Annotated in this window: 185 protein-coding genes and 1 pseudogene (1 of these 186 only partly in view); 103 read left to right on the top strand and 83 right to left on the bottom strand. The window is 45.3% G+C overall.

What is annotated here, in order from left to right:
- On the bottom strand, positions 1 to 1,801 hold the 5' portion of the coding sequence (locus NCI00_RS21665; RefSeq protein WP_253531110.1) for a SusC/RagA family TonB-linked outer membrane protein. The gene continues 1,307 nt to the left of window position 1, outside the view; 1,801 of the gene's 3,108 nt are visible here — the first part of the coding sequence; its start codon is at positions 1,799 to 1,801; the stop codon falls past the left edge of the window.
- Positions 1,802 to 2,126: 325 nt separating this feature from the next.
- On the opposite strand from NCI00_RS21665, the gene NCI00_RS21660 reads away from it, so the two are divergent.
- Positions 2,127 to 3,278, top strand: coding sequence for a LacI family DNA-binding transcriptional regulator (locus NCI00_RS21660; RefSeq protein ID WP_253531107.1), 1,152 nt, complete (start codon positions 2,127 to 2,129; stop codon positions 3,276 to 3,278).
- An 11-nt stretch (positions 3,279 to 3,289) separates the two neighbouring features.
- Here NCI00_RS21660 and NCI00_RS21655 read toward each other — a convergent pair whose 3' ends face one another.
- From NCI00_RS21655 to NCI00_RS21645, 3 genes are all read right to left on the bottom strand, one after another.
- Positions 3,290 to 4,864, bottom strand: a complete 1,575-nt coding sequence (locus tag NCI00_RS21655; RefSeq protein WP_253531105.1) for an NFACT RNA binding domain-containing protein — start codon at positions 4,862 to 4,864, stop codon at positions 3,290 to 3,292.
- A 121-nt stretch (positions 4,865 to 4,985) separates the two neighbouring features.
- Positions 4,986 to 5,660, bottom strand: a complete 675-nt coding sequence (locus tag NCI00_RS21650; RefSeq protein ID WP_114068901.1) for a ClpP family protease — start codon at positions 5,658 to 5,660, stop codon at positions 4,986 to 4,988.
- A 412-nt stretch (positions 5,661 to 6,072) separates the two neighbouring features.
- Complete coding sequence (locus tag NCI00_RS21645) at positions 6,073 to 6,546, bottom strand: hypothetical protein (RefSeq protein ID WP_253531103.1); 474 nt, start codon at positions 6,544 to 6,546, stop codon at positions 6,073 to 6,075.
- 447 nt (positions 6,547 to 6,993) lie between these two features.
- Here NCI00_RS21645 and NCI00_RS21640 point away from each other — a divergent pair, with 447 nt between their 5' ends.
- The 3 genes from NCI00_RS21640 to porV all read left to right on the top strand — a co-directional run bounded on the left by NCI00_RS21640 (position 6,994) and on the right by porV (position 12,381).
- Positions 6,994 to 7,587, top strand: coding sequence for a SprT family zinc-dependent metalloprotease (locus tag NCI00_RS21640; RefSeq protein ID WP_253531100.1), 594 nt, complete (start codon positions 6,994 to 6,996; stop codon positions 7,585 to 7,587).
- Positions 7,588 to 7,700: 113 nt separating this feature from the next.
- Positions 7,701 to 11,090 (top strand): type IX secretion system sortase PorU, encoded by a 3,390-nt coding sequence (porU, locus tag NCI00_RS21635; protein ID WP_253531097.1) that lies wholly within the window; start codon positions 7,701 to 7,703, stop codon positions 11,088 to 11,090.
- 118 nt (positions 11,091 to 11,208) lie between these two features.
- Entirely contained in the window at positions 11,209 to 12,381 is a 1,173-nt protein-coding gene (gene porV, locus NCI00_RS21630) for a type IX secretion system outer membrane channel protein PorV (RefSeq protein ID WP_253531095.1), read from the top strand.
- Positions 12,382 to 12,433: 52 nt separating this feature from the next.
- On the opposite strand, the gene NCI00_RS21625 is transcribed toward porV, so the two are convergent.
- The gene (locus NCI00_RS21625; protein ID WP_253531093.1) at positions 12,434 to 13,378 is read right to left on the bottom strand and encodes a hypothetical protein; all 945 of its coding nucleotides are present in this window, start codon (positions 13,376 to 13,378) and stop codon (positions 12,434 to 12,436) included.
- A 70-nt stretch (positions 13,379 to 13,448) separates the two neighbouring features.
- Positions 13,449 to 13,970: a hypothetical protein gene (locus tag NCI00_RS21620; RefSeq protein WP_253531091.1), complete on the bottom strand. Its 522-nt coding sequence runs from the start codon at positions 13,968 to 13,970 to the stop codon at positions 13,449 to 13,451.
- A 42-nt stretch (positions 13,971 to 14,012) separates the two neighbouring features.
- Between NCI00_RS21620 and NCI00_RS21615 the strand changes: the two genes are divergently transcribed.
- Positions 14,013 to 15,044, top strand: coding sequence for a LuxE/PaaK family acyltransferase (locus NCI00_RS21615; protein ID WP_253531089.1), 1,032 nt, complete (start codon positions 14,013 to 14,015; stop codon positions 15,042 to 15,044).
- Positions 15,045 to 15,174: 130 nt separating this feature from the next.
- On the opposite strand, the gene NCI00_RS21610 is transcribed toward NCI00_RS21615, so the two are convergent.
- Entirely contained in the window at positions 15,175 to 15,717 is a 543-nt protein-coding gene (locus tag NCI00_RS21610) for an REP-associated tyrosine transposase (RefSeq protein WP_253531086.1), read from the bottom strand.
- 124 nt (positions 15,718 to 15,841) lie between these two features.
- Here NCI00_RS21610 and NCI00_RS21605 point away from each other — a divergent pair, with 124 nt between their 5' ends.
- Complete coding sequence (locus tag NCI00_RS21605) at positions 15,842 to 15,979, top strand: hypothetical protein (protein WP_253531083.1); 138 nt, start codon at positions 15,842 to 15,844, stop codon at positions 15,977 to 15,979.
- On the opposite strand, the gene NCI00_RS21600 is transcribed toward NCI00_RS21605, so the two are convergent.
- The 8 genes from NCI00_RS21600 to NCI00_RS21565 form a co-directional block, all read right to left on the bottom strand.
- Positions 15,976 to 17,355, bottom strand: a complete 1,380-nt coding sequence (locus NCI00_RS21600) for a ferredoxin-like domain-containing protein (RefSeq protein WP_253531080.1) — start codon at positions 17,353 to 17,355, stop codon at positions 15,976 to 15,978. The two genes, NCI00_RS21605 and NCI00_RS21600, sit on opposite strands and share 4 nt — an antisense overlap.
- Before the next feature lie 32 nt (positions 17,356 to 17,387).
- Positions 17,388 to 18,176 (bottom strand): nucleotidyltransferase domain-containing protein, encoded by a 789-nt coding sequence (locus NCI00_RS21595; RefSeq protein ID WP_253531077.1) that lies wholly within the window; start codon positions 18,174 to 18,176, stop codon positions 17,388 to 17,390.
- A gap of 154 nt (positions 18,177 to 18,330) precedes the next feature.
- Positions 18,331 to 21,852, bottom strand: a complete 3,522-nt coding sequence (locus tag NCI00_RS21590; RefSeq protein WP_253531075.1) for a nitrate reductase — start codon at positions 21,850 to 21,852, stop codon at positions 18,331 to 18,333.
- Between the two features lie 31 nt (positions 21,853 to 21,883).
- Positions 21,884 to 23,188, bottom strand: coding sequence for an MFS transporter (locus NCI00_RS21585; protein ID WP_253531073.1), 1,305 nt, complete (start codon positions 23,186 to 23,188; stop codon positions 21,884 to 21,886).
- Positions 23,189 to 23,641: 453 nt separating this feature from the next.
- Positions 23,642 to 24,499 (bottom strand): ABC transporter ATP-binding protein, encoded by an 858-nt coding sequence (locus NCI00_RS21580; RefSeq protein ID WP_253531071.1) that lies wholly within the window; start codon positions 24,497 to 24,499, stop codon positions 23,642 to 23,644.
- A 97-nt stretch (positions 24,500 to 24,596) separates the two neighbouring features.
- Complete coding sequence (ntrB, locus tag NCI00_RS21575) at positions 24,597 to 25,379, bottom strand: nitrate ABC transporter permease (RefSeq protein WP_253531069.1); 783 nt, start codon at positions 25,377 to 25,379, stop codon at positions 24,597 to 24,599.
- A gap of 41 nt (positions 25,380 to 25,420) precedes the next feature.
- Positions 25,421 to 26,626, bottom strand: a complete 1,206-nt coding sequence (locus NCI00_RS21570; protein ID WP_253531067.1) for a CmpA/NrtA family ABC transporter substrate-binding protein — start codon at positions 26,624 to 26,626, stop codon at positions 25,421 to 25,423.
- 127 nt (positions 26,627 to 26,753) lie between these two features.
- The gene (locus tag NCI00_RS21565; protein ID WP_253531065.1) at positions 26,754 to 28,298 is read right to left on the bottom strand and encodes an alginate export family protein; all 1,545 of its coding nucleotides are present in this window, start codon (positions 28,296 to 28,298) and stop codon (positions 26,754 to 26,756) included.
- A 545-nt stretch (positions 28,299 to 28,843) separates the two neighbouring features.
- Here NCI00_RS21565 and NCI00_RS21560 point away from each other — a divergent pair.
- Positions 28,844 to 30,085: an anthranilate phosphoribosyltransferase gene (locus tag NCI00_RS21560; protein WP_206023367.1), complete on the top strand. Its 1,242-nt coding sequence runs from the start codon at positions 28,844 to 28,846 to the stop codon at positions 30,083 to 30,085.
- Between the two features lie 70 nt (positions 30,086 to 30,155).
- Here the strand turns inward: NCI00_RS21560 and mnmA are convergent, their stop codons facing one another.
- Entirely contained in the window at positions 30,156 to 31,259 is a 1,104-nt protein-coding gene (gene mnmA / locus NCI00_RS21555) for a tRNA 2-thiouridine(34) synthase MnmA (protein WP_114068919.1), read from the bottom strand.
- Between the two features lie 906 nt (positions 31,260 to 32,165).
- Here mnmA and NCI00_RS21550 point away from each other — a divergent pair.
- From NCI00_RS21550 to NCI00_RS21530, 5 genes are all read left to right on the top strand, one after another.
- Positions 32,166 to 32,555: a T9SS type A sorting domain-containing protein gene (locus tag NCI00_RS21550; RefSeq protein ID WP_253531062.1), complete on the top strand. Its 390-nt coding sequence runs from the start codon at positions 32,166 to 32,168 to the stop codon at positions 32,553 to 32,555.
- A gap of 31 nt (positions 32,556 to 32,586) precedes the next feature.
- Positions 32,587 to 32,994, top strand: a complete 408-nt coding sequence (locus tag NCI00_RS21545; protein WP_253531059.1) for a T9SS type A sorting domain-containing protein — start codon at positions 32,587 to 32,589, stop codon at positions 32,992 to 32,994.
- A gap of 49 nt (positions 32,995 to 33,043) precedes the next feature.
- On the top strand, positions 33,044 to 33,436 hold the full coding sequence (locus tag NCI00_RS21540) for a T9SS type A sorting domain-containing protein (RefSeq protein ID WP_253531057.1): 393 nt from the start codon (positions 33,044 to 33,046) through the stop codon (positions 33,434 to 33,436).
- A 272-nt stretch (positions 33,437 to 33,708) separates the two neighbouring features.
- The gene (locus NCI00_RS21535; protein WP_253531055.1) at positions 33,709 to 34,704 is read left to right on the top strand and encodes a sensor histidine kinase; all 996 of its coding nucleotides are present in this window, start codon (positions 33,709 to 33,711) and stop codon (positions 34,702 to 34,704) included.
- 46 nt (positions 34,705 to 34,750) lie between these two features.
- On the top strand, positions 34,751 to 35,506 hold the full coding sequence (locus NCI00_RS21530) for a LytR/AlgR family response regulator transcription factor (protein WP_253531052.1): 756 nt from the start codon (positions 34,751 to 34,753) through the stop codon (positions 35,504 to 35,506).
- Between the two features lie 3 nt (positions 35,507 to 35,509).
- Here NCI00_RS21530 and NCI00_RS21525 read toward each other — a convergent pair whose 3' ends face one another.
- The 4 genes from NCI00_RS21525 to NCI00_RS21510 all read right to left on the bottom strand — a co-directional run bounded on the left by NCI00_RS21525 (position 35,510) and on the right by NCI00_RS21510 (position 40,946).
- A complete protein-coding gene (locus tag NCI00_RS21525) occupies positions 35,510 to 36,592 on the bottom strand; it encodes a GNAT family N-acetyltransferase (protein WP_253531049.1) in 1,083 nt (360 codons plus the stop codon).
- Positions 36,593 to 36,682: 90 nt separating this feature from the next.
- Positions 36,683 to 37,762 carry a class II fructose-bisphosphate aldolase gene (fbaA, locus tag NCI00_RS21520; protein ID WP_166560832.1) on the bottom strand — a complete coding sequence of 360 codons (1,080 nt, stop codon included), beginning with the start codon at positions 37,760 to 37,762 and terminating at the stop codon, positions 36,683 to 36,685.
- Positions 37,763 to 37,873: 111 nt separating this feature from the next.
- Entirely contained in the window at positions 37,874 to 39,406 is a 1,533-nt protein-coding gene (locus tag NCI00_RS21515) for a glycosyltransferase family protein (RefSeq protein WP_253531048.1), read from the bottom strand.
- Positions 39,407 to 39,581: 175 nt separating this feature from the next.
- Positions 39,582 to 40,946, bottom strand: coding sequence for a dipeptidase (locus NCI00_RS21510; protein ID WP_253531047.1), 1,365 nt, complete (start codon positions 40,944 to 40,946; stop codon positions 39,582 to 39,584).
- A 110-nt stretch (positions 40,947 to 41,056) separates the two neighbouring features.
- On the opposite strand from NCI00_RS21510, the gene NCI00_RS21505 reads away from it, so the two are divergent.
- Positions 41,057 to 42,004, top strand: a complete 948-nt coding sequence (locus NCI00_RS21505; RefSeq protein ID WP_253531046.1) for a hypothetical protein — start codon at positions 41,057 to 41,059, stop codon at positions 42,002 to 42,004.
- Positions 42,005 to 42,036: 32 nt separating this feature from the next.
- Here the strand turns inward: NCI00_RS21505 and NCI00_RS21500 are convergent, their stop codons facing one another.
- From NCI00_RS21500 to NCI00_RS21490, 3 genes are all read right to left on the bottom strand, one after another.
- Positions 42,037 to 42,750 carry a hypothetical protein gene (locus NCI00_RS21500; RefSeq protein WP_253531045.1) on the bottom strand — a complete coding sequence of 238 codons (714 nt, stop codon included), beginning with the start codon at positions 42,748 to 42,750 and terminating at the stop codon, positions 42,037 to 42,039.
- Positions 42,751 to 42,850: 100 nt separating this feature from the next.
- Positions 42,851 to 43,549, bottom strand: a complete 699-nt coding sequence (locus NCI00_RS21495; protein WP_253531044.1) for a TIGR04283 family arsenosugar biosynthesis glycosyltransferase — start codon at positions 43,547 to 43,549, stop codon at positions 42,851 to 42,853.
- Positions 43,550 to 43,646: 97 nt separating this feature from the next.
- A complete protein-coding gene (locus NCI00_RS21490) occupies positions 43,647 to 44,672 on the bottom strand; it encodes a BamA/TamA family outer membrane protein (protein ID WP_253531043.1) in 1,026 nt (341 codons plus the stop codon).
- A gap of 129 nt (positions 44,673 to 44,801) precedes the next feature.
- Between NCI00_RS21490 and NCI00_RS21485 the strand changes: the two genes are divergently transcribed.
- Together NCI00_RS21485 and NCI00_RS21480 are read left to right on the top strand one after the other, a co-directional pair.
- A complete protein-coding gene (locus tag NCI00_RS21485; protein WP_253531040.1) occupies positions 44,802 to 45,809 on the top strand; it encodes an aminodeoxychorismate synthase component I in 1,008 nt (335 codons plus the stop codon).
- Positions 45,787 to 46,392, top strand: a complete 606-nt coding sequence (locus NCI00_RS21480) for an aminotransferase class IV family protein (protein ID WP_253531036.1) — start codon at positions 45,787 to 45,789, stop codon at positions 46,390 to 46,392. Before NCI00_RS21485 ends, NCI00_RS21480 begins: the two co-directional genes overlap by 23 nt.
- 77 nt (positions 46,393 to 46,469) lie before the next feature.
- Here NCI00_RS21480 and NCI00_RS21475 read toward each other — a convergent pair whose 3' ends face one another.
- Entirely contained in the window at positions 46,470 to 49,448 is a 2,979-nt protein-coding gene (locus tag NCI00_RS21475; protein WP_253531034.1) for an SdrD B-like domain-containing protein, read from the bottom strand.
- Between the two features lie 986 nt (positions 49,449 to 50,434).
- On the opposite strand from NCI00_RS21475, the gene priA reads away from it, so the two are divergent.
- Both priA and pyk read left to right on the top strand, forming a co-directional pair.
- Positions 50,435 to 52,951 (top strand): replication restart helicase PriA, encoded by a 2,517-nt coding sequence (priA, locus tag NCI00_RS21470; protein WP_253531033.1) that lies wholly within the window; start codon positions 50,435 to 50,437, stop codon positions 52,949 to 52,951.
- A gap of 30 nt (positions 52,952 to 52,981) precedes the next feature.
- The gene (gene pyk, locus NCI00_RS21465) at positions 52,982 to 54,439 is read left to right on the top strand and encodes a pyruvate kinase (RefSeq protein WP_253531032.1); all 1,458 of its coding nucleotides are present in this window, start codon (positions 52,982 to 52,984) and stop codon (positions 54,437 to 54,439) included.
- 60 nt (positions 54,440 to 54,499) lie between these two features.
- On the opposite strand, the gene NCI00_RS21460 is transcribed toward pyk, so the two are convergent.
- Positions 54,500 to 54,763 carry an SWEET family sugar transporter gene (locus NCI00_RS21460; protein WP_166560821.1) on the bottom strand — a complete coding sequence of 88 codons (264 nt, stop codon included), beginning with the start codon at positions 54,761 to 54,763 and terminating at the stop codon, positions 54,500 to 54,502.
- 458 nt (positions 54,764 to 55,221) lie between these two features.
- Between NCI00_RS21460 and ilvD the strand changes: the two genes are divergently transcribed.
- The 22 genes from ilvD (at position 55,222) to NCI00_RS21350 (ending at position 73,247) form a co-directional block, all read left to right on the top strand.
- Positions 55,222 to 56,907: a dihydroxy-acid dehydratase gene (gene ilvD, locus NCI00_RS21455; RefSeq protein WP_253531031.1), complete on the top strand. Its 1,686-nt coding sequence runs from the start codon at positions 55,222 to 55,224 to the stop codon at positions 56,905 to 56,907.
- Between the two features lie 119 nt (positions 56,908 to 57,026).
- Positions 57,027 to 57,272: a hypothetical protein gene (locus tag NCI00_RS21450; protein WP_253531030.1), complete on the top strand. Its 246-nt coding sequence runs from the start codon at positions 57,027 to 57,029 to the stop codon at positions 57,270 to 57,272.
- Positions 57,254 to 57,637, top strand: a complete 384-nt coding sequence (locus tag NCI00_RS21445) for a type II toxin-antitoxin system VapC family toxin (RefSeq protein ID WP_253531029.1) — start codon at positions 57,254 to 57,256, stop codon at positions 57,635 to 57,637. Before NCI00_RS21450 ends, NCI00_RS21445 begins: the two co-directional genes overlap by 19 nt.
- A gap of 14 nt (positions 57,638 to 57,651) precedes the next feature.
- Entirely contained in the window at positions 57,652 to 59,424 is a 1,773-nt protein-coding gene (ilvB, locus tag NCI00_RS21440) for a biosynthetic-type acetolactate synthase large subunit (protein ID WP_253531027.1), read from the top strand.
- 87 nt (positions 59,425 to 59,511) lie between these two features.
- Positions 59,512 to 60,048: an acetolactate synthase small subunit gene (gene ilvN, locus NCI00_RS21435; protein ID WP_114460907.1), complete on the top strand. Its 537-nt coding sequence runs from the start codon at positions 59,512 to 59,514 to the stop codon at positions 60,046 to 60,048.
- Between the two features lie 89 nt (positions 60,049 to 60,137).
- Positions 60,138 to 61,280: a hypothetical protein gene (locus NCI00_RS21430; RefSeq protein WP_253531025.1), complete on the top strand. Its 1,143-nt coding sequence runs from the start codon at positions 60,138 to 60,140 to the stop codon at positions 61,278 to 61,280.
- A gap of 6 nt (positions 61,281 to 61,286) precedes the next feature.
- On the top strand, positions 61,287 to 62,039 hold the full coding sequence (locus NCI00_RS21425) for a class I SAM-dependent methyltransferase (protein WP_253531022.1): 753 nt from the start codon (positions 61,287 to 61,289) through the stop codon (positions 62,037 to 62,039).
- Positions 62,040 to 62,076: 37 nt separating this feature from the next.
- The gene (ilvC, locus tag NCI00_RS21420) at positions 62,077 to 63,120 is read left to right on the top strand and encodes a ketol-acid reductoisomerase (RefSeq protein WP_166560817.1); all 1,044 of its coding nucleotides are present in this window, start codon (positions 62,077 to 62,079) and stop codon (positions 63,118 to 63,120) included.
- Positions 63,121 to 63,258: 138 nt separating this feature from the next.
- Entirely contained in the window at positions 63,259 to 64,542 is a 1,284-nt protein-coding gene (ilvA, locus tag NCI00_RS21415) for a threonine ammonia-lyase IlvA (protein ID WP_253531019.1), read from the top strand.
- Positions 64,543 to 64,556: 14 nt separating this feature from the next.
- Positions 64,557 to 64,874, top strand: a complete 318-nt coding sequence (locus NCI00_RS21410; RefSeq protein ID WP_253531016.1) for a nucleotidyltransferase family protein — start codon at positions 64,557 to 64,559, stop codon at positions 64,872 to 64,874.
- Positions 64,855 to 65,205, top strand: a complete 351-nt coding sequence (locus NCI00_RS21405; RefSeq protein WP_253531014.1) for a HepT-like ribonuclease domain-containing protein — start codon at positions 64,855 to 64,857, stop codon at positions 65,203 to 65,205. The genes NCI00_RS21410 and NCI00_RS21405 overlap by 20 nt, the downstream gene beginning before the upstream one ends.
- Before the next feature lie 4 nt (positions 65,206 to 65,209).
- Positions 65,210 to 65,428 (top strand): hypothetical protein, encoded by a 219-nt coding sequence (locus NCI00_RS21400; RefSeq protein ID WP_253531012.1) that lies wholly within the window; start codon positions 65,210 to 65,212, stop codon positions 65,426 to 65,428.
- 105 nt (positions 65,429 to 65,533) lie between these two features.
- The gene (locus NCI00_RS21395; RefSeq protein ID WP_253531010.1) at positions 65,534 to 66,376 is read left to right on the top strand and encodes a helix-turn-helix transcriptional regulator; all 843 of its coding nucleotides are present in this window, start codon (positions 65,534 to 65,536) and stop codon (positions 66,374 to 66,376) included.
- Between the two features lie 167 nt (positions 66,377 to 66,543).
- Positions 66,544 to 67,941, top strand: coding sequence for a 3-isopropylmalate dehydratase large subunit (gene leuC / locus NCI00_RS21390; RefSeq protein WP_166560813.1), 1,398 nt, complete (start codon positions 66,544 to 66,546; stop codon positions 67,939 to 67,941).
- A gap of 14 nt (positions 67,942 to 67,955) precedes the next feature.
- Positions 67,956 to 68,552, top strand: coding sequence for a 3-isopropylmalate dehydratase small subunit (gene leuD / locus NCI00_RS21385; RefSeq protein WP_253531009.1), 597 nt, complete (start codon positions 67,956 to 67,958; stop codon positions 68,550 to 68,552).
- A gap of 20 nt (positions 68,553 to 68,572) precedes the next feature.
- Positions 68,573 to 70,072, top strand: a complete 1,500-nt coding sequence (locus NCI00_RS21380) for a hydroxymethylglutaryl-CoA lyase-like TIM-barrel protein (protein WP_253531008.1) — start codon at positions 68,573 to 68,575, stop codon at positions 70,070 to 70,072.
- 32 nt (positions 70,073 to 70,104) lie between these two features.
- Positions 70,105 to 70,491: a GxxExxY protein gene (locus tag NCI00_RS21375; protein WP_253531007.1), complete on the top strand. Its 387-nt coding sequence runs from the start codon at positions 70,105 to 70,107 to the stop codon at positions 70,489 to 70,491.
- Between the two features lie 64 nt (positions 70,492 to 70,555).
- Positions 70,556 to 71,629: a 3-isopropylmalate dehydrogenase gene (gene leuB / locus NCI00_RS21370; RefSeq protein ID WP_253531006.1), complete on the top strand. Its 1,074-nt coding sequence runs from the start codon at positions 70,556 to 70,558 to the stop codon at positions 71,627 to 71,629.
- Positions 71,630 to 71,814: 185 nt separating this feature from the next.
- Entirely contained in the window at positions 71,815 to 72,027 is a 213-nt protein-coding gene (locus NCI00_RS21365) for a hypothetical protein (protein WP_253531004.1), read from the top strand.
- Positions 72,017 to 72,355, top strand: coding sequence for a type II toxin-antitoxin system RelE/ParE family toxin (locus NCI00_RS21360; RefSeq protein WP_253531002.1), 339 nt, complete (start codon positions 72,017 to 72,019; stop codon positions 72,353 to 72,355). The genes NCI00_RS21365 and NCI00_RS21360 overlap by 11 nt, the downstream gene beginning before the upstream one ends.
- A gap of 2 nt (positions 72,356 to 72,357) precedes the next feature.
- Positions 72,358 to 72,708: a VanZ family protein gene (locus NCI00_RS21355; RefSeq protein ID WP_253530999.1), complete on the top strand. Its 351-nt coding sequence runs from the start codon at positions 72,358 to 72,360 to the stop codon at positions 72,706 to 72,708.
- 41 nt (positions 72,709 to 72,749) lie between these two features.
- On the top strand, positions 72,750 to 73,247 hold the full coding sequence (locus NCI00_RS21350) for a GNAT family N-acetyltransferase (protein ID WP_253530996.1): 498 nt from the start codon (positions 72,750 to 72,752) through the stop codon (positions 73,245 to 73,247).
- 17 nt (positions 73,248 to 73,264) lie between these two features.
- Here NCI00_RS21350 and NCI00_RS21345 read toward each other — a convergent pair whose 3' ends face one another.
- From NCI00_RS21345 to NCI00_RS21330, 4 genes are all read right to left on the bottom strand, one after another.
- A complete protein-coding gene (locus NCI00_RS21345) occupies positions 73,265 to 74,350 on the bottom strand; it encodes a hypothetical protein (protein ID WP_253530993.1) in 1,086 nt (361 codons plus the stop codon).
- Positions 74,351 to 74,431: 81 nt separating this feature from the next.
- A complete protein-coding gene (locus NCI00_RS21340; protein ID WP_253530991.1) occupies positions 74,432 to 75,202 on the bottom strand; it encodes a TIGR02757 family protein in 771 nt (256 codons plus the stop codon).
- Positions 75,202 to 75,390, bottom strand: a complete 189-nt coding sequence (locus NCI00_RS21335) for a hypothetical protein (protein ID WP_114068959.1) — start codon at positions 75,388 to 75,390, stop codon at positions 75,202 to 75,204. The genes NCI00_RS21340 and NCI00_RS21335 overlap by 1 nt, the downstream gene beginning before the upstream one ends.
- Before the next feature lie 73 nt (positions 75,391 to 75,463).
- Positions 75,464 to 78,097, bottom strand: coding sequence for a patatin-like phospholipase family protein (locus NCI00_RS21330; RefSeq protein WP_253530989.1), 2,634 nt, complete (start codon positions 78,095 to 78,097; stop codon positions 75,464 to 75,466).
- A gap of 50 nt (positions 78,098 to 78,147) precedes the next feature.
- On the opposite strand from NCI00_RS21330, the gene NCI00_RS29410 reads away from it, so the two are divergent.
- From NCI00_RS29410 to NCI00_RS21310, 5 genes are all read left to right on the top strand, one after another.
- Positions 78,148 to 78,279: a hypothetical protein gene (locus tag NCI00_RS29410; RefSeq protein WP_256498294.1), complete on the top strand. Its 132-nt coding sequence runs from the start codon at positions 78,148 to 78,150 to the stop codon at positions 78,277 to 78,279.
- A gap of 127 nt (positions 78,280 to 78,406) precedes the next feature.
- Positions 78,407 to 78,760, top strand: a complete 354-nt coding sequence (locus NCI00_RS21325; protein WP_253530987.1) for a hypothetical protein — start codon at positions 78,407 to 78,409, stop codon at positions 78,758 to 78,760.
- A complete protein-coding gene (locus NCI00_RS21320; protein WP_253530985.1) occupies positions 78,747 to 82,730 on the top strand; it encodes an AAA domain-containing protein in 3,984 nt (1,327 codons plus the stop codon). Before NCI00_RS21325 ends, NCI00_RS21320 begins: the two co-directional genes overlap by 14 nt.
- A gap of 106 nt (positions 82,731 to 82,836) precedes the next feature.
- Positions 82,837 to 84,117 (top strand): LVIVD repeat-containing protein, encoded by a 1,281-nt coding sequence (locus NCI00_RS21315; protein WP_253530984.1) that lies wholly within the window; start codon positions 82,837 to 82,839, stop codon positions 84,115 to 84,117.
- Positions 84,118 to 84,140: 23 nt separating this feature from the next.
- Positions 84,141 to 84,755, top strand: coding sequence for a hypothetical protein (locus tag NCI00_RS21310; RefSeq protein ID WP_253530983.1), 615 nt, complete (start codon positions 84,141 to 84,143; stop codon positions 84,753 to 84,755).
- An 18-nt stretch (positions 84,756 to 84,773) separates the two neighbouring features.
- On the opposite strand, the gene NCI00_RS21305 is transcribed toward NCI00_RS21310, so the two are convergent.
- The 8 genes from NCI00_RS21305 to nadD all read right to left on the bottom strand — a co-directional run bounded on the left by NCI00_RS21305 (position 84,774) and on the right by nadD (position 90,370).
- Positions 84,774 to 85,226, bottom strand: a complete 453-nt coding sequence (locus tag NCI00_RS21305; RefSeq protein WP_253530982.1) for a hypothetical protein — start codon at positions 85,224 to 85,226, stop codon at positions 84,774 to 84,776.
- 542 nt (positions 85,227 to 85,768) lie between these two features.
- Entirely contained in the window at positions 85,769 to 86,206 is a 438-nt protein-coding gene (locus NCI00_RS21300) for a hypothetical protein (RefSeq protein ID WP_253530981.1), read from the bottom strand.
- A gap of 19 nt (positions 86,207 to 86,225) precedes the next feature.
- Positions 86,226 to 86,879: a hypothetical protein gene (locus tag NCI00_RS21295; protein WP_253530980.1), complete on the bottom strand. Its 654-nt coding sequence runs from the start codon at positions 86,877 to 86,879 to the stop codon at positions 86,226 to 86,228.
- A complete protein-coding gene (locus tag NCI00_RS21290) occupies positions 86,876 to 87,316 on the bottom strand; it encodes a hypothetical protein (protein ID WP_253530979.1) in 441 nt (146 codons plus the stop codon). The genes NCI00_RS21295 and NCI00_RS21290 overlap by 4 nt, the downstream gene beginning before the upstream one ends.
- Positions 87,317 to 87,462: 146 nt before the next feature.
- Positions 87,463 to 88,161 (bottom strand): ribonuclease III, encoded by a 699-nt coding sequence (gene rnc / locus NCI00_RS21285; protein ID WP_114070409.1) that lies wholly within the window; start codon positions 88,159 to 88,161, stop codon positions 87,463 to 87,465.
- A 63-nt stretch (positions 88,162 to 88,224) separates the two neighbouring features.
- Positions 88,225 to 89,472, bottom strand: a complete 1,248-nt coding sequence (gene fabF, locus NCI00_RS21280; protein ID WP_166560801.1) for a beta-ketoacyl-ACP synthase II — start codon at positions 89,470 to 89,472, stop codon at positions 88,225 to 88,227.
- 31 nt (positions 89,473 to 89,503) lie between these two features.
- A complete protein-coding gene (locus NCI00_RS21275) occupies positions 89,504 to 89,740 on the bottom strand; it encodes an acyl carrier protein (protein ID WP_013926487.1) in 237 nt (78 codons plus the stop codon).
- Between the two features lie 57 nt (positions 89,741 to 89,797).
- The gene (nadD, locus tag NCI00_RS21270; protein ID WP_166560800.1) at positions 89,798 to 90,370 is read right to left on the bottom strand and encodes a nicotinate (nicotinamide) nucleotide adenylyltransferase; all 573 of its coding nucleotides are present in this window, start codon (positions 90,368 to 90,370) and stop codon (positions 89,798 to 89,800) included.
- A 134-nt stretch (positions 90,371 to 90,504) separates the two neighbouring features.
- Between nadD and NCI00_RS21265 the strand changes: the two genes are divergently transcribed.
- The 3 genes from NCI00_RS21265 (at position 90,505) to NCI00_RS21255 (ending at position 93,033) form a co-directional block, all read left to right on the top strand.
- The gene (locus tag NCI00_RS21265; RefSeq protein WP_253530978.1) at positions 90,505 to 91,692 is read left to right on the top strand and encodes a M20 metallopeptidase family protein; all 1,188 of its coding nucleotides are present in this window, start codon (positions 90,505 to 90,507) and stop codon (positions 91,690 to 91,692) included.
- Between the two features lie 9 nt (positions 91,693 to 91,701).
- On the top strand, positions 91,702 to 92,163 hold the full coding sequence (locus NCI00_RS21260) for a hypothetical protein (RefSeq protein ID WP_253530977.1): 462 nt from the start codon (positions 91,702 to 91,704) through the stop codon (positions 92,161 to 92,163).
- A gap of 96 nt (positions 92,164 to 92,259) precedes the next feature.
- The gene (locus NCI00_RS21255; RefSeq protein WP_253530976.1) at positions 92,260 to 93,033 is read left to right on the top strand and encodes a glucose 1-dehydrogenase; all 774 of its coding nucleotides are present in this window, start codon (positions 92,260 to 92,262) and stop codon (positions 93,031 to 93,033) included.
- 152 nt (positions 93,034 to 93,185) lie between these two features.
- Here NCI00_RS21255 and NCI00_RS21250 read toward each other — a convergent pair whose 3' ends face one another.
- A complete protein-coding gene (locus NCI00_RS21250; protein ID WP_253530975.1) occupies positions 93,186 to 94,838 on the bottom strand; it encodes a S41 family peptidase in 1,653 nt (550 codons plus the stop codon).
- Between the two features lie 677 nt (positions 94,839 to 95,515).
- Between NCI00_RS21250 and NCI00_RS21245 the strand changes: the two genes are divergently transcribed.
- The 3 genes from NCI00_RS21245 (at position 95,516) to NCI00_RS21235 (ending at position 101,234) form a co-directional block, all read left to right on the top strand.
- The gene (locus NCI00_RS21245) at positions 95,516 to 95,905 is read left to right on the top strand and encodes a hypothetical protein (protein WP_253530974.1); all 390 of its coding nucleotides are present in this window, start codon (positions 95,516 to 95,518) and stop codon (positions 95,903 to 95,905) included.
- 335 nt (positions 95,906 to 96,240) lie between these two features.
- Complete coding sequence (locus NCI00_RS21240; protein WP_253530973.1) at positions 96,241 to 96,630, top strand: hypothetical protein; 390 nt, start codon at positions 96,241 to 96,243, stop codon at positions 96,628 to 96,630.
- Between the two features lie 293 nt (positions 96,631 to 96,923).
- On the top strand, positions 96,924 to 101,234 hold the full coding sequence (locus tag NCI00_RS21235; protein WP_253530972.1) for a M4 family metallopeptidase: 4,311 nt from the start codon (positions 96,924 to 96,926) through the stop codon (positions 101,232 to 101,234).
- 180 nt (positions 101,235 to 101,414) lie between these two features.
- Here NCI00_RS21235 and NCI00_RS21230 read toward each other — a convergent pair whose 3' ends face one another.
- Entirely contained in the window at positions 101,415 to 102,308 is an 894-nt protein-coding gene (locus tag NCI00_RS21230; RefSeq protein ID WP_114068975.1) for an OmpA/MotB family protein, read from the bottom strand.
- Positions 102,309 to 102,527: 219 nt separating this feature from the next.
- On the opposite strand from NCI00_RS21230, the gene NCI00_RS21225 reads away from it, so the two are divergent.
- From NCI00_RS21225 to tamL, 5 genes are all read left to right on the top strand, one after another.
- Complete coding sequence (locus NCI00_RS21225) at positions 102,528 to 103,946, top strand: cytochrome P450 (protein ID WP_253530971.1); 1,419 nt, start codon at positions 102,528 to 102,530, stop codon at positions 103,944 to 103,946.
- 146 nt (positions 103,947 to 104,092) lie between these two features.
- Positions 104,093 to 105,076 carry a pyruvate dehydrogenase complex E1 component subunit beta gene (locus NCI00_RS21220; RefSeq protein ID WP_166560794.1) on the top strand — a complete coding sequence of 328 codons (984 nt, stop codon included), beginning with the start codon at positions 104,093 to 104,095 and terminating at the stop codon, positions 105,074 to 105,076.
- 186 nt (positions 105,077 to 105,262) lie between these two features.
- A complete protein-coding gene (locus NCI00_RS21215) occupies positions 105,263 to 106,000 on the top strand; it encodes a hypothetical protein (RefSeq protein WP_253530969.1) in 738 nt (245 codons plus the stop codon).
- 67 nt (positions 106,001 to 106,067) lie between these two features.
- Entirely contained in the window at positions 106,068 to 110,840 is a 4,773-nt protein-coding gene (locus tag NCI00_RS21210) for a translocation/assembly module TamB domain-containing protein (protein WP_253530967.1), read from the top strand.
- Entirely contained in the window at positions 110,837 to 113,185 is a 2,349-nt protein-coding gene (gene tamL, locus NCI00_RS21205) for a translocation and assembly module lipoprotein TamL (RefSeq protein ID WP_253530964.1), read from the top strand. The genes NCI00_RS21210 and tamL overlap by 4 nt, the downstream gene beginning before the upstream one ends.
- A gap of 65 nt (positions 113,186 to 113,250) precedes the next feature.
- On the opposite strand, the gene purQ is transcribed toward tamL, so the two are convergent.
- Positions 113,251 to 113,937, bottom strand: coding sequence for a phosphoribosylformylglycinamidine synthase subunit PurQ (gene purQ / locus NCI00_RS21200; RefSeq protein WP_253530962.1), 687 nt, complete (start codon positions 113,935 to 113,937; stop codon positions 113,251 to 113,253).
- 277 nt (positions 113,938 to 114,214) lie between these two features.
- Here purQ and NCI00_RS21195 point away from each other — a divergent pair, with 277 nt between their 5' ends.
- Positions 114,215 to 114,928: an MBL fold metallo-hydrolase gene (locus NCI00_RS21195; RefSeq protein ID WP_253530959.1), complete on the top strand. Its 714-nt coding sequence runs from the start codon at positions 114,215 to 114,217 to the stop codon at positions 114,926 to 114,928.
- A 115-nt stretch (positions 114,929 to 115,043) separates the two neighbouring features.
- Here NCI00_RS21195 and NCI00_RS21190 read toward each other — a convergent pair whose 3' ends face one another.
- On the bottom strand, positions 115,044 to 116,960 hold the full coding sequence (locus tag NCI00_RS21190; RefSeq protein ID WP_253530958.1) for a M14 family metallopeptidase: 1,917 nt from the start codon (positions 116,958 to 116,960) through the stop codon (positions 115,044 to 115,046).
- A 275-nt stretch (positions 116,961 to 117,235) separates the two neighbouring features.
- On the opposite strand from NCI00_RS21190, the gene NCI00_RS21185 reads away from it, so the two are divergent.
- Complete coding sequence (locus NCI00_RS21185; RefSeq protein WP_253530957.1) at positions 117,236 to 118,441, top strand: DUF6600 domain-containing protein; 1,206 nt, start codon at positions 117,236 to 117,238, stop codon at positions 118,439 to 118,441.
- A gap of 72 nt (positions 118,442 to 118,513) precedes the next feature.
- Here NCI00_RS21185 and NCI00_RS21180 read toward each other — a convergent pair whose 3' ends face one another.
- Together NCI00_RS21180 and NCI00_RS21175 are read right to left on the bottom strand one after the other, a co-directional pair.
- Positions 118,514 to 119,263 (bottom strand): LytR/AlgR family response regulator transcription factor, encoded by a 750-nt coding sequence (locus tag NCI00_RS21180; RefSeq protein WP_253530956.1) that lies wholly within the window; start codon positions 119,261 to 119,263, stop codon positions 118,514 to 118,516.
- Entirely contained in the window at positions 119,253 to 120,365 is a 1,113-nt protein-coding gene (locus NCI00_RS21175; RefSeq protein ID WP_253530955.1) for a sensor histidine kinase, read from the bottom strand. Before NCI00_RS21175 ends, NCI00_RS21180 begins: the two co-directional genes overlap by 11 nt.
- Before the next feature lie 335 nt (positions 120,366 to 120,700).
- On the opposite strand from NCI00_RS21175, the gene NCI00_RS21170 reads away from it, so the two are divergent.
- The 15 genes from NCI00_RS21170 (at position 120,701) to NCI00_RS21100 (ending at position 139,630) form a co-directional block, all read left to right on the top strand.
- Positions 120,701 to 123,247, top strand: a complete 2,547-nt coding sequence (locus NCI00_RS21170) for a TonB-dependent receptor (protein ID WP_253530953.1) — start codon at positions 120,701 to 120,703, stop codon at positions 123,245 to 123,247.
- Positions 123,248 to 123,309: 62 nt separating this feature from the next.
- The gene (locus NCI00_RS21165; protein WP_253530950.1) at positions 123,310 to 124,797 is read left to right on the top strand and encodes a DUF2271 domain-containing protein; all 1,488 of its coding nucleotides are present in this window, start codon (positions 123,310 to 123,312) and stop codon (positions 124,795 to 124,797) included.
- Complete coding sequence (locus NCI00_RS21160) at positions 124,736 to 125,416, top strand: PepSY-associated TM helix domain-containing protein (protein WP_253530947.1); 681 nt, start codon at positions 124,736 to 124,738, stop codon at positions 125,414 to 125,416. Before NCI00_RS21165 ends, NCI00_RS21160 begins: the two co-directional genes overlap by 62 nt.
- Before the next feature lie 280 nt (positions 125,417 to 125,696).
- The gene (locus tag NCI00_RS21155; RefSeq protein WP_253530944.1) at positions 125,697 to 126,197 is read left to right on the top strand and encodes a Rieske (2Fe-2S) protein; all 501 of its coding nucleotides are present in this window, start codon (positions 125,697 to 125,699) and stop codon (positions 126,195 to 126,197) included.
- A gap of 32 nt (positions 126,198 to 126,229) precedes the next feature.
- On the top strand, positions 126,230 to 126,673 hold the full coding sequence (locus NCI00_RS21150; protein WP_253530941.1) for a thioredoxin family protein: 444 nt from the start codon (positions 126,230 to 126,232) through the stop codon (positions 126,671 to 126,673).
- Complete coding sequence (locus tag NCI00_RS21145; protein ID WP_253530938.1) at positions 126,639 to 127,610, top strand: FAD:protein FMN transferase; 972 nt, start codon at positions 126,639 to 126,641, stop codon at positions 127,608 to 127,610. The genes NCI00_RS21150 and NCI00_RS21145 overlap by 35 nt, the downstream gene beginning before the upstream one ends.
- Positions 127,611 to 127,660: 50 nt before the next feature.
- Positions 127,661 to 127,882 (top strand): DUF4266 domain-containing protein, encoded by a 222-nt coding sequence (locus NCI00_RS21140; RefSeq protein ID WP_253530934.1) that lies wholly within the window; start codon positions 127,661 to 127,663, stop codon positions 127,880 to 127,882.
- A 126-nt stretch (positions 127,883 to 128,008) separates the two neighbouring features.
- Complete coding sequence (locus NCI00_RS21135; protein ID WP_253530932.1) at positions 128,009 to 129,217, top strand: DUF3570 domain-containing protein; 1,209 nt, start codon at positions 128,009 to 128,011, stop codon at positions 129,215 to 129,217.
- A 228-nt stretch (positions 129,218 to 129,445) separates the two neighbouring features.
- A complete protein-coding gene (locus NCI00_RS21130; RefSeq protein ID WP_253530930.1) occupies positions 129,446 to 131,503 on the top strand; it encodes a type I restriction-modification system subunit M in 2,058 nt (685 codons plus the stop codon).
- Complete coding sequence (locus NCI00_RS21125) at positions 131,473 to 132,918, top strand: restriction endonuclease subunit S (RefSeq protein ID WP_253530928.1); 1,446 nt, start codon at positions 131,473 to 131,475, stop codon at positions 132,916 to 132,918. The genes NCI00_RS21130 and NCI00_RS21125 overlap by 31 nt, the downstream gene beginning before the upstream one ends.
- A 134-nt stretch (positions 132,919 to 133,052) precedes the next feature.
- Positions 133,053 to 133,265 carry a type II toxin-antitoxin system HicB family antitoxin gene (locus NCI00_RS21120; protein WP_253530926.1) on the top strand — a complete coding sequence of 71 codons (213 nt, stop codon included), beginning with the start codon at positions 133,053 to 133,055 and terminating at the stop codon, positions 133,263 to 133,265.
- Positions 133,258 to 133,473, top strand: coding sequence for a type II toxin-antitoxin system HicA family toxin (locus NCI00_RS21115; RefSeq protein WP_253530924.1), 216 nt, complete (start codon positions 133,258 to 133,260; stop codon positions 133,471 to 133,473). The genes NCI00_RS21120 and NCI00_RS21115 overlap by 8 nt, the downstream gene beginning before the upstream one ends.
- Positions 133,474 to 134,015: 542 nt before the next feature.
- Entirely contained in the window at positions 134,016 to 135,083 is a 1,068-nt protein-coding gene (locus NCI00_RS21110; RefSeq protein ID WP_253530921.1) for an efflux RND transporter periplasmic adaptor subunit, read from the top strand.
- Positions 135,080 to 138,184, top strand: a complete 3,105-nt coding sequence (locus NCI00_RS21105; protein WP_166560248.1) for an efflux RND transporter permease subunit — start codon at positions 135,080 to 135,082, stop codon at positions 138,182 to 138,184. Before NCI00_RS21110 ends, NCI00_RS21105 begins: the two co-directional genes overlap by 4 nt.
- A gap of 153 nt (positions 138,185 to 138,337) precedes the next feature.
- Positions 138,338 to 139,630 (top strand): TolC family protein, encoded by a 1,293-nt coding sequence (locus NCI00_RS21100; RefSeq protein ID WP_253530918.1) that lies wholly within the window; start codon positions 138,338 to 138,340, stop codon positions 139,628 to 139,630.
- Here the strand turns inward: NCI00_RS21100 and NCI00_RS21095 are convergent.
- The 10 genes from NCI00_RS21095 to NCI00_RS21050 all read right to left on the bottom strand — a co-directional run bounded on the left by NCI00_RS21095 (position 139,614) and on the right by NCI00_RS21050 (position 154,504).
- Positions 139,614 to 140,891 carry an Hsp70 family protein gene (locus NCI00_RS21095; protein ID WP_253530915.1) on the bottom strand — a complete coding sequence of 426 codons (1,278 nt, stop codon included), beginning with the start codon at positions 140,889 to 140,891 and terminating at the stop codon, positions 139,614 to 139,616. The two genes, NCI00_RS21100 and NCI00_RS21095, sit on opposite strands and share 17 nt — an antisense overlap.
- Before the next feature lie 10 nt (positions 140,892 to 140,901).
- On the bottom strand, positions 140,902 to 142,566 hold the full coding sequence (locus NCI00_RS21090) for a L,D-transpeptidase family protein (RefSeq protein WP_253530912.1): 1,665 nt from the start codon (positions 142,564 to 142,566) through the stop codon (positions 140,902 to 140,904).
- 89 nt (positions 142,567 to 142,655) lie between these two features.
- Complete coding sequence (locus tag NCI00_RS21085) at positions 142,656 to 144,128, bottom strand: sulfatase family protein (RefSeq protein WP_253530909.1); 1,473 nt, start codon at positions 144,126 to 144,128, stop codon at positions 142,656 to 142,658.
- Between the two features lie 25 nt (positions 144,129 to 144,153).
- Positions 144,154 to 145,629, bottom strand: coding sequence for an arylsulfatase (locus NCI00_RS21080; protein ID WP_253530905.1), 1,476 nt, complete (start codon positions 145,627 to 145,629; stop codon positions 144,154 to 144,156).
- A gap of 99 nt (positions 145,630 to 145,728) precedes the next feature.
- Positions 145,729 to 147,300 (bottom strand): RagB/SusD family nutrient uptake outer membrane protein, encoded by a 1,572-nt coding sequence (locus NCI00_RS21075; RefSeq protein WP_166560242.1) that lies wholly within the window; start codon positions 147,298 to 147,300, stop codon positions 145,729 to 145,731.
- A gap of 56 nt (positions 147,301 to 147,356) precedes the next feature.
- Positions 147,357 to 150,791, bottom strand: coding sequence for a SusC/RagA family TonB-linked outer membrane protein (locus NCI00_RS21070; protein WP_253530902.1), 3,435 nt, complete (start codon positions 150,789 to 150,791; stop codon positions 147,357 to 147,359).
- A gap of 19 nt (positions 150,792 to 150,810) precedes the next feature.
- On the bottom strand, positions 150,811 to 151,827 hold the full coding sequence (locus NCI00_RS21065; protein WP_253530900.1) for a FecR family protein: 1,017 nt from the start codon (positions 151,825 to 151,827) through the stop codon (positions 150,811 to 150,813).
- A 69-nt stretch (positions 151,828 to 151,896) separates the two neighbouring features.
- Positions 151,897 to 152,505: an RNA polymerase sigma factor gene (locus tag NCI00_RS21060; protein ID WP_253530897.1), complete on the bottom strand. Its 609-nt coding sequence runs from the start codon at positions 152,503 to 152,505 to the stop codon at positions 151,897 to 151,899.
- Between the two features lie 190 nt (positions 152,506 to 152,695).
- Entirely contained in the window at positions 152,696 to 153,721 is a 1,026-nt protein-coding gene (locus NCI00_RS21055) for a hypothetical protein (protein WP_166560238.1), read from the bottom strand.
- A 45-nt stretch (positions 153,722 to 153,766) separates the two neighbouring features.
- Complete coding sequence (locus tag NCI00_RS21050) at positions 153,767 to 154,504, bottom strand: hypothetical protein (RefSeq protein WP_253530895.1); 738 nt, start codon at positions 154,502 to 154,504, stop codon at positions 153,767 to 153,769.
- Between the two features lie 228 nt (positions 154,505 to 154,732).
- Between NCI00_RS21050 and NCI00_RS21045 the strand changes: the two genes are divergently transcribed.
- The gene (locus NCI00_RS21045; protein ID WP_253530893.1) at positions 154,733 to 156,244 is read left to right on the top strand and encodes a sulfatase family protein; all 1,512 of its coding nucleotides are present in this window, start codon (positions 154,733 to 154,735) and stop codon (positions 156,242 to 156,244) included.
- A 195-nt stretch (positions 156,245 to 156,439) separates the two neighbouring features.
- Here the strand turns inward: NCI00_RS21045 and idi are convergent, their stop codons facing one another.
- The 12 genes from idi to NCI00_RS20990 all read right to left on the bottom strand — a co-directional run bounded on the left by idi (position 156,440) and on the right by NCI00_RS20990 (position 166,999).
- Positions 156,440 to 156,943, bottom strand: a complete 504-nt coding sequence (idi, locus tag NCI00_RS21040) for an isopentenyl-diphosphate Delta-isomerase (protein ID WP_253530891.1) — start codon at positions 156,941 to 156,943, stop codon at positions 156,440 to 156,442.
- A 3-nt stretch (positions 156,944 to 156,946) separates the two neighbouring features.
- On the bottom strand, positions 156,947 to 157,801 hold the full coding sequence (locus NCI00_RS21035; RefSeq protein WP_253530890.1) for a DoxX family protein: 855 nt from the start codon (positions 157,799 to 157,801) through the stop codon (positions 156,947 to 156,949).
- A 13-nt stretch (positions 157,802 to 157,814) separates the two neighbouring features.
- Positions 157,815 to 159,008: a carboxypeptidase-like regulatory domain-containing protein gene (locus NCI00_RS21030; protein WP_253530889.1), complete on the bottom strand. Its 1,194-nt coding sequence runs from the start codon at positions 159,006 to 159,008 to the stop codon at positions 157,815 to 157,817.
- 158 nt (positions 159,009 to 159,166) lie between these two features.
- Positions 159,167 to 159,328 (bottom strand): hypothetical protein, encoded by a 162-nt coding sequence (locus NCI00_RS21025; protein ID WP_253530888.1) that lies wholly within the window; start codon positions 159,326 to 159,328, stop codon positions 159,167 to 159,169.
- A gap of 259 nt (positions 159,329 to 159,587) precedes the next feature.
- A complete protein-coding gene (locus tag NCI00_RS21020) occupies positions 159,588 to 159,734 on the bottom strand; it encodes a hypothetical protein (protein ID WP_253530886.1) in 147 nt (48 codons plus the stop codon).
- Positions 159,735 to 159,753: 19 nt separating this feature from the next.
- Entirely contained in the window at positions 159,754 to 159,888 is a 135-nt protein-coding gene (locus NCI00_RS29405) for a hypothetical protein (RefSeq protein WP_256498293.1), read from the bottom strand.
- 5 nt (positions 159,889 to 159,893) lie between these two features.
- The gene (locus NCI00_RS21015; protein WP_253530885.1) at positions 159,894 to 161,105 is read right to left on the bottom strand and encodes a hypothetical protein; all 1,212 of its coding nucleotides are present in this window, start codon (positions 161,103 to 161,105) and stop codon (positions 159,894 to 159,896) included.
- Positions 161,102 to 162,943: a hypothetical protein gene (locus tag NCI00_RS21010; protein WP_253530884.1), complete on the bottom strand. Its 1,842-nt coding sequence runs from the start codon at positions 162,941 to 162,943 to the stop codon at positions 161,102 to 161,104. The genes NCI00_RS21015 and NCI00_RS21010 overlap by 4 nt, the downstream gene beginning before the upstream one ends.
- Positions 162,944 to 163,032: 89 nt before the next feature.
- The gene (locus tag NCI00_RS21005; protein WP_253530883.1) at positions 163,033 to 163,302 is read right to left on the bottom strand and encodes a helix-turn-helix domain-containing protein; all 270 of its coding nucleotides are present in this window, start codon (positions 163,300 to 163,302) and stop codon (positions 163,033 to 163,035) included.
- Positions 163,303 to 163,664: 362 nt separating this feature from the next.
- Entirely contained in the window at positions 163,665 to 163,970 is a 306-nt protein-coding gene (gene rpsJ, locus NCI00_RS21000) for a 30S ribosomal protein S10 (protein WP_028522456.1), read from the bottom strand.
- Positions 163,971 to 164,113: 143 nt separating this feature from the next.
- Entirely contained in the window at positions 164,114 to 166,222 is a 2,109-nt protein-coding gene (fusA, locus tag NCI00_RS20995; RefSeq protein WP_166560230.1) for an elongation factor G, read from the bottom strand.
- A gap of 393 nt (positions 166,223 to 166,615) precedes the next feature.
- Positions 166,616 to 166,999: a nuclear transport factor 2 family protein gene (locus NCI00_RS20990; protein WP_253530882.1), complete on the bottom strand. Its 384-nt coding sequence runs from the start codon at positions 166,997 to 166,999 to the stop codon at positions 166,616 to 166,618.
- 441 nt (positions 167,000 to 167,440) lie between these two features.
- Between NCI00_RS20990 and NCI00_RS20985 the strand changes: the two genes are divergently transcribed.
- Positions 167,441 to 167,830, top strand: coding sequence for an HIT family protein (locus NCI00_RS20985; RefSeq protein WP_253530881.1), 390 nt, complete (start codon positions 167,441 to 167,443; stop codon positions 167,828 to 167,830).
- Between the two features lie 102 nt (positions 167,831 to 167,932).
- Here NCI00_RS20985 and NCI00_RS20980 read toward each other — a convergent pair whose 3' ends face one another.
- The 8 genes from NCI00_RS20980 to NCI00_RS20945 form a co-directional block, all read right to left on the bottom strand.
- The gene (locus tag NCI00_RS20980; RefSeq protein ID WP_253530880.1) at positions 167,933 to 168,280 is read right to left on the bottom strand and encodes a hypothetical protein; all 348 of its coding nucleotides are present in this window, start codon (positions 168,278 to 168,280) and stop codon (positions 167,933 to 167,935) included.
- Positions 168,281 to 168,450: 170 nt separating this feature from the next.
- Positions 168,451 to 169,260: a hypothetical protein gene (locus NCI00_RS20975; RefSeq protein ID WP_253530879.1), complete on the bottom strand. Its 810-nt coding sequence runs from the start codon at positions 169,258 to 169,260 to the stop codon at positions 168,451 to 168,453.
- 169 nt (positions 169,261 to 169,429) lie between these two features.
- Positions 169,430 to 171,439 carry an OmpA family protein gene (locus tag NCI00_RS20970; protein ID WP_253530877.1) on the bottom strand — a complete coding sequence of 670 codons (2,010 nt, stop codon included), beginning with the start codon at positions 171,437 to 171,439 and terminating at the stop codon, positions 169,430 to 169,432.
- Between the two features lie 123 nt (positions 171,440 to 171,562).
- Positions 171,563 to 171,892, bottom strand: coding sequence for an MGMT family protein (locus NCI00_RS20965; RefSeq protein ID WP_253530875.1), 330 nt, complete (start codon positions 171,890 to 171,892; stop codon positions 171,563 to 171,565).
- A 32-nt stretch (positions 171,893 to 171,924) separates the two neighbouring features.
- The gene (locus NCI00_RS20960; RefSeq protein WP_253530874.1) at positions 171,925 to 172,488 is read right to left on the bottom strand and encodes a DUF3109 family protein; all 564 of its coding nucleotides are present in this window, start codon (positions 172,486 to 172,488) and stop codon (positions 171,925 to 171,927) included.
- A complete protein-coding gene (locus NCI00_RS20955) occupies positions 172,485 to 174,680 on the bottom strand; it encodes a LysM peptidoglycan-binding domain-containing protein (protein ID WP_253530872.1) in 2,196 nt (731 codons plus the stop codon). The genes NCI00_RS20960 and NCI00_RS20955 overlap by 4 nt, the downstream gene beginning before the upstream one ends.
- Before the next feature lie 20 nt (positions 174,681 to 174,700).
- Positions 174,701 to 175,342 carry an O-methyltransferase gene (locus NCI00_RS20950; RefSeq protein WP_253530871.1) on the bottom strand — a complete coding sequence of 214 codons (642 nt, stop codon included), beginning with the start codon at positions 175,340 to 175,342 and terminating at the stop codon, positions 174,701 to 174,703.
- Between the two features lie 133 nt (positions 175,343 to 175,475).
- Positions 175,476 to 176,714: a M16 family metallopeptidase gene (locus tag NCI00_RS20945; protein WP_253530870.1), complete on the bottom strand. Its 1,239-nt coding sequence runs from the start codon at positions 176,712 to 176,714 to the stop codon at positions 175,476 to 175,478.
- A 115-nt stretch (positions 176,715 to 176,829) separates the two neighbouring features.
- Here NCI00_RS20945 and NCI00_RS20940 point away from each other — a divergent pair, with 115 nt between their 5' ends.
- Entirely contained in the window at positions 176,830 to 177,372 is a 543-nt protein-coding gene (locus NCI00_RS20940) for an RNA methyltransferase (RefSeq protein ID WP_253530869.1), read from the top strand.
- Between the two features lie 94 nt (positions 177,373 to 177,466).
- Entirely contained in the window at positions 177,467 to 178,060 is a 594-nt protein-coding gene (locus NCI00_RS20935; protein ID WP_253530868.1) for a hypothetical protein, read from the top strand.
- A gap of 1 nt (position 178,061) precedes the next feature.
- Here NCI00_RS20935 and NCI00_RS20930 read toward each other — a convergent pair whose 3' ends face one another.
- From NCI00_RS20930 to gloA2, 4 genes are read right to left on the bottom strand one after another with little or no spacing between them, the layout of a single operon-like run.
- A complete protein-coding gene (locus NCI00_RS20930; protein ID WP_253530867.1) occupies positions 178,062 to 179,417 on the bottom strand; it encodes a 4Fe-4S binding protein in 1,356 nt (451 codons plus the stop codon).
- A gap of 56 nt (positions 179,418 to 179,473) precedes the next feature.
- Positions 179,474 to 180,421: a 1-phosphofructokinase family hexose kinase gene (locus NCI00_RS20925; RefSeq protein WP_253530866.1), complete on the bottom strand. Its 948-nt coding sequence runs from the start codon at positions 180,419 to 180,421 to the stop codon at positions 179,474 to 179,476.
- Complete coding sequence (gene yihA, locus NCI00_RS20920; protein ID WP_253530865.1) at positions 180,400 to 180,999, bottom strand: ribosome biogenesis GTP-binding protein YihA/YsxC; 600 nt, start codon at positions 180,997 to 180,999, stop codon at positions 180,400 to 180,402. The genes NCI00_RS20925 and yihA overlap by 22 nt, the downstream gene beginning before the upstream one ends.
- Positions 181,000 to 181,033: 34 nt before the next feature.
- Positions 181,034 to 181,423, bottom strand: coding sequence for an SMU1112c/YaeR family gloxylase I-like metalloprotein (gene gloA2 / locus NCI00_RS20915; RefSeq protein ID WP_253530864.1), 390 nt, complete (start codon positions 181,421 to 181,423; stop codon positions 181,034 to 181,036).
- A gap of 192 nt (positions 181,424 to 181,615) precedes the next feature.
- Between gloA2 and NCI00_RS20910 the strand changes: the two genes are divergently transcribed.
- Positions 181,616 to 183,055: a DASH family cryptochrome gene (locus NCI00_RS20910; protein ID WP_253530863.1), complete on the top strand. Its 1,440-nt coding sequence runs from the start codon at positions 181,616 to 181,618 to the stop codon at positions 183,053 to 183,055.
- 47 nt (positions 183,056 to 183,102) lie between these two features.
- Here NCI00_RS20910 and rocD read toward each other — a convergent pair whose 3' ends face one another.
- Positions 183,103 to 184,338 (bottom strand): ornithine--oxo-acid transaminase, encoded by a 1,236-nt coding sequence (gene rocD, locus NCI00_RS20905; RefSeq protein ID WP_253530862.1) that lies wholly within the window; start codon positions 184,336 to 184,338, stop codon positions 183,103 to 183,105.
- Between the two features lie 226 nt (positions 184,339 to 184,564).
- Here rocD and NCI00_RS20900 point away from each other — a divergent pair, with 226 nt between their 5' ends.
- The 16 genes from NCI00_RS20900 (at position 184,565) to NCI00_RS20825 (ending at position 203,328) form a co-directional block, all read left to right on the top strand.
- Positions 184,565 to 187,138: a zinc-dependent metalloprotease gene (locus NCI00_RS20900; RefSeq protein ID WP_253530861.1), complete on the top strand. Its 2,574-nt coding sequence runs from the start codon at positions 184,565 to 184,567 to the stop codon at positions 187,136 to 187,138.
- 63 nt (positions 187,139 to 187,201) lie between these two features.
- Complete coding sequence (locus tag NCI00_RS20895; protein ID WP_114069031.1) at positions 187,202 to 187,663, top strand: Lrp/AsnC family transcriptional regulator; 462 nt, start codon at positions 187,202 to 187,204, stop codon at positions 187,661 to 187,663.
- 30 nt (positions 187,664 to 187,693) lie between these two features.
- Positions 187,694 to 189,160: a gluconokinase gene (locus NCI00_RS29510; protein ID WP_253530860.1), complete on the top strand. Its 1,467-nt coding sequence runs from the start codon at positions 187,694 to 187,696 to the stop codon at positions 189,158 to 189,160.
- Positions 189,161 to 189,278: 118 nt separating this feature from the next.
- Positions 189,279 to 189,803 (top strand): thioredoxin family protein, encoded by a 525-nt coding sequence (locus tag NCI00_RS20885; protein WP_253530859.1) that lies wholly within the window; start codon positions 189,279 to 189,281, stop codon positions 189,801 to 189,803.
- 133 nt (positions 189,804 to 189,936) lie between these two features.
- The gene (locus NCI00_RS20880) at positions 189,937 to 190,728 is read left to right on the top strand and encodes a PhzF family protein (RefSeq protein ID WP_253530858.1); all 792 of its coding nucleotides are present in this window, start codon (positions 189,937 to 189,939) and stop codon (positions 190,726 to 190,728) included.
- Between the two features lie 281 nt (positions 190,729 to 191,009).
- Positions 191,010 to 192,149 carry an FIST signal transduction protein gene (locus tag NCI00_RS20875; RefSeq protein WP_253530857.1) on the top strand — a complete coding sequence of 380 codons (1,140 nt, stop codon included), beginning with the start codon at positions 191,010 to 191,012 and terminating at the stop codon, positions 192,147 to 192,149.
- On the top strand, positions 192,146 to 193,681 hold the full coding sequence (locus tag NCI00_RS20870) for a response regulator (RefSeq protein ID WP_253530856.1): 1,536 nt from the start codon (positions 192,146 to 192,148) through the stop codon (positions 193,679 to 193,681). The genes NCI00_RS20875 and NCI00_RS20870 overlap by 4 nt, the downstream gene beginning before the upstream one ends.
- Positions 193,682 to 193,939: 258 nt before the next feature.
- Positions 193,940 to 194,734: a 3-keto-disaccharide hydrolase gene (locus NCI00_RS20865; RefSeq protein ID WP_253530855.1), complete on the top strand. Its 795-nt coding sequence runs from the start codon at positions 193,940 to 193,942 to the stop codon at positions 194,732 to 194,734.
- Positions 194,735 to 194,740: 6 nt separating this feature from the next.
- The gene (locus tag NCI00_RS20860) at positions 194,741 to 195,592 is read left to right on the top strand and encodes a sugar phosphate isomerase/epimerase family protein (RefSeq protein WP_253530853.1); all 852 of its coding nucleotides are present in this window, start codon (positions 194,741 to 194,743) and stop codon (positions 195,590 to 195,592) included.
- 36 nt (positions 195,593 to 195,628) lie between these two features.
- Entirely contained in the window at positions 195,629 to 196,693 is a 1,065-nt protein-coding gene (locus tag NCI00_RS20855) for a ThuA domain-containing protein (protein WP_253530850.1), read from the top strand.
- Between the two features lie 37 nt (positions 196,694 to 196,730).
- Positions 196,731 to 197,558, top strand: a complete 828-nt coding sequence (locus NCI00_RS20850; protein WP_253530848.1) for a sugar phosphate isomerase/epimerase family protein — start codon at positions 196,731 to 196,733, stop codon at positions 197,556 to 197,558.
- Between the two features lie 109 nt (positions 197,559 to 197,667).
- Positions 197,668 to 198,477, top strand: a complete 810-nt coding sequence (locus tag NCI00_RS20845) for an alpha/beta fold hydrolase (protein WP_253530846.1) — start codon at positions 197,668 to 197,670, stop codon at positions 198,475 to 198,477.
- Between the two features lie 104 nt (positions 198,478 to 198,581).
- Positions 198,582 to 199,622 carry an aldose 1-epimerase family protein gene (locus tag NCI00_RS20840; protein WP_253530843.1) on the top strand — a complete coding sequence of 347 codons (1,041 nt, stop codon included), beginning with the start codon at positions 198,582 to 198,584 and terminating at the stop codon, positions 199,620 to 199,622.
- Positions 199,623 to 199,695: 73 nt separating this feature from the next.
- The gene (locus NCI00_RS20835; protein ID WP_166560201.1) at positions 199,696 to 200,910 is read left to right on the top strand and encodes a cupin domain-containing protein; all 1,215 of its coding nucleotides are present in this window, start codon (positions 199,696 to 199,698) and stop codon (positions 200,908 to 200,910) included.
- Positions 200,911 to 201,038: 128 nt separating this feature from the next.
- Complete coding sequence (locus NCI00_RS20830; protein ID WP_253530839.1) at positions 201,039 to 202,073, top strand: sugar phosphate isomerase/epimerase family protein; 1,035 nt, start codon at positions 201,039 to 201,041, stop codon at positions 202,071 to 202,073.
- Between the two features lie 94 nt (positions 202,074 to 202,167).
- Entirely contained in the window at positions 202,168 to 203,328 is a 1,161-nt protein-coding gene (locus NCI00_RS20825) for a Gfo/Idh/MocA family protein (protein WP_114069044.1), read from the top strand.
- A 91-nt stretch (positions 203,329 to 203,419) separates the two neighbouring features.
- On the opposite strand, the pseudogene NCI00_RS20820 reads toward NCI00_RS20825, so the two are convergent.
- The 4 genes and pseudogenes from NCI00_RS20820 to NCI00_RS20805 form a co-directional block, all read right to left on the bottom strand.
- Positions 203,420 to 203,734, bottom strand: a pseudogene (locus NCI00_RS20820) (HepT-like ribonuclease domain-containing protein); the annotation flags it as partial.
- Between the two features lie 115 nt (positions 203,735 to 203,849).
- Positions 203,850 to 204,128 carry a nucleotidyltransferase family protein gene (locus NCI00_RS20815; RefSeq protein WP_253530835.1) on the bottom strand — a complete coding sequence of 93 codons (279 nt, stop codon included), beginning with the start codon at positions 204,126 to 204,128 and terminating at the stop codon, positions 203,850 to 203,852.
- Between the two features lie 870 nt (positions 204,129 to 204,998).
- Positions 204,999 to 205,742 carry a spheroidene monooxygenase gene (locus NCI00_RS20810; RefSeq protein ID WP_253530833.1) on the bottom strand — a complete coding sequence of 248 codons (744 nt, stop codon included), beginning with the start codon at positions 205,740 to 205,742 and terminating at the stop codon, positions 204,999 to 205,001.
- Between the two features lie 279 nt (positions 205,743 to 206,021).
- A complete protein-coding gene (locus NCI00_RS20805) occupies positions 206,022 to 206,558 on the bottom strand; it encodes a DUF6169 family protein (RefSeq protein WP_253530831.1) in 537 nt (178 codons plus the stop codon).
- A 463-nt stretch (positions 206,559 to 207,021) separates the two neighbouring features.
- On the opposite strand from NCI00_RS20805, the gene NCI00_RS20800 reads away from it, so the two are divergent.
- Both NCI00_RS20800 and NCI00_RS20795 read left to right on the top strand, forming a co-directional pair.
- Positions 207,022 to 207,249 carry a DUF433 domain-containing protein gene (locus tag NCI00_RS20800; RefSeq protein ID WP_166560194.1) on the top strand — a complete coding sequence of 76 codons (228 nt, stop codon included), beginning with the start codon at positions 207,022 to 207,024 and terminating at the stop codon, positions 207,247 to 207,249.
- Positions 207,246 to 207,593, top strand: a complete 348-nt coding sequence (locus NCI00_RS20795) for a DUF5615 family PIN-like protein (RefSeq protein WP_253530829.1) — start codon at positions 207,246 to 207,248, stop codon at positions 207,591 to 207,593. The genes NCI00_RS20800 and NCI00_RS20795 overlap by 4 nt, the downstream gene beginning before the upstream one ends.
- A 220-nt stretch (positions 207,594 to 207,813) precedes the next feature.
- Here NCI00_RS20795 and NCI00_RS20790 read toward each other — a convergent pair whose 3' ends face one another.
- A complete protein-coding gene (locus NCI00_RS20790) occupies positions 207,814 to 210,027 on the bottom strand; it encodes a carbohydrate binding family 9 domain-containing protein (protein WP_253530827.1) in 2,214 nt (737 codons plus the stop codon).
- Positions 210,028 to 210,291: 264 nt separating this feature from the next.
- Between NCI00_RS20790 and NCI00_RS20785 the strand changes: the two genes are divergently transcribed.
- The 8 genes from NCI00_RS20785 to NCI00_RS20750 all read left to right on the top strand — a co-directional run.
- A complete protein-coding gene (locus NCI00_RS20785) occupies positions 210,292 to 212,604 on the top strand; it encodes a DUF7133 domain-containing protein (protein ID WP_253530825.1) in 2,313 nt (770 codons plus the stop codon).
- Between the two features lie 138 nt (positions 212,605 to 212,742).
- The gene (locus tag NCI00_RS20780; RefSeq protein WP_253530823.1) at positions 212,743 to 214,242 is read left to right on the top strand and encodes a sugar ABC transporter ATP-binding protein; all 1,500 of its coding nucleotides are present in this window, start codon (positions 212,743 to 212,745) and stop codon (positions 214,240 to 214,242) included.
- 160 nt (positions 214,243 to 214,402) lie between these two features.
- Positions 214,403 to 215,380, top strand: a complete 978-nt coding sequence (locus NCI00_RS20775) for an ABC transporter permease (protein ID WP_253530821.1) — start codon at positions 214,403 to 214,405, stop codon at positions 215,378 to 215,380.
- A 120-nt stretch (positions 215,381 to 215,500) separates the two neighbouring features.
- Positions 215,501 to 216,427 carry a sugar ABC transporter substrate-binding protein gene (locus tag NCI00_RS20770; protein WP_253530820.1) on the top strand — a complete coding sequence of 309 codons (927 nt, stop codon included), beginning with the start codon at positions 215,501 to 215,503 and terminating at the stop codon, positions 216,425 to 216,427.
- A gap of 469 nt (positions 216,428 to 216,896) precedes the next feature.
- Positions 216,897 to 219,995: a SusC/RagA family TonB-linked outer membrane protein gene (locus NCI00_RS20765; RefSeq protein WP_253530818.1), complete on the top strand. Its 3,099-nt coding sequence runs from the start codon at positions 216,897 to 216,899 to the stop codon at positions 219,993 to 219,995.
- A 100-nt stretch (positions 219,996 to 220,095) separates the two neighbouring features.
- Complete coding sequence (locus NCI00_RS20760; RefSeq protein ID WP_253530816.1) at positions 220,096 to 221,604, top strand: RagB/SusD family nutrient uptake outer membrane protein; 1,509 nt, start codon at positions 220,096 to 220,098, stop codon at positions 221,602 to 221,604.
- 178 nt (positions 221,605 to 221,782) lie between these two features.
- Positions 221,783 to 224,470 (top strand): c-type cytochrome, encoded by a 2,688-nt coding sequence (locus tag NCI00_RS20755; protein ID WP_253530814.1) that lies wholly within the window; start codon positions 221,783 to 221,785, stop codon positions 224,468 to 224,470.
- Positions 224,471 to 225,184: 714 nt separating this feature from the next.
- The coding region (locus tag NCI00_RS20750) for an Ig-like domain-containing protein (protein ID WP_253530812.1) at positions 225,185 to 230,686 on the top strand (5,502 nt) is incomplete at its 3' end.

Raw genomic sequence — 230,686 nt, 5'->3', positions numbered from 1 at the left:
TACGGCCCATGAGCGCATCGCCCGTTTGGTACTGGTCGTTGCTTGAAATACTGGGGTATAGCGTAGCCGCTCCCAAATTGTGATACGTGAGGTTGTCGCTTGGGGAGTAATTTTCGGCATTGACGGTAGTGTTCCAAATTTGGTATTTTTCGGCGTTGGCCAAGAAGGTAACGTCAAAATTGTGTTGACCAAACGATTTGTTCCATTTCAAAATGTTATCAATCTGCCACTGATACGTTTTTTCGTTGACTCGGCTTGTGATACCGTTGCGGGTGGTTACACCTGGTTTTTGTGAGGAAACGTGGTCAAAACCTGTGTAGAACTCAAAACGAGGAGTGTAATTGATTTGGTAAGAAAAACCATACCCAATGTCTCCCTTCACATAAATTGACCCAAACATATTGGTGAATTTGCGAAGGCGGGTATTGTAGTATTGGTCTAAGTAAGGGTTGGTGTTGTTACCCACGTCGTCGTTGGTGCTTTGGCGTAAGGTTACACCGTCGTCTTGATAAAGCTGCCCGTATGGTGTTGTTTGAATCATGTTGTTCAAATTAATCGGGATGGAGCTTTCGTCGCGGTCGGCAAACTGTAAGTTGGTGCCCAACGTAAAGAACTTTGTAATTTTACTTTCCAAATTTACTCTTCCCCGAAAAGTAGAGAAATAGTCTCCTTTGGTCAATCCTTGGTTTGTCAGATACCCCAGCGATACGTAGTAGTTCATATTTTCGGTACTTCCAGATACACTGGCAGTATGGTCTTGCTGGAGGGAGTTGAAATTGTAGAGTTCTTTTTCCCAGTCAAGAGAACGCCCTTCTTTGTAATTTTTAGCTTCCACAACGGTCATTCTGAGCCGACTCAACCAAACATCTACTGGGTCGCCTTGAGAGTTTCCTAAAGCCATCCACTGCGCTGTAGTAATGGTAGAAGGTAGTTTGCGAGGGTCGGTAAACATATACTGACGGGCAGGGTCGTGGCCGTTCATGCTCCAAAGTACGTCGGTACGCCAATCCAAAAACTCCTGTGGCGATAATAAAGGCAAGGATTTGCCAATGTTGTTTTTACCAAAATTGACATTAAATGTGACCAAGGGCTTTCCTGATTTTCCTTTTTTTGTGGTTATTAGTATGACCCCGTTGGCTGAACGGGCGCCAAATACTGCCGCCGAGCTGGCATCTTTGAGAATATCTACCGTGCCAATGTCGTTGGGGTTGATGTCGCTCAATTGGCCAGGATAAATTACCCCATCCACCACAATCAATGGTGCGGTAGAAGCATTAAGAGAAGCACGACCTCGAACCAAGAAGTCGCCACCGCCCTTGGCTGAGGAATTTAGACTTACATCCAAGCCAGCCGCATTGCCACGAAGCATATCCTGAACAGTGCGGGGGTTTTCATTTTCGAGTTGGGTTGCTTTGATAGAAGCTACTGCCCCTGTCAAGTCACTTTTTTTAACGGTACCATATCCTACTACCACTACTTCGGAAAGGGCTTTAGTGTCTTCAGTAAGACTTACATTGATGGTCGAACGGTTGCCAATGGGAGCTTCTTTGGTTGTGAAACCAATCGAAGAAAAAACCAATGTCCCCTTTGCAGACACGTTGCTGATGCTGAAAGTCCCTTTTTCATCGGTGTTGGTCCCTATCGTAGTTCCTTTCAATAGTACTGATACGCCTGGCATACCCGCGCCATCGTCGCCCGTTACCTTGCCTCGTACCGTAATGTTTTGGGCAAATGTTTGCATGCTTTGCAGCACGATTAGCGTACCAAAAAGCAGTTTTGGAAATAGTAGTTTTGGGTTCATAAAAAGGTTGTGGTTAAGAAAGTAGATAAATAAAGAAAAAATGCAATTTTTGGTTTAGGATAAGTTTGCTTGAGAATTTAGGATAGAAGGCACTGTATAGTGAATTTACTTCAATGATATTCTTTGTTTTGAATTTTGCAAAGATATTTTTGGCTTTTTTTTGATGTTTTATGCTTGATTTCTATCGAATTCGTTTTCGAAAACGTTTTCGGTAGTTATAGATAACTTATTTTTATCATATATATTTGTATTAAAAATATACCAAGATAAGTTGTATATAATGCGTCAATCTATCAAATTAAATCTTGATAAAATCTAATAAAAGATGATAGCCTGTACCAAATGTGGGAGCGTAGAAAATATCGTAAAATCGGGTTTTATACGGGGCAAACAACGGCTCTTTTGTAAGGCGTGTGAAGTACATTTTACAATTAATTTACCCCAAAAAGAAATTAATAAAACCGCTCGGCAAATCACGATTGTTGATATTGCAAAATCGCTTGGTATCTCTCCTTCTACGGTATCGCGGGCGTTGAATGGCCGTTCTGACATCAATCCAATGACGCGCCAGGAGATAATCCGGGTAGCTACCGAGATGGATTATCGACCCAACCTGTTGGCGCAAAGCCTCAACCGGGGCGAAACGCACACCATCGGGGTCGTAATTCCTAATATCGAACGTCCTTTTTTTGCGGGAGTACTAGCAGGTATTCAAAAAGTAGCGACCGAAGCAGGATACCGCGTAATGATCTGTCAGTCTAATGAATCTCACTCTACCGAAACCCTCAACGTGCAAGCCTTGGTAGCAAGCCGAGTGGACGGACTGCTGATAAGTCATTCTAAAGAAACGACTTCCTTTGACCACATCAAGTTACAATTGAGACGTGGGCTTCCTATTGTTCACTTCGACCGGGTGTGCAACGAAGTTGAAACCGCAAAGGTAGTTCAGGAGGATTTTGAAGGGAGTTTTGTGCTGACCGAGCACCTTATTTTACAGGGATGTAAGCGTATTGCAGTGTGTGCGGGTCCTCGTGAGTTGCTGATCAGTATTTCTCGTTTAAATGGTTACAAGGCCGCGCTGGCTAAGTACGATATTCCATTGAGAGAAGAGCTAATCTACCACACTAACTTCATTAAAGGCGAATCGTTGCTTGCCTTGGATGGCTGGTTGAACCTACCCCAAAAACCCGATGGCATTTTGGCGGTTCATTATGCCAATGCCATTGATATGATAGTGGAACTAAAAAAACGTAAAATTAAAATTCCGTCTGAGATTGCAATCGTGGGTTTTGGGGATGAACTCATTGCCTCACTGATTGAGCCTTCCTTGACGGTTTTTCATCATTCTCCCTTTCAGATGGGTGCAATTGCGGCCAAAATGTTAGTTGATAATATTATTCATAAAGACACTTTTCAACCTATGTTGCAGAAAATGAACGGAGAACTCATTATCCGTCAATCATCTCTAAGAAAGTAAATGAATGCTAACTACATTCCTTTAGGTTCAATCATTACGACCTCCTCTTTGTCCAGAATCACTTCGCCTTCGGGCAGGCCTTTGGGTTTGCGTACATACTTTTTGGGGGTCACAATGACGGGGCAAAGTGTCTCGTTGCGGCGTTTGGAATACCACGCGGCGATTTGGGCCGCTCGTTCAATGACGCTGTTGGGGAATTTTTTTCCTGCTTTGTATTTCACCACCACGTGTGAGCCTGCCACGTCGCGAGCGTGGAGCCATAGGTCTTCTTTGTAGGCGTATTTTTTGGTTAGCAAGTCGTTGTTTTTGGCGTTTTTGCCAATCAAAATTACGTAGCCTTCAAACTCAGTATGCTTGAAGAGTTGCGTAGGTGACAGAATGGGAGCGTCGCTCAGGAGGTTATTGGTTTTTAAATATTTGCGCAATAGTTTGAGTGATTCAAATTCTTCGATGATGCTGACATGATTTTTGAGTTCTTCCAATTCGCCTTCCCGGAGGGCAATATTTTCCTGCAATTTTTCGATTTCTATGCGCTCGTTTTTGGATTTTCGGTAATATGTTTCTGCGTTTCGTTGGGGCGTTAGGTCGGGTTTTAATTTAATTTCTATGTCTTGATTTCGGTAAAAATCAAACAGAGTTACGCGCTCGGCTCGCTCCGGAATTTGGTGAAGATTGGCCATCAAAATGTGCCCGATTTCTTCGTTTTTCACCTCTCCGTCAATGCCCAATAATTTCTGAAAAGCTTCTTCGAGATAATGTTCGGTTCGCTGAATGCGTTTTTGCAAAATTTTGAGCGCGTCACCTTTTTCTTTGGCAATGACCCCAACGCGGTTGTAAGTAGTGTAAAAATCATTGAGTGCCGCAATGGCGCTGCTGTGTTCGCGCAGGACTTCGCCTAGCGCAACAAGCGTAAGCGTGGGCTGATGATGCCACAGGCTGATTTTAAACGCAGGGCGGGAGAGGTGATTTAACGTTTCCTCGATGATTTGCCAACGTTGTTCAGAAGATGGGGCAGGTGTAGCGTCGAACTGTTCTGCTAAATACGCATTGATTTCTTTGCCAAACGTAGGAAACACTTTGCGGTGGTCGTAATTGGCGGCTTGGTAGGCTTCCCAGGTCTGGTCGATTTCGCGGTCAAGTTCTGATAAATGCAGGTTGTTATCGGAAACGAGCCGGTTGTGAAATAAATCAATTACATCATCCCCCTGAAACACTACGGCATTGGAACGATTGCCGAATAATTTAAAAACGACAGTGTAATTGTTCTCCAAAACCAACCCAAAGGCCCGCTCATTCTTGAACTGGCGCACATCAATAACGGCTAAATCATACAGATTTTCGAATAAATCGGCGCTATTTTGACGAGCGCGGTTGAAGTCTTCGGGAAAGTTGAGACAGGCGAAATCGGGGCGGAGCGTGGCGCGAATGAAAAAAGGACGATAGTAATTGTTTTTGCCACGAGCGTGTGCCAGAATGATGACCAACTCATCTTTTTCCTGACTAAAACACTCCATAAACTTCAAACCTGTAGCCTCCTGACGAAGGGCTTCGGTCAAGTGCCGTAAAAAATGGTAATTCTGATGCATGACGCAAAGGTAGGTGTCAGGAGTGAGAAGTGGGGAGTAAGAAGCAAAAAAAGGCGTCCGACGGTTTTAAACCGTCAGACGCCTCGTTATTTAAATGGGTAATTAAACGAGTTTCCGTTCACTACTTTTCTCTGGTCAGCACCTCGTCGATTAAGCCGTATTCTTTGGCTTCGAAGGCCCGCATCCATTTGTCGCGGTCAGAATCTGCCTCGATTTGCTGAATGGTTTGACCCGTATGATTGGCCAGAATTTCGTAAAGCTCTTCGCGTAATTTTACGATTTCACGCGCCGTGATTTCGATGTCAACGGATTGGCCCTGAGCACCTCCAGAAGGTTGGTGAATCATGATACGGGCGTGGGGAAGCGCCGCACGCTTGCCAGCCGCACCGCCTGCCAACAATACCGCACCCATCGAAGCCGCCAAGCTAGTACAAACCGTGGCTACATCGGGACGAACGTACTGCATGGTGTCATAAATTCCCATCCCTGCGTACACCGAACCGCCCGGGCTGTTGATGTACATCAAAATGTCTTTTTTAGGGTCGGCAGATTCCAAAAATAATAACTGAGCTACCACAATGTTGGCGATTTGGTCGTCAACGGGCATTCCAAAAAAGATAATACGGTCGGCCATGAGGCGAGAAAAAACATCGACCTCACGGAAGTTCATCGGGCGCTCTTCGATGATGGCGCGCGTCATGTTTTCAACGGTATGATTTACGTAGCCATCTACTGTAAGGCCACTCATACCCAAATGTTTAACTGCGTACTTTCTAAACTCTTGTCCGTGATTCATGGTTACTGATTTATGTGCTTCGGCACAGTTAATGGTTAATGATTATTGTTAAGGTCGTCTTTGATACATGAGCGATACTCTAATGAACACTAAAAAATGGTCACTTGGTTCGACGGACAAAAATGCAGAATTTAGTCTTTGATTGTTGTCAGTTTAGCCAACAAATTATCAGAATTACCTATATCTGTGCAAAATGATTGAAATCCAGCCACTTCCAGAGGGAACAGTTGGGGATTCAATGGCATAGAGTTTCAAAAATAGAAGACAAAAGCAAAATTTTGTTTTACAAAGCAACGTTGATAAAGTAACTAATCTGCAAAAAGAGGAGGCGCAAAAAAACAACAGCCTCCTAATCAATAAAATATAGATTATTGATTAGGAGGCTATAAAAACAAAAACGGAGTCGTTTAATTTATTGTTGAGCGTCTTTGCGTTTGCGTCCGCGTGGTTTGCCGGTGTAAGCTGGTTTGTCGGCCGATTCTTTGACCAATTGTAATTCATAAGCCGTTACACCTTCGTATTCAAATGAATTGATAATGAAACTGTGTTTAGTAGTTGCATACTCAACACCACCTGATTTTAAAATAACGCCCAAAGGAATACTATAACTCTTTGCCGCTTTGGTCATCTGGAATACATCCGACTCATCAGAAGAGGCAGGTACTAAATAAAGGGATGATAATTTGCGTTTTCCCGCTTGCGATCCAATCTTGAAATGCGTATTTGATGGGTCAAATCCTAATTTATCGACGGTCTTATCAGGAAAAACAAGTTTCCCCGCTGGAGAAATGTACCCTTTAAGAATTGTTGGTTTACTTACTTTTTTTTCGACAACGGGTTTACTGTTTTCCTTTGGCGAAAAAAATTTGAGGGATGTGAGTTTCATGAAAAAATATATTTTAGTGTTAAAAGTATACAAACATACAAGCAATTAAGAATTTGTTGTATATTTTTTGAAAAAATATAGTAGATAAAACAAAATAGATATAGTTTGCTTTTGAGTGAAAATTAAAAATTTGCCCCTTAAAAGTATATTTTAGTAACCTATGAATGGAAAAAGTCATAGAACCTATTAACATATCTTTTTTGAATTTTAATCTAATTTTAATTTCATTTTATCGTCATTTTCTTTCCTTTTTTGAGATGAAAATAAAGATATATTGTTGTTGAATATTTGCCCCTAATACTGCCTGGGTTGTGCATTTGTTGAAACGAATCAGTAGATAAAGTGTTTATTTTAACTGATATGGATATGTTTTTTTTTCTTTCATAAAAGGGTGTTTACTTTTGTTGCAGTATTAATTATTGAATAGCGGTGGAAGCAAAAATAGTAATGCGGAAGATTTTGGAGAAACATGTACCCGCGGCCGCGGTTTCCTATTGTTATGGTTTATGGGAACGCTATCAGTTCGATTTTGTGGCTTCTAAGCCTAGAAGAACACGTCTGGGAGATTTTAGGGCGCAGCTGGGCTACCGTGAGCGAATTACGGTCAACGTAAATTTGAACCCGTATAATTTCCTGATTACGTATTTGCACGAAGTGGCGCATTTGGAGGTGTATCGTAAATATAAACGCCGTCAGCCACCGCACGGAAAAGCGTGGAAAAATCATTTTTCTGGATTACTTATTCCCGTAATGAACGAAAATAATTTCCCGCTTTCGGTCTTGGCCCCGCTCCTGAAGTATGCCCAAAACCCCACCGCTTCTACTGGAACACACTTGCCCCTAATGCAAGCGCTTAAAAACATTGATGCCCCACAAACAGATTTGGTCATGGTCAGTCAAGTGTCGGAAGGGCAGCTTTTTCGTTTGAATCAAAAAGTTTTTGTTCGAGGTACGTTACGTCGAACGCGCGTCGTTTGTGTAGAAGAAGTGTCTCAAAAAAAATATTTGGTGGCAGCCCATGCATGGGTCGAAAAAGTATAAAATTTTAAAGCGGAGCGAGCAAAGTGAAGAAAACCACTACACAAAATTGTGCTAAAAAAAGAAGAATAAAGAAGGTAGATACATGTCTTTCTACTCGTAATTATTTTCGTTTTTTGTCGTTTTATTTTGTCTTTTATTTTACGGTACAGGTTTCTTTCCTAGGATTTACCCAAACTTCTGTGCTGGGCGAGGGTCGTTGGTTTAAAATGGGAGTTACCCAAACGGGAATGTACAAGATTGATGCCGCGTTTTTACGAAAAATGGGCGTTAACCCAACGGATGTAAATCCCAAACATATTCGTCTGTTTGGCAACGGAGGAGCAATGCTTCCGCAGTTAAATAAGGCCTTGAGGGCGAATGATTTGATTGAAAATGCGGTGTTGGTAAAGGGAGAAAATGATGGTCGTTTTGATGACGAGGATGTGCTGGTTTTTTTTGGCAAAAGCCCGCACGAAATTAGCTATGATTCTACCCAAAAACGTTTTTCTCATCGACTGAATACATATTCTGATACTACTTTTTATTTCCTTCAAATCGGCACACAGCCGGGCTTACGTATTCAGACGCAAAAATCTGGAACGACTGGCCAATTGTTGACGACTTTTGATGATTATGTATTTCTGGAAAGTGAGCTCTATAACCGCGTGCAGTCGGGTAGAGAGTGGTGGGGCGAATATTTCGGCACGCAGACACGACAGGAGTTTAATGCTGATTTGAGCGGTGTTGTACCCGACAGCCCCTTGAAACTAACGGCCGCGACCGTGGCGTCGGCGCAAGTGGTGACGAAATTTTTGTTTGCTATCAATGGGCAGGCCGTAGGCGAACAAACGATGGGTACGGTGTCGGCCATGAGTCCCACAAACCGATACGATTTGAGAGGGCAAAGAACATCCCAAACCCATGCTGGTAAACTGACCCTAAACGCTGCCAACCCTGCCCGCGTGACAATCGCGGCCACGTTTGACAAAGCGGGCCAGTCCAATGCCGACGGATACTTGGATTTTATTGGGTTGCAGGTGCAGCGTACGTTGAGGCTCAATGAGCAAACGCTCGTCTTTCAAAATCTTAGCTCACTTACGCAAGATTCCGTTCGGTACGTTATCAGCCAAGCCAACGCGCAGATGCAGCTGTGGGAAATTACGGACCCGTTGCGCCCGCGGGCACAGGCATATTCTTTAAATGGTACGGAGGCTACTTTTGGGGCGGCTGGAAAAACCTTGAAACGGTTTGTGGTGTTTACCGAAAATCAATTGAAACCGCCCGTTTCTTTTCGGGCGGTTCAGAATCAAAGTATAAGAAGCCTGTCTACCCCCGATATGGTTGTAGTGACGGCGCCTGCGTGGCAAAAACAGGCCCAAAAACTCGCTGATTTTCGTCGACAAAATGATGGCTTAGACGTACAGGTGGTGACTACGGTTCAGGTCTATAATGAATTCGCTTCTGGCCAGCCCGACCCAACGGCCATCCGTGACTTGGTAAGGTATCTTAGAGATAAACAACCCGAAAAATTGAAGTATTTGCTGCTTTTCGGTGATGCTAGCTATGATTTCAAAAATAACCTAAAAGCTATTTCACCCTCCGAACTGGCCAATTTTGTGCCGTCGTATGAGAGCAGGGAGTCGGCACATCCCGTGCGTAGTTTTTCTTCCGACGATTATTACGGATTCTTGAAACCCGATGAGGGCGAATGGAAAGAAGATTTTACAGGAAATCATACTTTAGATATTGGCATCGGGAGGCTGCCCGTCAAAACCATTGCCGAAGCTGAAACGGTGGTCAACAAAATCATGCGCTACAACACCAAACGCTCCAAAGGAGATTGGCGTCAGCGAATCGCTTTTGTGGCCGATGACGGAGACGACAATCTTCACCAGAAAGATGCCGATGATTTGTCTAAAATAGTGGCAGAATTGGCCCCCGCGTATGCCTTACACAAAGTGTACGTGGATGCTTTTCCTCAGTTTGGCTCTACTATCCAACGTGCTCCGGGTGCGGGCCAAGCCGTTGACCGCTATGTAAACGAAGGCGCGTTGATTGTAAATTATACCGGACACGGAGGCATTTCTACGTGGTCTGACGAACAGATTGTGACCTTACAAAATCTGTTTAATTGGCGCAATTTGGACAATATGCCCCTGATTATTACGGCCACCTGTGAGTTTGGTCGTTACGATAATCCCGGCGAAGCATCTGGTGCGGAAATTTCGGTGTTGAGCCCGCGTGGTGGGGCCATTGCTATGCTTACTACCTCGCGCCCCGTGTATGCCAATACCAATTTTTTGGTAAACGCCGCGTTTTACCGTGCCGTTTTTGAACCCCAGAATGGAAAAATGCCTCGTTTGGGGGATGTCATCCGTATGACCAAAAATAAAAGTGTTTATGATGTACTCAACCGTAACTTTACCCTTCTGGGTGACCCATCCCTACAATTAAATTATGGAGATTATCAGGTGAGTATTACGGCCAATGATACCCTTAAAGCGGGTCAATTGGCCAAACTGTCGGGAGAGATACAACAAGATGGGGCAACGGTAACTGATTTTACGGGAACAGCCATCGTCACCGTTTATGATAAAGAAAGTCAGCTTTTGACGCTCGGCGATAAAGCGCGCGGAGAGGCGCCCAACATCATTGCTGCCAATCCAAAAATGCAATATGGCTTGTATGATAAAAAATTGTTTGAAGGAAAAGTAAGCGTAAAAGCAGGAAAGTTTAATGTACAGTTTATTGTTCCCAAAAATATTGGTGCGTCGTTTGGCAACGGAAAAATTGAAGTATACGCGGTAAAAGCCGACAGCCTCCGCGATGCCGTCGGTGGAACTAAGCGCGTAATGGTGGGAGGAAGCGGGCCGTTGCAGAACGATACCCAACCGCCGCAGATGCAACTATACCTAAACGATGAGTTGTTTGTAGACGGTAGTCAAGTGGAAGATAGCCCCCTTTTTGTAGCCAAATTAAGCGATGAAAATGGCCTGAATTTTGCTAGGAATATGACATTGACCCTGAACGATACTTTGAGTATCGTGGTGAATGATTATTTTTTGGCTGAGAAAGACGATTACCGTTCGGGCCGAATTTTGTTTCCTTTTCATCGGTTGCCTACGGGCGAATATACCGTTAAATTGAAAGTAGAAGATACGTACAATAATACGGCAGAGGGGGCGTTGAGGTTTAGAGTAGGCGAAGAAATAAAATTGATTAAGACAGTCATTGCGTATCCTAATCCATTTGTTGAACAGACTAAGTTTCAACTCGAACTCGTTGACGAAGGGGATGATGTAGAAGTAACCCTTCAGATTTTTGACCTAAATGGAAAAATGATTTGTACCGCAGCGCAAACAATTTATAACTCAGACAAGCTTTTGGAGGCGTTTACGTGGAACGGAAAAAATCAATCAATCCAAAATGTTCCAGCGGGCGTATATATTTACAGAATGGAAGTACACTCACTAACCCGACAACAAACTCAGCGTCAAAGCGGTAAGTTAATAATGGTAAAATAGATTTTGAAAATAGTAATTAATATCTTTGCACAATCTTAAACAGAACTCTATTTTTGAAACGCCCTTATCGTGGTTCAGCGCAGAAAGGTACGGGTAGTAGTGGCAAACAAATTTCCTTATGACAAGAAAAATTTCTCCCCTTTTTACAATTGTGGGTTTTTGCGTTTCCTTCAGTTCAGTAGCACAGATTACTTCTGGTGGGCAGGATAGCACAGGCGGACGCGCTGTAATTCCCTCTGTTCCCTTTGCTGCTTTTACGCCCGATGCGCGTAGTGCCGCCATGGGAGATGCGGGTGCTGCCTTGAGTGCCGATGCCAACTCGGTGTACTGGGGGGCCGCAAAACTGGTTCATGCCCAAAAAGAATACGGAGTAGCTCTGTCTTATACGCCATGGCTTCGCAACATTACCGAAGATATGTCTTTTGCGTATTTGTCAGGTTTTAAGAAAATCGGTAAAAACCAAGCCGTCGGATTGAGTTTGATGTATTTTGACCACGGCAAATTTGAAGCCCGCAACAACTTCGGCACCTCATTGGGCGATTATTATTCCAATGAATTTTATGGTTCAGTGGCTTATTCTCGAAAATTGACCGATAAATTTTCGATGGGCTTGAACGTAAAATACATCGTTTCCAACTTAGGCAATGGCGTTCAACTGCTGGGCGGCTCGGCCCTAAAAGCGGGGCAGACGGCAGCGGGTGATATCAGCGCGTTTTATCAAACCGAAAATGTAGACGAAGGCACTGGAAAAGGCTGGAATTATTCGGCCGCGTTGATGTTGCAAAACATTGGCGGTAAAGTTAATTACGGAGGCACCACGAGCGGTTTTATACCAACCACCTTCAAATTGGGCGGAACCGCAACGCGTCATATTGATCCGTTAAATAAAATTACGTTTGCATTGGATTTGAATAAACTCATGATTCCTACGCCAGGCGGTACCGCTTCTGGTCAGGATGTTGGGACTATTTCGGCCATGTTTAAGTCTTTCGGCGATGCGCCGGGTGGTTTCAGCGAAGAAGTTCGTGAGTTTATGATTTCTACGGGGGTTGAATACTGGTACAACGAAGCATTTGCTTTCCGTTTTGGGTATTTCAACGAAACCAAAACCAAAGGAAATCGTAAGTATTTCACGGTGGGTTTTGGCGCTCGTATCCAGCAGCGCTACGGCATCGACTTTGCTTACCTGATGCCCCAGACGCAAGGAAGCCCCTTGGCCAATACCTTCCGGGTGTCATTGGTAGTAGATGTATTCAAAAAGGCGGCTGAAGTGGTAGAAGACATCGAATAAGCGTCGCTAAAACATATTTGAAAAGGCAGTTTGCAACCGCAGGCTGCCTTTTTTATTGCAGCTGCAACGTATCACGAAGCGGACGATTCTCTGGGGTATTTTGCGTCCAATAGGCTGATAAAAGCGTCTTTTTATGAATGGCTCGGGTGGTAAGCAATTTTCCCCTGCTTGGGTAGGTATCTTCCCACCCCGTAATGCGGTGCGGGAAACTTTCTTCAAACACAATTTGCAGAATGCGCCCTTCTGCGTAGGCTATTTTGTAGGCCTTCAGGGATTTTCCCAGAAAGTCGTTGCCTTTGTAGGCCTCCATAGATGCAATAGCGGCCATCGGTGCCATCTTTTGGTGGCGCAGCCGGGCCGCTTTGGTACTCGGAATGATGTTGATAGAACCGACGGGCAGTCTATTGGGAGCAAGGCGCAGACGCGTCCAAAGTTCGTCTTCTAGCAGTGCTTTTTCGGTGGTATAGTCTTCGGTTGCATTATCTTCGAAGTACGAACGCCCTGTTACTTTGTACCCATTGTTTTGATAATTAAGCTGCGTGAATGTGTGCCCGCACCAGTCCTGGCTTGTGGTAGAAACTTTGAGGGTTTGGGGAAAGAGCTGGTGGTCAATCGGGGTAAAGACAGACGTATAAATAGAATAGTCATAAATACCCGTAACAAAGCGATGAATGGCATTCAGTTTCAAAACAGGCGTCGATTTGTGACGGTTTTCCTCTTTGTCGAGTTTTACCTGTGTGTCGGTTCGGAAGTCTTCGGTGACAAAAATCAGCACGGCTTCGCCGGGGTTTAATGCCCCGTAATGAGCTTGTTGAAGCGTGTAGGTGCTGATTTCAGCTTTACCTTTAAACCAATATTCCGCGAAGGTTTTTCGGTCAAAATCGGTTGAAGAGGTGGCGGGTGGCGGTGTTTTCTGAAAAACAGTAGACCCAGTCAGCAATGCTGTGGCCACGCACAGAATGACCACAATTCCGAGAAAATAGGTTTTGACAAACATAAAAAAGTGTTTTAGTAAAAATAGTTAATTTTACCAAAACACTTTAAAAAAGAAGCGCAATTGCCCCTTTTTAGAGCAACAAAGGCACCGAAATGGTATCACTTTCTACGGCATTGCTCACGTTTAGGGCGCGGTCGCGTATGCGTATCTGAAACTTAACGGTTGTCATTCGAGCGTTTCTTGCGTAAGGAAAATACACTGCGTAGTCTAATTTACCTTCAATGGGGCCTCTTTTGCGGTCTGGCTTCAAGACAGGAAAGAATATTTTAGAGTTGGCGGCCAGAATGACCTCTTCAAATTGATTGCCGCTAACTTTTCTGAACGTGCGCAGCTCATAATTTCCCCATGCACCGTAGTTGGGATTGTCGCGGTTGTCGGTGCTTTCGCCCAAGTCACCATCGCCGTCTTTGAAATCAATGGTAATGACTACCGAATCTTGCTTTGACTGTGAGAAAGGCTCAACGACTTCAAATTTGTCCATGCTGTTGAACACAATTTCTGGAACGGGACTGTAATCGGGAGGTGTCCAACAACTGGTGGTTGCCGCGGAAAATATAAGTAACGTAAGGAAAAAACGAATGATAGTCTTCATGGTTGGTAAAGTTATCCGTAATTTGTAAAAAAGTCAAATTTGATGAATCGTCGTCAAGAGTTAAAACAGTTAGTAAAAAATGTCACGCCTGATACCTTCGAGGACGTTGCATTAGCGGTTTTTCGTTGGCAAGCCGTTTCCAATTTTATTTATCGGGAATATTTAAGTCACTTACGCTGCAATCCTGACAAGGTACAGTCGCTGACGCAGATTCCTTTTATGCCGATTGGATTTTTCAAAAAACATACCGTACTCACCGAATCGCCCGTTGTTCAGACCACTTTTGAAAGCAGCGGAACGACTGGCGCTCAAACCAGCCGGCATCATGTAGCCGACTTGGATTGGTACACCGACATCAGCATCCGTATTTTTGAACAAACGTACGGCCCGTTGTCGAATTGCCATTTGTTAGCCCTTTTACCTTCCTATCTTGAACGAAATAACTCGTCTTTGGTGTATATGGTTCAACAATTTATTGCGCAGACGCATTCGTCGGTTTCGGGTTTTTTCCTGCACAATGTGGATGAATTGTTGATAACGCTCAAAAACCTCGCTCAAAACTCCGACGGGCGCACCGTGCTTTTGTGGGGAGTTACCTTTGCGTTGTTAGATTTAGCCGAATCCGAGATGCCGCAAGACTTGGAATGCCTCCAAGATATTCCAAGTCTGATGGTGATGGAGACGGGTGGCATGAAGGGACGCCGCCGCGAAATGCTCCGTGAGGAAGTACACGAAGTGCTGACAAAAGCCTTTGGGGTGAAGGTCATTCATTCGGAGTACGGCATGACCGAGCTGCTTTCACAATCTTATTCAAAAGGGGATGGTATTTTTGATGCCTCGGCTACGATGCGCATTTTATTGCGGGACATTAACGACCCTCGGGCAGTGTATGATTCCCCCCAATCGGGGCTTCGTTATGGCGGTATCAACGTCGTTGATTTAGGCAATCTGGATTCTTGTGCTTTTATCGAAACGCAGGATTTGGGCCGTTTTGTAGGAGAAAATTCCACACGGTTTGAAGTAATCGGGCGTTTTGATAATTCAGACGTGAGAGGCTGTAATCTGTTGATTTGAAGTGGTTTTGTAAGGGTAGTTTTTGAAAAACTGCACACACATTTGTGAGGCAGGGCGGTGCGCCGCTCATATCTTTCACCATGTGAGGCAGGTTTCTCAAAACCTGCTCTGAGGTTGCTCACAACCTCGTTCAAAATACTTCCAAATAATGCAAAAGTTCAGATTGGATATTAAAATGCCAATATTCATAGAATTTTGCACTGGAGTAAACATAGTCTGCTGGTTCTGTCACAATACCTGCCCTAACAGGATTTTGGTGCATGTAGGTAAGTTTCGTTTCACACATCTCACGACTGAAAAGAACTACATCATCAAACTCGTCGTCCCATATTTTGTAATGTTGAGTTCGGTGTTCATACCTAATTTCGAGTAAAATCTCGGGGTGTGTTTTAGAAATATACTCTCTCAATTGTAAAGAGCTATATTTCTTGAAATCACGCAGGTATTTTGAGAGAAAATTGCGGTCTTGAAAATAAATAATGAAGTGGATATGATTGCTCATGAGAACATATCCTAGCAACTTGGCCTGATAACGGGCATTGTAGAAATGAAAGTTGGTAAGCAGAATATCAAAACAGGTTTTGTCAAACAAGAGATATTTATGTTGGTAACAGGAGGTCGTAATAAAAAAGCAACGTTCATCATTCGAAAAAGAAATACGTTTGGTTCCCATAATTCAACATATATTTTAATGCAAATGGCGATTACTGTGCGGGCGGTTTCTCAAAACCGCCCGCACAACACTATGACGTAATAAGAGATTATTGGTAACTTTATTTGGAAGAAGGATGTGCAGAATGGAGAAGGTGTATGGGGTTATGAGTAACCCCGTGTCGGCGGTTTTGAGAAACCGCCCGCACGGCATCATCCAGCAGGGTGGTGTACCGCTGCGACTCTCAAAAACTGAGCAAGAGAAGGCACTGCTCCCCCATTAAGTGATAATCTCCCACGTCACTTCCATGAAATCGCTCGCGGGGGCATTGCACGTAGAACATACGTATAAAGCGGGCAAAGGTGGGGCAACATCAGCCACGGTGAGGCAATGTTTGCACCGCATCACCTTTTCAGTTATCACGGGTTTGAGGGTTGCCGTTGTTCGCATAATCCCCGCTTTTTTTTCGGTAGATAACTGCTCGTAATATTTTTGGGTCAAACGCCTCAATACTTCGGGGAGATTTTTGCGCGCTACATCGGCCGCAAAGGTTTCCCATTCTGTGTTCCCGATGAAGAAATCCGGAGAATGAACAATCCGAAAACGCTGATAATCGGCCGAAAGCGGCTCGATAACAATCGTGGAGGTCGTGTCGGCATTCCGTTGACCGATGCTGAAACTCAAACTTGAGGTACGAATCCGGGTGCGCTCAAAGGCATCGACGAGTTCGGTTTTGAGGCGCAGTGCGGCGGCATCGGCATCAGGCAGTTGCCAGTTGAGTTCAAGCGACGAATAATGCGTGTGGATGCCCCAAAGGCCCAATAATTTCTCCCATTGATAAATCGTTTCTTTCGGAATATCGCGGACAATAAACGTTTTGAAAGGAGTAGGGTAGAGACGGCCGATTTTGGTGTCTTTGCAAAGTTGACAGAGGGCATCAAGAAACGACGCTTCAAACTCATTGTCGCGCTGATAAAGCCCAATCCAGTAGCGTTCGTCGTAACGATAGATGCCCTCGTGGTGAGGATAGGGCTTGGGTGTAAGTTTTAATTCTTTCTGAATACGGCGCGTTCGTCCCGAAAATTGGGCCGTAACGGTCTGAAATAATGTATCAAAATTATCAATAGGTTTGGGAGCATTTAAGGCATTTTCGATGGCGCGGACCCAGTCGGGGATTTGTTCACCGTCAACCAATTCTGGCCATACCTGTAAGGTGCCCAAAGCGGGTAAATTGACTGCTAAATACCAAAACGAAGGGGTAGGAGAAGCCACAAAATTGAGTTCTCCCGTCAAGGGACGAATCAGCTCCTGGGTTGGGTCAATAAGGTTAAGTTTGAGAGTAGGTTGAAAGTCAAACGAATCCAAAATGTCTAAATAGTCACCAGAGCGCAACCACGATAATTTAGGGAAAATGTTCTGCGCCACCACCGACGAAACAATATTAGGGTGAGTAGGAACAGCTTCTTCTACCTGAAATCCTTGCAAACCAAGTTGCAGACGGAGTGCAGACAGTTGAGAATCAGTGCATGGAATCAACAAATCTTGCCGAAATCCTACCTCCATTTTGCCCAGCGCCCATTGCCGCGACAAAGCCGCCAATTGTTGAAGTTCGTCAGGGGTTACTACACCGCCGGGGGTTAAAATGCGTAGATAAGCCATTGGTTTTGGATTATTTATTCGGATGCGTTGTGCTACATTTTTTCCACTTTATACAAATATACTTTGACTTCTCTAGCGGCATCTTCTTTCAGTATAATATTTGCGTCGAAAAGGTGCTTTCGTACTTCTTCATAAAGTTGGATGGACTTCCACAGCGCCGCCACCAAATCGGTTTTGGTCATGGGGACTACCGTTTTGCGTAGTTCTGCAAAGTCTTCTAGGGTCAGTTTCGTTTCCACTTTTCGGACACCGCGCGGTTGATTGCCGTTTTTGATGTGTAATAAAGGTCCTAAAACCATCATTCGTATAAAGCTAAGAAAATCAAAGGCTTCAAACAATTCTCCTCGGCCAAGCTTCAGCGTGGCATAATGTATCCACACCCAGAATCGGTCTTCAATCCATTGATAATCAGGGTAAGGCCACACGGCGGGTGTTTCTTGGATGATATTGGTCAGTTGATGGTCGCGCTCCCATACTACCACGGGATTTTCCACGCGATGATGAAATTCATCTAGCGTCAAAAATTTGATGTCTACGTGCAGAAGCGGATTGCTGTATAAACAAATCAATAACCGCGCCTCGCCCACATGCTCTCCCGTAAAAGCGGAAAGAACCGTCCCGAGCTGATTGGCTACGGCTTTCATTTGCTCAGGATTATCAGAAATTTTGGTGGTAGAAACCAACACAAGGTCTAAATCTGAAAACGAATCTGTTTCGTGGGTAATCCAAGAACCAGCAATCGCAAGGCCGAGCATATCCGTTGACTCCTGTAAAACCGCAATGGTGTTGTTGATAAATGATTGAAAAATAGTGTGTTGCATATTTGCGTTCGTTTTAGGCAATTATTGCAAAACCTTTTTCAAAAATTGAAAGTTCTCACTATACAATATTTATTTTCATACTCCCTCCTTCGTACCTCCATCCTCTGACTTCTTACTTCGTACCTCCGTCCTCTTATTTGTTATCCTCTCACTTCTAACTCCTCGCTTCTGCCTTCTCACTTCTTCTTTCAAGCATTGCTTTCACCTCAGGTTTGCAGCTCCCGCAGCCCGTTCCAGCCCCTGTTTGTTGACAAAGCGTCTGAAAATCGGTACAACCGCCCGCGATGGCGTCGCGCAGGTTGCCGTCGCCTACGTTGTTGCATGAACAGACCGTTTTTCCTTTGAGTGCAGGGGCGGATTTGCCGCTTCGGAGCAATTTGAGCCTTTTTTCTGAAAGTTCGGTTTGGTGCTGAATCAATGATTTGAATTCTGTAAATTCCGATTTATCTCCCAACAAAATGGCCCCGACGAGCTTATCGCCGTGAATGATACATTTTTTGTAATATCGTTTTTGTTTGTCCATAAACAGGACTTCTTCGTATTCGGCACCAGCCCCGTTGGCGGGGATTTCGGTCATGCCCAACGAGCATAAATCTAGGCCTTCCATTTTTAGAATATTCATAGAAATGGTAGGCCGATAATAACTTTGAATATCGCCGTTGAAATAGGCGCACAATGCTTCGGCTTGCTCCTCAGCGGCGGCCGTAATGCCAAACTGCTGTCCCTCAAATTCGGCCACCTCGCCGATGGCAAAAATGGCGGGGTCGGAGGTTTGAAGATAGGCATTCACTACTACCCCGCGCTGTACATCCAACCCTGCTTTACGGGCAATTTCGACGTTGGGCATCGTGCCAATCGTTAGTACAACGGCATCACAGTCAATGACTTGTCCTGAGGTGAGGCGAACGCTGCCGACTTGGTTATTTTGTCCCGCTAAGTATTTGACTTCGTCGTTGTAATAAATATCAATACTACGGTCTTTGAGTTCTTCGTGCAGAAGTGTACTCGCCGTGGCGTCTAATTGGCGGTTCATCAAGCGCGAAGCGCGGTGAATGACGGTAGCCTGATGGCCCAGTTGGCGCAACGAAGCCGCCAATTCTAGCCCCAATAAACCGCCCCCCACGATGACGATGTGTTTTGCTTGGCCAATGCCCAAATGACGCGTTAAACCGTCGGCATCTTGCCGCGTACGCATCGTAAAAACGCCCTCTAAGGATACATCATAATCTTTGGGCATGGCCGACCGACTGCCCGTGGCGATGATGAGGCGGTCGTAGGGATGGAGATTACCTTTTGAGTCAAGAACGGTTTTTTGAGTACGGTCAATGTGCTCAATGCTGAGGCCTTCGTACAGATGCACCAAGGCCCGCTCGTCGTCCTGCATTTTGAGCAAATTCTCCCAACGCATGGCACCGCTGATATAGTCGGGCAGCATCACGCGGTTATAAAAAGCAAACGGCTCTTTGCTGAATACGTGAATTTCGTCGGTAAGGTTATGCTGGCGGTGGGCCGTCACGAATTTATACGCTGCCGCCCCCGCTCCCACGACGATGATACGCTCCCTGATTTTTTTGAATTTCTTTACTTCGACCGCCGCGTATTTAAAGTCAGGTTCTTTGGAATAAGGGTCAACCAAATCGCTCGTGATGTTGTTGGCGCGGGCGGCCGTACTTTGAATTATTTTTCCCCAGTGCATGGGCAAAAACACCACTCCCTGTCGAATATCTTCCGTGATTTTGGCGGGTACTTGCACCTGCCCGCGTGGGTTTTGAATGGTGACAATATCGCCTTCTTTGATGCCGCGTTCGTGGGCATCAGCGGGGTTTATTTCCAAAAAAGCCTTCGGAATGTGCTGATTCAGTTTATTAACTCGACCGGTTTTGGTCATCGTGTGCCACTGGTCGCGAATACGGCCCGTGGTCAACACCAATGGAAAATCATCGCTGAGCGGCTCGGATTGGTTGCCGTCGGGGATGGTTTTGATTTGCGCTTTGTGAGAAGGGGTATAAAATTGATGATCCGCAAACAGGCGCGGTGTGCCGTTAGATTCTGCCGTTGGTACGGGCCATTGCAGGGTACCTTGGGTGCGTAGCCGCTCGTGCGAAAGCCCGCTGATATCTACGTTGGTTCCTTTGGTAAGGCGAACGTGCTCGTCGTAAATTTCTGACGCATTTCGGTAATTAAACGCGTGACCAAAACCCATTTTATGGGCAAACTTGACGATGATTTCGCTGTCGGGGAGGGCTTCTCCCACGGGTTCGTTGAATTGACTGAGGTACGAAACTCGTCGCTCTGAGTTGGTCATGGTCCCCGTTTTTTCGCCCCACGCGGCGGCGGGGAGTACTAAGTCGGCGTAAGCAACCGTATCCGAACGATTGGAAACATCCTGCACCACCACAAACTTGGCGGCCTTTAGGGCTTCTTCTATGAGGTGCGCGTTGGGCAGGCTCACCAGCGGATTGGTACACATGATCCAAATGGCTTTCATGCGGCCATCTTTGAGCGCCTCAAACATTTCGGTAGCGGTCAATCCGGGTTTGGGATTCAGCGCAGGAACTCCCCAAAAATCAGCTACTTCCTGCCGGTGAGCAGGGTCGGCTAAGTTGCGGTGCGCAGGCAGGAGATTCGACAGCCCACCTACTTCCCGACCACCCATTGCGTTGGGTTGACCGGTCAACGAAAATGGCCCTGAACCTGCCTTGCCGATGTGCCCCGTAATTAAATGGAGGTTGAGCAACGCCAGATTTTTGTTCACCCCAATCACACTTTGGTTGAAACCCATGGCCCACATAGAGATAAATCCCTTGGATTTTCCGATGTATTCTACGGCTTGGTGAATGTCGTGAAGGCTGATGCCGCAGATTTTGGCCGCGTCGCGCATGTCGCGCTCGCTGACCTGTAAGCGGTAGGTATCAAAGCCTTCGGTGTGGTTTTTGATAAAATGCTCGTCAATGTATCCTCTCGAAATCAGGCCTTTGGCGATGGCATTGAGCAACACCACGTCGGTTCCGGGCTTGATTTGAAGGTGAAGGTCGGCCATGCGAGCGGTATCTGTGCGGCGTGGGTCGACCACGATAAATTTAACCCGTGGGTTGGCGGCTTTGTGTGCTTCCATGCGTCGAAATACAATCGGGTGGTTCCACGCAGGATTGGAGCCCGCAATCAGAAAGCAATCCGCCAATTCGATGTCTTCGTAGCTGCACGGTACAGAGTCTTCGCCCAAGGCCATTTTGTATCCAACCACCGCCGACGACATGCAAAGGCGCGAGTTGGTGTCGAGGTTATTTGAACCGATAAAACCTTTGATGAGCTTATTGACTACGTAATATTCTTCGGTTAAACACTGCCCAGAGGCGTAAAATCCTACCGAGTCGGGGCCGTATTTTTCGATAAACGTTTTGAAAACCGCCGCTGCCCGCTCTAGTGCCGTGTCCCACGTAACCCGTTGCAGGGGGGCTTGACGATTGCGGCGCATTAGAGGATACAACAATCGGTCTGTGGTATCCATGACGGTATAGTGCAAATTTCGCCCTTTAGAACAAAGCATCCCTTTGCTCGAGGGGTGGTCAGGGTCACCCTCCACGGAAATATGTCCGTGGCGGGTTTTATGAACCACTACCCCGCAGCCGACGCCGCAGTAGCAGCAAGTGGTTTTATGTGCCGTTGTTCCTTTCATAATAGGCTTACAATAAACAAGGTGGTTAGCGTTACGCCGTTTGTAGTTCAGTTTCTACCTGTTCAACGGTCACCGTTCTACCGAAATTAACCAAAAACAACAACAAGCCCACCACCGCGACGATACCGCCAATGTACATAAATGCTTGTCCGTAAGAAATGGACTGGGATTTAAACAAAAAGCCCATTAACATTCCTCCCATGTTGCCACCAGCACCAACCACGCCCGATATTACCCCGACAGCTTTGGGATTGATAAACGGTACGATGGCATACGTACCGCCGTTGGCCATTTTCAAAAACATCGCAAAAGTGAGCATCGAAACAATGGCCATGGTCAGATTTCCTGATTGCGCAAAAAGTAAAATTCCTAATCCTTCCAGCAATAACATCGAGGCCAGCAGGATGCCTTTGCCCCGCATACCGTATTTTTGACCTATCTTATCGGCCACAATTCCGCCCACGGCGCGGGCAAAAATATTCATAAACCCAAACAGCATGGCCCAGAAACCCGCTTCGGTTTCTTCCATGTGGAAGTTGTCAAAGAAATAAAGCGCTGCTACGCCATCGAAGGTGATTTCCATGCCAAAGCAGCAGGCGTACGCAATCGCCAAGGCCCAAACACGCACGTCGGCGCAGGCTTGCCAAAATGGGACGCTTGATTTGGCAGCGGCGGTACGGTTGATTTCGTCGTAGTTGCCAGCGGGGGTATCTTTTGTGTATTTCCAGTAAATAAAGGCCATTACCAACATCATCAGCCCTGGAAAAATCATAGCCAAACGCCACGCATCGGCTTTGACAAACCCAAATCCGATGATGGTTGCCATAATGAGTGGCATGGCCAACTGCGTGATGCCACCGCCAAGGTTACCCCAGCCACCAGCTACGGCATTGGCCGTTCCTTTGATGCTCGGGGCAAACATGGCCGAAGTATGAAATTGCGTAATGACAAACGACGCCCCAATAACGCCGATGGCCAAACGAAAAAGTAAAAAGGATGTATAATCATGCGCCAAACCGACGAGCATGACGGGCAATGAGCCAACCACCAACAAGGCCGTGTAAGTTTTGCGCGGGCCCCAACTGTCGCAGAGCTTTCCGATGATGAGGCGGGCAAAAATGGTGGCTGATACCGCCGCAATGATGGTGTTTCCTACCTGAGGCTTGGTCAATCCCAAATCGGCCCGAATGGCGGGCATCAGGGGCGCTATGCCAAACCAACCAAAGAAACAGACGAAAAAAGTCATCCACGTAATGTGGAACGTACGCATTTGGACGCCGCTGAAACTGAATACGTTTAGCTGAGGAAGGGGTTGATTGTTAAGTGGTTGACCCATGACGCTTGCTTGTTTGAGTTTAAAACATAAAGCCGGCGTAAAGGCGTGAAGCGATGCAAAAGTAGAAAGCCGCCTACCATAATCCGTGACAAATGTTCACCCGTCTTTTCCTCCCAGAGAAAAGGCTTGTTACAGATCACTGACTGCGATTTGGACTTGGATACCTGCATCGGTTGAGCGCCGCCACGCTGCACCGATTTGGTATATCAAACGTACAAAATAAACGAGTATACTCAAAGTAATTTATGAGTATTTTTCACTAAAAATAGAAAATTCTTCAAAATTTTATACTTAATTTTGCTAAAAATGCAAAATTGACTTTCTTTTTAAGTGGTTTTTAAACTAAATATTGCAGAAATTACTCAATTTTATAATTTATCAAAAAATGCAAAACCTGTCAGGTTTTGAAGTCCCGACAGGTTTGCGTTGCTTTTGTTGTGGTGTATTGGCCGATTAATCGTCTTCAATCGAAAACTTATCGAACAATAAGCCCATTAGCCGGTCGTGAATCTCCATGTAGGCAGGGTCATGGACAATATCCTTTTTGTTACGAGGCCGTGGAAGTCGTACATCAACGATTTCTTTGATGGTGGCGGCAGGGCCGTTGTTCATGACCACCACGCGGTCGGAAAGAAAAATGGCTTCTTCGATGTCGTGCGTTACCATTACAATGGTTTTGTTGCGGTTGTCAAGGTTCCAGAGCTTGAGCAGTTCAATGTGCATGGAGCCTTTGGTCAACGCATCCAACGCCCCGAACGGCTCATCGAGTAGCAAAATACTCGGGTTGATGGCAAACGCCCGGGCAATAGCTACACGCTGTTTCATCCCGCCCGAAAGTTGACCCGGGAGCTTGTCTTTGTGCGGCCAAAGGTTGACCATTTTGAGGTTTTCTTCGGTGATTTCGCGTTTTTCAGCCGATGATTTCCCCTTAAATACGGAGTCAACGGCTTCGTAAATGTTTTGATAAACGCTGAGCCAAGGCAGCAAAGAGTAGTTTTGGAAAACAATACCACGGTCGGGACCAGGCCCTTTTACGAGGTTGCCGTTGGCCTTTACCGTGCCGCTAGTGGGTTGGGTCATGCCCGAAATCGTGCCCATAAGCGTGGATTTACCACAGCCAGAATGGCCGATAAGCGCTACGATTTCACCTTTTTGAATGGTTAAATCAATGTCTTGGATGGCCGTAAAGGTGCCTTTGGGGGTTTTGAATGCCACCGAGATGTTTTTTACTTCAATGGAAGCGGGGCGTGATTGGATTTTATGAAACTCACTCGCGGAGTCGATGGGAGCGGAGATAGGATTGAGAGTCATGTTATGAGTGGTTAGTGAATAGTGGAGTGTGGATGGTGAGGGTACTTTTGAAATGTAATTTACTAAGCACCCGTCACTGACCACCAACTTCCATTTATTAAGCAAATGCAAATCGTTTTTGAAGCCAATCAAAGCCCTTGTCGAGCAGTAATCCCACCGTACCGATGATTAAGATGGCCGAGAGGATTTTCTCTAAGCTGAGCGCGTTCCAACTGTCCCACACAAAAAAGCCAATTCCGACGCCTCCAGAGAGCATTTCACCTGCCACAATCACCATCCACGCCACGCCGATGCTTAGGCGTAACCCAGTGATAATGTGCGGTAAAGCAAACGGGATGATGACTTTGGTGATGTATTTCCAACGGGAAAAGCCGTAAGCCTTCGCCACGTTTTTGTGGTCTTGTGGAATTGAGGCCACGCCAAAGGCAGTATTGATTAATGTGGGCCATACGCTGGTGACAAAAATGATAAAAATCGTTGCACCCTCGGCGGCTTTGAACGCCAACAATCCCAAAGGAAACCACGCCAACGGCGATACTGGGCGCAAAATCTGGATAATCGGATTGATGAGTCGGAAGGCTGTTTTGCTGGATCCGATAAGCAACCCAAGAGGAATGGCTACGAGGCTGCCCAATCCAAAGCCGCTGAATACGCGGATAAGTGAGCTGACCAATTGATTTCCAATGCCTTTGTCGTTGGGTCCATAATCGTAGAAAGGAGTGGCGAGCATTTCATTAAAGACCGACCAAGTCATCAGAGGCGACGGGATTTCGCGGTTGGTAAGGAGAGAAATGCCCCACCAAGCGCCGATTAAAATGACCGCACTTCCGATGCCAAACAACAATGGGAGGTAGGTTTGTAGATTGAGTAATTTCTTCATTTTCGTAATTTTAATGGTTGATATTCAATGATATACCATGATTATTTCTTTGCAGAAGCCAGATACGCAGGGATGTTGCCAGGGTCAAACATCACATCGTAAGTGGTTTTGAATGCCTTCATGTCGTCGGTCATGACGGGGACTTTGGCTTCGCGGGCTACTTCGGCGTAGAGGTCGTCCAAGATGAGTTTTTCGGCAATACCCTTAAAATCGGGGTTGGATTTCAACATTCCGAACCGAACGTACTGCGCCAAAAACCACATTCCGTGTACTTTGCGGGGCGTGTTGACAAACCCTTTATTGTAAAAAGTCATGTAATCGTCTTTGTATTTCTGAACGCCCAATTCGCAACCTAAATCGTTGGAACCCAGCAAACGGGCTTCAATGACGGGCAAAGCGGCGTTGACGTAATAAGGTTTGGAAAGCCAGCCCGCCGCTTTTTTGCGGTTGCCCATGTTGTCGAGCCACTGACAGGCTTCCAAGACGGCTTTCATGATATTTTTGAGGTTTTCGCGCTCTTTGGCGGCAAATTGCTTATTGACAACCAACGCTTTTTCGGGGTGGTGTTTCCAAATATCTTGACTGGCAATCTCCGTAAAGCCGATATTTTGGGCGGCTGCCATTCCATTCCAAGGTTCGCCCACGCTGAACCCCTCCATGTTGTCTACGCGCATATTAGCCACCATTTGCGGCGGCGGAATCGTGATAATCCCCACTGATTTTTGGTTTATACCTGCGGCGGCCATCCAGTTGCGAAGCCAAATATCGTGCGTACCGCCTGGAAAAGTCATGGCAAAAGTTACTTCTTTGCGGGCTTGTACTTGCTTGACGGCGGCGGCGACTTTGTTCATTTCTTTGAACCCTACCAGTCCGCAAAAATCTTTGGAAAGTGTGATGCCTTGGCCGTTGTTGTTCAAAACCATCGCAATCTGCATTTCGGAGCCTGCTTTTCCGCCCAAGCCAGTGTAGACGGAGAAAGGCATCCCAAAGAGGCAATGCGCCCCGTCGAGTTCGCCGTTGAGTATTTTATCGCGAATGTTGGCCCAAGAGGCTTCTTTGGAAAGAACCACATCGACGCCGTATTTCTGAAATAAACCCAACTCTTTGGCTGCCACCAACGGAGCGCAGTCGGTGAGGGGAATAAAACCTAATTTTACTTGGGGCAAGACCGCTTTGCGCATCGACATTCCGGCCATCAAAATAAGGGCGGCCAACGGCGCGAGAATAATTTTATAGGTAGTTTTCATTGGATAAAGACATGGGTAGAGCAGACGCTAGGCCACTGGCCGCGTAAATTGCTTTTGGTGAAATTGATTAAGTGATTTTATAAGACTTGCCAAGTTTTTGAAACTTAGCAAGTCTGTACTGCCGTAGTTATTGTTTAATCGCTACGGGTTTTGAATAGAAGAAATCGGGGCGAATATTGAGCATCAAATAGGCCCAATTGGCACCGTGTTTGGCTTTGTCCATCGTTCCCAATTTCGCATATTCGAGGCTGTTGGAGCCTTTTAGGTAGCAATAGCCCAATTCTACGTTGGTAAACTTATTGAGGTTGTAGTTGAGGATAAAATCAAATTCGTTACCCAACTGACGGCTGATTTTGCCACCTGCGGCGTCCAAACCGTTTTTCATGTCATTGGCCAAGGCAAAATTGTGAATGTCGAAGGTAAAGTATAGGTTAGGATTAGCCACGTATTTTGTCTTGAAGAAAGCATTTCCTAAACCACCAGCGGGTGCACCAGTACCTACGTAAAAATAATCCATGTAGCCCCAGTGTTTGTGCGGAGTGCCGTACAGAGGGTCAAACCGGTGGTCTTTGCCGTCGGGCGAAACGGTGTTGTTGCCCGAAAGTACTTCATAGCCTGGCCCAAAGGAGAATTTGCCTTTCTGAATCGAAACGTTGGCCCCGTAGTGATAGGCGCTCAGGCTTTGGCCGTCGCGATTTTTGCCGCCCTGCTTGTATGCAAACGCCTGCCAAGCAATTTTACCTAATTTTGAAGAAGCATTTCCAATCAATCCTGTGAGCATGGCTCCGTAAGTAATGCGACTATTAACGCCCTCTACGTCGTACCGGCGGCCATACACTACGCCGTTGGCGGTGCTACCGAGGCTGTCTATACGGTACTTCTGAAAATCGTCTTTGAAGAGAAGCCCCGAGAATTTTGTTTGTCCAAATTTACGGCTTACGTAAAGCATTTGCATGGATTTGAACATTTGATTTTGGCCGTTGGTGCTGAGCGGAGACGCCAACACCGGTGCGCCACCTTTGCCTGAAGTCGGAATAAAATCGGTCGGAATACTCACAAAAGCACCTTTAGAATTGGCGATCGTGGCGGGGACATTGCCTGCCGCGTAGAAAGTGCCCGCTCGGCCAAAGGCGTCGGAATTTTGGTTGAAAGCCGCGCCTAAGTCGATTTGCCAGCCGTTTTTCATGGCTTTGAGCAGGGCCATGTCAAAGCGCCGCCCCTGCTGGAGCCAGTCCAAATTGCCGAGCAAACGTACATCGTCATAGATCAATTCCTGACGTCCTATTTTAAGAGATAAGTTGTCGAAAGCCTTGAATTTGAGGGTGGTATCGGCGCTATTGGCCAAAATCACTTCGGCCCAAGCTTCGTGCAAAAATAACTTTGAGCCGTCGGTGTTATTGATAGAAGCGGCATCTTGACCCCAGACCCTTACATCCCGAACGTTTACACCAAACGTTAGTCGATCCCATTTATAGCCGAAGATAAGGCTGGTGCGCTGAGAAGTGAAGGCCGCGGGCTTTGCCCCCGCTTTGGGAAGGTTGCCTACTCCATCCCTAATTTCAGTCCGTGTTCGGAGTTGACCCTGCAACGAAAGTTGCGCATGAGTAGTTTTGCTTAATGCAAAGATTAAAAGAACCGCGCCAAAGCACTTGACGTGTAATGGTTTTTTCATAAATTTGTAATGTTTTAAGTTAATCCCTAATTTAAAACTGCTAATAGCCCCGTCAGAACCGCCATTCTGCGGGGTTTTTCTTTTTCCTTACCAACGAGCGTCCGCCAACGCTGCTGTAAGTTTACGTAAGAGCTACCGATGTTTATGAGGTGGGAATGAATGTATTTCTTTAAAAAGTACTATTTAAAAAAGAGGTGTTTCTGTAAAGGTAAATTCCTGTAAAAAACTTAATCAAAAAATATAGTTCTTTAAAAAAAGATTATTAGAAAAGTTTATACATTTACTTTTGATTTTTATCAGAATAATATTTGCCTTTCTTGCCTGCTTAATAATTTTACTTAAAGGTATGCTGAAAATGAACTTTCTCCAAATATTACATTCATTTTTTAGGTTAAAATCTAAAAGTTCTTTATTTTTTATAAAAGTTTCTTTTAAAAAGTACTATTTTTAGGTTTGAAAGTTGTAAAAGTTGAAATTTTAGTTTTTTTAAACTAAGTAATTTTTAAGTAATTGTGACGGATCTTAATTTCGCTATAAAATACAATTTGAATACTGCGCTTGCCAAAGGAATTAAGCAGGCGGGTATTGGCAAGCATGGTAGCAAGCCACTCTCTTCAGAGTTGGTAGACGAGTGTTTGCAGGAGTTGCAGAGCGGCCAGGCCAATGACCTACAGAAAGGAGCGTTTTTTGGGGCATTGATGATGAAAGGCCCCACGGAGGCAGAGCTCAAACTGGAAGCGTACATTGGCAAGCACGCCTTTGCTAATCCCGTTTTTTTTCTCAACAAGCTGTGTCCTGATTTACCTCAGCACCTGTTTCCGATTGGCGTAAAGTTGTTGAACGGTAAATCGTTACAAGTATCGGAGGCGCATCAGTTGGGCGACTTCCTGATGTCTGACGAGCTGTGCGAAACGTTTCGGGGGATGGCAGTCAGCATTTTGCGGGTTCGGTATGAAACAAATGACGAATACCAAGGCTTGCACAATGCCGTTATGAGCACGTACGCGCCGGGTTTTCAACGGCACGTCAAAACGAAATTTCCGATTGTTCAATTGGCGGAGCCTTTCGACGGTGTTGAACATTCATACATGATAACTCCGTTGCTGGCGTATTTTTTTCAGGAACGAAATTACAACGCCGTCACGGCCATCGGACGCTCTTCGGGGCCGAAGTATACGTTCAATTCCCATGACCTATATCTTTATTTGGGTAGTTGGCTGCTGGCCGATAATCATGAGTTGTTGGAAATGAACCCGACGTTTGGGTGGGTACTTGACCAAAAAGCATTATCTCCCCCGTTGGACAATTGGGTGGAGCGTCGCCGAACCACCATCAAGCGCCCGTTTCTGGCCACCCTCGAAAAAGTCTTAAACCCTTGCGGAGCCCGTATTCTGGTGACGTCGGTATTTCACATTACGTATCAGATGAAAATGGCGGAGTTGGCCCTTATGGCAGGATTTGACGGGGTAATGGTGCTGAAACGCGGGCTGGAAGGCAGCCTTGCGCCTGCTACTTCCAAAGCAAGCGGGTTGCTGTGTGCGGTACGTAATTCCAACGGTCACTTATTTTTTACCCGTTTGGAGCATGATTTTCCCGCGTTTGAACAATTCCGCACAGAAACCGACGACGAAATAGCATCGCCTACGGCCGAAATAAATGCTGCCTTGATTCGAAAATATTTGCACAACGGGCGTACTGATTACGCCGATTTTGATAACCGGGTAAACTACGCCAAAGCCCTGTATATGCGTGGCTTAGATTGGATTGAAAGCCAGATTGGGTATTGATGTGGTAGACATTGGACAATTGATTAACCCACAGTCCAATGTCTACTATCTATTTTTCTTCTTTTTCGATTTACTGCCGAAAGCTCTTGCTGATCCAGCCGCCGCCCACTACGTCGTCGCCTTCGTAGAAAACCGCCGCTTGTCCGGGAGCAATGGCGCTGACGGGGTCATGAAACAACACCTGAATGCGGTCGTCGCTTTCCTGTATAATGGTAGCGGGCGTACCTTCGTGCTTGTACCGGACTTTGGTCACGGTTTCTAGCGGGCCTTCGATACGGGCGTATTTTTGAAGATTAAGTTTTGAGACGTACATGCCGTCGCGTTCGAGGTCTTTGTCAATGCCCAAAACTACTTCGTTGGTATCTTTGCGGATTTCGGTCACAAATACGGGGTAGCCCAGCGCAATGCCCAAGCCCTTGCGTTGGCCGATGGTGTAAAAAGGATAACCTTCATGTTTGCCCACGACTGTGCCGTCTTGCATCACGTAATTGCCGCCCATTACTTGGCTTTCAAGCTCAGGCATACGACGTTTGAGAAAGCCCCGGTAGTCGTTATCGGGCACAAAACAGATTTCGTAGCTTTCTGATTTATTGACCAAATCCATGAACCCGCGTTCTTTGGCCATTTCCCTAATTTCGGTTTTACGCAAGTGTCCGAGCGGAAGTTTGGTCCGCGACAGGCTTTCCTGCGACACCCCCCACAGTACATAACTCTGGTCTTTCCACGTATCTACGCCTTTAGACACAATGAACCGGTCGTTTTCCTGACGCATATTGGCGTAGTGGCCAGTGGCAATAAATTCACAATCGAGTCGGTCGGCGCGGCGTAGCAAGGCATCCCATTTGATGTGGGTGTTGCACAAAACGCAGGGATTAGGCGTGCGACCTTCGAGGTACTCCCCCGTAAAATGGTCGATGACGTAATCGCCAAACTCTGTTCTGATGTCTAATATGTAATGAGGAAAGCCCAGTTCAACGGCCACGGTACGGGCGTCGTTGATGGAATCAAGGGAGCAGCAGCCTGTTTCTTTTTTGGAGCCTCCGCTACCGGCATAATCCCAGGTTTTCATGGTCATGCCGATGACTTCGTAGCCTTGTTCGTGGAGTAATACTGAAGCCAGTGAACTGTCGATGCCGCCGCTCATGGCGACCAAAATGCGTCCGTGTTTGCTCATAATTGTATCTGACCGAGGTTCAAAGCCTCGCGATGATTGGTTTGATATGTATTTGTTTTACTTGTTGTTTTAGCCTGTTTTATCTGGCCAATTTTTCACTAACAAATTTTTGAGTAAATCCATTCAGCCGTGAGCCGATAATTTAGAGAGTCGTTGGTGGAGACGGGCGTTTACGTTGATTAGGATGTCAATAACTGTAGATTTTTTCAAATTCTCAATCGAAGCTATCTACGTCCCGAACGATATTTCGTGCGTTTCATCCCTTATTTAAGATGATTTAACACTTTTTTATTCTTTGATGCAACGTTTGATTATACATTTGCATCATTAAGTTGTATTTGTCGCAAAGCAAAGTTTAACCTTGATTTAAAAGAATGCGGATTGTCCGAAATTGTTGAATAGGATGTTCGAAATCGGACAGTTGCTTAAAAAGTAAAAAACGATAAGTATTTGATTATTAAGTATTTGTCACTTTTATTTTGTCTGGCACAGCATTTGAAATAAATACATTGAAAATTATTTGTAACCTTTTGCACCAACGCAAGTATTCACTAACAGCCATCTTAAAAACATTTTCTTACAGTCATGAAAACAATTTTTTGTTCTACGCACTTCCATCACAAACCAAGTTCATAAGGTAGTTTGCCATTCATCCAGTCTATGTACCTCTCATGTACTTTGTATTGCATAGTACCAGATAAAACAAGCAACTTTGTATCGTCATTCAGGAAAAGAAATACCAACAGCCATTAACAAAAGTTCTCGTTTACCGTCAGTAATTAACAGCCATTAAAAAATAATCAGTAGTTCAGCATTAGAGTACCTTACAGCATTAGAAAACAAATTAATTACAACAGCCAATTTAAAACAAAACGGTGCGGCGATCCGCAACACAGCAAAAACATCATGAAAACACTCATCACTTCGCTCGCCTGCGCTTTAGCGCTTACTTCATCCGTTGCTTTTGCATCAGATCCAACCGAAGACAAAAAAGCCAAGCCTTTGCAAATAGGCGTATTTACGACCAAAGAAGCCAAAATTCAGTTGGCAGTTCGCAAAGGCACGGGTCAAAATGCGGTCATAATCCTGCGCGATGCTAAGAAAAATGTAGTCCACGAAGAATTTATGACCAAGAAATCAGAAAAATTTGACGGTCGCTTTGATGTAAGCAATCTTAAAGAGGGAGAATACACTTTGGAGATTGTTTCAGGTAACGAAAAGATTCAGAAGCAGGTAATTATCAAGTCTTCTCAGGAGGAGGTTGCTGTTAAGCGCAGTATCCAATTAAACAAATAATTACTTACATCACAGCCATTTAATCAAGACCATGAAATCCTTCGCCATACTGCTCGTAAGTGCATTGTCATTTGCCTCAACCGCCGTTGTTGCCAACCCTGGAAATACCCCAGCCGTTGGAAACAAAAAAACGGAAAACCGTACTGCCATCACTTTTGAAACGAGTGCCTACATCACCAAAGACGCGGCCATTCGGTTGGCGGTTAAGAAAAATGCTCCTGAAAGAGTGTACATCACACTTCGTGATGCGAGCAACACGGTTCTTTACAGCGAAACTATTAACAAGAATGAAATGTCGTACGCGGCCAAAATCAACGTCAATGACTTGACCGACGGCGCGTATAAACTGGAGATTTCGACGGGCAAAGACCGCGTAGTAAAACGCCTAAACCTGTCGTCTTCTAAAATAGAAACGCAGCGCTCCATTACCGTAAATTAGTTCCCTTTTTTATATCAATTACAACAGCCAATTTTTAAAAACAAAAATCATGAAAACAATCATCAAATCACTCGTTTGCGCTTTGGCGCTTGGTACTACGGTCGCTTTTGCTCACCCAACCGACGAAAAATCGAAAGATAATCGCCCCGTACCCACTTTTGAATCAAGTACTTACGTTTCTGCTGATGCCAACCTCCGGGTGGCCGTTAAGAAAAACACCACTGACCGAGTATACATCACCTTGCGCAATACCGACGGAGTAGTGCTTTTTGCCGAAACCATCGGTAAAAAAGAAACAGCGTATGCCGCCAAAATCGACGTGAAAGACTTGAACGATGGCGTGTATCAGTTGGAAATTTCTTCGGGCAAAGACCGCGTGGTGAAAAAACTGAACCTGACTTCTCAGAAAGTTGAAACCCAGCGCGTAGTGACGGTTTTGTAAATTTCAGCACCCAACAATCATATCTTGCGAGAGGGCGATGCGTTTGCATCGCCTTTTTTATTGGTCTCACTCTGGTCATCCGTTGTTTGGTCAGAATTTGATTCGTGGAATGTGCCGCTTGGGCTTTCTTTGTGATGAAGTTAAAAGGCTATAAATGATTAAAAGTTTTGTAAAATGCTTAATCGGCCAACTTTTAATGCCTACTGACCATGAATAAAAAGATAAATCGTTTACTTTCGCTTTAAATGAATGTTTTCTCAAGTGATTCTTCCATGAAAATTCAAGTAAATTGGGTTGAAGTAGTTACGTGGTCGGTCAGCGCGTTGCTTATCCTGTTTTTGAATACCAACCTAAAAACGGGAGAAATTCGCTGGGATTGGGTGATTGCCATTACGGTTTCTTCTTTCCTGATTGGGTCGGTGCAGAGTTATTTGATGCCGTTGCTTATCCGACAAGCAGCCGATTGGAGTGTCCAAAAAACGCTCGGAGTCTATGCGTTGTGTGTAGTCATGACGGCACTAGTGGTGGGAAGCAGCATGATGTTCTTGATGCAAACGCTTAAAGGTGAACGCTATCCTTTGCGGGCGTATTTATCGAGCGGAATGATTTATATTCTGATGACGTTTGCTTTTACTTCGGTTTACATGATTCGGGCGTTGGTAGATCGTTGGCGAAGCGCCCTGTTGAAAGAACAACAACTCAATCAGGCATTGTTGAAGGCTGAATACGACACGCTCAAAAATCAGGTAAATCCGCATTTTCTGTTTAATTCATTGAATATTTTGAGCGCGCTGATTCCCGAAGACCCCGAAAATGCCGTCAATTTGGTAGAAAGGCTTTCCAAAGTTTTTCGGTACAATCTCCAGAACAACGACCGTGTAACGGTGGATTTGGGAACGGAACTAAAAATTGTGGAAGCCTATCTTTTCATTCATAAAATGCGTTTTGGGGATAATTTATCCTACCGCATTGACGTCTCGAAGGAAGAATGGCCCCAGCAAATCGTGACCCAAGGGCTACTGACATTGGTCGAAAATGCCCTAAAACACAACGAATGTTCTTCCGAGAAACCCCTCAAAGTAGAAGTCTACGCCGTGCAAGATGGTGTGGTGGTGCAGAATAATTTCCAACCCAAAAACAAGCAGTTTCTTGATTCGACGGGTATCGGGCTCAAAAACTTGAAAAGCCGCTATGCCTTGCTTACCTCCCAAAAAGTGCAAGTAATCGAAGACGACCAAATCTTTGAAGTTAAGATTCCTTTTGTTTAACAAAGGGCTGTGAATCAACTTTATAAAACGAATTTATTCTCTCGAAATGAAAATATTAATTCTTGAAGACGAGCCGTTGGCGGCCAAACGTATCGAATCATTGGTGAAATCACTGGAGCCGACGGCCGAAATTCTGGGCAAGTTGGAAAGCGTACGTAGTGCCGTAAAGTGGTTGAACGAACACCCGCAGCCCGATGTAATTTTGATGGATATTCAACTCGCCGATGGCCTTTCATTTGAGATTTTTCAACAGGCCGATGTCTCAGCGCCGATTATTTTTACCACCGCCTACGACGAGTACGCCATTCGGGCGTTTAAGGTAAACAGCGTTGATTATTTGCTCAAACCCGTGGAAAAAGACGAATTGGAGGCCGCCCTGGAAAAGCTAAAAGCCCAAAAAGGGGCCACTTCTCAGACCCAAATCGGAAAAGCATTGGATGCCTTGTTGAGTCAAAAAACGGATTGGAAAACCCGATTTTTGCTGAAAGCGGGTGCCCGATTCGACATCGTGGAAACCAGTGATGTGGCCTATCTGTACGCCGAAGATAAGGTAGTGTTTTTGGTGACGAAAGAACAAAAAAAGTACTACGTAGACGAGACGCTTGATGAGCTGGAACAAAAACTGAATCCTGCGCTTTTTTTTCGAATCAACCGCAAATATCTAGCCCAATTGCCGTCTATCGAGCGCATCGAGCCTCATTTCAACGGCCGGCTGAAAATCAAACTTCGCCACCGAGAAGATGACGATATTTATGTGAGTCGAGAAAAAGCTGAAGTATTCAAGAAGTGGCTAGATATGTAAAACTTAATTCATCAAACGGGTTTTGACCCACCAACTCACTTCCTGATGCGGGAAAGTAGTATCCCAAACAAACCGACTCATATCGGCGGCGCTGGAGGTTTTGTGCGATATTTCCACCACGCGCATTACGTCAATGTGGTGCATCGAAGGGTCAAAATCAGGAGCTAGGGTCATTTGGATGTCTCTGAAAGGCACGTAAATTTCCAGCTTTGCACAGATGTACTGGTCTTTCTCAACATCATAAGCCACGGCCCGGCCATCGGGCAGAAGAAGCATCAGCGGGCAATGAAAAAGCTGCTCGTAAAGAGAATTAAAATAGTGCCACCCAAAAAATAGGTACACTTTTCGCTGAAATCCAATACCTACCCTTTCAAGGGCCTGCTCAAGGGCAAAGGTTCGGTTTTTGATGTGGTCGGCCCAGTTGGGTTGTTTGTGCGGGTCAACGTGGCGTAACCAACGCTTGGTGTTCCAGTCGTAAATTTCCGCTTTTCCAAGCCTAAGTTTATAATCATAAATCGAAGGGCGTTCGTGAACATATCCCGGATAGTACCATTGGCGGTCGGTCGCTTTGGAATATTCTATTTCGAGCAACATGGTATATATTCCCAAGCTGTATGATGAATACCCTGGGTCAAAAAGCCCCAACAAACTCATCAAACTGTTTTCGCCTTGGTCAAAATAACTGATTGCTATGAGCCGGTCGTCGTCGTAAACGGCCACTTCGTAGGTTTCAAAACGAGGCGTTAAAACCAGAAATTCCTCCAAAGAATTACTCAAAAAACTTCTAAAGCGTCGTTGGTGCTGGTGAAAAAGTTCTTCTTTCTCCCGCGTGATGGTCGCTTTGCGAATTTCGTGCCGAAAAAGCTTTTCATTGCGGCTCAACAACTTACGTAAACGCTTAGAATGCTCGTGTTCTGACAGTTTTATGCGGATATTGATGGGCGCGCAAATGTCGTTGTCGAAGCATGTCACCTTAGCTCTGAACAGCATATTTACCGTCCGGAACCAGCCTGACGCCAAATAACGGTCGAGTCGTTTAGGAGAAAGTTGATGGGGTAAATAATACTGGAGTATGGGGTCGTTCATGCACTAAAATAAATGAAATTTGAGAAAAGAAAAAAGGCGGTAGAAAAAATAATTTCTACCGCCTTTTTAGTGCAAAAATCACGCCATTAATTATACCAATCTGTTGATGCAATTTAGGTCTTCGAAAGCTACCATAAGGCGTTGAGACATGCTCTCTTCTCCTTTGCGAAGCCATACGCGCGGGTCGTAATATTTCTTATTGGGAGAGTCTGGTCCTTCTGGATTTCCGAGCTGTGTTTGCAAGTATCCTTCTTTGTCTTTGTAATATTTCAGGATTCCTTCCCACGTTGACCACTGCATATCAGTGTCGATATTCATCTTGATGGCACCGTATTGGATGGCTTCACGAATCTCTTCACGCGTACTGCCCGAACCTCCGTGGAACACGAAGTTGACGGGAAGCGCCCCCGTGTTGTATTTTTCTTGAATATAATCCTGTGAGTTTTTCAGAATGATGGGTTGCAATTTTACGTTACCGGGCTTGTATACACCGTGTACGTTTCCGAAAGCCGCCGCGATAGTGAAACGACTAGAGATTTTGCTTAATTCTTCGTAAGCGTACGCTACTTCGGCGGGTTGCGTGTATAATTTAGCGCTGTCTACGTCGGAGTTATCAACGCCGTCTTCTTCGCCGCCTGTTACGCCCAATTCGATTTCGAGGGTCATGCCGATTTTGGCCATACGCTCAAAATACTTGGCGCAAATCTCGATATTTTCTTCAAGAGGCTCTTCCGATAAGTCGAGCATGTGTGAGCTGTACAAAGGCTTACCGTATTGGTCAAAATACTTTTCGCCCGCATCGAGCAAACCGTCAATCCAAGGCAATAGTTTTTTGGCGCAATGGTCAGTGTGCAGAATCACTGGAATGCCATACAACTCTGCCATTTGGTGTACGTGCATTGCACCCGAGATAGAACCTGCAATAGCGGCCTGTTGATTGGCGTTTGAAAGGCTCTTGCCAGCGTAGAAAATACCGCCTCCGTTGGAGAACTGAATGATGACAGGGGAGTTAGCTTTCTTGGCAGTTTCCAAGACGGCATTGATGGAGTTGGTACCTACGACATTGACCGCGGGAAGTGCGTAGTCGTTTTCGTTGGCATGACGGAAGATTTCACTGACACCTTCGCCCGTTACTACTCCTGATTTAAAGCGGGTTATGATTTCGCTCATGGTAAAATTGTCTTTTTTGGGAAAAAATTTTAGTTAAACAAAGATATGTTTCAACTTAGGTGGGTTGAGTTTGCAAAGTAGCAAAATTTTGAGGAATTTTTTACATACCCATTACTTTGAGGTTGACGCCCGTCTTCGATAAATCAGAACGCTGTCTACGGTTTGAACCAGTTGGTAATGCTGTGAAATATATGTCTTTAATGCTGGAAAACGATAGTGGCGGTAGGTAGTGTCGCACTGTGACGATAAATGTTGAACGGCAATATCAACAAATAAAGCAGGGCGATTATCTTCCATGTCTTTGATGACCTGTTGCAGCCGATACGGCTGGTGCGGGCCTGGCAGATAGGCATTGAAGGTGTGAGCGGTTCTGATTCCCTGCGGCATACCCGTACTCAAAAAAAAGCGGTCGGCCCATCCCCACAGTACTAATTTATCCCCTTTTTGTTGGTGTTTTTGCAGGGCTTCTGTAATGGCAGACTCGGGCTGCCGGTGATAAATATGCTGGTACGACAGCAGATTGGCAATGCTCTGAAGTCCAGCAAATAAAAGCAACCAACGTACTCCAAAGGTAGGATTAGTGGAAAGAAACTCCACGACGACAAAGGTCAGAAACAGCAACGGTACTACCAAGAAAAGTAGATAGTGCATAAACATATTGCCCGATTGCAGTATGGCATAAATGGCGGCTAATAAGTACAAAAAGCCGAAAGTAATCAGTCGGAAAGGAGTGTTTGTTTGTTTTCGAGAAAACATAATCAAACTCATCAACCCGCCGACAATCAAGGTAAATTGTCCCAAAAAATAGAGAGCGACGTGTTTGCTGTAAAATATAAAATGAAGCCCTCGACCCAAATTGAAACGCTCACTGAGCGGGACTTTTGAAAACGTGGTGGTATACGAATAAAAGAAAAGATTCCAGAAATAATCTTGCCAAAATGAATTAATATCGTTGTGAAGAAAATAGAAAATATTGACCAAAAGCGTCGGGGAAATTCCGCCAGCGGTCAACAACGCCACGTACCGCCATTGGCGTTGGTAAATGAAGAAGCCCAGCGCAAAACCGGCCGTCACCAGCCCCAAAGGAATGGCCTGAAATTTAGCAAATGGTAATAGCCCGAGACTGAACCCGAGTAGGCAAGTTTCCCACGCATTGAGGTGCCCTGTCTTTTCTAACTTACAGTAGAGCCACAGACCCAAGGTCAATAAAAAGATGCAGAAGTGTTCGGAATTGTAAGAGACAAAGCCAGGGTTCCAGGTGGTGCCGAAATATAGGGCTAACGGCAAAATATACCATACCGCCTTACTGGGCTTGATATACACTGAAAATGCTTTGAATAAAAAAAAGACACTCCCCGCCCAGAACAAGACACCAATGAGTTTGGCCATCAGATACCCTTGTTTTATACCTAACAAACCAGCGGCCACCAGGGGTAATACGGTTAAAGGACGGCTGTCGCTGTAGTTGAAAAGGGTCCACCATTTTTCAGACGACTGCAACACCGTGAGCGCCGAAGCAATCCAGGTACTTTCATCTTCGTCGTATTCGCCTTCGCTTACAATGAGCCATCTTCCAATAATCAAACAGGCAATCAGACAAAAAACAATCCAATTTGTTTGGTAAGGTTTGGCAATCAAGTTCATAACAGTTGGGATATTTGGCTGCTTCAAAGAGGTAAAATGTATTGAGTTTAAACTAATAACAGGGGTTAGGATTGACAGAATAAATTCTCTAGCTATTCTGTCAATCCTAACTTTTACGAAAAAATAAACGGCAAATATTTAAAGCCCGCTAAGGGATAGGTATTGCCGAACAACCCTATTTTTTCAATTTGGTATAGTATTTGAAAAACAAAGGAATGGTTTCAATGCCTTTGTAGAAGTTAAAAAGTCCGTAGCTTTCGTTGGGAGAATGGAGGGCGTCGATGTCGAGTCCGAAGCCCATCAGGATTGATTTTACACCTAATTCCTGCTCAAACAACGCCACGATGGGGATGCTTCCTCCGCCGCGTGTGGGTACGGGCTGCTTGCCGCCCCATGCTTCTTTCATGGCCAATTCGGCCGCCTTGTATTCTACCGAATCTACGGGGGTGACGTAGGGAAGTCCGCCGTGGTGAGGTTTTACCACTACTTTGACCGAAGGCGGCGCAATCGATAAGAAATGCTTGGTAAAAATATCAAGGATTTCGTCGTTGTTTTGGTCGGGTACGAGGCGCATACTGATTTTGGCGTAGGCTTTTGAAGGCAGCACCGTTTTGGCACCTTCGCCAGTGTAGCCACCCCAGATGCCGTTTACATCGAGGGTAGGACGAATGCCCGTGCGCTCAATGGTGGTGTAGCCCGTCTCGCCCTCAAGCTCATCGATGGCCAAGTCGCGCTTGTATTCGTCAAGGTCAAACGGAGCTTCGTTCATCAGGCTGCGCTCTTCGGCACTGAGTTCTTGTACTTTATCATAAAACCCAGGAATGGTGATATGGTTGTTTTCGTCTTTCATTGACGCAATCATTTCACACAGCACGTTGATGGGATTGGCTACTGCGCCCCCATACACTCCAGAGTGTAAATCGCGGTTGGCACCCGTCACTTCTACTTCCAGATACGTAAGTCCGCGCAAGCCCACCTCGATAGAAGGCACGTCGTTGGCAATGATGCTGGTGTCTGAAATCAGAATTACGTCTGCTTTGAGTTTTTCTTTGTTTTCACGTACAAAAGTTCCTAAATGGTCGGAGCCTACTTCTTCTTCGCCCTCAATCATGATTTTGACGTTGCAGGTCAGCGAGCCAGTAGCCACCATGGTTTCGAGGGCCTTGATGTGCATATAAAATTGCCCCTTGTCGTCGCAGGAGCCACGCGCATAAATGCGCTCATTTCTGATGGTAGGCTCAAAAGGTGGCGTTTCCCACAGTTCGTACGGGTCGGCGGGTTGTACGTCGTAGTGACCGTAGATTAGGACGGTGGGCAGGGCGGGGTCAATGATTTTTTCGCCATACACCACTGGATGACCAGGAGTTTCGTGAATTTCGGCCAAGTCGGCCCCGGCTTTCAGGATGGATTCTTTCACGGCCTCCGCGCAGCGGCGCATATCGCCTTTGAATTTGGGGTCAGCACTGACGGATGGAATACGCAGCAAGTCAAACAACTCACTCAGAAATCTATCTTTGTTTTGTTCGATGTATGTTTTCATTTGGTTTGAATAGATAAAAAGACCGTTCTTCTTTGGTTGAATCCGTTTGCCCCAAAGTTAGCGGGGTAAACGGATTTAAACGAGTTATTTTGAGCAAAAAAATAACCAAGATGGAAGAATACACTCGTCTCAACAAAGAACTTCAATACCTGCAAACCCAAATTGCAGAAAAGCAGTGGGTTGAAGCGCGTTTGATTGAAATGGAGGCAAAAATGGCTAATCAAAAATCGCAGTTGGCTCATTTAGAAGAACAACTAGCGAAAGAACGAGCCGACATAACGGCGCTGGAAGGCCTTTCGTTGGTGGGTTTGTTTTATTCGATACTGGGAAACAAAGACCAACAGTTGGAGAAAGAACGTCGGGAGGCACTGATGGCGCAGTTGAAATACGATGAAGCGCAGCAATCGTTGGCGCTCAGTGAAGCGGAGGTAGAAGGGCTGAAAATCCGAATGCAAAGAATCCATGAAGCCGAAGAAATGTTGGAGGTAAAATTGGAAATCAAACTTTCCCTTTTGTTGCTCGAACCTACCCCAGCCGCTCAGGCATTAAAACAACGGCATACGCAGTGGCAAGCGTTGAAAAAACAGAAATTGGAAATCTCGGAGGCATTTGAAGCAGGAAAATTGTACCGAGAGATTTTGGAATTATTGACTAGACAACTCAAAAGCACCCAAAATTGGGGTACGTGGGATGTGATGGGGGGCGGGATGTTGAGCAGCTATGTAAAGCAGCAGCGTTTGGGTGACGCCCGAAAAACCCTAAGCTCTTTGCGGCATTATGAATTAAAATTTCGCCGTGAATTGGCGGACATAAAGCAATCGCTTGATTTGGACGTGGAGCTGACGAGCGTTGAAGGGTTTTTGGATGTGTTTTTTGATAATCTGATTACCGACTGGATTGTACAACAACGGATTAATCGCTCTTTGGCGGGGGCTCAGAAGGCATTTAGTCAAGTTGGACAGGTTTTGGATATGTTGGTGGTTCGGTGTCAACAAGTTGATAGTCAGATAGAAATAGAAGAATATGAACTCAAAAAAAAGATAGTGGAGGCCACGTAGAGACGCAATATGTTGCGTCTCTACGCATTGTTTTATGGACATTCAAACGAAAACTCATACACGTGCTTCGCAAACTCCGACCAGCGGAGTTTTTCGCCGATTTTCTTTACCAGCGCAGGGCAACTTGCATACATTACCTTGATTTCGTCCTCGTATTCTTTCTTCTTGAGTTTTTTGGCGGGTAAATCGCCCGCCTGCACATAATACGATTTATCGTCGCCGCCGGCCATGGTCATACCACCAAAACCCACGCGCATGGTTTCGGCCGCAAAGGGGTCATGAAACACCTTTATTTTGCTATTGAATCCAGGATTTAATAACTGCATCAGCAGCATTTCTTGGTCTTTTTTTAGCACAACCTTCGCTTTCTCAAAATACGCGTAGCCTTTTTTAATGATTTCACTATCAATGTATTGTGCATCCCATTTTTTTACTTTTGTGCCCACATCCATATTGGTCGAGAGTTTCGAAAGTCCACTGGGCATTAGGTACATGGACTTGATTTGGTCGGGCTTGAGCGTGATTTTTTTGCCAGTGGCGTCTTTAATAACCACTTCTTCGATAAGTCCTTTTCGACGGTCTAAGTCTTCGAGGGTACCCTCTAGTTTGGTCCCGTTTTCGAGGGTGATGTAGGATGTTTCTTTGCCCGAAAACCGGTCATAAGCAGGAATAAAGTCTTGTGAAAAAGCCGTGCAGCTTAGCAGAAGGCAGCCCGCTAAGGTGAGCAGGTACGTAGTTTTTTGCATAAAGGTTGGTTTTTTTTGTAGAGGAGACAAATGTAATAAAAACCCCTTTCTGCCGTGCGATAATTGATTTATCGGGAGCTGTGGCCAACTGGCGTGTATGTTATTGGTAATGAAGCATTTTTTTGTACGTGGCAGCAATGCGGGCTGGTTTGGCCCCCAACCGAAACAAGGTCATGGCGACCAGATTGGCCACTTGTACGCGGGCCCAACTGTTGGTGTCGTATTTGCGGGCCGATACACAAACCTCTTTGGGGATGATTTTAAACGCGGCCCTGTTTTTTCTCCACAACCGGCGCAACAAATCGTATTCTTCCATGATGACATAATATTCATCAAAACCGTAGAGTTCATCAAACAACGGGCGAGTGATAAACAGGGTTTGGTCGCCGCCACGCGCCGTAAGAATGTTCAAACGTGTTAAATAATTGTTGAGTTTGAGCAGTGTTTTGTCAGAATCAAATCGGAAACGATAGCAGCCCGATTGATAACCTTGGCGTATGGCGCTCTGAATATCGTTGACAAAACCGCTTGGGGGGCGTGCATCAGCGTGAATGAAGTACAAAATTTGGCCCGTAGCAAAACTAGCTCCGTAGTTCATTTGAGCCGCGCGGCCTTTTTTGGGTGAAATCACAACGGTTGCACCTGCCTTTCTGGCCATCTCGGTGGTTTTGTCCTCGCTACCGCCGTCGACTACGATGATATTGGCCAATGCTACCCCGCCCTCTTCTTGGAGGTATTTTACTAGTTTTGTAATGTTTTTTTCTTCGTTGAACGTTGGTATAATGACCGATATAAGCATAAAATCTTAACGTTTCTGTTGATTATACTGAATGGGTTTGTTTTTACTCAACTGATTGGTTTTGGGCTGCTTTGCAAATTTTGTGGATTAGACATTGTCAGAAAGCTTCGCCGATGGTGAAATAAAAATTGCCGCCGTCTTGGCCAATGGCATAGTCAAGCCGAATGTTGAGGTGGTCGCGGCGATTGGCCGTAAAACGTATTCCTGTGCCGTAGGCAAACTTAGGGTCATGCCACCGAATGATGTCTTTTTGGTTGCCCAATACCGCCGTTGACCCAAAAAATACGCCACCGAAGCGTTTGAAAATACCGAAACGTACTTCGCCCTGAGCCAGCAAAACATTGTCGTCGCGGAGGCGGCCTTGATAATACCCGCGCATTCGTTTGCCGCCACCGAGTTCAGACAGCATATTAAAAGGGGCGTTACCCCACGTAAAACTACTGAACAGATTTCCTGCCAAAACCACTTTTTTAAGTAAGGTTTGGTAGCCTGAAAAATCGCCCGTCAAGCGGTTAAAAAGTGCATTCCCACCCCAAAAAGGGGCATTGTTGAAATAAGCAATGTCGGCCGTAATGCCTTTTGACGGAAAAAAAACAATGTTCCGTGTGTCGTAAAATAGTCCTAGTCCCGCTCCCGAAGTAATACTGCGCGGCGTACCCGGAACGCGCTCACTGGCAAATTCGCCGTTAGGAATGGTTTGAGTGATGCGATAATCTTCGTATTGATACCGAACGCCCAGGTATAAATGAGGATAGATTTTTTTAAAAAAATTAAGCCTAACGCGCGGAAAATCAACCCCGAAAAGCTCCTTCGGCACGGATTGATTGCCAATGCCGAAGTAATAATAGTTGTACTTATAAAATCCCAGTTCGCCGTTGAAATAATATCCCGCATTTTTGAGAAACAACTGGAACGGTAAATAGTAAAGCGATTGTTTCTCTTGGGTAAACACAATGCCCAAACTCATTTGCGAAGGACGAGCTTGAAGGGAGTCATTTTTGAAACGAAACGTAGCGGTCAAGGCCGCGCCGTAGGCCCAACGCGTTTCGGGCGAATAATACACCGCCGGAAATGGCAAAATACTCAACCGTTTTTGCTGAGAAAAAGCCTTTTGCGTAAGCATACACCCCAGCAAAAGGGTTTGTAATAACGTAACGAGTATTCTTGACTGGAATTTTTGACGTGCCAAAACGGTTAAAATTTCTTTAATAAACGTGAACAAGCTGACGAAAGTTATGAATTTTGTGGCGAAATGATACCAATTCTCCCCCCACCAGAAGCCATCTACCAAATGAACGAATACGGGCGTGCGCGCATCCCGTTTTTGTTTATCCTTGATTTTTTAGCCCAACAACCCGTCGTTTTACGCTTGGATGAAGTAAATGCCGAGGAGTTGCTATACGAATTCAACGGCCTGACCAACACCCCCAAAAAAGGGGAATCCGCTCAACCCCGCGCCCAATTCCACAAAAGTGTACTCTCATTTGAGCAGTATTCCCCTAAATTTGATTTTGTCCTTCACCAGATAAAACGAGGCAATTCGTTTTTGGTAAATCTGTCGGTATGTACGGAAATAACGACTGATTTGGATTTAATGACAATTTTTAACCAGACAAAAGCAAAATATCGGCTGTGGTGGCGTGATAAATTTGTGTGTTTTTCTCCCGAAATTTTTGTGCAAGTTCGCGGCAATCGCGTGGCGTCTTTTCCGATGAAAGGCACCATTGATGCTGATTTGCCTTTGGCGCAAGAACGGATATTGGCGGATGTAAAAGAAGCTGCCGAGCACGCTACGATTGTGGATTTGATTCGCAATGACCTGAGCATGGTGGCCCAAAAAGTATGGGTAGAGCGCTATCGGTTTATCGATAAAATTGAAACCAACCAAAAAACGTTGTTGCAGGTAAGCTCCGAAATTGCGGGAACAATGCCCGATAATTGGCGCGAAACCTTGGGTGATTGGTTGTTTAAATTGTTACCCGCTGGCTCTATCAGCGGCGCGCCCAAACCCCGTACGCTTGAAATAATTCAGGAGGCAGAAGGCTATGAACGAGGCTATTATACGGGAGTGGCGGGTGTTTTTGACGGCGAAAACCTAGACAGTGGTGTCTTGATTCGATTTATTGAAAAAATAAATGATCAATTGGTTTTTAAAAGCGGTGGCGGCCTTACCGCCCGTAGCGAAGCGCACTCAGAATATCGCGAAGTGATTGACAAAGTTTATTTACCCCTTGCCCATGAATTTACCCCCATGTATTGAAACAATTCGTCTGGCCGACGGACAATTGTCAAACCTTTTGTATCATAACGAACGGCTTAATCGTACGCGTCGGGATTGTTTTGAAGCAACAAAAGAGTGGGATTTGAATAAGTTGATTGACATTCCGGAAGAAGCAACCCAAGGCCTTTATAAATGCCGGGTAACGTACGGCCGTGAGATTGAAAAAATTGAATTTGAGGCTTATCAGCCCCGCGTGATTGAAAGCCTGCTTTTGGTCGTCGATGATGTGATTGAATATGGGTTTAAATTTCAAAACCGAGTGGCCCTTCAACAAAATTTTGAAAAACGAGGCAAGGCCGATGATGTCTTGATCGTTAAGAAAGGCTTAATCACTGATACCTCTTATGCCAACGTGGTGTTTTGGGATGGCAGCCAATGGGCTACTCCCGATAAGCCATTGCTAAAAGGAACAAAACGGGCACAGTTGCTACGAGAAGGGGTGATTGTTGAACAAAAAATTCGGGTAGAGGATTTGGTCGCATTTACCCATCTTCGGTTGATTAATGCCATGCTGGATTTTGAGTCTACTCCTGTGATTGAAATCGGTCAAATTGGTTTTTGAGTAACGTTTATCAAGAATAAGTAAAAGCGAAGCGAGACTTATACACTACAGTAAGTCTCGCTTCGCTTTTGATTTAGTTAAGGAGAAGTACTTTGCGATGCTTTTATTTTTTTCAAAATAATCGGAACACACGTGTTTTCGGGACATTCGCAGTATTCTCTAACTACAATCGGGCAGCAGTTGTTGGTTGGACATTGGCCCGAATCGACTTTAACAGTGTAGCTTCCAGGTTCATGTACTGGCAAAGTTTGGGCAGTGGCTCCTGTGATTTCGACCCCATCTTTAAACCATTGATAAGAAGTAAAACCATCAGGGACCTTTATAATCAGGGTGTCTTTGCGGGATGTACAAATGGGTAGTGGTACACTTACGTAGGCAATGGCATAATCATCTTCGGTCTTATCAGAGTTATTGGGCTCAGAATCTACATCGATTCCTATGGCCTTGATAACTTCGGTCTGATTGCTCAAAAAACCACCTTTGAAGCCGTTAGTTTTATTGATTTTAGCCGTGATGGTTAAGGTGTCAGACTCGCCAGGCTGCATTGAGAACGGTCCCCAGATGTGTGTTGATGGGTTATAGGTTCCTTTGCTTGCGCTGAAACTGACGAAGCTCAGATTGCTAACCAGAGTATCTGCAATCATCACACTATCGGCAATGGCCGCTGAAGTCATAGCGGCATTTCGAACCACTATTTCAAACCTAACTTCATCGCCTACTTCATGTACACAATTTCCGATAACGCGTTTTTTGATTTCCAGATCAATTTTTTCTTCAATTGTCATTCCAATATCAAAAGTGTAGTTATTTTGGGAGTCATAGCCTGTCGTTACTTTTACTACTATTTGGGTCGAATCATTGTTGAGTTCAGCATCAGAATCACGAAGGAAATTTTGGGTATCTCCCGTTACCCGTAGTGGTGAAATCGTTAAGGTATCAATCAGTTTGACGGTTTGCCCCTGAAGCCCGTCATTGGCGGGGATGGTGTCCAGTACCGAAGTTGGAATTTTCTGATTCAGATCAATCCGAATTTCGTAGGCGTGTTTTCGTTTCAACCCACCCGTTACGTTTGTGTCATTAAAATAATAATGTCCGCCGTTGGCTGTGGTATCGCGGGCTACTTCAGTCCCGCCGTTTTGCATGTCGTGGAGGGTGATAATAATATTGTCAAGCGGCACTTCGTTGGGCGTCTGTATGCCATCTTTGTTGAAATCAAGCCATACTTTGTTCCCGATTTCGAGCGGGGCGGGCGCACAAATTCTCGCTAAGTCACCTACGCCACCAGATTTGCCCAATGAGCCAGGGCTGAGTGAATAAACAGAAAAGCTTCGGTTTCGTTTGCCAGTTTTGGTATCAAATGCAAGAAAACCAGTGGACAAATACACACCATGGATGGGGTCCATGGCCGAAACCAGTACTTCTGGGATACCCGCCATTTTAAGCAACGCTCCGTTGGTAATTTCTTGGTGTCCTACTTCGTTACTGCTATTGAGCCAGTAATCTTCGCCGAAAAATTCCCCCCCGCCGGGACCTGAATTAGTATTGACACCGTAACCTTGTAAATTACCAGATTTACCATTGTTTTCTAAAGTATAGGTTCCATCGGCATTGTATTGGGCTCTCACCATATCGCCACTCATAAACCCGTAATAGTTTAAGGTATCATCAATGGCGATACCAGGTTGATTTTGTCCCGTTTGTAGGCCAAGTCGGTCCATAAAGGCGATAAGCAATGAGCCATCATCGTCAAATTCTATATCAGATAAAATAGCCTGTGGATAAATGGCAAATGCCGAAACTGGATCGGGAGCCCCTGCTGGATAGTTGCATTGTTTAGGAAAAGCGTTGGTCCAAGGCTGCCATCCGTTGATTGTGTCGCATCCTAGCGTATTGTCAATAGAGCCACGAGGGTAGTCCAAACCGAACTCAAAGATATTTCTAAAAGAGGTAGTTTTTGGGTTAAATTCATAGATAGCGGCCTTCAAATCGCTTTTCTTTTGCGAGGTTTCTGCCGTACATACCACTCCTACGTAGAGCTTACCACGGTAATATTTAAGTGCCCAAGGCGCAAATTCATTGTTTGAACAGCCAGGGTTTGGGATTTGAAAAGACTTAGTTTGTGCCTCTGCGATGTTGGCGGGAGCTTTTAGCGGTTTCTGAACCGAAAAACTGTATAGTTTTCTATCGTATAAATTAATTAAAAATAAAGTATCCTGATAAACAGATAGTTGAGAGCCACCCATTCCCACCTTCGCTGCTACATGAAACGCAAGTGAGTCGCGGCTGCGGGCTAGTTTGTCGGCAGGGAGTATATTGAGCCCCGTAGTGGGGTCAATGTGTGGGTCAGGGCCAGTATCAATACCGATGGTTTTAACATCAATAAAATTAGAGACTGTTCGGTTTTTGAGATCAACGGAGTAGAAACCGCCTGTACCCAGTGGGCCGAGGCCTACGTGACGACGGGTGATGGCCCCCACGAGTAAAGTGTTGGATGAGCGCTGATAGGCTGAAATCCAAGTTGATCCGATTGTGGCAGCATCGGTCAGTTTTTCCATAGGGGGGCCCGACGGCGTTCCACCTTCACCATCAGCATCGTAACCAAACAGTACCAGGGCGGGGTCATCGCTAGCGCTGCCATTTTTGAGAGGATCGCCCATGGTGTAGCAGGCCGTAACGACCGAAACCTCACTGGCGACACCACAAAACTCATCATCGTTGAAAATACCAAGGTTGACATTGGATGCAGGGGCTTGCACAAATTGGACTTCCGTGCCTTTTTGAGGGCCAGTTGAACTAACGGAAAATGTCTCGGGTAGATTAAAAAACTCTACCCTGACAGCGGTACCCATAGGTGCCTGTTGGCTCGTAAAAGCATAATGACCAGCCGTATCGGTATGAGTAACGAAGGGCTGGCTATTACCATTCACAAAGATTCGTACCCCAACGGCGGCTACTCCCGCTTCGGTAGGAGATACGAGTGTTTGGATGCCATTTGCGTCAAAATCATAGAAGACTGTACCGCTCACTTGAGCTCGGCAATCTACACTATAAGTCATAATTAATAAATTAATGACAAAGAGAGCTCGTAAAGCGCGGGATGTATGACAAACCCATGGAGACAATATGCTCATGATGAAAGTAAATGTTAAATGATTCATTGAAACCAAATAGGTATATTATTTAAATTAAATAAAGTGCTGATAAATAGGTATTTATAATATTTATTTTGCGTTCAACATACAATAATTATACTTCAAAGGGGTGTGTTTAGAGAATGCTTGGCTATTTAGGGCTAAAAAGTATGTTTCTATTTTTTTAGTTTTAGTAAACAAAAAAGCTAAAAATTGCTCTTTATATTTGGCATATTAATTTAATTTCAAATACCCTGCCATTGTATATTGAATTGACTTGGGAATAGGTTAGGGGATGGGGGTGATGGAGGAGAAAGGGGGTGTAAATGAGCTAAAAGGTATAGGGATGGGGCGGAGGCAGTGTTGTGAAAAACTATTTGGAATAATTTTATTTTTTATCAGGGAAGAGTGTTTTACAAAATTGGGCAAAGACAAATGCAGGAGAGCGACTTTAACAAATATGATGCCAAGGCTTTTGTTTTTGCTGATTTACAAGGCTGTTGTCGTGTTTTTAAACCATTGAAAAAGAGAAGGTTTGCTCTGTAAGGTATATATTTTCGCCTTTTGTTGTGACTGGCTTGTGCGTTATGGGATAAAAGTGCTTTTGGCAAAACACGTCGAAAATCACATAAAAGCGTCGGCTTCGATTGGGTACTTAAAAAGGAAGAAGCTATCTAGAAATACAGTAGAAATTGGGTAGATGAATGAACCATCTACCATTGCAGGCCACTTTGTGGTTTTGTAAACTCAAATTAGGTTGAAATATAATTTGATTCATGTTTTTGTTGAGTATTACCAACTTAGCAAAGATGAATTATTTGACATCTTGGCTTATGTCAAATATCCTATCATGCTTAAAAATATCTAATGAAAGCATTATCTTGCGCTTTCAACTTTGGCTTTAAAATAGAGTGCTAACTGCAGAAAATGACGATTTTGGCTTAGAAGAAGTTACGCTGTTTGCGGATTTAATCTTGCCGGTTCCGGTGAGACAATTGTTTACGTATCGCGTTCCGAGAGTTTTCAACGCTGCCATCAAAAACGGGGCTAGAGTAGTTGTTCCTTTTGGTAAAAACCGTGTTGTAACGGGTGTTGTGGCCCATATTCATACCACCCCGCCGTCGCGTTATCAGGCCAAATACATTGGTGAACTACTGGATGATGAGCCCTTGGTGACTCCTTACCAAATCGCCCTTTTTAACTGGATTGCCGATTATTATTTGTGCAGCGTGGGGGAGGTGCTCAACGTAGCTCTTCCGTCTGGACTGAAGATTACGAGCCAATCCAAAATTCAGTACAATCCCGATTTTGAGTATTTTGACCTGCTGACTGAAGATGAAGCCGCCCTTCTGGAAGAAATAAAAAAATACCAATCCCTCACCTACGAAGAAGTAGGAAAGCGGGTAGGTGATCAGAACATCAACCACGTCATCAAATCGTTGATTGGCAAGCGGGCCGTTATTCTGTACGAAGAAGTACGTGAAAAATATAAGCCCAAAATTCAGAAAAAAGTTAAACTGACGGGGCGGTATGAAACCCGCGAAAATCTGATAGAGCTTATTGGTCAACTCGACAAAACGCCTAAACAACAGGAAGTTGTGATGCGCTATATGAGTCAAGTGCCAATCCAAAATGACCCTTATGCCAATCGTACTGGCTTAGAAAAGAGTTTTTTTACCCAAAATGAAGAAATCTCCGATTCGGCATTGAGTACGCTGATAAAGAAAGGCGTTTTTGAAGAATTTGAAGTGACCGTGTCGCGATTTGCGGAGGTAAAGCCAGATTTTACGGCAGGCGTTAATATTAAACTGACCACGGCGCAACAACGCGCATTTGACGAGATTATTCATCTATTTCAGGAAAAAGATACGGTATTGCTCCACGGAGTGACGGGGAGCGGCAAAACCGAAGTGTACATTCATCTCGCCCAGCAAGTACTTGAAAGCGGCTCACAGGTGCTATTTTTACTGCCCGAAATCGCCCTTACGACCCAGATTGTGGTTCGCCTGAAAAAAGTTTTCGGCGATAAACTGGGCATTTACCACTCCAAATTTTCTGACAACGAGCGCGTAGAAGTCTGGAAAGGAGTCGTCTCTGGGCAGTTTCAGTTGGTGGTGGGTGTGCGTTCTGCTATTTTTCTACCCTTCGACGCCCTCGGGCTAATCATCGTCGACGAAGAGCACGAAAGTTCGTACAAACAATACGACCCCGCGCCCCGCTATCATGCCCGCGATGTGTCGATTGTGGCCGCGCAGCACCAGCAGGCCAAAGTGCTGTTGGGTTCGGCCACGCCCGCGTTGGAATCGTATTATCAGGCGCTGAAAGGTCGCTACGGTTTGGTAAAATTGACCGAGCGCTTTGGTAAGGCTAGTATGCCCGAATTTGTGCTGATTGATACCAAGCAAGAGCGCAAAACCAAGAAAATGAAGTATGAGTTTTCGTCGGTTTTGGTGGAGGAGCTGCGCGAAACGCTGGCCCGAAACGAACAGAGCATCATTTTTCAAAACCGTCGGGGGTATTCTTCTTATCTACAGTGCGAAGAATGTGGGTGGATTGGCGAATGTGAAAATTGCGCCGTAAGTTTGACATATCACCAAAAAGACGCCGAGCTTCGGTGCCATTATTGTGGGCATAAAGAAGAAGTGCCGAAATTTTGCCCGGGTTGCGGTTCTACCAAAGTGCGCACCGTGGGATTCGGGACCGAAAAGCTGGAAGATCAACTCAAAATTTTCTTCCCCACGGCCCGTGTAGCCCGGATGGATTTGGATACGACCCGCGCCAAAAATGCCTACAAAGAAATGATTGAGGATATTGAGCAGGGCAACGTAGATATTTTGGTGGGGACCCAAATGATAAGCAAAGGACTTGACTTTGAGAATGTAAGTATGGTGGGTGTTTTTGATGCCGACCGGATGATTCACTTTCCCGATTTACGCTCAACCGAAAGGGCGTTTCAGTTGATAACGCAGGTGAGCGGCCGGGCTGGGCGCCGGGCAGACCGCAAAGGGAGGGTATTAATTCAGACGGGAAACACAAATCAAAAGATTTTACAAAAAATTATTGCGAACGATTACGAAGGAATGTACGCCGAAGAAATTGTGGAGCGAGAGCAGTTCAAATATCCGCCGTTTACGAGGCTTATAAAACTGACTGTCAGGCATTTGGAGCAAAGTGTGGCGCGTCAGGGAGCCGAAAAACTCACCCATCTTTTAATGGAAAAAATGGGGGAAGACCGGGTGCTTGGACCGCAGCCGCCGCTGGTCGAACGCATCCGAAATCGGTTTTTGTTTGACATTCTTATAAAACTCGAGCGCGAAAAAGTTAATTTTAAGGCCGCAAAGACTTTTATCCTCGAAAAAGTGACGGATATTCTGACCGATAAAACATTAAAAGGGGCTGATGTAACCATTGATGTAGATTGCCTCTAATAATACCCATCAAAAAAACCTAGCCAAAAGATGATCAATAAAAAGACCAAGATTGTTGCCACCGTAGGCCCTGCTTCAGAAACATCTGAACTTCTGTATTCACTGGTACAGGCAGGGGTGAATGTATTCCGACTGAATTTCTCGCACGGCTCTCACGCCGATCACTTGGAACGTATTCAGAAAATCCGCCAAAATAATGCTACCTACGGTCTCAGCGTTGGAATTTTGCAGGATTTGCAGGGCCCTAAAATTCGCATCGGTAATGTCGAAAGCAAAGACGGTGTGAAAATCGTAGCAGGCCAAAAATTAGTGTTTACCAATGACGATATTATTGGTACGTCCGAGCGTGTAAGTACTCCTTACAAAGGAATGTACCAAGACGTAAAAATGGGCGAGCGCATCCTGATGGATGATGGTAAACTGGAAGTAAAAGTAGTAGGCATCGAAGGAACCGATGTAATAACGGAGGTGGTCTATGATGGTATACTGAAGTCTAAAAAAGGAGTAAACCTTCCAAATACCAAGGTTTCGATGCCTTCGGTGACTGAAAAAGACTACGAAGACCTTGAATTTGGCCTGGAAAATGATGTAGACTGGATAGCGTTGTCATTTGTACGTTATGCGTCTGATATTCAGGAGGTAAAAGATTATATCAAAGCAAAAGGCAAGAGCATTCGAGTGGTGGCTAAAATTGAAAAGCCCGAAGCCATCGAAAACATTGATGCCATCATTGAAGCCACCGATGCCATTATGGTGGCTCGTGGAGATTTGGGCGTAGAATTGCCCGCCGAAGAAGTTCCCATGATTCAGAAAATGATTGTGGAGAAATGTAATCGCGCGGCTAAGCCCGTTATCGTAGCTACGCAGATGCTCGAAAGCATGATTGATGCCCCACGGCCTACGCGAGCAGAAATCAATGATATTGCCAATTCAGTGCTAGACGGTGCCGATGCCGTGATGCTCAGCGCAGAAACTGCCTCTGGCAAATACCCCATTGAGGCCGTTACGAGCATGGCACAGACGATTCGTCAGGTAGAACAAACGGAAGCGAAGAAAAAAGCGGATGATACCGAAATTTATTTCAAATACCACGCTGCCGTTAATGATAACCCTGGTCCTAATGTGTTGAATGACAACGTTGTAATGAGCGCTTGTCGCTTGGCGCGTGATACCCACGCAAAGGCTATTATCGGGGTGACTCGTTCTGGTTATACAGGTGTTCGTTTGTCACATCACCGTCCAGAAGCTGATTTGTACGTCTTTACGCCCAGCCGCTCGCTCATGTGTGCGCTTTCGTTGTACTGGGGAGTGAAGTCGGTGTATTATGACCGTGAAGACCTTTCGACGGATGATTTAATTGACGATATCAAAAGGGTTCTTGTTGAAAAAGGAGCGCTGCATACGGGAGATATTTTCGTAAACACGCTGAGTATGCCAGTCAGCAAGCACCGCAAAACCAACGCGGTTAAATTGAGTATTGTAGACTAATCTGCTTTCGGTGAAGTTTTAAGCCCTTTCTCTCGGCGAGAGAAAGGGCTTTTTTATGCACTATATATTGGAAGAACGGGTGTATTTCCATTTAAAATAAAGAATAACAAACGAAAGAACCAGCGTGGTGGCGTTGGCGGCCACAACTGGAAAAGAATGCGCCATGATGCCATAACCGAGCCAAAGCGCTACGCCAACGGTAAACAACAAAAACATGGCTAGTGAAACGTCTTTGGCAGATTTGGTACGGTAAATCTGTAAAACCTGCGGAATAAAGGCAAGCGTGGTTAACGCACCCGCTACATAGCCCATTATCTCTAACATTGCTGTACGAATTTTAATGAATAATGCTTATATAGTAGAAAAGTTATATAAAAAGTTTCATAACATCGCATATTTGTTGGTATAATACAATAAGTGATTGTAAGGGTACTAAAATAAGCCTAGATTTTTGTTAAAATCATTAAAAGGGGAGAATCAAAAGAAGTGACAATTTTTTGTGCCTTCAGAGGCAGTAGAGGCGTTTTTGGGTTGGGATAATGCAAAAAAATCAACTTTTGTTTGGAAAATAAATCCTGACCGGTTTTATTTGTAACGCAAATACGCAATTAGCGTAATTTCGCTATCAGAAAAAATTTGCTCTAAAATGTTTGCTAATATAATTGTGGTCGTGGTCGTCATTCTTTGCACCCAAACGGTGTGAGTGGATTCCGATTGCTACCGTCGAAGCCTCACTCACACCGAAAGATGAGTGAGGCTTTTTTGTAAAACCAACCTCCTATATGTCAGAACAACTTAACAAATTTAGCCGCACGCTTACGCAAGAAGTAACAAATCCCGCCGCCAAAGCCATGCTTTATGGCGTAGGATTGACCAAAGAAGACATGCAAAAAGCCCAAATTGGCATTGCCAGTACGGGTTATGAAGGAAACACCTGCAACATGCACCTCAACGGATTGTCGGTGCATGTAAAAAAAGGAATTCAGGAAAATGGCATGGTCGGCCTCATTTTTCACACCATTGGCGTATCTGATGGTATGACCAACGGCAACGACGGGATGAGCTATTCGCTGCCTAGCCGCGACTTGATTGCCGATTCTATCGAAAACGTAGTGGGTGCTCAATGGTACGATGGAGTGATTGCGGTGGTAGGTTGTGATAAAAATATGCCCGGCGCCATGATGGCCATTGCCCGGTTGAACCGTCCGGCCATGTTGGTCTACGGCGGAACAATCCGGACGGGAGAATATAAAGGACAGAAACTTGACATTATTTCGGCATTTGAAGCCTTGGGTAAGAAGTTTGCTGGAACGATTTCGGACGACGATTACGAAGGGGTTATTCAAAATGCGATTCCGGGGGCAGGAGCCTGCGGCGGAATGTACACCGCTAATACCATGGCCAGCTCGATGGAAGCAATGGGCTTAACGTTGCCCAATTCATCGACCTATCCGGCCACGCACGAAGGCAAAAAAGCGGAGTGCATCGCCATTGGAGCGGCCATGAAACAATTGCTGGAAAAAAACATTTGCCCGCGCGACATCATGACGCGCAAAGCCTTTGAAAACGCCATGACGGTGGTGATGGCGCTGGGTGGTTCGACCAACGCCGTGTTGCATTATCTCGCCATTGCGCGTGCCGCAGAAGTAGATTTTACGTTAAAAGACATTCAGGATATTTCGGACCGCACGCCGTTGATTGCCGACCTTAAACCGTCTGGTAAGTATTATATGGAAGATGTACTGGCCATTGGCGGGGTTCCGGCCATTATGAAATATTTATATCAGCAGGGACTTTTGCACGGCGATTGCTTGACTGTAACGGGCAAAACCATCGCTGAGAATTTGGCCGAAGCTCCTGATTTGGATTTCGATACCCAAAAAATCATTTTCCCGCTTTCGACGCCCCTCAAACCCACGGGCCACTTACAAATCATGTACGGAAACTTGGCAACGGAAGGTGCCGTGGCCAAGATAACGGGCAAAGAAGGCGAGCGTTTTGAAGGAATCGCCAAGGTATGTGAGCGCGAAGAAGAAGTGATTGAATACATTTCAAAAGGTGAAATCAAAGCGGGGCATGTCGTCGTGATTCGCAATGAAGGTCCAAAAGGCGGTCCGGGTATGCCCGAAATGCTTAAACCAACATCGGCGGTCATGGGAGCGGGTCTTGGTGACAAAATCGCGATGATTACCGATGGTCGATTTTCGGGTGGTACGCACGGCTTTGTGGTAGGCCACATCACGCCAGAAGCCTACATGGGCGGAACAATTGGTTTGGTAAAAGACGGTGATAAAATTACGATTGATGCCGTAAACAACGTACTGCAACTGCACGTGTCGGACGAAGAACTAGCCGAGCGTCGTAAGGAGTGGAAACAACCCGAGCCGCCGTTCAAAAAAGGAACGTTGGGCAAATATATCCGCAATGTGAAGTCAGCAAGCGAAGGCTGCGTAACGGATGAAGCATAAGATGGTCGGGATTCGTAATCCCCATGCCAGAGTAGAAAGATTTAGGACAGATGCCAATCATTAACGTATTTGATACTAAAGACTAGGTGGATATATTTAAATAAAAACTTCAAACAGACATGAACGCACATAGAGCAATAGTAAAGCCTATAGGGCGAACCATAAGTTTAGAGTTGCCGGAGGAATTTACTCTTGGTGATCAAGTGGAGGTAATTATCCTCCCTCTCAATGAGCCTCCTGTTAAAAAACAAAAAAATGATCTAAGGCGTTTTCGTGGGGCTCTTGCTCATTTACCGGAAAAAGAAAAAAAAGAGATGGACGATTTTTTCAAAAATATTCGTAACGAATGGGAACGGGATATATAATTGATACATCCGGTTACAGTCGTTACTTAGATGATATGCTATCCGTGGAAAATAGTGATTTTATGGATAGTGTACTGGAAGATGCGCCTGCTATGTGCTTTGTTGTCAAGATAGAATTGCGTTCTTTTCAAGGTGATAAAAATAAAGAAAACACCATTGCTGATTTGGTTAATAATTGTTTGATAATGGAATTGTCAGATGAAATCATTGAAAAAACCATTGAGCTACGCAGAAAAGCAAAAATTAAACTGCCTGACGCTATCATAGCAGCTACGGCCATCGTTCATAATTTGACGCTACTCTCTACCAATGATAGCGATTTCGTGAAAGTGCCTAAGTTGAAATATAAGTCATTGAATACATAAAATCTAACCCAAAAATGGGAAACTACATGACTATGGTGGCCGCCCAAGAAGCCGCTGCTATCGAAGAAGTAAAGTATGACGCTACCCCCGAAGGCCCTCGGTTTTTGTCGGGAGCGCAGGCGCTCATGGAATCACTGATTGCCGAAGGGACGGAAGTGATTTTTGGCTACCCGGGCGGTGCCATCATGCCTACGTATGATGCCCTTTTTGATTATACCGACCGCCTAGACCATATTTTGGTGCGGCATGAGCAAGGCGCTGGGCACGCGGCGCAAGGATACGCCCGTACCAGCGGAAAACCGGGCGTTTGTCTGGTGACTTCTGGCCCTGGCGGTACTAATTTAGTGACACCCATCGCCGATGCCATTATCGACTGTACGCCTTTGGTGTGCATCATTGGACAAGTAAAATCAACTTTGTTAGGAACGGATGCTTTTCAGGAAACCGACATTATTGGCGTAACAACCCCCGTCTGTAAGTGGAACTACCAAATCACCCACCCCGACGAAGTGCCAGAAGTAATGGCTAAGGCGTTTTATATTGCCACTTCCGGAAAACCCGGCCCCGTAGTGATTGACTTTACGCGGGATGCGCAGGTCGGGATGATGGATAAGCCCTATCAATACAAAAAAATAGAGGGTTTGGCCAGCTACAAACCCCGTATTGTTCCTAAAGATGAACACGTACAGAAAGCGGCGGAATTAATCAATAATGCCAAAAAACCCTATATTTTATTTGGGCACGGTGTGTTGATTTCGGGAGCGATGGAAGAACTGAAGGCTTTCGTTGAAAAAACCGATATTCCCTGCGCCAGTACTTTGTTGGGATTGTCGGCCATGCCGATTGACCACCCTAATTATGTGGGTTGGTTGGGAATGCACGGCAATTACGGCCCCAACGTATTGACCGACCAAGCTGATGTCATTATTGCCATTGGAATGCGTTTTGACGACCGCGTAACGGGCGACGCCACCAAGTACATTCGTCAGGCTAGAGTAGTGCATATTGAAATAGACCCCTCAGAGATTGACAAAATTATCAAGGCAGAAGCCCCCGTGGTAGGTGATGCAAAGGAAGCTTTGCGGAAGCTACTTCCGTTGGTGAAGGCCAATAATCACTCTACATGGCGCAATGAATTTAAGAAATTTGACGTCATCGAAGAGCAGAAAGTAACCCGTCGGGAGTTGAAGGAAGAAGGGGAAATCAAGATGGCTGAAGTGGTGAATATGCTTTCCCAAAAAACCAACGGAGAGGCCTGTATTATTGCGGATGTAGGTCAGCATCAGATGATTGCAGCCCGGTATTACCAGTTTAAAAAGCCACATTCATACATTGCTTCGGGCGGATTAGGAACCATGGGTTTTGCTATTCCGGCGGCGTTTGGTGCCAAAAAAGGCGCTCCTGACCGTGAAGTAGTGGCCTTTATCGGTGATGGTTGTTTTCAGATGACCATTCAAGAATTAGGAACCATTGCGCAGAGCGGATTAGCCGTAAAATTGATTATTCTCAACAATAATTATTTGGGAATGGTACGGCAGTGGCAACAGCTGTTCTTCGAAAAACGCTACTCATTTGTGGAGCTGAAAAACCCCGATTTTGTAACCATTGCCAAAGGTTTCGGGATTACGGGTCATACTTGCTCTGAGCGCGACAATCTGAGCGACTCGCTGGATGCCTTGCTCAAATCAGACAAGCCGTATTTGTTGGAAGTAATCGTGGAGAAAGAAGAAAACGTATTTCCAATGGTCCCCGCTGGGGCTTCGGTTGTTGATATTCGGTTGGACTAGGCCGACAAGACAGCAACGGTTTGGTACTTAAATAAATGCACAACTAAAACTCCCCTTTGGAGCGAGCCGACGATTCGGTTGGGGCTTATGACGACTTACACCATCTGTATATTTACCGAAAATACTTTCGGACTCTTAAATAAAATTACGATTCTTTTCACCCGTCGACGGGTCAACATTGAAAGCTTGACGGTGTCGGAAACGGAACGAAAAGGGGTATCTCGGTACACCATTACCATCAAACACGATAAACGCGAAGAGGTCGAAAAACTGGTTCGTCAAATCCGCAAAGTGGTAGAAGTTTTGGCCGTGTTTGGATACTTGGACGATGAAGTTGTGTACAACGAAATTGCGCTTTTCAAAATCGCAACCCCTATTGGTACCCGGCCCATCGATATCGAAACCATCAATAAAGTGTACAAAGCTTGGGTGGTTTACTGGGGACTCGACTACGTGGTGATCGAGAAGGCCGGTAATGAAGCCGAAATCATGGATTTCTTCCGGTATATCAAGCCTTACGGAATACTTGAATTCGTGAAATCAGGCCGTGTAGCCGTTGGAAAAACCCCTCAAGGGTTAGTGGAGTACCTTCCGCAGGAGGTACATGGCGAGTATTATGCTTAAAAAAACTACCTTTGTCAAAGCGTTTGGCAATCCAATTGGGATAGCCCGACCGGTATAAAAAACCGATAGATTTGACTAGATACGTTTGAATGAAACAACCACAGCAATCACTTACAACACCTTTTAGGTGGCTGGACAGTAAATTACAACCGTTCTTTGACAATAAATTTTGGCAGATAAGGCTATTATTTTTAGCCCTGATTGTCTCAACTGGCACCCTTTTGACCTTTAATTTTATCTTGGTCGATAAGGGCTTGCGAAGCTTGTATCTTGAAATGCGGCAGCCGGGTTCTATCGGCGGGCTTTTTTGGGATGATATTATCAAACAGGGCGCTGACCCGTTTACACCTAAAGACTATGAAGCGGGGTCGCACGAGGCAAATCAAACCTTTCGTCTGACCGTCCCGCTTATTGCGCAGGCGTTGCACCTCAATGTTGCTGGTTTATACTTACTTCATGTATTGGTAGGACTGGTGTTTTTGTGGTTTATGACACGGGCAGTTTATGACATAGTCAAGGATAAAATCCTAACCTTCTATTTCATGACGGGGTTTACGGCAATCTACGCTGGGGCTAATTTTTACATCAATTTCTTGGGCCATTGCGATGCCTTCCCGTTTTGTTTTATGGTGTTGGCATTTTATTTCCGAAACCCCCTATCGGTTTTACTGTTTACGCAACTGGCCTTTTGGTGTGATGAGCGCGCCATTATCAATTCTTCTTATTTAGGATTATGGTACGTCTTGCCGCTGATTAAGCAAGTGATTGGTAAACGTAAATTATCCCTCAAAGAGATTCCGCTGCCAGTAGTTGCATTGGTGATGAGTGCAGGGGTTTATTTAGTGATACGGCAGTGGCTTGCTACAACGTATGGCTTGAAAGTAGGCCACGACAACGACTTGTCGCAGCAGACGAGTTGGTGGAGCTTAAGCATTCTAGGTGATAAATTTACGCGTGGTTTAGAAGGCTTTTGGCTCATTGTTTTTGCGGGTATGGCGGTTCTAGTCATGCTGAAAGATTGGTGGGCGCTGGTATTACTGGGCGGATGTATACTGATTACTGGAGTAATCGGAGTGATGGTTGCCGACGGCACTCGCTCCCTCTCTTTTGGTTTTTATATGTTCTTTTTCTTGCTGACTATTTTACGGGAACATGTACCAATCAATCAGTTAAAATATTTATTGATTGTCAGTACACTCGTTTCTTTAATGTTACCGATGTCTTTCCCATAAGTCGCTATGAATCAAGAATATTATAAGCAATATTACCATATCGAAAGAGAGCATTGGTGGTTTGTGGTTCGGAATCAGATTATCATCAATCATTTGAAACAAGCTCTACCAGCTCAACGTCCGCTGAAAATCTTGAATGTAGGAGTAGCAACTGGGCATTCGTCGGAGCTTCTGGGAGTGTTTGGAGGCGTAAAATCAGTGGAGTACGATCTAGAATGTTATGCCTTTACCAAAGCAAATGTACCGATTGATTTGATACAAGGTTCAATTCTCGAATTGCCCTTTGATGATGAGACTTACGATTTGGTTTGTGCCTTCGACGTAATCGAACATGTCGAAGAACATCAACTAGCGGTCGATGAGATGAAACGAGTGTGTAAGCCCAATGGCTTGGTATGTGTAACGGTGCCAGCATTTATGTTTTTGTGGAACCAGCACGACGACGTCAACCACCACGTACGTCGGTACACAATGGCGGAACTTGGAGAGTTATTTAAGAAAAGCGGGAAAATCGTATTCAGCAGTTATTTCAATTTTTGGCTTTTTTTTCCGATTGCTTTTTTCCGATTGTTGTCAAAATTACTGCCCTTGCATCAGCAAAAGATAGAGGATGCAGGGTCAGATTTTACGGTAATGAACGGCCCGGTTTTTCAAAAAATATTCGGACGTATTTTTAAAACGGAAGACTGGTTGATTCAAAAAAAAATAAAACTATTTGTGGGCGTGTCGGCCCTGCTTACGTGGCAAAAGACAAAATAAGATTCAATAACAATTAATAAATAAACAAAACAATTCAATGGCACAAATCAATTTCGGCGGGAGCGTAGAAGAAGTAGTAACCCGCGAAGAATTTCCTCTTGAAAAAGCACGTGAAGTATTGGCAAATGAAACAATCGCCGTTATTGGTTACGGTGTTCAGGGCCCGGGTCAGAGCTTAAATATGCGCGATAACGGTTTCAACGTAATCGTTGGACAACGTAAAGGAAAAACCTACGATAAAGCAGTTGCAGATGGCTGGGTGCCAGGTGAGACGCTTTTCGAAATCGAAGAAGCCCTCGAAAAAGGAACCATCATTTGTTTCTTGCTGTCGGATGCTGCTCAAATTGAATTGTGGCCAACCGTAAAGAAGGCACTTGTTCCTGGCAAGTCTCTGTACTTCTCACACGGTTTTGGTGTAACTTATAAAGAACAAACAGGTATCATTCCACCAGCTGATGTTGACGTATTTTTGGTAGCGCCCAAAGGCTCAGGAACGTCACTTCGTCGTTTGTTTGTAGAAGGAAAAGGACTTAACTCTTCTTTTGCCGTATATCAGGATGCTTCTGGCAATGCCCGTACAAAATGTATCGCCATGGGTATCGGTGTAGGTTCAGGTTACTTGTTTGAAACTGATTTCTACCGTGAAGTTACGTCTGACCTTACTGGTGAGCGCGGAACGTTGATGGGTGCTATTCAAGGGATTTTTGCCGCTCAATACGAAGTATTGCGTGAAAACGGTCACTCGCCATCAGAAGCATTCAACGAAACCGTAGAAGAATTGACGCAATCATTGATGCCACTTGTAGCCGAAAACGGTATGGATTGGATGTATGCAAACTGCTCAACCACTGCCCAACGCGGTGCCCTTGACTGGTGGAAACCTTTCAAAGAAGCTACTAAGCCTGTGTTCCAGAAACTGTACGATTCAGTAAAATCAGGCGAGCAGGCAAACATTTCTATCACGCGTAATTCGCAGCCTGACTACCGCGAAAAACTCGAAGTAGAATTGGCCGAGCTTCGTGATTCAGAAATGTGGCGTGCAGGGGCGGCCGTTCGCAGCCTGCGTCCAGAGCGTAACTAATACTTTTAACCTCGGCTAGTGCAGGGTGTCCCCACACAAACTCTTGCCGAGGTTATTATCTTCAATTGAAAATATAGAAAATCCCCCGAGTTGTGTAAATTCGGGGGATTTTTGCAATTACTCTAATCATTATTTCTTATGAGTATCGCCTCCGAAAAACACAAACATAAAGCCACGGATTTGCCGACATTCGACAATATTTTGCAAGCCGCCGAGCGAATTCGAAAAGTGGTAAAGCACACTGATTTGGAGCTAAATCTCAATTTTTCGGAGCGATACGAAGCCAACATCTACTTCAAACGGGAAGATTTGCAGGTGGTGCGCTCTTACAAGATTCGGGGAGCTTACAACAAAATGGCGAGCTTGTCAGCAGAGGCGCTTGAAAAAGGAGTGGTGTGTGCTTCGGCAGGCAACCATGCCCAGGGCGTAGCTTATGCCTGTAATAAAATGCAAGTTCGCGGCCGAATCTTTATGCCCAGCACCACACCCGCCCAGAAGGTAAAACAGGTCAAACTTTTCGGTAAAGACCAAATTGAAGTAGTACTGCACGGCGATACTTACGACGATGCCTACCACGCCGCCAAGCACTTTTGCGAAAGCAACGAGGCGACCTTCATCCACCCCTTTGACGACGTACAGGTGATGGAAGGGCAGGGGACCGTCGGGCTGGAAATCTTCCGGGATGCCGATTTTAAAATTGATTATCTGCTGTTTGCCATTGGCGGCGGTGGATTGGCTTCAGGTGTAACAACGGTATTTAAACAATTGAGCCCCGCCACAAAACTCATTGGTGTAGAGCCACTTGGTTCTCCTACGATGTACACCGCCATCAAAGAGAATCACGTAGTAACGCTCGAAAATATTGATAAGTTTGTAGACGGAGCCGCCGTAAAACGCGCGGGTGAGCATACTTTTGAAGTGTGTCGCAAGAATCTGGATTCTATTCTGTTGGTTCCCGAAGGAAAAGTTTGCTCTACGATTTTGCAACTGTACAACGAAGAAGCCATTGTGGTTGAGCCAGCGGGTGCGCTTACGGTAGCGGCACTCGACCAAATCAAAGACGAAATCAAAGGAAAAGATGTTGTGCTGTTGATTGGTGGCGGCAACAACGACATCACCCGTACCGAAGAAATTAAGGAACGTTCACTGCTTTACGAAGGACTCAAACACTATTTTATCATTCGTTTTCCGCAGCGTTCGGGCGCGTTTAAAGAGTTTTTGAACCACGTTCTTGGACCCAACGATGATATTGCGCACTTTGAATATTCCAAAAAAACCGCTCGTGAACGCGGTCCGGCGTTGGTGGGTATCGAACTTCGTCATAAAGAAGATTTTGAACCGCTCTTGGCCCGAATGCAGGAGCACAACATGCAATTTGAATACATCAATAATAAGCCCGATTTATTTGAGTTTTTGATATGAAAAACTATACAGTTATGTCTCATCCTGTCCAAAATAAAGCTCGGGTATTTGATTTGATACAAGAGTACAAATCTACAATTCAACAATTTGGAGTGGCTCGTTTGGGCCTGTTCGGCTCATTTGTACGAGGTGAGCAAGGTGATGACAGCGATGTTGATTTTCTGGTGGAGTTTAAAGAAGGCATGAAAAAGTACCGGAACTTAGTAAAATTAGCTGAATTGTTGGAAAATGTAACTCACCGCAAAATTGACTTATTAACTTGGGAAGGTATTGCTCCTTTTGTTCAACGAGAAATCCAAAAAGAAATCGAATATGTCTCTTTCACTGATTGAATTTTTGGAGCATATCCAAAAGGAATTGGAATTCTTGCTCAAAAATAGCCAACGAATAGATTATGAAACCTTCATAAATGATGATTTTGTAAGTCGCGCATTTTTAAGAAGCCTTGAAATCATAGGAGAAGCTGCAAAAAAGGTTCCTGACGAAATACGTTATAAATACCCGGAAGTAGAATGGAGAGGATTGGCCGGCTTAAGAGATATTCTTATCCATCAGTATTTTAATGTAGATTATAAACTGGTTTGGGATGCTATTCAGGAAGAAATCCCAACAGCTAAGGAATGGATTGATATAATTATTGAAAGAGAACGGAATACACTGTAATAGAATGAACTTTGATTTTAGAAAATACCACGTCAGGGCCATTAATGCCCAAAGTGAAGCCGAAAAAGCGGCCATCAACCAAGAGTTGAAAGACTTGTACGACGCACTTTCGGAGGAAGACAAGAAAGTGTTCAATGAAGAATTGCAGAAATTTCTAATGTCGCAATACAAGACGATTGGCGACGATTATCAGGCCCTAAAAAAAGGCGGGGCGTTTGATTAATAATCGAATAGTTGCCGAAGTAGGAGGTCGGATGTAGGAAAACAAATCTTATTTCTTTCTTCCTACCTCTTATTCACTCCTTCTTAATTAGCAGTTCATTCCCCCATGCTTCGCGTTCCTTCTTCCATCAGCGCCCAACAGTTTCAGTCCCTGAAAATTCAGGACATGACCTTTGTGGCTTACCGGAGCGATGTGTATCCAGAGCGTAATGAGATTTTCTTTGAAGAACACGCCGTGGTGGTAGTGCTTGAAGGAGAGAAAAAATTTATTTCACCCAATCAGGATTTGCATGTTCGAAAGGGAGACATTTTGTTTTTTCAGCGGGGCTGTTATTCCATGAATGAGTCTATCGGGAGCGATTACCGAAGTCTGGTTTTTTTCTTTCATGAAAAGCTCCTCAAAGAGTTCGTGAATCAAAATCAGACCCTATTTGTGCAGGCAGAGGCTGACCATACGCAGCCTATTTTGGTTCTTCAGTCATCGCCTACTTTTGAGAAGTTTATTGATTCACTTTTGCCTTATTTTCATTCCCAAACACCCTACTTAAACCAGTTTTTGCGGCTCAAATTTCAGGAGTTACTACTGCATTTGATTGAAATTGATATTTCTGGACAACTCAAATCCATTTTGTTCAACATCTATAAAGGGCAAAAGACCGAGCTGGAATATTTGTTGAATAATTACTACTTAAAGCCCCTCACAATAAGCGAATTGGCGCACTTGTCGGGGCGTAGCCTGTCGGCTTTTAAACGGGATTTTGAAGAACAGTTTCACACTTCTCCCGCCAACTGGATCAAACAAAAACGCTTGGAACACGCGGCTTTTCTTCTCAAAAATGCCAACAAAAACGTCTCGGAAGTAAGCATGGAAATTGGCTACGAGAGCGTTTCCCATTTTATTAAGGCTTACAAAGAAAAATACGGATTTACGCCAAAAAAAACCGATTGAGCCAAAATCGCTATTGTTTGGGCGTAGGGCGTTATGCCGTATTGTAGAGTTTCCTGCAATTTTGTATCGTAAAATAACTACTACATTGAGTTCATGCTCTGTGCTCATTCGTTTCTCTGTGGTTAGTCGTAAATATGATTCTAAAAACGTATTAAAACTAAGGTAATATGTCAAAAACAACCCTCTTCGACAAAGTGTGGGATGCCCACGTTGTCCGCAAGATTGAAGACGGGCCCGATGTGTTCTTCATCGACCGTCACTTTATTCACGAAGTCACTAGCCCAGTGGCCTTTTTGGGCCTCGAAAGTCGGGGTATCGGTGTGCTGTTTCCGGAGCGTACTTTTGCTACTGCCGATCACAACACGCCTACCATCAACCAACATTTGCCGGTACAAGACCCGCTTTCGGCCAATCAGTTGAAAGCCCTCGAAACCAACACCGCCAAGTACGGTATTTCGCACTGGGGTTTGGGCCACGCCAAAAACGGAATTGTACACGTAGTTGGACCCGAAAACGGTATCACCCTTCCGGGCATGACCATCGTTTGTGGTGACTCACACACCTCTACGCACGGTGCGTTCGGAGCCATTGCCTTCGGGATTGGTACTTCAGAAGTGGAAATGGTGCTGGCGTCGCAGTGTATCATGCAGCCCAAACCAAAGAAAATGCGCATTACCATCAACGGTAAGTTGGGCAAAGGCGTATTGCCAAAAGATGCTGTGTTGTACATTATTTCACAGATTTCGGCCAGTGGTGCTACGGGTTATTTTGTAGAATATGCTGGTGAAGTGTTTGAAAATATGAGCATGGAAGGCCGTATGACGGTTTGTAACATGTCGATTGAAATGGGCGCGCGCGGTGGTATGATTGCCCCCGACGAGACTACATTTGCCTACCTCAAAGGTCGTGAGCAAGCGCCTAAAGGCGAAGCATGGGACAAAGCACTGGCCTACTGGAAAACCCTCAAAACGGATGAAGGCGCCACCTTTGATTTAGAATATACCTACGACGCGGCTGACATCGAACCCCAAATCACCTACGGAACCAATCCAGGCTTAGGAACGGGTATTTCTCAACACATCCCTAAAGCCGAGCAAGTATTGGACGGTGGCGCTTCTTATGCTAAATCGCTGGCATACATGGGTTTTGCCGAAGATGATAGTATGATTGGCAAGCCGATTGACTACGTGTTTTTGGGAAGTTGTACCAACGGTCGTATTGAAGACTTCAGGGCGTTTGCATCTATTGTAAAAGGCCGTAAGAAAGCCGATAATGTAACGGCTTGGCTGGTACCGGGCTCTCACATCGTAGAAGCTCAAATCCAAGAAGAAGGTATTTTGGACATTTTGACCGAAGCAGGTTTCTCATTGCGTCAGCCAGGATGTTCGGCTTGTTTGGCGATGAACGATGACAAGATTCCAGCGGGTAAATACGCCGTTAGTACCTCAAACCGCAACTTTGAAGGGCGTCAGGGTCCGGGTGCACGTACGCTGCTGGCAAGTCCTTATGTAGCTGCTGCCGCCGCCGTCACGGGCAAAGTAACTGACCCACGGGAGTTTTTATAAACAATAAAATAATCATGGCATACGATCAATTCACCATATTAAAATCTTCGGCGGTACCTCTTCCCTTGGAGAACGTGGATACCGACCAAATCATCCCCGCTCGCTTTTTGAAAGCCACCAAGCGGGAAGGCTTCGGCGACAATCTTTTTCGCGATTGGCGCTATAATCCCGACAATTCCCCCAAAGCAGACTTTGTACTGAACAACCCGCTCTACTCAGGTAAAATCCTCGTGGGAGGCCGTAACTTCGGAAGCGGTTCGAGCCGTGAGCACGCCGCGTGGGCCATCTACGATTACGGTTTTCGCTGCGTTATTTCGAGTTTTTTCGCCGATATTTTCAAAAACAACTCCATCAACGTTGGAATTTTGCCTGTAACGGTAAGCCCCGAGTTTTTGGATAAAATCTTTTTGGCGATTGAAAAAGACCCAAAAACCGAATTGGAAGTAAGCTTGCCCGACCAAACGGTGACTATTCTAGCTACTGGTGAAAAGGAGTCTTTCGATATCAACGGTTACAAAAAACACAATCTGTTAAACGGCTTCGATGATATTGATTATCTGCGAGCCATGAAAGAGGAAATCGGCGCTTTTGAGGCCGCGCTTCTTTTCTAATTATGAGATACATCGAAATAATGGATACGACACTCCGCGACGGTGAACAAACCAGCGGAGTGTCTTTTTCGGCTTCTGAAAAGCTGGCGTTGGCCCAACTTCTTCTCACGGATGTCAAAGTCGACCGCATCGAAATTGCTTCGGCGCGGGTCTCAGAAGGAGAATTTCGGGCGGTAAAGAAAATTACCAATTGGGCGAAAGAAAATGGATTTTTGGATAAAGTAGAAGTACTGACGTTTGTAGACGGCGAAGCGTCCATCAATTGGATGCTTGAATCGGGTGCTACGGTCATGAATCTATTGACCAAAGGCTCAATGAATCACTTGGTGCATCAGCTCAAAAAAACGCCCGAAGCGCATTTTGAAGACATCCAAAAAGTGATTGCATTGGCACAATCGAAAGGAATTTCTGCCAATGTGTACCTCGAAGATTGGAGCAACGGAATGCGTAACTCCCCTGAGTATGTATTCCAATTCCTTGATTTTCTGACCACTCAGCCCATTCGTCGCGTGCTGTTGCCCGATACGTTAGGTGTGCTCACGCCGGCTGAATCTTATTCGTTTGTGAAATCAATTGTGGAGCGTTATCCTAATCAACACTTTGATTTTCATGCCCATAACGATTATGATTTAAGCATTGCCAACGTTATGGAAGCAGTGCGGGCGGGAGCCCACGGATTGCATTTGACGGTCAATGGCATGGGCGAACGGGCAGGCAATGCCCCGTTGGCGAGTGCGATTGCGGTCTTGAAGGATTTCATGCCAGAAGTAACCACGGGAGTAGTGGAGGAGTCGTTGTATTCCATTAGTAAAATCGTTGAAACCTTCTCTGGGCTTCGTATTCCAGCCAACAAACCGATTGTGGGAGATAACGTTTTTACCCAAACGGCTGGTATTCATGCCGATGGCGACAAGAAAAACAATCTGTATTTCAATGAGTTGATGCCCGAGCGGTTTGGACGCAAGCGGTCGTATGCATTGGGCAAAACGTCGGGGAAAGCCAATATCGAAAATAACCTTCGGGAATTGGGTATCAAACTCGCCGATGAAGACCTCAAAAAAGTAACGCAACGAATCATTGAACTCGGTGATAGAAAGGAAGTGGTGACGCAAGACGACCTTCCGTACATTATCTCTGACGTGTTGGATACCAACGCCATCGAGTACAAAATTGAAGTGCTCAATTATGTGTTGACCCACTCCAAAGACCTAAAACCATCGGCGACGCTCAAGGTGAAAATCGAAGATGAGGTGTTTGAAGAAAATGCGCAGGGTGATGGTCAGTACGATGCGTTTATGAATGCGTTGAAGAAAATTTATGAAGTCAAAGGAAAAACGCTCCCGCAGTTGACCGATTATGCCGTTCGTATCCCAACGGGAGGACGCACCGACGCACTTTGTGAAACCATCATCACCTGGAATTGGAATAATAAAGAGTTTAAAACCAGAGGCTTGGACTCTGACCAAACGGTATCGGCCATCAAAGCCACTCAGAAGATGCTGAACTTGATTTCTCTTTAAAAATAAATTTAACCACGGAGTGGCACAGAGTTATGGCACGGAGTTACACAGAGTTTGATAATCTTACAAGTAATATTTTAAAGTGTGCTTACGATGTACATACTAAATTAGGTCCAGGTCTATTAGAAAGTGCGTACAAAGAATGTTTGTCTTACAAATTACAAACGTTAGGGTTGTTTGTGGAAAAAGAAAAGGCGATGCCTCTAATTTTTGAAGAAGTAAAGCTTGATTGCGGGTATCGAATCGACATTTTAGTGGAAAAAACTATTGTTTTGGAATTGAAGTCAGTAGAAGCTTTAAATGATGTCCATACATCACAAGTATTGACTTATATGCGTTTAGGCGAATTCAAAATTGGGTATTTGATGAATTTCAATGTAAGCAGCCTGCGCAATGGCATCAAAAGATATGTATTATAAAACTCTGCGGAACTCGGTGTCAAACTCCGTGAAACTCAGTGGTTAAAAAATCAAAAACTCAAAAATGGCAAAAAAACACATCCTAATCGTTCCTGGTGATGGTATCGGGCAAGAAGTTACCACCGTTGGAAAACAGGTCTTGGACCGCATCGCCGAAAAATTCGGTCATGAATTTACCTACGACGAAGCCCTCATCGGCCACGTAGCCATCGAAGCCACTGGCGACCCGCTTCCCGAAGAAACCCTCGTTAAAATGCGCGCTTCCGACGCCATTTTGTTTGGTGCCGTAGGTCACCCCAAATACGACAACGACCCGTCGGCCAAGGTACGTCCTGAGCAAGGCCTATTGAGAATGCGCAAAGAGCTTGGCTTGTACGCCAACCTGCGCCCTATCAAATTGTTTGACGAATTGTTGGAAGCATCTAGTATCAAACCTGAAATCCTGAAAGGCTGTGATATTCTCTTCTTCCGTGAGTTGACGGGCGACGTGTATTTCGGTAAGCGCGAACGTCTTGACGACGGAAATACCGCCTACGATACCATGATTTACAGCAAATACGAAGTGGAGCGCATTGCCCGCAAGGCGTTTGAAGCCGCTCGTACGCGCAGCAAAAAACTCATGTCGGTCGACAAAGCCAACGTGCTTGAATCAAGCCGTTTGTGGCGTGAAGTCATTCAGAAATTGGCGCCCGAATATCCAGACGTAGAGGTAGAACACCAATTCATTGATGCGGCGGCGATGTTGCTCATCAAAGACCCACGCCGTTTTGACGTAGTAGTAACGGGTAACCTTTTTGGCGATATTTTGACCGACGAAGCGAGCCAAATTGCGGGTTCTATGGGAATGTTGGCTTCTGCTTCCGTAGGCGACAGCACGGGTGTGTACGAGCCTATCCACGGTTCAGCGCACGACATCACGGGCAAAGGCGTTGCCAATCCGTTGGCATCGGTTCTTTCGGCAGCGTTGTTGTTGGATATTTCGTTTGGTTTGAAAGCAGAATCTGAGGCCATCATCGCCGCCGTAGATGCCGTTTTGAAAGCCGGTTTCCGCACGCGCGACATCGCCAACAGCGAAACTCCCGCCGACAAAATTCTGGGTACGGATGCCATGGGCGCGGAGTTGTTGAAAAATTTGTAAATCAGTTAGGTTTACTTCTATAATAGCGGCAAAATTTAGCATTTTGTCGCTATTTACATTTCTATTACTGACATTTTAATACTGAAATGGCAAATCTGTTGATGGTGGGCTTAAATCCTGATTGAAGAGATGAAAAGCTTTCTTATCCAAAATCTTTATCTTTGTATTCTTCAAAAATTACAACCATGAACACGGCCCAAATCATATACGAGCAATACAAGGTGCTGCCCAAAAAAGTCAGAGAAGAACTCAAGTCCCTGATTTTAAAGGAAGACCAGCCATCGGATCTTATGCAGGAAATCGAAGCAGGTCTGAAGGAGGTAAAACTTATGCAGGAAGGCAAACTGCCGAGCCGCACCTTAGATGATTTAAAAAAGGAGCTGAAAGATGCCCAATAAAGTCAAAATCACTTCCTTTTTTGAGGCTCGTTATAAACGTCTCACAAAAAAATTTAACACACTAGAAGCCGAAGTTGACGAGTTGGTCGAACAGCTGCTCGAAAACCCCGCAATGGGAACTTCATTAGGTGCAGGTTTGTACAAGATTAGGTTGGCAAGCAAGAGCAAAGGAGGTGGCAAAAGCGGCGGCTTTCGAGTAATTACCTATCTTATTTCGGAGCGAGAAGATGGTATTGATATTCATTTGATAACGATGTTTGATAAGTCAGAAGAAAGCAACATCCAAAAAGAGACGCTGGTAAAGATTGTCAAGCAGTTATTTGGATAATTATGAACCTTTGGTTAAAAAATATCTTTTCAAAGCCCCATCTTGCCATCGTTTGGACGTTGGTGATTTTGGGGCTTTGCTCACTTCCGAGCAAACAAATGCCCAAAGATTTAGGCTGGGATAAACTACATCACTTTGGCTCTTTTGGAATCTTGGGCGCACTTTGGTATTGGGCCAAGCCTCAGCCCATTTGGGTAATTGCCGGAGGAATTGCCTATGGTTTTTTTATTGAAGTATGGCAGCATGTACTGCCCATTGGCCGTACGTTTGACCTTTACGACGCCCTTGCCGATGCCCTTGGAGTAATCGTGGCCATTCCGATTGCCGAATGGGTTAAAAAGACATTTTTTTAGCTGGTGATTCGCGTCGCTCACTCTGAAACTTATCTACAATAATGCCTTTTTTAGAAACTCAACGTCTTTATCTTCGCCTTTTTGCAGAAAGCGATGCCCATGATTTGTTCCGCATTGAGAGCAATCCCGAAGTGATGGCATTCATCCGAAAACCCGTTACAGAACTTTCTCAAAGTTTGGGAAGAATCCGACAAGAGACCATCTACGCCGCCGCCAATGAAGGACTGGGGCTTTTTGCGTGTTTTGAAAAAGCGACCGATACGTATATTGGGCTCGTTAAAATCAAACACATTGAAGATACCGATGATATTGAAGCAGGCTACGCTTTTTTGCCCGAAGTATGGGGCAAAGGCTACGCCACTGAAATCACAAAGAAAGTCATTGATTACCTGCAACAGAACTTTAAAGGAAGAAAAATCGTGGCTTTTGTACAAGATGAAAATACCTCTTCCAAGCACGTTTTGGAGAAAGTAGGAATGAAAAAAGTGGATGCGGGATATGAAGGCCGAGCAGATGCGGTGGTGTTTGAGTTAGGATAAATATGATTGGCTATTTTTTAAACATTTAAATCGTAAAAATTATCTAGATTTATATGACCTCTAAAATTTTGATATATAAATTCAATAAAATCATGTTGGTTAGCTCCTGGATTAACCATGACCCAGTTTAAATAATTTTGGTTGTTTGCTAAACCTAGTAAAGCAATCGGTGAAGGCGAAGGACCTGTGATAACGGTTAATATTTTAGGGCTTTTAAATTCGCCACATGGCAATTTTAAATTATTAGGATTCGATACTTGTATTTCAAATGCAACTTTATTGTGCATTTGCGTCTGTAGAAAAGGGGTATTTGGAATATTTATTGTCGTCCAATTAAAGTGTAAAGTGGGGCCGTGTTGAATTCTAATTGCGACCGTTAATCCCATATCTTGACAGCCCCTCACAAATAAATCAAATGCTTGCGATTTGGCTACATTAACATTTCCTACCACACCATTTACATTGGCATTTTGATGTATTTGTAAACCTTGAGCACTAAAAGTACTACCTGTATTGAATAAGAGGTATTTGGCGTTTTCATTAGTTAGAATATGACAAATTAAATCCTTATTTATACAAATATTTCGCAATCCTGTATCATTTGCATTGTATTGAACGCGTTGTACTGATTGGATTATATCTGAGTAATTTATTTTCTCTTTTTGTAAAAATGCTATTAGAAAATTTTTAGCTGCTATTCTGGCAGGAGCAGGATTAAGATTATTTGGTAAAGGAATAATAGCTTCTAGTGCAGCATATTCTGGATTTGTCAATAAATACTCCCACATACTTCCTCTATTGCCATGGTAGAAAGGAATCCAAGGGCGTGTAGGAATACCTACAATAGGAATAATTATAGCAGGATGGTCTAATATATAACTTATTGGAGGAAACGTCCCGATTATGTATTTTTCATATTTTTCTAAGTGTAATTCAGAAATATATGGATGAAGTTCGAATGGAGGGTTAGGTGGTAAAATTCCTTCAATTGTTAAATTGTCAATGAAACTTTGATTATCATTGACAATGGGGGCGGTATAACACTGTACTTGCAAAGGGTCTAGACCTCTATTAACAATTAGATTATCGTTTCTTTTTAACATGTTTAGAAGGGTTTAGTTGGCAAGTAATCTTTATAAAAGGTATACAATAACAGTAAATTACTTAAAATTAAAATTTTACTGTTACATTTCCCCCTCCACACCTAGTCCAAACAAGGCAAAATCATACTTTACGGGGTCATTAGGGTCTAATTGCTTTAGGTTTTCGGTGAGTTCTAGGGCGGTAAGCCAATCGGTAGTGGGGCGTTGAATGAGGCCGAGTTTGCGGGCTACGCGGTCTACGTGTACGTCGCAGGGGCAGATAAGTTGGGAGGGTTTGATGGTAGTCCAAAGGCCAAAATCTACGCCTTTATCATCTTGGCGGACCATCCAGCGCAAAAACATATTCAGGCGTTTGCACGACGACTTACGGACGGGCGTGGCAATGTGTTTGCGGGTGCGCTCGGGGAAATCTTCTAGACTAAAAAATAGCTCATGGAATGCCGCCAAACCCTTTTCTACGTGGAAAGCATCGGGCGCTACCGCCTGCGAAAAGGCGGTTTCTAACGAATCGTGTCGTTGATAATACTCTTTGAAAAAATGAATGAAATACAGCGTATCCGTCGCGTTGAAGGTGCGGTGTTTGAATTGAAGAAAGCGCTTTAAATCGGAATCCTGATGGTTTTTGATGAACTCATAGGGCGCACCGTCCATCAGCTGAATCAGCTCATTACACTTGTTGATGATGGTCTTGCGTTGCCCCCAAGCCAATACCGCTGCCCAAAAACCCATAATTTCAATGTCTTGTCGACGAGAAAATTGGTGGGGAATACTAACGGGGTCGTTGGGGATAAAATCAGGACGGTTGTATTGAGCTACTTTTTGTTCCAATAACTCAGCAACATAATCGGTCATTAGGCGCGTTTACCTCCGTTTAAGAGCCAAACCAATCCCTGCGAAATACCCGAAAATAACCGCACTATCCCCGTAAATACCAAGGCAAAGAGCGAGATAATCGGGTAAAAAATTGTAAATGCCACGCTCCAAAGGCGGTAGCCGAGGGTGGTTTTGAGTTGTTCGCGTTCTTGGCGGCGTGAAAGCATCGTGAGTGTAATGATTTTAATCGTCTTGCAAATTTTTTTGCGTGACAAAGTTCGGAAATTTATGGCACATAATTTATTTCTTGCAGTGACATAATGATTCCCGGATTTCCTTCTTCTTCAATTCTCTAATTTTTTCAGCTTGCTCTTTCAAGTTTGTTTGAGCAGAGTCGGACAAAAACCATCCCAACGGAATGACCCCTTTTTTTCGATTCAAGTCAAAAATCGTTAGTACGGAATCAATAGGCATTGATCGTGCCGAAAGGGCAAGGTATTTTCGGGCTACGTTGAGTTTACTGCCGACGTGAATATCCCATGAATTGAAGAAAGCAGACAGGGGGGCTTTTAGCTCGTATAGACCTTTGATCGGTTTGATGTTCAGCTCGCCTTCGTCCGAATTTTTAATCATGATGAGGTGAATGTGGATGTTCCTAATTAGAGAATCTAACAAAGTTTTAGGAGATTTTTGTGACGAATCTTTACCAGGCTTAATGACGTCCTGAATGCTTGATAAAATGCTCACGGCGGTTTCCAACCCTGAGTTATCAACGTAGCCGCCGTCTACAATATTGTAGCGGTCGTCGGCGTTCATGTCGGGGTACTGAATCGTTGCAGGCGGTGTAACGACAGGAAAGCGCGCACTCATAAAAGCTGCCGTACTGACGCGGATGTTGCGCGCAATATCTTCCTGCACATCAATGGCTGGCTGCCCGTCGCGGCTACCGAAGCTGGGGTCATTTTTAAATGCCAAATTCGATAAAATGGCCTTTTCGCCCGTTTCTACACGGGTACAGTTTAAAAATAACGACGGTACTTCATACTTTCTTTTTCCCCTCCAAATGTCCATGAAAGGCGTTTCGAGCGATAAATAACCTTGTCCAGTTGCTTTCTGATAGTCTTTACTGAGCGCATCTTCCAAGTAGCGAGCGCGGTCGAAAGAACGTATGCCAATGGGGGATAATTTTTGGAGAAGATCGGGCAACAAAAAAGCGGAAATGAGGGGTGAAAGGTAGTCTTTTCCTAGTACTTCTTGCGACTTTACATACACATTAATATTTTGATAGGCTAGGCTGTCGCTGTACATTTTTGTATAAACTGCCGCACCTACCGACCCACCCGATACCCCGCTGATAGCATAGGTACGGCGCATAAATTCGGGTAGTTGTTTACCAAGCTCTCCCAATACTAAGGTAGTCCAATAGGCCGCTCGTAGTCCGCCGCCTTCGGTAGCCACAATGTAAATCGGGTATTTTTGCTTTTTCTTTATGCAGGCGAGAATATCGTTTTGCCGCACCTGCAACCACTGCAAGAAGTGCTGATTGATACGTACCGAATCCGATTGCTCAGTTTTAGTGGTGTAGCTTGGTGTAAGTACGCGGATTTGGTGATTGTTTGTGTTGAGAAAAAACAATAAGACAACGATGACCAAGACCGTTACGGGGGCGCGGTGGATATTGTCAAGCAACAACAGCGTGAAGGCAAGATAGGTCCAAAGCCCCATACCGACGAAATAAATAGCGACGGTTCCTATATGGCGTGAGAGTGGGATGTTGTAGACATGGCTGGCAAAGAACAAAAAAATAGTCAGGTAAAACAGATAAAAAAGAAACATTCCAATTTTGTACCGCACCCGCAGTTGATTCACAAAATGGACGTCCAGCGATAAGTAATCGTTGTTTGGTTTGTGCTCAACTTCGTCGGTTTTGGGTTGGAGAAAATTTTCGTTGATTGATAAGAAGAGAAAGTAAATGACAATTTCAAAAGCCAAAGCAACAAGGTGCTCCAATTGTCCACCCACACCTTGCAACAGCAAAAAGAAAGGCAGCAGTCCCAAAATAGGGGGCGTCCAGCGAACGAGCGAACGCAAAAAGTCTTCTGTCGCTGAAGTTTGGTCGGCTAGTTGTTGAAGTTCGTCGGCTAATTGCTTCAGGTTATTATTTGGGATACGAAGCACAGGCGTTTTTGGGCTGGTTTTTGTTACCGTCAACTTGCCTTTGGGGCCCTTAAGTAGGTTTTTGAGTTGGAGTTGTTCGGCATCCCAGCTCCTCAAAATAGCAGGAACTTTTTTCAAATCGCTCAATAAAGCGGCGTTGGCGTCGCCTTGTTGTTTGAGGGCAGACTGAATCTTGTCAAGCAAGTCTTGGATGTCTTCTTCTGTCTTTAACTCACTTTGGTCACTTTTTACTTTGTACGATAGGTCAGCAGTTTGAACCGATTGGCGTAGTGCATTATTGTTGTCTCCTACTTCTTTTATTTTTTGTAAAAGCCAATGAATCCGGTCGCGTTGGGTAGCGGAGGGAGCAATGCGTTCAAGAACTTTGCCCAAGTCGAAGAAAATGAAGAGCAATCGGCACGAAAACCAAACCGTAATAGCAAACAAAAAGGCCGCCACGTGTGCCCAAACAGCCCACCCGCGTTGTTCGTTTACTAATGCAAAAAAGACGTCGAAGGCTTGGTCGGCCGCTCCGAGTGGTGCATAAGCTATAAAAAGCACAATCAGCACCAACCACAGCTTCTGCAAAAGCAAGATTACAATAAGCGTATACGGATGAAGAAAAACAAATCTAAGTGTGCTGCCGATTGAGCGCGCCAGTTCGAGTGTTATACGGCCCAAGTAGGTATCCGTAAACTTTCCCCACCAATGTAAGAGCCCCGTGTAAGCATACTCAAAAAGGCTTTTGAGTATGCTTACCAGTGAGTTGGTTTTCATATTGAGTTAGACATAAAAGTTTACACTAAAACTATGAAAATCAACTAGAAATGCAATATAAAACCGCCGAATGTTATCAAGCGGTAAAACACGAAAAAATTGATTTATGGGCGTATTGGGCCATCAGCCATCCAGAGGCTTATCTCTGGGCTGGGTGGAGTCGTTTTACTATTCGGTCATAATTTGGGGAAGAAGAAGACCTTTTGAATTGTTGTGTTCAGCATATTGTATTGGCTCAAACTGCGTGCTTTGGTTCGGAAAATAAAAGTGCTATTTTAGGTTTTCAATTCTTGATAACCAACTACTTTCATGTTTGAGCATCATTCCCAAAAAGTGTTACCCCGCCCCAAGTTTCAGCGCCGTGTATTGAAGTATTCTTTGGTGGCACTGGGGATGATTGGTGTTTCGTGGATCATCGGGGCGGCGGGCTATCATTATTTGACTCATCCACACCTAAGCTGGGTTGATTCTTTCTACAATGCTGCCATGATTTTGGGAGGTATGGGGCCAGTAGATAAACTCGAATGCAAGACAGCCAAAATTTTCGCTTCGTTTTATGCGTTATTTAGTGGCATTACTTTTTTATCAGCTACTTCAGTCTTATTTGCTCCTTTCATTCACCGCTTTTTCCACATTTTACACGTAGATAATGCTGACCGCTGACGTTCTTAAAGTATACCTTCGTCGACTTACCAATCTCAGTACGCGCAACCGTTCGCTGTTATTAAATACGCTCCCTACCGAACAGTTTTTGGATTGGCAGGAACTGGATTTCGTAGATGGCCGCGCGGCATTTGAGGTACTCAAAGACGTCATTTCTCAGAAAAAGACGATAAAACTCTGTCAACGTTTGGACAGTCGTTCCGAAAAAGTCAATGAAATCAGCAAGCGACTGACAAAACTGGCCCGTACCGAGCGGTTTATTGAGGAAGAGCGTGGCTCGGAGGATTTGTACGTGGCGTATCCCTTTGTGCGGGGCAAACTCATGGATGGTACGGTGATTCACGCACCGTTGGCATTTTTTCCAGTTACGTTGCAACAACAACTTTCTGAAAGCGCAGAAGGTGCTGCCTGGAGACTCCATCGCCGGGGAGAGCCAGCCGCGCTCAATCGTAGTTTTTTGTTGGCTTACGGGCACTTCAATCAAGTTAAAATTTCGGAAGAACTACTCGAAAAAAGCCTTGACGAACTGAGTAAAGACCCGTTGGCGTTTCGGACCGAATTGTACGAATTGCTTAAAAACAGCGCGTTGGAAATCAACTTTAACCAAGACCTTTTTCAAGACAATCTTCAATACTTTGACGGACAATCCAAACCCGACCTTGAGTTGCTCGAACGAAATGGCGAACTTAAACTCTATCCAGAAGCTGTTTTGGGTATTTTTCCCCAAACGGGCAGTTATTTAGGCCCTGACTATGAGACGTTGATTAGCGAAGAGGCAGGTGTGTCGGCAGAAAGCGAGCCCTTTTTCTTTCCCATTATCACACCCACTGCTAATTCTATCAGAGAGGAGCATACGTTTACGGCTTTCGTGCAGGATGGTACGCAAGAGGCGGCGCTTCAGCGGATCAAGCAGGGCGAGTCATTGGTGGTGCAGGGGCCGCCCGGTACTGGAAAATCGCAATTGATTTCTAACCTGATGGCCGATTTTGCCGCGCGCGGTAAGCGGGTGTTGTTGGTATGCCAAAAACGGGTAGCCCTTGATGTGGTACATCAGCGGTTGGCTCAGGTGGGGATGTCGCCTTTTTTGGCGTTGGTGCATGATTTCAAAAATGACCGTGCGGCGTTGTATGGTCAGCTAACCGCCCAAATTGAGAATGTTGAAGCGTACCAACAGCAAAATTATAGCTTGGACTCGATTGTGCTCGAACGGCGGTTTTTACAGACAAGCCGGAGCATTGAGCAGGTGGGCAAGGAGTTGGGAGAATTCAAAACAGCGCTTTTCAATTCGTTGGATTGTGGCCTCTCACCCAAAGAATTATACCTGACAAGCGACCCAACAGCGCCGCAGATTACGATGCCGCATTTTAAATCGTTTCAGTTTGATGATAAATTAGAGGTGTTTTTGCAAAAAATGCGTCGATATGCGTCGTATCGGGAGGCCTTAAATGAGACTCATCCTTGGCATAACCGCGTAGATTTTTCTCAAATATCATTTCAGGAAATCTCCAAAATCGATGCGACCATTGATGAGGTAATCAGGTGGAACGAAAACCTGCAAACGCAAACTCAAGGGTGTTTGGGAGAAGCAATAGCCATCGACAAAGCCCTATATCTTGCGAGCCAGAAAAACGCACTTCTGCAATGCGCTCAGTGGTTGGAAGAAGAAAATGTTTGGCCGCTATTGAAAAAATGGGAATCTGGCTTTTTTACGAAAGAAACAAAAAAATGGATTAAAAACGCCGCCGAAGAAATTTCTAGATTGTCCACTGAAAAACAACTTGGAGCCGAAATAGCGTCTAGTGGATTGACTTCCTTTGCTGTCCGTTTACAAAATATCATTACGGCCCGGGGCTCATTGCTAAAATGGGCTTTTTACGGCGATAAAGCCTATTTTCGGTCACTTGCCGCGTCTTACGGCCTGAGTTTGGATTTGGGAGATTTATACAAACTCAATGATTATTTGACTAACCGAGTTCGTGGGGAGCAACTCCTCAAAGAGGTAGGAGAGAAGCTGGAAGTGTCGATTTTGACCGAACAGTTTGAGCGTTCGGTGTCAAACTATAAGGCATTTATGATTTCCTATGGCACTGCGCAGGAGGTGTTCCAACAGCTTGGGAAAAACTTCGAATTTTTAAGAAAATCAGTAAACGAAGCAAGGTCATTTCAGGAGTTAACGAAGAAAATTGAGGCGCTTGTTGCGCTTTGTGAGCAAACCGCTCAGAAGTACCAAGCGTGGCAAAAGTACCTGACCAAAGAACAGATAAATCGTTTGCTCGAAAGCCCAACTTCTCAAAACGAACTTAAACAAACCCTTCACCGTGATTTTGATTTATTGACGGAAGCAGACGTCTTGAGAAGTAACTTTTCGTCCATCGAAGCAGAAGTTTGTCAAGCTCTGGAAACGCAGCCAGCAGCGCAAAACGAAGACTTCATAAGGCTGTTCCAGAATTCACTGCGCTTGGCTTGGTTGGCACATTTGGAAGAACTTTATCCAGTTTTGCGCGCGGTTTCTTCCTTAAAAATGGGTCAATTAGAGCAAGAGTTGCAGGAGGGTATTCTTCAAAAACAATCGTTGAGTCGGGAGATTTTGTTGATGCAACTGCGTGAACAAACGGGCAAAAATGTGGAGTTTAATCGGTTACAAAACCGCGTTACCTACCGTGAACTGCATCATCAGGTGACTAAAAAACGAAAGATTTGGCCCGTGCGCAAACTCATGGAACAACACGCCGAAGAGGTATTTCGGTTGGTTCCTTGTTGGCTGGCTTCTCCCGAGACGGTATCGGCGGTGTTTCCGCTGACCAAAGGTCTGTTTGATTTAGTGATTTTTGACGAGGCTTCGCAATGCTACGCCGAATACGGTATTCCGTCCATCTACCGCGCCAAACAAACGGTGGTGGTGGGAGACAGTAAGCAGCTGACTCCTTATGACTTATACCGCGTCAGATACGAAGGAGAGAATGACGAAGAACGGGCAGCATTGGAAGTGGAATCACTGCTCGATTTGTCGAAACAGTTCCTGCCCGAAACCATGTTACAAGGGCACTATCGGAGCCATTCGTTGGATTTAATTGATTTTTCAAACCAATATTTTTATAAAAATAAACTACAGTTATTGCCTCATTTTGAGGATATTAACCAATCAGAGCCTGCTATCCAGTTTATTAAGGTTGGAGGAATTTGGGAAAATAATCGGAACCTTGCCGAAGCTGAAAAAGTGATAGAATTATTGAATGATTTCCAGCGCACTTACCCAAATCACTCCATCGGGGTGGTTACGTTCAATCTTCCGCAACAACAATTGATTGAGAATCTTCTTCTCAGGCCCCAAGATGAAAATAGCGCAGAGACCCACTTTTTAGGGCTTGCTGCTCATTCTCTTTTTGTCAAAAATATCGAAAATGTACAGGGAGATGAGCGGGATATCATCATCTTTTCGGTAGGATATGCGCCCGATGCCCGTGGTAGATTACGGGCACAATTTGGCAGTTTAAATGCGCTTGGCGGTGAAAATCGCCTCAATGTGGCCATTACCCGCGCCCGTGAAAAAGTCTTTGTCGTCACCAGTATTTTACCCGACGAATTGAGAGTGGAAGAGAGCCTGCACGAAGGGCCAAGATTGCTCAAAGCCTATCTACAATACGCCTTGGATGTGTCGGAAGGGCGGTACTCGCCCCAGCCTTTTGTGTCAGATAAGTACCGTTCAGAATGGTTATTGAAAGAGCAGTTGATGAAAAGTGAAAAATGGCAAACAAAAGCGCAAACAGAATCTCTGCATTTAACCCTTCCTTTTGCCGACCTGACTGTCAAAAAAGAAGGTCGATATGAAGGCCTCATTCTGACGGACGATGAACTGTATCAGCAAGCGGTTTCGGCCAAAGAATCTCATGCGTACCTGCCTTTACAGTTGCGCGCCAAAGGCTGGAGTTTTGAGCGGAGATGGAGCCGGGAGTGGTGGAGAAAAAGATAGGTAGAGGGACCGATTTTAAAATTTTTGATGTCTTCACATTCTGTTCCAACGTTTTATTCGGCGCTTGCGTCTTAGAGGAAATAAACTCAAACCTCTGACGCTTGCCATGAAGAAAACACTTTTACTCTCTCTTTTTTCGGTTGCTTTTCTCCAATGGTCGTGTACTGACCAATGCACCGAAACCCGCAGGTACAAACGTTTTACGCCCGTAACGGTCTCCTTGGCGGAGATGCGCCAAAGCGTACGTACCGAAACGGCCCGTGATTTAATCAGTCCCGGTAAGATTTATACCAAAGGGAATTACCTGCTGATTAACGAGCTCAAGGAAGGATTGCACGTGGTGGATAATTCAAATCCTTCGGCACCCAAAATGGTTTCTTTCATTAAGATTCCTGGCAATGGCGACATGGCCATTCGCGGCAACATTTTGTACGCCGATAGCTATGCTGACTTGGTAGCCTTTGATATTTCTAATCCGTTGGATGTCAGAGAAGTAGGTCGTGAGAAAGAAGTGTTTTTAAATGGGCAGTTTGACGGGGCGTGGTGGTCTTTGAATAAAAGTACGGGCGCCATCAATGACCAACGGGTTGACATTGTGACCGAAAGTGTGAAAGTCAATTGTGAAGATGGAAATAACGGTATTTGGGGTGGTAGGGTGGTTTTTGACATGGCATTCCAAAATTCTGCTTCAAGCGGCAGTAGTGCCAATCCTGCTGCTCAAGGGCAGGCTGGCTCAATGGCGCGGTTTGCATTGTATGACAAGTATTTATACACCGTTGGGCAAAATGACATGCAGTTGTTTGACATCAGTGTACCCCAAAAACCAGCTTTTAGTTCCAAAATTAATTTGGGGTGGGGCATTGAAACCATTTTTCCGTACCGCGATAAATTGTTTATCGGCTCCACGACGGGAATGTTTATTTATGACAATAAAAATCCCGAAAAACCCGAACAACTTTCTGTATTTCAACACGCTATGTCGTGCGACCCCGTGGCCGTAACCGACAATCGGGCGTACGTTACGCTGCGTTCTGGCACCCAGTGCAACCGTGGTCTGAACCAGCTTGATGTGGTTGATATTACGGATTTACGTGCTCCGCGTTTGCTCAAATCATACCCGATGCAAAATCCACACGGGTTGGGCGTTGATTATCCCAATGTGTACGTTTGCGAAGGTATTCACGGCCTTAAAACGTTAAACGTAGCCAATGATTTTGACGTAAAACAACTCCAGCACCTGACTGGCATGGATGCCTACGACGTGATTCCGCTCTCCAACAAAACGCTGTTGATGATTGGCAAAGACGGCTTGTATCAATTTGATATTTCCAATCCGTCGAACCTGCGCCAATTGAGTAAGATTCCCGTAAAACGCGTAGCGATTTAAAACCCATCCTAACCCGTTTTGTCATGCTGAAAGCATCTAATTTTTGTCGTTGGGCAATGCTGCTCATCACATATACAGTCGGCATTTCGAGTGGTCTATACGCTCAAAATGCTGTTTTCAAACCTCACTACGTCAATATGACGGAAGTGGGAGGATTGTTCGGTCGGGTGGTGTATGATGTTCGGTGGAGTGTTCCGTTGGCGCAGGAAGTGCAAAACCGATTGAGCCTCACCATTCAAACCTTCAACGGCGTACAGCTCAAACCGCGTTTGGCGGTTGGGGCCACGGTCGGGGTGGATTGGTACAAAACGGCTTTGCTCACGCCCGTTGCGGCTGGAGTGCGGTACGATTTGGTCAGCACACCCAAAAACGTCCATCTTTTTGGCACGCTAGATGCGGGCTATGGCTTCAATTGGCTTCAGGTAGATGGCACAGGCTATGACACTAAAGGCGGGATGATGCTCAATCCAGGTTTGGGACTCAAATTCGGCTTTAAATCAGGAAGTGCCATGCTGTTGTCGCTTACCTACAAACGGCAGGAAGCCAAAGTAACAAAACCATTGGGCTGGCAAGAAGTGGAAAAATGGGAAGACCGAACCTATAACCGAATGGCGCTAAGGCTGGGATTTATGTTTTGAACGAAATCTTTAATTGTTTTAGATAAACCCGATGGTTGAACTTACAATTTGCCAAAAGCCGCCCTCTTGTTTTTTAAGTTCGGCAGAGAGAGTCAAGCCTGTGCCTTTGAATATAAAGAAGGCACAGGCTTTATTGGGTGGTGAAATCTCAAATTTGGACACTTCCAGAAAAAAGGCTGGTTTATAAGGGTTTATTAACTGTTCATTGGTCGAGTCTATAGCACTCAGTAAAACGATTTGTCCGTTTTTATAGAGATTATATTGCTTGTTGATGGTTTTATTTTGTACAATTTTCAATTGTTTTTCTCGGAAACCGTTCAGTTGTTTATCCAAATTGGGGTCGGTAAGCAGTAATTGTAAAATTTGGGTTGTATCAGCCTCGGTTAGGGAAGTATTTTTGCAAGAGATTTCGCAGCAGGCTAAAAATACCCCAACTACAAAAGCAGCAGTAGAAGTTATCCAAGGTTTCACTAAAAGCGCAGGGTTGAATAGAGGGTTAAATATAACTCTTTATACAGTTGATTACGCGCCATTGATTAGACTCATTTCTTTGTAGCAAGTACTGTAATACCCATCCACCTCCCACAAGTCTAACCGTCACTTTGACATCACCGTTGTTTAATTGAGTAAAGCTGGTAACCGCTATGTGATTTGATGGTAAATCAGACGCCTTATAAATAGCATTTTCAAGAGTGTCAACAGAGCTTATATTATAACGGACCTCTTTATTTAAAATCTGTAACGGCCATTTACTTTGTACGATTTTACTGAATGCTACGGTTGGAGGCGCAGTATCTGACTTTACTTTGTTGATTAAAACCGAATCTTGAAAAATAGTTTGAACCACTTGCACAGAGTCAATTGTAGCGGAGTTATTTGCTGTGTCCTTTGTTTCTTTACAACCAAATAAGATACCACAGATACTTAGGGGAAATAGGTATTTTTTCTAAAATATCATATTGCTTGTGAGTTAGCATGAGCCTTTCGGCTCGCGCTGTCAGGGTTTTTACTAGCTATAAAATATCAAGCCAATAAAGAATTATATGCTCATGATGGGAGATGAAAATCAGTTCAAAACTTTGATCTTTTTCTCTTTTGAAATAGTAATGTCCTGCTTGAATTGAGCCTAATTTAGTTTTAACAAGCATTTTAACTTCATTATTATTAGTAATATCAAGCTGCCTGAATGTTAATTTAGATTCTGATAAAATAGTTGCTACAGAAGCAGAATCGGTTTTAATAATCACCAAAAGAGTTCCATCACCATTGGGCAGCCATTGTTCATAATACTTTTTAATCCCTAGATTAATGAATGATACTCCTAGGGCTTTTTGTACTATTTTCGCCGGGGTTCTCGGAGGCCAATAACCATAGTTCCATCGATAACCAATTAACCCAACAAGCACTCCAAAAAGAATAATGAAAGATGTTATTTTAATCTTTTTTCTCATTTATACCCAACAACCTCTTTTAATCTAAAATGATACTGCCATTGGATTCCACAAATCTATCTGTTTCTTCGTCGGCTAAGCGATAGCAAAAGGAAACATTTATTGGTTGAAAGCCAAATACGATAACTGATAGGCAGCTATTTATTCCTATTTTGTAATAGGTTATTTTTTGGAAACGTGTTTTCTTTAGTTCTATTGGCTTGTTGTACAAGCTTTTCAATTGCTCCGCAATGCTTTTCGTATCATTGGTTTTCCAATCCAAAAAACTAATGCCATAAATCCCTTTATTCAATAGCTCGTCTTTTCCCTTGTCATTGACAGTATATCTGTTATCGTCATAACCCCACCGATAATAGGCAACGATATTTCGAGATTCGGCTATGGCAGTATCAGCAAGCAAAGCTCCCCGTTTGAAGTTTAAATCGTATGAATACATGGCATCTTTAACAGAAGTGGGAAAAGAAACCATGTGGCCTTTGTATTCTAAAGTGGTATTTGGGCAGAATTCGTTTGAAATACAGTTTGATACTAAAAGGCACATTAGAGATGTGATATGGCCTTTTAGTAAGAGGCTCTTGAAAAGTAAAAGACGACTTTTGTCTTTCGGGCAACCGTTAGCGTTACCTAAAGTTGTAGAATTGAGAGTATGGAAAGTTTGTGAAAAAAGCGTCATAGTCCATCCCATCTAATTTTTATTCCACTTCGTGAGTAAGTGGCAAACATTACAGGTGGATCAAAAATGAAAACACTAACTTCTTTGACTCCTCCTCCTAAATCTCTTTCGTAGTCACTTTCTTTGATTAAATGCTTTTTTAACTTTTTTGTGATGTATCGGGCAAATTGTTCGTTTCCCTGAAACATACGTCCCACCCCATTATCAACTAAGAAATAATAACCTTTGTACTCAAATAAGAAGAACGGTTTGTAATAATCTGTTATTATTTCGGCAGTAGCTATGGCTTCAAAACGGAAAAAAATAGTGTCTTTTACAGTGGTTATAGATAAATGCACTACTTTTTCTTTTTCCTTCTGCACTTTTTCTATGTACTGGTCAACTATTGAGAGGGTAATGCTATCTTTAATGGTGACCTCTCGCGAGAAGTAAGCCATCTCTTTTCTCTTCTGTGCGAAGCCATTTGATAGAAAAAGAAAGAAGCAACAGCAATAACATAGGAACGTTTTCATCTGAAGGAAAGAAATACCATAGCCCAATAAAGTGAAGTAAAACAATGGCAAGACTGGGTCCATAATTAACCCTACTTCAATTCCAACTGCTCGCACGCTTTTTCAGCGGCTGATTGCTCGGCTTTTTTCTTAGAATAGCCGCTACCTTGGGCAAAAACTTCACCGTTCAGTATTACTTGCGAGATAAATTCGCGGAAGTGACGACTGCCTTTTTCTTCTACAATCATAAAACGAACTTCCTTTCCTTCGCGCTGCGCCCATTCGATGAGGCGGCTTTTGAAGTTGGCGTTGTTGTTGATAAGCGCGTCGAGGTCGTAATGCGTGAGGAGTTCTTTGGTAATAAACTTTCGGGTAAAACGGAAGCCTTTGTCCAAATATACCGCACCGACGAGTGCTTCGAGGGCGTCGCCGTACATGGAAGAATTGGGAGGCATACCTTTGCGATTACCGTCAAATTCAATCAAACGGTCGAGGCCAATTTTACGGGCAATGCCGTTGAGGGTTTCACGGTTTACAATGCGTGAGCGGATTTCGGTTAAAAAACCTTCGTCTTTGTAAGGAAATTTTTTGAAGAGGTATTCGGCAATAACCATTCCCAATACCGAGTCGCCCAGAAATTCCAAACGTTCGTTGGATTCTCTAAAACCCTTGATATTGGTCTCCTTAGATGCTGAAGTATGGCGAAAAGCAAGCTGATAAACCTCCATATTCGAAGGTTTTTCGCCGATGATAAGTTCTACGGCCTTTCTGAATTTCTTTTCGGGGGACATGTTCCCCGGCTTAAAGAAATCAATGATGGGATTTAATACCGTAGCCAAAAGCAGCTAAAAGGTTTACATTTTACGGAAAATAACACAGGTGTTGTGCCCACCAAAGCCAAAAGTATTACTCAAGGCAATATTGACGGTGCGCGACTGGGGCTTGTTGAACGTCAGATTTAACCGAGGATTGAATTCTGGATCGTCGGTAAAGTGATTGATCGTTGGCGGAATCAGTTGATGTTGAATCGCCAGAATGGAGGCTACCGCTTCTACCGCTCCTGCACCGCCCAAAAGATGTCCAATCATGGACTTTGTCGAACTGATGTTTAGTTTGTAAGCATGTTCACCAAACAGTCGTTCAATCGCTTTTATTTCCTGTGGATCCCCAATCGGCGTCGAAGTTCCGTGGGTATTGATGTAATCAATGTCTTCGGGCGAGATTTCGGCATCTTCAAGCGCATTTTTCATGCACATATAAGCACCGATTCCGTCTGGGTGAGGGGCCGTAATGTGATAAGCGTCCGAAGACATTCCCCCGCCGATTACCTCGGCGTAGATTCTGGCCCCGCGTGCGAGCGCGTGTTCGTATTCTTCCAATATCAAGCCCGCACCACCTTCTCCAAGTACAAATCCATCACGGTCTTTGTCGTAAGGACGCGAAGCCGTTAAGTAATCGTCGTTGCGTTCAGAGAGTGCTTTCAGCGAGTTAAATCCTCCAACACCCGCTTGCGTAACCGCCGCTTCCGATCCACCTGTTAAGCAAAAATCAATTTTGCCCAATCGGATGTAATTGAATGCGTCAATCATTGCGTTGTTGGAAGAAGCACAGGCCGACACCGTTACGTAGGTAGGCCCACGGAAGCCCATACGCATCGAAAGAATTCCCGAGGCACTGTCGGCAATCATTTTAGGGATAAAGAAGGGGTTGAAACGAGGAGTTCCGTCGCCGCTACCGAACGAAAGGACTTCTTCTTCAAACGTTTTTAAACCACCAATACCTGAACCCCAAATGATGCCCGCACGGTCGAGATTTACTTTCTCCAGGTTGAGTCCGCTATCTCTAACGGCCTCTTCCCCTACCACCACAGCAAATTGTGTAAAAAGATCCATTTTACGCGCTTCCTGACGCGGAATAAATTGAGCCATATCCAGACCTTTTACTTCGCAAGCGAAGCGAGTCTTAAATTTGGTTGCATCAAATCGGGTAATCGGCCCAGCTCCGCTGGTGCCGCTAAACAACCCTTCTTTGTATTCCGACAGTGTGTTTCCGATAGGCGTCAAAGCACCCATGCCCGTCACTACCACTCGTTTTAGAATCATAAAATGGATCTATAAATTACAACAAATATGCTTACTTGACGTTTTCTTCGAGGTATTTGATGGCTTGACCTACCGTACCGATGTGTTCAGCCTGGTCATCAGGAATTGAAACGTTGAATTCTTTTTCGAATTCCATGATCAATTCTACCGTATCGAGTGAATCAGCGCCGAGGTCATTGGTGAAGCTAGCTTCTTCGGTCACTTCTGACTCATCTACGCCTAGTTTATCAACGATAATTTTCTTTACTTTTTCTGCAATCTCTGACATTTTTGTGAGAAGTTTGGTTCAAAATCGCTGCAAAGTAATGTATTTCAAAGGAGATTGTCAAATATAAAATTTCTTCCTTTTTATCATCTCTTCTACAACGTCGGGTACCATGTAGCGAATTGAACGATTATTTCTTAGACAATCACGGATATAAGTGGCTGATATATCCAAAAGCGGTGCAGGGATGAATTTAATGGCGGGGTGGTCGGCAAATTCATGGGCAGCCACATTGGGACGCGGGTACACGTATAATCCATAATATTGTAGAATCGCTTCGTAATTTTTCCAGTTCTTAAATTGCCCCAAATTATCCTCTCCAATGATGAGTTTGAAGGTGTGCTGAGGAAATTTTTCCTGCAATTTCGTCAGAGTATCAATGGTATAGCTAGGTTTGGGCATCGAAAACTCCACATCATTTACTTTCAGTTTACTGTTGTCGGCGATGGCTTTTTCAACCATGTCGTAGCGGTCAAATTCATGCAGTAGACTTTTGTTCTTTTTGAACGGATTTTGGGGCGAAACAATAAACCATACCTGTTCAAGGTCAGTGGCGGTAGCCATGGTATTGGCAATGATCAGGTGGCCTATATGAATAGGGTTAAATGAGCCGAAGAATAGTCCTATTTTCATTATTTAACGTAAAAAGAAGGAATCAAAGAAATAACGCAGACGATAGATTTTTATTAGGTGAAAATCAGTAATCACTGCGTCATCCCCGTTCTATTTCATATTTTTGTTCCGTCAAAAATACTTAATAAACGACAATGTTAGAAAAAATCAAAGCCTTGTCCAAAAGCTACGCGGCAGATGCGGTGGCTAATCGGCGGCATTTACATACGCATCCTGAGTTGTCTTTTCAGGAGTTTAATACCGCTCAATTTGTAGCCAACCGATTGAAAGAAATTGGCTTAACGCCGCAGGAAGGCGTGGCCAACACGGGTGTTGTGGCCCTGATTGAAGGTCGAAATCCCGAGAGTAGGGTAGTGGCTTTGCGGGCTGATATGGATGCTTTGCCCATCGTAGAAGCCAATGATGTACCCTATAAATCTCAAAACCCTGGGGTAATGCACGCCTGTGGGCACGATGTGCATACCTCTTCCTTGCTGGGTACAGCGCGTATTTTGCACGAGTTACGGGGTGATTTTGAAGGGTCGGTTAAACTTATTTTTCAGCCAGGCGAAGAAAAAATCCCAGGCGGGGCGTCCTTGATGATTAAGGAAGGAGTTCTGCAAAATCCTTCGCCAGCGAGTATTTTGGGGCAACATGTTGCGCCTAATATTCCCGTCGGAAAAATCGGTTTTAGAGAAGGGATGTACATGGCAAGTACCGATGAGCTTTACTTGACCGTAAAGGGAAAAGGGGGCCACGGAGCCATGCCCGATATGCTGATTGACCCCATTTTGATTGCGTCGCACATTATTGTGGGTTTGCAGCAAATCATTAGCCGCAACCGTAAGCCAGCGGCTCCGTCGGTATTATCATTTGGCAAAGTCATTGCCAACGGTGCCACCAACGTGATTCCCAACGAAGTATACATCGAAGGAACGTTCCGTTGTATGGATGAAGAATGGCGCGAAGAAGGCTGGAAACGCATCACCAAAATGGCGCAAGGAATTGCCGAAGCCATGGGCGGAAGCTGCGAAGTCGAAGTCAGAAAAGGTTATCCTTTTTTGAAAAATCACCCCGAATTAACGCGTCGTTCCAAAGCAGCGGCAATTGATTATATGGGGGCCGAGAATGTCATTGATTTGGACTTGTGGCTAGCAGGCGAAGATTTTGCGTTTTATTCACAGGTGACCAATGCTTGTTTTTATCGCCTCGGAACACGCAACGAAGCTCGTGGAATTGTATCGGGAGTGCATACCCCTACGTTTGACATCGACGAAGCAGCCCTCGAAATAGGCCCCGGTTTGATGGCGTGGCTGGCGTTGGAAGAATTGAAAATTAGTTAAGGGTACATCATGAAAAAAGGAATTCTTGCCCTGCTTTTTATAGGTCTTGGGAATCTATATGCCCAAACGCAATCCACCAAGCCCCCTACGCCGTTTGCGGTTTCAACGCATCCGTTTACGTTTGGAGGACGGCAAATGATTGTTGGACAGGCCATTGGAGGTTTGGAGAAAGAATATCGACTGCTGGATGATGGGGGTATTTTTCGGCGGATGAATACTTCGGAAGAATTTGAAGTATTGGGGCAGCAAAATCCGAAGAACATTGAAATAGCGTTCAAGTCATTGCAGGATGTAAAATTTGATACCATGAACTTTCAGCATCCTGGCCGAACGTCTTATTTTATCATTTATAAAAAAGGGAAGAAAGAGCATAAGGTGGTGTGGGGAGATTCCAAATATCCTGCGCCCCAGGGTGCTGTGCGTGTGTACAAAGCTTTTATGGGCATGATACCCAAAGAAATGCAACTCTGACGAATCACTTATTAACACTAAAAATGTATTGTCATCACTGGCTGATATTTAAAAATAGTTCTCATTTACAAACACCCTGTTTAATTTAACTTACGTATGCGTTTACTCAATAAAGTTGCCCTTGTTACGGGCGGAAGCAGCGGCATCGGTCGCGAAACAGCACTTTTATTTGCCCAAGAAGGAGCCGCCGTGGTAGTGGCCGATGTTAATGATACCGCCGGACAAGAAACGGCTCAATTGATTTTGAACCAAGGTGGCAAAGCTGCCTATGTACGGTGCGATGTTTCAAAAGCTTCAGATTGCGAAAACATGGTCGCCTTTGCTGAGCAAACCTTTGGCAAATTGAACATTGTGTTCAACAACGCGGGCATCATGCACAGTGATGACGATAATGCCGTGACGACCGAAGAATCGGTGTGGGATTTGACGATGAACATCAACGTGAAAGGGGTCTTTTTTGGTTGTAAATATGCCATTCCTGCCCTCAAACGTGCGGGTGGCGGTAGCATCATCAACACGGCATCTTTTGTGGCTTTGTTGGGAGCGGCTACTCCGCAGATTGCCTACACGGCAAGCAAAGGAGCCGTGTTGTCAATGAGCCGTGAGTTGGCGGTGATTCACGCCCGCGAAGGCATTCGGGTCAATGCGCTTTGCCCCGGCCCACTTCGTACTGAGTTGTTGATGAAATTTTTGAATACCGAAGAAAAGAAACAACGCCGCTTGGTGCACGTTCCGATGGGTCGTTTTGGCGAAGCCAAAGAAATGGCCTATGCCGCGCTTTTCCTCGCCTCTGACGAATCATCTTACATCACAGGAACCGACTTTTTGGTGGATGGCGGTATTACGGCGGCCTACGTAACGCCTGAGTAGTTTTAGTATTTTAGGAATAAAAAAGGCAGCTATCGCTCAAAACGATAGCTGCCTTTTTTGGTGCAAGGGCAGACGCGAGTCCTGCCCCTACGTTACATTTTACATTTTTCACAGGGCCGCCTGTGCGGTTTATCATTTTGCGGTTCAAAAACCTACTTCGTGCCTTTCAAAATTTTGTCGTAGCGGGGCATATCTTTGAATAAATCCAGGGCGGCTTTTACTTCGGGGTCGGTGCGGAACACAAACTCACGCTCCCCTTTTTGAAGGTACACGTGCGAAACAATTTCGCGCTCCAAAACCTGCTTAATGTCTTTTTTGAACATCGCTAAATCGGTGTCTTTGCTGTGCGTAAGTTTGGTTTTGAGGGCTTTGAATTGCTCCTGCACCGCATCAAAATATTTTTCTTTCTTGGCTGATGCTTCCAACTCGCTCAGGTCTTTTTCTACCTGCGTAGTATAATCGTATTCTTTATCCTTCAGCCAATTCACAAATCCTTGATAGTCGGCATCGTTTAATTCAAACTCTTTGGCAGGCTTGATGGTAGGATGGTCGGCGCGGTACTTGAGGGCGTAGTCAAAGAACAACCCTTTGCTGTTGAGGCTATTAACGATAGACGTGCGGCTGACCAACTCCGTCGGAACGTCGGGTTCTACGCCACCGCCGTCGTATACGGTGCGACCGTTGCGGGTTTTAAAAGCTACTTTGAGAGAATCAGGAATTTTACCCACGCTGCCGTCGTCGTTGCGGTGGCTGTAATCAATCGCCTGAATGCAACGGCCACTCGGAATGTAGTACTTGGCAACGGTTACTTTTAGTTTGGTATTGTAAGATAAATCGCGTGTGGTTTGGACCAATCCTTTGCCATACGTACGCTGTCCAATCAAGACCCCACGGTCATAATCCTGAATCACACCCGACACAATCTCGGAGGCCGAAGCGCTGCGGCCATTGACCAACACCACCAACGGAATCTCGGTATCGACGGGGGCCATCGGCGCGGTGTAGGTTTTGTTCCATTCTGTTACTTTACCACGGTTCGAAACAACTTCTGCATCTTTTGGTATAAATAAATTACAAATCAATACCGCTTGGTCAAGCAATCCGCCGGGGTTTTCGCGCACGTCGAGCACCAGTTTTTTCATGCCTTTTCCTTTCAACTCTACCAAGGCAGTTTTGACTTCTCGGGCGGCGGTTTGGTTAAAATCTTTCAAGTCAATGTAGCCCACTTCATCGTTCAACATGCCGTAATAAGGTACATTGCCCGTTTTAACAAATTCGCGGGTTACGTTCATTTCGAGCAGTGAAGGACTTCCTACGCGGCGTACGGCTAATTTTACGGTTGAGTTGGCCTGTCCCTTCATCAATTTGTCGGGGTTGGCATCTTTGCGGGTGGTTAAATCTACCCCGTCAATTTTTACGATTTCATCCCCGATGTGAAGCCCCGCTTTTTCGGCAGGAGAACCTTCCAGAATGGAGTAAATGATGTTTTTGCCTTTATTGTTTGTGATGATGGCCCCGATGCCCGTGTACTGGCCCGTGGTCATGGTACGATAATCTTCGATTTCGTCTTCGGCGTAAAAGTTGGTATAAGGGTCCAAATTTTTGAGCATGGATTCGATGCTCATCTTGGTCAGGCGATTGGGGTTGATTTCGTCTACATAATAGCGATTCAGCTCCTTAAACAGCGTGGCGTAAATGTCGAGGTTACGAGCGATTTCGAAAAAACGTTCGTCGGGGCGAAAGGCAAAGAATCCTACGCCAATCATACAAACGGCGGCTAAGGTGAGTTTGCGGAGGTGTTTCATGGTTGGGATGAATCGTAAGAAAAGTTGATGGCAGGTCGTCTCTGAATCTTGTGTTGTAAAGTAACGAAAAACAACGATGAAGTTATGTATTTCTACCAAAAAAAGGAGCGATGCCCCGAAAGACACCGCTCGCTGAAAAAGATAATTTACAGCTGTTTTGTTGAAAGTCACCCCTCTGGGCAGAGCAAGAATGGTGATTTTAGATGATTTATTTGACGTATAGTAATTGCCGTTAAGCAAGCGCTCAGGTATATTTTTTTGCTTAGTTACCAGTTGAGTTCACCCGTAGTTTGGTAGGATTCACCAGGCTTTAATGTGATTTCGCGGTGCTTTTGTATCCCTTTTTGGCTTTATTCCTATCGGTTATTTTCCCCAAATGTGGGTTTTGTACTTTTCTCAGTAGCTATTGACTTTGGCTTGTTGGTGTGGTAAGTTTAGCAAGCGGTTTTTTGATAGCAGCCCTAAAAATGATTGGCATTCTGGTATTGCTATCGTTTCCGCCTTTGGTGGTGTTCTCATCGCCACCGCTTTTTTGAATTTACTCCTCGTTTGAAACGCTCTGTTTTTTTGATGAAGCAATAATTATTTATTCACCCTCAAACCATCACATTTATGGAGCCATTAAAAATGTTTTTTTTCAGGCTATCGACCGTTTTATTACTTAAACCATTAAAAACATGAACCATCAAGAAAGAAAATCAAGCCCTTGGAGACTTTGGACCTGTTACGCCGCCGCCGTGCTGCTGATGAGCGTGAGTTGTAACAAAAAAGACCCCACTTCCTGTGGCCCCGAAGATCAACGCTATAAGTACATGAAAACCATCAAAAATGCCCGTGCTGATTTAAACCAGAATGCCGAGTTTGTCATTGAAGGGGGCGATACCGCATTTATATGCCCTTTTCAACTTGAAAAGTTTTCCACTTACGAGAATACCTATGTACGGGGAAAGCCTCAACCTTTTAAATATCGAATTTGGGGAAGGATATTCGACTGTGGCGCATGCCCTACATTTACAAAAGACCCTTATCCTCATATTGTAATTGATAAAATTGAAAAAAATGATTAACCAACTGCCACAATGAAAAATACAGTAATATTTTACTTTTTATTTATAGTCTATGGGGGGGCGAGTATTTGCTCAAAAATACCAACCCAAATATTTGCGTGAGGATAACGCAGCATTAAAAAAGATATAAGCAATCTATGTAGTCTAATTATTTTATAGAGAATTTATTTTGAAAGAGTGCCACCCCTTTTTTGAATTTACTCCTCGTTTGAAACGCTCTGTTTTTTGATGAACCAATAGTTATTTTTTCACCCTCAAACCATCACATTTATGGAGCCATTAAAAATGTTTTTTTTCAGGCTATCGACCGTTTTATTACTTAAACCATTCAAAACATGAACAATCAAGAAAGAAAATCAAGCCCTTGGAGACTTTGGGCCTGTTACGCCGCCGCTGTGCTGCTGATGAGCGTGAGTTGTGGAAAAAAAGACCCCACTTCTTGCGGCCCTGAAAATGGGCGCTATAAGTACATGAAAACCATCAAAAATGCCCGCGCGGATTTATACCAAAGTGCTGGGTTTGTTATAGAAGGTGGTGACGCTCCCCTTCTATGCCCTTTTCAACTTGAAAAGTTTGCCACTTACGAGAATACCTATGTACGGGGAAAGCCTCAACCTTTTAAATATCGGATTTGGGGAAGGATATTCAACTGTGATGCTTGTACTACGTTTGGTGTTGGCACCTCTCCTCATATTGTAATTGATAAAATTGAAAAAATTGATTAACCAATTGCCACTATGAAAAATACAATAATATTTTACTTTTTATTTATAGTCTATGGGGGGGGCGACTAATAGCCCAAACGAACGGCGTTTCGAAGTACCAGCCCAAATACCTGCGTGAGGACAACAGGAACTTCAAGAGCCTTACCACACGTACTGACAACGACGGCTGGATAGAATTCAGGAAAGAATCCAAGCTAAATCCCACTACCTTCTTCAAAGACTACGGCAACAGCATAGGGCTTGGCAGTGAGTATGATTTTAAACTCCTCAAAGATGAGACTGACAAAAAACAGTTGCGTCAGCGTCACTATCAGCTTTACTACAAAAACATTCCTGTAGAAGGGGTTATTTTCTCGCTCCATTCGGAGGCCGATGTGTTGACCATTGCGCATGGTAAAATCCCTGAAGGCTTAAATCAGGATATTTCCAAACCCATGCCCGAACCCAAAGCCTTGGAGATTGCTTTGGGTAATATGAAAGTCACTTTGGAAGAACTTGAAAAGATGGGCCGAAAGAAACCCGAAGGGACTTTACTATTAGCACGACTTTCTGACGATGTAGCAAGTGCTAATTTTAGGTTGTGTTATGTTTTTGCTATTTATGGAAACGAAACCCTCAATGCTTTCAAGGTATATGTGGATGCCTCCACGGGCGAAATTGTCAAGAAAATCTCCCTGATTCATAACTGTTTTAAGCATACTGACAAAAATCCAGTGATGCCAATCGGGAATGATGTTGTTACTGTTCCTGCATCCATCAATGCTCCATTGGTTACTTCTACTTTTATTCCTAACTATCCTCGATTCGCAAATGGACAGTTGGATTTGACGTTTGACACAAGTCCCCAACCTGCCAGCACCAACAATGAACATTGGCTCCGTTCTTTTGACAATGCGCTCATTACCCAAAGACTACACCCTAACAACCAAATAGGAGATGTAATTAATATTGGAAACGACTGGCGGGGTAACATAGACAACCGCAATGCGCAAACTGCGCACTGGTTGGCACAGCGTATGTTTCAGTTTATGAGTCAATCTCCCACACCGGATGCTCCGATAGGTAGAGACGGAGTTAATGGAATGGGTTCTTACCCAAGGCAACTAACCGATTGGCCGGCAAATGGTGCTGGCTGGAGTTCAAATACCAATCAGATTACCTACGGTCTTTCAAATGGTAACAGTACGGTAACGATAGATGTGGTTGGGCATGAGTACATGCATGCAGTCACGTTCAATGCTGTTCCGAATGGTTTGGAATACCAAGGAGAGTCGGGGGCTCTTAACGAGTCCATTTCCGATATTTTTGGCACTGCCTTGGAGCGGCATATTATGATTAATCCACAATCTGCCAATAATCCCAATGGCTGGAATTGGGACTTGGGAGAAGATGTAGGGTTGGCTTTAAGAAATATGGCTAATCCTTTAGCCTCCCTTGATGTAGTTCAACCGGACCGGTACTATGGCCCCAACTGGGCTAATACCTGCGGTTCATGTGATGATTTTGGGGGCGTACATATCAATAGCGGTGTAATGAATCGCTGGTTTAATATGCTTTGCACGGGCTTTAATAACCCCAACATTACTACCCGCGTCAATGCCATTGACTTTAACCGGGCGCTGGCAATTGTTTATAAAGCATTAACTACCTACATACAGCAATATTCCAGTTACCCAGATATGCGTAATGCAACTATCTACGCAGCAAGGGACTTATATGGGGACTGTTCAATGGAAATGCGTCAAGTACAAAATGCATGGTTTTTAACCGATAACAATCCATGGACTTTTTGTCCTGTTGATTGTAATTACACTATCAATACCAGTGTAAGCAATTCCAACCCATCCTGCAACACACCCATTACTCTTTCAGCTACATGCACGGGATCAGGATGTTATGATATAAACTATTCATGGTCAAATAGTAGTGGCACAATAGGTAGCGGTCAATCAATTACAATTAATGCACCCGCCACAGCGGGCATTCATACGTATACGGTATATCCTACAAAGTCAGGATGTAATTTTAGTTATAATGATGTATCTGTTAACGTAAATTGCGGCGGCAACAGCTCCACCTGCCCCAACACGGGCAGCATCAGCTACCAGCGCTGGAACAACATCGGCGGCGGTACTTCCATCCAAGACCTGCGCAACAACACCAACAATCTCAACAATACCCCTTCTCATACCCAAACCCTCAGCCTCTTTGAAGCCCCCACCGATATTGCCGACAACTACGGTGTACGCATCAGAGGCTACGTGTGCCCGCCCACCACGGGCAACTACACCTTCTGGATCGCGGGCGATGATAACTCCGAACTTTGGATCAGCCCTAACGACCAACCCTCCAACCTGAGCCGCATTGCGTATCACAGTGCTTGGACCCCTTCGCGCGAGTGGGGCTGGCACGGCACCCAACAATCGGCGCCCATTACCCTACAAGCAGGCCAACGCTACTACGTGGAAGCCCTCATGAAAGAAGGTGGTGGCGGCGATAACCTTGCCGTGGGTTGGCAACTGCCCAGCGGAGCGCTGGAGCGTCCCATCCCGAGCAATCGCCTGATTCCATTTGATGGTGGTGGTGGCACTCCGCCTTCGGGCTGCGGCAGCGGGACGGGGCTGTCGGCCACCTATTTTTCGGGTACAGCTTTACAGGGCAGTCCCATCGCCACCTATACCCAGGGACCCATTGATTATGCAGGAACGCAGGGCCAAACCATCAGCGGCACCTCCGTGGCGGGCAACAATATTTCCGCTCGTTGGGAAGGGCAGGTAGAAGCCCCCGCCAGTGGTATGTTCAACTTCAACATGCGCACCGACGACGGCGTCAGGGTGTGGTTCAACAACGTGCAGGTGGTCGATGATTTCGGAGATTACCCGCCCAAGGATCATAATTTTAACGTGAATCTGACGGCAGGCCAGAAGTACAACATCAAAATAGAATGGAAGCAGGGCGGTGGCGGTTATGAAGCCAAACTGTTTTGGAGTTATCCCAATCAGGGCAATCAAATCGTTCCTGCCTGTCGATTGTATTCGGCTTCGGGTGGAGGCAGCAGTTGTAATTTCAGCGTATCGGCCAGTAGCAACAACGGCAATCCAGGTTGCGGGGCGGGCATCACCCTGACGGCAGGCTGTACGGGCAGCGACTGCGGCAGTGTGAGCTACGCTTGGAGCGGCAATGGCTTGAACGGCAGTGGCGCATCGGTCAATACGAACGTGCCTTCATCCAACGGCACCTATACCTACACCGTCACGGCCTCCAAAGCGGGCTGCGGCAACCAAACCGCCAATGCTAACGTGACGGTCAGCGGATGCAGCGGCGGCACGCTCAATCAGTGTCTGGAAGCGGAAAGTGCTTCGGGCAACGGCCCTATTACCAGTGACCCCAACGCCTCCAACGGGCAGACCCGAGGGGCGGAAAACAACAACAATCATTACGTCGATTACGTCGTGACCAACGTACCTTCGGCAGGGACTTACTCGGCCAAACTGCGGTATTACGGCGGCGGCAACGTCACCCTGACCGTCAACGGCGGCAATGCCCAATCCGTCAGCCTTCCCTATTCAGGTTCATGGAACATCGTTTGGACCGAATATACCTTCACCGTCAGCCTGAACGCGGGCTCCAATACCATCCGGGTGCAGGGAACGGGCGGTAACTCCACCCGGCAGGATCGGATGTGCCTCACGGGCGGCGGCAGCGGGGGCAGCAGTTGTAATTTCAGCGTTACGGCCAGCAGCAACAACGGCAATCCGGGCTGTGGAGCGGGCATCACCCTGACGGCTGGCTGCACGGGCAGCGACTGCGGCAGTGTGAGCTACGCCTGGAGCGGCAACGGCCTGAACGGCAGTGGCGCATCAGTCAATACCAACGTGCCTTCATCCAACGGTACCTATACCTACACCGTCACGGCCTCCAAAGCGGGCTGCGGCAACCAAACCGCCAATGCTAATGTGACGGTCAGCGGATGCAGCGGGGGCAGTGCCAATTGCAGTGCCGAATCCATCCAATGTTCTGGTAATCAGTACGAAATCCGTAACTACACCGTCAGTGCTTCGGGGGCAGGCACCTACACCATCAAAGCGCATTATCGTTCGCACGAAGGGCCGGGCGTGATTCGCTGGTCGGTCAACGGGGGCAGTGTCCAGACGGTCAATGTCAACCAAACGGGCATTAATGACTATTTGGAGATTAGCTTAGGAACTGCTTCGCTGAATTCGGGCAATAATGTGATCAATCTGAGCAGCGGCTCGGCGTATATATGCATCAAAAAAGCCTGTATCCAGAGCGGCGCGCGGGTGGGAGCGGCCAATGAAGTGAACAGTGAGCCGATGTTGATTGAAGCTGAAAACACGGTTCAACTCTACCCGAACCCTACCAACGGGAAGATAACGCTGCGGTATTATTTGGAGAAAGGCCAAAAAGCGAGGCTGCAATTTAGCAATCTCACGGGCGGTGTCATTACGCAAAAGACCCTAGTAGGAGAAGGTGGCTGGCAGCAGGACCAAACAGATTTGTCGCATCAGCCCAATGGAGCGTATCTGTTGAGGTTTGAGGCAGATAAACGAAGCATCACCCGCAAGTTTATGATTGTGAAGTAAAATATTAGGTAGTTTTCATTGCAGCGGCAGTAGCGTCCTTGTTGGCGATACTGCCGCTTTTTGCTAATTTTGAAGAGGGGCGGCGAAAAAACAACGATGAAGTTATGTATTTCTACCAAAAAAAGGAGCGATGTCCCGAAAGACACCGCTCCTTTTATGAAAATTTATTCTTACGAATGCTTATTTGCCTGAATCAAACAATTGGAAGAATTGATCCAATTTTGGCAAAATAACGATTTCGGTACGACGGTTGCGGCTACGGTTTTGGCTGCTGTCGTTTGCTACTTTAGGCACAAACTCGCCACGACCGCCAGCGGTCATGCGCTCAGGAGCTACACCGTATTTTTTCTGGAGGGCGCGTACTACCGAGGTAGCGCGTTTTGCGCTCAAATCCCAGTTGTCTTCCAATACAGAAGCGCTGCTATACGGTACGCTATCGGTGTGGCCTTCTACCAAGATGTCAAAATCTTTGCGGTCGTTTACGACTTTAGCAATTTTGCTCAACACGTTTTCAGCTTGGGTGGTGATGTCGTAGCTGCCGTATTTGAACAACATTTTGTCGGAAAGAGAGATATAAACCACTCCCTTTTTCACTTCGATGTTTACGTCTTCGTCGCTTACATTGTCCAACGAACGCTTGAGGTTCATCACAAGGGCCAAGTTGAGCGAGTCTTTACGGCGCAGATTTGAGTTCAAATCTTGGATGTAAGAGCTCTGACGGTTGAGGGCATCCAATGATTTTTTGATGCTTTCGGCGCCATCTTTGCTAACGATAGAGAGGTCAGAAAGACGATCCAATAAGTTGGTGTTTGTACGCTTCAAGTAAGCCAACTCATCTTCCATCGCTTTCAATTTGGCCCGCTCGTTGGTGATGTCACCATCTTTCATCTTGATTTGGTTGCTCAAATCGCTGATGTCATTTTTAAGTTTTGCACTAAGTGCGTCACAATCAGCTTTATTCTTGTCAAGAAGAGCCTGAAGTTCAGCTTTATCTTTGGTCAGTTGAGCTAATTGTTTTTTGTTACAAGATGCAAATAATAATACCGACAGGGAAAATAAAATAATCTTTCTCATTGATTATGAGGTTTGAGGTGAATGGTTAAATTTAAGGTTAGAAATTAACAACGGTGTTGTCTTTAATTAAATACATAAACACTTTTTTTGTTTTTTTTACTTGACATAAAAGAACACTTTTTAGGAAAAGTTCAAAAAAACGTCACAAAGATAGGCAAGGGAAATGATATATCAGAAGGATATATAAATATACTTTGCGCTACAATCATGGGTACTATTATGATGAATTACTCTAAATCGGCACTAAGTACTATCCCCGAAGCTAAAAAAAGTCCCTTTTGGGGAAATACATCGGCATTTGTGCGCAACCCTTTAGGCTTTCTTGAAAAAATGCAAAAAGATTTTAGAGGGGCAGGTTTAGTGAGACTAAATTTAGTGAACCGTGATTTTGTCTTAGTGCTCAACCCAGAAGATACCAAGCACGTATTGCAAGAAAACAACCGCAATTACCACAAAAGCGAAGCGTATAAAGTATTGGCCATATTTTTGGGCAATGGTCTGTTGACCAGCGAAGGGGATTTTTGGCGACGCCAACGTAAACTGACCCAGCCTGCTTTCTACAAACAGCGTCTGGCGTTGATGGTGGCAATGATGAACGATGAAGTAACGAACTTGGTGCAGCGTTGGGAACAACACGAGAAGACAGAACCCCTGAATATGTCGGAAGAAATGCTCAATCTGACCCTGAAAATTGTGACCCAAGCGCTGTTTAGTACCGATGTGAAACACCGCTTGGGCGGTATTTCGGAATCGCTCAACGAGATTATGCACTTTGCCGACAACACCCTCAAGAGTTTTATTCGCCTTCCTCTGTACGTCCCCACACCGCGAAACTTGCGCTTTAAGCAGGCGGTAAAAAAAGTAGAATCGGTTATTTACAGCATTATCGAAGGCCGCCGCGAAGAACTAAAACACAACCCCGAGGTTCGGTACGACGATTTGCTGGATATGTTGATTCATACGCAAGACGAGGAAACGGGGGAGACCATGACCGACCGGCAGTTGAGGGATGAAGTAACGACGATTTTTATGGCAGGCCACGAAACCACCGCCAATGCCCTGTCTTGGGCGTTTTATTTGCTGACAAAAAACGAGGACGTTCTCCATAAGCTTCGGGAAGAAGTAAAAACAGTATTGGGTGAAGCAGGAATGCCGACGTTTGAAACTGTGCGCGAACTGAAATATACCCTTCAAGTGGTGCAGGAAGTGATGCGCCTGTATCCGCCCGCGTGGGTAATGGGGCGAAGGGCATTGGGGGCAGACCAATTGAGCGGCCATGCCATTGCACCCAATACCTACCTGCTGCTGCCGATTTATTTGCTTCACCGCGACCCGTTGCATTGGCAAAAGCCCCACGAATTTTACCCCGACCATTTTTTGCCCGAAAATACCAAGAATCGCCCCACCTATGCCTACATTCCCTTTGGAGGCGGCCCCAGAATGTGCGTCGGCAATAATTTTGCCTTGATGGAAATGCAGATTGTGTTAGCCTTGTTGGTGCGCAAGTTTGATTTTTCGCTCGTTGAGAGAAAGGATGCCGTGCCTGACCCGTTGGTTACCTTACGACCTAAAAAAGCCTTAAAAATGCATATAAAGGCACTTAATGACTTGAAAGTTAGTAAGAAAACCTTGAAATAATGGGCGAATAATGAAGCTTGGAGGAGCCTGCCAGCGTGCGCAAACGAATTTCGCGCAGAGGAGGAAAGGTTTATGAGTCGATTTTACAAAAAATTCCTATTTTTACGGCCGTTTTCAACCCAAATTTGAATTTTACATCATATACAATGAGACAAATACTTTTCCGTGAAGCCTTGCGTGAGGCCCTTTCTGAAGAAATGCGCCGCGACCCGAGCGTGTTTTTGATGGGTGAAGAAGTCGCCGAATATAACGGAGCCTACAAAGTAAGTCAAGGAATGCTTGATGAATTCGGACCTGAGCGGGTCATTGATACGCCCATTGCCGAATTGGGTTTTGCTGGGATTGGCGTGGGAGCTGGAATGAACGGCTTACGTCCCGTCGTGGAATTTATGACGTTCAACTTCTCGTTGGTTGCCATCGACCAAGTGATTAACTCCGCCGCTAAAATTCTTTCGATGTCGGCGGGTCAATACAGCTGTCCGATCGTGTTTCGCGGGCCTACTGGCAACGCGGGTCAGTTGGGAGCGCAACACTCTCAAAATTTTGAAAACTGGTACGCCAATACGCCTGGATTGAAAGTGGTCGTTCCAGCCAATCCTTACGATGCAAAAGGACTGCTGAAAGCGTCTATCCGCGACAATGACCCCGTTATTTTTATGGAGTCAGAGTTGATGTACGGAGATAAGGGAGAAGTGCCCGAAGAAGAGTACATTATCCCGTTGGGCAAAGCGGAAGTGAAAAAAGAAGGTACGGACGTGACCATTGTATCGTTTGGGAAGATGATTCCGCGCGTGGTAAACCCTGCCATTGAAGAATTGGCAAAAATGGGCATCAACGCCGAACTCGTTGACCTTCGCACGGTGCGCCCGATTGATTATGATACGGTTATTAATTCGGTAAAAAAGACAAATCGTTGCGTGGTGGTTGAAGAAGCTTGGCCGTTGTCATCTATTGCTACTGAATTAACCTACATGATTCAACGCAAAGCATTTGATTATTTGGATGCCCCCGTGATTCGGGTCAACAACATGGACGTATCATTGCCATACGCACCTACGCTGGTAGAAGCAACCTTGCCAAGCGTTAAGCGTACCATCGACGCCGTGAAGGCGGTTATGTACCGTAGTTAAGACTAAAAAACTGTTAAATGTCAGGAGTGAAAGGGGACAATCTCATTCATCCGACGTTCAATTTTTTATTTTTTTAAGGCTCCTTTCGAGGAGCTTTTTTTGTTTGGCATGATTTTTTTAATAAAATTCCTATCATAAAACTGCTATTTTTGGAGTTATTCAACCGACTAATCAATTTTTCATACAATGAAACGATTCATAAAAACTTTTCTGATTGTAATGTTGGCCCAAGCGGGGCTCAACGCCCAAACGGGTGCCGTTCCCGTCGATACAATCTTTAATAATTTCTACCGTGCTACGGGCGGAAAAGGGCTTTGGGATGCCGTACAAACGTACACCATCAAACAGGCCTATCGGGCAGGAACGGCCAATGATTATGACTTAGTGATACAGGGGGCGTTGCCTCAGCAGGCGTTGTCTAAAATCCGTACCATCATGAAACGTGATTTTGTTTACGGAATCAAAGGAACGGATGGATGGGTGAAAATCCCCATCGGCAGCCGCGACAAAGTCACTCAGTTTCAAACGAGCGATTTGAGCGAAAAAGAACGCGAAAATATGCGCCGCGAGCTAGGCGATTTGTTGGCACCTTTCAGCAATTATACCCAAAAAGGCTACATCGCTACGGTTGTAGGCACGGAGCAAATAAACGGGAAACCCGCCTACCAAGTAGAAATGGAAGGAAAAGGAGTGAAATATAACTTGTATTTTGACGTAGCCACGAGCCTACTGGTTCGGGAAAAACTGACGCTGCCCACCCGCGAGGTTCAAACCCGCGACCATACCCAGTATGCCAAGTCTACCTACGGTATTTCGTACCCTTCGGAGTCTACCTATGTGAGTAGTATTGATAAAAAGCCCGTAAAAGTCACAACCATCATGGAGTTCAATCCAACAATTTCAGACAATACATTTGCAAGATAAAAGAGAGAAAGAACAGTTTCAATGATTAAACACCGTACCACCCGCGTGGTAGCATCGCCATACCGGTTTGAGAAAAGTAGGCAAAATAGTTCTTCTGGTCTTCATTGGGTTGTTATTGGTTTTGGGAACGGCTATCGTTTGGTTACAAACGGGGTCGGGACAAGACTGGCTTACGCGTCGTGTGGTATCGTATCTGCGCCAAAAACTTCAGACCCGCGTTGAAATCGCGCAGGTACGTTTTCAATTGCCTGACTGGATAGAGTTACAAAATATTTATCTGGAAGATAAACAGAGGGATACCCTGCTGATGGGCAAAAGGGTATTTGTGGACTTGGACGTGTGGGGATTGATGCAAAACAAAGTGGGCATAAATAACATTGAACTAGAAAATGTTTACCTCAACGTTCGTCGTACTTTACCCGATACTACTTTCAATTTCGCCTTCGTTACGCAGGCATTTAGTAGTCCAGATACCCAGCCCGATACCGCGTCAACACCGCTGGATATGCGTTTGGATGCCATCAAACTCAAAAATGTAAGAGTATTGTACCGCGATGCCATCATCGGAACCGACGCCGCTCTTTGGATTGAAGAATCAAACGTAAATTTCTCGGCTTTTAACCCCTCTTACAACCGGTATCATTTGACCAACACGGTCTTGAACGCGGGCAAAGCTACGGTGAGAATGTACGCCCCGCTTCGGCCTACAAAACCTAGTACAGATAGTTTGGCAACAGTCAATTTCGCCGATTCTTTGGATTTAAAATTGGGAAAAATTCAGGTTAAGAATTACGAAATTACCTACAACGACGAGACCCAGAAGCTGAAAGCAAGCGGTAAAATTGGGCAATTGGATTTGGAAAGTGACTACATTCATTTGGATAAACTGGCGCTCTCGCTCAAAAAAGTAGGGGTACAAAATACAAACCTAGCCTACCGAACCGAGAGCCTGAATGTAGACATAAGCCAATTTAATACGCAGCTAGAAAACTTTGTCTTTACCCCCGAACGTACCGCTGGGAAGTTGAAATCAGCAAGTATGGTGGAGAAAAGAGGCTTTGTGTTGCGTCAGGTACAAACCGATTTTGTCTACTCCAACACTCAAACATCCCTTGAAAATCTGTTTATCCAAACCAACGAAACCATCCTTCGGAATCGTGCCGTTTTAAGTTATCGTTCGTTGGATGAATTGACCAATAATATTGGCAATGTAGGCGTAGATGTCAACCTGAAAAACAGCCAAATCAGTTTTAAAGATGTGTTGACTTGGATGCCCACCCTTCGAAAAACACCACCTTTTGACCGCAATCCAACGGCCATTGTCAAGGTAAATGGAATAGTGACGGGCAAGGTCAATAAATTAACCCTGAAGGCCGTCGACGTACAGACCCTGCAAGGAACTCACCTGCGCATGGAGGGGAAAATTGCGGGATTGCCCGACCCGCAAAAAATGGCCTTGGATTTGAAAATCGGCGAATTGTCTACTACCCGGGCCGATATTGAACGTATTGCGCCCAAGGATGTCCTGCCTGCTTCTATCGAAATTCCTACGAAACTGCTGCTGACGGGTACCGTGAAAGGCAGCCTGAATGACCTCAATCTGAACACCCGTTTGGCCTCCGACATGGGCGACGCGACGTTTGAAGGGAATCTGAAGAATTTTGTCAGAGGTAGAAATGAAGCCTATCAAGGAACGCTGGTTTTAAAAGATTTTAACGCAGGGAAACTGCTCAAACAACCCCCAGAGCAACTCGGGAAACTTTCGTTGACGGCAACCGTCAACGGGCAGGGGATTGACCCAAAAACCTTGCAGGCGGAGCTGAAAGGCACGGTTTTGAGCGCGGATGTTAAAGGATATACCTACCAAAATCTGAATCTTGAAGGTACGTATCGTCAGCAGTTAGCCGATTTTGTCGCCGCCATTGCCGACCCTAACGCTACCTTACGTCTCAATGTACAAGCTGATTTGCGGTCCGAATATCCAGTGATATCGGCGGAAGCGGACATTGACGAATTACGACTCAAGCCCCTCAATCTGTACAGTGAAAACCTCGGGATTCGTGGGAAAATAAACGCTGTTTTTCCTTCCACAAACCCCGCCGACCCGCGCGGTACGCTGCTGATTCAGGACGGAGTGTTGATTCAGGATGGGAAAGAGATTCCTTTGCAAACCCTGTCGTTGAACCTCGAAAATGAAAATGGCGAACGATTGGCGGTCATTGATGCCCCTTTCCTCAAAGCTCGCGCTACGGGGGTGTTTCGTTACGAGCAACTTGCCGATATTTTGTTGACCGAAATCAATCGGTACTTTGCCCTGCCCGAGATTCAATACAAGCCCATCACCGAGCCATATCGGTTTTCTTTAGAGGGTAAAATGGCCAACCATGCCGCCCTGAAGGCATTTGTGCCTGAATTGACGCGGATGGACACGGTGCGGTTTTCTATGCAATTAAACAGTCAACAGGATACTACCTTGCGGCTGAAACTACAAGCACCGCTGGTAGAATACGACAGTATGTTGGTAGAAAGGGTAACCATTAACGTAGACGGAGCCAACAATAAAGCCAATTATGCCGCTTATGTGGATAAAGTAACGTCGGGAACGACCAACATTCGACGCACGTACCTAAATGGCGAAATCGCCAACAATATCGTAGGATTTAACTTGGTGCTCAAAGATTCGTTGGATAAAGACCGCCACGGAATGGAGGGAGTACTGGCTTCGATTGAAAATAATTATCGCCTGCAATTACGGCGGCGGGGGCTGTTGCTTGATTATAAAAATTGGACCGCCGATTCCACGGGCTACGTTCAGTTTGGAAAAGATGGGCTACTAGCCCGCAAATTTACCATTACCCAGAATCGGCAGCGACTTTTTGTGAATAGCCTGACCGATACACCCAATGGCCCACTGAGAATCGAAATGGATAGCCTTAATTTACGCCCGTTGGTGGGTATTATGGCCGATTCTACGCTCATGGGGGGGGTACTAGCAGGTAACGTTATTTTGCAGAATTATACGCAAGAAAACCCTGCGTTTACGGGTGATTTTTCCATTCGTGATTTGACGGTGATGGATATTCTCATCGGTAATCTGAATGCCAAAGCCGCCAATCAGTCGGCTGATAATATTGTGGCCGAAGCCACCCTCAAAAGTGCCCAAAACGATGTGCAGTTGAGCGGAAATTACTTACTCAAAAGTAAAACACCGCTGAATTTAACACTGGACATTCGTCGGATGGGAATGCAGACCGTAGAAGCCTTTAGCCTTGGGGAGTTGCGGCGTACGCGTGGTTCGCTGGCGGGCAAAGCGACCATCAAAGGGGCAATTGACAAACCTCAGATTGATGGCAGTGTCGCGTTTGACAGTGTGTCGTTTAACGTCACTCAGCTGGGGGCCACGTACCGTATCAACAACAGCCGTTTACAGTTTAAAGGGTCAGATATCTTACTGCAAAAATTTGTGGTAAGCGATACCGCCAACCGCCCGTTGCAGATTGACGGTAAAATCAACATTGCTAAAATTCCTGATGTTTCCTACGACCTAAATATCGTCGGAAAAGATTTTACGGTGCTCAATGCCACTCGGAAAGAAAATGAGTTTTTCTACGGAAAAGGAATTGTGGACGCCAACCTGCACGTGGCGGGGGTGGGTTCAAAACCAGCCATTGACGGCTCCGTAAAACTCAAAGAAGGAAGTGATATTACGGTTATTTTGCCCGACGATAATTTTGGAGAAAATGCTACGGAGGGCATTGTTGAATTTATAAATCCCAACAAACCCGTTGTGGTGGATTCGAGCGCAATCGAATCCACCTCCGTTGATTTTGCCTCTGAAATCTCGCTCAACCTCGAAGCGGACGACCGCTCGCAACTCACCATTGTGGTAGATGAACTCAACGGCGATAACCTAAAAGTAAGGGGCAATGCCCAACTTAACGCGGGAATATCGCCAAGTGGTCAGGTCTTTATTTTGGGCTTGTACGAAATAACCCAAGGCTCCTATGACCTCACGTTTGAGATTCTGAAACGCGGTTTTACCATTCAAAAAGGGAGTCGTTTGATTTGGACTGGCGACCCGATGAAAGCCGACGTAGACATCACGGCGGTGTATCCCGTTACGGCTGAATTGACGCCGATTGTTCCGAATGATGCAGATTATAAAAACAAAAAACTTCCGCTTCAGGTATTGCTCAAAATGCAGGGAAGTTTGGAAAAACCCCAAATTACTTTTGATATTCGGCCCGATAAAACGAGAATGTCGGCAGATGAAGTTTCGAGAATAGAAAACGATGGGGTGTTTGGTGAACTTCAGCAAAACCAAGCGGCCATGAACAAACAAGTCTTTTCGTTGTTGGTGCTGAATAAATTTTCGGGTGAGCAGTCATCCGATTTCTTTTCGAGTGTGAATCCTGAGCTGATTGCCCGCGAAAGTGTGAGTAAACTGCTAACCGACCAACTCAATATGTTGGCTTCTGATTTGATTAAAGGCGTAAAATTGGATTTCAATCTCAATTCTACCTCCGTTTCGACCACCACGGGTACTGCCGCCCAAACTGACCTGAATGTAGGGTTGAGCAAAGCCTTTATGGATGACCGCCTCACGGTCAATGTAGGCCGTAATTTTGAAATCGAAGGCGGCGCACGAGCGGCTCGTTCCACCGAAATCATTGACAATGTAAACGTAAATTATAACCTGACCCGGGATGGACGCTATGCTTTTCGGGCCTACCGAAAAAACCAGTATCAGGCGGTATTGGAAGGGTTTATTGTAGAAACGGGCGTGAGTTTTGCGGTAGTGTTAGATTACGACAAATTGAAAGAAATGTTTAAAAAATGACATTTAGATTTAGCTGTATACTTCTCGTACTCCTGTCCAGTTTTTTTATGGGCTGTTCGGTCTCGCGCTATCTGCCGCCCAACGAGAGCCTGTATGTGGGAGCGGAGGTAAAGATGGCGCCCGACTCCAACGTGTCGGCCAAGACGGCTAAAACGGTCAAAGCCGAGCTTGAACCCATCCTGCGGCCCCAACCCAACAGCATATTGTTGGGGTTCCCTTACAAAGTTTGGTTGTATTATTTTCTGGGAGAGCCCAAAAAAGAAAAGAGTTTCCGGGGGTGGTTTCGGAAACGTTTTGGCGAATCACCCGTTTTTGCGAGCAAGCGGGCGGTTACGACCAACAGCGCGGTGATTACGAATTATTTGAACAACGAAGGCTATTTTCGTTCGACGGCTTCGGGAGAAATGACCGAAACCAAACGCCGAGCCAAGGCCGTTTATACGGTGGGGTTAAGAAAACGGTATACCATTAAAACGGTTGAATTTATCACCAAAGACAGCTCCGTTTTTTCTAAGAATCTGCAACTGACCCAAAAAAATACCCTCTTGAAAGAAGGCGCTCCTTATCGTTTGGCGGTTATCGAAGAAGAGCGCAATCGCATTGAGCGTGAGCTTAAAAAACACGGATTTTACTATTTTCGCCCCGATTATCTGATTGTAAAGGCCGATACAAACCTTAACAATCACCAGACGCGTTTGTATGTTGAGCTAAAGCCTAATACGACGCAGTTAGCACTGAAAAGGTATTTTGTTCAAAATATTTACGTCATTTCAGACAATGGACGCTTGAGGACCGATACGCTGGCCGAGGTGACCGGACGACGTGGCAACATTAGGATTATTGACCCCGCTCACGCCTACCGCCCACGCATTTTTTATGATGCCATTGGGTTTCGGAAGGGAACGCTCTACAGCAGCGAACTGCACGATGTGTCGCTCTCGCGGCTGATTAACCTCAAAAATTTTAAGTTTGTCAAAAACCAATTTGAATTGCTGCCGCGTTCAGATTCGGCCTTGTTGGACGTGTATTATTACCTCACTCCCCTGAAAAAGAAAACCCTCCGCGCCGAACTCAGCGGGGTGACTAAATCCAATAACTTGGCAGGGGCGCAGGTGGGGTTGACTTGGCTCAATCGGAATCTTTTTCGGGCGGCGGAGCAGCTCCGTATTACGGCCAATGCGGGTTTAGATTTGCAGATAGGAGGCAGAAGTGACACCGCTTCCAAAGTAAGAAATTTCTACCGCACGAGTGTTGAGGCGGAGCTATCGTTTCCACGATTTGTATTGCCGTTTTATAAAGTACGGCCCGATAAAAACCAAACATTACCCAAAACCACCTTGACAACTGGTTTTGAACAGCTAACCCAGCAGGGGCTTTATCGTCAAACTTCCATTAAATTAAACTGGGGGTATAGTTGGCGAAAAAATACCCAGATCGAGCACACGTTTTTGCCGATTGCCCTGAACGTGGTGAAACCAAAGATTATTGACGGAGAGGCGTTTTTAAATCTTATTATTGACCCCACTGCTAAACCCCAGGATTTGTTGCGTTATTTTAAAATTCTGGAAAATCGGCTCATTTTAGGGGCACAATACAATATTGCCTACACGCCTACCCCAAAGCCGTTGAGCAAAAATACGTTTGTCGTAACGGGCGGGGTTGATTTGGCGGGGAACGTGGCGGGATTGATTGCCAAACGCCGTGAGGAAGTAGGGCAGGTGTTCGGCATTCCGTACGAACAATACGCCCGTTTTGATGCGGAAGTTCGTCATTATCGCAATGTCAGTCCCAAGCTCCGCTGGGCAAATCGCCTTTTGATTGGGTTGGGTATTCCGTACGGAAACTCCTTGTCGTTGCCGCAATTTAAGCAGTATTTTGCGGGTGGAACAAACGGGATACGGGCGTTTCGGGCGCGAACGCTGGGTCCGGGAAGTTATAAATTGGACACGGCAACCACCAATATTTTCGGAAATGTGGCCTTTGGAGATATTCGTTTGGAGGCAAACAGTGAGCTGCGTTTGCGCATCAGTGAGTATTTTGAAGGCGCGATGTTTGCCGACGCAGGCAATATCTGGATGTACCGCAATTACGATGATTCGTTTTATACGCCCGAAGAAAATGCGGTGTTTACCAACCAATTTTACAAACAGGTAGCCGTGGGTGGAGGAATCGGGCTACGGATTATTACCCCTTTTGTGCTCCTACGCCTCGACTTAGCGGTGCCATTTCGAAAGCCCTGGCTGCCCGAAAACGAGCGGTGGGTGATCAATCAATTTGATTTACGAAGCAAACCTTGGCGAAAAGAAAATTTAGTTTTTAACATTGCCGTTGGTTATTCGTTCTGATACTTTCCAAACAAAAAGCGCGAATGTGAGCCACATTCGCGCTTTTTGTTTGGAAAAAAATAGGTTTATGCCGTTACGGCCAAAAGCTGCTCTAGTATAAAACGCCCATCGGCGTTGCCTAAGGCAGGGTCGGAGGCGCGCTCGGGGTGGGGCATCATTCCGAATACATTTTTACCGGCGTTGGTTACACCCGCGATATTTTCTAAGCTACCGTTGGGATTGGCGGCTTCGGTGATGAGACCGTTTTCGTCGCAATAACGGAACAGCACTTGGTCGTTGTCGTTGAGGCTTTTGAGGGTATCTTCGTCGGCAAAATAACGTCCGTCGCCGTGGGCAATCGGAATTTTATAGGCGGTGCGGTCCAAGCCGCCCGTCAAAATCGTGGATTTGCTTTGTGGGTTCAAGTAAATATTGCGGCAGATGTAGCGTTGAGAGCTATTGCGTAACAATACCCCGGGGACCAATCCTGCTTCGGCTACAATCTGAAAACCGTTGCAGATGCCCATGACGTACCCGCCGCGATTTGCGTGGGCGATGACCTCATTCATGATGGGAGAAAAACGGGCAATAGCGCCAGTGCGCAAATAATCGCCGTAGGAAAAACCTCCGGGAAGAATCACAAAATCACAGCCTTGAAGGTCGTGGTCTTTGTGCCAAAGTTTTACCACTTCTTGGCCTAAATTGACCCGTAATGTATAGACAGTATCATCGTCGCAATTGGAACCAGGAAAAACTACTACGCCGAATTTCATAGATATAGGAAGTATTGAGCGGATGTTTGATTGACTTACCGCTGCAAAGTTAGGGTTTTAGAGGCGGTATTGGTAACAAAACTTCAGCTAACTTTAAAGAAAACAAAAATTGCCCCCTAAAAATCGAATCATAAACGGGCGTAAAATCCAATAAATTTCGGCACAATCCGCCCCGTGGAGGTGTAACATTTGTACAAACATTTGCGGGTCATTGTGGATATTTTTTTGAATGCGGTAAAATATCCCAATTCGGGTCTTTGTTAACAAAATAGTATCTATGCAAATTTTGAAAAATCTTTTTCAGGTAAGCGGCGACCTCAACGGACTTACGTTTGACCAACCTGGAGCGTTATGGAATGATGGAAACGCATACGTGCTAAAAACACCGCAGGGGTTAATCCTTTTTGACTGTGGGTGTGGCGAAACCATCGAGCAACTCTTCGACAATATGCGCTATTGGGACCTGGCGCCCGAGGAAATCCAGTATTGCCTCCTGACCCACGCGCATCTGGACCACGCTGGAGGGGCGCATATCCTCAAAAAAAGAGGCGTCAAAATCATGGCCGTGGCTGAAACTGCCGAGGCCATTGCGACGGGCGACGAACGCTGTTGTGGCTATTTGTATCATAAAACCTTTCAGCCCGTTATGGTAGACCAAGTGCTGGTGGATAAACAACGACGTAATCTATTGGGGGTAGAAATAGAGGTGATGCACTTGCCTGGCCACAGCATGGGTTGCACAGCCTACCTGTTTACGTGGGAGCAAAAACGAGTCGTCATCAGTGGAGATGTGATTGGCACCTTGTTGAGTGGCGATTTTGGGTGGAGTGGCTCCATTGATTTCGACAAAAAAATCTATACGGCTTCTTTACGCCGGTTTGCCAAAATAGAGACCGATATTATGTTGCCGGGCCATGGCATGGTTTATTTTCATAAGCCCCGTCGGCGTGTGGAAGAAGTGCTGAATGCGGCCTTGATGCAATGGCGGTAAAAAATGGTCGTCGAATCCATTTTTGAGAGACTCGACAACCATTTTTTTTGACAGATTTTTCCCGTTCTCCGCTGCTTTTTGTCTATCAGTTCGCTTTGGAGAAATGAGGATTTTGCTAATTCCCCAGAACGATTTCTTTCTCTTTGTAACCGCCTCGGGTAGAAGAAAGCTTCACTTTTGCCTTGATGGGGCCTTTTTGGTTGAGTTTTACTTTGAAAATGGCTTCTTTTTGTTCGCCAACCTTGGTGTAGCCACTGTAAATCGTTTTGTCAAATAAGGCGGGTTGTGTAATTGTTACCTTGGCCTCTTCGTAGCCTTTGAGTAATGCCTTGTCAAAGTCCAGTGTAACGCGGTCTTCCTGCACTATTTTGACCAATTTGGCCTGTTCCAGCGCAACGGGCAGCTTTCCTGCATTGCTCCACGTTACTTTTATCTCGTATTCATCATTGGTTAACGCTTTCACGCTCACGTCTTTCAGGTCAATTTGGGGTAATTCTTTAGCCATCGCCAAATTGAATTTTGACTGTTTGGAAATCCAATTTTCCAGCTGCCACGCGGGGCCATTTTGCGCAAAAAATTTAGGGTGAAACCCGCCGATTTCGACTTCGCCCAATTCTGGATGCATGAGTTTTGTCCAGGGTTTGAAGCCATTCTTTTGGTTGGCTTCATCGTCCCACATGAGGCCGTCGTACTCATCGTAAGCGCCATCTTTATTGTAATCTTTCATGGCACCGCCGTTCCAAAGTTCATCACCGTACCACACCGAGCCGTAATAGAAATAGCCGAAGTCGGGACCGTGACCAAACAAAGGTTGGGGTTTGGTAGGGTCGCCGGTGGTGCGGTCGGTTTTGCTGCGGGTGGCGTAGGTGTCATACACGTCGCCAGCCCACGGATAACCCGTAAAAGCCAATCCTACGCTGTCCATGTGTTTGTAAATCGCCAAATCGGCGGGGAACATACTCTCGTCGCTTTTGGAAGTCGAGGGCGGGCGCAGGTGCATAGGCACGCGGGTATCCATCGAGTTGACGACCGAGATGTTAGGATGAGCCAACAGCCACAAAACCGTGGAGCGTGTTTCAATTTCACTCAACGGGTACTCGCCCGCACCACCCTGCGTGTAGCCGCGCCCCGTAAGGTCGCCGCCTTGGTCGGGTCGCCAGTTTTCGGGATAATTGCGGTGGTTGTCCAAGCCGCCGATGCCGTCTTCGTTGTATTTTCCGTCGCCGTCGTTGTCAATACCTTCGGTGTAGACCAGCCAATCGCCCTTGCCTTCCAAGACGCGTTTCATCAAGCGCCCCGACGGGTCGCGGGGGTCGAGAGTATAATCGGCTTTTTCTTTTTCGGATTTGGTAACGGCTTTTTTTCGGATTTGATAAATCACCCCGTCGCCATCGAGGTCTTCCTCGGGGTCTTCGTCGAGCAGGCCGTCGCGGTCATCGTCTTTGGGCCGCACGGTGCTTCGGTTGCGTTGCGCCGTAAAAAGATACATCGTAGACCCGTCGGGGTTATTTTCGGGGCGCAGATAAATGGATTTAGTGTCAATGAGTTGGGTAATAGACGCATCTTTACCGTAGTTTTCGAGCAAATGCTGCGTAAGCCAGAGAATGGCTTCGCTGCTCGTGACCTCGCCGCTATGTCGGCCGGCCTCAAAATAAGCCGCGGGTTTGTCGGTATGTTTGCCCGTTTTTTTGTTGGTAATGGTCATTTGCAGAATAGGCCGCCCTTCGTAGCTTCTAGCCACTTCGTAGAGGTCTACGATGTCGGGATATTGGGCGGCCCATTTTCGGTACCAGTGGTACATTACATCGGGTGAGTGATAAACATCAAATGCCAGTTTATTGCTGGGTTGGTATTCAACATCTTTAAAATAATGTTTCTTAAAAAAGCTAACGCCGTGCCGCTCGCCTTTGACGGTGTAAAACTTATTGGCCGTGTCTTGTTCGGGCCATTTTTGTTCACCGTAATAGGGCTTCTGGGCGGCGGCATTTGCCAAGGTAAACAGCGATAGAAGCAGTATAAAGGGTTTTTTCATAAGAAAAGGAATAGGAAAAAAGTGGAAAATACTATTTGGTTTTAAGGGGTTAATTTTCAGGCTGATATTACTAAAATTTATCTTCCGGGCGTAGTCTTGAATTGAGTAATTTTTTTGAAAAAAAAGGACATTGGTTAATGATTGTTAATCCTTGTGTTTAAGGCACCCCAATTGAAATAGAATTGGGGAAAATTTCGTTTCATTTGTAACCGAACTACGTCGCCGAAATGTACGCCAACGACGAGGGAAAGTTTCATTTAACCAAAAGAAATGTCATGAAAACAATCCATAAAATACACGCCGCTTGCCTGCTCTTTGTGCTGGCTATCGGGTTGACCATTCCGAGCAACGTTCTTGCCCAGCCCGGGGTGGGTATTTCGCGGCAGGACTTCTACAATGAACTCTCTCCTTACGGCGATTGGATGGACAACCCGTCGTATGGGCAGGTGTGGCGGCCGCGCGTATCGCAAGATTTTCAGCCTTATGCCACCGATGGCCACTGGGAAATGACCGAATACGGCAATACATGGGTTTCAGACTACGAATGGGGCTGGGCGCCTTTCCACTATGGCCGTTGGCTGTTTGATGATTACTACGGCTGGATTTGGGTTCCCGGCGATGAGTGGGGGCCGGCGTGGGTATCTTGGCGCTCGGGTGGAGGCTATTACGGCTGGGCACCTTTGGGTCCTGGGATGGGAATAGATATAAATATTAACATCAACATTCCGTATAATTATTGGGTCTTTGTGCCTGATATTTACATTCGGAGCCCGCGCGTGTACAGTTATTGCGTACCGCGCAACCGAATTGGCGTTATTTATGGCGGAACATCTTATCTCAACAATTATTATCGTTACAACAACCGAGCGTATGTATATGGCCCCCAACGCTATGATATTGAGCGCATAACGCGCAACCGTATCAATGTGTACCGGGCCGATGACCTTTATCGTCAGGGACGTGGCCGCAGTTATGCTCGTGGCAACGGCAATAATCGCCAATACGACTCGCGCCCCAATTATAACGACCGAGGACAGTGGAACAACAACGACCGTCGAAACCAATCTCCGCGCTATGACGACCGAGTATCCCGCAACGAACGTGATCGTTATGATAACAATAACCAAGGACGTGAACAGCGGCCAAACTATCCGCAACCGCGCCAAGATGACAGACCGTATACGGCTCCTGAGCGAGGCAATGCCCAACGGACTTGGTCGGACAACAACGGCGCAAATCAAAATCAACAGCCTCGGGCCAATAATCGGGAACAGGCCCCGCAGCGTTCGTACGAAAGTCGCGAAAACTTGCCCCAACGTCGAAACAATGATGCTCCCCAACCGCAGCAGCGTAGTGCGGAGCCTCGGCAACAACCACAATCGCGAGGAAATCGTGAATCTGCCCCGCCAAGGGTGCAGGAGCAGGGGCAACGGAATGCCCCGGAGCATTCAAGTGAAGGCAGCGGAAGACGTAGAAATTAAGAACTGGTTTTTAGGAAAATCGAAATAAGAGTAAACAATAATGGACGTAAATCGGGGTATAGAAACCCTGGTTTACGTCCATTTATTTAAGAACTGCGTGAAGGTATCTTTGTACTGGTCGCTAACGGGAATCGTGACATTGCCGATTTGAATACTGTTGCGGGTCAGAGAAGTGATTTTATCCAACGAAACAATAAATGACCGGTGTACCCGCATAAACTTACGGGCGGGAAGTCGGTCTTCGAGGGCTTTGAGGCTGGTTAGTGATAAAACGGGCTTCGTGGTGCTTTGCAAATGGACTTTTACGTAATCTTTAAGCCCCTCGATGTACAGAATATCATTGTACGATACCCGTACCAACTGGTACTCCACTTTCAAAAACAGCGAGTCTTCTTCGGGTTCTGGCGCGGTCGCGGCAGGGGCAGTAGCTGCGGGGCGATTGATTAATTCAAAGTAGGCTTTAGCTTTGGTGGCCGCCCGCAAAAATTCTTCGTAATTAAACGGTTTGAGCAGGTAATCTAAGGCATCAACTTTGTAACCTTCGAGGGCGAAATTGTTGAAAGCCGTCGTAAAAATAATGCGAGGACCAGCGCCCCCTTGTTGCGATTGCCCCAATACCCGTGCCAGTTCAATGCCTGTCAAATCAGGCATTTGAATGTCCAAAAATATTACATCCACCTGCTGACGATGCAACGCCTGCAAGGCTTCGATGGCGCTGGAATACTTTCCGACCAAATGCAAAAAAGGCGTTTTTTCAATGAAAACACTCACCAATCCAAGGGCGAGGGGTTCGTCATCAACGGCGATGCAGTTAAGCGTCATAATGCGCGGGGCTTAAAGTGGACGTTTGCTGTTTAAGGGGGGCAGTATGGAGGGTTAATTCTACCAAATACTCATCGTTGGGGGTGTGTTCGGTAATGACCAAAGCGTATCGATTAGGATATAATAAATCAAGTCGGCGACGCGTGTTGACCAAGCCTATTCCGTTACTTTCATCCAACGTAACCCTTTTTTCAGTAAAGAGTGTATTCCTCACTTCTACCCGTAGGGTTTGTTCGATTTGGGTCAAGCCAATGAAAATTTCGCTCGGACGCGTGGCGCTGACCCCGTGTTTAAAGGCATTTTCAAGAAAAGGCAAAAGCAGCATCGGCGCAATGGCTACGTCTTGGTGCGCGGCGGGCAAGTCAAAAGTTACTTTGACTTTGTCGGTCAAACGGAGTTGCATCAATTGAATATAATCCTGCAAAAAAGCAATCTCCTGACTCAGTCGAACGGTGCCTTCTTTGGTTTCGTACAACACATAGCGCATCATACGCGACAAACGGTGCAGGGCTTCTTGGGCCGATTCTACATCCATCATGGTGAGGGCGTAGATGTTGTTGAGGGTGTTGAAAAAGAAGTGAGGATTGATTTGTGCTTTCAAAAAAGAAAGCTCTGAAACTACCTTTTCGCGTTCTAACTGTTCACGAATTTGGGTATCCTTCTGCCATTTTTGCACAACCGTTAAACTGGTACTGACCCCGAGTGATAAAAGCGAATACAAAAAGGTAAACATATCAAAACGATGCCCACGATTGGGATTAAAAGGGCGGTCAGGACGGATTGCCTTATGCCATAGTTCGGGCAAATTGAGCCAAGATTCTACCCCCTGAATGGTCCAGTAAATGATGATTACGGCCCCCACAATAGAAGTGATGTACCAAAGCGAGTGATTTTGAAACAATAAACGAGGCAGAAGAACCTTGGCATTGAGGTAGAAAGCACTCGCGAGCAATCCCAACAAAATGCCCTGCTTTATCCAATACTCATCGGGCATCGTAAAACGCCCGCCAAAGGGTGGCATCATGACCAGCGCGGCCAATAACCCCCAAGCTAATACATGGATAACAAGGGTTATATTTTTTCTATTTGGACGAAGTAACATAGTTGTATTTTTTTTAGGTCGGTCGATAGGTATACAAATCGACTTTTTCAAAATGACAACAATCCTATTAAAACAATTTCATACTTCTTCTAGCAATCGCCAGTTTGCTCATTTTTACCGATAATTGAACATTTTTTATCTTTAAAGGTACCTATTCTACCTTGTTGACGCCCCAAAAGGCAACTCATCGGTCATTAATCGTCGCTTATCGGTATTATACGGGCGGTCGGTCTATTGTATTTTTTTGTGAATATAAGTCGACGTTACTTTGAATCATCAAAACGGAAAAATCCGTCATCAATATAAAAGAAACGCGACGACAAACAAATAAAAAAATGAAAACACTTATCACCTCCATTCTTTTTGCGTTAGGTATGACAGCCGCCTACGCTCAGTTTCCCGGTGGTCCCGGCGGTATGCAAGGTGGCGACGGAAACGGCCGCAACAGAAATACCGGTGCTATGCAAACCCCTGCCTTGAACCTAGAAGGAACCGCTCCCAAAGGCAATTCAAAGATAACGGGTTTTGTGATTGATTCTGCCGCTACCCAAGCCGTTGAATTTGCCAATATCGCCCTTTACAGCAAAGCAACTGGCAAAGCCATCGACGGAACAATGGCCGATGAAAAAGGAAAGTTTACCCTTAAAAGCATTGCCGTTGGAGAATATAAGTTGATGATTTCCTTCATCGGATTTAAAGATAAAACAATTGACAACTTAAAAATTGCCAAAGGTCAAGACCTAGATTTGGGCGTCATCAAAATGAACCCAGATATCAGAACGCTTGATGAGGTTGTGGTAACGGGCGAAAAATCTCTCATTGAAGAAAAAGTAGACCGCTTGGTGTACAACGCCGACAAAGACCTTACAGCCCGAGGCGGTGATGCAGCTGATGTGCTCAAAAAAGTACCGATGTTGTCGGTAGATTTGGACGGGAACGTATCGCTTCGTGGTAGCCAGAATATTCGGGTATTGATTAACAATAAGCCTTCTACGATTGTAGCAAGTAGCATTGCTGACGCCTTAAAAATGATTCCCGCAGATTTGATTAAATCAGTAGAAGTAATCACCTCTCCTTCAGCCAAATACGATGCAGAAGGCTCGGCAGGGATTATCAACATCATCACTAAAAAATCAACGCTGCAAGGACTTACCCTCAGCGCCGATGCGGGAGTGGGAGCACGGGGCTCAAACCTTAGCCTCAACGGAAACTATCGCCAAGGAAAATTAGGAATTACGCTTGGAGGTTTTGGACGGGCTTTCTACAACAAATCTGCCACTTCTTTAGACCAAACGATTTTGCAAAACGGCGCTTCGTTGTTGACTAAACAAACCTCTGATGCTTATGATAATGGACTCTTTGGCCGCTACAATATTGGTTTTGATTATGAATTAAGTAAAACACAATCATTGACCGCTGGCGTAAGTTTCGGAACCCGTAACATGGTTCGTTCGCAAGACATGACGAGCAACCTGTTTACTAACAATGCACTGACTTCCACCACGTATCGGGATGTGACTACCAAAGACTTATCCAACAACGTGGACATGAACCTTGATTATATCCGGACCTTTAAAGTGCCAAGTAGAGAGTGGTCAATCTCGACGCAATACAGCCGCAACAACCTCACCAACAATTTCAATGCCGATTTGCTCAGTGAAAGCAGCGCGTTGTTGAGCCGTCAGAAAAACCTGAATGCCAACCTCAACCAAGAAGCCACGATTCAGACCGATTATCAGACGCCCATCAAGAAAAATCAAATGATTGAGTTTGGGGCCAAAACGATTATGCGTCAGGTAAACAGCGATTATAGCTACCAAGTAGCAGGGCCTACGGGTGCCTTTGCCGCCGACGCCCGCAACCCTGTTGGTAATTTGGATTACAGCCAAAGCATTGTGTCGGGGTACTTATCTTACACTTATTCAACCGCCAATAAATACACATTCAAGTTGGGGTCACGGTATGAGTACACCACCATTGATGCCAAAGACCAAATCGGTAAAATCTCGATTCCAAGCTACGGAACGCTCGTGCCAAGCATTAACGTATCCAAAACCATCAAAGCAGGAACAACGCTGAAAGCCGCTTACAACCGTCGTATCCAACGCCCAGGTTTGCAACAGTTGAACCCCAACTACAACGCCGCCAACCCGTTCAACATCAGCATCGGAAATCCAAACTTGAAGCCTGAAATGACCAATAACTTTGAGGTGAGCTTAAGCACGAGCATTAAGAAAACTTACTTAAATGCCTCGGTATTTAGCCGCTCTACCAACAACAGCATCATGCGCCTGAGCGCTCCTTCTGATACCTTGGCGGGTGCCATTATCACCACTTTCCAAAACATCGGTAAGCAGCAAGTAATGGGTGCCAACGTATTTGCCAACGTGTATCTGACGCCCAAGTGGACATTGAACGGTGGGGTAGATGTGTATTACAACTACCTCGAAGGAAAAGTACAAGGATTGGATGGTACTTCGATTAATACCAGCAACTCTGGCATCGTTATTGGCGGACGTGTGATGTCGAGCCTCGCGCTTAACAAAGGTTGGGCCATGCAACTACACGGCGGGATGCGCGGAAACCAAGTCACGCTTCAAGGGGTTCAGGGTAGCTTTTACATGTACTCATTTGGGGTGAAGAAAGACCTGAACAACAAAAAAGGAAGCATTGGTTTAGCAACCGAAAACTTCTTTGGTGGAATGAAGATGAAATCTACCTCAGTAACGCCGATATTGAACCAAACGATGGTCAACAATATCTACAACCAAAACATCAAATTGACATTCAGTTATAAAATTGGTAAAATGACTTTCGTCGCTCCTAAGAAAACCAAAGGTGTGAAAAACGACGACGTGAAAGAAGGTGGAGATAACAACTAAATTCTTCCTCTGACAATCCAAAATAAACAGCAATGAATGGATTAAAACTTGGGCTGGCTTCAATGGCAACTGTTGTAGCTGGCCCCTACCAAACAATCCCTGAAGTACAGGGATTGTTTGTTTCACACCTCGAAAATGTACTAGGAACATCGTTTGATTTAAAAATTGTGGCTCGTTCTTATGCCGCCGCTAGGCAAACTGAAAAGGTTGTTTTAGCAGAAATAGAGCGTCTGAACAACATTCTCAGCAGTTATCTGCCCACCAGCGAGTTTAGCCGTTGGGGGATTTCTGCACCACAAACCACACCAGTATCCGAAGATTTGTGGGCGGTTTTGAACGAATTCACCGAATGGCATCAGCAAACAGATGGCGCTCTCAATGCCGCCGCAGAGGTCATTAATCAACTCTGGCAAAAAGCCGCTCAAACGCAGACCTTACCTTCCGAAGCAGAACGACTGAATGCGGTCTTAGCGGCCAATCAAACCCACTGGAATCTTGACCCCGCCCATCAAACCGCCACCCGGCTCAGCCAAGCCCCTTTGCGGCTGCATACGTTTGCCAAAAGTTATATTTTGGCCCGTGCCGCCGAAGCGGCCCTCAAAAATGCGGACGTTGATGCGGTGGTTTTAAACAGCGGGGGAGACTTAGTCATACGGGGAAATTGGACAGAAACCGTTGCCCTAACCGACCCCAAGACCCATGCCGAAAATGCTACCCCTTTGACCTTGCTTAATGTTAGCAACCGGGCGGTAGCAACGAGCGGCAATTATCGCCGAGGTGTTTGGGTAAACAAAAAATGGTATTCGCACATTGTTGACCCCCGCACGGGCGTGCCTGCTCAGGACATTATCAGTGCCACGGTAGTACACCCCAACGCGGTCACCGCAGGAGCACTGGCAACGGCATTTAACGTGCTTACCCCAGCCGAAAGCATCAAATTGGCGGCTTCTATACCGCAGACCGACTACCTCATTGTCACCAAAGAAGGCCGATCATTTACAAGTCCTGACTGGAACGACTTAGCAACGCCTCCTACGTCGAATCCTTCCGTAAAAACGGCCCATATTTTATCAGTTTCAAACATTAAAGATAAACTCTGGAATGCCAATCAAGAGCTGCTTGTTTCGTTTGAACTCAGTCGGTTTGAGGGGCGTTCGCATCGGCCTTTTGTAGCCGTGTGGATTGAAGACCAAAACCATGTTCCTGTGCGTCAATTGGCGATTTGGTACAACAAACCCCGCTGGCTTCCTGAATTACGGACTTGGTACTCCATGCAGCGTAGCAGCGGTTTGAATGCTGCCTCTATTGCGAGCGCTACTCGCTCAGCGGGCGCCTACTCATTGGTTTGGGACGGCAAAGACGACCAAGGGCAGTACGTAAAACAAGGCAAGTACACCATCAATATTGAAGCGGCCCGCGAGCATGGTACGTATCAATTGATACAACAAGAAATGGATTTTAACGGAAAACCGAAACAACAGACCCTTAATGGAAACACCGAGATCGCAGCCGCAGCCTTGGACTACCGCGAGAAAGGAAGCAACCGTTAATACCCGAGCGCGTGCTTCCGACGGAAATGCTGCTTGGCAGCGCCAAATGCCCGCACTGGTGCGTTGGCTTCATTTGTATCTTTCGATGTTCAGCTTTGCGTTGGTGTTGTTTTTTGCCGTCACTGGCTTGACGCTTAACCACGCAGATTGGTTTGACGATGCCTCTCGTACTTCTGAATATAAAGGGATGTTGAATGCAAGTTGGACAAACGTTGCCGACACATCAAAGGTGAATAAATTGGCAATTGTTGAGCATCTGCGAGCAGCGCACCACCCAAAGGGAGCCATGAGTGACTTTCGCATTGATGCAGCTGAATGTTCGGTGGCGTTTCGGGGCCCAGGGTATACGGCCGATGCATTCATAAACCGCTCCACGGGAGCCTATCAACTTACCGAAACCCAGATGGGCTTGGTGGCCGTCATCAATGATTTGCATAAAGGACGCGACACGGGAAAAACATGGTCGCTGGTGATTGATGCATCTGCCATATTTATGACGGTAGTTTCATTGACAGGACTGCTACTTTTATTTTTCTTAAAAAAGCGTCGCGCAAGCGGCTTGTTATGGACTTTGATAGGACTGGGCGTTTGTGTAGCACTATACGTGTTTTTATTTTAATGCCTTTTAAATTAAAAGATTGCGTCAAGAAATTTAGGTTTTTTTTCAGCTTGAGAAAAGCACCGTAATATCAAGAATAACTAAAGACAGTGTAAAATAGATAATTGTGGGCTATTCAAACGGCGGGTATTTGCCCGCCGTTTGATTTTTGTATCCAATTGATACAAAGTGCTATTTTGAAATTTTCTAAATTAAACTATATGACGTTTTAAGTGCAACAGCATCATCCGATTGTACGTAATGGTAGGAAAGAAAATATTCAATCATTATCAAACTGCGGATGAATAGGTATCAATTTTTGAAGTCAATGGGTTTTCGAGGAGCTGCTTTGATGGCAGTAATGACTTCGTGCATCAGGGAGGAAGATACATACATTGATGCGTTGGTTGAAAAGCCCACCGATACGACGCCCACTCCAGTGACCACTACGCCAGTTACGACCACCCCAGGTACGACTACGGATTTGAGCACCATTAAAAATCCATTATTAACCCTTGACCTTAGTGCTACTGCCAACGCAAGCCTAAAAACTGTAGGTGGATACATCGCCAAAAGCGGAATTGTAGTGGCACAGACAAGCGCCGGAAATTATGCGGCTGTGACGCAGACGTGCAGCCATGAGCCCAAAAAGAAAATCATTTTTAACAAGACCGAGTTTTACTGCACCGACCACGGCGCTCGGTTTGATTTGACCGGTAAGGGCCTCAATAGCTTCGGCAGTAAGGGGCTTACCGTTTATAAGGTGGCGGTTAGCGGTACCACACTGGTCGTTTATAGCTAAGTATAAGACAAAAAATAACCCAAAAAACTACCATGAAAACAGCCCTCTTAGTCTTGATTACCAGTTTGTTGGCGTCTTCTCCACAATGGGGTGGTGATTTTGAAAAAGCCCGAGCAGAAGCAGCGCAAAATAATAAATATATCCTGTTGAATTTTTGCGGTTCAGACTGGTGCGGGCCTTGTATAAAGCTCAAGAAAGACATCTTCGAATCTGAAGATTTTCAGCAATACGCCGATGGGCGCTTGGTATTGGTTCGGGCGGATTTTCCCCGGCAAAAAAAGAATCAATTGGATGCCAAACAAACCGCCCACAACGAAGCATTGGCCGAAAAATACAATCCACAGGGGAAATTTCCTTTTACGCTCCTCTTGGATGCCAATGGAAAAGTACTGAAAGAGTGGGAGGGTTACCCCAAAACACTGAATACGTTGGCGTTTGTTCATGATATTGCACTCATTGCCGATGCTTCAAAGTGAGTTAGCCGTGAGTTTGATGCTTCATAAAAGGGCGCTTCGGTTAATGGGTAATCGCTTCGAAATCAGCGTCGTAGCCGAAGATGAAGCGTGGGCCAATGACCGAATCGGAGAGGCTATCGCCGAAATCCAGCGGATTGAGGCTTTGTTGACCACTTTCAACGACCATAGCCAAACCAACCAAATCAATGCCCAGGCGGGTATCGCACCTGTCAGGGTGGACCGCGAGGTGTTTGAGTTGATTCGACGCTCGCTACGGATTTCTGAACTAACACAAGGTGCTTTTGACATTACTTACGGGTCCATTGACAAAAGCCTGTGGAATTTTGATACCACTATGACCTCTCTACCTGATGCCGAAACCGCCAAACGGATGGTACGGCTGATTAATTACCGCAATGTAGTGTTGAACGAAGCCAATAGCAGCGTTTTTCTGAAAGAGAAAGGGATGCGTATAGGATTTGGCGGTATCGGCAAAGGCTACGCCGCTGAAATGGCCAAAAGGCTGTTGCTACAAAAGGGTGTAAAAAGTGGTATTGTTAATGCTTCAGGGGATTTAACGGCGTGGGGAAGTCAGCCAAATGGCACTCCGTGGACGATTGGCGTAGCAGACCCGAATGCCAAAAATCAGCCCTTTTCCTACCTGAATATCAGCAATGTAGCCGTGGCTACGTCGGGCAATTATGAAAAATATGCACTCATCGGCGGAAAGAAATATTCTCATACCATTGACCCCAAAACGGGATTGCCAGTGTCGGGCATCAAAAGCGTGACGATTCTCTCACCCAATGCCGAAATCGCGGATGCGATGGCTACGCCCGTGACGGTCATGGGGGTACGGGTTGGGTTGGATTTAATCAACCAAATGCAGGGAATGGCCTGCATTATTATTGACGATAAAGACCGCATTTTCACCTCAAAAAATATCAAAATCAGCTAGTTTGTTATGCGCTGAGTAGGCGTTTAAATGCTGTTTTAACCCCAAAAAATATGAACAGAATCATCAAAACAAGCCTGTTTGCTTTGTTTGTGGCGTCGGCTCTATCTTCCTGCGTTACGGTCAAGGAATACCAAAAAAGCCGCATCAACGACTCTGAAATGGAGCTTTCGGCTCGCAAGTCTGAGAAATTTGAGCAGAGTTTTTACCTCTATCGCGAAGGTGCTTCTGGGGCCAACGGCGGTAAAAGTGGCGGTGGTTGTGGCTGTAACTAGGCTAAATGTCTAACGTCGGCGAGGTTCAAAACCTCGCCGACGTTTCATACCGACGTTTCAAAAACCTCCCCAGTGTTTCAGAGCGCACTTTGCGTCACTGCGTGATTTATAAAATACACTCCCTAAATGAAAAAAATCGTATTAACCGTCGGATTATTGGTAGGCTTGCTAAAAGGCGTCTGTGCCCAAACTACCAACGACAAAGAGGCTTACGAAAAACGTAAACTCAAAATAGAAGAGGTAAATTTGGTTGCTGGTTATTACGGACAGGACGGCAATAATTCAGCCGTAACGGGAGGAATCGGGACTGAAAAATTGAGCAATTTTTCCAATTCGATTGATTTAAAATTGTCATTTATTGATCGAAAAAGCCGCCAACATTTTATCAATGCAGATTTCAACATTGACCATTATACTTCGGCTTCTTCCGATAACATTGACCCTCTGACGATTTCATCAGCCTCGCGCAGTGATACGCACGTGTATCCGTCGTTGTCGTGGACTGTGAAGGATGATGCTACCCGTACCTCTCACGGGTTAAGCTATTCGTATTCAACCGAATATGATTACCAGTCGCATGGTTTTAATGTCAACTTTGCGAAAATTTCTAAGGATAATAATCGCGAATTTAGCCTTAAAGCGGGCGCTTTTTTTGATACTTGGATGGCGATATTACCATCCGAACTGCGACCAGCAGGCTACGGCTCCGCCGCCGAAGGTGACCGCGACCCCGTCGCGTATAAACCCCGAAATTCGTACAATTTAGCGTTGTCACTGTCGCAAGTCATCAATAAACGCCTCCAATTGTTAATTACGGTAGAGCCAGCGTTTCAACAAGGGCTGTTGAGCACGCCTTACCACCGCGTTTATTTTACTGATGGTTCGCATACGGTCGAAAAACTGCCCGGGTCGCGGTTTAAATTGCCAGTAGGAGCGCGCCTAAGCTATTTTCTAGGTGACAAGGTTATCTTGCGGGGATTCTATCGTTTTTACGCCGACGATTGGGGCATGAAAGCCCACACTGCCAATTTTGAAGCAACCTATAAAATAACGCCTTTCGTATCGGTCAGTCCGTTTTATCGTTTTCATAACCAAACGGCGGTACGTTATTTTAACGCCTATGGAAAGCACCGCCCTACGGAGGTCTATTACACGAGCGATTATGACATTTCGGGTTTTACCAGTCATTTTGTGGGTACTGGTATACGAGTTGCGCCCCCCGGTGGCTTGTTCGGTATCAAGCAGTGGCACTCCGTTGAACTCCGCTACGGGCACTACCTGCGCAGTACGGGGATGGTTGGCAACAGCGTAACGCTGGCGATGAAATTGAAGTAGATTTTTAGGTTCCATTTACCGCCCCGACGAGCCACCGTTGGGGCTTTTTGTTGCGGTATAAAATAAAAATAAGCCTTACATATCTCACCATCATTTTGCATCTTTGCGGATGAACACAAACCAACTGACTATCGAACCCAAAAACTAACGACATATAGAAATAGCGTTTAGCTTAATAATCCTGTACTCTGAAACCTAGGAAATTTCGATGCAAACAGGGAAAGTTAAGTGCAACGCTCGCGTGGTCTGCGTGAGCGTTGTCTTACTTTGTTTGCAGGGCTTCCTAGGGCCTCAGAGACGGGTAATGGCAACGACTCACGCTTTTTTATGGTCGGTCTTGACCGCGCTATGACAACAGAACAAACTACTGCTACTATCACTGTCCCCGAAGGTAAGATTAGGGATTACATTGACGGAAAATTTCGTAATGATACGCCCGAAGAATATGTAAGACAGAACATTGAAAAAAGGTTGGTCGGTGAACACGGCTACCCTAAGTTATTGATTCGAGTAGAGTATGCCATAAAAGTTGGCTCTTCAAACAAGCGCGTTGATGTGGCTCTTTTTCCAGAAAATTGTACTGATTTCTCTCAAGAAAACATCAAAATCATCATTGAGTGCAAGAAAGACAGCGTTAAGCCCTCTGATAAAAAAGAAGGTGTTGAACAGTTGAAATCTTATATGGCGGCATCGCTCAACTGCGAATGGGGTATGTGGACAAACGGCCAAGAAAAAGAAGTTTGGCGAAAAATAAAGGATAAGGACAAAGAAAGATTTGAGGACTATATAGATATTCCGTCGTTCAAAACGGATATAGAAGATATTGACCGCCCCAAAAGAAATCAGCAGAAAAAAGCCATTGGGGATAACTTGTTGTTTGCCTTTCGGAAGTGCCACAATGTGATTTACGCTAATGAGGGTATGCAAAAGCAACCTGCCTTTTTTGAATTGTTGAAATTGATTTTCTGCAAAATCGAGGACGAAAAAAATATTGTGGAAGATATTCAGTTTTATGTTACTTCAAAAGAACGTAATAACCAAGACGGACAACTGACCGCAAAAAAACGAATTGCCAAAATCTTCGAAAAAGTAAAAGCAAAATACGGCCAAATATTTGCTACAAATGAGGTTTTGGAACTTTCGCCTCGAACCATTGCTGGCGTGGTGGGTGAACTTCAAAAATACAGCCTTTTAGATACAGCGATAGACGTAAAAGGTCGTGCTTATGAAGAAATTGTTGGCTCAAATCTACGTGGTGATAGAGGCGAATTTTTTACGCCTCGTAATGTAATGGCGATGGCCGTAAAAATGGTAAATCCAAGGCCCAATGAAAGAGTTTTAGACAGTAGTTGCGGTACAGGGGGATTCCTTGTTAATGCTATGAACCACGTGATTGCCCAAATAAAAGAGCGTTGCGAAAAGCAGTTTGGTAAACCCGAAAAGCAATGGAATGACTTTGATAAACAGAGAGTTAGAGATATTATTTCCGATGTGGCCAAACGGAATTTCTTTGGGTTTGACATTAATCCCGATTTAGTGAAAGCCACTAAAATGAATATGGTAATGAACAACGACGGAAGTGGGAATATTTTACGAGAAAACTCATTATTACCACCTCACGAATGGAATAGCGATTTTAAAGAAACATTGGCAAAAGCATTGGGCGTTGAAGTAACTGACCTTACCCACCATTCAAAAATTGGGTATTTTGATGTAATCATTACCAATCCGCCTTTTGGTTCTAAAATTCCAATTGATGATAGCCATATTTTGGCACAATATGCCATTGCTAAAAACTCAAAATCAATGCCTCCTGAGCAGGTCTTTATTGAGCGTTGTGTACAGTTGCTCAAACCAAACGGACGGTTGGCTATTGTGTTACCGGACAGTATTTTGGGGGCGCCAGGTTTGATTGATATTCGTAAATGGCTTTTAGCAAATACCCGCATCGTAGCCAGTATTGACTTGCACCAAGACACCTTTCAGCCTTTTACAGGTGTTCAAACCTCATTATTAGTTGTTCAGAAAAAGACCGAAGAAGAACTACGAGAGCCAAACGCTAACTATCCAATTTTTATGGCAATGGTTGAAAAAGTGGGACACGACAAACGGGGGAACCCAACGCCAAAAAGAGATAAGGATGGGGAGATTCTTTACTTTTCGAAAACACGGGTATTAGACAATGGCGAAATTGAAACCTATGAAGAAACCGAATTGGACGACCATACGCTACTTGTGCCTGATATTTTTACAAAATGGAAAAAAGAGGAGGGAATGTCATGGTAACCAATGATTTGAAATGGACAACTGTACAAAGTTTGGAAGTGGAGCAAGCTAAGTACCGTTTAGAAGCCAATGTTTTTAATATTGATGCCCGCGCTGCTTTTACTACTTTGAAAGAATGTAAATATCCTTCGGTAAGATTGTGTGGTTTAAATGCCTTGGCAAAAGCACATCATTTTGGCAGGTTTAAAAGGGTTTTTGTTGAAAAATCTGATATGCCCATATTTCAACCTTCCCAAATTTTAGACACCAGACCTAAACCTGATAAGTACATTTCATCAAGAACTCAAACCGACATTAACGCACTTAGGGTTAAGAAAAATCAAATTTTGCTAACTTGTTCAGGTACAATCGGGAAATGCACAATCGTTTCTGAGACGTTGAAAGATAAGATATTTAGCCATGATTTAATAAGAATAGAAGCTAATAATGATGAGCATTCAGGTTATGTATTTGCTTATTTGAAGACAAAAACGGGGCAGCTGGTTTTAACTACTAACAACTATGGGGCTGTCATTCAGCACATTGAACCTGAACATTTAGAAAATGTACCTATTCCAAACGCACCCGAAAACCTCAAAAAGGAAATTCACGAAAAAGTGATACGTTCTTTTGCTTTGCGAGATGAAAGCAACGATTTGATAGACAAAGCCGAAAAACTTTTATTGGAAGCCCTCAAACTGCCTGATTTTGATAGTTTAAAGCCTGATTTGTATAGAAACGAGACAGATGTACAAACCTTTATTGTATCATCAGACCAACTCAATGACCGTTTAGAAGGGTCTTTCCATGTACCAATTGTTGAAAAAATCATTGATTGCCTATTGGATAGTGGGGCTAAGGTTTTACCGTTGGGAAGTAGCGAATTGACAAGTAAAATATTTTTGCCTCTTAGATTCAAACGAATATATGTTGAAGAAGAACATGGTACTGTATTTTTTGGAGGGAAACAACTTTTTGAATTGGATCCTTCTGGCAAAAAGTATTTATCTACTTCTATTCATGGCGAAAGAATGACCGCCCAGTTGTTGTTATATGAAAATATGATTTTGGTGACACGAAGCGGAACAGTAGGTAAGGTTAATATTGTGCCTAAACATTGGAAAAAATGGATTGCAAATGATCATGTATTAAGAATAACTCCCAATTCCAATTTGGTAGCAGGTTATCTTTACATTTGGCTTAATTCTGATTTTGGGAAAATGTTAATAGATAGACTGATTTATGGTTCTGTAGTTGATGAAATTGAGCCAGAGCATTTGGCTTCAGTCCCCGTTCCAATCCTACAAGATGAACAATTACTAAAAGAAATCAACGATTTGGCACTAAAAGCTAATGGCTTACGAAGCGAAGCCTACTATTTGGAGCAGGAAGCCATCAAGAAGATGAATGAGGATGTGATTTATGTCAAGAAGTAGCGTACCCAAGTCTATTTTGTTACAAGCCAAATGCCTATAAACCGAAACCAAAGAAATTTTAGAGAATGCCGAAGCCGAAGTAGAGCAAATGATTTTGGAGGAATAAATATTTATATTTGTAAAAAAATCCTGTTATGCTACACTTAGAATATGTCATTTGGAAAGAGGAGCAGTATTTTGTGGCTCAATGTCTGAACATAGATATTTCGAGCTTTGGCGAAACCAGACAAGAGGCTTTAGATAACTTAAATGAAGCCCTTGCACTTTATCTTGAAGATAACAGTCAAGAAAACGTCACCAAAATCGAGCAGCCCGAACTCGTACACGCCACCATTTCGTATGCCTAAACTATATTCTTCCGACTATATTGTGAAGGTGCTTTTACGAATGGGTTTTGAGTTTGTCTCTCAAAAAGGTAGCCATGCCAAATTTCGAAAAGATGGTCATCCCGTTTTAACTGTTATCGTTCCGATGGGTAAAAAGGAGATACCTTTTGGCACTTTTCGCTCCATACTGAGGCAATCGAATTTGAGTATGGAAGATTTTCAAAACTGAAGCCAAAGGAATTTGAAAGAAGGCCAAAATGGAGGTAAAAAGAATGATATTGAGTTGATTTAAAGGTTTAACCAACACAAGAGGTGGAAAAGAATACATTCGCCTCAAAGAATCATATCGAGCTATTTTTGAAAAGGAAACAGACTACATTGCCCCTGTTGCCGACGTTCTTACCTGCGCAGTACGGGGATGGTTGGCAACAGCGTAACGCTGGCGATGAAATTGAAGTAACCTGTCTTATTTTTATAACTTCCCGGTCTCGGATTTGCTTAAAAACAAGTAGCGAGGTCGGGTTTTGTTTTGTTTAAAAATGTATTTCATTAAGGGTAAATAAACTTCAGAATTACGCCAAAAAGTGCTCCTATCAAAAGGTCATTTTGGCGCTCGTAGCGTTTTAACCGTGGTTGCTCTCATTTTTAGGGCTTTTGGGTAGGAATCACCGCCGGCTTCACCAACGAATACATATATTTGTAGTTATATATTATTATGAGTAATTCTGCTGATTCAACTTTATATTATTCGACTACTTAACTGGTATTTTAATGAATTGCCCTAAAAGAATTCCCTCTACCTATATCTCTTTGTACACAATTTTGTTTTGTTTGACTTTCGCAGCCTGTAAAGAAAAAAAAGAAAAACCGAAAGGCGGTGATGATAAAAAAGACAAACCCACGATTGTAGATGTGATGGTAGCCACTTCTCAGCCCGTTACCAATGTCATTGAAGCCAATGGAACCATTATTCCGGGGGAGTCTACGGAACTGCGGCCTGAAGTCAGCGGGCGGCTCACATACCTAAACGTTCCGGAAGGCAAGTCGGTGGCTGAGGGAACGGTAATGGCGCGTATCAATAGCGCCGATTTAGAAGCACAGGTAAAGCGGACGAAAGTTCAGTTGGAGACTGCTACAAAAACCGAAGAGCGACTAAGGAAGCTTTTGGAGGTAAATGGAATCAATCAGAGCGATTATGATGCCGCTTTGAACACGGTCAATACGCTGAAAGCAGATATTGCTTATACCCAAACATTGATTGATAAAACCATCATTCGTGCACCTTTCACGGGGACAGTTGGACTGCGACAAGTGAGTCCTGGTGCGTATGTGACTCCGACGAGTATTCTTGCCACTATGCAGCAATTAGGTAAAATGAAAATCGACTTTACCCTTCCCGAAGAAAACAGCGATCTGATACGGATAGGAAGTGTGGTGAAAGTAAAACTGGAAGGCAGGGATACCACCATGAGAAAAGCTACGGTAATAGCGCTTGAACCCCAAGCCAACCGCCTGACCCGCAACCTGATGGTGCGCGCATTGCTGGATGATTCACGGGTCAACCCAGGGGCATTTGCCAAAGTGATTGTTAGTAGTGGCAATAACAAAAAAGCCATTATGATTCCGACCAATGCCATAATTCCTGACGATAGAAACAGCCAAGTAATTTTAGTAAAAGGAGGCAAGGCTTCCTTTGTCAATGTCCAAACAGGATTACGTACTGCCAATAATGTTGAAATCACGCAGGGAATCAGTGAAGGAGACTCGGTGGTAGTGACTGGAGTATTATTTGCCAAACCTGATGCCATTCTTAAAGTACGAAAAGCAACAAAGCGATGAACATTTCTGAACTATCGATTAATCGTCCCGTGCTTGCCACAGTCATGAACTTGGCAGTGGTCATCTTTGGAGTCGTTGGACTTACTTTTTTGGCCGTTCGTGACTACCCGGCCATTGACCCACCCTTGATTTCGGTGAGTACGTCGTACACAGGAGCCAACTCCGACATCATCGAAAGCCAAATTACCGAACCGTTGGAGAAACAAATCAACGGGATTCAGGGCATACGTACCATCACCTCGTCTAGCTCGCAAGGCAACAGCCAGATTAGCGTAGAGTTTAACTTGGGCGTAGATTTGGAAGCCGCCGCCAGCGATGTGCGCGATAAGGTAAGCCAAGCCGTGCGGAGCCTTCCTCAGGACATAAATGCCCCGCCGGTAGTATCAAAAGCCGATGCCAACGGGGATTTTATTATGATTGTGGCTATTCAGAGTGAAACCAAAAGCCTCTTGGAGCTAAGTGATTATGCCGAAAACGTACTGCAACAGCAGATTCAAACGGTTGATGAAGTAAGTGCAATCAACATCTTTGGGCAGAAAAGCTACGCCATGAGGATATGGCTCAATCCTGACAAAATGAGTGCCTACAATGTGGCTTTCTCGGATATTCGTACTGCACTCAACAGCGAAAATATTGAACTGCCTCCCGGAAAAATATACGGCAACAACACGGATTTAACGATTCGGGTACTGGGGCGCATGACCACCGAAAAGCAATTCCAAGACTTAATCATCCGGGAAGATGCCACGGGGATTGTACGTTTGAGCGATGTTGCCAAAGTAGAACTAGGACCCGAACAACTTGAACAAAGCTGGAAATTCAACGGCTTGCACGCGGTGGGCTTGGCGATTATTCCTCAGCCGGGAGCCAACAACATCAAAATTGCTGATGAGATATATAAACGTCTTGAGCAAATTCAGAAAAGTAGTAAAAGCGATATTCAGCTCAAAGTCTTAAGCGATAACACCAAAAATATTCGTAATTCACTGGCCGAAGTGGAAGAAACCCTGATCATTTCTTTTATTTTGGTGGTATTGGTTATCTTCTTTTTCTTCCGCGATTGGCTCATTGCCATTCGACCATTAATTGATATCCCTATTTCATTGGTCGCTACGTTTTTCATCATGTATTTGGCGGGCTTTTCGGTCAATATTCTTACCATGCTTGCCATTGTATTGGCCACGGGTCTGGTGGTAGATGACGGGATTGTGGTCACTGAAAACATCTTCAAGAAACTCGAACAGGGCTTCCCCATCCGTAAGGCGGCCATTGAAGGCAGTAAAGAGATTTTCTTCGCGGTTATTTCTACTTCCATTACGTTGGCGATTGTGTTTTTGCCCGTGATATTCTTAGAAGGATTTATCGGAAGTCTATTTAGAGAATTTGGGGTAACGCTCGCTTCGGCGGTGTTGGTATCGGCATTTGTATCGCTTACCATCACCCCTGTACTAAACGTGTATTTGACCCGTAAAAAAGCAGGACATGGGCGGTTTTATCAAAAAACCGAACCCTTTTTCAGGGGCATGGAAAACCTATATGAGGTCATGCTAAAGGGCTTTCTTAAAGTACGCTGGGTTGCTTGGATTGTCATTGCGGGTTGTGGAGGAATTATCTGGTTTTGCATGGGTAACCTAAAAAGCGAACTCGCGCCCTTGGAAGATCGCAGTAGCATTCGTTTCAACGTGACAGCCCCCGAAGGAACGAGCTATAGTGCTATGGCACAAATTGCCGACGATTTAGGCAAGTTTTTGTATGACTCCATTCCCGAACGAGATTTTATCTTTGTGCGTACCCCAGGTGGAGGGCCAGGTGGAGGTGGTAGTACCAACAGTGCCGCCCCGCGTTTGGCCTTAGTACCTCCTACCGAACGTACGCGCAGCCAAAGTGATATTACGAATGATTTGCAGAAAAAATTAGGCCGTTTCAATCAAGCACGGGTATTTGCCGTACAAGAGCAAACGATTTCGGTTGGCTTTGGCTCACGCGGGGGGCTCCCTGTTCAATTTATTCTCCAAAATCAAGACTTGGACAAACTTCGGGCAATTATTCCTAAATTTTTGGAGGCTGCACGGAATGATAAAACGTTTGCCAACGTGGACGTAAACCTGAAATTTAACCGTCCTGAATTAAAACTGACCGTAGACCGCATGAAAATCAAGGACTTGGGGCTAACTACCCAAGATGTGATTGCGACGATTCAGGCGGCCTTCAGTGGCGGGCGTTTGGCTTATTTTATTCAGAATGGTTTTCAATACTCGGTCATTGCGCAGGTAGAAAGAAGCGACCGCAACAAGCCCGAAGACATCGGGCGGCTGTATGTGCGTAATGTTCGGGGTGAAAATATCCCTTTAAGTTCAGTAATCAAATGGGAAGAAAGCACCAATCCAACGACGATTTATCACTATAACCGCTACAAAGCAGCGACCATTTCCGCTTCTTTGTCAGAAGGTTATACCATTGGTGATGGTATTGCTGCGATGGATAAAATTGCCGCTAAATTATTGGACGAAAGCTACCAAACCGCACTTTCTGGCCCTTCGAGAGATTTCTCGGAAAGCTCCTCTAATATCCTCTTTGCATTTGCACTGGCTTTGGTGTTGATTTACTTGGTACTGGCGGCTCAGTTTGAAAGTTTCATTGACCCCTTCACTATCATGATTACGGTGCCGTTGGCACTGGCGGGGGCGTTATTGAGCTTGTGGGTTTATGACCAAACCCTCAATATTTTCTCGCAAATTGGGATGATTATGCTCATCGGATTGGTGACCAAAAATGGAATTTTGATTGTGGAGTTTGCCAACAAAAGGCGAGAACAGGGCCTCAAAAAGATGGAAGCCGTGGTAGATGCGGCAACTCAACGCCTTCGCCCTATCCTCATGACCAGTTTGGCTACCTCATTAGGCGCGCTGCCAATTGCGCTGAGTTTGGGCGCTGCTGGTTCAAGTCGTATTCCTTTGGGTATCGTGGTCGTTTGCGGCATTTTGTTTTCTTTGGTACTTACCCTGTTTGTGGTACCTGCCGTGTACACGTATGTTTCGGGGGAGCACAAAACCATCGAATCCGAAGAAACACCTAAAGAAGCAGAAATGCCTGTGCATTAATATAATAGCATTTCGACTTACTTGAATAACGTCGGGATAAATAACGTCGGTGAGGTTCAAAACCTCGCCGACGTTTGTGAAAAAAAGGTTCAAAACCTCGCCCACGTTTATAAAAAACATAAAATCCTTTTTCTGTAAAATACGATCTTCACAATGAAGAAATACACTTTAGTACTGTTCGTTTTATTTCTTTCTTCAAGAGTCTTTTCGCAAAAACTTTCCCTATCTGATGCGGTTAGTATTGCCCTAAAGAACAACCTTGATATTGAAGTGTTGAAAAATAACGTCCAAATCGCCGACATCAATAACCACATCAGCATCGCGGGGGGGCGGCCTACCGTCACTGCGACCATCAATGACAATGAGCAGATTACGAACGTAAATCAGAAACTGAATACGGGCGTAGAAATCAGACGAAACGGTGCTGCGGCCAACCAGTTGAACTCAAACGTAACCGCAACGATATTGCTTTACAACGGAAATCGGGTGAAATTCGTAAAAAAGCGGTTGGAACAGGTGGAATTGCAGAGCCTCCAGTTGGTGAATGCGCAAGTACAAAACACCATCGCGGCGGTGATGACGAAATACTATGACGTGATTCGGCAACAGGCCTATACCCGAACCATTGACCAATCCATCGACGTAGCCCAAAAACGCCTTGACATCGTAAAAGCCCAGCAAAGTGTGGGGCTTGCCAACAATGCCGATTTGTTTCAGTCGCAAATTGATTTGAACACGCTATACCAAACAAAACAATCGCAGCAACTCATCATCGAACAGGCCAAAACCGATTTATTGTTGCTGATGAATGTACGCCCCGATACGCTGATTTCGGTGCAGGATACCATCATCGTAGAGCGCGGAATTGGATTAAACGATATTCTAAAAAAATTAGATAGAAACGCCGAGTTGATGGCCGCCGATTATCAAATTCGGATTGCCGAACAATTGATTAAAGAAACAACGGCCTTGCGTTATCCCTCGCTTCGGGCCAATGCAGGGTATAGCTACAACCGAAATCAACAAGCAGCGGGCTTAACCCTACTCAACCAAAGCAGCGGCCCGCTGATTGGATTATCTTTAAGCATCCCAATTTATAACGGTGGAATATTTAAAAGACAAGAACAAATAGCTGGGATAAATGCCAAAAATGCAGACCTGCAAAAAAGCATTTTGATGCGTAATTTTAGCAATACGGCCGTGCGGACGTATCAAGCCTATACGATGAGCCTGCAACAATTGGAGGACCAGAAAAAGAATATAGACTTGGCCAAACAACTATTGGATTTGACGCTCCAGCGTTTTCAGCTTCGTCAAGCCACCATCGTAGAAGTGCGCCAAGCGCAGCAAAGCTTTGAAAATATAGGTTATACTTTTACCAATCTAAGCTTTGCGGCCAAGGCGGCTGAAATTGAATTGTTGCGGTTGGTTAACGAACTGAAGTAGCCTCTGCTAAAAACTTGCGTTTGCTGTCGTAGGCGAGGCCAACGCCAACGCTGTCCAGTTTGTTTTCTTCGGAAACGGTGGCGTTGGGAAACAATTCACGGAACTTCAACTGTACCGCAGGAATCTCCGTTGAGCCCCCCGTCAAGATAATCAAATCAATGTTTTCTGGGCGTACGCCTGCGTCTTGCACGCATTGGGTGGCGGCGTTGGCCACGTTGGTAATCTCCTGCGTGATGGCTTCTTCAAACACCGTTTTGGCCGTTGTTACGGTAAAGCCATTTTCGATAAAATCCAATGGTGCCTCGTGAACCTCGTCGGAAGTAAGGGCAATTTTGGTGTCTTCCACTACCCCCAAAAGAATGTGCCCGCTTTCCTGCATGAACACATTGAGCAGTCTCGAAAAACGGGTTTTGTCGTGCGATTGCCCCAAATATTGACGCAACAGCATCAGGTTTTTCGGCGTGTACAAAGAATTTATTTTACTCCACTCCGACAAATCATAGTAAAATTTCAAAGGAACGGGTAGATTTTTGTCGCCGTATGTACTTCGGTAGCCCAGTTCGGGCATGAAAGCATGTAGACTCAGGTCTTTGTCAAAATCATTGCCCCCAATCCGGACGCCCGTATTGGCCAGAATGTCGCCTGAGCGGTCGAGCTTATTTAGGTATTTTTGGGAAAGCCGAATCACGGTAAAATCGGAGGTTCCCCCTCCAATATCAACCACAAGGGCCAGTTGTTCACCCGCCACATTTACCTCGTGGGCGAAGGCCGCCGCAATGGGTTCAAACTGAAAATCAATGTTTTTAAAGCCCACATTTTGGGCAATGACTCTTAATTCTTCTTGCGCGTTTTGGTTACCAACGGGGTCATTGTCAATAAAATGAACTGGTCGACCCATGACGACACTTTCAATTTCCTGCTGCGCGTCGGTTTCGGCTTTGTCTTTCAGGTGTTTGATAAATTGGCCGATGATTTTATTGAAATGCATCGGAGCGCCGTTGACCATCGTCCCCTGTTTCATGACCGACGTACCGAGTACGCGCTTTAAACTGCGCATGAAACGCCCTTTTTCGCGTTCCAGAAATAAATCGACCGCTTCACGGCCATAGTGGGGCGCATTGCTGATTCGTTCAAAAAAAAGGGCACTGGGGATGGTTGTATGGTGTTTTTCGACGGGCACCAACCTAAGGCGGTCGCCACGGTAATAGGCAATGGTAGAGTTTGACGTTCCAAAATCTACGCCACAAGATATATCAGACATTCTTTGTTTTTTATTCTCCAAAAATTTCTTTTGCTAACGTTTTATCTAGTCCGTACAAATCATTACGGAAATTTAATTGACCCGTTTGGTCTACCCACGCCGTAAAATATACGATGTAAACGGGAATAGACGGCCGCACGGTAATCCATTTTTCGCTTTGTGTGGCCCAAACGCTCTCCAGTTTTTCCAAATTCCAAGACGGAGTGTCTTTCAATACGTGCAGTGCCAAACGTTCAGGCTCCGCCACGCGGATGCATCCGTGGCTAAACGCCCGCCGCGATTCCCCAAACAGTCCTTTGGAGGGAGTGTCGTGAAGGTAAATGCTGTAACTATTTGGAAATAAGAATTTTACTTTTCCTAGCGAATTTGATTTTCCAGGTTTTTGTCGGATGGTGTACGGAACATGGTTGCTGTAAGCACTCCACCGAACGGAATAAGGGTCGATGACTTTATTGCCCGAAACCACCTCCATGTTGTTGCGAGCAAGATAACCAGGGTTTTGCTTTAAACGGGGTAATATTTCATTTCGAAGGATATTGTTGGGCACCACCCAATACGGATTCAGGACCACATACGACAGATTTCCTTTAAAAATGCTCGTTTTAGTTGCTTCTTTTCCCACCACAACGTTACACATCCAGAGTTGTTTTCCTTCGTCAAAAACGTGTAGTTTGAACTCAGGAATATTGACCAGCAGCATGTTAGGTTCCATCTCGGTCGGTGCCCATCGCAGTCGCTCCATGTTGACCATGATTTGGCGGATGCGGAAACTTACGGGACGGTTGAGCTCGGTGGCGGTGGGGGCGTCTAGCTTGCCGCTTTCTTTTAGGCCCATGCGGTGTTGAAATCGCTTAACTGCCGTGGTCAACGAATCCGTGAAAACACCCGTAGTATCAATGGCTTTTAAATCGCCCAGCACCAGCAACGTTTTTTGTACGTCCAAAAGCACCGAACCCGTATCGCCTTCACCCAATGTTTTTTTGCCAATGTCAATGCTTGGCCATCCTCCTTGCTTTTCGATGCGGCGAAAGCGGCGCAGCTGTTCCTTAAGCAAAGTATAATAACGGTTGACGGGCTCGCGCATGGGATTGCCTTTGGCCGAAACAAGGGTATCGAGCAGTGCTTGATAATTTTTCTTTTTTCGGGGAATAAACCATTCCAAGTCTAACGGATTTTTGATGGTTCCCGTAAAGGCTTTATCGGTGTAATTAAAAAAGGCAGCTGTCAGAAGTAGTTCTAATTTCTGAGCGTTTAAGGGTTTTTTTAGAAATTCGGCAGGGCGGTTTTGTGCTTCTGAAAGTAAGAGGTCAATTTCGGCGTTGTAAAGGCTGCTGTCGGCAAAATCGTTGATGTAGGCTTCGCGTTGCCCGTTGAAGTTGATGGCCGCGTTGGTGAGGCTGTTTTCGCTGAACCACGCATACTGATACGCCCGCCTTTGATAAAATTCAGTAATGTTTTTCTGCGTGCTGTCTGAGATTAAGTGCGTTCGGTAAAAAGCGACCAAGGCTGCACTGTCCAGAATAAAATTGGTATAATTTTGCTTGGAATAAACGCTTGAATCAGGTGCAAAGGCCACCTGAGGTTGTTGTTTCTGACGAAATTGGAAGTACAAAACTACCGCGATAATTGCGACAACTCCTGCACCAAGGACAATATAAAGCCGATTTTTTTTCATTCAACAGCGTTTGGGGGATTTCCTTTCCGCCGCAAATCTACGAATTTCCCCGTCGAAGAAGGCGCTAAAAAAGAAATCCCCCCAAACGATTATTGTACTCGACCGCTCATGCGTACATTTTTGCCAGTACGTTTTGTGATGTCATCTCCTAAATCTTCGCGGGCTTCTTCGGCTACTTTTTGGAGTTCGGCCAAAATTTCTGGATAAACTTCTTTTACATCATAACGCTCGGCGGGGTCGCGGCGGAGGTCATAGAGCGCCAGTGGAAAAGGTGTGTTTTCGGGCGCTTTTCCTGGAAATCCGTCATTGCCCGGAATTTGCCCTTCATAGGTGCGGCCTTCGTGCGGCAAAACCAGCTTCCAGTCATCGCGGCGAACGGCCTCAAGGTTGTTGCGACGGTAGTAATAGTAAAAATACTTGCGTGGGGTGGCTTCCATATCACCCTTCAAAAGCGGTAAAATATCAACACCGTCGATTTTCTTGGCGGGGAGCTTGGTGCCGCAAATGGTAGCAATGGTTGGCAATAAATCAATGGTGGAGGTCAGCTTGTTACACACCAATCCCTCGGGCGTCACGCCTTTCCAGCGCACGATGCATGGCACTCGTTGACCGCCTTCAAAGCTATTGCCTTTTCCTTCTCGCAAGCCGCCCGACGAACCGGCGTGGTTGCCGTAGTTAAGCCAAGGGCCATTGTCGCTCGTAAAAATGACGACGGTGTTTTTGTCCAGCCCGTTTTCTTTGAGGGCTTTCATGATTTCACCCACCGACCAGTCGATTTCCATCAACACATCGCCGTAGGTGCCTTGCTTGCTTTTACCTTTAAACTTAGCCGATGCCGCAATGGGTACGTGGGGCATGGAGTGGGGCAAATACACGAAAAATGGGCTTTTTTTGTGTTGCTTGATAAAATTCACGGCCCGCTCGGTATAGATTCCCGTGAGTTTGGCTTGGTCGTCGAGGGTTTTGATTTCCTGAATGGTGTCTGTGTTGTGCAATAAAGGCAAAAACGGGAAGTTTTTTTTGCGGTTATCGGAGGTGTTGGTGATGGCGGTTCCGTCGTAATGAACGGCCCACATATCGTTGGAGTAGGGGAGGCCTACGTACTCATCAAAGCCTTGTTTGTTAGGTAAAAACTCGGGACGGTCGCCCAAATGCCATTTTCCAAACATCCCCGTGGCGTAGCCTTTTTCTTTCAAAAGCTCGGCAATGGTGGTTTCGTCGGGGTTCAAACCCACTTTTGCGTTGGGAAACAAGGCCCCCGAAATACCCACACGGTTGGGATAGCAGCCCGTCATTAGAGCGGCGCGTGAAGCGCTACAGACGGCTTGGGCGGCCAAAAAATTGGTAAATCGAACGCCTTCGCCCGCCAGTTTGTCGAGGTTGGGCGTGCGGTATTGGAGTGCGCCGTAGCAACTCAAATCGCCGTAGCCCAAATCATCCATAAAAATCAAAATGATATTGGGTTGCCCCGCTTTCGGTGCTTTTTCTAGGGGCAGGAATTGAAATGCCGAAATAATCGAAACGATAAAAAGGCTAAGGAGAAAGGCGGTTGTTTTTTTCATGATTGGAGGAGGGGCATTGAGCGTGTTACTTTTTTGTTTCAAATTTGGGGTCTACAAACTCCCATTCCTGCAAGTGTGACGGGCGGTGTTCGCGTTTAACGATGGCGTCAAATTGCGGAATAAGCTCAGGATGTTGGGCGGCCACGTTGGTTTGTTCGCTTTCATCGGTTGCCAAATTATACACTTCCCATGCAGCGTTAGGATTGGTTTTCATGTTGCGTTTTAAGCCTTTCCAGTTGCCGATTCTGATGGCCAGTTGACCGCCGTTTTCGGGAAATTCAAAATACAGGAAGTCGTGCTTTTTTTGCGTTCCCTTATTGAGCAATGTGGGTAAAAACGAAATTCCGTCGGTGGCGGTGGTGGGTTTGATACCGACCAATTCGGCACAGGTGGCGAGTACGTCGTATTGCGCTGATATGTGGTCGGTGGTCTGACCTGCTTTGATTTTGTTTTTCCAATAGGCAATCATCGGCATTCGGATACCGCCTTCGTACACGTCTCTTTTTACCCCGCGCAGGTTACCGTTACTTTCAAAAAAACGGGTATCTACGGCTTTATCAAACGTAGCGCCGTTGTCGCTCGAAAACATAATGATGGTATTTTCTTCCAAACCTGATTTTTTCAGCAAGTCCCAAATGATACCCACTTGTTTGTCTAGGTACGAGACCATTGCCGCGTAAGTGGCGTACTGATAACGCGTTGATGCATAACCGTTTTGGCCGCGATAAGGTTTGTCCTCAAATTGCCCAATGTACTCCTTTACAGCTTCGGCGGGAGCCTGCAACGAAAGGTGCGGTAGGGTATAAGGAAGGTATAAAAAGAAAGGTTTGTTCTTGTTTTCGGTGATGAACGCGCTTGCCTGCTCGGTCATTTTGTCAATGGCGTATTCTTTTCCAGTGTAGTACTCGTAGTTTTCATCGCCTTCGGCCATGGGTTTATGAACGCGGATGAATGAATTGTTCAACGGTACTTTCTCCCCATTTTTCCAAAGGTGAGTGGGATAAAAGTTGTGAGATTGTTTCTGACAAAGCAAGCCATAAAAGAAATCAAAACCTTGTTGATTGGGGTTGCCAGTGGTGTTGGCCATTCCCATTCCCCATTTACCTACGGCCCCCGTTTTATACCCCGCCTGTTGGAAGAGGTGTCCCAGCGTAAAAGCACCTTCATTGAGGGGCATTTGCCCACCTTCTTTGTCGTCTTCAAAGCCGCCCAGTTCGTAATTTCCCCGAATATACGTATGCCCAGTATGGCGGCCCGTCATGAGACCGCAGCGCGAGGGCGCACAAACAGGCGCGGATGAATAATGTTGGGTAAAACGCAACCCGCCCGCTGCCAAGCGGTCGAGGTTGGGCGTTTTAATTTTTTTTTGTCCATAACAGCCCAATTCACCATACCCCAAATCGTCGGCAAAGATGTAGATGACATTGGGCTTGGAGCTTGGTTTTTGGGCGAATAGTAAAGCAGAAAATAAAAATAGGGGTAGGAATAGGAGTCGTTGCATAAGGATATTTTAGTTTAACCGTTGGGAGCAATCAGGTTCTTGCCCCCGACGGTTATAAAACAAAAATGGGTGGAGATACTACTTTTTGTTGTGCTAAAATTACCAACCAGCATTCTGGGTCAGCTCTGGATTTAGTTCACGCTCTTTTTGTGGAATGGGCCACAAATAATGTTTAGCAGGGTCAAAAACCCGCGTAAATGACGCAATTTGAATGGTTTTCAATTGTGTGCCGTCCACGTAGGTCATGCCGTATACATCGCCGACCATCACTTTTTCGGCGATTTTCCAACGACGAATATCGTACAGTCGCAGCCCTTCAAAAGCCAGCTCCAACGTACGTTCTTTACGTACTGCTTCGCGCAGTTGGGCTTGGGTCAGGCCAGTTTCCAACGCTGGAAGTTTGACATCTGCGCGTTGACGAATCTGGTTGATGGCGTCATAGACGCTCGCGTCGATTTGATTTAGCTCGATTTTCGCTTCGGCGTAGGTCAACAAAACTTCGGCGTAGCGGAGCAGAATAAGGTTGATGCCGCAATTGCCACCCGTGGCCAAATCTTCTTTGTTGATGTATTTTTTCAACACAAAGCCCGTTGAAGTAGCCAAATACGTGTTGCCAACGGCGTCGGCGGTGCCGCTTGTGGGGCGGGAGTCGAATTTTTTGCCGTCTGGAAGGTCATCTCCAATCACAAAAATAGAAGCGCGTAGGCGCGGGTCACGGTTGGCGTAAGGGTTTTTGGGGTCAAATCCACTCGTTGGGTCGGTGATTTCTTTGCCGTTGGCCATCGGATACGCATCTACGAGCGCTTTGGTGGGCACGTAGGTATTGTTGGCGGTGCGCTGGCTATAAGGTCCCATGCTGGCAAACACGTTGTTGGAATAGGTATCCTTGATGAATTGTTTGTCCAAAATTACCTCCGAATTGTTTTCGGCCGCGTACGAGAATAAGTTGGTATAACTCGAATAAATCGAGTAGGTTTTGGAATCAATGACCGCTTTGGCGGCATCGGCCGCTTCCTGATAGCGCCCAGCGTACAAGGCAGCGCGGGCTTTGAGGGCAAGGGCTGCCCCTTTGGTTACGCGTCCTTTTTCGGCCTGAACGGCGGGCAAATCGTTGGCGGCTTCGGTGAGTTCTTTCAGCACAAAATCCCAAATTTGGGCCGAGGGCGTCCGTTTCAACGCTCGACCTTCGTCAATGCCAATGCTCGTGGTGACCAATGGCACATCCCCAAACATCGCCACCAATTTAATGTATTGGTAGGCGCGCAGGGTGCGTGCTTCACCTTTTAGGCGGGCAATAAAAGCGGTATTTGTCGTTTGGACGGTGCCAATATTTCCCAAAAAATCATTGGCCAAACGGATACCTCGGTAAGCACTTGTCCATTCGGTTTGGGGGCGTGAATTGAGGGCGTCGTGGATGCCCTTTTCAATGTTGGATTCTACCTGAAATACCTGATTGACGTGGGCAATATCGGTAACACCGTCGATGGCGAAAATGTTGACTCCGTCCAATAATGGGTATAAACCGTTGGAAGCCAGCGTTGCATCTTTTTCAGTTTTCCAAAAAATATCGGAAGATATACGGTCGTTGGGGACGGTATCAAGTAGGTCTTTTTCGCAGCTGGTAAGCAGCCCAATGGTTAAAAGAGCTGGAAGGATATGTTTGATATTCATTGTGTTAAGACAGTTTGAGTTTTTGATGAATGTTTGGAATACAAATCCAAACACGCTTAGAATTGGACGTTCAATCCGATGGTTGTCAACGAGGTTTGTGGATAATACGTTGCCCGTCCTGACTCGGCTTCGGGGTCGAGATTCCATTCGTTAAGCTTTGAGAATGTCAGCAAGTTGGTGCCGCTCACGTAAATGGTGGCGCGGTTGGCTTTGACTTTTTCCAGAATTCCCTTTGGCAGACTGTACGACAATTGAATCGTTTTTAGGCGAAAATACGACCCGTCAATAATCATTCGGTCGGAGGTGGATACGTTGCGTAAATCCAACTTTACAGGACGAGGAAAACGGGCGTTGGGGTTTTCGGGGGTCCAGTAGTTATCGGTGTATATTTTATGGGTAAAGCCTTCGTAATTTCCCATTTCGGCCAAGGCACCCGACAAACGGGTGTCAACGTCGGCTGCACCCTGCCATTGGGTAAACAGGTTGAAATTTTTGTAGCTGAAATTGGTATTTAGCCCAAACGTATAACGCGGAAAGGTTAGCCCGATGAAGGTCATATCGTCGCTGTTGATTTTTCCGTCATTGTTCAAATCTACGTATTTAACATCGCCGGGTTTGGCATTTGAGACGATGGTCGGGTATGCCTTGATTTCATCGGTTGTTTGAAACAAACCATCGGTTTTGTAGCCCCAATGGGCATTGTATGGCAATCCTTCTTTGATGATGTAGCGCGGGTCGATGTCGGAGCCCGAAATGTAAGGACCCGTTTTGGCGAGGTCAATGACCTTGTTTTCGTTTTGAGCAAAGTTCAGCCCGAAATCATACGCAAAGCCGCTTTTGGTTTTATTGCGGAAATTAAGCCCTAATTCAATGCCTTTGTTGCCTACTTTACCCGCGTTTTGCGGTGGTGCGTTCAATCCTACGGTTGTTGGAATCGGTAGGTTGAGCAAAATTCCGTCGGTAAGTTTGTCGTAATAATCAAACGTAAAACTCAGGCGATTGCTCCAAAGTTGCGCATCCAAGCCGATGTCGGTTTGCGTGGTGGTTTCCCAGGTGAGGCCAGGGTTGGCCAGATTGGATTGGACATATCCCTGAACCACACTGCCGCCAAAGGTATACGTGGAAGAATTGAGGGTTTGGAAATAGCTGTAAAGACCCACGGCTTGGTTTCCTGTTTTTCCCCACGAGCCACGTAGCTTCAACTCGCTTATGATGTTTTTGAAGGCATCGAAGAACTTCTCTTCGGACACTCTCCAACCCGCTGAAAATGAAGGAAAAAAGCTGTATACTTTGTCGCCAGTGAAGCGCGACGAACCGTCGTAACGGGCGTTGGCTTCAAACAGGTACTTGTCGGCAAAGGCATAATTGGCACGTCCGAAAAACGAGCGTAGGCCCCACTGAGAATCACTGCCGCCGTTGTTTTTATTGTTGTCTGAACCTGCCCCGATGGATTGAACATCGTTATTGTAAAAATCTTCGCGGTAGGCGTTGATGATGTTGTATTTGTTCTGAATCTCGGAGTATCCAACGAGCGCTTTCACGTCATGTTGGCCAAAAGTATTGCTGTAACCCAACAAATTGTTGAGGGTAGTTTCGCGGATATTACTTCTGATTTCGGTTAAACTGCTCCGGGGAATGGTTTTTCTTACGAGTGACGTGTTGAAATAATCGGTTATTGTGTAGGCATTCGTGTAGTTTTTGTTTTGCTCAAAAGTATAACGAACGGCGTACTGCGTGCTGAATTTTAGGTTAGGAATAATCTCCCATTCGGCCTTGGCGCTTCCAAATAGATAGTCCTGAATGTTTTTGGAAAGCCCCGCGATTTCGGCGTACATCAACGGGTTATTGCCTTGGGCACTCAGGCCGTAGGTGCCGTTGGGGTATTTGGGAACGGCCCAAAGCGAACCGTGAAACATGGTATTAAAGACGTTGAATTCGCTGACGGGCGTTTGCCAGTTGTTGTTGCGGTAGTTAATATCCATGCTCGCGTTTAAGCGGCTTGAAATTTTAAAATCAGTATTGGCGCGGATTTCCCGAATATCGCTGTCAAAATTGGGGGCAATGCCTCCCTGCTTTTGATAACGTACCCCAACACGCCCTCTGAAAACATCATTCCCGCCACTCACCGATAGGTTGTGGTTCATCTGCGGCGCTGAGCGCAAAACCGTATTAAACCACGTATTGGGAAGGGGGAATTTTAAGCGATCGGTTGCGTTGACGTACTCGTTGATTTGTGTTTCTGTAAATCTTGCGGCCGCCCCCGAATTGATGTAAGCAACATTTTGTAAACGCATATAGGGCTCCAAATCCATCATTTCGGGCTTGTTGATAGCCTGCTGAACGGCATAGTAGCCGCTGTAATCTACGACAGCCTTACCCGATTTGGCGCGTTTTGTGGTCACCAATACAACACCATTGGCCGCCCGCGAACCATAAATAGCGGTAGATGAGGCATCTTTTAGGACTGAAATACTTTCAACATCGTCCAAATTGATGGTATTGAAGGGCTGTTCTATGCCGTCTACGATAAAAAGTGGGTCGTTGGAGCTGAGCGTGGTGATACCGCGTACCCGAACCGTAGCCCGGGAATTAGGCCCGGGTGAGCCACCACGGTCCAAAATCGTTACTCCGGGAGCAATTCCCTGCAATGCCTGATTGGCATTGGATACTGGACGGCGGGTGAGTTGCTCACTTTTTACTTCGGCAACGGCCCCCGTCAAGCTGGTTCTTTTTTGGGTTCCGTAACCTACCACAACTACTTCGCTCAAGGCCTTAGTATCAGCGCCCAAGGTGACATCAATGGTGGTACGATTGCCAACGGTGATTTCTTGCGGCAAATACCCTACGTAACTGAAAACCAAAACGGCGTTGTTGTCCGGAACGCTGATTTGGTAGCTACCATTTCCGTCGGTTGTGGTTCCACGGTTGGTGCCTTTGAGAAGAATACTTACGCCCGGTAGGGTCAAACCGCTTTCGTCGGCTACTTTTCCCGCGATTTTAATTTCCAAAGGAGCCGTAAGGCCGCCCGTGGGAATGGCAACGCGATTGAGAATTAAATTCAAACTTGCTGATTCGTTGGCAGGGTTTCCTGGGGCGGTGATGTTGAGCCGCTCTGGCGTTGTTTCGTTGGGCGCGGGGTAACTAGAGGGGGATTTCGCTTTCAGGCTACGAATAATATAGGTATTGCGTACTTTTTTGTACGTCAACCCAGCGGGGCGCAGCGTACTTTCAAGCACCTCTTCGAGCTTTCCTGAAATGGTCTCGGTGGGAATGCTACGATTGGGGATTTCATCGGTTTTGTAAACGAAGTGAATCCCAAAACGGGTTTCGATGTCACGTAAGGCATCTTTTAGTAACAGCGTTGATTTTTGGTCGCTCTTACCCTGGCTTTGTCGGGTCGGAAAATTAGCGGCAAATACTTGGGCATTTACAATGCTAAAAAACCCTGTTATTCCACCGATTAAAAAGGTTAATAGAACTTGTTTGAACATAACACAGGAGGGGTTTGATTTATTTAATGATTAGTTTATGATTTGTGAGGACACAATTTGCTTTCAGTAAATCCGAGAGGATTTCGTTTACTTCTTCCAGACTTCCAGTGGGAATGGTTCCCGAAATTTTTTCATTGGCAAGGGATGGGTTCTCAAAAACTACCTCAACACCAAAGCTATCTTCGATACGCTGGGCTACTTCGCTCATGGCTTCGCCGTCTAGCAGCCAAACTTTCTCTTTCCAAGAACTGTAGCGTTTTACGGGCACTTTACGCTGGGCCAATTGCTTGGTTGAGTGGCTAAATTCAACCATCTCTCCTGGCTGTAATATGGCTGACTGTTTGGCGGATTTGATTTGTACTTTGCCCGATTGGAGCACCACTTTGGTCGTGTTACGTCGGTCCGAAACGTTAAATTCAGTTCCGAGGACATCTACGTCCAAACCCTCGGCGTGTACCCGAAATTTGGTATGATTGGCAGTGTGTTTTACCGAAAAGAAGGCCTCTCCTTTCAGCCATACTTCACGGACTGGCTGCTCGCTGAAATTCTGCGCAAAAGAAATGGAAGAATTGGCATTCAGGTTTACAACGGAGCCGTCGGGAAGCGTTACTTGGCGCGTTTGCCCAAAGGAGGTTGTATACTCGGTCGGTCGGTTGGAGTATTGCCAAAAAAAGATGGTTCCGAGCATCAAAATCACCGCCGCGGCCGCCATCCAGCGGGTACGGTTAAAGAAAGACTGACGAAGCGGAAGTATTGGGGTTTCCGAAACAAAAAGTGGTTGACGAATGCTGTTTTCAAGCCGCTTTTTTAAGGCAATAACCTTTGTTTCTGCCATGGCGGGTAGCTGGAAATGAAGTACTTCAATGAGTCGACGAGCTTCCTCAATGGATGTTTGTTTTTCGGGATTTTCCTTTAAAAACTGTTCCCAAAACAAAGTTGCTTCTCTCGAAGGATTCAACACCCATTGCTGAAAAAACTCATCCGCTGCCAACTGATTGGCATCAAATAATTCATATTTTTTCTGTGATTCTGCCATGCTTCTGGGTGATGTATAACCAATAGAGAAAGCAAGGCGTTGGATTACCTCTTTATTTTTGCGAAATTTTTAAAAATTTTTGAACCCTACGATGAAAACCAAAAAAATGAGGTCAAAAACCCAGTTGTCACGAAGCTGAGAGAGGGCTTTGTAGATTAAATTGTAGACTGAGTGGCGCGTTAAGGACATGAGTTCGGCAATTTCGTCGTAACTCAAATTGTCGTAAAAGCGAAATAGTAGCGCTTCCTGTTGGCGTTTGGGAAGCAATGCAATTTGCTGGGTAAGCTGGTGTTGCTGATGCCGGTCTATTTCCTGCGATACAATGAACAGTTCGGCCGATTCAACGTATTCATGAAGGTATTCTTGATTGTCGGTGAGTTCGGTATGGCGTGCTTGTCGGTTCAAGTATTTTAACAGCTTAGTTTTGAGCGATTTGAATAGATAAAACTGAATATTAGACGTTTCTACGTCGCTCAACGTAGCGCGGTAATTCCAAATATCTTCAAAAACATCGTGAATCGCGTCCGTTAGCAGTTCATCATCTTGACAGTGGCGTTTGCCAAATTTGTAAAGTAGCTGAACATAGGCGTCGTACAATTCACCCAACGCGTAGCTGTCACCGGCTTTTAGCCGTGCCCATGCCGTAGCGGTTATTTTTGGGTGTTGTTCAGCGGGCATTTTGGTACTAGCTTACGGGTGAGTGTTTTCTTTGGAAAACAAAACTAGAATATATAAACAATAGATTAAATTTGTTTTTAAAAATTTTATAATATTGCTAAAAAAGTACAAAATAATCTAAACAAATGAAAAATAATAAGGCGGCCGCTTGGGGAGCGGCCGCCTGAGGGGAATGAATGGATAAATAGGTTTATTTTAAGCCCAATAAAAACCCGATGGTAAAGTTGGCGTCCCAATCAAAAACGAATTGCTTACAACCCGTAGCATCAGCGATGGCCTTATAAATGTTGCCGCCTGCTTTGGCTTTGGCTTTGTCGAGTTTATAGGCTTCGGCTGCTTTCAAAACGGTATATCTTTCTTTGCCATTTCGTACTTCTTTGGCCAAGTCGTAAGGAACGCCCCCGATGATAAAACAGATTTCTCTTTTGGAGGCAGGGACTTGTTTGGCCTTAGCACCCACTTCATCATAAACAGCGTCGTCACTGATGCCTTTTTCGTAATATTTAGCTCCGTAAGATTCTAAACTTTTAATCCCTGAGTCGGTTGTCCAAGCAATTTTGGTGTTGCCCGAGCCGATGTCAGCGAAGAAACCGCGACCGCTAAATGACTGTGGCAAGGCGCATTTCAGGCCCAAGGTGCCTTCTTGCTCAGCGGTTACGGTGTTGACCATGTATCCCATGTCTTTCAATACTTTGATGATTTTTTGGGTTACATCCGCTTTTACGGCTCCCGAACTTACCACAAAGTGAATGTCTTTGCCGCTCACGCCGTGGTCAATCATGTTGCCGATATATTTCTTTAAACCCACCCGGATGTCGTAGTCAGAGGCCATATTTTCGATGACCATGCTGTTGCCAAATTCCGCTTTTTCGAGTTTCCAGTTTTTATCTTTGTCGATATTGACCACAAACGAATTGAAACCACTGGCACCCAATTCGACAACTCCTTTGAGTTTACCGTCAACGGGCTCGGGGGCAGTGTACGAAAAAGCGGAGGTTTCCGAAGCAGCCGTTGATGATTCGCTGCTTGCGGTGTTGTCGTCAGAGGCCACATTGTCATTGGCGGCACTTGCGGGGCCTCCTTCGGGAGTTGTGGAGTTGATGGAGGTTTCATTGGTTGCTTTGTTGGGGTCGGGCCCAAAGAAATAATATCCTGCCCCCAGCGCTCCTGCGATTAGCAGAATCAAGGCTATTTTTCCTGCTCCTGTAAGATTCATAGTGTTTGATTGGTTTTGTTTTAGGTAAAAATAAGAGGTGAATGATTAAGCAATATATTGTTTGATGCCGTTTTCGATGAGCGAAATTTCATTGGCTACGCCCTCTTTGGCGGTTATCGTTGCTTGAATTTTTTGTTCAATTTCGACAAATTTATCATTGAACTTTCCTTCAATGCCGTTCAACGCGGTCAATTTCTCGGCTTGGGCTTTTTCCAAATCGGCGATTTGTTGCTTCAATTTACCGAGTTGCTGCTCAATATTGGCCACTTCGTTGTTCAGCTGTTTTTGCTCGTTGCTTTTTTCGGCGTTGAGGGCTGATTTTTTTTGTTCGCCCGCACTGACCGTGGCTTCAAAAGCCTTTTGGAGTTCGCTTTTATAAAAGTTGGCCGATTCCAGCAAAAACTGTTGGTTGCAGTTGGGATTCAACAATTTAGCGCCTTCGTAAGCAGTTTTAAAATGCTCAACGGAAGGGTTTGTGCTGGTACGAAGCAGCATCAACGAAAATTCGTAGAAATCAAAACCCGGCTGATTCTTTTCTTCCAATATTTTCCGAAAACGATTTCGTAAATCATCCACAAAATCGCTCGAAGCAGGTGGGGTGGAAGCCAAGGTACTTGTGCTCGGCGCGGGGGCGGTCGTTTTACTTGTCGACGTGGCCGGTTGAGCTGGCGCGGGCGTTGACGCTGGTTTTTCCTCCGTTTTTGTTTCGTCAATGACCACAAAAATGCCCGCCAAATCGCGTAGCCATCCACCCATTTTACTTTTTTGAGGTTCTTCTGCCACAGTTGTGTATGTTTGAAAAGTTAAGAATTGGAGTGTATGTTGCGGAAAGTTATAAAAACCCCCGTAAACATAGTGTAAAGGTAGAGAAGAAATTATTTGCAGGTACGGTAGGACTAGAAGAGCGGTTTAAATTGAGGCCCACCAAGGAGAATTTTAGGATGAACTGTCTTTTAAATACTTTGAAGTAAGATGTACCTTTTTTAGCCTGCTTATCCCTATTGCTAAAACATGATTAAATTAAACAAACTCGTTTACGCTTTCGGCGTGCTTGTCCTTTTTACCAAAATGGCATTTAGCCAAGCGGTACGGCCCAATGTCATCATCATCTACGCCGACGATTTGGGTTACGGTGATGTAAGTTGTTACGGAGCCAAAAAAGTAGCTACCCCCAACATTGATAAACTCGCCAAAGCAGGTATACGTTTTACCAATGCCCATACGACCTCCGCTACCTGCACGCCGTCGCGCTACTCAATGCTGACGGGTGAATACGCTTGGCGCAAGCCGGGCACAGGCGTAGCCACGGGCGACGCCGCCGCGCTGATTCTGCCCGGACGCAGTACGTTGCCGCTGGTTTTTCAAAAAGCAGGTTACAAAACGGGCGTGGTAGGTAAGTGGCATTTGGGCCTCGGACCGCAGGGCGGGCCCGATTGGAATGGCGAAATCAAACCGAGCCCGTTGGATATTGGTTTTGATGAGTCGTTTATCATGGCCGCTACTGGCGACCGCGTGCCGTGTGTCTACGTTGAAAACCGTCGGGTGGTGAATCTTGACCCTGCCGACCCCATTAAAGTAAGTTTTAAGGAGCCCATTGGTAATGAACCCACGGGGCGCGCCAATCCTGAACTACTGAAAATGAAACATTCGCACGGGCATGATTTTACGATTATCAACGGCATCGGGCGCATTGGCTACATGACGGGTGGGAAATCAGCGCGGTGGAAGGATGAAGACATGGCCGATATTTTTACCGAAAAAGCCGTTTCATTCATCGAAAAACACCAAGCCGAGCCTTTCTTTTTGTATTTCTCTACCCAAGATATTCACGTACCGCGCGTACCGCACGAGCGTTTTACGGGCAAAAGTGGCATGGGGCCGCGCGGCGACGTTATTTTGCAATTGGACTGGACGGTGGGCGAAGTCATGAAAACGTTGGACAAACTAAAGCTGACCAACAATACCCTCGTCATTTTTTCCAGCGACAACGGTCCCGTGGTGGACGATGGTTATCAGGACCAAGCCGTAGAGTTGCTCAACGGACATACGCCTGCAGGGCCATTGCGCGGCGGCAAATACAGCGCGTTTGACGCGGGTACCCGCGTGCCGTTCATTGTGCGGTGGCCGGGGCAGGTGAAAGCGGGAGTTTCCAATGCGTTGGTGAGCCAAGTAGACTTATTGGCTTCTTTTGCGGCATTGACGGGGCAAAAATTTGATGCAACCACCGCCCCCGACACCAAAGATTACTTGTCGGCTTTTTTGGGTAAAGACAAGAAAGGACGTGATTATTTGATAGAACATGCGGGTACTTTTTCTATTATCAAAGGAGACTGGAAATACATTGAGCCGAGCAAAGGCCAAAAAATGAGCGTTCAGACCAATACTGAGCTTGGCAATGACCCGCAGCCGCAGCTATATAATCTGGCCAAAGACATTGGCGAGAAAAATAATCTGGCTGAGGCTAATCCTGAGAAATTGAAGGAGTTACAGGTGTTTTTGAAAGAAGTGAAGGAAAAAAAATAACAGCAGCTGTTTATTTTGGAATCATCTTTTAAAAAGTAGCACTAGTAAATCTGTTAAGGAGGCCTTTATGTTTTGTAGTTATTATTAGAATATTTTGTCTTTAACAATTCAATCCTAATTCTAAAGGTATAAGCCATAGTAGTACTAATTAAGTAATACTAAATAAACAACAGTCCCTAATAGACACTTCTCTTTTTATGGATATTTATCAAGAACAAATGGAAACCAATAGGTAAAAAATTGAGGAAAGGCTAATAGCTTTTCTTTTAAAACAGGTAAAGACTCCCACTTATATTCTTCTACCTCATCAGGGCTGGGCAAAGGAGATCCATCAAATAATCCCAAAAAAACACTATCAAACTCATATTCAATCAATCCATTTTGAAAATGGGTTTTATAAATAAAATCGCCTACATGAGTTAAGGGACAATCAAATCCCATTTCTTCCTGTAATCTTAAATGTATGGCAATATTTGTTGGCTCATTGGGCTGCGGATGGCTACAACAAGTATTTGACCAAAGACCTCCCGAATGATATTTATTTTTTGCACGTTTTTGGAGTAATACTTCTCCTCTTGAATTGTAAATTACAATAGAAAAAGCACGATGAAGTAAGCCTTTTTGATGAGCTTCCAACTTATCACAAACTGCTAATTCATTGTTTTGTTTATCTACCAAGATTACCTTATTTCTTGTCATGGGCTATTGAGGGCGGGGAATTTCACCATTATATATATGTTTAACTTCTCCATTTTCAACCAAAAAAGCGACAGGGACAGAACGTACAATTTTATGCAATGTATCTGATTTGATGGCTATTATTTTAAAATTAGGCTTCTTCTTACTTTTGAAAGACTCAATATCTACCTGTTTGGACTGGCTTGGATAAAACCCTATTACTTCATTTACACTATTTGTAACAATATACTGTTTCACAGTCTCAGTTGCGGCCAAACAATGCGGGCAAGTAGGACTGAATACAAAGAATAGCTGCTTCTGATGAGATTTGGTGTAGGAAGCCAAAAAAGTTTTGTCTAATTTACTTCCAATGTGTAATTCTAATGGTCTGTAAGTATTTTTCATTTCAAAACCTGTAATAACAAACGCCAGAACCCCAAACAGTAGCGCCCCACCAAATAACCAGTTAGCCCTTTTGACATCATACTGTGAGTAAGTATATAGAAGATATGAGATAGTTAACATACCCACATTTCGGAGCAATGCCACCAAAGGGTCTATTTTAAGTAATATTCCAAAACAACCACAATCATCTAATTTTCCAGAAGCAAAACCAATGGCAAGAAAAATGGTAAAAAATACCAATACACATAAAGATACAGCAGCAAATTGGCGAGGAAAAGCTCCTAAGATTAGACCAAAACCTAATGTGATCTCAGTACCTACGATAAGTGGTGCAATAAACCTCATTTTCAGATGGCTATACTGGGCTACAATATCGGTAAAGGTATTTATATCCATTGCTTTACCAATGCCAGATATAAGGTAAATAACTCCCAACGCCACAGCTAAGAGCCGTAGCAAAGTTTGATTCTTCATAATGAAAAGGTATTTATTTTTGAGTAGGGAAAATCATGTTACCACCTTTTTTCTTCTTTTTCTCAAAAGCTTTTATGACTTCATCTTCCAGCGGTGTACGCTTAATAATAGGGTTATTTTCCCAAAACTCGGTACTTTCCTGAGTGGTAGCAAAAAGTTGGTCTTCTTGCATGACAATAGTTTTCAAATTTTTCTCTGAATCATCTTTAGGAACACTAAAATCATACATTACTAAACTTACATGTTCTATGATTGGCCTAATTACAGACGAAGCATATTGAACGTTCAAAACATAATCTAAGTCAATACCACTCAATACACTATGTTCATCTTTTTCAAGATAGTTAATATCAAAATCGAAATAAGCTTCCTTCACTTTGAACCAGAAATTTTTGGTATAATTTTGTTTTCCTGTGTATCTACGTCCTTTGATGCGTAAAACCCCATTAGTAGAAGTGCGTATATAAAAACGTCCTTCAAAAGAAAAATTTGATTTCTCTTTTGGTTTGCATAAAACCACGGCGATTTCATTAGGGCTATCAGGATTGATGTAATTTTCTACTTCAAAAGTGTAAAACTTGGCGTAATCGCTAAGAGGAAGTAAGCCTTCCTTATCGTTTCGAAAACGCAATGGTGGGCCAGGAGATGAATGACGGAGGGTGTAAAGAAACATGAATTTATTTTCTACATTTCCATCGTGAAATGTATAGCGGCTTGCCGTGGGAAGTATTGCTTCAAAACCAAAAGCAGAGCTAATTTTAGCGTCAAAAAATATTTCTTGCAGTAATGTATATTTATCACTTTCTTTTTGTATTCTTCTGTAAAACCCTCGGCCAAAATGACGGTATATTGAATCCTGCCTTGTTTTATCAGTAGCTTTCTTTATTAATTCAAGGGCATAATTTCCTACTGTTGTTTCTGGTAACGTTTTAATACCTTCCCTCAGTACTATATTCAAAATTTTCTCTTCGGAAATTTTCAAGGAAATAGCTTGAAAACTTACATGGCTAACTGTAATTTGAACAGGCAATGCACTTACTTTCAGTACAAACTCTCCATTTTCATTTGTCAGAGTTCCCTCACCAATAGATGTAAAAATATTTACCAAAGGAATAGGGGTATTGGCTGTATCTTTCACCGAACCTGTTAGAGTATAAGTTTGGCAAAAAACAGAAGCCGGAAGTAGAATGAGGAAAAAAAGTTTCATAGTTGTTTTAACATAATTTTACTGTATTTTTATCAAAAGCAATATTGTCTATCTGAAATAAAAAATATTTTCTATTCGTTAATAATATATTTATTGAATTTTAATTGGGGGATAGAATTTGTGTGGGCTTTTATGACCCACACAAAAGTCTCACAATATTAGAAAGTACACTTAATAGTAGCTGTACAACTTGTACCACTTGAATCGGTTGTTGTTGATATTTCAGCTTCCCACTTATTTTCCAAACGTTGTTCTAATTCTTCAACTTGAAACATTTCAATAAGTTGAGACTCTTGAGAGGTAATTACTGTGTTTTGCATTTTTGTGAAAAGTTAAAGTTAAGAAATTGATTTATATCACCAACATGTCTAGAATAGTTGATAATGTCTTTGTATTGTTAAAAATAATGTTTTAGTGATTCTTCACAAGGCTCAGAACTACTTTCATTAAGTAGACCTTCAGCACAATCATCGCCTGTTTTCCATTTACTTTCAAGCCTTTGTTCAAGCTAATCTATCTCAAAGAGAGAAAAAATAGTCGAGTTTTCTGTTAAATTTTTCATAATAAAGGTCGCTAGATTTAAAACTTCTCAGGAATTTCTCCTGTTTTACAATCGCAAATGCAAGCACAATCATCCATCGACCATTTGTTTTCAAGGCGATTTTCGAGTTCTTGAATTTCAAAGGTTTCAAGAAGTAATAAAGTAGAAAGTATAACGTTTTCCATAGTTCAATATGTTTAGTATCTAGTTTTCTTCTAGGCAATCGCTATTACCCTCAAAAGCCTCGTCTATACAACCTTTATCAGACCATTTGTTTTCGAGGCGTTGTTCAAGTTCTTGAACTTCAAATGAATCGAGTAAATCTAAATATTTAGACATGTTAATTATATTATTTTAAGGTTATTAAGTGAATTAAAACGAGAAATAAAATATTTCCCATGGTTAATTGTAACTCTAATGATGAGTATATAAAATATCAATACTGTTAGCATTTTATTGCTTAGGTCATTGAAACTAAACTGACCTGTTATTATCTTTTGAAACAATCCGAATACAATGAAAGGAAATGAAATTACCGTGTTCCAATGAACAGTTAGTGTGTAAACCATTATTGCTACCCAAAAAACCGTATTGAAAAGACCATACAAGAAAAGCCATCGCTGTTTTTGATTACTTTTTTTGATTGAGTTAATTGGATTTTGCAAAAAGAATAAAATGTTCTTCCATTTTATAGTTTCTCGAAAGATAGCATTAGCTTTCATAAGTAGATTAGGTGTATTGGTTAAATCAGAAAGCACCCAATAACCATCGAATCGAACAAAAGGATTGAACTCCCAAATAACAAAAGAAAAAATACCAATAGATGCGGCTAAAAATGTAATATTGTCGGTGACTAAATAGCAAATACCAAGTAAAGCAGCATAAAAAACTTCATTGAAAATACCTGCTAAGTTGGCTATAAGTCTTTGAGGTTTATCTGCCAACCAAATATTGGTAATATCGGCATACATTACTGGTAAAATAAAGTAAAATCCAAAGCCAATACCACCGTGTTTGAGGCCATATTTGACACAAGCACCAATATGCCCCAATTCATGAATAAGCATAGTAGCATAGACCAAACATAAGAAAAGTGGGTAACTAATTTTCTGAGTCATACCATTAGTATTACCCAGAAAATATACGCTCATAACTACCAAAATAGCTCCCAATAATGCCCACCAAAACACTTTTGGGCTGTAAAACGCTTGCAGTGGTTTTGACAGCCAACCTGCCCATTTGGGTTTGATTAATTCAATTTTTAATTTCAGATATTGATTTTTGAGTGTCGGCTTTTCTGGTTCTGTGTCATTTCTTAAAATATGATACCCCCCCAGTTTTTCATTTATCAATTTCTTAAACTGCTCTTCGCTAAAAACTACTTGAAAGCTTGTATTAAAATTTTTGAGTGCCTCTTCTGAATTTGTACTGGCTTGTAACACCCTAATAAGTTGATAGGTGGCAGCACTTATTAAAAAATTCCTATCCTGGGGGGTATGTACCACCCAACGATTCGTATCGAATGTATGTAGCGTTATGCCTTCAATAAGCATCATTGTTGTATAAATTTTTGATAATCAGCCAAGGCATTTACTACAGTTGAGGTTGTGAAGACACGATTGTGGTCATCACTCAAAGCATTGACGCCAAATGAACTATTTCGCCAATGTTTTACCAAGGTAGGATGGAGTACGTCAGTAGCAGGAATACGCAGAATGCGACTCGTTTTCCAACTTCCATCTGTAGTTTGGTGATTTTGTAGCCATCGTATTGTATTTTCTATTTTAATTCTATGATTTTTAGCTTGATAAGCTACCATGGCTTTTAGCCCAAGAGCTGTGTAAAAAGGGCTGGCTTCACCATCGCTTGGGTTTCTCCAAAAACCGTCTGGGTTTTGCAGGGCAATGATACTTTCAAGTAATTTCGTTTTGATAGTTGGAGGTACACAATCCGTTTTACAAAAAGCCAATAAAGTAAATACTTGAACGTACACGTCACTTGTCCACCAGTACGCATTAAGGCTGTTGTTTTGAACTAAATCTACTAGTTGATTGATTGTCTTATCGTATTGATTACTCAAATTAGGTATGTTGGAAAGAACTAATGCTGCTGCTGCCGAAACACATCCATGTCCTGATAGCCAACCTTGTACACTAATATCTGTTTCTAAATCTAAAGCCTGCCGAAGTTCGGCTTCATTATGGTAAGTGGCCCAACTTCCATCTGGGAGCTGGAATTTGAGCCAACTGTCAATTAAAGAACCTGGAATATTACCATTGATAGCCTGATGTAATCCTATTAAAAAAGTGGTAGAATCGGCATCTTGCATTACACTATCGTTATAAGATCCTGTTTTGGAAAGATCTGAAAGGACAGTTTTGAGTAATTCTGGTACTAAATTATGTTCTGCTAATTGTACACCTATATAGCTAGAAATCCACGTTTTCCCACGTCCTGCACTTGTCATAAAATCTGTCCAAAATCCTTCTTTTGCGTTATTTGTCAAGTACTTTAGGCCATTTTTGATTGTATCTTTAAGCGAATTATTAGTTTGAAATATTTGACTTTTTTTTGATTTAAGTTGTGTTTTTTCAATTAAATAATTTATTTCATTCTGATAAAACAAAGCATTTGCTCGCTCTTTAAGTAAGTAGTTTTGTAAATCAAAAAGTCCTATATTCTGTGCTAAATCGGCCGCTTTTTCGTAGTGAAAAACCGATTTCTGAACCATTTTTTGTGCTATCCCCGATAAAAAAAGGTACTTATGCCGTATGTTTATATCGTGAACTTCCAACGCGTTTCTCTCCAGATAATCATTTAACAAAACTTGAGGGTATGTCCATTGATTTTCTTCAATATCTTTTTTGAAGTCTGAAATATCATCTAGATACTGAAAGGCAATATGGATATGTTTTAGAATAGTTTCTATTTTTGAAAGTTCCGCATCTTCTTTACAAAGTGCTTGTAAGCCATGTACTATAGCGCAACAAATAGCAGATTTACCATAAGCCAGTTCTTCAAAATTTTGTTCGCTCAGGTGTTTTTGAGCGACAGAAATTTGTTTTTCAAATAAAATAGTTTGAACATATTTCTTTTTTAGTACTTCAAAATTGCTCCAAAATGTTAATCCACCAGTACTACTTTGGTTACCAATTAATTCACATAACTGCCTGATTACTTGTTCATGAAGCTGAATTGCTCCAAAAAGTTGAGCAACATCTTCGTTTAGTTTTTCTTTTTGATCGATTAATCTATCTATGGTAAGCAGTACATTAAAATACCCCAAAGCACATTTTCCAAGCAATTCAGCTTTTTGTACTTGAATGTTAGGGTAAGCTCCTATCAAAAAAGGAACAAGCTGTTTATAAAAATAACTTTCTCTTTGCTTACTCATTGGCCAATAGAGGTTGTTGTTTTTCCTTTTGCAAATCACGCTAAAAGGCATAAAAAAAACCTCTATCCTAAGATAGATTTTTTTATACCCTAGGGTAGAGTTTTGGCTAGTTTAGCTGTGTATTTTCGAAATTCGTCTTTGCCTTGTATGCCAAGTTTGGTAATCAGGTTATGTTTATGGGTCTTAATTGTACCTAGGCATACATGCATAAGTTGCGCTATCTCAGCATTTCCTTTCCCCTCTACCGCTTCATATAGCACCCTCAATTCTTGGCGGGTAAGTAATACGTTCTCCTTTAGAAGGAATAATTCTAAAGCTTTTAATTTTTCGAGCTGCTCTGCGTGTTGCTTGACTGTCATATTATTTGGTTATGTTTACCGAACATTCTATTCTCAAAGCCACCAAATCAAGCGTTTATCAGCCCATTTATCTTTATCCCGATAGGATAGGATAGGATAGGATAGGATAGGATAGGATAGGATTCTGACAAACAGCTTTTTTGGCAAAAGCTGTCACTAGTGTTTATCAGAAAGTTGAGTAGAAGAAAGCGTGTACCTGTACACACACTGCGCCAAATATACAGTAAGCCTGTGGATAGTTACAAAGGATAATCTAAAAACTTATCAAGCGGTTTTGGGGGGTGTGAAGAGGCTCATTTTACCCCTAAAACAACAAAAGCCGACCTCTTTCGAAGTCGGCTTGGTGGTTGGAAACCTTATCATTAAACTTTAATCTCAACATCAACGCCACTTGGCAATTCGAGTTTCATCAAAGCATCTACGGTTTTGGCGCTTGAAGAGTGAATGTCAATCAGGCGCTTGTAGGTGCAAAGTTGGAACTGCTCACGTGATTTCTTGTTCACGTGGGGTGAGCGAAGTACCGTGTAGATTTGCTTTTCTGTAGGCAATGGAATCGGGCCGCTAACCACAGCACCCGTTGATTTCACCGCCTTTACAATGCGGTCCGCCGATTTGTCCACCAAGTTGTGGTCAAATGACTTCAGTTTGATACGAATTTTTTGATTCATTGTGATAAGGTGGCTCTGATTGTTTTGATAATATCCCGTCGAAAGAGCCATTAACTCCGACAGGAAATATTTTTAGGTTGGCAGTAAACAGAATACAATCTTCAGAACTGCTGACTATAAACTGTTTACTGCTAACCGATTTACTATCCTTTTGATTTTGCGATCACGACTTCGGCCAAGTTGTTTGGCAGGAACTCGTAGTGCGAGAAGGTCAAGTTGGCAGTAGCACGACCCGACGACATGGTGCGTAGGTCGGTTACGTAACCAAACAACTCCGACAAAGGTACATCAGCTTTGATTACCTGTGAACCAGCGCGCGAGTCCATGCCTTTCATGATACCACGACGACGGTTTAAGTCACCCGTGATTGGACCAGTGTATTCTTCAGGCGTCAATACTTCAACGGCCATGATGGGTTCAAGTAATTTTGGACCTGCCTGACGAGCGGCTTCTTTGAAACCAAGTTTTGCGGCCAATTCAAACGAGAGTGAATCGGAGTCAACATCGTGGTAAGAACCGTGGAAGAGACGCACTTTCATGCTTTCCAACTGGTAACCCGCCAAAGGACCGTTTACCATTGCGGCTTCAAATCCTTTTTGAACTGGTTGGATAAATTCGCGTGGAATAGCACCCCCAACGACTTCGTTTACGAATTGTAAACCTTTTTTCACTTCCTGACCTGGCTCGTGGTCGTCGCGTGGCCCGAGTTCAAATACGATGTCGGCAAATTTACCACGACCACCCGTTTGTTTCTTATAAACTTCACGGTGCTCAACACTCTTGGTGATGGCCTCTTTGTAAGCTACCTGCGGTGCACCTTGGTTTACTTCCACCTTAAACTCACGACGCATACGGTCGATGATGATTTCTAAGTGAAGCTCACCCATCCCTTTGATGATGGTTTGACCAGTTTCTTCGTTTGATTCAACCTGGAGGGTTGGATCTTCTTCGATGAGTTTACCGATGGCTTTCGAGAAGTTGTCCTGATCTGCGGTTTTCTTAGGCTCAATCGCATAACCGATTACTGGCTCAGGGAAAATCATTGATTCAAGGATAATTGGGTTTTTCTCATCAGAAAGGGTATCGCCCGTTTTGATGTCTTTAAAACCTACTACCGCACCGATGTCACCTGCCTCCAAACGCTCGATGGCGTTTTGCTTGTTGGCGTGCATTTGGAAGATACGAGAAATACGCTCTTTGTTTTCTGAACGGTTGTTCAATACATAAGAACCTGCTTCCAATACCCCAGAATAAGCACGGATAAAGCACAAACGACCTACGTAAGGGTCGGTAGCAATTTTGAACGCCAAAGCTGAGAAAGGCTCGGTAACGCTTGGTTTACGAGCGATTTCTTCGCCAGTGTTAGGGTTAGTACCTTTGATGCTTTCTTTATCCAACGGTGAAGGCAACAGCGCCATCACGTAATCAAGCATGGTCTGAACACCTTTGTTTTTGAAAGAAGAACCACAAAGCATTGGAACCACTTTCATGGCAATAACGGCTTCACGCAAAGCTGCCAAAATCTCATCTTCGGTGATAGATGTTGGATCCTCGAAGTATTTTTCCATCAAGGTATCGTCAAACTCCGCAACGGCTTCCAATAGTTTTTCACGCCATTCGGTTGCTTCTTCCAACATATCGTCAGGAATAGGTACTTCTTGGAAAGTCATTCCTTTGTCATGCTCGTTCCATACCATTCCGCGGAAGTTCACCAAGTCAACTACCCCTTTGAAGTTATCTTCAGCACCGATTGGCAATTGCAAAGGCACTGCGTAGCTACCCAGCATTTCCTTTACTTGCTTACATACGTTCAAAAAGTCAGCTCCTGAGCGGTCCATTTTATTAACGAAGCCCAAACGTGCAACGTTATAATTGTTGGCCAAACGCCAGTTGGTTTCAGATTGAGGTTCAACACCATCAACGGCACTGAACAAAAATACAAGACCATCCAATACGCGAAGTGAGCGGTTTACTTCTACGGTAAAGTCAACGTGGCCTGGCGTATCAATAATGTTGATGTGGTATTTTTCGTTTCTATACGTCCAGTCTACGGTAGTAGCAGCTGAAGTAATGGTGATACCGCGCTCTTGCTCCTGCGCCATCCAGTCCATCGTTGCAGCACCGTCGTGTACTTCACCGATTTTGTGGCTTACCCCTGCGTAATAAAGAATTCGCTCCGTTGTGGTGGTTTTCCCAGCATCAATGTGAGCAGCAATCCCAATGTTTCTTGTGAATTTTAAATCACGTGCCATGGTTTTTGTGATTGTTATTAAATCTGTTAAGTCTAAGTTCCTTGATTTGTGATGATATGCAGAACGCTTTTTGCCTCAATATTAGGCATATACGCACAAATTACGGTACCATTCTGAAAATCAGAGCGCAAAATTAGAAGTTTTACATCGGAAAAGCAAACTTAGATTTATACAAATTTGCAAATTGAAGGCACAGTTTTTAGTAGTTGAGCAAAAGTTTGGGGTTTTTAGCCAAAAAGGTGCGGGGGTGGTTGCTCACAACCCCACGGCAGGCAGTCAGACGGTCTATTTCAAATACCCTAATAATGTAGACTCACGCACTTGGTTGGGCCATGGTTTCTTTTCCTGAAAGCGTATGACTTTCAGGAAGTGGAGTTTTTTAAAAAAATGTGATTAGCCTTTTACGTAAGCTAGTTTTTCTGCCACCTTTCCATTTCGAACTTTGAAAATATCCACTCCTCTCAAATGCCAAGGCTTTCCATCTTTCGTTTTGCGATAAATCCACCTGACCACACAACGGTCATCGTGGGCGAATGTCTCCTCCGCTTCAAAAAAAGCGTCTGGGTTATTGGCAAAAAACTTTCCCCAATACGCCCTCACGGCCTCAGCCCCGACCAATCGGGTACCATCTGGTTGCGGATTGGTATTCTCAAAAATACAGTCTTCTGTCATCGCATTCATTACGGCATCAACATCGTGACGATTAAACGCGGCATTGAACCTTTCCACTGCGGCAAGTGTAAGGTTTGTCGTATTATTTCCTGTTTCAGTGCTCATCCCTTTTTGTGTGTCCTTTTTGCTAAAACTGGTTTTACATGAAGTAAAGAGGAAGGATGCCAAGATAAGAAGTGTCAAAATTTGATTCATTTTATGGATAGTTAAAATGTTAAAGAACTTAACAATCACCACTGATTTATGGCTAAATATCCTGAAAAGAGCATCTATACAAAGCTAAAAAAAACAAAAATATTTTCCAAATGTAAAATTGGGTTAACTGTTTGATAATCAAGTAAATTTTATTGTTTATTTGGTTCTATGAAATCTAACTTGAAACGATGGCTATCAACTAGTTATCCCCACTGGAACGTATCGACTCGGAATATAGCGGAAAAGCATACGACGAAAATGGCGTTGATGGGTCTTAAGTTATGCTATTTTGTTGTTATACTTGCTAGTTGATTATCCTTGTCTATCCTTCCATTTTTATACTTAAAAACTATGCCTTCTTTATTTACGCGTATTGTTAATGGTGAGATACCCTGCCATAAAATTGCCGAAACCGAAGACTTTTTGGCATTTCTTGATGTTTTTCCCTGCGCTCCGGGCCATACTCTCGTGATTCCAAAACAAGAAATAGATTACATTTTTGATTTGGAAGATAGTCTGTATGAAGGTTTAATGAAATTTTCGAAGCAAGTTGCCGCTGCCGTTGAGCAAGCTGTTCCTTGCAAGCGCATTGGCGTGGCCGTTATAGGATTAGAAGTGCCTCATGCCCACGTCCACCTGATTCCGCTCAATAGCATGGCAGATATGAACTTCAATAATAAGCTCAAAATGAGTCAGGATGAGTTGGCGGAGATTGCTGCGAAAATACGGGAGAAGTTGTAGGGGATGGATGCTGGGGGAGTTTTTTGCAAAACGCCAATGGGTTTTGATGGTTGGACAGGTTATTTGTCTGAACGAACATACTTACCACTGTTACCCCCCGTCTCACTGACCAATATCTCTGCGGCTTATTTCGGATTGAATGCCTTTCAGGTTTTTTGAATAACTGGAACCAATAATCAAAGCAAAAATTAGCAAACCCACCGTGAGGAAAAAACCTCCTTTGTGCGTAGCGGACCAAATAGCGATACCAACTGCAAAGCCGACAAATAAAGCAGTTGGTATTTTTTGCGATTTTATTTTTTTCTCTTCTGACACTAATTCTTCAAGTGTCATTTTAGAATAGTCTTTATTACCGAGCAATTTTCCCATTTTGTTGTTAATGTCAATGTGTCTACGTTCCAACTTGTCATTAGACGCAATATTACTATGTTGTTTTGGGCTGATAATCATTTGGTTGCCCTATGGCATCATTGCATCACAGCGATTAAGATTTAAGTTTACAAGTATCCTTAAATCTTTCGTTCTCTGCAAGAAAAATCAGGTTATTTTACAAAGCAGTCTATTTTTTGAGAGCAGTGTCAGATTCTGATGTAGCAGAAAAAAATACGTTTTAAGTCCTCTCATTTACAATCTGCGTACACAAAAGTTCGGCTGTTTGTTGCTACGCCCGAACCATCTGAAAATCGGGTAAAGGATTGTTCCGTTAACGGAAAGCCGTTTTCATTGTAAGTATACGTATACGTAGTCTCACTGAAGGATTTTCCTGCCACATAGTCAATGCGTTTGCCCGCATTGCCGCTTGCACCTGTTGTAAAAAGTGGAAATTTGATGTAGTCGGCATAGTAGTTCAGTACGCTGAATGACCAGCCTTTAAAGGAATCGTAAACGGATTTTCGGTTGTCGTAGCCGCTCAATTCAATACGGTAGAGCTCTTGGCCAGTTTGGGTATTTGTTGTGACTGTTTCCGTAATATTTCCTTTGGCGTCTCGTTTAATCGTCGTTTGTTTCCCCATCGAATCCGTCACTTTGGTGATTCGTTGGTTGGCGTCTGTTTCAAAAGACAGGGTATAATTAACGTAAGCGGGTTCGATGGTCTTGTCTACCGTGAGGCGGGTTAATGCCCCGTTGGGAGCGTATTCCAAGGTTTCTTCGACCGCCCCGTCGACTACTTTCACCAATCGACTGTTTTCGTAGGTATATCGAGCCGTACTTACGGGTTTCAACAGCCCGTCGGCGGTGTTTTTGATGGATACATTCACTCCCTCTGGCAACCCCGATGCGCCGTATATGTATTCCAGTTTATAGGTATTGTTTACGCCAGTTTCACTACTGATATTGCAAACTGGGGTCGGTACGGGGATGGGAGCAGGCGCTTGATTTTTGCCGCAGGCGAAAACCGTAAATAGCGATAATAGGATAAGTCTCTTCATTGAGCGAATAATTGGCGATGCTGCTAGGCAGTGTAGTTGGATGAATAACATAAGTAACAACGCTGCCGAGGAGGGTTTTCGTTTTCAGGAAAAAAAATATACACAAACGTTCAGTCAGTGTACCTTGGTGTAAAACGTAAAACCGAGCCATCAAACTATTCAGAAACAGTTATATTTTTAGAATAGAGAACTCCACGCGTCGGTTTTGTTTGCGACTTTCTTCACTGGTATTGGGGGCTACGGGGCGGGTGGGGCCGTAGCCTTTGGTTTGGATGCGTGCGGCGTTGATATTTTTAGTGGTCAAGTACCGTTTTACCTCTTCCACCCTGTCTTTAGACAATTGGACGTTGGCTTCAAAATCACCCACGTTGTCGGTATGGCCTTCGAGCAAAATTTCCATGCTGCTGTTTTCGGTCATCATTTGCGCAATACGGTCTAGTTCGGGCAAGGATGAAGGAAGAAGGTCAAACTTGCTTTGGGCAAAACGTATGGTATTGAGGGTTATTTTTTGTCCAATTTCGATGGGGGTCAAAACGATTTCACGACGGATTTCGCGGTATTGTTTTTCTTTGGTCAAATCAACAATCGTCCCTGCCGCTTGGTAGCCTTTCCGTTGCGCCGTGAGGCCGTACTGTTTCTGGGTATCCAATACAATTTTAAAATCACCCACCGCAGGGTCATAGTCAATGCGCTGAGGTGGTTGTTTTTGGTCCAAATCCTCCACAATCACTTCGGCGGCCACGGCCTGCTTGGTCTTTTGGTCAATCACGCCGCCTTGAAGCATAACCGTGGGGATAGGCCGCACAGATTCGGGAAGTTTTATCCGAAAAATATCAAATTCACCCAGCGAGTTTTCGGAAGAACAGAAGTAAGCATAGGCTCCCGAGGCAGGAATGGTAAAATGCGCTTCGTAATCAGAAGTATTGAAAGCAGGCCCCAAATTTTCAGGCTCCGACCATTGGGTCCAACTATCGTCGAGCCGGCGGCTTACGTAAATGTCCATCTCTCCGTAGCCACTGCGGCCGTTGGAGGTAAAGTATAAACTCTTATTATCGGTGGCCAAAAAGGGCGTAAATTCGTCATCGGCGGTATTAATGCTAGCGCCCATATTGGTAGGGGCTGACCACGTCCCGTTGGTTTGCAGAAAAGAAACGTAGAGGTCGGCACCGCCTTTGGTATTGGCATCTTGCAAAGACAAGACCATCACTTTTCCGTTTGGACTGATATAAAATCCCGAAAAGGGATGCTCATTTACATAACTCTGAAGGCGTACTTCCTGCGGAAAAGTCCACCCGTTTCGGTTTTTACGGCTGACCGATACCCCCTTAGACAACGTACCGTCTGGGCGGTAAATATTCATCAGCAAAGCGGTGCGGTCGTCGGGAGAAATATAACAAATGGAGTTTTCGCGAATGTTGTTGACTGGAGTGCCCATGTTACGGGCTTTTTGCCATACCCCTTCTTTTTCCTCCGCAAACCATACATCATAATCTTCACTGTTTTTTAAGTTTTCGGGATGGTCGAAGCGGGTAAAATAAATGGTTTTGCCATCGGGAGAAATTACGGGAGCAACCTCATTTGCTTTAGAGTTGACATTGGCTCCGAGGTTTTCTTTTTTCAGTTCTTTTGGAACATTTTTTGCCAAATTAATGGATGCTTCAATGGGGGTTTCAGAGGCTGAAATAGCAACGGCATCAATTTCATTCCAATCTTTAACGCGCTTCGTATCGAGTACTATTTTCAGCGAAGCCACCTTATATTCGGTGAGTTTGGGAAGCCAAACCCGCAACATCCCCGCGTTGCGTTGGGTAGTTTCAGGTTTGCTGGTGTAGATATTGTATTCTTTGTTTTGGGAATCGTAGGCAAAAATGGTGGTGATGCATCCCGCTCCAAAATTCTCCGCAATGGCAATTTGCCGAATGGAAAGCGGTGTTTCAAAACCTACCTTTATCCATTCCACGCCATTGTCGGGCTGTTCGGGACGCCAGGCAGAGGCCCCTGTTTCGCCCTGAGGCAGTTTATTGGGCTTTCCCAAGACCTGAACGGCACGGTATTGTTGGCCATTACCAGCCGTATATTCAGAAGACACGCCGACTATTTTCGAAGCCCACTGCTCGTTTTGGGCGGATGCCCACAAGGCCATAATTATTAAGAAAAAACACTGAATCAGAATACGCATAGCAACACTTTTTGTTAAGTCTTGCATTATTCGTGCCAATCGACGACCTTATTTAGTTTAATTTTTACAGAGGCAAAGAAGGAAAAAAAAGGTAAAATGGCGGATTGGTATATTTTTGAGAGATTATAAAAGTTCAGCAGAAGGGTCCCAGTAAACGTTTTTGAAATCCCTGATTTTGTCATTTTCCACCCCGATTCCTTCCTGTTCCAAAAGCGCCTGCATGGCCGTTGGCGACCCAAAAAAGTGCTTGCCCGAAAGAACGCCATTGCGATTTACGACCCGGTGAGCGGGGACGTCGGGCATTGCGTGGCAGGCGTTCATGGCCCAACCTACCATTCGAGCACTCAACTTAGAGCCCAAAAACTTTGCAATACTGCCATACGACGTCACGCGTCCCACGGGTATCTGCCGAACTACGTCGTAGACATCACCAAAGAAGTTTTTAGATTCCAACGGTTTAATTGTCCGATTTTGAAGATGTAAGGTTACTGGTTCTCAATTTTATTGACCAATTCTTCGTACCACTCACTGCCGTACTTGGTGATGAGCGGGTCTTTCAGGAACTTATAAATCGGCACGCCCAACTCGCGTCCGTTGTGGCAGGCGGGGTTGCAAATATGCCAGCGGTCGTAGTTGAGCGCGTCGAAATGGTCATATTTCGTAATTCGAATAGGATAAAGATAACAAGAAATGGGCTTCCGAAAATTAATTTTTCCGTCCAAAAAAGCTTGTTCAATACCGCATTTAAGGATTCCTTTTTTGTCGTATATCGCGTAGGCGCATTCTTTCCCATTGACCGTGGTCGTGACGTAGTCGCCATCTAAATCTTGCTCATAAAACCCGTTTTTTTCAATGGCTTCAATGCCTTTTTTGTTCAAATAGGGCTTTACGTGGGGATAAACTTCTTCAAGTAGTGCCAATTCATCTTGCTCAAGGGGAGCGCCCAAATCACCTTCCACACAGCAAGCGCCTTTGCATTTAGATAATTCACAAACGAAAAAATGGTCAGCTATGTCGTCGCTGATAACGGTATTATCAATTACTATCATTGTTTTTTTATCTTCAGTTGTTGCCCGAGTTTTACTCCTGTATCAGGCAACCCGTTCCATTCTTTGATTTGATCTACTTTGACTCCGTATTTCTGAGAGATGCTAAACATTGTTTCGCCTTGGGCTACGGTATGATTCGTAAACTCTTCAGCTTTAGGTTGTTGAGTAAGGGTATCACCTACTGGGCGGATGGTTAGTTTTTGGCCACGCAGCAGCTTTGCATCTTGCGTGAGATTATTCCAGTATAAAATATCGTTGACGGTCACGTCATACATCTTTGAGATGCTGTAAAAAGTTTGCCCTGGTTCTACGACGTGTTTAATGACCTTTCCGCTTGCTGCTGGTGCTGAAGGTGGCGTCGTTTTTGGCTTGGGCGTTTCGGTTTTTGTCGTTACAATAGGTTCTTCTTTCACCGTTTCTTTAGGTGTAGTAGGAGACGTTGTATTCTTAACCACTGGTTGCTGTTTTGCGGTGGTTTGCGGTGCTGGTTGGGTAGGGGTGGTTTTGTTGGCAGGTTTGTTGGCCGAAGTTTGTCTTACTGGTTCATCGTCGTTGATAATCACTACCCGGTCGTCATCACTTGGGTTAAAAGAGGGGGCTCTTTTATTGGGCTTTGCTGGTTGTGCCGTGGTTGAGGTGCCCTGTTTAGGCAGATTGGCCGCATCCGTTACTTCTACTCCACCCAATGATGGCTCGTTGGCCGTAGACTTAGTAGGGGGCGGGGTATCGGCCATCTTGGGCGTGTACACTTTGCGCTCTGATGGATTTTGTGGTATTTTATTGGAAGCAGTCGGGGCTGCACTTTCCCGGGTATTTTCCTGCACGGCTGGACGTGGCTGCGATTTTCCACTGCCCGGAACCCACTCATCCTGCGGCATATCTACGACTTCAACTGGGGTGTTGCGAGGCCGTTTTTTGGTTAGCCAAAGCACTCGGCCCGTTTGAGGGCGCTGATTACGATTGTCGATGCGGTTGTTTTTGACAATGTATTTTAATCGAATGCCGTACACTTGCGAAACTTTCCAAAGCGACTCGCCTTCCCGAACGGTGTGGAAAGGAACAACGGCGCGTTTGCCTTTTTTGGCTAGATAATAAACGTCTCCCGGAACAATGGGGTCACGCTCCGACATTTCGTTGTACCGTAAAAAACTGCTGAAACTGATTTTTGCCTTTCGGGCCAACGATTCGATGTTATCATTGCCTCCCGCCATAATGCCCGGCAAGCCATTTATTTCGTACAACAATAAGTCGTTGCTATATCCTTCGGCGCGTACTAAGACTGGGAAACCAATGTCTTTTAGGGTAAAATTATCGCGTTGATTGGGTTTTTGAACCGCCGAAAGGCGAGCACGAGTAGTGGAAAGTTGCTCGCTGTTTGCGGGAACAATCAGTGTGTAATCTCGGTCAGTCGGAATTTCGTTGGCATTAAGCCAGCGGTTTTCGTTGCGCAATGTGGTTTCGTCGATGCTTAGCTCCGAGGCAATGTCGCGTAAGGTTCGGCCTTTGGCCTGAGTATATTCCAGCAATACCGTTTGAATAGGAGACTGATAACGGTCAATGGCGGATTCAACGGCGATTTTATGCGCAAAAAAACGCAAAATATAACGGTCTGATTTACCATCTAATGTAACTTCCTTGGCATACGACCACTCGCTGGGAATGTTTTTGCTGATTCCTCCCGCGCCCAAATAATAAGAGTACAACGAGGCAACCCAGTTGTTGAACTGTGTATTGCTTTTTTTGAGGTAACGCGCTGCTGCCCGGGTAGAAGCAGTAATGTTTTTGCGCTCATCAATCATATCGTCGACACGCAGACCGTAGTCAACGGCGGTTTCTTTTTTGAATTGCCAAAATCCAACGGCATTGGAGGCAGAAACGGCATCGGGCTGAAGGCCGCTTTCTTGTAAGGCCAAAAATTTGAAATCGGTGGGAATATTTTCGTCAATCAAAATCCCTTCAATGAGGGGAAAATACATCACGCAACGGTCGAGCTTGGACTCCCAATACTTGCGGTTGCCGAGGAGCGCTTTCACGTCTGATTGGATGATGGCACGGGCATCATCGTCAATCTTAACGTTCATTCCGGCGAAGCCTACGCTGGATGGAACCGTAGGAACGGCAGGTGCCTGCGCCAAGATGGCGGAGATGGAAAAGAAAGAAATGAAGGTGATGAGGGTCAAGGTACGTTTCATTGCTTTGGAATCGCTAAAAGTTAATGTTTCCACACGATCATTAGGCCGTCTCGAACTGGCAGCAGCACATTGCTCACCCGCGGGTCATTGTGGAGTTTCTGATTAAAGTCTAAAAGGGCCTGAGTATCCTTATCTATTCGCTTGTCCATCTGGACAATTTTTCCGCTCCAAAGGACATTGTCGGCGATGATGACTCCGCCCGGACGGACTTTGTCAAACACCAAATCGTAGTACAAACCGTAATTGAGTTTATCAGCATCGATGAAGACGAGGTCAAAGGTCTCGTTCAAGGTTGGTATAAGCGTGGCGGCATTGGCAATGCGGAAATCAATTTTTTTTCCGAGGGGCGATTGGTCAAAAAAAGACCGTACAAACGATTCGAGCTCTTCGTTGACATCAATGGTTGTTAAAATGCCATCATCGGCCAATCCCTCTGCCAAACACAAGGCAGAATACCCAGTATAGGTACCGATTTCCAAGATTCGACGCGGTCGAAGCATGGTCGAAAACAACGATAAAAGACGGCCCTGCAAATGTCCCGAAAGCATTCGAGATTGAAGTACTTTTGCGTGGGTTTCCCGGTTGAGTTGCGCCAGTAAGGGGCTTTCGGCTGACGTATGGGCCAGCGCGTATGCTTCTATGGCTGCAGGAATAAAATCCATTCAGTGAGTGTTATTTCAACAAATATAAACGAAAAAACGGCTAAAAATATATACTTAGGTCGTTTTTATCGCCTAAAATGCTACCTTACAGTTACTTATTTGGAATATATTTTATCTGTGATTCTTTCGTTAATCACTCACTTTCTGGAACAAAGGTCAGGGTGCTCCATTGACTCTCATCAAACATCTCCTGGGCAATATCTTGCAATTGCGGAGCCGTAACCGCCTCAATCTCGGCAAATATTTCCTGTAATGAATCGACTTTGCCTGTATCCAGAATGCTTTTGGCCATCATCAGCATAAAGCTTTGATTACTTTCTTCCGACATGGCTAGTTGGCCCATCAATTGCTCTTTCAAATTGCGCAATTGAATGGTCGAAAGCGGTTTTTCACGCAGAAGACGAAGTTCCCGATTTACGAGTTGCATGGCACGCTCTAGGTTGGTAGGCTCCGTACCGAAGAAAACACCCAGAAAACCCGTGTCCAAAAATGGCGCATAATTGGCCTCAATGGAATAAACCAAACCGTATTTCTCGCGTAAAGTCATGTTGAAGCGGGAGTTCATGCCTGGCCCACCGAGCAGGTTGACAAGCATAAAAAACGGCAGACGCTTCTCGTCCATCAGCGCGTAGGCTGGGCGACCCATGGCCACCTGCGCCTGCGTCATGCCACGGGGCGTTTGGATGACTTGGGGTACATAAATTTCGGGCGATGTACGTACTCGCTGTGTGGTGCAATGAGGCAAGTCGTAGAGATATTTCTCGGCCTGTTTTACGGCTTTCTTAAAGGGTAAATTGCTCACCAATGAAACCACAATGCGCTCAGTATCAAGATTGGCCGCAATAAAAGATTGCAAATCATTGCGCCCAAAAGAGCGTACCGTGTCCGACGTTCCAAGGATATTTTTACCCAGTTGGTGATTCTGAAAAACTACTTCATCAAATTCATCCTGAATGGCATCTTCGGGCGAATCATGGTACATGGCCATTTCTTCCAATATCACTCCCCGCTCTTTCTCGATTTGTTTTTCGGGAAAAATAGAATGAAACGAAATATCAGAAAGCAACTCAATCGCTTTGTCGCTGTGCGAGGCGAGCAGCGAGGCATGAAAGCAGATTTTCTCCTTGGTCGTGTAGGCATTCAGCTCCCCGCCAACGGTTTCGAGACGATTAATGATGTGGTATGATTTACGTTTTTGGGTGCCTTTGAAGGCCATGTGTTCCCAAAAATGCGCTAAACCTTGCTGATGCGGCAACTCATCGCGGCTACCGATGTCGAGCATGATGCCCCAGTGGGCAATCTGAGTATGAGGTACTTGTTTGTGTACGACACGGATGCCATTGGGCAGCGTGTGTAAGTTATATTCTTCCATTCGTAAGTTTTGTCACTATACAAAGATAACAGTTTTTGGTGGATAGAGGTTTCAGACGTCTATATTCCGACTATTTTTGCGTTCATAAAGGTCTATTTTAATCTGTCAATTTGTAATGATTTCTCCGCGTAAAGTATCGATGGAAGAGCTTAATCGCCTTTCGGCCGATGAATACCTGCTTGCTCCAAAACATTCCTTTGTCTTTGTGTTGGATGATATTCGTAGTTTAAACAATGTAGGCTCGGTGTTTCGAACCTCCGATGCCTTCCGGGCGGAGAAAATCTATCTTTGTGGATTGACAGGAACGCCTCCTCACCGCGATATTACTAAAACGGCCCTTGGGGCAGATGCTACGGTGCTGTGGGAACATGTGCTAGATGTGTTGGACTTAGTAGCACGATTGAAGGCAGAAGGCTACAAGGTGGTGGCGCTAGAACAAGCAGAAGGAAGTACAAAATTGCAGGATTTTACGCCCGAATTGAACCAAAAATATGCATTTGTGCTCGGTAATGAGGTTTTTGGGGTAAACGAAGAAGTGGTAAGCCAAGCCGATATTTGTTTGGAAATTCCCCAATTTGGCACCAAACACTCCCTCAACGTGTCGGTGAGTGCGGGAATCGTGGCGTGGGATTATGTCTCAAAAATGCTAAAATCTTAACATAAAAATAACCTGAAATTTTTGTTTTAACGGAAATTTAGTTATGTATTTGTAGATTTTTTACTTTACAATAAAACACAATCTCGAAATCCCCATGAAATCAGAAAAGAAAAAAGCCTCAAGCGAAATTGCCCAAAAAATTGCCGCCGTCGTTGTGGGGGAAACTGTTTCTAAAAAGATAGCCAAAGCGGTGAAGAAAGCAGCGGAAAAACTGGCAAAGAAATTAGATAAAATAAAGAAAAAGGAGGCGAAAGCAAAAGAAGAAGAGGCAAAAGATGCAGCAAAAAAAGTAAAAAAAGCCGCCGAAAAACTGGCAAAGGAGGCTGAAAAAGCTGCTAAAAAAGCAGACAAAGGCAAGAAATCAGATAAAGATAAAAAAGCCGATAAGGACAAGAAGTCTGATAAGGATAAGAAGGCCGATAAGGATAAAAAATCTGATAAGAATAAGAAAAGTGAAAAAAAGGATAAAGGTGACAAAAAAGATAAGTCATCAAAAAAAACGCACCATGAAGTAAAAGAGGTGGCGGCCCCCGAAGCGGTTGAAGCTCCGGTTGAAGTGAAACCAGCGCCTAAGCCAAAAGCACCCGTTAAAAAGACCGTAGCGGCTCCGGCCAAAAGAACTTACGTTCGTAAGCCAAAAGCTGAGTCGACCGATACGCCAACTCCTCCCGAGACCACGGGCGCTTAATTTACTCTTCCTTTTTTTGCCTCATGGTAGGCTTAAATATCGGTTTAGGCTTGGGTTTTACCCCGTCTGAATCGATATTTTTAGTTTCGGGGGTTTCTGATTCTGAAATGTGGGGCGCTACGCTCTCCTCCGCGGATGGAGCCGTAGGTTTTTTCGGAACAAAAACGGGCTTAGGTTTGAAGGGAGCAACGTCGTTTGCTGGTGCACTGTCTACGGTGGCCTGCGCCTGTGAACCCTCGATTACTGGTTTTTTGGGCTTAAAAACAGGTTTTGGCGTTGCCTCGGGCGCACCGCTGACTTCTTCTTTTGGTTCATTATTTGCAGCTTTTTCAATAGCCGGTTCCTGATTTTCTACGGTAGAAGTAACTGGTTTTTTGGGCGTAAAAACAGGTTTAGGTCTAGCAATAGGCTCACTGTTTTCGGTGGACGTCGCATTTTCAGCGGTAGCTGTAGAATCGTCAACAACAGGTTTTTTGGGTTTAAAAACGGGCTTTGGTTTCGGCGCTACTTCGCTGTTTTCGGCCGACGTTGTGCTTTCGATAACTGGTTTTTTGGGCGTAAAAACGGGTTTTGGTTTCGACGCTACTTCGCTGTTTTCAGCCGACGTTGTGCTTTCAGAAACGGGCTTTTTGGGCGCAAAAACGGGCTTCGGCTTGGGGGCTATTTCGCTGTTTTCAGCACTTTCCACCTCTGCCTGTGGACTTTCAGAAACGGGCTTTTTGGGCGCAAAAGCGGGTTTGGGTTTTGCAGTTGGGATAGCGATTGCTTCAGCGGGTTGGGGAGAGGCTTTTTGTTTTTTTAACTCTTCTTTTTCGAGCAAGAATTGTTCATAAAGGGATTTTTTCTCAGCGGCCAGTTCGGGAGTTAGATTTGAATAGTGATAGTTCATGTCCCGTACGTCAAATTCGCTGTAATCAAACGTTTTGGTCATGGTCAGGCACTCCGTAGGGCAAACCGTGGTGCAAAGTCCGCAGTAACAACACTTGGCCATGTCGATGTCAAATACCGCCGCATAAAGACGAATAGGAGAGCCATCAGAGGCTTTTCCTACTTCCTCAGTGGCCTTAATCGGCTCAATGTCAATGCAATCTACTGGGCAGACTTTGGCGCATTTGTCACAAACGATGCAGTCATCCATCTCGTTGTGGAGACGGTACCGGCCATTGTCGGGGATGGGCATGGTTTCAAAGGGATACTGAAGCGTCACCATTCCAGTTTGTTCCTGAAAATAGTCATTTTCACGGATACTGTGGTTTCCACGTCGCTTGCGCGCATCCCATAAGTGTCTGAGCGTGAGCTTCATCCCCGCAAGAGTGGTGCGGATGCCTTCGTTGATATGTTGGAAGTAGGCGTTCACTTTTATTTTGTTAGCCTTCAAATAATAATCAAAATTCTAATGTCAATTGGTGAGGTTTATTTACCAAATCGTTTAAACCACTCCAACAGCCGGTCTACATCGGCGCGCAAAAAAAGCTGGGTGCCCTCGTTCATGGTTGCCGCCGAGCCGCACGCCACGCCCCAGCGCAGCATTTCGGGATACGAAAGTCCTTGCGTGAGTGCCCACGTCATGCCTGCCACCATGCTGTCGCCTGCACCGACGGTACTGCGCTTCTGCACGGGTGGGGCGGGGATGTGTTCGCAAAGGTCTTTGGTCACTAAAATCGCCCCTTTCGGCCCCATTGAGACAATGACCACTTCGCATTTGCCGTCGCCGATGAGCGTGCGGGCGGCATCATCCACGTCGTCCATTTGGAGGTTGGTGGTTCCGACCAACGCTTCCAGTTCGCCGATGTTGGGTTTGAGCAAAAACACTCCTTCGTCGCAAGCGGCACGGAGCGGCTCACCCGACGTGTCGAGCACGAGCCGAGCACCGATTTTTTTGGAAATAGCCGCTACCTTTTCATAAAAATTGACGTCCATTTTGGGCGGTAAACTGCCGCTGGCTACTATATAATTGGCCTCAGAATGTTCTAAAGCATCCAAAACCGCCTGTGTTTCGGCTTCCGTGAGTGCGGCTCCCGGCATTCCAAAGCGGTATTGGGCGTTGGTAGATGTTTCGGCAACGACGAAGTTTTCTCGGGTCCATTCGTTGGTTTCGATGATTTTGGCGTCAATTTGCTCTTGTTTTACCAAATCCGCCAACAATTGCCCCGACGCACCGCCCGCCGTAAAGATGGCCAATGATTTACCGCCCAGGCGTCTGATGGCTTTGGACACATTGATGCCGCCGCCGCCCGCATCAAAACGAGGAGGGTCACACCGAAGTTTTTGTTCGGGTATCAGACGGTCAATGACCGTACTTTTGTCGATGGCAGGGTTGACGGTGAGGGTAGTTATGTTCATTTTTTTAGCTGATTCCATTCATCAATTTGTTTCAAAACATCCAAGCGTCCCTGTTTCGACACCGATGAGGTTACAAAAAATAACGGTAGTTCGTCCCAAGTTTCTAGTAACTTCTTTTTATAATCAGACAGGTGATTTTGCAGTTGAGTGGCAGTTAATTTATCTGTTTTGGTAAAAATAAGGGCAAAAGGTACGCCATTGCTACCGAGTTTTTCCATGAACTCCAAGTCCACTTTTTGGGGTTCAATGCGGCTGTCGATGAGGACAAAGGTACAAATCAGATTTTCGCGTTGGAACAAATAATTATTAATCATTTCGCCCCAGATTTTGCGGTCAGCCTGGGAAACCTTGGCGTAGCCATACCCGGGTAAATCAACCAAATACCAAGAGTCGTTGATTAGAAAGTGGTTGATTACTTGGGTTTTACCAGGCTTAGAGGAGGTTTTGGCAAGGTCGCGTCGTTCGGTGAGGGCGTTGATTAGCGACGATTTGCCCACGTTAGAACGTCCAATGAACGCATACTCCGGACGGTCGGGTTTGGGACATTGCTCGTTGTTGGCCGAGCTTTTGACGAAAACGGACGTTTTGATTTTCATGCTACAAAATTACGAAGAAACTGGGCGGTATTGCTCAAATTTCGTAAAACTCAATCGGTAAATCATCGGGGTCGGCAATAAAAAAGAATTTCTTTTGGGTCAGCTCATCCACCCGAATAGCTTCACAAGCTACGTTTTTTTGTTCTAAATAGGCATGGGTTTGGTCAATATCCAAGACACTAAACGCCAAATGCCGCAACCCCGCCGCTTCGGGCCGTGACGGGCGAGTGGGTGGATTCGGAAACGAAAACAGCTCAATCTGATACAAGCCATTGACGGCCAAATCTAGTTTGTACGAATCGCGTGTTTCGCGGTAGGTTTCGGCCACGACCGTAAGGCCAAGGATTTGGGTATAAAAATGTTTTGAACGCGTATAATCACGACAAATAATGGCGACGTGATGGATATTTTGGAGTGATAGCATAAACAAAATGGTATAAACCGATGGTTTTGTAAAGTAAACCACTTTTGTTCAATGCTCAAAGGGTTGGATAAAAGGGGGGACGCTAAGAAATAAAATTTGGTACTTGTTCAAAAAAACTCTTTGTGTTTTCGTTAAATCTATCCCTGATAGGCGTAGTTTTGACGTATTGAAAATAACATATCATTTACCTCCATGCCCAAACGCATTATTTATTGGTTTCGAAACGATTTGCGCCTGCACGATAACGAAGGCTTTTTAAAAGCCATTCAGGACGCCGACGAAGTGATTCCGATGTACGTTTTTGATACACGTCAGTTTGAACAGATAGACCCGCTCGGTATTCCTAAAACAGGTACTTTTCGGGCGAAATTTTTGCTTGAATCAGTCCAAAATCTTCGCGATAACCTTCGCAAAAAAGGTGCGAATTTGGTCATCAGACTGGGTAAGCCTGAGGTTGTCATCAGCGAATTTGCGCGTGATTTGGACGTGACGGCCATCTATACCGCAAAAGAAGCAACGCAGGAAGAAACCGACGTGGAAACTTCCCTTTCAAAAAAACTCAAGGTGGATAATATTGATTTTGAGGTTTTTTGGGGCTCTACGCTCTATCACCCACGTGATTTGCCGTTTTGGGTGTCTCGTTTGCCCACGGTGTTTACTGAATTCAGAAAAGCAGTTGAAGGACAATCGGTGATTCGTCCGATTTTTCATGAACCCGTGGCGCTGCGTATCCCCGAAGGATTGGAGTTTGGGAAGATGCCCGAAATCTACGAATTGATTTTGTTTTCGCAGCTTCCCGAGGCCGACCAACGGGCGGCGTTGGCGTTTAAAGGAGGAGAAACGGAAGCTCTTCATCGTCTTCATCATTACCTGTGGGAAACTGGCCTCATAAAATCCTACAAAGAAACCCGGAATGGCCTTTTGGGGGCTGATTACTCATCAAAATTTTCGCCTTGGCTGGCCTTGGGGTGTTTGTCGCCCCGCCAGATTTATGAGGAAATAAAAAAATATGAAGCCAAAAATGGGGCGAATGACTCGACCTATTGGCTCATTTTTGAGTTAATTTGGCGCGATTATTTCCGCTTTGTGGCGCTAAGGTACGGCACTCGACTTTTTAAAACTTCAGGAATTCAATACAATCTTGAATTACAGTGGAATCATCGTCGTGAGCTGTTTGATAAATGGGTTAACGGTCAAACGGGTGTTCCATTTATCGACGCCAACATGCGTGAACTCAAACGGACGGGGTTCATGTCAAATCGTGGACGGCAAAATGTGGCGAGTTTTCTGGCCAAAGATTTAATGGTCGATTGGACGTGGGGGGCGGCTTATTTTGAAAGCCAACTAATTGACTATGATGTGTGTAGCAATTGGGGGAACTGGAATTATGTGGCGGGGGTGGGCAATGACCCGCGCGAAAATCGTTATTTTAATATCCTGACGCAGGCTAACAAATACGACGCCAAAGGGGAGTACGTAAAAACGTGGTTGCCCGAATTGGCTGCCGTTCCAGCCGAGTCGGTCCATAAAGTGTGGACGTTGACGCCCGAAGCGCAGAGCCAGTATAGTGTCCAACTGGGAAAAAAATATCCGCTACCGATTGTGGAGACTGGTAAGTGGTTGCGGAAATAAAAAAAAACGTCGGCGAGGTTTCAAACCTCGCCGACGTTGAAGATTCTCTATACACTCAAAATTACCTCTTCAATCAAGTCACATGCCTCGTGGAGTTGGGCTTCGGTGATGACGAGGGGAGGCGCAAAACGAATTTTATTGCCGTGGGTTTGCTTGCACAGCAGGCCTTTTTCTTTTAATTGAAGGCAGATTTGCCACGCCAGCGGGCTTTCTTCGTCAGTATTGATCACCACCGCGTTTAGGAGACCTTTGCCACGTACTTCCTGAATCAAGTCCGTTTTATGTTGTAATTCCCGCATCCTTTCGCGGAAAACTTCGCCTAATCGCTCGGCATTTTCGGCTAAATGTTCATCTTTAAGTACCGAGAGGGCCGCTACTGTCACCGCTGCTGCGAGTGGGTTGCCGCCGTAGGTCGAGCCGTGTTGACCGGGTTTGATGGTCAACATGATTTCGTCGCTTGCCAGTACGCAAGAAACTGGGTACACACCGCCCGAAAGCGCCTTTCCCAAAATTAAAATGTCGGGTTTTACATCTTCGTGGTCGCAGGCGAGGCGTTTCCCCGTGCGGCCGAGTCCCGTTTGAACCTCATCGGCAATAAAAAGTACGTTGTATTTTGTACAAAGTTCACGCACACCACGCAGATAGCCCTCGTCGGGCACTACCACGCCCGCTTCGCCCTGAATAGGCTCCACCATAAAACCCGCAATGTTGGGGTCAGCCTGAAAGGTTTGTTCCAACGCCGTTAAATCATTGTACGGAATAATGATGTAGCCCGGCAAAAAAGGACCATAATCGTCGGTACTGTCGGAGTCGGTAGAGGATGAAATCGCGGCCATAGTACGCCCCCAAAAGTTGCCAGCGGCATACACGGTTTTGGCTTCGTTTTGGGGAATGCCTTTGACCAGATACCCCCATTTGCGGGTGAGTTTGAGGGCAGTTTCTCCGCCTTCTGCGCCTGAATTCATCATCAGGACTTTATCGTAGCCAAAATAATCGCACAGAAATTTTTCACATTCGCCCAGCACGGAGTTGTGAAATGCGCGCGACGTGAGCGTGAGTTTTTGGGCTTGGGTCACGAGGGCTTCCACGATGCGCGGATGGCAATGCCCCTGATTGACGGCGCTGTAGGCCGACAAAAAATCGAAATACCGCTTGCCGTCGATGTCCCACACAAAAATACCTTCTCCGCGCTCAATCACGACAGGAACAGGTTTATAATTGTGCGCCCCGTAGCGTTTTTCGAGGCCAATTAAATAGTCTGATTGGGTGATTTCTGCCGTCATGGGAGTCGATTGATTTTGTATTTTTTGACAATTTTCAAATTTGTCAAAAGTAAAATATAACTTATTTTCAATCAGAAATAAGTCATATTTATTTAAAATAGTAAAAATTAAAAGCAATTTTTATAAAACATTGCGGCTTTTTTTCTTGTTTTGACACTTGAATATTTTCAAAAAACCACTTACCAAAAACCTGACGAGTAAAACGTCAATCAACAAATCTACAACCATGCTCAAATACCTGACATTTCTGTCTTCTTTTGTGGCGTTGACTGCCATTGCGCAAGACCGAAGACCTACCACACCCACAACCCCGACTACTCCTGCTTCTCCGCCTCCCGCTGCGGCTCCTGCACCAGCCAAGCCTGGCCCTAAAGCCTATAAAGAAGTAATCACAGACAAAAGCAAAACCACGAAGGGATTATTTATCGTCCATAAAATTGATGAAAAATACTTTTTTGAATTGCCTGATTCCCTGTTGGGCAAAGAAATGATGGCCGTAACGCGCTTGTCGCAGTCTAGTACTACACCGGGTTCGGTGGGCCTGCCAGCCTACGGCGGTGAGCTTCTTAATCGCCAAGTAGTACGGTTTGAGAAGGGGCCTGAAAACAAAATTTTCATGCGTGCTGTGGCGTATATTAACGTAAGTGAAGACGCTAACTCGCCCATTTATAAGGCCGTACGCAACTCCAACGTTGACCCGATTGCGATGGCGTTTGACATCAAGGCTGTTCGCAAAGATACCTCAGTGGTGATTGAAGTAACAGATTTCTTCAAAGGTGAAAACGCCGTAATTTCTATGTCGCCCGTGGTGAAGCAGGCGTACAAACTAACCACCATTCAGACCGACCGTACCTACATTCAGAGCATCAAGTCGTTTCCGCTCAATACGGAGATTAAAGTGGTAAAAACCTACGGAGCCATTCCGCCGATGCCTACACCTGCTTCGCCCGTGCCGAGCCCGATTCCTTCGGTCAATTTGCCCGCTTCTTCCATTGCGGGAGCCGTCACGATGGAGTTGAATACGTCGTTTATTGCGCTTCCTGCCGTGCCGATGAAGCAGCGTTTGTTTGACATTCGGGTCGGTTATTTTGCCAACGGCTACCGCGTATACGGTGAAAACTCGCAGCGTACCGAAGACAAAACGTTTGTGGTGCGGTGGCGTTTGGAACCCAAAAATAAAGAAGACGAAGCGCGTCAGCGCCGGGGAGAATTGATTGAGCCTAAAAAGCCAATCATCTATTATATTGATTCTGCAACGCCCGGAAAATGGCGTAAATACCTCAAAATGGGCGTTGATGACTGGAATGTGGCGTTTGAAAAAGCAGGCTGGAAAAATGCGATTCAGGGCGTAATATTGGACGAAAAAGACACGACCATCAGCCTTGAAGACGCCCGCAATTCGGCCATTCGTTATTTTGCTTCCGATATTGAAAATGCCTACGGACCCAACGTTCACGACCCACGTACGGGCGAAATCTTGGAAAGCCACATCGGTTGGTACCACAATGTCATGAAACTCCTGAAAAAATGGTACATGACCCAAGCCGCCGCCGCTGACCCACGCGCCCGCAAAAATAAATTTGATGATGAGTTGATGGGACAATTGATTCGGTTTGTGTCGTCGCACGAAGTAGGACATACGCTTGGCCTGCGCCACAACTACGGCGCATCGACCGCCACGCCCGTAGAAAAACTGCGTGATAAAGAGTTTACAAGTAAAAACGGACACACTTCTTCCATCATGGATTACGCCCGTTTTAACTACGTAGCCCAGCCCGAAGACGGCGTAACGGATTTCTTCCCTCGCATCGGTGATTACGATATTTGGGCCATTGAATGGGCCTACAAGCCTATTTACGATACCAAAACGCCCGAAGAAGACAAGGTGGTTTTGAACAAATGGTACAAAGAAAAAGCCCTGCCCAACCGCCGTTTGTGGTTCTTGACCGAAACCAACCCCTACGACCCGCGCGCTCAAAACGAAGATGTGGGTGATAATGCCATGCTTGCGAGTGACTACGGTATCAAAAACCTAAAACGCATTGTGCCAAACTTGGTGACATGGACCTCCGAAGAAGCCGAAGATTACGAAATGCTTGAAGAGGGCTACAACGAAGTGGTAACGCAATACCGTCGTTATCTGGGCCACGTGACCAAGTACGTGGGTGGAATCTACGAAACCCCCAAAACCATGGACCAAGAAGGAGTGATTTATGAGGTTACGCCTAAAAAACTCCAGAAAGACGCGGTTACGTTTCTGAACCAGCAACTGTTTACCACGCCAACGTGGTTGTTGGATGCCAACATCATGCGCCGTATTCGTCCAGATATGGGCGTAGATTTTGTATCAAAAATTCAGGAAGCAACTTTGACAAGCCTCTTTGCGGCAGACCGCCTGCAACGTATCATCGAAGCCACCGAAAAAACGACGGGTGCGTATACGTTAGACGAATTGTTTACTGATGTTCGTTCGGGTATTTGGTCCGAACTCAAAACGCGTAAAGCTGCTGATACCCACCGCCGAAACCTCCAAAAAATCTTTGTAGAGCGGATGGTTACAACGCTCAACTTGCCAAGTGTGCCGTCGTTTGGCGGAACGGGTACGGCCAAAGTATTCGGTGCCGTTTTGCCACCTTCGGCCGACCCGCGCAAAGGAGATATTCAGACCATGGTGCGGGCGCATTTGACCCTGCTGCGTGGTGAGATTCAGGCGGCGATTCCAGCCACTACCGATAAAATGACCAAATACCACCTTCAAGATTGTCTTTTCCGCATCACGAAGGCATTAGACCCTAAATAATCGTTGTTAACGTTGCTTTTTGGAGGAGTGTTTCTTCCAAAAAGCAACGATTTTTTATAACCCATGGAAGAGCCCTTAGACGAATACGACCGACTTATTTTACAGCAACTCGAACGAGATGCGCGTAAAGCCTACTCGGCCATTGCCGACGACCTGGGTATTTCTAACACAATGGTGCACCAGCGGGTTGGGAAACTCAAACGCATCGGTATTCTGAAAAGTACTACCGTCGTGCTCGATGAGCGTAAATTGGGGTTTGAGTGGGGAGCTTTTACTGGCATAATGCTCAAAGAAGATTCCGATTCGGAAAAAATCATTGAAGCGCTCAAGCAAATTCCAGAAGTGACGGAGTGTTATTATATTACGGGTAAATATACGTTGTACATCCGGATTGTGGCGCGCAGCAATGAGCACATGCGGCGCGTACTTTACGAGAAAATAGACCACATTCCGGGGGTACTGAAAACCGAATCATTGATTGATTTCGGGGCCGCTTTCAAACGAAATGTCCCCATTGAGGAGTGAGCTTTTTACCATTTTCTAAACCTTACCTCTGTGCAAAGTACTTGGATTGGAGTAGACATCGGCACCACCAATGTCAAAGCCGTAGCCTTTGATGAAAACGGGAGCGTGGTGGCCCACGCCACGGGAACCTGCGTGACGTACCACCCCCGAAATCGTTTTGTTGAACAAAATCCTGACGAGATATACCGACTTTTTGTCCACGTACTTCGGCAGGTAACGGAGCAGTTGCGGCACAAAAATGCCACGGTAGAGGCCGTAAGTTTGTGCTCGGCCATGCACAGCGTCATTCCACTGGATGCCCATAATCATCGCCTTACTCGGTCGGTACTTTGGGCAGACAATCGCAGCGAAGCCCAAGCCGACGCCCTTAAACAAGCCGATATTTTCCCCAAGTTATATTCGCATACGGGCATTCCTGCCCATCCGTACGCCCCCCTGACGAAGATGGTTTGGTTTCGCGAAACCCAGCCCCAACTTTTTAAGCGTATTCAACGGTTTGTATCCCAAAAGGAATACATTTGGTTTAACCTTTTTGGGAAGTTTCAAATTGACTATTCGATGGCTTCGGGTACGTCGCTTTTGAACAACCGCCGCCTAAAATGGAGTGAAATGGCATTGGCTTATACGGGTATCAAGGCCACGCAATTGTCGGAAGCGGTGCCCACGTACCATATCGAAAAACTGACGAATCCCTCGCTTTGCCGCAGACTTGGATTGCGCTCCGGAACTCCCTTTGTCATCGGCGCAGGCGATGCGTGCCTAGCCAATTTGGGCTCGGGGGCTTTGGCCAAAGGTGTTTCTACCTTGACCATCGGTACCAGCGGAGCCATCCGTCAAACGGCCGCTACGCCAGCCCGTGATGAGAAAAGACGACTTTTTACGTACGTGCTTGACGAGACCCATTTTGTGTCGGGTGGGCCGACCAATAACGGTGGCAATGTGTTGGAGTGGCTTTCAAAACACCTCTTATTAAAAGACCCAAGCGAGCTGCTTGCTTTGGCCGAAAATGCTCCTCCTGGGGCCGAAGACTTACTTTTTGTGCCTTACCTGTTGGGAGAAAGAGCGCCCGTTTGGGATGCCCACGCCCGGGGAAGCTATCGGAATTTAAGTTGGCAACATACCCAAGCGCATCTGGTGCGCGCCACGATTGAAGGCATTGTGCTAAACTTGAATCAAACGCGTCAAATCATTGACAACCAACTTTCTAAAACCCAGATACTCCACGCCAATGGAGGATTTACGCAATCCAAATTTTGGGTGCAATTGTTGGCTGATATCTTCGGGATAGCGGTAAAAGTCAATCAAAGTGGTGAAAGCGGGTGTTTGGGGGCTATTATGTTGGCAATGAAAGCATTAGAAAAAATAGAAAGCCTTGAAAAGGGCGTTCAGAACTGTGTTCATTTTGCCGAAACTTACCATCCTGACCCCTCTAATCGACTTATTTATCGGAAAGTAAACAAAAATTTCGGGAAGCTGATTACTCAGACAAAAGCTTGAAAAAATGAGAAATATATTGGCAGGATAAGACTTTCGTCGTACGATTGGCGCGGTATTTGAGAGAACCAAATAAAATTCAAAACCGTTACTAATCAGTACTTAATCATTTCTGAAAACCATGAAAAAAGCAGTGTTAGTTACCCTATCGGCGGCGCTTTTGGTAAGTTTGATGGCGCTAAAGCCCCAAACTCCCCCCGCAGAAGAAGCCAAAATAAAATGGGTAACCTTGGAAGAAGCCTATAAACTTAACCAACAACAACCCCGAAAAGTGTTTATTGACCTTTACACGGATTGGTGTGGCTGGTGCAAGGTAATGGATAAAAATACCTTTAAAAACGCCGAAGTAATCGACTTTGTCAACAAGAAATACTACGCCGTAAAGTTCAATCCCGAGAAAGACGGTGATGTGATGTTGGGCAAAGTTTCTTTTAAAAACATGCTCAACGGCAAAGTCACGGGCTATCCTACGACCGTATTTATGAATGAAAAAATGGCGCTCATTCAGCCAGTTTCGGGCTACTTGGAGCCGCGTATGTTTCATCAGGTGCTGGCGTATTTTGGGGATAACAACCACGAAAAAGAACCTTTCGACCAATTTAAAGAAAAGACGTATCCCGGAAAATACACGGCGAAAGCACAGTAATTATCATTGTATACCATTGTTTTATGTAGTTTGGCGTGGGGTGGAGAGGTTCTTTCTTTAAAAGAAGATTTTTGAAGAAAAACGAACCTGTCCACCTTTGCAAATGTTTAGAGATTTTACCAACGCTATGAATATGGAACTTCCTATATATCAGCTTGATGCATTTACCAGTCAAGTTTTTGGGGGCAACCCCGCCGCCGTTGTACCGCTTACGTCTTGGCTGCCTGATGAAACTTTGCAGGCCATTGCTGCTGAAAATAACCTCGCCGAAACCGCTTTTTATGTTCCAACTGACCACGGATTTCATATTCGTTGGTTTACGCCTACCGTCGAAGTAGACCTGTGCGGTCACGCTACCCTTGCCACCGCTTACGTTTTATTTTCGATTGATAATTACGCCCAAGAGCAAATCCACTTTGATTCTCGAAGTGGCGTTTTGACGGTTCGACAGGAAGAAGATTGGCTTATTCTGGACTTTCCAGCTGATACGCTTCATAAACAACTGGTGTCACCTCCCGCTTTGTTGGAAGCCTTGGGGGACGTCGTACCCGTTGAAATAATCCGGGGAAAAACCGACTTTATGGCCGTATTGGAGAATGAAGAGCAGGTAAGAAACCTCAATCCTGACGTAATTGTACTTTCTACCTTACCCGTCAGAGGCGTGATTATTACCGCCAAAGGCCAAGAAGTTGATTTTGTCTCTCGCTTTTTTGCCCCTCAGTCTGGCATTGCCGAAGACCCCGTAACTGGCTCGGCCCATACTACGCTCACACCTTATTGGGCCGAAAAACTCGGAAAAACGGAGTTCAGCGCCTTGCAGGTTTCAAAGCGGGGAGGAGTGCTGAAGACCAAGCTGATTGGAGAGCGGGTCGAAATAGCAGGTCAGGTACGATTATACTTGAAAGGCACGATTGTTTTTGGCTGAAATACGCCTCACTACTTCTTTTAACCTAACAATTTTGTACCGACGAAGCAAGCCAGCGCTTTCGCTGACCGTAAATAATGCTTGTTAGTGGCGCAGATAAGTATATACAATTAGATGAAGTAAAATTCTTTTTATTGGTTTTAGAAGGAATGGGCCATTTTAAAGTGCCTAATCAGCTATTTTAAAACATACTTCCTCAGTAGGTATATTCTCAAAAAAATATACCGATTTAACAACAGAAAATACTAAAACATATCTTATATTCGCATTTCTACAATAAAATGAGGATAAAACAACTCGCTTTTCGGAATAGTGCTTGGAACCCTATATCTGAAACCCCAGCTTTTGCTGCTTCGCAAGCCCAATTGGTATTGGCTTTTGGTGAGAGGAAGTGTTTAGAAGACCTTCAACCTTATGACTATTTGAGGGGGCTATTTCCTGCCGCAGAAATTGTCATTAATTCTACATCGGGAGAAATATACCAAAACTCGGTACACGAGGGGACCATTATTGTTACCGCGATTGAATTTGATAAAACACTTGTCAAAACGACTAAAATTGACATCGAAAATCATTTTCAAAGTGCTGAGTCAGGAAAAAAAATAGCGCAAAATTTATTGGCCGACGACCTGACGGCGATATTTGTCATTTCTGACGGTGGGCGGGTCAACGGCAGCGAGTTGATAGCGGCCCTCAATGAACATACGGGCGATAAAATCCTCATTTCGGGTGGCTTAGCAGGCGACGAAGCCCGGTTTGAAAAAACACTCGTAGGCCTGAACGAAAACCCCAAAGAAGGAAAAATCGTGGGAATTGGCTTTTACGGAACACAATTGACCGTAGGCCACGGAACCATGGGTGGATGGGATGTATTTGGCCCAGAGAGAGAGGTGACTGAGTCTGAGTACAATGTACTCTATAAAATCGGCGAAAAAAAGGCCCTTGACCTTTATAAAGAATATTTGGGCAAATACGCCGATGAACTGCCCGGAGCGGCATTGTTGTTTCCGCTTTCGATGAGAGCAACCGCCGATGCGAAGCCCATCGTTCGGACCATTCTTTCCATTGATGAAACCAACCGAAGCATGACTTTCGCGGGCGAGCTACCCAAAGGTGCTTTGGTGCGGTTTATGAAAGCAAATTTTGACCGCTTGATTGATGCCTCTGCCAGCGCCGCCCAAAACTCAATGAGCCTTTTTGAAAGCCCGCCTGAACTGGCCATTTTGGTGAGTTGTGTGGGGCGAAAATTAGTGCTAGGCTCCCGCACCGAAGAAGAAGTGGAGGCCGCTAGGGAGATATTCGGAGAACAACCAATTATGACCGGTTTTTACTCTTACGGGGAGATTTCGCCCCTAAACCCCAATGCGCGTTGTGAGTTACACAATCAAACCATGACGATTACTACTTTCTCCGAAAAATGAGCGCGATTGATACCACAAAATTCCACCGCTTACTGAAAAAGCAAATCAATAAGTTTTTGACCGAAGATTGTTTGAAACACGAGCACTTTGGCCATTTTATCAAAGCGGTGAATGATTCTTACCTCAATTTTGACCGTGATAAAGAATTGCTCGAACATTCGGCGCAGCTTAATGACAAAGAGTACGCAGAAATCAACCATAAGCTCAAAGAAGAAATTTCGCAACGTAAAATATCGGTTGAAAAACTGATTGAGGCGATTCACTCGCTAGAAATTCAGGAAGGGATTCAACCGAGGGCTTTTGATTCCAATAATCTACTGGGATTGGTGGACTTTCTTCAGGTACAAATTGAAAACCGTAAATTGATTGAAGCAGAACTGCGCCAGGCCAAAGAAGCGGCCGAAAGCGCCACCGATGCCAAATCGGAGTTCCTTTCGATGATGAGCCACGAGATCCGTACCCCGTTGAATAGCATCGTGGGCCTTACGTATTTGATGCAGCAGGAAGATGTGTCGCCAGTCATGGCCGAAAATCTCAAAATTCTTCAATTCTCGACCGATAATCTTTACGTACTCATCAACGATATTCTGGATTTTAGCAAGATTGAGGCGGGCAAAGTGGAGCTGGAAAGGGTTCCGTTTGATATTAAGCAACTGATTTCCAACATTAAAAAAGCCAATCAAGTCAAGGCCGAAGAAAAAGGCAACAAAATCAAATTGATGATTGACGATGACGTGCCCGATGTGGTTATCGGCGATTCGCTTCGACTTGGCCAGATTATTTCAAACTTGGTGTCCAATGCCGTTAAGTTTACGGCCAACGGCAGTATCACCGTCGAGTTGTCTTTTGTAAAGAAAGTTGGAAATAAGGCCGTGATGGACATTTCGGTCATAGATACGGGCATTGGCATTGCCGAAAATAAGCAGGCGTCCATTTTTGAGAAATTTACCCAAGCCAATTCCGAAACAACCCGCCAATTTGGGGGCACTGGGCTGGGGCTGGTTATTACCAAAAAGCTGCTATATCTTCATAACAGCGATATTCAGATTGAGAGCCAATTAGGCAAAGGCTCGAAATTCTTCTTCACGATAGAGCTAGAAATCGGAACTGCACTCAAGAATAAAGCCGTGGAAGCAAACAATGAACTTCTGAACGAAAGCACCTTGAAAGGCGTAAAAATTCTGTTGGTGGAAGATTACCCCATGAATGTAAAAGTGGCCACTAAATTTCTGGAGAGGTGGCAGATTGTATTGGATGTAGCCGAAAACGGCCAAATAGCCGTTGACAAGTACGCCGCTGGCAAGTACGACGTAATTCTGATGGATATTCAAATGCCACAAATGGATGGATATACTGCCACGCAGAAAATCAGAGAAATGGACATGAATATTCCCATCATTGCCCTAACGGCCTCGGCCACGTTGAGCAATCAAGACCGGGCGTTTTTGGTAGGAATGAACGACTACGTCACAAAACCTTTCAATCCCAAAGAGTTATTTCAGAAAATAGCGAAGTATAGTAGCCGAATCTAACATAACTTGCTGATTATAAATCCCTCCATGAAAAGCGCATCGAATTTCGGTGCGCTTTTCATGGTTTAAGGGCGCCTGCGTGGGTAGTACTTATGCAATGATTTTGCGTAAGCAGGTATGTATAGGATAGTATTTAAGACACTTTTTAGAAATATTTGAATATAGTTTTGGCTCTTATTGAGAAGTACGACAATTGCTTTCAAAGCCTATAACAATCCACAAATACGAAATACATAAACCTTTCAACCACCAATTCAAATGATAAAAAAACACAGTTTCAACTATTTTCACCTAGGATTAATCCTGTCCGTATTGTTGTGGACAAGTTGTAAAGTATCGACCACGGGTCAAGGAAAAAAAGCGGAAGGCCGCTCCGATGGATTTGTTCAGATATTTGACGGCAAAACGCTGAACGGTTGGGAGGGTGACCCTACCTACTGGCGCGTTGAAAACGGAAATTTAGTGGGAGAAATCACCCCGACTACTTTGCTTAAAACCAATTCTTTTATCATCTGGAAAGGTGGTGAGCCTGCCGATTTTGAATTGAAAGGTGAATTTAACATCACCAAGGCAGGTAATTCAGGCATTAACTACCGCAGCGACCGCCTAACGGATATCCCTTTTGCGTTGCGCGGGTATCAGGCAGATATCGACGGTAACAACCGCTATACTGGCCAAAATTATGAAGAGCGTAAAAGAACAACGCTGGCCTATCGCGGACAAAAAACGTCTATTAATCCCCAAACGGGCACTTTCACTCCCGAAGCCGTACGCGCTAAAGTAAAAAGCAACGCATGGACCGATTTGAGCGTAACCGGCTCGCTCGGAAGTTCAGATTCGTTGAAGACCTTGATTAAAAGCGAAGACTGGAATGAGTTCCACCTGATTGTCAAAGGAAACCGCCTCCAACATTATATAAATGGCGTTTTAATGAGTGAGGTCGTGGACAATGATGCAGTAAATGGCAAGTCAAAGGGACTTCTAGGGGTACAAGTACACGTGGGTCCTCCCATGAAAGTACAGTATCGGAATCTTCGTTTAAAGCAACTCTAGTATCCCATGAATAAAATTGGATTTAATGTGCTGGCTTGGTCGGCAGGAATGTCAGAAGAATTATTCCCCATTATTGAGCGTTTAAAAGAAATTGGTTACGACGGGGTGGAGTTTTTTGTGGGCTCTCCCGAAGAAAGTGCGTATAAGCAGGTAGGTGATTTTACCCGTGGCCTAGGTTTGGAAACAACCACCGTCACCGTTGTAAGTCCTGACATGAATCCCATAAGCGACTCAGCAACGGTGCGTGCCAAGGGACTTGACCGCATCAAATGGGCGATTGACCGTTCGCATGATTTGAATTCACGCGTTTTGTGCGGGCCTTTTCACTCGGCTCACGCCCATTTTGCGGCGCATGAGCCGTATGAGCAAGAATATGGCTGGGCGGCCGAAGTGCTGCACGCAGCGGGCGAACACGCCGCCCAAGCCGATGTGGTGCTGGCGCTGGAAGCCCTCAACCGTTTTGAGTGTTATTTGTGCAACACCATGGCCCAGTTGAGTAAGTTGGTTACGTTGGCCGATCATTCACACGTACGGGCCATGTTTGACACGCACCACGCCAACGTAGAAGAAAAGAAATATGGTCAGGCGCTCCAAACCATCTCGCCCGTGCTGAGCCACGTCCACATCAGTGAAAACGACCGAGGTACGCCCGGCGACGGACACATCCCTTGGAATGATGCCTTTGCGGGATTGGCGGCGATTAACTACAAGGGTTGGCTTACGATTGAGGCGTTTTCCCGCAATGACCCTGGTTTTGCCAACGCCATCAACGTGTGGAGAGAATACAACGACCCTTGGCACATCGCCGAGCATGGTCTGAAGTTTATTCAACAAATGTGTATCAAACACAATCTGTGATTTTGATGAGCCTCTGACCCTTATTTCTACACTTTTATGAAAAACAGAAAGCATTTAATACTGTTGTGCAGTATTGTTTTTTTTGTTGTCGGGTTTACGCCCGTCAAAAAAACAGCATCTCAGGAAGATGTAAACAAATATCGCATTGTTTACAAAGGCGAAAAAGGGCCTGGACGCGGGAAAAACATCGTTTTTATTACGTCTGACCACGAATACCGGAGCGAAGAATCTTTGCCGGCACTGGCCCGAATTTTGGCCAAGCGCTATGGGTTTACGTGTACGGTGGTTTTTGGCCTCGACGACAACGGTTTTATTTTGCCGGGTAGTTCCAACCTGAAAGGACTGGATGTATTAGATAAAGCGGATTTAATGGTGCTGTTTACTCGCTTCTCTAACTTCGGGGACGAAGAAATGCAACACTTCGATAAATACATCCGGCGCGGTGGTCCTATTGTTGCTTTTCGTACCGCCACGCACGCTTTTAGCAATAAAGGAAATGCCAAATGGGGGCATTATTCGTGGGATTATAAAGGCGAAAAAAGTGAGTGGAAAGATGGTTTTGGTGAGTTAGTATTGGGTGAAACTTGGGTTTCGCACTATGGCACCAACCACAAACAGGCCTCGAAACTAATTCCCGAAGAAGCACAAAAAGAACACCCGATTTTGCGGGGTGTGAAAGACATGCTGGCGCAATCGGGCGGCTATACGGCTTATCCGAAAAACGCCACGGTGATTGCACGCGGACAAGTCCTGAACGGCATGACGGCCGATGCGGAGCCTGACAAAACCAAAGAGCTCCTGCCTGTGGCGTGGGTACGCACCTATTCCATCGACTCAGGACCGTCGGGGCGGGTTTTTGCCACTACCCACGGTGCTTCGGAAGATTTATTGAGCGAAGGTTTTCGGCGTATGGCCCTGAATGCCGCTTTTTGGGCGCTGGGCATGGAAAAACAAATCAAAGCCAACAATAATATTGATTTTGTGGGGCCGTACAAGCCAACCACGTTCAATTTCAATGGGTACAAAGCCAACGTCAAGCCTGCCGATTTGGCGGGCTGGGATTCGTTGATTATGCCGGGCGAAGTCGTAAAGAAGAAATAAAATCACATCATTTAGTTACTAAAGTATTACAACGAATATGTCAGAAAAACTTCCTTTTCGCTTTGGCTCAGAGGTTTATACCTGGTTTATGAGCGGCAATGGCACTACACACCAAGGGCGCTTGGGCCACATGATTGAAATCATTGCGCAGGCGGGATTTACGGGGATTCAGCCCATTTTTACGTGGATGGGCGAGCTAGTTGACCCCGACCGCTTGGAAGCTAAATTGAAAGAACAGGGTATCGAATTGGCTGCCGTGGCCTTGGCGCTGGAATGGAACGGAACCGAAGAAACCCACAACGAACGTCTGATTGCCAACAATGCCATCAGTTTGTTGGAGCGTTTTCCGGGAGCAATGCTCAACACCGTCCAAATCCCTACGGGTCGGCATGATTTGGAAGCGCGTCGTCGCAGTTTGGTCAACATCGTCAATACGGTTTCGGCCCGAGCCAAAGAGAAAGGCGTGCCGTGTAGTTTTCACCCAAACTCTCCGCATACCTCCATCATTCGTACCGAAGAAGATTATAAAGTGGTACTGGAGTCGTTGGATACGACCGTGACGGGCTGGACGCCGGACGTGGGCCACATCATCAACGGCGGTATGGACCCGCTCGAAAAGATGAAAGAGTATGCTTCTTTAATCAATCACGTGCATTACAAAGACTGGGATGGCAATCCTGAATTTGCGTTGATGGGTAAAGGAAAAGTGGATTTATTATCCATTACCCAATGGTTGAAAGATACCAATTACGGCGGCTGGATTATCTGCGAAGACGAAGGTATTGAGGCGCTGGAAGATCCCGATTTTGTGACTTTACACGACGGTCGTTGGATTCAGAATGAATTAATTCCGGGCTTAAAATAAGAAAATGCGGTCCACGATATTTAGGCAATAGTTTTTGGGTTTCAACCGCCTAGGCGGTTTCACATTTTCGGTTTTATATTTTTCGGTTTAATGTTTATCAGTTCCTCCTATGCCTTTTGTTCAGACCAACGGAATCAATTTTTACTATGAAGAACGCGGCCTAAGTTCGGCCGAGCCGCTGCTGCTCATCATGGGAATCACGGCACCTGGCGGCGTGTGGGAACCTCACGCGTCGTATTGGCAAAATGATTTTCGGTGCATTATTGGCGATAATCGAGGTGTGGGTCAGTCAGATAAACCAGCGGGGCCGTATTCTACGGAGCAGATGGCCGATGATTATGCGGGGCTGTTGGATGCCCTTCAACTGGAAAATGTTCGCGTTGTGGGTTGCTCCATGGGTAGCACCATTGCGCAGCAGTTGGCCATTCGTCACCCTAAAAAAGTACGCTCGTTGGTGTTGATGTGTCCTTGGGCGCGTTGCGACAATGCCGCCAAAGCGATTTTTCAGCACATGATGCACTGTAAAGCACGATTTAGGCCCGAAGAATTCAGCTTATACATCCAACAATTGATTTATTCCAAAGCCTCTTGGGACAATGAACAAACAGCGGCTGAACTGGAAGCAGGCCGCAATCAAGCCGCAATCGACCCGTTTCCTCAGCCCCTTCACGGGTTGGAAGGACAGGCGGCGGCGTGTATCGCGCACAACGCCTTGGCACAACTCCCCAGCCTAACCCAGCCAGCACTCATCATTGGGGGCAAAGAAGATATTTTTACGCCCGTATGGATGGCCAACGAAGTGGCGGGTGCCATTCCGAATTCAGATTTATTTTTGTACGAAAAGGCAGGCCATATTTTCCATTTTGAGCAATTGGAAGACTTCAATCCAAGGGTCAAAAATTGGTTGTTGGCCCACTGATTGGATAAATAAATGCATAATTTTTAAGCAAAAAATACATTAAAAATAGGTTTTAAGGGGCTTTTGCCTTTTTTGACCGACGATGTGACTGACAATTGATTTTTATGGACGGTAAAGAAATAACGACTCAGCCCTGGACGAATAAACTATCGAATGCGGCACAATTGGGAGGGATTGAGACGTCCATCATCGACAATGGTCTGGGTAGAGGAACGCGCATTGCGTGGATAAATACAGGTACGGGACTGCGCTACAAAGTCGTCATTGACCGCGCCATGGACATTGCTGACGCATTCTATAATCAGCATAGTTTGGCGTGGTTGAGTCATGCAGGAGTGATGCCACCGCAGCCGTTTTCGGGCAAGGGGATTGACTGGATTCGGACTTTTGGCGGTGGATTAATAACAACCTGTGGACTGTCGCACGTGGGTGGGCCTGAGTCGGATGAATACGGTGAACGAGGATTACACGGCTTGGTAAGCAACATCCCCGCCGAAATAGAATCCATCATCCAGCCCGACCCTGTTGCTGGCAAAATGGAGATGAGTATTACGGGAATTATCAAGCAAACGCAGGTCTTTGGGCCTATTTTGGAACTACGGAGAACCATTTCGGGAACCCTCGGCGAGGCCAAAATTCGCATCCATGATGAAGTGATTAACCGCGCCAATACCACCACACCGCACATGATGCTGTACCACTGCAATTTGGGCTGGCCGCTGGTAGATGAAGGTGCCGAAATTGTGTGGGAAGGCGCGTGGAAATCGCGTGATGGTGATCCCAACAACCCGATTTTCAGAGAAGGAAATGATTTTAAAACCTGCCCTGCCCCGCTGGAAGCGCACAATGGAGGTGGAGAAGAAGCGGCCTTTATTGATATTGATGCCGATGCTGCGGGTAGGTGCCATTGTGGAATACGCAACGCTTCCCTAGGTATTGAATTAGCGATACGTTTTCAGAAAAACCAACTGCCTTGGATGACCAATTGGCAGCACTGGGGCAAAGGCGAATACGTGACGGGTATCGAGCCGGGCACCAACCCGCCCATCGGACAGGCAACGGCCAGAGCACAGAATACGCTCATTCAGTTGGCTCCCGGCGAACGCCGCACGTATGATTTGGAAATAGAGGTTTTGACATTGTAACCTGTCTCTGCAAATAAAATAATAACGAACAACAATCAACTATTAAATTGTGCACGAGCACTTTATACAGAAAATGGCAAATGTAAGTTTAGCAGCAAAAGCCTTAGAACAAGGAAAAGGGATTTTACGCTTAGCCCCTACATGGGTACCGCGCTCTTTTTGCGTACCCGGACGAAGAATTAAATTACACCCCGACGATTATTACGTGTTGGGTGGCGTGCGCGGCGGTATCGACGAGCGTTGGCTGTCGTCAACCACGCCGGCTAAAAACGGTCCGTTGACGGGCGAGCACGAAGGCTTGAGCAAAGTGGTTTTTCAGGACGGAGATACAACCGAACAACTATTACTAAAAGACGTTATCGACGAGCTGAAAGGCGAAATCATCGGTGACCGTCTGTGGGATGAGTACAAAAGCTGGCCGATGTATTCTAAGTTTTTTGATAACATGGGCCCCCTGCCGCACCACATTCACCATAACGACGAAAAGGCGGCTTTGGTAGGGCAAAATGGAAAACCCGAAGCCTATTATTTCCCTCCCCAACTCAACAACCACGGTGGTGATTTCCCCTATACTTTCTTCGGAATTACTCCGGGTACAACCAAAGAACAAATCAAGCAATGCTTGATGGACTTCAACAAAGGTGACAACAAAATTACCAATTTTTCGTCAGCTTATAAATTAGAGCCAGGCACAGGCTGGGACGTGCCCCCAGGTATTTTGCACGCGCCAGGCAGCTTGTGCACCTACGAGCCACAAAAAGCATCCGATATTTTTGCAATGTATCAAAGCCTTGTCAATGAGGCAATTGTGCCAGAAGAGTTGCTTTGGAATGGCACGCCACAAGACAAGGTAGGTGATTATGACGAGTTGGTTTCGGTGATTGACTGGGAAGCCAATGTTGACCCCAATTTTGCCGCCAACCACTTTATGATGCCTAAGCCCGTACGGCCGTTGGAAGATATGCAAGCCCAAGGATACGTAGAAAACTGGATTTGTTATAAATCCGCTGCATACAGTGCCAAAGAACTCACCGTCATGCCCGGCGCCACCGTGACCATCAAAGACGCGGCAGCGTATGGTATGATTGTGATGCAAGGCCACGGCAAATTTGGCGTGTGGGACATCGAAACTCCCGCGTTGATTCGGTACGGACAATTGACCAACGATGAGTTTTTTGTGAGCGAAGCAGCGGCAAAAGAAGGGGTTGTAATCAGCAATCCGTCGGCTAACGACCCAATCGTGATTCTAAAACACTTTGGTCCCAACAACCCTGATTTGGTACTCTAATACTAACCTCGGCAAGGTTTGCTCCCTAGTTTCAAACTTAACCTCGGCAAGGTTTGGAACCTTGCCGAGGTTGACAGAACAGATACTCAGATAACACTTAACTATTAACCTTTAATACTTTTATCAACATGCCCGAAAATAATTATCCTAAACTCCACAATGCCACTTGGCCGGGTATTGTAGGAAAAGGTCCCGATTCCGAACCGCCGATTTCACTTGATACCATGCTGGAAATGACCGCTGCGGCGGAAGTGGGCGGTGTTAAATTTGACGGAGTTGACCTTGGACTTTTTGATCCTCATTACGACCTTGATATTTCGGACGATGGCATCAAACGGTTGGCCGATAAAGTAGCCGCACACGGCCTCGAAATCGGTAGTTTGGTGGCTCCTATTTGGGGCGGCCCTGCCATGGGTACCAAAGAGCAACGTGCCGAGTTTGTAGAAATGGTGCGTAAAAGCTGTCATATCGGCCAAAAACTACGTGAAATGGGCATTCGTCCCAACGGTATTGTCCGTATTGACTCGGCAAGCAGTCCCCACGACTGGGCCGCTGATCCTGCGGGCAACACCAAACTCATTGCCCAAACATTTCGCGAAGCGGCCGACGTAGCCGCCGACTTTGGCGAGCGTTTGGCCGCCGAAGGTGAAATCTGCTGGGGCGGAATGCACAGCTGGAAATACATGCTCGAAACCCTCGAAGCCGTAGACCGTAAAAATATCGGTTTCCAAGCTGATATGTCGCACACCACGTTATATCTGTTGGGCTACAATGCCCCCGAACACCGCATCCTGCCCGAAGATTTTCAGTGGGGCGACCGCCAAACATTCTTAGACGGGTTGAAGAAATTGACCGCAGCGCTTCGTCCTTGGACGATTGATTTCCACGTGGCTCAAAACGACGGAACCGTACACGGAACAGGCTCACACGATAAAACGGGTCGCCACTGCTTGGCCACTGACCCCAACGGGAAGCTGGACGTAGTGCATGACGCTGGACTTTGGCTCCGCGACGAAAGTGGTGAGCTTACCAAAGCCTTCAAGCACATTTGCTGGGATGGCTGTATGTTTGCCAACGAGGTGATGACCAAGCAACAAACTTGGAATGACATTCTGGCTACGATGATCAACGTGCGTAAGGCACACGGCTGGTACGAAGCATAAGAGATTTATAGACGTGGGAAGTTTCAAAAACTTTCCACGTCTTCTTTCGAAGTGTAGCTTTGTAATTTGTTAACCCTTAACAACTTAAAGAAAAATGGCACAAAAAAAACAAATACGCATTGGATTGGTAGGAACGGGTTTGATGGGCCGTACGCACTCCAATGGATATAACCGAATTGCAAATTTTTTCCCTGAATTAGAATATCATCCCGTATTGAAGGCGGTTTGCTCGCGCAACGCCGAGAAGGTAAAGGCATTTGCCGAACAATGGGGCTTCGAATCTTACGAAACGGATTGGAAAGCACTCGTGGCCCGCGATGATATTGACGCCATCGACATCTGTACGCCCAACGACAGCCACGCCGAAATCGCTTTGGCCGCTGCCGCTGCGGGTAAGATGATTCTGTGCGAAAAACCACTGGCGCGCACCCTGGCCGAAGGTGAAACGATGGTGGAAGCCGCCGAAAAAGCGGGCGTGAAAACCACCGTTTGGTACAACTACCGCCGCATACCCGCCGTGACTTTGGCGAAGCAAATCGTGGATTCGGGCAAGCTGGGCAAGATATTTCACTACCGCGCCAACTTCCTCCAAGACTGGACCATCAACGCCGACCTGCCGCAGGGCGGAACGGGCCTGTGGCGCATGGATGTAGATTCGGCTGGTTCGGGCGTAACGGGCGACTTATTGGCGCACTGTATTGATACCGCCATGTGGCTCAATGGTGCCATTACCGACGTATCGGCCATGACCGAAACCTTCGTGAAAGAGCGTATGCACCAACTGACGGGCAAAGTACAGCCCGTGGGTATCGATGATGCCTGTCTTTTCCATTGCCATTTTGCCAACGGTTCACTGGGTCTTTTTGAGTCTACGCGCTATGCACGTGGCCACAAAGCCCTCTATACCTTTGAAATCAACGGCGAGCACGCGTCTATCCGCTGGGATTTGCACGACCTGAACCGCCTCGAATATTTTGACCACAGCGACGAATCTATCGTGCGCGGCTGGCGCTCCATCCACGTAACCGACGGCGACCAACCGTACATGAACCGTTGGTGGATTCCGGGTTGCGGCATCGGCTACGAGCACAGCTTCATTCACCAAGTGGCCGATTTCCTCAAAAGCCTCGAAACTGGCGAGCCTTGCGGCCCTACGTTCAGAGACGCGCTCCAAACCCAAAAAGTATGCGAAGCCGTCATTGAATCAGCCAATTCACGGAGCTGGAAAGATACTGGCGCAGAAGCGATTGGGTAGCATTTGTAACCTTTCCAAGATTCAAAACCTTGGAAAGGTTTGTTTAAAACAAAATCAGCAGTATGTTTTTTATAGCCTGCGGACTAAGCGACTATATAAATCTCTTAAAGTCAATATGTCTGTAAAAAATGCTGTTTTGGGCTGCGTTGCATTCACTTTTATCGAAAAAACCATTTGCTAAGCCTTCTTTTAGGATTTTTTCTATGGCAATTTTAAGTGGTGGGATATGACGGCTAACAATATCAAATACCATTTCAAAATCAATTCCTGTATAATCGTGAGCTATGCGATTTCTTAAACCACGTACTTGCTTCCACGGAAATATCGGGTAAGCTGTGCGTGTTGATTCAGATATTTTTCCTGCATTTTCACCCACGTTCGAAAGTAACAATAAGGAAGCATTGAACCTTAATTGATCGTCTGCCTAATGGAAATCTTTTGCCGTTTGGAAGCCCTGTGCATACAACAAAATTTTTTCCACAGATTCTAACATGACCAATAAAGGTAACAAATCGCGGCTTTTATTTACGGACATATTTGAGTTCTTTTTGGGCACGGTACAAAATAATGGGGTCGGCATATTTTGAGGGAACAATATCTATCTTTGTTTTTAAGACCCTTGATAGACGAGTTTTGAGGCGTTTGCGGGTATCGTAGTCCAATTCCTCTTCTAATAAAAAATCAATATCCCGATATGCCTCTCCACGTGCAAATGACCCAAACACCCCCAACTGAGTGATACCAAAGGCATCAAAAATCCCATGACGCCGTAAAATATCTTCTAACTCTAAAATAGTCATTTGATGTTTGGTTGTTGCTTTCATATCCTACTATTTGCTATGTTCAAAAACTTTCTAAATCCTTCGATACAGCAAAGCTACACAAAATGGTGTTGCTTCATAAAAGAATAGCGGCAATAATTCGACCTGCACGGGCCGCCCTACGCAGGTCGAACTGTTGTAAAGGCAAACCAGTAGTATCTTGAAAAAGTATGCGAAGCCGTCATTGCATCAGCCAATTCACGGAGCTGGAAAGATACTGCTGCTGAGGCGATTGGGTAATTTCATTCCCTCTTTATACACGAAGCGCGGGGCATTGCCTCGCGCTTTTATTTTAGGTGACTGCTAAATAAAATGAATCAGCAATATTTATTTCCCCCTTGCTTTTCGTAAGGTTAGCCTTAATTGGAATGATAGGATGTTTTGATTTTTTGGGGTGAATAAATTAAAAAGTATATTGCGTCTTGTGGGGAGAAGTGCCTTTTGGACATATTTCTATAATCAACTAGTCAATAATTTACTACCATAATATATTACATGCAGGTTTTTCATGAAAGTTCCTTCCCATTGCAGTTGTTTCTAAAAAAAATAAGTCGGGTCGTGGGTATTCTCTTAAAGGTGAAACACAAGTGACGTTGTTTTTTTAATTTTATCCAGACGTTTCTTTACAGAGAAAGTTTTTCCCCCGCAGTCGCTCGCGTCCCGCGACGGGGCGGCCCGAGCCGTGACGCCTATCACAAGGCTTCCAGCCGTTTTGCCTATATACATTTGCTTCTTTCCCCATGAGCTGCGTCCCACAGTACTTTCATTTTGGAGAAAAAAAATTTAGATACCTACGGCCTGACAAAATGGGTACTTGCAACATGATGCGTGCCGCGAAGTAGCTACTAATCACTGCAAGCTGTGAGCCACGGCTGCGAGGATAGGGTCTTTTCCCAAATAGGTTCCGGCGGTGGCAATGGCACTAAATCGGGCAAACAATTCCTCGCGGTACCAATGCTGCTGCCGCGTTTTTTTGATTACTTCTTTATGAAACCCGCTTTGGTAAGCAAACTTTCGGATGGCTTCTGCATTCTCCCAAATACTTAATGTCGCCTGTTGTATAACCGGAACTTCCCCTACACCCACCGCCATAATGAGCCCTTCCGCTGCCTGCATGGCTCGGTAAGTAGATGGAACATGCCGCCAGAATGAGAGCAGTTGGCTGATGCGTAAGCTGGCCCGCGTCAGTACCACAATCGGGCCCAAAGACGGAGTGGGGGGCGTGGCGGCAAATGGGTTTTGTCCGTCCCAAAGGCCGTGCGATTGAATCGGAGCCAACTGCATGGTATAGGATTCTTTGGCGCGTTCCAAGTACATTTTTGTTTTTTCTGAAGAAAAGAAGTGGTTTGCCTCCTCTTCGGTTTTCCATTGCGCGATAAGCGCATACTGCGAAAAATCGGGCAGCAGACCAAATCCGGCACGTCCGCAGCCCATCATTTTACCGAAAGTAAGTCCATGGGGCAGCGGATTCAGCAGCGATTTTAGCCCCATTTGGGTAAAAGCCCACCATTGTTGAGGCGATGGAAAGCGGAACAGCGAAACCGTGGTAATAGGGCAATGAGCCAACGTTGGCATAAGGGGATGAAACAGCATGGCGTGATGATACGTAAATGAGAAAACCTCATTTATGTACTAAAAAATTGCGCCACGGCCCTTTAAAGAGGAGTTGATGGCCCTAATAGGGGTTTCTGGCCTGAGAAATCTACATTGTTCCTCAGTATGGGGTTTTTAGAAAAACCTACCCATTACAGCCCCCCCCGTTGGTCGAAGTCTTCCGCAGGGTGATTTCGACCTTTCCATAAACAAAGTGTTTGTAACACGGGGAGCGCCGGGAACGCTGTTTTTGTCCAGCAAGTTGAATTGAGTACTCTCTTACTTATTCTTTATCTGCTCTCTGAAAATAGCGATGGCTTCTTCAAAATCGGTGTAATATTCATTGTCATCACGTACTAAAATAGACATATAGGTATCATCCACTTTTAACGTATGGACGGTTATTTGCAGGCCGAACAACGCTTTGGGGTCTTTTTCGCGTAACCATGCGTTGAATAATCTATTTCGTGCTGCTGATTGCCTGTCTCCACCCGATGAGCAGATGTACAACAATGCCATATCCTTATCACCCTGTAATATCTTTCGCAGAATGTCTATGATGGTATCTTTGACTCTTTTGTCAATTCCGGCTCTTGGGGCTGCTGGTAGAGGAGTAGATTGTTCAACCGATGGACCGAATCCAAAGGTGTACGTCTGATTGTCTAAATGAGGGTGTGCAGGAAAATCGCCCTGAGAATGAATGAAATAAACCTGATATTTGATTCCAACGTCAGTAACAAAAGTATAATCTAGGGCATTCGTACCAATTTTCCCTTCGTACTTATAGGGGTTGTACGAACTTAATTCCTCTCGCATACACCTCTTCTAAGGTGATTTCTCCCCGGTAATACTTGTCAATAGCTTCCTTATCCTCCAACTTACGTTTCATTATATCGAAGATAGACGGTGAGGCGTTTTTAGCTATTTTTTTCTTATGTTTTGCGGATACTGCGTTCATGGCGATGCCTCTGTTTTGCATTATTCATACAAATATGTCAATATATGCTGACTTTTGTTCATTGATTAATGAATATTTTAATCCCCCCCCCCCCGCAGTCGCTCGCGTCCCGCGATGGGTAGCCCGAACCGTGACGACTATCACAAGGCCTCCGGCATGACAAATCAGGATTAGGTCTTTGAGCCAATGCAGGTTCTCTTTTCTGCCTTTTTGTGAATGTACTTTAGGGAAATGGTACGCTTTTGGTGAATTTTAGCATTGTTGTTCTTTTGAAATGGGAAAAACAGTAATTTTGGTCTCCTTCATTAAATCAATAGAACCATGAACCATCACCCATTAATTGAACGTAATCCTGCTGTGTTGTTGGGTAAGCCTGTATTGAAAGGAACTCGTATTTCTGTGGAGCTAATCATTAGAAAACTTTCTGGAGGACATACCATAGAACAATTGTTGGAAGATTATCCTCACTTGCGCTATGAGCAAATTTTAGCGGCACTCGCTTACGCAGCTGATGTGATTGCTAACGAAGACTTCATATTGGCCGCATGATTGTATGTGACGAAAATCTTTCGCAACGATGGATTAACTTGCTTAAAGAGAGTGGATACGAGACTTTTTCAGTAAGAGAGCATTTCGCAGGTATTACTGACATAGAGGTCACAAAGATAGCTATTGATAAAAATGCGTTAATTGTAACGGAAGATAAAGATTTTGGCGATATCGTTTTTGCTCAAAATATTAAAAACGTGTCTGTTGCTCTACTTCGTTACGATCAGCCTGACTACGAAACGATTGCTAACTTACTGCTGAGTACATTGCAGCAGCATTTTAAATCTCAGGAGCATTGTTTTTATACTATTACTAAGCAACAGGTAAGAAGAAGAAGGCTATAAAAGTCCTTTTCCCCCCGCAGTCGCTCGCGTCCCGCGAGTGACGACTATTTCTGGGCTTCCAGCCGTTTCTGCCTATCTACAGTTAATTCTTTCCCAATGGGCTATGCCCCACCAATCTCCTTTCATTTTAGAGAAAAGAGGAGTAGATGCCTCCGCGCGGCGGACCGTCGGCATGACAAAGTGAGTGATAAGCCCTCGCAGCCGTTGTCCGATGATTAACCTACAACTGCCTCAAATAGCTGATTTTAGCAATGAGATGGTCTTCTTGACTGCGTGTATCGAGGCGTGTGGTGGATTGGAACTCGCGTTTGTTGAATACAATGTAAATAAACGACAGCGGCTGATACTCCCACGACAAGCGAATGTTGTAGTTGTTGGCTTTGGTGTCGGTGTTGCGTTGGTAAAAACCGATGAGTTGGAGGCGAGGATTGGCCGCAAAACGCCCCTCTATCGACAATAAATCTATATTTTTGGTGGTATTGTTCACGCCCACATTTCTAAAATTATTCCGATTAAACCGCCCCGTGATGGAAATATGTGGAATCGGCGCAACCAATACGCTCAGGTTGGTGGTATTGAGCTTGCCGTCATAATACGTTCCGTATTCGCCATTCCACGTAAAACTCAGCTTTTTAGAGCCATCGCTTCCCCAATACACCGCATGGCGTGTGTAATTGTAGGCCCCCGCCGCAATTTTTACCCCCAGCGGACTGAAAGGTTCGGTGAGGTACTGGTAGGTGGGCGTCATGACATGCCCCATAAACCCACCCGACTGAAGCATGATCCAGAAAGGACTCAGGCCGTATGAGCGCTCAATGAGCCGGCCCGTACTGGCTTGATTGTAAAACTCGACCAACAAACTCGGCTCAAACGAACGAATGATTTTTTTGAAGGGCAGGTGTTTGCCCCGATAAAACCAAAAAATCCCCGGCGTAGTGCCGATGACGTCGGTACGGGAAATAAAACCTACGGCAGGATTGAACGATTTTGAAATCAACGACTGGGTCCACCAAATCTTCCATTGGTTGGTGGCGTAGTAGTACTGCGCCGCTCCCGCCACGCCCGTTACGTTGCCTTTGGAATCGTGGCTGAGGTTAAACATCCAGTTGAGCGAATGGGCTTCGTTAAACCGCACAAAACCGTCCAAATTGCCTACAATATTGGTATTTCCAGTGTCACTTTTGACGGTGACCAAGGCCCCCAAACGGCTTTGCTTCCCAAAGTTTTCGGAATAGCGACCAACAAAATAGTTCGTCAACGGCGAAGAGTTGGTGCCGCGTTGGCGAATATACATGGCACCGTAATTGGTCTTGGCCGAACGGCTCACAAAACGGGCTCCAGCGTCAATCGGAATGGGGTTTCCGCCTCCGTCCAAGCCAATCTGTCGGCTAAAAAAGGGCTGAATACGCATCGAACCGCCCGACATATCGGCCGCTGGGCCAACGCCAATCCCGAATAGTGAGGCATTTTCCAGAAAAAACTGCCGACGCTCGGGAAAAAGTACCGAAAAGCGCGTTACGTTGTTGACCTGTCGGTCGGCGTCGGCTTGTGCAAAGTCGGTATTAAAGGTCAAATCCAACACGGCTCGAGAGTTGATTGCCCATTTCACTTCACCCCCCAATTTCACGGCGGCATCTTCGGGTTTGCGCCCGTCCATGTTGCGGTAGCGGTCGTACGAAGTCAAAAAGAACGGTTGTATGCGTACGTTGGCCGTCGGCGGGGGCGGTTGCAGTCCTTTAATAATGCCCGCGTAGTCCATGCGTAACACATTGAATGAACGTGGAAACGGCGAAAACGCATAATTTTCGTTGGTCATGCGTCGGCTGCGGTTGAGGTTAAAACCCCAACTTTGAAAAGCCGAGTCCGACTTGGCATAGCGGAGAGTTTTCCAAGGAATGGCAAACTCTGCCACCCAACCCGAATCTGAGCGGGCGGTACGTACGCGCCAGAGGCCGTCCCAATCCAAATCAATGTAGTTGGCATCAAAGGCCAAAAAGTCGCGCTGAACGCCGTGCGGATTGGTCGTAAATACCATGGCATTGCGGCGGTCGTTGAAACCGTCGATGGTCATACCCACAAAATCAGAAGTGCGGGTGTTGAAGTCTCGCTTAAAATCAATGACGCGGATGGATTTTTTGCCCAGCGTATCGTAATTAAACACGCCGATGTACAAATAGTGTTGGTTGTACAGCGCCCGCATTTCGGTACGGTGGCGCGGAATTTTTCCCTGATGGGGGTCTATTTCGATAAAATCACTTTTGGGTTTGGCCAGCTGCCATTCTTTGTCGTTGAGCAATCCGTCTATTTTTAGGTTGTTGGAAACCTTGACGGCCTCAAATTCTTTACGGACGGAATCGGGTTTAAACAGAAGTACATCTTGCGAAAAACAGAGAAACGGTAACAAGCAAAAGGCCAGCGCAAACTTATAGTTCATACGGGGAGTGGAATGTGATATAAATAGGGCCGCAAGTTAGTATTCCTTTCTTAAATCACTCTCCCCCAAAAGATGGGAAAACGTAATCTCAGGGTATTTTTTTGTGGACTATTGCGGCGTTTTTGGCCCCGTGGACTTTGTGATACGGCACTTTCGGTTAATCAAACGAGTAAAAAAGTGCTTTTAATTGATTTTGTCATTGTTTCCGAATAATGCTACCCCACACGCCCCGTCACGATTCATATTCCTCAATAAGTCAGCTCAATGAAAAGTAAGAATTTGGTATTTTTTTTGGTAAGCCTTACGGCTTTGATTTATGCCTGTAAAGTGCAGATGACAACCACCTCTTCGTCTGCTCCGTCGGCCGCGCCGGTGGTCATTACGCAGGCTGAGGAACAGGCCAGTCTGAACTTGCCCGTGGAAACGGTTCCTGCCATGGTGCCGCTGAGTCCGGCGCAAAGTCAGCAGGCATTTCGGGTGCCCAAAGGCTACCACATGGAACTCGTGGCCAGCGAACCCATGATTACGGAGCCTGTGGCGCTTGCGTGGGACGGCAACGCCAAAATGTACGTGGCGCAGATGGAAACCTATACCCAAGACGCCGACGGCACAGGCACCAAAGAGAAAATCAGTCGAGTGATGCTGTTGGAAGATACTGATAATGACGGAAAAATGGACAAGAGCTCCGTTTTTATCAAAGACCTGATGCTACCCCGGATGCTGCTTTGCGTCAACCACGAGTTGTTGGTCAATGAAACGGATACCTACGATATATACAGCTACAAAGACACCAACGGCGACGGTGTGGCGGACGTAAAAAAGCCCGTTTATATCGTGGGAAAAGTAGCGCCTGGCAACTTAGAGCATCAGCGTAGTGGATTGGTATGGAACCTCGACAATTATATTTATCAGACCGTAGACCCCGTCCGTTTTCGGTATACCAACGGCGTCTTGAAGGCCGATTCCCTGCCTAGCGGCTCCAACGGCCAATGGGGATTGACGCACGATAACTACGGACGTTTGTTTTTCAGTAGAGGTGGGGGCGAAAATGCGGGTTCGGGCTTCCAAATCAATCCCAAATACGGCGCGTTGGAATTTCCTGATGCATACAGCGAAGAAACCTTCAGCCCAGTGTGGTCGAGCATTTCCAACCCCGACGTGCAGGGCGGGCCCAAGCGGCTGCGTTCCGACAGTACCCTGAACCACTTTACATCGGCCAATGGTCAATCCATTTTTCGGGGCGACCGTCTCCCCGCCGATTTGGTGGGGGATTACTTGATTACCGAGCCAGTTGCCCGCATTATTAGACGCGCCAACGTCGTGAATCGGGAAGGAAAAACCTATCTCGAAAATGTGTACCAAAACAAAGAGTTTATTTCCAGTACGGATTTCTTTTTCCGACCCGTCAATACTTACACTGGCCCCGATGGTTGTGTGTACATCATCGACATGAACCGGGGAATCATTCAGGAATCTAACTGGACGCCCAAAGGGAGCTTTTTGCGCGACCAAATTGAGCGCTATAAGTTGGATAAAGTCAACCAACGGGGCCGCATCTGGCGACTGGTCCATGACGGATATACCCGAGGCCCCCAACCCAAAATGTTGGATGTGCCTGCGAGCAATCTGATTCCGTATTTGGACCATCCCAATGGCTGGTGGCGGGATAATGCCCAGAAACAGATTGTTATTTTGGGCGATAAATCGGTCATTCCTGTACTGAAACAAATGGCCAAAGGGCAGCAGGGTGCGTTGCCAAAGCGCCCTTCGGCGTTGGGCCAGCTTCATGCTTTGTGGACCTTAGAGGGCCTAAACGCCATTGACAAAGAAGTGATTTACACTGCCATGAAAGACCCTGACCCACAAATCAGACGGGCGGCTATCTGGATTGGCGAAATGTATCAAAAACAAAACGACGAGGAGTATATCGCAAAACTAAGCGAGCTTGCTTCCGACGCCGATTATGATGTCAAAACGCAGTTGATTCTGTCGCTGGGTGCGAGCAAAAATGAAAGTGCCAAGCGCATTGTAAAAGGTATTTTGGAACAACATGCCGACAAACAAATGTTGGTCAGTGCCAAAGCGAGCATTGATAAAAACGAAGACATTAAAACCTACGGTAGCCGATTGGGGCGGCTGTCGGCGGGCGACCGGAAATTAGTGATGGAAGGGTCCCAAATCTACAAGGCTATGTGCGCGGTATGCCACGGAAATGACGGAAAAGGTTTGTCTTCCAATATCGCCCCACCGCTGTTGGGGGCCAAGCACCTGATTGCTGATAAAGAAACCTCCATCCGAATTCTGCTCCACGGCCTGAAAGGTCCGATTGAGGGGAAAGCGTACCCAACCGAAATGCCCGCAATGAAAGATAACACCGATGAGTGGATTGCGGCGGTACTGAGTTATGCCCGGCATGAGTTTGGGGCCAATCGCCCAAGAGAGTATCGAGGCTTTCCCTACCCGGCGGTCTATCCAGCCGATGTTAAGAAAATGCGAGAGCAACATGCCGTACTCAATGAGGCGTGGACGATTGAAGGTTTGGAAAAACTTGCTCCTCCGCTGCCCGTCAACCGGTAGACGTGTATTGCGTGACGGTGGCCTTGGCGGTGCGCACACCGCCAAGCTCCTTTGCTTCAATTTATGCCTTTGAGTGAGTATTTTAAACGTTTTTTATGCTTAGTAGAATAATTTTCTCAATAACGGTATCCATTCCAAATGACCCTACATTCGGATTCTATTCTTCAGGTTCACGGTCTTTCCAAATCGTTTTCGGGTGTCAAGGCGCTTGATGATGTGCAGCTAAACCTGCGCAGGGGAGAGGTTCATGCGTTGATGGGAGAAAACGGGGCGGGTAAGTCGACCTTCATGAAAATTCTGATTGGCCTGCTTACGCCCGACGCTGGTGAGATTTTGTTTGAAGGAAACGTGTTGAAAAACAACGATGTCAACAATGTTCTGAAACAAGGAATTTCGATGATTCATCAGGAAATTCTGATTGTCCCTGAGTTGACCGTTGCCCAAAATATTTTTCTGGGACGAGAGTCTACCCAATGGTTTTCGAGCTGGTTAAACGACCGTGACATCAATCAGCAAGCAGAAACCCTGTTGCAGCAAATAGGGCTAGAGGTAAGTCCCAAGACCAAAATGAAATACCTCAGCGTGGCCGAAATGCAGATGGTAGAAATTGCCAAAGCCATTTCAAACAACGCCAAGGTCATCATCATGGATGAGCCCACATCGGCGATTTCAGATAAGGAAGTAGCAACGCTGTTTACCATCATCAAAGACCTGAAAGCCAAAGGCGTATCGGTAATTTACATCTCGCACAAAATGGATGAAATCTACCAAATCGCGGATACGATTACGGTGTTGAGGGATGGTAAATACATCGGCACCAAATCCGCCGCCGAACTTGACCGTAAAAGCCTGATAACGATGATGGTCGGGCGGGAAATCAACACACTTTTTCCCGAGAAATCTTCCTCAAAAGGAGAAGTAGTTTTATCCGTAAAAAATCTTAGTCAGCGTGGCAAATTCGACAATATTAGTTTTGATGTACACGCTGGAGAAGTGGTCGGCATAGCAGGATTGATGGGCGCTGGTCGGACAGAAATAGCGCGGGCTATCTTTGGATTGGATACATTCAGCAGCGGCGAAATTGTACTTAAAGGCCATAAAATAAACATTAAATCGCCGCGCGACGCCATCAAGAATGGCATTGGGTACGTGAGCGAAGACCGAAAAGGCGTAGGGTTTATCCCCGCACTGTCGGTCAAACACAACATTACATTGGCGAGCCTGTCAAATCATACCAAATGGGGGATGATTCAGGACAAAAGCGAAAGCGCAGTAGCCACCCGGATGATTAACGACCTGAAAATCAAAGCTTCGGGTATGGACCAAAATGTAACGCATTTGAGCGGCGGCAATCAACAAAAAGTGGTCATCGGGAAAGTATTGCTTGCCACGCCCGAAATCGTCATCTTGGATGAGCCAACGCGGGGAATCGACGTTGGAGCCAAATTTGAAATTTATAAATTAATCAACGAGTTGACAACCAAGGGAATAGCCGTGGTGGTGATTTCGTCAGAACTGCCCGAGATACTCGGCATGAGCGACCGCATTGTCGTATTATCAAAAGGAAAACAAACGGCCCTGCTCTCTAAAGAAGAAGCCACCCAAGAAACGATAATGAAATACGCAATGCAGCATTAACCCTTTGCGTAAAACCTTTGTGTTCTTTGCGGTTAAGTTTTGTTAGCCGCTCCAGCGGCTTAGCGCAATGGACGCAAGGATTTATAAAAACCGTGGCGGAGGTTGCTTACAACCGTCGCCCTTACGGACGAAATAGGAACGAGAACCCAAATACTTTAGAATGAATAATTATTTTACGCAATTAGGGAATTCCACCAAACAACGGGCCCGTGGCATGGGGCAATACGGGATTTTCATCGCTTTTGTGGTGATTTGTCTCATCCTGTCGCTCATTACTCCCAAATTCTTGACCGTTTCCAACTGGACCATCATTGTTACGCAGGTGTCTATCAATGCGTTACTGGCGTTTGGGGTTACGTTTGTCATCATCACGGGCGGGATTGACCTTTCGCTGGGTTCAATGGTGGCCGTAACGGGGATTGTGGCATCGCTATTGGCCCACCCCGACGACTACCCCGTCATTGTGCCCGTTTTGGCGGGTTTGTTGGCGGGCGTTTTCATGGGAGCGTTCAACGGAACCATCATCACCAAAAGTAAGGTGCCGCCGTTTATTGTTACGCTCGGCACCATGACCATCGGGCGGGGTTTGGCCTTGATTCTGAGCAAAGGTCGTCCTGTTTCCAATCTTTCCGACTCTTTTAATTTTATTGGTGGAGGAAGTATTTTGGGGGTTCCCTTTCCCATCATCGTGCTTATTGTGGCGTTTGTGGTGTGTTCGGTAGTTTTGAAAAAGACGATTTTGGGGCGGTATATTTATGCCGTTGGGGGCAACGAACAGGCCGCAAAAGCATCGGGAATTCGAGTAAATAAAGTCAAAATGGCCGTTTATACGATATGCGGCGGATTGGCGGCTTTGGCGGGCATTTTGCTGACCTCCCGAATCACCACCGGACAGCCAAACGCGGGCGCTGGTTTTGAACTTGACGCCATTGCGGCGGCCATCATCGGTGGCACAAGTACCTCTGGAGGAACAGGAACCATGACGGGGACCCTCATCGGTGCTTTGCTGATTGGCGTGATTAGCAACGGGTTAGACTTGCTCAATGTCACTTCCTATTACCAGCAAGTCGTGATGGGGGCCATCATTATCGGAGCCGTGGTATTAGATGGTTGGAATCAATCGGCCGCGCAGCGATAACTAAGCCGGCAGTCTCCTTTAACCCCATGCTTTAGCTTGGGCAGTGAAAATAAAACGCTGTCCAAAAGGGCTTTCGCCCTGACTGTTTTGTAGTAACAAACTGAACTATATTAACTGAAAATGAAAAGAATATACCTTGGATTGATTGCTTTGGCGACGTTGGTAGGATGTAACCAAACGAGTGAAAAAGAGAGCGGCGAAAAGAAAATGGTCATTGGCGTTACGATGTTGAGTATGCAGAATGAGTTCATTGTCAACGTCAGCGATGAAATGGAAAAAAAGGCGCAGGAGTTGGGCATTGAGCTAATTACCGTCGATGCCGAGCGCTCGGCGTTGAAACAGATTGAGCAAGTCGAGAGCTTCATTGCCCAAAAAGTAGACGCCATTGTGATGAATCCTTGCGAAGTGGAGGCCAGTTCGCCCGCGGTGACCAAAGCCTTGGCGGCCAAGATTCCCATTATCAATGTTAATTCAGAAACCAGCACAAAACCTTCGGCATTTGTGGGCTCTGACGACGTGGAGTCGGGTCGAATTGCCATGAAATTTATTGCTGAAAAACTGGGCGGCAAAGGAAACGTGGTCATGATGCATGGCTACATGGGGCAGGCCGCGCAAATCAAACGCGAGCAGGGCGCGCGCGAAATTTTGAAACAATACCCTGACCTGAAACTGATTGCGCATCAAACGGGCGAGTGGGACCGCGCCAAGTCAATGTCGCTGATGGAAAACTGGATTCAATCTTATGGCAAAGATATTAATGCCGTATTTGCCCAAAACGATGAAATGGGCATGGGAGCCGTCAATGCCCTGACGGCGGCAGGTATGAAAGATAAAGTGATTGTTGTCAGTATTGATGCGATTCCTGATGCATTGCAAGCGGTAAAAAAGGGTACTTTGGACGCGACCGTTTTTCAAAATGCCCAACAGCAGGGAGCCAAAGCCATAGAAACCGCCGTGAAGCTATACAAAGGGGAAGCCGTTGAGAAAGAGGTGCTTATTCCTTTTCAGTTGGTTACCAAAGACAACGTAGCAACCTTTATTAAATAAGGATAATAAGGGATATTTTTTTTAAGTTATTGCCCTTATTTACTTTAAAAAAACACTTCTTTTAGAAGTTTTCGAAAAACTTTGTATCACAAAAATATCCAATTCACTAGGGGCAGGTATTTCGGTTTTAAGTAAAAAAAACTTAAAATAAATAGTGTAATGTATTGATATTCAGCTTAGTGTGGAGGGGTTATCTTTTCTACATTAAGCTTTTTTATTTTAGGTACGCTCCAATGGGGTTTTAAATCCAATTTGAGTGACGACAACTTCTTCCTCATTCGTTCCCAACTGGCTTCAAAGTGGTATAACACTAGGATAATTTCAGGGTATGTTTTGACTTTGGCAGGATGGCATAGGATAGTTCTTTTAGCGGACTTTTAAATATTTGTACAATAAAGGGGATTTATATTTCTATTTTATGAATCCTTTTTACTATTATCTATCTACTTAACATTTAAATCATTTTCAAATGAAAAGAAAATTTATTCTATCTAAGAGTAAATTCCGGACGCTTTATTCCCTGCTGGCGCTGGTTTTACTTTTTACATCTTCCTCGTTTGCGCAACAATCAATTACGGGTAAAGTAACTTCTGCCGACGGAGAAACGTTGGTTGGGGTGAACGTGAGCGTTAAAGGAACCACGAGAGGTACCACAACCGACGCAAGCGGTACGTACAAAATTGAGGCGGCGAGCAGTGCAACGTTGGTATTCAGTTACATCGGTTATCTGACCAAAGAGGTTGTTGTGGGAAACCAACAAACCATTAATGTAAGTTTAGCCGTTAATGACAAAACCCTCAGTGAGATTGTTGTAGTGGGTTATGGTAGCCAGGTAAAGAAGGAAGTTACTGGTGCCGTGCAGACGATTACAGCTAAAGAAATCAAAGACTTGCCAGTTTCTCAAATAGCCCAGAAGCTTCAGGGGCAAGTGGCTGGGGTACAAATTAACCAAACGACAGGCCGGCCAGGACAAGGGATGAACGTCCGTATTAGAGGTCAACTTTCGGTATCGGGCGGTAGTGAGCCACTCTACGTCGTGGATGGTTTTCCAATCACGGGTAACATCGGTGCGCTGAACCCTGATGAAATTGAAGATATTTCTATATTGAAAGATGCCGCGTCTACTTCGCTGTATGGTTCGCGGGCAGCCAACGGGGTAGTGCTAATTACCACCAAAAGAGGCAAGTCAGGTCAAACTAACGTGAGCTTTAACGTATTCACGGGTACACAAGTAGTGCCGAAGAAAGGTCGTTTTGAAATGATGGATGCGGTTGAGTTTGCCCAGTTTAAAAAAGAATACTACGAAGATGCCAAACAGCCCGTTCCTGCGGAATTCCAAAACCCTTCTATTTATGAGGGCAAAAACAACGACTGGTACGATGCCGTGCTTCGTCGTGCTCCCCTGCAAAGCTACAACTTGACCGTGACTTCAAACAAAGACCGGGTAAGCACTTCATTGGTAGCAGGGGTATTCAACCAAGAGGGGATTGTAATCAATACTAAATACCAACGCTATTCACTTCGTTTGAACAGTGAATACAAAGTTTCGGACAAAGTAACGATTGGGTTGAACATCGCTCCCCAGTATGTGTTTGACAATACGCCACGTACCGACGGTGACCGTGGTACGGGTATTTTGTTTAACGCCATCCACACATGGCCAGTGATGCCTATTCGCGACGATAAAGGAGAACTCACGTTATTTAACCGTTTTCCTTCTAGTACGGGTAATATCTTTGCCTATCCTAACTGGGTTCGGGCGGCCAATGAGTTGGTCAACGAAACCAAGCAAACCAATATTCTCTCAAACGCCTACATTTCATACAGCCCAATTAAGGGTTTAACTTTAAAATCAACGTTCAACGTCGAGTTGTTGAATCAGAAGTTCTTCTTCTTTAACCCTTCTACGGCTACCAGTGCCATCAATACTGCGGTACCTGTTACGGCGGTTTCGATACGAGAAGCCACCGACAACTTGGGCTGGTTGAACGAGAACTTGGCTACGTATGTCAAATCATTCAACAACCACAACTTTGAGCTATTGGCAGGTTATACCAACCAAAGTTTCCGGAGTGAATCAAGCCGTATCCAGGCAGATACTTATTCAGACGACCGCCTTCCAACGATACAGGGTGCGATTAACATCGCCCGTGGTGGAACTAATAGCAACGTGCAGGAATGGACATTGACTTCGTTGCTTTCGCGTTTGGCGTACAACTACAAAGGAAAATACCTCCTCACAGCCTCTATCCGTCGCGACGGTTCTTCTCGCTTTGGTTCAAACAACCGTTGGGGTACTTTCCCTTCATTATCAGCTGGTTGGGTAGTGTCAGACGAAGATTTTATGAAGAATTTTAGCAAAGTCTCTTTTGCAAAAGTGAGAGCGAGTTTAGGGGTGACGGGTAACAATAACATCGGTAACTACACACAGTACGCGTTGATTAACAATACGGTGAATGCCGTTTTTGGAAACAACGTTGCGGCTGGAGCTGCCGTTACCTCATTGGCCAACTCTAACCTTGGTTGGGAAACAACCCGTCAGGTGGATATTGGTTTTGACCTTGGTTTCCTCAACGACCGTTTCCAATTTACCTACGACTATTACACCAAAAATACCACCAACTTGTTGTATGCTGTCCAAATCCCCCAAGAATCAGGTTTTACCAACTTCAACGACAACATTGGTGAGATTAAATTTTGGGGACACGAGTTCTCGCTTAACACTCGCATCGTTGACCGTGGTAAGTTGAAGTGGAGTGTAAACTCTAACATCTCGTTCAACCGCAACAAAGTGTTAGCCCTTGCCGATGGTATTGACCGTGTGTATGGTTTACACCATATTACAAAGGTAGGTGAGCCGTTTGGACAATTCTATGGCCACCTTGCCAATGGGGTATATATGAATGCTGAAGACCTCAAAAACTCTCCTGTTGTGCCTGGGCGTTCATTTGTTGGTACAATTAAACTCGTGGATGTCAACGGCGATGGTGTTATTACTAACGGTGGAGATAGAGATGACCGTACAATCTTGGGTAATCCATTCCCTAAATTTACTTACGGAATAACCACAAACTTAACATACGGTAATTTTGACTTTAGCGTAATAGGCTCGGGCTCGCAGGGCAACCAATTGTGGGTACGTCACTTGTACAGTACTGCCAACCTTGATGGAGTGTTTAACCTGCACAGAGAAGTAAAATATCGCTTCCGCTCTGAAGCCAATCCTGGCAAAGGGTTCTACGGAACAACCGTGGGTGGTGGTACTGCAACAGGTATCGAGCGTGACTGGCAAAACAGTCGTTTTGTAGCGGATGCTTCGTTCTTTACCATTAAGAATATTACGGTAGGATATACCATCAACAAGCGCAATAAGCTTTTCCGCTCGGCACGTGTGTATGCCTCTATTCAGCAGGCGTTGGTGTTTACTAAATACTGGGGTGGCTCAAACCCCGAGACTAGCGCGCAGCAAAACGGACAAGGTGATGGTGGAAACCTGAGCCCAGGGGTTGATTTGTTCAACTATCCAGTACCACGTACGTCGACGATTGGGGTAAACTTTAATTTCTAGCAAAGTAGATTTAGTTGATTTGGAGGGTGTAAATCCGTTTACATTGTGGTTGCACTCCTCCAAATCGCATAAAATCAACTTAAAAAACACTGAATAAAACATGAAAAAATCAATCATATTTTCTATTGCGTTAAGTCTAGGGGCATTTAGTTGTAGTGACGACTTTCTTACCGTTACGCCAGAGACCGCGTTGAGTTCGGCCACTTTCTTTAAGACAGAATCTGACTTCATACAGGCCGTCAACAGTGCTTATGTACCTTTGCGCACGCTTCACAACATCAACTCGCATTTGCTTACGGAGCAACATTCGGATAATGCGCGCTACGTACGTAACGTTTTGTTTGGTGCGACCGAAAACCAATCGAACTTGGCTGATTTCAACGTTCCTACGGCTAACGGTATCACTACAAACGGTAACGTTTTGACGGCGTATCGTCAAAATTACTTGATGATAGCCCGTGCCAACCAAGTATTGGCGTTGATTGATGCTGCTACTATCCCAGATGCGACCAAAAAGAATGTAAAAGGGCAGGCATTGTTTCTGAGAGCGTTGGGCTATCTGGATTTGGTACGTTATTTCAATAAAGCGCCGTTGCAGTTAACGCCCGTTGGTAACCGTTCGGAAGCCGCCGCCGCGCTCGGTACAGCCGACCAGTTGTACGCCCAAATCATTAAGGATGCCACCGATGCAGTGGGTTTATTGCCCGCAAAATCAGTTCAGGAAGCAGGTCGTGCCACATCGGGAGCCGCTCGTGCGTTGTTGGCCAACGTCTACATGATTCAGAAAAAATGGGCTGATGCCGAAACCCAGCTTCGGGCCATTGTTTCAAGCGGTGAGTATAGCTTGATGCCCAACTATGCCGATGCGTTTTCTAACAGTACGAGCAACAAAAACACTAGAGAATCGGTCTTTGAAGTGCAGTTCTTGGAAGGCTCGGCAGGGCTCAACGGAAACTTTTTGTACAGTATGCTTCCTTTTCCTATCGCGGCCAATGAGTTGGTTACGATTACAGGTACTTCTAATCCCCAGCCTTTATCTGGCGAAGGCAACAATATCCCTACGCCCGATTTGATAGAGGCCTATGAAACAGGCGATAAGCGTAAAGATGCCACGATTGGCTACATCACATTGGGAGGGGCACTGCATGCCAACAAAACTTTTCCTTACATCAAAAAGTACGCAAGACCACACGCATTGCACAACAACCACGGCATGAACTGGCCCATTTATCGCTATTCAGAAGTGCTGTTGTTCTTGGCAGAAGCATTGATTGAGCAAAACAAATTGGCGGATGCTACTCCTTTCCTCAATCAAGTTCGTACTCGTGCGGGATTGGCCAATACGACTGCCACTACCCAAGCTGCCCTGCGCGATGCCGTATATCAGGAGCGCCGGGTTGAGTTGGCTTTCGAATCAAAGCGTCTGCATGATTTAGTCCGTACGGGCCGCCTTGAAACCGTGATCAAAGCCTACGGCGACCGGGTAAAAGCTGATAAATTCAGATATTATTTCCCATCTGAAGGCTTTGTGCCAAGCGATGCTTTCACTAACATCACCCCTTACTACGGTCTTCCTGCTGCCGAGGCAGACTTAAGTCCTAATTTCTAACGTATACCCCAAAACGAGCCGGTTTCTTCTATAGAAACTGGCTCATTTTTGATTTTACCGTGATGAAATTAGAAAAGGATGGCCCATTTTGTAAACGATAGGGTAAAACATACTGACCGATTAGCTTTTGTTACAATAGAAAAATTCATACTAATTACATTTAAAAGCATACACTTTTATGTATCCTAAACACCAGTCTATCCCTAAATTGTTGGCAGTGGGAGCCTTATTCGTACTGGGAGCTTCCTTTACGATTTTAAATAAAACCGAGCCCGCCGTCAATGGCCGGGACAACCCCAAAACGGAGAAATTAAAACTTCAACCCGGTTTTAAAGCCGAACACCTTTACAGTCCTTCCGACAATAAACAGGGCTCTTGGGTTGCGATGACTTTCGACAACAAAGGTCGAATGATTACATCAGACCAATACGGAACATTATACCGGTTAGAACTTCCGCCCATTGGAACGGAGGGAAAACCAAAAGTAGAAGCTTTGAAAATTGAAAAAGGAGCTGCTACTGATACGGTGGGTATGGGATATGCCAATGGCTTGCTTTATGCTTTCAATAGCTTGTATGTAATGATTAACAACAGCAAGAACAATAAAATTTTTACGCGCAAAAGTGGTCTCTATCGCTTACAAGATACCGACAATGATGACCAATACGACAAAATTACGCTGATGAAAGAACTTGCTGGCGATGGCGAACACGGCCCTCACAGTATTCTTTTATCCCCCGACAAACAGTCTCTTTATGTGATTTCAGGAAACCATACGGACGTGCCCAAAATGGATGCGCACCGTTTGCCTACGACCTGGCAAGAAGATAACTTATTCCCACTTATCAAAGACCCTCGCGGCCACGCCAACGACCGCATGGCTCCAGGGGGGTGGATTGCCAACGTGGACCCAGAAGGTAAACGTTGGGAGTTGATCAGCGCGGGTTATCGCAACGCTTTTGATATGGCGTTCAACGAAGTGGGTGATTTATTTGTGTATGATGCCGATATGGAATGGGACTTCGGCCTTCCTTGGTATCGCCCAACACGCATTTGTCACGCAACAAGTGCAAGTGAATTTGGCTGGAGAACAGGGAATAGCAAGTGGTCACCTACTTGGCCTGACAATCTCCCACCTATCATGAACATAGGCCAAGGCTCGCCAACCAACCTTATCTATTTGAGGGATGCCAAATTTCCCGCTAAATACAAAAAAACGTTATTAGCATTTGACTGGAGTTTTGGTATCATGCACGCGATTCACCTCAAGCCTTCAGGCTCAACCTACACATCAGAGCATGAAGAATTCCTGTCGGGTATTCCATTGCCATTGACTGATGGCGTAGTTGGCCCAGATGGTGCATTATACTTCATGACAGGAGGGCGTCGTCTTGAGTCTGACGTGTATCGTGTCTATTATGCGGGCTCAGAAAGTACCGCTCCCACTGCACCCATTACGCTAACCAAGGAAAACGAACTCCGTCGTAGCTTAGAGAAATTCCATGGTGATCCAAACCCTCAGGCTGTTGCTACCGCTTGGCCTTATCTGAAACACCCTGACCGTTTTATTCGTTATGCGGCCCGTTTGGCGGTAGAACATCAACCAGTAGCAGAATGGAAAGACAAGGCTTTGAATGAAAAGGATCCCATCACTTCTATTAATGCTATAATCGCGTTAGCACGTCAGACAAAGCCAGAACTTAAAGGGGCAATGCTCAATTCGTTGTTGAATATCAACTTTAAATCTCTTACTGAGCCTCAACAAATTGACTTACTTCGGGCTTATGAGTTGGTATTCTTGCGTACAGGTGCGCCAGATGCCGCTACGAATTCAAAAATTGTAGCCGCGTTGAATCCATCTTTCCCCGCCAATGTGAATAGTTCGGATTTAAATCGTGCATTAAGCAAAATTCTAATTTACTTAGAGGCTCCTGGTATAATCCCTAAAACGTTGGCTTTATTGGAAGCAAAAGAGCAACCCACCAACCTTACTGCTGGTGGAAATACCGCAACTGCTTCTGCGGAGTTGATCATGCGTAACCCGCAGTATGGTTTGGACATTGCTGATATGTTGAAAAGCATGCCACCTGCTCAACAAACTTACTATGCCAACATGTTGAGCTTGGCAAGCAAAAACTGGACGCCCGAGTTGCATGAGCGTTATTTCAAATGGTTCTACAAAGCCTTTAGTTACAAAGGAGGCCGTAGCTACGTAGGTTTCATTGACCGCGCCCGCAAGTTAGCCCTGAAGCACGTTCCTGAAAATAAGGTTGCTTATTACGACAAACTTTCAGGGGGTGAGTTGTTGAGCAAAAATGGCAATGACTTGGTCAAACTGGTTTATCCCAAAGGTCCAGGCAGAAACTGGAAACTGGAGAATGCACTTCCGTTGGTGGAAGCGGGATTGTCGGGCCGGAACTTTGAACAAGGCAAAAACATGTACAACGCCATTACCTGTAACCGTTGCCACAGTATGCGCGGAGAAGGTGGAAGTATCGGTCCTGATTTGACGCAGTTAGCCACTCGTTTCTCCGCAAAAGATATGTTGGAGGCCATTATCGAGCCTAACAAAACCATTTCTGACCAATATGCTGCGACGCACTTTACGCTCAAAAACGGACAGACGGTTGTTGGGCGATTGACCAACGAAGATGCCAATAACTACTATGTTTCTCAGAACCCATACGAGCCTGAGACTGTCATGAAGTTGGCGAAAAAGAACGTGGCATCGCACAAGTATTCACCAGTGTCTATCATGTATGGTAACTTAATCAATAGCCTTAGCGAAGAAGAATTGAAGGATTTGATGGCTTATTTGATGGCTGGAGGAAACGAAAAGAACCCGATGTTTTCGGCAAAACAATAAGGCAGAACTAGGCGAAAATAAATAAAAACAGTTTGATAAGAAAAGATGGCACACCGATGTGCCATCTTTTTTTTTGTAGCAACCTTTGCTGATGTCAGCAGTATATAGCAGATATAATATTCAAATTTGCATGATTGTTATTTTCAACGATGTGCTTCTATCATGAGGTGGGTTTATGGGGGTAGCCAACCAAAATCAGACATCTCTAATTTCCTTTACTTCTTCATGAGCCGTAAATAAGTATCCCTAACTGTTCAAAATTATAATCCCAGCCGATTATTCATAGGGCTCGTATGGACCCTTCATTTCATAAATATATATGATGAATGTTAAAAATATTTCAGAGTTATAAAGTATTAGGCATTATTGTTGATTTAGGGCTTTTTTTTCTTTTTTAATGATAAATAGGGATAAAATATCCTTGTGGTAAGTCAATTCTTCAGTTATTTCCTCTTTATAGATTATCCATTAAGTGATTAGGTATGAATAGTATATTTGATTTAAGTATCTGTAAATCAAATAATTAAATATTTGTAGTGCCTTCTGTTACTATTTCCGCCGTCGGTGAAAATTCAATTTTATTCCAAAAAGGTGAGTTTTTATTCCAGATAGGTGAATTTGGCATAATTTTTGGCCAAAAAAATATACCTATTTGTCTTTTGATTGGCATATAGCATAGTTTTTAGAGTAGTTCTACTAAAAAAACAAAATGACATGCAAGGATATTTTTACAAATCTGTGCGACTTTTATTAGTCGTCTTTTGCTGTTTATGGATGGTATTGGAAGGAAAAGCCCAAACGAATGAAACTTTCCCGGTCAATACTTACGTAATTGATATGGGGGTTTCACCCCAGACGGTGGCAAATAGTCTCAAGCCTTATGGCTTGGTTTATGCCTTGTTACAAAATTCAGTCCCTGTCAAGTGGGTTATCAGTGGCACCAAGCTTAAAGATGGGATAGATTTTACGGGACCCAACGGAAAAGCATACAGGGGAGGGCCGTTTTTAATTTCGGGAGAATACGCCCCGATAGCGACCGCTATTATTAATACCTATAAATTGGCAAACCCCAGTGTGGTGGTGGATCAAATGACAGCTTCGTTTGTAGCGCCTGTCTATACCACCCTCAAGGCAGCTCCACGCTGGACACTAGACCAACAAAACGGTTCTATTGCCCAAGGGTATTTGGTCAATGCGGGTATTCCTGCCGCTTCCTATAATTACAAAGACCCACAGTTGCTAGCGGGTTGTGATGACATCTTTGTGATGCCCCACGCCGACCCCAAGTGGAGTACCCACAGCAATTTATTGGCTTGGAACCAAACCTACCGAGGCGCTATTTGGGCGGCTTGCCACGCGGTAAGTGCGCTCGAAAACATGTTTGACCCCGCCAACCCCACGCAACAAACCAACTTCTTATCGGAAACTACGGCTACCGCCACGGGCAGCGGCCCTTATGCCAATAACAACAGTGGTAAAGGAAACTCCCTGATTTTGTGGGGAGCTCACGCCGATGGCTCTACGCCGCCACCTTATAAATATGCGTACCAAAATGATCCCGTTATGCAGTTTTTGGGACGTTTGGACGCGGCTACTCAAAATGGTTCAGAGCAAATCTATTTACCTTTACTGAAAGGAGCCAATCCAACGTGGCGCACGGGAGCTAATGGCGCTAAAATAGCCGTGTACGACGACAGCCAAGCCAACGTACCAGGCATTTCTCCAGGCCCGGCTACGGTAGTAGCTTATGGCGCTGCCTTTGGGGATGCCAATCGGGGGAAGGTAATGTACGAAGCAGGGCACTCGCACAACAAAGGCTCGGCCGAAGACGTAGCTGCCCAGCGTGCTTTTATGAACTTTAGCCTGTGGGCGTCGCAAGACAAAGCGCTCTCAGTAGCCGTGGGTGGGGTTACTTCACCCATGACCGTGAATACGGCTTATCCACTTACTACAAATGTGACGGCGACCATTCCTTCGGGCCCTTATACCTACGCTTGGACGGCTTCTTGTCCTGGTACGTTTAGTCCTTCGGCAACGGCTCCCAATCCAACTTTTACCCCGTCTGCATCGGCGGCTAACTGTGTCATTTCGGTCAAAGTAACTGATGCTTGCGGACGTACCAGTTCGGAGTCAACTCCGGTGGTTGTTCAGTTGGGGCCACAACCCCCCGTTTGCGTCAATGACAATATTGTAGTAGAAGCGCAGTGTGCGGAGTCGGTGAGTATTGTCCCTTTGACCAATGACTCTGACCCCATCAACTCGGCTTTGTCGTTTATGCTCCTCAATGGCACTACGCCTGTTTCGAGCGTAACAACCGCTGACGGTACTTTCACGAAGACCAATGCGAGCACGGTGGTTTTTACCCCCATAGACAACTTTGTTGGTACGGCTACTGTTTCGTATCGTCTCACCAACGCATTGGGATTAAGTTCTGACTGTAGCATTTCGGTGACTTTCGGTACCCCCGATGCCAACGGCTGTTTGCCCGGGCAAGCCCCCGGCTTAGCGGGTACGGATTCTACCGTAGCCGTTACGCTTGCTACAAGCATCTCTAATCCCGCCAATGCCCTGAGCGACCCAGACTATGACGCGGCTGATAATACAACCTACGCAGTTATAGATAATAACAGTGACGTTTTAACGCTCGATTTGGGAAGCATCAAATCCAACACCCTAGGCACACCTACTGACTCCGTACGGGTTTATTTTGCCACCGACAACGACGGTAACTCTACGACCATTCAAATAGAGTTTAGCACTGATGACGTTACTTATACTACGGCAGGAACGGCTTCTACCGACCTGCTTGATGGAACAGAAATCGCCTTTGTTGTACCAACGGGAGGTGTGCGTTATATAAGGCTTAAACGAACTGCGGGAGAGAAGCTACGCATAGACGCAGCATTGTATGAGTTTTATAGTTGTTTGTCAGTGTTACCCATTGCAACCAGCGACGCCATCAGTTTAGTAGAAGATGAAAGCAAAACCTTCGATCCCACCGACAACGATAATTTATTTGGCACTTTTGCTTCCATTAAAGTGATGAGTCAGCCCGCCAATGGAAAGGCGGTGGTCAACGTTGATGGAACGATTACGTACCAACCTAACACCAATTTTGCGGGTACGGATAGCTTTACCTACAAAGTGTGCAATACGGACGGCTACTGTGGTACAGGAACCATCACGGCTACCATTACCGACGACGGGTGTATTCCTGACGTTGTCGGAGGTATTCCCCAGTATCGGCCTATTGATTTAACTTCTCCCGTTACAACAATCCTTACCAGTAGCACAGTGGGGGTAACCGTCAAGGATTCGTGGATGAAGCAAGATGGGGGCGACGCAAATAAAAACTACGGAAACGCTACCACGCTTGAAGTTGGAAAAAGACCTGCCAAAGCTCGTCGCGGCTTGTTCCAATTCAATTGGACGACTGCCGTAATCCCCGCTGGAGCAATCATCCAGTCAGCTCAACTTTCAGTGTTTAAAAAAGGGGGAGACGGCGAAACTATTTCGACGAGTATTAACGAGGTAACTGAAGCTTGGACAGAGGGGACGGGAGGCTCCAACGACGTTACTTGGAACAACCGAACCACCGCTACGCCTTGGAGCACAGCGGGAGGGGTTTTCAACCCCACGCCAGTCGCTACCATCAGCGTACTCAAACCTAACGTTTACTACAATTGGACATTGACCAATTTGGTGCAAAAGTGGAACGATACCCCCGCCAGTAACTTTGGGGTATTGATGAAACAAACGATAGAGACGACCCTTGATAAGCGCCATCAATATTCAAGCGACGAAGATAAAGCAGCACAGCGCCCTAAGTTGATTGTCACGTATGCAACGCGCTTGAATTGTCAGGATGTGCCAAATCGGAAGCCTTTGGCCGCCTTTGATTACGAGACTACCGATTCGCAAACGCCTAAAACCATCGACGTATTGGCCAACGACAGCGACCCCGACAACAACCTCAACAACGCTTCATTGGCAATAGTAGGAGGTGTTACGGGTGGTACAGCCGTGATACAATCAGGTCAGATCCTGTTTACGCCAACGACCTCTTTCAACGGAGAAGCTTCGTTTAAATATCTTGTCAGTGACAACGGCTCACCTGCGCTTACCGATACGGCTTTTGTTTACGTGACAGTCACAAACGCGCCGCCCAAGGCCATTAACGACGTAGCTACGGTATTGTCAAATACCAATTCTATCAACGATAGTCATACCATCAACGTTTCAACCAACGACGTACACCTAGACGGACCAAATCCACTTACAACCACGGTTAGTGTACCTCCTACCAACGGTACCGCAACGGTAAGTGGTGGCAATATCATTTATACGCCAAACGCCAACTTTACGGGCACGGATGTATTGACATATCAAATTTGTGAGCCAGTCAATGCGGCGAGTTGTAATCCTACGCCCGTTTGTGCTACGGCTACGCTAACAATTACGGTACAAAATCGCCCGCCAGTTCCTACCCCAGACATCACAACCGCCAACCCTTGTCAGCCCGTAACTATTAAAGTTTTAAGCAACGACAGCGACCCTGAAAATGGTAGTTTGACGGTGACGATTATTGCTCCCTTCCCTACCAAAGGAACGTATTCGGTGCAAGGTGGTGACATTATTTATACGGCCAATCCAGGAGAAACGGGTTCGGATGTGATTAACTATCAGATTTGTGACGACGGAGTAACGCCCTTGTGTGCTGCCAGTACCGCAACAGTTAACATCAACAACCCACCCGTCAACCCTAACGCACCGATTGCTGTCAACGACGCGGAATCCTTGTATCAAGGGCAAACGGTTTACATCGCAGCATTAAATAACGATTCAGAACCCGATGGACAACCGCTTGTTATCAGCAGTGTGTCTGGTGTTACCAACGGTACAGCAACCATTGTGGGTAATTTGATTGAATTTGTACCCAATCCAGGATTTTTTGGTCAAGTTACTTTTCAATATACTGTTTGTGACGTATTTGTATCGCCAGTTCCCCCGGGATGTTTAGATATAACGCCTAAATGCGCTACTGCCAACATCACGGTAGATGTTTTGCGCCAGCCTATTCCGGTAGCCTTCCCAGATAATACTACCACAACCGTAAATGTGCCAATAACCATCAATGTAACGAGCAACGATGACTTTGGTCTCGACGGTCCTAGTACAATTAACGCGATTACTATTACAGGGCCTACCTCCAACGGTGGTACAGTAACGGTGGTCAATGGTGGTACGGGTACGCAAGCTGACGACCAGATTTTCTATACACCAGCCAATAATTTCACAGGAACAGAAACCTTTAAATATACGATTTGCGACGCCAATGGAGATTGTTCTGAAGCACTCGTAACCGTGATTGTTTCAGGAGTTCCTTTGATTAAGTTGATAAAGAGCATCACCTCAATCACCGACAATGCTCCTACGGGCTTGGGCGCGGGTGACGTGATTAATTATACTTTTACAGTAACTAATACGGGGACCACAGCCCTAACAGCCGTAGGAGTCACAGACGCGAAAGTGCTAAATATCAACTGTTTGGCGACGAGTTTGGCGCCTGGCGCAAGTACGACTTGTACGGGTACGTATACAATCACGCAAGCGGATGTAAACGCGGGCGGCGTACAAAACACAGCCACTGCAACGGGAACTCCACCAAGTGGTCCTAATGTAAGTGACGTATCTGATGCGGGAACTTATGGCAGCACTACGCCAGTAGCTAACCCCGACGTGACGGAGTCACCGAAGTTGGACGGGACGACGGACGCCGACCCGACCAACGACCCGACGGTGTTGTTGTTGACTCCTGCCCCTTCGATTAAGTTGATAAAGAGTATCGCTTCGATTACTGACAACGCTCCAGCGGGCTACGGGGTAGGTGATGTGATTAATTATAGTTTCAGCGTGACCAACACGGGCAATGTAACATTAACGAGTGTGGGAGTCACAGACGCGAAAGTGCTAAACATCAACTGTTTGGCGACGAGTTTGGCTCCTGGCGCAAGTACGACTTGTACGGGTACGTATGTTATCACGCAAGCGGATGTAAACGCGGGCGGCGTACAAAACACAGCCACTGTAATGGGAACACCGCCTAACAAAGCTGACGGCAGTGCATCAAGTCCAGTGACAGACGTATCTGATGCGGGCACGGACGGCAGTGCCAACCCGATTGCTAACCCCGACGTGACGGAGTCACCGAAGTTG

Source organism: Runella salmonicolor (genome assembly GCF_024158025.1).
GTDB lineage: Bacteria > Bacteroidota > Bacteroidia > Cytophagales > Spirosomataceae > Runella > Runella salmonicolor.
The sequence above is the reverse complement of the archived record's forward strand: the minus strand, read 5'-3'. Positions and strand labels throughout refer to the sequence as shown.

What these genes read in the sequence shown, in the direction of transcription:
- NCI00_RS21660 (WP_253531107.1), top strand. Translation starts at nt 2,127, where the DNA reads ATGATAGCCTGTACCAAATGTGGGAGCGTAGAAAATATCGTAAAATCG.
- NCI00_RS21655 (WP_253531105.1), bottom strand. Translation starts at nt 4,864, where the DNA reads ATGCATCAGAATTACCATTTTTTACGGCACTTGACCGAAGCCCTTCGT.
- NCI00_RS21650 (WP_114068901.1), bottom strand. Translation starts at nt 5,660, where the DNA reads ATGAATCACGGACAAGAGTTTAGAAAGTACGCAGTTAAACATTTGGGT.
- NCI00_RS21645 (WP_253531103.1), bottom strand. Translation starts at nt 6,546, where the DNA reads ATGAAACTCACATCCCTCAAATTTTTTTCGCCAAAGGAAAACAGTAAA.
- NCI00_RS21640 (WP_253531100.1), top strand. Translation starts at nt 6,994, where the DNA reads ATGCGGAAGATTTTGGAGAAACATGTACCCGCGGCCGCGGTTTCCTAT.
- porV (WP_253531095.1), top strand. Translation starts at nt 11,209, where the DNA reads ATGACAAGAAAAATTTCTCCCCTTTTTACAATTGTGGGTTTTTGCGTT.
- NCI00_RS21625 (WP_253531093.1), bottom strand. Translation starts at nt 13,378, where the DNA reads ATGTTTGTCAAAACCTATTTTCTCGGAATTGTGGTCATTCTGTGCGTG.
- NCI00_RS21620 (WP_253531091.1), bottom strand. Translation starts at nt 13,970, where the DNA reads ATGAAGACTATCATTCGTTTTTTCCTTACGTTACTTATATTTTCCGCG.
- NCI00_RS21615 (WP_253531089.1), top strand. Translation starts at nt 14,013, where the DNA reads ATGAATCGTCGTCAAGAGTTAAAACAGTTAGTAAAAAATGTCACGCCT.
- NCI00_RS21610 (WP_253531086.1), bottom strand. Translation starts at nt 15,717, where the DNA reads ATGGGAACCAAACGTATTTCTTTTTCGAATGATGAACGTTGCTTTTTT.
- NCI00_RS21605 (WP_253531083.1), top strand. Translation starts at nt 15,842, where the DNA reads ATGGAGAAGGTGTATGGGGTTATGAGTAACCCCGTGTCGGCGGTTTTG.
- NCI00_RS21600 (WP_253531080.1), bottom strand. Translation starts at nt 17,355, where the DNA reads ATGGCTTATCTACGCATTTTAACCCCCGGCGGTGTAGTAACCCCTGAC.
- NCI00_RS21595 (WP_253531077.1), bottom strand. Translation starts at nt 18,176, where the DNA reads ATGCAACACACTATTTTTCAATCATTTATCAACAACACCATTGCGGTT.
- NCI00_RS21590 (WP_253531075.1), bottom strand. Translation starts at nt 21,852, where the DNA reads ATGAAAGGAACAACGGCACATAAAACCACTTGCTGCTACTGCGGCGTC.
- NCI00_RS21585 (WP_253531073.1), bottom strand. Translation starts at nt 23,188, where the DNA reads ATGGGTCAACCACTTAACAATCAACCCCTTCCTCAGCTAAACGTATTC.
- NCI00_RS21580 (WP_253531071.1), bottom strand. Translation starts at nt 24,499, where the DNA reads ATGACTCTCAATCCTATCTCCGCTCCCATCGACTCCGCGAGTGAGTTT.
- ntrB (WP_253531069.1), bottom strand. Translation starts at nt 25,379, where the DNA reads ATGAAGAAATTACTCAATCTACAAACCTACCTCCCATTGTTGTTTGGC.
- NCI00_RS21570 (WP_253531067.1), bottom strand. Translation starts at nt 26,626, where the DNA reads ATGAAAACTACCTATAAAATTATTCTCGCGCCGTTGGCCGCCCTTATT.
- NCI00_RS21565 (WP_253531065.1), bottom strand. Translation starts at nt 28,298, where the DNA reads ATGAAAAAACCATTACACGTCAAGTGCTTTGGCGCGGTTCTTTTAATC.
- mnmA (WP_114068919.1), bottom strand. Translation starts at nt 31,259, where the DNA reads ATGAGCAAACACGGACGCATTTTGGTCGCCATGAGCGGCGGCATCGAC.
- NCI00_RS21550 (WP_253531062.1), top strand. Translation starts at nt 32,166, where the DNA reads ATGAAAACACTCATCACTTCGCTCGCCTGCGCTTTAGCGCTTACTTCA.
- NCI00_RS21545 (WP_253531059.1), top strand. Translation starts at nt 32,587, where the DNA reads ATGAAATCCTTCGCCATACTGCTCGTAAGTGCATTGTCATTTGCCTCA.
- NCI00_RS21540 (WP_253531057.1), top strand. Translation starts at nt 33,044, where the DNA reads ATGAAAACAATCATCAAATCACTCGTTTGCGCTTTGGCGCTTGGTACT.
- NCI00_RS21535 (WP_253531055.1), top strand. Translation starts at nt 33,709, where the DNA reads ATGAAAATTCAAGTAAATTGGGTTGAAGTAGTTACGTGGTCGGTCAGC.
- NCI00_RS21530 (WP_253531052.1), top strand. Translation starts at nt 34,751, where the DNA reads ATGAAAATATTAATTCTTGAAGACGAGCCGTTGGCGGCCAAACGTATC.
- NCI00_RS21525 (WP_253531049.1), bottom strand. Translation starts at nt 36,592, where the DNA reads ATGAACGACCCCATACTCCAGTATTATTTACCCCATCAACTTTCTCCT.
- fbaA (WP_166560832.1), bottom strand. Translation starts at nt 37,762, where the DNA reads ATGAGCGAAATCATAACCCGCTTTAAATCAGGAGTAGTAACGGGCGAA.
- NCI00_RS21515 (WP_253531048.1), bottom strand. Translation starts at nt 39,406, where the DNA reads ATGAACTTGATTGCCAAACCTTACCAAACAAATTGGATTGTTTTTTGT.
- NCI00_RS21510 (WP_253531047.1), bottom strand. Translation starts at nt 40,946, where the DNA reads ATGAAAACATACATCGAACAAAACAAAGATAGATTTCTGAGTGAGTTG.
- NCI00_RS21505 (WP_253531046.1), top strand. Translation starts at nt 41,057, where the DNA reads ATGGAAGAATACACTCGTCTCAACAAAGAACTTCAATACCTGCAAACC.
- NCI00_RS21500 (WP_253531045.1), bottom strand. Translation starts at nt 42,750, where the DNA reads ATGCAAAAAACTACGTACCTGCTCACCTTAGCGGGCTGCCTTCTGCTA.
- NCI00_RS21495 (WP_253531044.1), bottom strand. Translation starts at nt 43,549, where the DNA reads ATGCTTATATCGGTCATTATACCAACGTTCAACGAAGAAAAAAACATT.
- NCI00_RS21490 (WP_253531043.1), bottom strand. Translation starts at nt 44,672, where the DNA reads ATGCTTACGCAAAAGGCTTTTTCTCAGCAAAAACGGTTGAGTATTTTG.
- NCI00_RS21485 (WP_253531040.1), top strand. Translation starts at nt 44,802, where the DNA reads ATGATACCAATTCTCCCCCCACCAGAAGCCATCTACCAAATGAACGAA.
- NCI00_RS21480 (WP_253531036.1), top strand. Translation starts at nt 45,787, where the DNA reads ATGAATTTACCCCCATGTATTGAAACAATTCGTCTGGCCGACGGACAA.
- NCI00_RS21475 (WP_253531034.1), bottom strand. Translation starts at nt 49,448, where the DNA reads ATGACTTATAGTGTAGATTGCCGAGCTCAAGTGAGCGGTACAGTCTTC.
- pyk (WP_253531032.1), top strand. Translation starts at nt 52,982, where the DNA reads ATGATCAATAAAAAGACCAAGATTGTTGCCACCGTAGGCCCTGCTTCA.
- NCI00_RS21460 (WP_166560821.1), bottom strand. Translation starts at nt 54,763, where the DNA reads ATGTTAGAGATAATGGGCTATGTAGCGGGTGCGTTAACCACGCTTGCC.
- ilvD (WP_253531031.1), top strand. Translation starts at nt 55,222, where the DNA reads ATGTCAGAACAACTTAACAAATTTAGCCGCACGCTTACGCAAGAAGTA.
- NCI00_RS21450 (WP_253531030.1), top strand. Translation starts at nt 57,027, where the DNA reads ATGAACGCACATAGAGCAATAGTAAAGCCTATAGGGCGAACCATAAGT.
- NCI00_RS21445 (WP_253531029.1), top strand. Translation starts at nt 57,254, where the DNA reads ATGGGAACGGGATATATAATTGATACATCCGGTTACAGTCGTTACTTA.
- ilvB (WP_253531027.1), top strand. Translation starts at nt 57,652, where the DNA reads ATGGGAAACTACATGACTATGGTGGCCGCCCAAGAAGCCGCTGCTATC.
- ilvN (WP_114460907.1), top strand. Translation starts at nt 59,512, where the DNA reads ATGACGACTTACACCATCTGTATATTTACCGAAAATACTTTCGGACTC.
- NCI00_RS21430 (WP_253531025.1), top strand. Translation starts at nt 60,138, where the DNA reads ATGAAACAACCACAGCAATCACTTACAACACCTTTTAGGTGGCTGGAC.
- NCI00_RS21425 (WP_253531022.1), top strand. Translation starts at nt 61,287, where the DNA reads ATGAATCAAGAATATTATAAGCAATATTACCATATCGAAAGAGAGCAT.
- ilvC (WP_166560817.1), top strand. Translation starts at nt 62,077, where the DNA reads ATGGCACAAATCAATTTCGGCGGGAGCGTAGAAGAAGTAGTAACCCGC.
- ilvA (WP_253531019.1), top strand. Translation starts at nt 63,259, where the DNA reads ATGAGTATCGCCTCCGAAAAACACAAACATAAAGCCACGGATTTGCCG.
- NCI00_RS21410 (WP_253531016.1), top strand. Translation starts at nt 64,557, where the DNA reads ATGTCTCATCCTGTCCAAAATAAAGCTCGGGTATTTGATTTGATACAA.
- NCI00_RS21405 (WP_253531014.1), top strand. Translation starts at nt 64,855, where the DNA reads ATGTCTCTTTCACTGATTGAATTTTTGGAGCATATCCAAAAGGAATTG.
- NCI00_RS21400 (WP_253531012.1), top strand. Translation starts at nt 65,210, where the DNA reads ATGAACTTTGATTTTAGAAAATACCACGTCAGGGCCATTAATGCCCAA.
- NCI00_RS21395 (WP_253531010.1), top strand. Translation starts at nt 65,534, where the DNA reads ATGCTTCGCGTTCCTTCTTCCATCAGCGCCCAACAGTTTCAGTCCCTG.
- leuC (WP_166560813.1), top strand. Translation starts at nt 66,544, where the DNA reads ATGTCAAAAACAACCCTCTTCGACAAAGTGTGGGATGCCCACGTTGTC.
- leuD (WP_253531009.1), top strand. Translation starts at nt 67,956, where the DNA reads ATGGCATACGATCAATTCACCATATTAAAATCTTCGGCGGTACCTCTT.
- NCI00_RS21380 (WP_253531008.1), top strand. Translation starts at nt 68,573, where the DNA reads ATGGATACGACACTCCGCGACGGTGAACAAACCAGCGGAGTGTCTTTT.
- NCI00_RS21375 (WP_253531007.1), top strand. Translation starts at nt 70,105, where the DNA reads ATGGCACGGAGTTACACAGAGTTTGATAATCTTACAAGTAATATTTTA.
- leuB (WP_253531006.1), top strand. Translation starts at nt 70,556, where the DNA reads ATGGCAAAAAAACACATCCTAATCGTTCCTGGTGATGGTATCGGGCAA.
- NCI00_RS21365 (WP_253531004.1), top strand. Translation starts at nt 71,815, where the DNA reads ATGAACACGGCCCAAATCATATACGAGCAATACAAGGTGCTGCCCAAA.
- NCI00_RS21360 (WP_253531002.1), top strand. Translation starts at nt 72,017, where the DNA reads ATGCCCAATAAAGTCAAAATCACTTCCTTTTTTGAGGCTCGTTATAAA.
- NCI00_RS21355 (WP_253530999.1), top strand. Translation starts at nt 72,358, where the DNA reads ATGAACCTTTGGTTAAAAAATATCTTTTCAAAGCCCCATCTTGCCATC.
- NCI00_RS21350 (WP_253530996.1), top strand. Translation starts at nt 72,750, where the DNA reads ATGCCTTTTTTAGAAACTCAACGTCTTTATCTTCGCCTTTTTGCAGAA.
- NCI00_RS21345 (WP_253530993.1), bottom strand. Translation starts at nt 74,350, where the DNA reads ATGTTAAAAAGAAACGATAATCTAATTGTTAATAGAGGTCTAGACCCT.
- NCI00_RS21340 (WP_253530991.1), bottom strand. Translation starts at nt 75,202, where the DNA reads ATGACCGATTATGTTGCTGAGTTATTGGAACAAAAAGTAGCTCAATAC.
- NCI00_RS21335 (WP_114068959.1), bottom strand. Translation starts at nt 75,390, where the DNA reads ATGCTTTCACGCCGCCAAGAACGCGAACAACTCAAAACCACCCTCGGC.
- NCI00_RS21330 (WP_253530989.1), bottom strand. Translation starts at nt 78,097, where the DNA reads ATGAAAACCAACTCACTGGTAAGCATACTCAAAAGCCTTTTTGAGTAT.
- NCI00_RS29410 (WP_256498294.1), top strand. Translation starts at nt 78,148, where the DNA reads ATGCAATATAAAACCGCCGAATGTTATCAAGCGGTAAAACACGAAAAA.
- NCI00_RS21325 (WP_253530987.1), top strand. Translation starts at nt 78,407, where the DNA reads ATGTTTGAGCATCATTCCCAAAAAGTGTTACCCCGCCCCAAGTTTCAG.
- NCI00_RS21320 (WP_253530985.1), top strand. Translation starts at nt 78,747, where the DNA reads ATGCTGACCGCTGACGTTCTTAAAGTATACCTTCGTCGACTTACCAAT.
- NCI00_RS21315 (WP_253530984.1), top strand. Translation starts at nt 82,837, where the DNA reads ATGAAGAAAACACTTTTACTCTCTCTTTTTTCGGTTGCTTTTCTCCAA.
- NCI00_RS21310 (WP_253530983.1), top strand. Translation starts at nt 84,141, where the DNA reads ATGCTGAAAGCATCTAATTTTTGTCGTTGGGCAATGCTGCTCATCACA.
- NCI00_RS21300 (WP_253530981.1), bottom strand. Translation starts at nt 86,206, where the DNA reads ATGAGAAAAAAGATTAAAATAACATCTTTCATTATTCTTTTTGGAGTG.
- NCI00_RS21295 (WP_253530980.1), bottom strand. Translation starts at nt 86,879, where the DNA reads ATGACGCTTTTTTCACAAACTTTCCATACTCTCAATTCTACAACTTTA.
- NCI00_RS21290 (WP_253530979.1), bottom strand. Translation starts at nt 87,316, where the DNA reads ATGGCTTACTTCTCGCGAGAGGTCACCATTAAAGATAGCATTACCCTC.
- rnc (WP_114070409.1), bottom strand. Translation starts at nt 88,161, where the DNA reads ATGTCCCCCGAAAAGAAATTCAGAAAGGCCGTAGAACTTATCATCGGC.
- fabF (WP_166560801.1), bottom strand. Translation starts at nt 89,472, where the DNA reads ATGATTCTAAAACGAGTGGTAGTGACGGGCATGGGTGCTTTGACGCCT.
- NCI00_RS21275 (WP_013926487.1), bottom strand. Translation starts at nt 89,740, where the DNA reads ATGTCAGAGATTGCAGAAAAAGTAAAGAAAATTATCGTTGATAAACTA.
- nadD (WP_166560800.1), bottom strand. Translation starts at nt 90,370, where the DNA reads ATGAAAATAGGACTATTCTTCGGCTCATTTAACCCTATTCATATAGGC.
- NCI00_RS21265 (WP_253530978.1), top strand. Translation starts at nt 90,505, where the DNA reads ATGTTAGAAAAAATCAAAGCCTTGTCCAAAAGCTACGCGGCAGATGCG.
- NCI00_RS21260 (WP_253530977.1), top strand. Translation starts at nt 91,702, where the DNA reads ATGAAAAAAGGAATTCTTGCCCTGCTTTTTATAGGTCTTGGGAATCTA.
- NCI00_RS21255 (WP_253530976.1), top strand. Translation starts at nt 92,260, where the DNA reads ATGCGTTTACTCAATAAAGTTGCCCTTGTTACGGGCGGAAGCAGCGGC.
- NCI00_RS21250 (WP_253530975.1), bottom strand. Translation starts at nt 94,838, where the DNA reads ATGAAACACCTCCGCAAACTCACCTTAGCCGCCGTTTGTATGATTGGC.
- NCI00_RS21245 (WP_253530974.1), top strand. Translation starts at nt 95,516, where the DNA reads ATGAACCATCAAGAAAGAAAATCAAGCCCTTGGAGACTTTGGACCTGT.
- NCI00_RS21240 (WP_253530973.1), top strand. Translation starts at nt 96,241, where the DNA reads ATGAACAATCAAGAAAGAAAATCAAGCCCTTGGAGACTTTGGGCCTGT.
- NCI00_RS21230 (WP_114068975.1), bottom strand. Translation starts at nt 102,308, where the DNA reads ATGAGAAAGATTATTTTATTTTCCCTGTCGGTATTATTATTTGCATCT.
- NCI00_RS21225 (WP_253530971.1), top strand. Translation starts at nt 102,528, where the DNA reads ATGATGAATTACTCTAAATCGGCACTAAGTACTATCCCCGAAGCTAAA.
- NCI00_RS21220 (WP_166560794.1), top strand. Translation starts at nt 104,093, where the DNA reads ATGAGACAAATACTTTTCCGTGAAGCCTTGCGTGAGGCCCTTTCTGAA.
- NCI00_RS21215 (WP_253530969.1), top strand. Translation starts at nt 105,263, where the DNA reads ATGAAACGATTCATAAAAACTTTTCTGATTGTAATGTTGGCCCAAGCG.
- tamL (WP_253530964.1), top strand. Translation starts at nt 110,837, where the DNA reads ATGACATTTAGATTTAGCTGTATACTTCTCGTACTCCTGTCCAGTTTT.
- purQ (WP_253530962.1), bottom strand. Translation starts at nt 113,937, where the DNA reads ATGAAATTCGGCGTAGTAGTTTTTCCTGGTTCCAATTGCGACGATGAT.
- NCI00_RS21195 (WP_253530959.1), top strand. Translation starts at nt 114,215, where the DNA reads ATGCAAATTTTGAAAAATCTTTTTCAGGTAAGCGGCGACCTCAACGGA.
- NCI00_RS21190 (WP_253530958.1), bottom strand. Translation starts at nt 116,960, where the DNA reads ATGAAAAAACCCTTTATACTGCTTCTATCGCTGTTTACCTTGGCAAAT.
- NCI00_RS21185 (WP_253530957.1), top strand. Translation starts at nt 117,236, where the DNA reads ATGAAAACAATCCATAAAATACACGCCGCTTGCCTGCTCTTTGTGCTG.
- NCI00_RS21180 (WP_253530956.1), bottom strand. Translation starts at nt 119,263, where the DNA reads ATGACGCTTAACTGCATCGCCGTTGATGACGAACCCCTCGCCCTTGGA.
- NCI00_RS21175 (WP_253530955.1), bottom strand. Translation starts at nt 120,365, where the DNA reads ATGTTACTTCGTCCAAATAGAAAAAATATAACCCTTGTTATCCATGTA.
- NCI00_RS21170 (WP_253530953.1), top strand. Translation starts at nt 120,701, where the DNA reads ATGAAAACACTTATCACCTCCATTCTTTTTGCGTTAGGTATGACAGCC.
- NCI00_RS21165 (WP_253530950.1), top strand. Translation starts at nt 123,310, where the DNA reads ATGGCAACTGTTGTAGCTGGCCCCTACCAAACAATCCCTGAAGTACAG.
- NCI00_RS21160 (WP_253530947.1), top strand. Translation starts at nt 124,736, where the DNA reads ATGGAAACACCGAGATCGCAGCCGCAGCCTTGGACTACCGCGAGAAAG.
- NCI00_RS21155 (WP_253530944.1), top strand. Translation starts at nt 125,697, where the DNA reads ATGAATAGGTATCAATTTTTGAAGTCAATGGGTTTTCGAGGAGCTGCT.
- NCI00_RS21150 (WP_253530941.1), top strand. Translation starts at nt 126,230, where the DNA reads ATGAAAACAGCCCTCTTAGTCTTGATTACCAGTTTGTTGGCGTCTTCT.
- NCI00_RS21145 (WP_253530938.1), top strand. Translation starts at nt 126,639, where the DNA reads ATGATATTGCACTCATTGCCGATGCTTCAAAGTGAGTTAGCCGTGAGT.
- NCI00_RS21140 (WP_253530934.1), top strand. Translation starts at nt 127,661, where the DNA reads ATGAACAGAATCATCAAAACAAGCCTGTTTGCTTTGTTTGTGGCGTCG.
- NCI00_RS21135 (WP_253530932.1), top strand. Translation starts at nt 128,009, where the DNA reads ATGAAAAAAATCGTATTAACCGTCGGATTATTGGTAGGCTTGCTAAAA.
- NCI00_RS21125 (WP_253530928.1), top strand. Translation starts at nt 131,473, where the DNA reads ATGGAAAAAAGAGGAGGGAATGTCATGGTAACCAATGATTTGAAATGG.
- NCI00_RS21120 (WP_253530926.1), top strand. Translation starts at nt 133,053, where the DNA reads ATGCTACACTTAGAATATGTCATTTGGAAAGAGGAGCAGTATTTTGTG.
- NCI00_RS21115 (WP_253530924.1), top strand. Translation starts at nt 133,258, where the DNA reads ATGCCTAAACTATATTCTTCCGACTATATTGTGAAGGTGCTTTTACGA.
- NCI00_RS21110 (WP_253530921.1), top strand. Translation starts at nt 134,016, where the DNA reads ATGAATTGCCCTAAAAGAATTCCCTCTACCTATATCTCTTTGTACACA.
- NCI00_RS21105 (WP_166560248.1), top strand. Translation starts at nt 135,080, where the DNA reads ATGAACATTTCTGAACTATCGATTAATCGTCCCGTGCTTGCCACAGTC.
- NCI00_RS21100 (WP_253530918.1), top strand. Translation starts at nt 138,338, where the DNA reads ATGAAGAAATACACTTTAGTACTGTTCGTTTTATTTCTTTCTTCAAGA.
- NCI00_RS21095 (WP_253530915.1), bottom strand. Translation starts at nt 140,891, where the DNA reads ATGTCTGATATATCTTGTGGCGTAGATTTTGGAACGTCAAACTCTACC.
- NCI00_RS21090 (WP_253530912.1), bottom strand. Translation starts at nt 142,566, where the DNA reads ATGAAAAAAAATCGGCTTTATATTGTCCTTGGTGCAGGAGTTGTCGCA.
- NCI00_RS21085 (WP_253530909.1), bottom strand. Translation starts at nt 144,128, where the DNA reads ATGAAAAAAACAACCGCCTTTCTCCTTAGCCTTTTTATCGTTTCGATT.
- NCI00_RS21080 (WP_253530905.1), bottom strand. Translation starts at nt 145,629, where the DNA reads ATGCAACGACTCCTATTCCTACCCCTATTTTTATTTTCTGCTTTACTA.
- NCI00_RS21075 (WP_166560242.1), bottom strand. Translation starts at nt 147,300, where the DNA reads ATGAATATCAAACATATCCTTCCAGCTCTTTTAACCATTGGGCTGCTT.
- NCI00_RS21070 (WP_253530902.1), bottom strand. Translation starts at nt 150,791, where the DNA reads ATGTTCAAACAAGTTCTATTAACCTTTTTAATCGGTGGAATAACAGGG.
- NCI00_RS21065 (WP_253530900.1), bottom strand. Translation starts at nt 151,827, where the DNA reads ATGGCAGAATCACAGAAAAAATATGAATTATTTGATGCCAATCAGTTG.
- NCI00_RS21060 (WP_253530897.1), bottom strand. Translation starts at nt 152,505, where the DNA reads ATGCCCGCTGAACAACACCCAAAAATAACCGCTACGGCATGGGCACGG.
- NCI00_RS21055 (WP_166560238.1), bottom strand. Translation starts at nt 153,721, where the DNA reads ATGAATCTTACAGGAGCAGGAAAAATAGCCTTGATTCTGCTAATCGCA.
- NCI00_RS21045 (WP_253530893.1), top strand. Translation starts at nt 154,733, where the DNA reads ATGATTAAATTAAACAAACTCGTTTACGCTTTCGGCGTGCTTGTCCTT.
- idi (WP_253530891.1), bottom strand. Translation starts at nt 156,943, where the DNA reads ATGACAAGAAATAAGGTAATCTTGGTAGATAAACAAAACAATGAATTA.
- NCI00_RS21035 (WP_253530890.1), bottom strand. Translation starts at nt 157,801, where the DNA reads ATGAAGAATCAAACTTTGCTACGGCTCTTAGCTGTGGCGTTGGGAGTT.
- NCI00_RS21030 (WP_253530889.1), bottom strand. Translation starts at nt 159,008, where the DNA reads ATGAAACTTTTTTTCCTCATTCTACTTCCGGCTTCTGTTTTTTGCCAA.
- NCI00_RS21025 (WP_253530888.1), bottom strand. Translation starts at nt 159,328, where the DNA reads ATGCAAAACACAGTAATTACCTCTCAAGAGTCTCAACTTATTGAAATG.
- NCI00_RS21020 (WP_253530886.1), bottom strand. Translation starts at nt 159,734, where the DNA reads ATGGAAAACGTTATACTTTCTACTTTATTACTTCTTGAAACCTTTGAA.
- NCI00_RS29405 (WP_256498293.1), bottom strand. Translation starts at nt 159,888, where the DNA reads ATGTCTAAATATTTAGATTTACTCGATTCATTTGAAGTTCAAGAACTT.
- NCI00_RS21015 (WP_253530885.1), bottom strand. Translation starts at nt 161,105, where the DNA reads ATGATGCTTATTGAAGGCATAACGCTACATACATTCGATACGAATCGT.
- NCI00_RS21010 (WP_253530884.1), bottom strand. Translation starts at nt 162,943, where the DNA reads ATGAGTAAGCAAAGAGAAAGTTATTTTTATAAACAGCTTGTTCCTTTT.
- NCI00_RS21005 (WP_253530883.1), bottom strand. Translation starts at nt 163,302, where the DNA reads ATGACAGTCAAGCAACACGCAGAGCAGCTCGAAAAATTAAAAGCTTTA.
- rpsJ (WP_028522456.1), bottom strand. Translation starts at nt 163,970, where the DNA reads ATGAATCAAAAAATTCGTATCAAACTGAAGTCATTTGACCACAACTTG.
- fusA (WP_166560230.1), bottom strand. Translation starts at nt 166,222, where the DNA reads ATGGCACGTGATTTAAAATTCACAAGAAACATTGGGATTGCTGCTCAC.
- NCI00_RS20990 (WP_253530882.1), bottom strand. Translation starts at nt 166,999, where the DNA reads ATGAGCACTGAAACAGGAAATAATACGACAAACCTTACACTTGCCGCA.
- NCI00_RS20985 (WP_253530881.1), top strand. Translation starts at nt 167,441, where the DNA reads ATGCCTTCTTTATTTACGCGTATTGTTAATGGTGAGATACCCTGCCAT.
- NCI00_RS20980 (WP_253530880.1), bottom strand. Translation starts at nt 168,280, where the DNA reads ATGATTATCAGCCCAAAACAACATAGTAATATTGCGTCTAATGACAAG.
- NCI00_RS20975 (WP_253530879.1), bottom strand. Translation starts at nt 169,260, where the DNA reads ATGAAGAGACTTATCCTATTATCGCTATTTACGGTTTTCGCCTGCGGC.
- NCI00_RS20970 (WP_253530877.1), bottom strand. Translation starts at nt 171,439, where the DNA reads ATGCGTATTCTGATTCAGTGTTTTTTCTTAATAATTATGGCCTTGTGG.
- NCI00_RS20960 (WP_253530874.1), bottom strand. Translation starts at nt 172,488, where the DNA reads ATGATAGTAATTGATAATACCGTTATCAGCGACGACATAGCTGACCAT.
- NCI00_RS20955 (WP_253530872.1), bottom strand. Translation starts at nt 174,680, where the DNA reads ATGAAACGTACCTTGACCCTCATCACCTTCATTTCTTTCTTTTCCATC.
- NCI00_RS20950 (WP_253530871.1), bottom strand. Translation starts at nt 175,342, where the DNA reads ATGGATTTTATTCCTGCAGCCATAGAAGCATACGCGCTGGCCCATACG.
- NCI00_RS20945 (WP_253530870.1), bottom strand. Translation starts at nt 176,714, where the DNA reads ATGGAAGAATATAACTTACACACGCTGCCCAATGGCATCCGTGTCGTA.
- NCI00_RS20940 (WP_253530869.1), top strand. Translation starts at nt 176,830, where the DNA reads ATGATTTCTCCGCGTAAAGTATCGATGGAAGAGCTTAATCGCCTTTCG.
- NCI00_RS20935 (WP_253530868.1), top strand. Translation starts at nt 177,467, where the DNA reads ATGAAATCAGAAAAGAAAAAAGCCTCAAGCGAAATTGCCCAAAAAATT.
- NCI00_RS20925 (WP_253530866.1), bottom strand. Translation starts at nt 180,421, where the DNA reads ATGGAATCAGCTAAAAAAATGAACATAACTACCCTCACCGTCAACCCT.
- yihA (WP_253530865.1), bottom strand. Translation starts at nt 180,999, where the DNA reads ATGAAAATCAAAACGTCCGTTTTCGTCAAAAGCTCGGCCAACAACGAG.
- gloA2 (WP_253530864.1), bottom strand. Translation starts at nt 181,423, where the DNA reads ATGCTATCACTCCAAAATATCCATCACGTCGCCATTATTTGTCGTGAT.
- NCI00_RS20910 (WP_253530863.1), top strand. Translation starts at nt 181,616, where the DNA reads ATGCCCAAACGCATTATTTATTGGTTTCGAAACGATTTGCGCCTGCAC.
- rocD (WP_253530862.1), bottom strand. Translation starts at nt 184,338, where the DNA reads ATGACGGCAGAAATCACCCAATCAGACTATTTAATTGGCCTCGAAAAA.
- NCI00_RS20900 (WP_253530861.1), top strand. Translation starts at nt 184,565, where the DNA reads ATGCTCAAATACCTGACATTTCTGTCTTCTTTTGTGGCGTTGACTGCC.
- NCI00_RS20895 (WP_114069031.1), top strand. Translation starts at nt 187,202, where the DNA reads ATGGAAGAGCCCTTAGACGAATACGACCGACTTATTTTACAGCAACTC.
- NCI00_RS20885 (WP_253530859.1), top strand. Translation starts at nt 189,279, where the DNA reads ATGAAAAAAGCAGTGTTAGTTACCCTATCGGCGGCGCTTTTGGTAAGT.
- NCI00_RS20880 (WP_253530858.1), top strand. Translation starts at nt 189,937, where the DNA reads ATGGAACTTCCTATATATCAGCTTGATGCATTTACCAGTCAAGTTTTT.
- NCI00_RS20875 (WP_253530857.1), top strand. Translation starts at nt 191,010, where the DNA reads ATGAGGATAAAACAACTCGCTTTTCGGAATAGTGCTTGGAACCCTATA.
- NCI00_RS20870 (WP_253530856.1), top strand. Translation starts at nt 192,146, where the DNA reads ATGAGCGCGATTGATACCACAAAATTCCACCGCTTACTGAAAAAGCAA.
- NCI00_RS20865 (WP_253530855.1), top strand. Translation starts at nt 193,940, where the DNA reads ATGATAAAAAAACACAGTTTCAACTATTTTCACCTAGGATTAATCCTG.
- NCI00_RS20860 (WP_253530853.1), top strand. Translation starts at nt 194,741, where the DNA reads ATGAATAAAATTGGATTTAATGTGCTGGCTTGGTCGGCAGGAATGTCA.
- NCI00_RS20855 (WP_253530850.1), top strand. Translation starts at nt 195,629, where the DNA reads ATGAAAAACAGAAAGCATTTAATACTGTTGTGCAGTATTGTTTTTTTT.
- NCI00_RS20850 (WP_253530848.1), top strand. Translation starts at nt 196,731, where the DNA reads ATGTCAGAAAAACTTCCTTTTCGCTTTGGCTCAGAGGTTTATACCTGG.
- NCI00_RS20845 (WP_253530846.1), top strand. Translation starts at nt 197,668, where the DNA reads ATGCCTTTTGTTCAGACCAACGGAATCAATTTTTACTATGAAGAACGC.
- NCI00_RS20840 (WP_253530843.1), top strand. Translation starts at nt 198,582, where the DNA reads ATGGACGGTAAAGAAATAACGACTCAGCCCTGGACGAATAAACTATCG.
- NCI00_RS20835 (WP_166560201.1), top strand. Translation starts at nt 199,696, where the DNA reads ATGGCAAATGTAAGTTTAGCAGCAAAAGCCTTAGAACAAGGAAAAGGG.
- NCI00_RS20830 (WP_253530839.1), top strand. Translation starts at nt 201,039, where the DNA reads ATGCCCGAAAATAATTATCCTAAACTCCACAATGCCACTTGGCCGGGT.
- NCI00_RS20825 (WP_114069044.1), top strand. Translation starts at nt 202,168, where the DNA reads ATGGCACAAAAAAAACAAATACGCATTGGATTGGTAGGAACGGGTTTG.
- NCI00_RS20815 (WP_253530835.1), bottom strand. Translation starts at nt 204,128, where the DNA reads ATGACTATTTTAGAGTTAGAAGATATTTTACGGCGTCATGGGATTTTT.
- NCI00_RS20810 (WP_253530833.1), bottom strand. Translation starts at nt 205,742, where the DNA reads ATGCTGTTTCATCCCCTTATGCCAACGTTGGCTCATTGCCCTATTACC.
- NCI00_RS20805 (WP_253530831.1), bottom strand. Translation starts at nt 206,558, where the DNA reads ATGCGAGAGGAATTAAGTTCGTACAACCCCTATAAGTACGAAGGGAAA.
- NCI00_RS20800 (WP_166560194.1), top strand. Translation starts at nt 207,022, where the DNA reads ATGAACCATCACCCATTAATTGAACGTAATCCTGCTGTGTTGTTGGGT.
- NCI00_RS20795 (WP_253530829.1), top strand. Translation starts at nt 207,246, where the DNA reads ATGATTGTATGTGACGAAAATCTTTCGCAACGATGGATTAACTTGCTT.
- NCI00_RS20790 (WP_253530827.1), bottom strand. Translation starts at nt 210,027, where the DNA reads ATGAACTATAAGTTTGCGCTGGCCTTTTGCTTGTTACCGTTTCTCTGT.
- NCI00_RS20785 (WP_253530825.1), top strand. Translation starts at nt 210,292, where the DNA reads ATGAAAAGTAAGAATTTGGTATTTTTTTTGGTAAGCCTTACGGCTTTG.
- NCI00_RS20780 (WP_253530823.1), top strand. Translation starts at nt 212,743, where the DNA reads ATGACCCTACATTCGGATTCTATTCTTCAGGTTCACGGTCTTTCCAAA.
- NCI00_RS20775 (WP_253530821.1), top strand. Translation starts at nt 214,403, where the DNA reads ATGAATAATTATTTTACGCAATTAGGGAATTCCACCAAACAACGGGCC.
- NCI00_RS20770 (WP_253530820.1), top strand. Translation starts at nt 215,501, where the DNA reads ATGAAAAGAATATACCTTGGATTGATTGCTTTGGCGACGTTGGTAGGA.
- NCI00_RS20765 (WP_253530818.1), top strand. Translation starts at nt 216,897, where the DNA reads ATGAAAAGAAAATTTATTCTATCTAAGAGTAAATTCCGGACGCTTTAT.
- NCI00_RS20760 (WP_253530816.1), top strand. Translation starts at nt 220,096, where the DNA reads ATGAAAAAATCAATCATATTTTCTATTGCGTTAAGTCTAGGGGCATTT.
- NCI00_RS20755 (WP_253530814.1), top strand. Translation starts at nt 221,783, where the DNA reads ATGTATCCTAAACACCAGTCTATCCCTAAATTGTTGGCAGTGGGAGCC.